This window comes from Streptomyces sp. NPDC020958 (genome assembly GCF_055562175.1).
Window position 1 is genome coordinate 1003019 of record NZ_JBVHFU010000001.1, and the last position, 229344, is coordinate 1232362.

At 71.8% G+C, this 229344-nt stretch carries 193 protein-coding genes, 12 pseudogenes and 1 riboswitch (1 of these 206 running past the window's edge); of the genes and pseudogenes, 112 read left to right on the forward strand and 93 right to left on the reverse strand.

What is annotated here, in order from left to right:
- From ACZ3KP_RS04550 to ACZ3KP_RS04575, 6 genes and pseudogenes are all read right to left on the reverse strand, one after another.
- Window positions 1-694, reverse strand: a pseudogene (locus ACZ3KP_RS04550) (hypothetical protein); the annotation flags it as partial.
- A 140-nt stretch (window positions 695-834) separates the two neighbouring features.
- Window positions 835-1605, reverse strand: coding sequence for a polysaccharide deacetylase family protein (locus ACZ3KP_RS04555; protein ID WP_467496274.1), 771 nt, complete (start codon window positions 1603-1605; stop codon window positions 835-837).
- A gap of 175 nt (window positions 1606-1780) precedes the next feature.
- Entirely contained in the window at window positions 1781-2164 is a 384-nt protein-coding gene (locus ACZ3KP_RS04560; RefSeq protein WP_467496276.1) for a VOC family protein, read from the reverse strand.
- A 52-nt stretch (window positions 2165-2216) separates the two neighbouring features.
- Complete coding sequence (locus tag ACZ3KP_RS04565) at window positions 2217-3284, reverse strand: LLM class flavin-dependent oxidoreductase (protein ID WP_467496278.1); 1068 nt, start codon at window positions 3282-3284, stop codon at window positions 2217-2219.
- The gene (locus ACZ3KP_RS04570; RefSeq protein WP_467496280.1) at window positions 3284-3790 is read right to left on the reverse strand and encodes an SRPBCC family protein; all 507 of its coding nucleotides are present in this window, start codon (window positions 3788-3790) and stop codon (window positions 3284-3286) included. Before ACZ3KP_RS04570 ends, ACZ3KP_RS04565 begins: the two co-directional genes overlap by 1 nt.
- 82 nt (window positions 3791-3872) lie before the next feature.
- The gene (locus ACZ3KP_RS04575) at window positions 3873-4373 is read right to left on the reverse strand and encodes a winged helix-turn-helix transcriptional regulator (protein WP_467496282.1); all 501 of its coding nucleotides are present in this window, start codon (window positions 4371-4373) and stop codon (window positions 3873-3875) included.
- Window positions 4374-4560: 187 nt separating this feature from the next.
- On the opposite strand from ACZ3KP_RS04575, the gene lpdA reads away from it, so the two are divergent.
- A complete protein-coding gene (gene lpdA / locus ACZ3KP_RS04580; protein WP_467496284.1) occupies window positions 4561-5958 on the forward strand; it encodes a dihydrolipoyl dehydrogenase in 1398 nt (465 codons plus the stop codon).
- 25 nt (window positions 5959-5983) lie between these two features.
- On the opposite strand, the pseudogene ACZ3KP_RS04585 reads toward lpdA, so the two are convergent.
- Window positions 5984-6428 (reverse strand): annotated as a pseudogene (locus ACZ3KP_RS04585) (hypothetical protein).
- A gap of 178 nt (window positions 6429-6606) precedes the next feature.
- Between ACZ3KP_RS04585 and ACZ3KP_RS04590 the strand changes: the two are divergent.
- Window positions 6607-8916, forward strand: coding sequence for a glycosyl hydrolase family 95 catalytic domain-containing protein (locus ACZ3KP_RS04590; protein WP_467496286.1), 2310 nt, complete (start codon window positions 6607-6609; stop codon window positions 8914-8916).
- A 28-nt stretch (window positions 8917-8944) separates the two neighbouring features.
- Window positions 8945-10858, forward strand: coding sequence for a glycoside hydrolase family 97 protein (locus ACZ3KP_RS04595; RefSeq protein WP_467496288.1), 1914 nt, complete (start codon window positions 8945-8947; stop codon window positions 10856-10858).
- On the opposite strand, the gene ACZ3KP_RS04600 is transcribed toward ACZ3KP_RS04595, so the two are convergent.
- The 9 genes and pseudogenes from ACZ3KP_RS04600 to ACZ3KP_RS04640 form a co-directional block, all read right to left on the reverse strand.
- Entirely contained in the window at window positions 10849-11763 is a 915-nt protein-coding gene (locus ACZ3KP_RS04600; protein WP_467496290.1) for a squalene/phytoene synthase family protein, read from the reverse strand. The two genes, ACZ3KP_RS04595 and ACZ3KP_RS04600, sit on opposite strands and share 10 nt — an antisense overlap.
- Window positions 11764-11819: 56 nt before the next feature.
- A complete protein-coding gene (locus tag ACZ3KP_RS04605; RefSeq protein WP_467496292.1) occupies window positions 11820-12779 on the reverse strand; it encodes an alpha/beta fold hydrolase in 960 nt (319 codons plus the stop codon).
- Between the two features lie 66 nt (window positions 12780-12845).
- Window positions 12846-14372: an APC family permease gene (locus ACZ3KP_RS04610; RefSeq protein WP_467496294.1), complete on the reverse strand. Its 1527-nt coding sequence runs from the start codon at window positions 14370-14372 to the stop codon at window positions 12846-12848.
- A gap of 160 nt (window positions 14373-14532) precedes the next feature.
- Window positions 14533-15435 (reverse strand): annotated as a pseudogene (locus tag ACZ3KP_RS04615) (SDR family oxidoreductase).
- Window positions 15436-15489: 54 nt separating this feature from the next.
- Window positions 15490-16599: an enolase C-terminal domain-like protein gene (locus tag ACZ3KP_RS04620; RefSeq protein ID WP_467496296.1), complete on the reverse strand. Its 1110-nt coding sequence runs from the start codon at window positions 16597-16599 to the stop codon at window positions 15490-15492.
- Entirely contained in the window at window positions 16596-18398 is a 1803-nt protein-coding gene (locus ACZ3KP_RS04625) for a thiamine pyrophosphate-requiring protein (protein ID WP_467496298.1), read from the reverse strand. The genes ACZ3KP_RS04620 and ACZ3KP_RS04625 overlap by 4 nt, the downstream gene beginning before the upstream one ends.
- Before the next feature lie 54 nt (window positions 18399-18452).
- On the reverse strand, window positions 18453-21506 hold the full coding sequence (locus tag ACZ3KP_RS04630) for an FAD-binding and (Fe-S)-binding domain-containing protein (RefSeq protein ID WP_467496300.1): 3054 nt from the start codon (window positions 21504-21506) through the stop codon (window positions 18453-18455).
- Window positions 21503-22066 (reverse strand): cysteine hydrolase family protein, encoded by a 564-nt coding sequence (locus ACZ3KP_RS04635; RefSeq protein WP_132890913.1) that lies wholly within the window; start codon window positions 22064-22066, stop codon window positions 21503-21505. The genes ACZ3KP_RS04630 and ACZ3KP_RS04635 overlap by 4 nt, the downstream gene beginning before the upstream one ends.
- An 85-nt stretch (window positions 22067-22151) precedes the next feature.
- Window positions 22152-23108 (reverse strand): LLM class F420-dependent oxidoreductase, encoded by a 957-nt coding sequence (locus ACZ3KP_RS04640; RefSeq protein ID WP_467496302.1) that lies wholly within the window; start codon window positions 23106-23108, stop codon window positions 22152-22154.
- Window positions 23109-23247: 139 nt separating this feature from the next.
- Here ACZ3KP_RS04640 and ACZ3KP_RS04645 point away from each other — a divergent pair, with 139 nt between their 5' ends.
- The 6 genes from ACZ3KP_RS04645 to qcrB all read left to right on the forward strand — a co-directional run bounded on the left by ACZ3KP_RS04645 (window position 23248) and on the right by qcrB (window position 27642).
- Window positions 23248-23892 (forward strand): diguanylate cyclase, encoded by a 645-nt coding sequence (locus ACZ3KP_RS04645; protein ID WP_467496304.1) that lies wholly within the window; start codon window positions 23248-23250, stop codon window positions 23890-23892.
- Complete coding sequence (locus ACZ3KP_RS04650) at window positions 23889-24530, forward strand: nucleotidyltransferase family protein (RefSeq protein ID WP_467496306.1); 642 nt, start codon at window positions 23889-23891, stop codon at window positions 24528-24530. Before ACZ3KP_RS04645 ends, ACZ3KP_RS04650 begins: the two co-directional genes overlap by 4 nt.
- Window positions 24530-24772: a BON domain-containing protein gene (locus ACZ3KP_RS04655; RefSeq protein WP_358980670.1), complete on the forward strand. Its 243-nt coding sequence runs from the start codon at window positions 24530-24532 to the stop codon at window positions 24770-24772. Before ACZ3KP_RS04650 ends, ACZ3KP_RS04655 begins: the two co-directional genes overlap by 1 nt.
- The gene (locus ACZ3KP_RS04660) at window positions 24769-25554 is read left to right on the forward strand and encodes a metallophosphoesterase family protein (protein ID WP_467496309.1); all 786 of its coding nucleotides are present in this window, start codon (window positions 24769-24771) and stop codon (window positions 25552-25554) included. Before ACZ3KP_RS04655 ends, ACZ3KP_RS04660 begins: the two co-directional genes overlap by 4 nt.
- 14 nt (window positions 25555-25568) lie before the next feature.
- Window positions 25569-25988, forward strand: a complete 420-nt coding sequence (locus tag ACZ3KP_RS04665) for a CBS domain-containing protein (RefSeq protein ID WP_467496311.1) — start codon at window positions 25569-25571, stop codon at window positions 25986-25988.
- A gap of 136 nt (window positions 25989-26124) precedes the next feature.
- Entirely contained in the window at window positions 26125-27642 is a 1518-nt protein-coding gene (gene qcrB / locus ACZ3KP_RS04670; protein WP_467496313.1) for a cytochrome bc1 complex cytochrome b subunit, read from the forward strand.
- Here qcrB and ctaF read toward each other — a convergent pair.
- Together ctaF and ctaD are read right to left on the reverse strand one after the other, a co-directional pair.
- Complete coding sequence (ctaF, locus tag ACZ3KP_RS04675; RefSeq protein ID WP_467496315.1) at window positions 27560-27964, reverse strand: aa3-type cytochrome oxidase subunit IV; 405 nt, start codon at window positions 27962-27964, stop codon at window positions 27560-27562. The two genes, qcrB and ctaF, sit on opposite strands and share 83 nt — an antisense overlap.
- Window positions 27961-29634, reverse strand: coding sequence for an aa3-type cytochrome oxidase subunit I (gene ctaD / locus ACZ3KP_RS04680; protein ID WP_467496317.1), 1674 nt, complete (start codon window positions 29632-29634; stop codon window positions 27961-27963). Before ctaD ends, ctaF begins: the two co-directional genes overlap by 4 nt.
- Before the next feature lie 259 nt (window positions 29635-29893).
- Here ctaD and ACZ3KP_RS04685 point away from each other — a divergent pair, with 259 nt between their 5' ends.
- Entirely contained in the window at window positions 29894-30265 is a 372-nt protein-coding gene (locus ACZ3KP_RS04685; RefSeq protein WP_467496319.1) for a DUF6479 family protein, read from the forward strand.
- A 152-nt stretch (window positions 30266-30417) separates the two neighbouring features.
- On the opposite strand, the gene ACZ3KP_RS04690 is transcribed toward ACZ3KP_RS04685, so the two are convergent.
- The 5 genes and pseudogenes from ACZ3KP_RS04690 to ACZ3KP_RS04710 form a co-directional block, all read right to left on the reverse strand.
- On the reverse strand, window positions 30418-30906 hold the full coding sequence (locus tag ACZ3KP_RS04690; protein ID WP_467496321.1) for a glycosyltransferase family 9 protein: 489 nt from the start codon (window positions 30904-30906) through the stop codon (window positions 30418-30420).
- A 65-nt stretch (window positions 30907-30971) separates the two neighbouring features.
- Window positions 30972-31253, reverse strand: a pseudogene (locus ACZ3KP_RS04695) (HAD-IIIA family hydrolase); the annotation flags it as partial.
- Window positions 31250-32281, reverse strand: coding sequence for a glycosyltransferase family 2 protein (locus tag ACZ3KP_RS04700; RefSeq protein WP_467496323.1), 1032 nt, complete (start codon window positions 32279-32281; stop codon window positions 31250-31252). The pseudogene ACZ3KP_RS04695 and the gene ACZ3KP_RS04700, both read right to left, overlap by 4 nt.
- Window positions 32278-33843: a carbamoyltransferase family protein gene (locus ACZ3KP_RS04705; RefSeq protein ID WP_467496325.1), complete on the reverse strand. Its 1566-nt coding sequence runs from the start codon at window positions 33841-33843 to the stop codon at window positions 32278-32280. Before ACZ3KP_RS04705 ends, ACZ3KP_RS04700 begins: the two co-directional genes overlap by 4 nt.
- 36 nt (window positions 33844-33879) lie before the next feature.
- A pseudogene (locus tag ACZ3KP_RS04710) lies at window positions 33880-34873 on the reverse strand (NAD-dependent epimerase/dehydratase family protein).
- Between the two features lie 317 nt (window positions 34874-35190).
- On the opposite strand from ACZ3KP_RS04710, the gene ACZ3KP_RS04715 reads away from it, so the two are divergent.
- A complete protein-coding gene (locus ACZ3KP_RS04715) occupies window positions 35191-35754 on the forward strand; it encodes a hemerythrin domain-containing protein (RefSeq protein ID WP_467496327.1) in 564 nt (187 codons plus the stop codon).
- Between the two features lie 648 nt (window positions 35755-36402).
- On the opposite strand, the gene ACZ3KP_RS04720 is transcribed toward ACZ3KP_RS04715, so the two are convergent.
- The 3 genes from ACZ3KP_RS04720 to ACZ3KP_RS04730 form a co-directional block, all read right to left on the reverse strand.
- The gene (locus tag ACZ3KP_RS04720; RefSeq protein WP_467496777.1) at window positions 36403-36924 is read right to left on the reverse strand and encodes a hypothetical protein; all 522 of its coding nucleotides are present in this window, start codon (window positions 36922-36924) and stop codon (window positions 36403-36405) included.
- A gap of 173 nt (window positions 36925-37097) precedes the next feature.
- Window positions 37098-37574 carry an SRPBCC family protein gene (locus tag ACZ3KP_RS04725; RefSeq protein WP_467496329.1) on the reverse strand — a complete coding sequence of 159 codons (477 nt, stop codon included), beginning with the start codon at window positions 37572-37574 and terminating at the stop codon, window positions 37098-37100.
- Window positions 37575-37598: 24 nt separating this feature from the next.
- The gene (locus tag ACZ3KP_RS04730; protein ID WP_467496331.1) at window positions 37599-37814 is read right to left on the reverse strand and encodes a hypothetical protein; all 216 of its coding nucleotides are present in this window, start codon (window positions 37812-37814) and stop codon (window positions 37599-37601) included.
- 207 nt (window positions 37815-38021) lie between these two features.
- Here ACZ3KP_RS04730 and ACZ3KP_RS04735 point away from each other — a divergent pair, with 207 nt between their 5' ends.
- Window positions 38022-39251, forward strand: coding sequence for an alpha/beta hydrolase family protein (locus tag ACZ3KP_RS04735; protein ID WP_467496333.1), 1230 nt, complete (start codon window positions 38022-38024; stop codon window positions 39249-39251).
- A 265-nt stretch (window positions 39252-39516) separates the two neighbouring features.
- Entirely contained in the window at window positions 39517-40668 is a 1152-nt protein-coding gene (locus tag ACZ3KP_RS04740; protein WP_467496335.1) for a glutathione-independent formaldehyde dehydrogenase, read from the forward strand.
- 92 nt (window positions 40669-40760) lie between these two features.
- Here the strand turns inward: ACZ3KP_RS04740 and ACZ3KP_RS04745 are convergent, their stop codons facing one another.
- Together ACZ3KP_RS04745 and ACZ3KP_RS04750 are read right to left on the reverse strand one after the other, a co-directional pair.
- Window positions 40761-42917 (reverse strand): MMPL family transporter, encoded by a 2157-nt coding sequence (locus ACZ3KP_RS04745; RefSeq protein WP_467496337.1) that lies wholly within the window; start codon window positions 42915-42917, stop codon window positions 40761-40763.
- Window positions 42918-43128: 211 nt separating this feature from the next.
- Entirely contained in the window at window positions 43129-44253 is a 1125-nt protein-coding gene (locus ACZ3KP_RS04750) for a PP2C family protein-serine/threonine phosphatase (RefSeq protein WP_467496339.1), read from the reverse strand.
- Between the two features lie 348 nt (window positions 44254-44601).
- Between ACZ3KP_RS04750 and ACZ3KP_RS04755 the strand changes: the two genes are divergently transcribed.
- The 3 genes and pseudogenes from ACZ3KP_RS04755 to ACZ3KP_RS04765 all read left to right on the forward strand — a co-directional run bounded on the left by ACZ3KP_RS04755 (window position 44602) and on the right by ACZ3KP_RS04765 (window position 47726).
- A complete protein-coding gene (locus ACZ3KP_RS04755) occupies window positions 44602-45270 on the forward strand; it encodes a glycoside hydrolase family 11 protein (protein ID WP_358980622.1) in 669 nt (222 codons plus the stop codon).
- Window positions 45270-45950: pseudogene (locus tag ACZ3KP_RS04760) on the forward strand (polysaccharide deacetylase family protein); the annotation flags it as partial. The gene ACZ3KP_RS04755 and the pseudogene ACZ3KP_RS04760, both read left to right, overlap by 1 nt.
- Window positions 45951-46061: 111 nt before the next feature.
- Window positions 46062-47726 carry a tetratricopeptide repeat protein gene (locus tag ACZ3KP_RS04765; RefSeq protein WP_467496341.1) on the forward strand — a complete coding sequence of 555 codons (1665 nt, stop codon included), beginning with the start codon at window positions 46062-46064 and terminating at the stop codon, window positions 47724-47726.
- Window positions 47727-47736: 10 nt separating this feature from the next.
- Here ACZ3KP_RS04765 and ACZ3KP_RS04770 read toward each other — a convergent pair whose 3' ends face one another.
- Window positions 47737-49821, reverse strand: a complete 2085-nt coding sequence (locus ACZ3KP_RS04770) for a SpoIIE family protein phosphatase (protein WP_467496343.1) — start codon at window positions 49819-49821, stop codon at window positions 47737-47739.
- A 207-nt stretch (window positions 49822-50028) separates the two neighbouring features.
- On the opposite strand from ACZ3KP_RS04770, the gene ACZ3KP_RS04775 reads away from it, so the two are divergent.
- The 8 genes and pseudogenes from ACZ3KP_RS04775 (at window position 50029) to ACZ3KP_RS04810 (ending at window position 60927) form a co-directional block, all read left to right on the forward strand.
- Window positions 50029-52497: a SpoIIE family protein phosphatase gene (locus tag ACZ3KP_RS04775; RefSeq protein WP_467496345.1), complete on the forward strand. Its 2469-nt coding sequence runs from the start codon at window positions 50029-50031 to the stop codon at window positions 52495-52497.
- A 279-nt stretch (window positions 52498-52776) separates the two neighbouring features.
- Window positions 52777-54294, forward strand: a complete 1518-nt coding sequence (locus ACZ3KP_RS04780) for a hypothetical protein (protein WP_467496347.1) — start codon at window positions 52777-52779, stop codon at window positions 54292-54294.
- A gap of 43 nt (window positions 54295-54337) precedes the next feature.
- Window positions 54338-55963: a protein kinase domain-containing protein gene (locus ACZ3KP_RS04785; RefSeq protein WP_467496349.1), complete on the forward strand. Its 1626-nt coding sequence runs from the start codon at window positions 54338-54340 to the stop codon at window positions 55961-55963.
- Window positions 55964-56177: 214 nt separating this feature from the next.
- Window positions 56178-56396, forward strand: a complete 219-nt coding sequence (locus tag ACZ3KP_RS04790; RefSeq protein ID WP_467496351.1) for a ferredoxin — start codon at window positions 56178-56180, stop codon at window positions 56394-56396.
- Window positions 56393-57796, forward strand: a complete 1404-nt coding sequence (locus tag ACZ3KP_RS04795) for an NAD(P)/FAD-dependent oxidoreductase (RefSeq protein WP_467496353.1) — start codon at window positions 56393-56395, stop codon at window positions 57794-57796. The genes ACZ3KP_RS04790 and ACZ3KP_RS04795 overlap by 4 nt, the downstream gene beginning before the upstream one ends.
- 63 nt (window positions 57797-57859) lie before the next feature.
- Window positions 57860-59128, forward strand: coding sequence for a cytochrome P450 (locus ACZ3KP_RS04800; RefSeq protein ID WP_467496355.1), 1269 nt, complete (start codon window positions 57860-57862; stop codon window positions 59126-59128).
- A gap of 7 nt (window positions 59129-59135) precedes the next feature.
- Window positions 59136-60219 (forward strand): annotated as a pseudogene (locus ACZ3KP_RS04805) (NAD(P)-dependent alcohol dehydrogenase).
- Window positions 60220-60249: 30 nt separating this feature from the next.
- Window positions 60250-60927 (forward strand): HdeD family acid-resistance protein, encoded by a 678-nt coding sequence (locus tag ACZ3KP_RS04810; RefSeq protein WP_467496357.1) that lies wholly within the window; start codon window positions 60250-60252, stop codon window positions 60925-60927.
- Between the two features lie 73 nt (window positions 60928-61000).
- Here the strand turns inward: ACZ3KP_RS04810 and gap are convergent, their stop codons facing one another.
- The 4 genes from gap to ACZ3KP_RS04830 all read right to left on the reverse strand — a co-directional run bounded on the left by gap (window position 61001) and on the right by ACZ3KP_RS04830 (window position 64701).
- Window positions 61001-61996: a type I glyceraldehyde-3-phosphate dehydrogenase gene (gene gap / locus ACZ3KP_RS04815; protein WP_467496359.1), complete on the reverse strand. Its 996-nt coding sequence runs from the start codon at window positions 61994-61996 to the stop codon at window positions 61001-61003.
- Window positions 61997-62116: 120 nt separating this feature from the next.
- The gene (locus ACZ3KP_RS04820; RefSeq protein ID WP_467496361.1) at window positions 62117-63073 is read right to left on the reverse strand and encodes a GlxA family transcriptional regulator; all 957 of its coding nucleotides are present in this window, start codon (window positions 63071-63073) and stop codon (window positions 62117-62119) included.
- Window positions 63074-63136: 63 nt separating this feature from the next.
- On the reverse strand, window positions 63137-63502 hold the full coding sequence (locus ACZ3KP_RS04825) for a low affinity iron permease family protein (protein ID WP_467496363.1): 366 nt from the start codon (window positions 63500-63502) through the stop codon (window positions 63137-63139).
- Between the two features lie 104 nt (window positions 63503-63606).
- On the reverse strand, window positions 63607-64701 hold the full coding sequence (locus tag ACZ3KP_RS04830; protein WP_467496365.1) for a LacI family DNA-binding transcriptional regulator: 1095 nt from the start codon (window positions 64699-64701) through the stop codon (window positions 63607-63609).
- A gap of 257 nt (window positions 64702-64958) precedes the next feature.
- Here ACZ3KP_RS04830 and ACZ3KP_RS04835 point away from each other — a divergent pair, with 257 nt between their 5' ends.
- On the forward strand, window positions 64959-66023 hold the full coding sequence (locus tag ACZ3KP_RS04835) for a glycoside hydrolase family 5 protein (RefSeq protein ID WP_467496367.1): 1065 nt from the start codon (window positions 64959-64961) through the stop codon (window positions 66021-66023).
- A 77-nt stretch (window positions 66024-66100) separates the two neighbouring features.
- On the opposite strand, the gene ACZ3KP_RS04840 is transcribed toward ACZ3KP_RS04835, so the two are convergent.
- Window positions 66101-66586, reverse strand: coding sequence for a GNAT family N-acetyltransferase (locus ACZ3KP_RS04840; RefSeq protein WP_358980594.1), 486 nt, complete (start codon window positions 66584-66586; stop codon window positions 66101-66103).
- Between the two features lie 42 nt (window positions 66587-66628).
- Window positions 66629-67975, reverse strand: coding sequence for a phenylacetate--CoA ligase PaaK (gene paaK, locus ACZ3KP_RS04845; protein WP_467496369.1), 1347 nt, complete (start codon window positions 67973-67975; stop codon window positions 66629-66631).
- Window positions 67976-68233: 258 nt separating this feature from the next.
- Between paaK and paaA the strand changes: the two genes are divergently transcribed.
- Genes paaA through paaE form a run of 5 tightly spaced genes read left to right on the forward strand, consistent with a single transcriptional unit; the run spans window position 68234 to window position 71953 of the window.
- On the forward strand, window positions 68234-69205 hold the full coding sequence (gene paaA / locus ACZ3KP_RS04850) for a 1,2-phenylacetyl-CoA epoxidase subunit PaaA (RefSeq protein WP_358980591.1): 972 nt from the start codon (window positions 68234-68236) through the stop codon (window positions 69203-69205).
- Entirely contained in the window at window positions 69202-69492 is a 291-nt protein-coding gene (gene paaB, locus ACZ3KP_RS04855) for a 1,2-phenylacetyl-CoA epoxidase subunit PaaB (RefSeq protein WP_467496371.1), read from the forward strand. Before paaA ends, paaB begins: the two co-directional genes overlap by 4 nt.
- A 9-nt stretch (window positions 69493-69501) precedes the next feature.
- Window positions 69502-70332, forward strand: a complete 831-nt coding sequence (gene paaC / locus ACZ3KP_RS04860; protein WP_467496373.1) for a 1,2-phenylacetyl-CoA epoxidase subunit PaaC — start codon at window positions 69502-69504, stop codon at window positions 70330-70332.
- Entirely contained in the window at window positions 70326-70841 is a 516-nt protein-coding gene (paaD, locus tag ACZ3KP_RS04865) for a 1,2-phenylacetyl-CoA epoxidase subunit PaaD (protein ID WP_358980586.1), read from the forward strand. Before paaC ends, paaD begins: the two co-directional genes overlap by 7 nt.
- Entirely contained in the window at window positions 70841-71953 is a 1113-nt protein-coding gene (gene paaE, locus ACZ3KP_RS04870; RefSeq protein ID WP_467496375.1) for a 1,2-phenylacetyl-CoA epoxidase subunit PaaE, read from the forward strand. The genes paaD and paaE overlap by 1 nt, the downstream gene beginning before the upstream one ends.
- A gap of 125 nt (window positions 71954-72078) precedes the next feature.
- Here the strand turns inward: paaE and ACZ3KP_RS04875 are convergent, their stop codons facing one another.
- Window positions 72079-72903, reverse strand: a complete 825-nt coding sequence (locus tag ACZ3KP_RS04875; protein ID WP_467496377.1) for a DUF1684 domain-containing protein — start codon at window positions 72901-72903, stop codon at window positions 72079-72081.
- Window positions 72904-73262: 359 nt separating this feature from the next.
- Here ACZ3KP_RS04875 and ACZ3KP_RS04880 point away from each other — a divergent pair, with 359 nt between their 5' ends.
- Complete coding sequence (locus ACZ3KP_RS04880; RefSeq protein WP_467496379.1) at window positions 73263-73604, forward strand: hypothetical protein; 342 nt, start codon at window positions 73263-73265, stop codon at window positions 73602-73604.
- Window positions 73605-73650: 46 nt separating this feature from the next.
- Here the strand turns inward: ACZ3KP_RS04880 and ACZ3KP_RS04885 are convergent.
- Window positions 73651-74336: pseudogene (locus ACZ3KP_RS04885) on the reverse strand (SDR family oxidoreductase); the annotation flags it as partial.
- 376 nt (window positions 74337-74712) lie between these two features.
- Between ACZ3KP_RS04885 and ACZ3KP_RS04890 the strand changes: the two are divergent.
- The 5 genes from ACZ3KP_RS04890 to ACZ3KP_RS04910 all read left to right on the forward strand — a co-directional run bounded on the left by ACZ3KP_RS04890 (window position 74713) and on the right by ACZ3KP_RS04910 (window position 81693).
- A complete protein-coding gene (locus ACZ3KP_RS04890) occupies window positions 74713-76326 on the forward strand; it encodes a purple acid phosphatase family protein (protein ID WP_467496381.1) in 1614 nt (537 codons plus the stop codon).
- Window positions 76327-76498: 172 nt separating this feature from the next.
- A complete protein-coding gene (locus tag ACZ3KP_RS04895; protein WP_467496383.1) occupies window positions 76499-78406 on the forward strand; it encodes an FHA domain-containing protein in 1908 nt (635 codons plus the stop codon).
- 152 nt (window positions 78407-78558) lie between these two features.
- A complete protein-coding gene (locus ACZ3KP_RS04900; RefSeq protein WP_467496385.1) occupies window positions 78559-80115 on the forward strand; it encodes an MFS transporter in 1557 nt (518 codons plus the stop codon).
- Between the two features lie 174 nt (window positions 80116-80289).
- Window positions 80290-81048 (forward strand): SDR family oxidoreductase, encoded by a 759-nt coding sequence (locus ACZ3KP_RS04905; RefSeq protein WP_467496387.1) that lies wholly within the window; start codon window positions 80290-80292, stop codon window positions 81046-81048.
- A gap of 24 nt (window positions 81049-81072) precedes the next feature.
- Window positions 81073-81693: a VOC family protein gene (locus tag ACZ3KP_RS04910; protein WP_467496389.1), complete on the forward strand. Its 621-nt coding sequence runs from the start codon at window positions 81073-81075 to the stop codon at window positions 81691-81693.
- Here the strand turns inward: ACZ3KP_RS04910 and ACZ3KP_RS04915 are convergent.
- A complete protein-coding gene (locus ACZ3KP_RS04915; RefSeq protein ID WP_467496391.1) occupies window positions 81690-83471 on the reverse strand; it encodes an ABC transporter ATP-binding protein in 1782 nt (593 codons plus the stop codon). The genes ACZ3KP_RS04910 and ACZ3KP_RS04915 overlap by 4 nt on opposite strands.
- Window positions 83472-83567: 96 nt before the next feature.
- Window positions 83568-83696: a hypothetical protein gene (locus ACZ3KP_RS04920; protein WP_276207598.1), complete on the reverse strand. Its 129-nt coding sequence runs from the start codon at window positions 83694-83696 to the stop codon at window positions 83568-83570.
- A 157-nt stretch (window positions 83697-83853) separates the two neighbouring features.
- Between ACZ3KP_RS04920 and ACZ3KP_RS04925 the strand changes: the two genes are divergently transcribed.
- The 3 genes from ACZ3KP_RS04925 (at window position 83854) to ACZ3KP_RS04935 (ending at window position 86370) form a co-directional block, all read left to right on the forward strand.
- Window positions 83854-84588 (forward strand): hypothetical protein, encoded by a 735-nt coding sequence (locus ACZ3KP_RS04925; protein ID WP_467496393.1) that lies wholly within the window; start codon window positions 83854-83856, stop codon window positions 84586-84588.
- 27 nt (window positions 84589-84615) lie between these two features.
- Window positions 84616-85059 carry an OsmC family protein gene (locus ACZ3KP_RS04930; protein ID WP_467496395.1) on the forward strand — a complete coding sequence of 148 codons (444 nt, stop codon included), beginning with the start codon at window positions 84616-84618 and terminating at the stop codon, window positions 85057-85059.
- A gap of 72 nt (window positions 85060-85131) precedes the next feature.
- On the forward strand, window positions 85132-86370 hold the full coding sequence (locus ACZ3KP_RS04935) for a cytochrome P450 (RefSeq protein ID WP_467496397.1): 1239 nt from the start codon (window positions 85132-85134) through the stop codon (window positions 86368-86370).
- Here the strand turns inward: ACZ3KP_RS04935 and ACZ3KP_RS04940 are convergent.
- Window positions 86364-87026, reverse strand: coding sequence for an aggregation-promoting factor C-terminal-like domain-containing protein (locus ACZ3KP_RS04940; protein WP_467496399.1), 663 nt, complete (start codon window positions 87024-87026; stop codon window positions 86364-86366). The two genes, ACZ3KP_RS04935 and ACZ3KP_RS04940, sit on opposite strands and share 7 nt — an antisense overlap.
- A 300-nt stretch (window positions 87027-87326) precedes the next feature.
- Here ACZ3KP_RS04940 and ACZ3KP_RS04945 point away from each other — a divergent pair, with 300 nt between their 5' ends.
- Both ACZ3KP_RS04945 and pntB read left to right on the forward strand, forming a co-directional pair.
- Entirely contained in the window at window positions 87327-88883 is a 1557-nt protein-coding gene (locus ACZ3KP_RS04945) for a Re/Si-specific NAD(P)(+) transhydrogenase subunit alpha (RefSeq protein ID WP_467496401.1), read from the forward strand.
- Between the two features lie 6 nt (window positions 88884-88889).
- Window positions 88890-90356 carry a Re/Si-specific NAD(P)(+) transhydrogenase subunit beta gene (gene pntB, locus ACZ3KP_RS04950; RefSeq protein ID WP_467496403.1) on the forward strand — a complete coding sequence of 489 codons (1467 nt, stop codon included), beginning with the start codon at window positions 88890-88892 and terminating at the stop codon, window positions 90354-90356.
- A gap of 164 nt (window positions 90357-90520) precedes the next feature.
- Here pntB and ACZ3KP_RS04955 read toward each other — a convergent pair whose 3' ends face one another.
- The 6 genes from ACZ3KP_RS04955 to ACZ3KP_RS04980 form a co-directional block, all read right to left on the reverse strand.
- Window positions 90521-92194, reverse strand: a complete 1674-nt coding sequence (locus ACZ3KP_RS04955; protein ID WP_467496405.1) for a dipeptide ABC transporter ATP-binding protein — start codon at window positions 92192-92194, stop codon at window positions 90521-90523.
- Complete coding sequence (locus tag ACZ3KP_RS04960) at window positions 92191-93123, reverse strand: ABC transporter permease (protein ID WP_467496407.1); 933 nt, start codon at window positions 93121-93123, stop codon at window positions 92191-92193. The genes ACZ3KP_RS04955 and ACZ3KP_RS04960 overlap by 4 nt, the downstream gene beginning before the upstream one ends.
- Entirely contained in the window at window positions 93120-94079 is a 960-nt protein-coding gene (locus tag ACZ3KP_RS04965) for an ABC transporter permease (RefSeq protein WP_467496409.1), read from the reverse strand. The genes ACZ3KP_RS04960 and ACZ3KP_RS04965 overlap by 4 nt, the downstream gene beginning before the upstream one ends.
- A gap of 3 nt (window positions 94080-94082) precedes the next feature.
- Window positions 94083-95702, reverse strand: a complete 1620-nt coding sequence (locus ACZ3KP_RS04970) for an ABC transporter substrate-binding protein (RefSeq protein WP_467496411.1) — start codon at window positions 95700-95702, stop codon at window positions 94083-94085.
- 348 nt (window positions 95703-96050) lie between these two features.
- Window positions 96051-96179, reverse strand: coding sequence for a putative leader peptide (locus tag ACZ3KP_RS04975; protein WP_360563454.1), 129 nt, complete (start codon window positions 96177-96179; stop codon window positions 96051-96053).
- Window positions 96180-96214: 35 nt separating this feature from the next.
- Window positions 96215-96328, reverse strand: a riboswitch (SAM riboswitch).
- A gap of 128 nt (window positions 96329-96456) precedes the next feature.
- Window positions 96457-97281: a DUF1684 domain-containing protein gene (locus tag ACZ3KP_RS04980; RefSeq protein WP_467496414.1), complete on the reverse strand. Its 825-nt coding sequence runs from the start codon at window positions 97279-97281 to the stop codon at window positions 96457-96459.
- 449 nt (window positions 97282-97730) lie between these two features.
- Between ACZ3KP_RS04980 and ACZ3KP_RS04985 the strand changes: the two genes are divergently transcribed.
- Complete coding sequence (locus ACZ3KP_RS04985; protein WP_467496416.1) at window positions 97731-98168, forward strand: hypothetical protein; 438 nt, start codon at window positions 97731-97733, stop codon at window positions 98166-98168.
- 267 nt (window positions 98169-98435) lie between these two features.
- Here ACZ3KP_RS04985 and ACZ3KP_RS04990 read toward each other — a convergent pair whose 3' ends face one another.
- Window positions 98436-98870, reverse strand: coding sequence for a MarR family winged helix-turn-helix transcriptional regulator (locus tag ACZ3KP_RS04990; protein WP_358980543.1), 435 nt, complete (start codon window positions 98868-98870; stop codon window positions 98436-98438).
- 185 nt (window positions 98871-99055) lie between these two features.
- On the opposite strand from ACZ3KP_RS04990, the gene ACZ3KP_RS04995 reads away from it, so the two are divergent.
- From ACZ3KP_RS04995 to ACZ3KP_RS05020, 6 genes are all read left to right on the forward strand, one after another.
- The gene (locus ACZ3KP_RS04995; protein ID WP_467496418.1) at window positions 99056-100234 is read left to right on the forward strand and encodes a PP2C family protein-serine/threonine phosphatase; all 1179 of its coding nucleotides are present in this window, start codon (window positions 99056-99058) and stop codon (window positions 100232-100234) included.
- Between the two features lie 151 nt (window positions 100235-100385).
- Complete coding sequence (locus ACZ3KP_RS05000; protein ID WP_467496779.1) at window positions 100386-101276, forward strand: STAS domain-containing protein; 891 nt, start codon at window positions 100386-100388, stop codon at window positions 101274-101276.
- The gene (locus tag ACZ3KP_RS05005; RefSeq protein ID WP_467496420.1) at window positions 101273-101686 is read left to right on the forward strand and encodes an STAS domain-containing protein; all 414 of its coding nucleotides are present in this window, start codon (window positions 101273-101275) and stop codon (window positions 101684-101686) included. The genes ACZ3KP_RS05000 and ACZ3KP_RS05005 overlap by 4 nt, the downstream gene beginning before the upstream one ends.
- On the forward strand, window positions 101683-102132 hold the full coding sequence (locus ACZ3KP_RS05010) for an anti-sigma regulatory factor (protein ID WP_467496422.1): 450 nt from the start codon (window positions 101683-101685) through the stop codon (window positions 102130-102132). The genes ACZ3KP_RS05005 and ACZ3KP_RS05010 overlap by 4 nt, the downstream gene beginning before the upstream one ends.
- Complete coding sequence (locus ACZ3KP_RS05015) at window positions 102129-103175, forward strand: ATP-binding SpoIIE family protein phosphatase (RefSeq protein ID WP_467496424.1); 1047 nt, start codon at window positions 102129-102131, stop codon at window positions 103173-103175. The genes ACZ3KP_RS05010 and ACZ3KP_RS05015 overlap by 4 nt, the downstream gene beginning before the upstream one ends.
- The gene (locus ACZ3KP_RS05020; RefSeq protein WP_467496426.1) at window positions 103172-104896 is read left to right on the forward strand and encodes a PP2C family protein-serine/threonine phosphatase; all 1725 of its coding nucleotides are present in this window, start codon (window positions 103172-103174) and stop codon (window positions 104894-104896) included. Before ACZ3KP_RS05015 ends, ACZ3KP_RS05020 begins: the two co-directional genes overlap by 4 nt.
- A 30-nt stretch (window positions 104897-104926) precedes the next feature.
- Here ACZ3KP_RS05020 and ACZ3KP_RS05025 read toward each other — a convergent pair whose 3' ends face one another.
- Both ACZ3KP_RS05025 and ACZ3KP_RS05030 read right to left on the reverse strand, forming a co-directional pair.
- Window positions 104927-105430, reverse strand: coding sequence for a MarR family winged helix-turn-helix transcriptional regulator (locus ACZ3KP_RS05025; protein WP_467496428.1), 504 nt, complete (start codon window positions 105428-105430; stop codon window positions 104927-104929).
- A gap of 109 nt (window positions 105431-105539) precedes the next feature.
- Entirely contained in the window at window positions 105540-106382 is an 843-nt protein-coding gene (locus ACZ3KP_RS05030) for a YihY/virulence factor BrkB family protein (RefSeq protein WP_467496430.1), read from the reverse strand.
- Between the two features lie 194 nt (window positions 106383-106576).
- Here ACZ3KP_RS05030 and ACZ3KP_RS05035 point away from each other — a divergent pair, with 194 nt between their 5' ends.
- The 3 genes from ACZ3KP_RS05035 to ACZ3KP_RS05045 are packed head-to-tail and all read left to right on the forward strand — an operon-like array spanning window position 106577 to window position 109633.
- Window positions 106577-108208: a PP2C family protein-serine/threonine phosphatase gene (locus ACZ3KP_RS05035; RefSeq protein ID WP_467496432.1), complete on the forward strand. Its 1632-nt coding sequence runs from the start codon at window positions 106577-106579 to the stop codon at window positions 108206-108208.
- A complete protein-coding gene (locus ACZ3KP_RS05040) occupies window positions 108205-109296 on the forward strand; it encodes a cobalamin B12-binding domain-containing protein (protein ID WP_467496434.1) in 1092 nt (363 codons plus the stop codon). The genes ACZ3KP_RS05035 and ACZ3KP_RS05040 overlap by 4 nt, the downstream gene beginning before the upstream one ends.
- Window positions 109289-109633, forward strand: coding sequence for an STAS domain-containing protein (locus ACZ3KP_RS05045; RefSeq protein WP_467496436.1), 345 nt, complete (start codon window positions 109289-109291; stop codon window positions 109631-109633). The genes ACZ3KP_RS05040 and ACZ3KP_RS05045 overlap by 8 nt, the downstream gene beginning before the upstream one ends.
- On the opposite strand, the gene ACZ3KP_RS05050 is transcribed toward ACZ3KP_RS05045, so the two are convergent.
- The 3 genes from ACZ3KP_RS05050 to ACZ3KP_RS05060 form a co-directional block, all read right to left on the reverse strand.
- Window positions 109630-109986, reverse strand: a complete 357-nt coding sequence (locus tag ACZ3KP_RS05050) for an ATP-binding protein (protein ID WP_467496781.1) — start codon at window positions 109984-109986, stop codon at window positions 109630-109632. The genes ACZ3KP_RS05045 and ACZ3KP_RS05050 overlap by 4 nt on opposite strands.
- 203 nt (window positions 109987-110189) lie before the next feature.
- Window positions 110190-110525, reverse strand: a complete 336-nt coding sequence (locus ACZ3KP_RS05055) for an STAS domain-containing protein (protein WP_467496438.1) — start codon at window positions 110523-110525, stop codon at window positions 110190-110192.
- A 73-nt stretch (window positions 110526-110598) separates the two neighbouring features.
- Window positions 110599-111807 carry a phospholipase D-like domain-containing protein gene (locus tag ACZ3KP_RS05060; RefSeq protein ID WP_467496440.1) on the reverse strand — a complete coding sequence of 403 codons (1209 nt, stop codon included), beginning with the start codon at window positions 111805-111807 and terminating at the stop codon, window positions 110599-110601.
- 462 nt (window positions 111808-112269) lie between these two features.
- Between ACZ3KP_RS05060 and ACZ3KP_RS05065 the strand changes: the two genes are divergently transcribed.
- From ACZ3KP_RS05065 to ACZ3KP_RS05105, 9 genes are all read left to right on the forward strand, one after another.
- The gene (locus ACZ3KP_RS05065) at window positions 112270-114540 is read left to right on the forward strand and encodes a M4 family metallopeptidase (protein ID WP_467496442.1); all 2271 of its coding nucleotides are present in this window, start codon (window positions 112270-112272) and stop codon (window positions 114538-114540) included.
- Between the two features lie 410 nt (window positions 114541-114950).
- Window positions 114951-115442, forward strand: coding sequence for a hypothetical protein (locus ACZ3KP_RS05070; protein ID WP_360566230.1), 492 nt, complete (start codon window positions 114951-114953; stop codon window positions 115440-115442).
- A gap of 229 nt (window positions 115443-115671) precedes the next feature.
- Window positions 115672-116664 carry a PP2C family protein-serine/threonine phosphatase gene (locus tag ACZ3KP_RS05075; RefSeq protein ID WP_467496783.1) on the forward strand — a complete coding sequence of 331 codons (993 nt, stop codon included), beginning with the start codon at window positions 115672-115674 and terminating at the stop codon, window positions 116662-116664.
- Between the two features lie 161 nt (window positions 116665-116825).
- A complete protein-coding gene (locus ACZ3KP_RS05080; protein ID WP_467496444.1) occupies window positions 116826-118478 on the forward strand; it encodes a beta-1,3-glucanase family protein in 1653 nt (550 codons plus the stop codon).
- Between the two features lie 388 nt (window positions 118479-118866).
- Window positions 118867-119343, forward strand: a complete 477-nt coding sequence (locus ACZ3KP_RS05085; protein WP_467496446.1) for a helix-turn-helix domain-containing protein — start codon at window positions 118867-118869, stop codon at window positions 119341-119343.
- A 40-nt stretch (window positions 119344-119383) separates the two neighbouring features.
- Window positions 119384-119983, forward strand: a complete 600-nt coding sequence (locus ACZ3KP_RS05090) for an isochorismatase family protein (protein ID WP_467496448.1) — start codon at window positions 119384-119386, stop codon at window positions 119981-119983.
- A gap of 10 nt (window positions 119984-119993) precedes the next feature.
- On the forward strand, window positions 119994-120905 hold the full coding sequence (locus ACZ3KP_RS05095; protein ID WP_467496450.1) for a GlxA family transcriptional regulator: 912 nt from the start codon (window positions 119994-119996) through the stop codon (window positions 120903-120905).
- 78 nt (window positions 120906-120983) lie between these two features.
- Complete coding sequence (locus tag ACZ3KP_RS05100; protein ID WP_046727032.1) at window positions 120984-121223, forward strand: hypothetical protein; 240 nt, start codon at window positions 120984-120986, stop codon at window positions 121221-121223.
- A complete protein-coding gene (locus ACZ3KP_RS05105; RefSeq protein ID WP_132890845.1) occupies window positions 121223-121603 on the forward strand; it encodes a toxin Doc in 381 nt (126 codons plus the stop codon). Before ACZ3KP_RS05100 ends, ACZ3KP_RS05105 begins: the two co-directional genes overlap by 1 nt.
- Window positions 121604-121636: 33 nt before the next feature.
- Here ACZ3KP_RS05105 and ACZ3KP_RS05110 read toward each other — a convergent pair whose 3' ends face one another.
- Entirely contained in the window at window positions 121637-122440 is an 804-nt protein-coding gene (locus ACZ3KP_RS05110) for a phosphotransferase (protein ID WP_467496453.1), read from the reverse strand.
- A gap of 413 nt (window positions 122441-122853) precedes the next feature.
- Between ACZ3KP_RS05110 and ACZ3KP_RS05115 the strand changes: the two genes are divergently transcribed.
- Window positions 122854-124623 carry a PE-PGRS family protein gene (locus ACZ3KP_RS05115; RefSeq protein ID WP_467496455.1) on the forward strand — a complete coding sequence of 590 codons (1770 nt, stop codon included), beginning with the start codon at window positions 122854-122856 and terminating at the stop codon, window positions 124621-124623.
- 77 nt (window positions 124624-124700) lie between these two features.
- Here the strand turns inward: ACZ3KP_RS05115 and ACZ3KP_RS05120 are convergent, their stop codons facing one another.
- Window positions 124701-125339, reverse strand: coding sequence for a hypothetical protein (locus ACZ3KP_RS05120; RefSeq protein ID WP_467496457.1), 639 nt, complete (start codon window positions 125337-125339; stop codon window positions 124701-124703).
- Between the two features lie 444 nt (window positions 125340-125783).
- On the opposite strand from ACZ3KP_RS05120, the gene ACZ3KP_RS05125 reads away from it, so the two are divergent.
- Window positions 125784-126005 carry an alpha-L-rhamnosidase C-terminal domain-containing protein gene (locus ACZ3KP_RS05125; protein ID WP_467496459.1) on the forward strand — a complete coding sequence of 74 codons (222 nt, stop codon included), beginning with the start codon at window positions 125784-125786 and terminating at the stop codon, window positions 126003-126005.
- A gap of 33 nt (window positions 126006-126038) precedes the next feature.
- Here the strand turns inward: ACZ3KP_RS05125 and ACZ3KP_RS05130 are convergent, their stop codons facing one another.
- The 4 genes from ACZ3KP_RS05130 to speB are packed head-to-tail and all read right to left on the reverse strand — an operon-like array spanning window position 126039 to window position 129626.
- Complete coding sequence (locus ACZ3KP_RS05130) at window positions 126039-126437, reverse strand: YybH family protein (RefSeq protein WP_467496461.1); 399 nt, start codon at window positions 126435-126437, stop codon at window positions 126039-126041.
- On the reverse strand, window positions 126434-127087 hold the full coding sequence (locus tag ACZ3KP_RS05135; protein ID WP_467496463.1) for a cyclase family protein: 654 nt from the start codon (window positions 127085-127087) through the stop codon (window positions 126434-126436). Before ACZ3KP_RS05135 ends, ACZ3KP_RS05130 begins: the two co-directional genes overlap by 4 nt.
- 5 nt (window positions 127088-127092) lie before the next feature.
- Window positions 127093-128661: a purine-cytosine permease family protein gene (locus ACZ3KP_RS05140; RefSeq protein WP_467496465.1), complete on the reverse strand. Its 1569-nt coding sequence runs from the start codon at window positions 128659-128661 to the stop codon at window positions 127093-127095.
- Entirely contained in the window at window positions 128658-129626 is a 969-nt protein-coding gene (gene speB, locus ACZ3KP_RS05145) for an agmatinase (protein WP_467496467.1), read from the reverse strand. The genes ACZ3KP_RS05140 and speB overlap by 4 nt, the downstream gene beginning before the upstream one ends.
- A gap of 150 nt (window positions 129627-129776) precedes the next feature.
- Between speB and ACZ3KP_RS05150 the strand changes: the two genes are divergently transcribed.
- The 4 genes from ACZ3KP_RS05150 (at window position 129777) to ACZ3KP_RS05165 (ending at window position 135538) form a co-directional block, all read left to right on the forward strand.
- Window positions 129777-131291, forward strand: coding sequence for a PucR family transcriptional regulator (locus tag ACZ3KP_RS05150; RefSeq protein WP_467496469.1), 1515 nt, complete (start codon window positions 129777-129779; stop codon window positions 131289-131291).
- A 145-nt stretch (window positions 131292-131436) separates the two neighbouring features.
- A complete protein-coding gene (locus ACZ3KP_RS05155; RefSeq protein ID WP_467496471.1) occupies window positions 131437-132915 on the forward strand; it encodes a glutamate-cysteine ligase family protein in 1479 nt (492 codons plus the stop codon).
- Window positions 132916-133088: 173 nt separating this feature from the next.
- Window positions 133089-135104, forward strand: a complete 2016-nt coding sequence (locus tag ACZ3KP_RS05160; RefSeq protein ID WP_467496785.1) for a discoidin domain-containing protein — start codon at window positions 133089-133091, stop codon at window positions 135102-135104.
- 80 nt (window positions 135105-135184) lie between these two features.
- Complete coding sequence (locus ACZ3KP_RS05165) at window positions 135185-135538, forward strand: VWA-like domain-containing protein (protein ID WP_467496473.1); 354 nt, start codon at window positions 135185-135187, stop codon at window positions 135536-135538.
- A 109-nt stretch (window positions 135539-135647) separates the two neighbouring features.
- Here the strand turns inward: ACZ3KP_RS05165 and ACZ3KP_RS05170 are convergent, their stop codons facing one another.
- Window positions 135648-137006, reverse strand: coding sequence for an NAD-dependent succinate-semialdehyde dehydrogenase (locus ACZ3KP_RS05170; RefSeq protein WP_467496787.1), 1359 nt, complete (start codon window positions 137004-137006; stop codon window positions 135648-135650).
- Between the two features lie 67 nt (window positions 137007-137073).
- Between ACZ3KP_RS05170 and ACZ3KP_RS05175 the strand changes: the two genes are divergently transcribed.
- Entirely contained in the window at window positions 137074-137697 is a 624-nt protein-coding gene (locus tag ACZ3KP_RS05175) for a TetR/AcrR family transcriptional regulator (protein WP_467496475.1), read from the forward strand.
- 117 nt (window positions 137698-137814) lie between these two features.
- Window positions 137815-138819, forward strand: coding sequence for a ferritin-like domain-containing protein (locus ACZ3KP_RS05180; RefSeq protein ID WP_467496477.1), 1005 nt, complete (start codon window positions 137815-137817; stop codon window positions 138817-138819).
- 145 nt (window positions 138820-138964) lie between these two features.
- On the opposite strand, the gene ACZ3KP_RS05185 is transcribed toward ACZ3KP_RS05180, so the two are convergent.
- From ACZ3KP_RS05185 to ACZ3KP_RS05200, 4 genes are read right to left on the reverse strand one after another with little or no spacing between them, the layout of a single operon-like run.
- Complete coding sequence (locus ACZ3KP_RS05185; protein WP_467496478.1) at window positions 138965-141337, reverse strand: beta-xylosidase/alpha-l-arabinosidase; 2373 nt, start codon at window positions 141335-141337, stop codon at window positions 138965-138967.
- 7 nt (window positions 141338-141344) lie between these two features.
- The gene (locus ACZ3KP_RS05190) at window positions 141345-142163 is read right to left on the reverse strand and encodes a carbohydrate ABC transporter permease (protein ID WP_467496480.1); all 819 of its coding nucleotides are present in this window, start codon (window positions 142161-142163) and stop codon (window positions 141345-141347) included.
- The gene (locus tag ACZ3KP_RS05195; RefSeq protein WP_467496482.1) at window positions 142160-143116 is read right to left on the reverse strand and encodes a carbohydrate ABC transporter permease; all 957 of its coding nucleotides are present in this window, start codon (window positions 143114-143116) and stop codon (window positions 142160-142162) included. Before ACZ3KP_RS05195 ends, ACZ3KP_RS05190 begins: the two co-directional genes overlap by 4 nt.
- 7 nt (window positions 143117-143123) lie before the next feature.
- Window positions 143124-144425, reverse strand: coding sequence for an ABC transporter substrate-binding protein (locus tag ACZ3KP_RS05200; RefSeq protein WP_467496484.1), 1302 nt, complete (start codon window positions 144423-144425; stop codon window positions 143124-143126).
- Window positions 144426-144566: 141 nt separating this feature from the next.
- On the opposite strand from ACZ3KP_RS05200, the gene ACZ3KP_RS05205 reads away from it, so the two are divergent.
- Window positions 144567-145589: a LacI family DNA-binding transcriptional regulator gene (locus ACZ3KP_RS05205; RefSeq protein ID WP_467496486.1), complete on the forward strand. Its 1023-nt coding sequence runs from the start codon at window positions 144567-144569 to the stop codon at window positions 145587-145589.
- A 76-nt stretch (window positions 145590-145665) separates the two neighbouring features.
- Here ACZ3KP_RS05205 and melA read toward each other — a convergent pair whose 3' ends face one another.
- The 6 genes from melA to ACZ3KP_RS05235 form a co-directional block, all read right to left on the reverse strand.
- Window positions 145666-146976, reverse strand: a complete 1311-nt coding sequence (gene melA, locus ACZ3KP_RS05210) for an alpha-galactosidase (protein ID WP_467496488.1) — start codon at window positions 146974-146976, stop codon at window positions 145666-145668.
- Entirely contained in the window at window positions 146973-147101 is a 129-nt protein-coding gene (locus ACZ3KP_RS05215) for a hypothetical protein (protein WP_358984706.1), read from the reverse strand. Before ACZ3KP_RS05215 ends, melA begins: the two co-directional genes overlap by 4 nt.
- Window positions 147102-147144: 43 nt before the next feature.
- Window positions 147145-148035: a carbohydrate ABC transporter permease gene (locus ACZ3KP_RS05220; RefSeq protein WP_358984703.1), complete on the reverse strand. Its 891-nt coding sequence runs from the start codon at window positions 148033-148035 to the stop codon at window positions 147145-147147.
- Window positions 148032-148970: a carbohydrate ABC transporter permease gene (locus tag ACZ3KP_RS05225; RefSeq protein ID WP_467496491.1), complete on the reverse strand. Its 939-nt coding sequence runs from the start codon at window positions 148968-148970 to the stop codon at window positions 148032-148034. The genes ACZ3KP_RS05220 and ACZ3KP_RS05225 overlap by 4 nt, the downstream gene beginning before the upstream one ends.
- A gap of 11 nt (window positions 148971-148981) precedes the next feature.
- Entirely contained in the window at window positions 148982-150310 is a 1329-nt protein-coding gene (locus ACZ3KP_RS05230; RefSeq protein ID WP_467496492.1) for an ABC transporter substrate-binding protein, read from the reverse strand.
- Window positions 150311-150873: 563 nt separating this feature from the next.
- Window positions 150874-151689, reverse strand: coding sequence for an endo alpha-1,4 polygalactosaminidase (locus ACZ3KP_RS05235; RefSeq protein ID WP_467496494.1), 816 nt, complete (start codon window positions 151687-151689; stop codon window positions 150874-150876).
- A 353-nt stretch (window positions 151690-152042) separates the two neighbouring features.
- Between ACZ3KP_RS05235 and ACZ3KP_RS05240 the strand changes: the two genes are divergently transcribed.
- A complete protein-coding gene (locus ACZ3KP_RS05240; protein ID WP_467496496.1) occupies window positions 152043-153278 on the forward strand; it encodes a Gfo/Idh/MocA family protein in 1236 nt (411 codons plus the stop codon).
- 63 nt (window positions 153279-153341) lie between these two features.
- Here ACZ3KP_RS05240 and ACZ3KP_RS05245 read toward each other — a convergent pair whose 3' ends face one another.
- The 6 genes and pseudogenes from ACZ3KP_RS05245 to ACZ3KP_RS05270 form a co-directional block, all read right to left on the reverse strand.
- Window positions 153342-154190 carry a class II fructose-bisphosphate aldolase gene (locus ACZ3KP_RS05245; protein WP_467496498.1) on the reverse strand — a complete coding sequence of 283 codons (849 nt, stop codon included), beginning with the start codon at window positions 154188-154190 and terminating at the stop codon, window positions 153342-153344.
- 60 nt (window positions 154191-154250) lie between these two features.
- Window positions 154251-154847 carry an EamA family transporter gene (locus tag ACZ3KP_RS05250; protein ID WP_467496500.1) on the reverse strand — a complete coding sequence of 199 codons (597 nt, stop codon included), beginning with the start codon at window positions 154845-154847 and terminating at the stop codon, window positions 154251-154253.
- The gene (locus ACZ3KP_RS05255) at window positions 154832-155224 is read right to left on the reverse strand and encodes an EamA family transporter (RefSeq protein WP_467496501.1); all 393 of its coding nucleotides are present in this window, start codon (window positions 155222-155224) and stop codon (window positions 154832-154834) included. The genes ACZ3KP_RS05250 and ACZ3KP_RS05255 overlap by 16 nt, the downstream gene beginning before the upstream one ends.
- The gene (locus ACZ3KP_RS05260) at window positions 155217-156209 is read right to left on the reverse strand and encodes a BadF/BadG/BcrA/BcrD ATPase family protein (protein WP_467496503.1); all 993 of its coding nucleotides are present in this window, start codon (window positions 156207-156209) and stop codon (window positions 155217-155219) included. The genes ACZ3KP_RS05255 and ACZ3KP_RS05260 overlap by 8 nt, the downstream gene beginning before the upstream one ends.
- A 45-nt stretch (window positions 156210-156254) precedes the next feature.
- Complete coding sequence (locus ACZ3KP_RS05265; RefSeq protein ID WP_467496505.1) at window positions 156255-157427, reverse strand: SIS domain-containing protein; 1173 nt, start codon at window positions 157425-157427, stop codon at window positions 156255-156257.
- Between the two features lie 291 nt (window positions 157428-157718).
- Window positions 157719-157859, reverse strand: a pseudogene (locus ACZ3KP_RS05270) (tagatose-bisphosphate aldolase); the annotation flags it as partial.
- Window positions 157860-158008: 149 nt separating this feature from the next.
- Between ACZ3KP_RS05270 and ACZ3KP_RS05275 the strand changes: the two are divergent.
- Window positions 158009-158803, forward strand: coding sequence for a GntR family transcriptional regulator (locus tag ACZ3KP_RS05275; RefSeq protein ID WP_467496507.1), 795 nt, complete (start codon window positions 158009-158011; stop codon window positions 158801-158803).
- Window positions 158804-158918: 115 nt separating this feature from the next.
- Here the strand turns inward: ACZ3KP_RS05275 and ACZ3KP_RS05280 are convergent, their stop codons facing one another.
- Window positions 158919-159572 carry a maleylpyruvate isomerase N-terminal domain-containing protein gene (locus ACZ3KP_RS05280; RefSeq protein WP_467496509.1) on the reverse strand — a complete coding sequence of 218 codons (654 nt, stop codon included), beginning with the start codon at window positions 159570-159572 and terminating at the stop codon, window positions 158919-158921.
- A gap of 68 nt (window positions 159573-159640) precedes the next feature.
- Between ACZ3KP_RS05280 and ACZ3KP_RS05285 the strand changes: the two genes are divergently transcribed.
- Entirely contained in the window at window positions 159641-160078 is a 438-nt protein-coding gene (locus tag ACZ3KP_RS05285; RefSeq protein ID WP_132890881.1) for a VOC family protein, read from the forward strand.
- 40 nt (window positions 160079-160118) lie between these two features.
- Here the strand turns inward: ACZ3KP_RS05285 and ACZ3KP_RS05290 are convergent, their stop codons facing one another.
- Both ACZ3KP_RS05290 and ACZ3KP_RS05295 read right to left on the reverse strand, forming a co-directional pair.
- Window positions 160119-162740: an alpha-L-arabinofuranosidase C-terminal domain-containing protein gene (locus tag ACZ3KP_RS05290; RefSeq protein ID WP_467496511.1), complete on the reverse strand. Its 2622-nt coding sequence runs from the start codon at window positions 162738-162740 to the stop codon at window positions 160119-160121.
- Between the two features lie 91 nt (window positions 162741-162831).
- Window positions 162832-164325: an arabinofuranosidase catalytic domain-containing protein gene (locus tag ACZ3KP_RS05295; RefSeq protein WP_467496513.1), complete on the reverse strand. Its 1494-nt coding sequence runs from the start codon at window positions 164323-164325 to the stop codon at window positions 162832-162834.
- A gap of 555 nt (window positions 164326-164880) precedes the next feature.
- On the opposite strand from ACZ3KP_RS05295, the gene ACZ3KP_RS05300 reads away from it, so the two are divergent.
- From ACZ3KP_RS05300 to araD, 7 genes are all read left to right on the forward strand, one after another.
- The gene (locus ACZ3KP_RS05300; RefSeq protein WP_467496515.1) at window positions 164881-165930 is read left to right on the forward strand and encodes a LacI family DNA-binding transcriptional regulator; all 1050 of its coding nucleotides are present in this window, start codon (window positions 164881-164883) and stop codon (window positions 165928-165930) included.
- A 516-nt stretch (window positions 165931-166446) separates the two neighbouring features.
- Window positions 166447-167604 (forward strand): substrate-binding domain-containing protein, encoded by a 1158-nt coding sequence (locus tag ACZ3KP_RS05305; RefSeq protein WP_358985127.1) that lies wholly within the window; start codon window positions 166447-166449, stop codon window positions 167602-167604.
- 2 nt (window positions 167605-167606) lie between these two features.
- Window positions 167607-169202 carry a sugar ABC transporter ATP-binding protein gene (locus ACZ3KP_RS05310; protein ID WP_467496517.1) on the forward strand — a complete coding sequence of 532 codons (1596 nt, stop codon included), beginning with the start codon at window positions 167607-167609 and terminating at the stop codon, window positions 169200-169202.
- Window positions 169199-170218: an ABC transporter permease gene (locus tag ACZ3KP_RS05315; protein ID WP_360566291.1), complete on the forward strand. Its 1020-nt coding sequence runs from the start codon at window positions 169199-169201 to the stop codon at window positions 170216-170218. Before ACZ3KP_RS05310 ends, ACZ3KP_RS05315 begins: the two co-directional genes overlap by 4 nt.
- A gap of 103 nt (window positions 170219-170321) precedes the next feature.
- Window positions 170322-172004, forward strand: a complete 1683-nt coding sequence (araB, locus tag ACZ3KP_RS05320; protein ID WP_467496520.1) for a ribulokinase — start codon at window positions 170322-170324, stop codon at window positions 172002-172004.
- A 71-nt stretch (window positions 172005-172075) separates the two neighbouring features.
- Complete coding sequence (gene araA, locus ACZ3KP_RS05325; RefSeq protein ID WP_467496522.1) at window positions 172076-173593, forward strand: L-arabinose isomerase; 1518 nt, start codon at window positions 172076-172078, stop codon at window positions 173591-173593.
- 29 nt (window positions 173594-173622) lie between these two features.
- Entirely contained in the window at window positions 173623-174348 is a 726-nt protein-coding gene (gene araD / locus ACZ3KP_RS05330; protein ID WP_467496524.1) for an L-ribulose-5-phosphate 4-epimerase AraD, read from the forward strand.
- A gap of 381 nt (window positions 174349-174729) precedes the next feature.
- On the opposite strand, the gene ACZ3KP_RS05335 is transcribed toward araD, so the two are convergent.
- Entirely contained in the window at window positions 174730-175647 is a 918-nt protein-coding gene (locus tag ACZ3KP_RS05335) for a hypothetical protein (RefSeq protein WP_467496526.1), read from the reverse strand.
- Between the two features lie 244 nt (window positions 175648-175891).
- Between ACZ3KP_RS05335 and ACZ3KP_RS05340 the strand changes: the two genes are divergently transcribed.
- From ACZ3KP_RS05340 to ACZ3KP_RS05360, 5 genes and pseudogenes are all read left to right on the forward strand, one after another.
- The gene (locus ACZ3KP_RS05340) at window positions 175892-176686 is read left to right on the forward strand and encodes a maleylpyruvate isomerase N-terminal domain-containing protein (RefSeq protein ID WP_467496528.1); all 795 of its coding nucleotides are present in this window, start codon (window positions 175892-175894) and stop codon (window positions 176684-176686) included.
- A gap of 76 nt (window positions 176687-176762) precedes the next feature.
- Window positions 176763-177815: an alpha/beta fold hydrolase gene (locus tag ACZ3KP_RS05345; RefSeq protein ID WP_467496530.1), complete on the forward strand. Its 1053-nt coding sequence runs from the start codon at window positions 176763-176765 to the stop codon at window positions 177813-177815.
- Between the two features lie 210 nt (window positions 177816-178025).
- Window positions 178026-178553: pseudogene (locus ACZ3KP_RS05350) on the forward strand (hypothetical protein); the annotation flags it as partial.
- 204 nt (window positions 178554-178757) lie between these two features.
- Entirely contained in the window at window positions 178758-179642 is an 885-nt protein-coding gene (locus ACZ3KP_RS05355; RefSeq protein WP_467496531.1) for a universal stress protein, read from the forward strand.
- 152 nt (window positions 179643-179794) lie between these two features.
- Entirely contained in the window at window positions 179795-182488 is a 2694-nt protein-coding gene (locus ACZ3KP_RS05360; RefSeq protein WP_467496533.1) for a bifunctional acetate--CoA ligase family protein/GNAT family N-acetyltransferase, read from the forward strand.
- A 55-nt stretch (window positions 182489-182543) separates the two neighbouring features.
- Here the strand turns inward: ACZ3KP_RS05360 and ACZ3KP_RS05365 are convergent, their stop codons facing one another.
- Window positions 182544-182933, reverse strand: a complete 390-nt coding sequence (locus ACZ3KP_RS05365) for an STAS domain-containing protein (protein WP_467496535.1) — start codon at window positions 182931-182933, stop codon at window positions 182544-182546.
- A gap of 277 nt (window positions 182934-183210) precedes the next feature.
- Between ACZ3KP_RS05365 and ACZ3KP_RS05370 the strand changes: the two genes are divergently transcribed.
- From ACZ3KP_RS05370 to ACZ3KP_RS05380, 3 genes are all read left to right on the forward strand, one after another.
- Entirely contained in the window at window positions 183211-184281 is a 1071-nt protein-coding gene (locus ACZ3KP_RS05370) for a zinc-dependent alcohol dehydrogenase family protein (protein WP_467496537.1), read from the forward strand.
- Between the two features lie 18 nt (window positions 184282-184299).
- Window positions 184300-185010 carry a helix-turn-helix domain-containing protein gene (locus ACZ3KP_RS05375; RefSeq protein WP_467496539.1) on the forward strand — a complete coding sequence of 237 codons (711 nt, stop codon included), beginning with the start codon at window positions 184300-184302 and terminating at the stop codon, window positions 185008-185010.
- A 131-nt stretch (window positions 185011-185141) separates the two neighbouring features.
- On the forward strand, window positions 185142-186860 hold the full coding sequence (locus ACZ3KP_RS05380; RefSeq protein WP_467496541.1) for a GAF domain-containing sensor histidine kinase: 1719 nt from the start codon (window positions 185142-185144) through the stop codon (window positions 186858-186860).
- Window positions 186861-187174: 314 nt separating this feature from the next.
- Here the strand turns inward: ACZ3KP_RS05380 and ACZ3KP_RS05385 are convergent, their stop codons facing one another.
- Window positions 187175-187618: a winged helix-turn-helix transcriptional regulator gene (locus ACZ3KP_RS05385; protein WP_467496543.1), complete on the reverse strand. Its 444-nt coding sequence runs from the start codon at window positions 187616-187618 to the stop codon at window positions 187175-187177.
- Window positions 187619-187751: 133 nt separating this feature from the next.
- Between ACZ3KP_RS05385 and ACZ3KP_RS05390 the strand changes: the two genes are divergently transcribed.
- From ACZ3KP_RS05390 to ACZ3KP_RS05400, 3 genes are all read left to right on the forward strand, one after another.
- Entirely contained in the window at window positions 187752-188624 is an 873-nt protein-coding gene (locus tag ACZ3KP_RS05390; RefSeq protein ID WP_467496545.1) for an aldo/keto reductase family oxidoreductase, read from the forward strand.
- 695 nt (window positions 188625-189319) lie between these two features.
- Window positions 189320-189625, forward strand: coding sequence for a hypothetical protein (locus ACZ3KP_RS05395; protein ID WP_467496547.1), 306 nt, complete (start codon window positions 189320-189322; stop codon window positions 189623-189625).
- A gap of 45 nt (window positions 189626-189670) precedes the next feature.
- Complete coding sequence (locus ACZ3KP_RS05400) at window positions 189671-189826, forward strand: hypothetical protein (RefSeq protein WP_467496548.1); 156 nt, start codon at window positions 189671-189673, stop codon at window positions 189824-189826.
- A gap of 320 nt (window positions 189827-190146) precedes the next feature.
- On the opposite strand, the gene ACZ3KP_RS05405 is transcribed toward ACZ3KP_RS05400, so the two are convergent.
- On the reverse strand, window positions 190147-191028 hold the full coding sequence (locus ACZ3KP_RS05405) for a LysR substrate-binding domain-containing protein (protein WP_467496550.1): 882 nt from the start codon (window positions 191026-191028) through the stop codon (window positions 190147-190149).
- A gap of 71 nt (window positions 191029-191099) precedes the next feature.
- On the opposite strand from ACZ3KP_RS05405, the gene ACZ3KP_RS05410 reads away from it, so the two are divergent.
- From ACZ3KP_RS05410 to ACZ3KP_RS05425, 4 genes and pseudogenes are all read left to right on the forward strand, one after another.
- Window positions 191100-192305: a thiolase family protein gene (locus tag ACZ3KP_RS05410; protein WP_467496552.1), complete on the forward strand. Its 1206-nt coding sequence runs from the start codon at window positions 191100-191102 to the stop codon at window positions 192303-192305.
- On the forward strand, window positions 192302-192997 hold the full coding sequence (locus ACZ3KP_RS05415) for a 3-oxoacid CoA-transferase subunit A (RefSeq protein ID WP_358985080.1): 696 nt from the start codon (window positions 192302-192304) through the stop codon (window positions 192995-192997). Before ACZ3KP_RS05410 ends, ACZ3KP_RS05415 begins: the two co-directional genes overlap by 4 nt.
- Window positions 192994-193641, forward strand: a complete 648-nt coding sequence (locus ACZ3KP_RS05420) for a 3-oxoacid CoA-transferase subunit B (protein ID WP_467496554.1) — start codon at window positions 192994-192996, stop codon at window positions 193639-193641. The genes ACZ3KP_RS05415 and ACZ3KP_RS05420 overlap by 4 nt, the downstream gene beginning before the upstream one ends.
- A gap of 73 nt (window positions 193642-193714) precedes the next feature.
- Window positions 193715-194718: pseudogene (locus ACZ3KP_RS05425) on the forward strand (IS5 family transposase).
- 413 nt (window positions 194719-195131) lie between these two features.
- Here ACZ3KP_RS05425 and ACZ3KP_RS05430 read toward each other — a convergent pair.
- Window positions 195132-195569 carry an Rrf2 family transcriptional regulator gene (locus ACZ3KP_RS05430; RefSeq protein ID WP_467496556.1) on the reverse strand — a complete coding sequence of 146 codons (438 nt, stop codon included), beginning with the start codon at window positions 195567-195569 and terminating at the stop codon, window positions 195132-195134.
- A gap of 121 nt (window positions 195570-195690) precedes the next feature.
- Here ACZ3KP_RS05430 and ACZ3KP_RS05435 point away from each other — a divergent pair, with 121 nt between their 5' ends.
- The 4 genes and pseudogenes from ACZ3KP_RS05435 (at window position 195691) to ACZ3KP_RS05450 (ending at window position 199273) form a co-directional block, all read left to right on the forward strand.
- The gene (locus ACZ3KP_RS05435) at window positions 195691-196335 is read left to right on the forward strand and encodes an NAD(P)-dependent oxidoreductase (protein WP_467496558.1); all 645 of its coding nucleotides are present in this window, start codon (window positions 195691-195693) and stop codon (window positions 196333-196335) included.
- 131 nt (window positions 196336-196466) lie between these two features.
- Window positions 196467-197314, forward strand: a pseudogene (locus ACZ3KP_RS05440) (thioesterase II family protein).
- 145 nt (window positions 197315-197459) lie between these two features.
- Window positions 197460-198875: a serine/threonine-protein kinase gene (locus ACZ3KP_RS05445; RefSeq protein WP_467496560.1), complete on the forward strand. Its 1416-nt coding sequence runs from the start codon at window positions 197460-197462 to the stop codon at window positions 198873-198875.
- Window positions 198876-199099: 224 nt separating this feature from the next.
- Window positions 199100-199273, forward strand: coding sequence for a hypothetical protein (locus tag ACZ3KP_RS05450; RefSeq protein ID WP_467496562.1), 174 nt, complete (start codon window positions 199100-199102; stop codon window positions 199271-199273).
- A gap of 13 nt (window positions 199274-199286) precedes the next feature.
- On the opposite strand, the gene ACZ3KP_RS05455 is transcribed toward ACZ3KP_RS05450, so the two are convergent.
- Window positions 199287-200696, reverse strand: a complete 1410-nt coding sequence (locus ACZ3KP_RS05455; RefSeq protein WP_467496564.1) for a M1 family metallopeptidase — start codon at window positions 200694-200696, stop codon at window positions 199287-199289.
- The gene (locus ACZ3KP_RS05460) at window positions 200693-204694 is read right to left on the reverse strand and encodes a Pls/PosA family non-ribosomal peptide synthetase (RefSeq protein ID WP_467496566.1); all 4002 of its coding nucleotides are present in this window, start codon (window positions 204692-204694) and stop codon (window positions 200693-200695) included. The genes ACZ3KP_RS05455 and ACZ3KP_RS05460 overlap by 4 nt, the downstream gene beginning before the upstream one ends.
- 263 nt (window positions 204695-204957) lie before the next feature.
- Between ACZ3KP_RS05460 and ACZ3KP_RS05465 the strand changes: the two genes are divergently transcribed.
- On the forward strand, window positions 204958-205644 hold the full coding sequence (locus ACZ3KP_RS05465; protein WP_467496568.1) for an LURP-one-related/scramblase family protein: 687 nt from the start codon (window positions 204958-204960) through the stop codon (window positions 205642-205644).
- 371 nt (window positions 205645-206015) lie between these two features.
- Window positions 206016-206876, forward strand: coding sequence for an endo alpha-1,4 polygalactosaminidase (locus ACZ3KP_RS05470; RefSeq protein WP_467496570.1), 861 nt, complete (start codon window positions 206016-206018; stop codon window positions 206874-206876).
- Window positions 206877-206897: 21 nt separating this feature from the next.
- On the opposite strand, the gene ACZ3KP_RS05475 is transcribed toward ACZ3KP_RS05470, so the two are convergent.
- Both ACZ3KP_RS05475 and ACZ3KP_RS05480 read right to left on the reverse strand, forming a co-directional pair.
- Window positions 206898-207728, reverse strand: coding sequence for a polysaccharide deacetylase family protein (locus ACZ3KP_RS05475; RefSeq protein ID WP_467496572.1), 831 nt, complete (start codon window positions 207726-207728; stop codon window positions 206898-206900).
- A 125-nt stretch (window positions 207729-207853) separates the two neighbouring features.
- Window positions 207854-208546 carry a LamG domain-containing protein gene (locus tag ACZ3KP_RS05480; protein WP_467496574.1) on the reverse strand — a complete coding sequence of 231 codons (693 nt, stop codon included), beginning with the start codon at window positions 208544-208546 and terminating at the stop codon, window positions 207854-207856.
- 272 nt (window positions 208547-208818) lie between these two features.
- Here ACZ3KP_RS05480 and ACZ3KP_RS05485 point away from each other — a divergent pair, with 272 nt between their 5' ends.
- Window positions 208819-210237: a cytochrome P450 gene (locus ACZ3KP_RS05485; RefSeq protein WP_467496576.1), complete on the forward strand. Its 1419-nt coding sequence runs from the start codon at window positions 208819-208821 to the stop codon at window positions 210235-210237.
- A 148-nt stretch (window positions 210238-210385) separates the two neighbouring features.
- Here ACZ3KP_RS05485 and ACZ3KP_RS05490 read toward each other — a convergent pair whose 3' ends face one another.
- On the reverse strand, window positions 210386-211234 hold the full coding sequence (locus tag ACZ3KP_RS05490; protein WP_467496578.1) for an alpha/beta hydrolase: 849 nt from the start codon (window positions 211232-211234) through the stop codon (window positions 210386-210388).
- Between the two features lie 91 nt (window positions 211235-211325).
- On the opposite strand from ACZ3KP_RS05490, the gene ACZ3KP_RS05495 reads away from it, so the two are divergent.
- Entirely contained in the window at window positions 211326-211922 is a 597-nt protein-coding gene (locus ACZ3KP_RS05495; RefSeq protein ID WP_467496580.1) for a DinB family protein, read from the forward strand.
- 162 nt (window positions 211923-212084) lie between these two features.
- Here the strand turns inward: ACZ3KP_RS05495 and ACZ3KP_RS05500 are convergent, their stop codons facing one another.
- Window positions 212085-214316, reverse strand: coding sequence for an alpha-L-fucosidase (locus tag ACZ3KP_RS05500; protein WP_467496582.1), 2232 nt, complete (start codon window positions 214314-214316; stop codon window positions 212085-212087).
- Between the two features lie 383 nt (window positions 214317-214699).
- On the opposite strand from ACZ3KP_RS05500, the gene ACZ3KP_RS05505 reads away from it, so the two are divergent.
- The 3 genes from ACZ3KP_RS05505 to ACZ3KP_RS05515 all read left to right on the forward strand — a co-directional run bounded on the left by ACZ3KP_RS05505 (window position 214700) and on the right by ACZ3KP_RS05515 (window position 216983).
- Complete coding sequence (locus ACZ3KP_RS05505) at window positions 214700-215431, forward strand: FadR/GntR family transcriptional regulator (RefSeq protein ID WP_467496584.1); 732 nt, start codon at window positions 214700-214702, stop codon at window positions 215429-215431.
- Window positions 215432-215735: 304 nt separating this feature from the next.
- A complete protein-coding gene (locus ACZ3KP_RS05510; RefSeq protein WP_467496586.1) occupies window positions 215736-216476 on the forward strand; it encodes a PucR family transcriptional regulator in 741 nt (246 codons plus the stop codon).
- Window positions 216477-216698: 222 nt separating this feature from the next.
- The gene (locus tag ACZ3KP_RS05515) at window positions 216699-216983 is read left to right on the forward strand and encodes a response regulator transcription factor (protein ID WP_358983740.1); all 285 of its coding nucleotides are present in this window, start codon (window positions 216699-216701) and stop codon (window positions 216981-216983) included.
- A gap of 3 nt (window positions 216984-216986) precedes the next feature.
- Here the strand turns inward: ACZ3KP_RS05515 and ispG are convergent, their stop codons facing one another.
- The 3 genes from ispG to ispH form a co-directional block, all read right to left on the reverse strand.
- Window positions 216987-218129, reverse strand: coding sequence for a flavodoxin-dependent (E)-4-hydroxy-3-methylbut-2-enyl-diphosphate synthase (ispG, locus tag ACZ3KP_RS05520; protein ID WP_467496588.1), 1143 nt, complete (start codon window positions 218127-218129; stop codon window positions 216987-216989).
- Window positions 218126-219943, reverse strand: coding sequence for a 1-deoxy-D-xylulose-5-phosphate synthase (locus tag ACZ3KP_RS05525; RefSeq protein WP_467496590.1), 1818 nt, complete (start codon window positions 219941-219943; stop codon window positions 218126-218128). Before ACZ3KP_RS05525 ends, ispG begins: the two co-directional genes overlap by 4 nt.
- A gap of 194 nt (window positions 219944-220137) precedes the next feature.
- Window positions 220138-221088: a 4-hydroxy-3-methylbut-2-enyl diphosphate reductase gene (ispH, locus tag ACZ3KP_RS05530; protein ID WP_467496592.1), complete on the reverse strand. Its 951-nt coding sequence runs from the start codon at window positions 221086-221088 to the stop codon at window positions 220138-220140.
- A gap of 387 nt (window positions 221089-221475) precedes the next feature.
- Between ispH and ACZ3KP_RS05535 the strand changes: the two genes are divergently transcribed.
- Both ACZ3KP_RS05535 and ACZ3KP_RS05540 read left to right on the forward strand, forming a co-directional pair.
- On the forward strand, window positions 221476-222387 hold the full coding sequence (locus ACZ3KP_RS05535; protein WP_467496594.1) for an SAM-dependent methyltransferase: 912 nt from the start codon (window positions 221476-221478) through the stop codon (window positions 222385-222387).
- 157 nt (window positions 222388-222544) lie between these two features.
- Window positions 222545-223375 (forward strand): methyltransferase domain-containing protein, encoded by an 831-nt coding sequence (locus ACZ3KP_RS05540; RefSeq protein ID WP_467496596.1) that lies wholly within the window; start codon window positions 222545-222547, stop codon window positions 223373-223375.
- A gap of 168 nt (window positions 223376-223543) precedes the next feature.
- Here ACZ3KP_RS05540 and ACZ3KP_RS05545 read toward each other — a convergent pair whose 3' ends face one another.
- Window positions 223544-224857, reverse strand: coding sequence for a cytochrome P450 (locus ACZ3KP_RS05545; protein WP_467496597.1), 1314 nt, complete (start codon window positions 224855-224857; stop codon window positions 223544-223546).
- A 325-nt stretch (window positions 224858-225182) separates the two neighbouring features.
- Here ACZ3KP_RS05545 and ACZ3KP_RS05550 point away from each other — a divergent pair, with 325 nt between their 5' ends.
- The 5 genes from ACZ3KP_RS05550 to pabB all read left to right on the forward strand — a co-directional run.
- On the forward strand, window positions 225183-226220 hold the full coding sequence (locus tag ACZ3KP_RS05550; protein WP_467496599.1) for a polyprenyl synthetase family protein: 1038 nt from the start codon (window positions 225183-225185) through the stop codon (window positions 226218-226220).
- Between the two features lie 131 nt (window positions 226221-226351).
- The gene (locus ACZ3KP_RS05555; RefSeq protein WP_467496601.1) at window positions 226352-227524 is read left to right on the forward strand and encodes a cytochrome P450; all 1173 of its coding nucleotides are present in this window, start codon (window positions 226352-226354) and stop codon (window positions 227522-227524) included.
- Window positions 227525-227561: 37 nt separating this feature from the next.
- Window positions 227562-228431, forward strand: a complete 870-nt coding sequence (locus ACZ3KP_RS05560) for a 4-hydroxybenzoate octaprenyltransferase (RefSeq protein ID WP_467496603.1) — start codon at window positions 227562-227564, stop codon at window positions 228429-228431.
- 14 nt (window positions 228432-228445) lie between these two features.
- Window positions 228446-229276 carry an arylamine N-acetyltransferase family protein gene (locus tag ACZ3KP_RS05565; RefSeq protein WP_467496605.1) on the forward strand — a complete coding sequence of 277 codons (831 nt, stop codon included), beginning with the start codon at window positions 228446-228448 and terminating at the stop codon, window positions 229274-229276.
- Window positions 229276-229344: the start of an aminodeoxychorismate synthase component I gene (pabB, locus tag ACZ3KP_RS05570; RefSeq protein ID WP_467496607.1), read on the forward strand. Its footprint extends 2040 nt past the window's final position; only the first 69 of its 2109 coding nucleotides appear in the window; the start codon lies at window positions 229276-229278; its stop codon lies beyond the right edge, outside the window. Before ACZ3KP_RS05565 ends, pabB begins: the two co-directional genes overlap by 1 nt.

The window sequence follows — 229344 nt, forward strand, 5'->3', positions numbered from 1 at the left end:
GCAGCTCGGTGCTCGGCGGGTCGGTGCCCGGCAGCTCGGCGCTCGGCGGGTCGGTGCTCGGCGGGTCGGTGCTCGGCAGGTCCGGGCTCGGCAGATCCGGGCCGGGCAGGGTGGCCCGGGTGCGCAGGTACCCGGCGGCGGCTCGGCAGACGGCGGCCGCCGGGGCGCTGAGCGGGTCGGCGACCGGCCGTGGCCACAGCAGGGCGACGGCGGGCAGCGCCAGCGCCGCCGCGAGCCCCGCACCCGCCAGCCGGTCGGGCAGCTGCGACAGCGGCACCGGCGCGCTCACCGGCAGCACGAAGGCCAGCAGCAGGGCCGTGGAGCTGCCCGCCAGGACCGAACTGACCACGCCCGCGAAGAGGACCAGGAAACCCACCACGACCGTCGCCGCCACGGCCGACCAGATCTCCCGCCCGGCCAGCGTCCCCACGCAGATCAGCACCAGCCAGGCCAGCGCCAGCGCCACCTGCGCCCGCAGCCGCTCCACCATCGGGCCGGAGTAGTCGACCAGCAGCAGCATCGAGAAGGACCCGAACGCGGCGAAACTGGCCATCGTCGGCGAGCGCAGCACCTCGGTGCACAGGGCGAACAGGGCGGGCATCACCACTGCCGTGCGCCCGGCCCGCCGGGTCGCCGCGAGGTCCGGGTCCCTGCGACGCAACCACGTCAGCCACCGTGGCGCCCGCCGCGACATGCGCACCTCCCGCCGGCCCCGGCACGGGCGGCCCCGCCGCCGCACCGTGCACACGCCTCATATGCTGCCACCACCGGACCGTCCGCGACATGTGCGGGGACCCGCCGTGCGCCGGGCCGGAGCCGGACCGCGGCCGGGGCTCAGCGCACCGGGAAGCCGAACGAACGCCCCTGCTCCTTCAGCCACGGCAGGACCTCGCGCAGCGCGGCCACCGTCTCGGAACGGTCGCCGCCCGCGTCGTGGAAGAGGATCGTCGGACCGTTGGACATCTCGTTCTTCACGGTGCCGACGATGGCGGCGGTGCCCGGGCGCTCGAAGTCCTTGGAGTCGACGTTCCAGCCCAGCGGGCGCATGCCGTGGGAGGCGGCGATCTTGCGGCTGTACGGAGTGAAGGCACCGCCCGGGGCGCGGTAGTACAGCGGTCGTACCCCACCGGACGCCTTCGTGATCATGCGCTCGGCGTCCAGGATCTGCTGGGACTGGTAGGCCTCGGACTTCTTGTCCATCGTGACGTCGTGCGACACCGTGTGGTCGCACAGCCGGTGCCCGGCCGCCACCACCGCCTTGACCAGGTCCGGATGTGCCTGCGCCTGCGGGCCGATCATGCAGAAGGTGGCCTTCACGCCGTATTCCCTGAGCACCTCCAGCACCCGCGGGGTCCAGACCGGGTCCGGGCCGTCGTCGATGGTGATGTTCACACCCCGGGCGCCCCGGTCCGAGGCATGCGTGATCTCCACCGACACCGGGGTCACCTCCGGAACCGTGCGGTGCGCCGAACTCCCCGCGCCCCCGGATCCGTTGACGGGACCGGCCTGCGCGGTCCACAGCGAGGCGGCCACGGCCACCGCCGTGACCCCGAGCGCCCCAGCGATCATCTGGCCGTACCAACCCCGTGCGCCGTGCCGCGCCATGTCCGCCCCGATCCGTGTCGTTCCGTCGATCTCGTGCACCCGTCAGGACGGACGGCGGCGGGCACCGGATCCGTCCGTTACCGATCGCGGACAAATCCGCGGGTGTTCTGCGACAGGCTCTCTGCGTGATCTCTAACGCCGGGCGCAACGATCGGTGTTGGCGGTCTTCGTGAGATCACGGTGTGGACCGGGGAGGGTTGCGGCACAGGCAGAACGGATGCCCGGCCGGGTCGGTGTACACCTGCCAGCCGTAGCCGGACTCGCCCACGAAGCTCTTCTGGAAGGTGGCGCCCAGTTCGGTCACCCGGCGCCGCTCGGGTTCGAACTCGTCCACCTCGAAGTCGAGGTGGAACTGCTGCGGATGCTCCTGGCCCGGCCAGCTGGGCCGCTGGTAGTCCGTCACCCGTTGGAAGGACAGCTCCACGCCGTCGTTGCGCAGGTTGACCCAGTCCTTCTGGCTGATCTCGGTGTTGATCTCCCAGCCCAGCAGTTCGGCGTAGAACTCGGCCAGCTTCCAGGGGTCGGGGCAGTCGAGGACGACATCGGTGAACGTCAGCATCCGATCATCGTAGATCGCGGCGCCGCCGCCCCCCCCGGGCACGGCGGTCGAGTCACGTCCCGGTGATGCCCCCGTCGGTCTCGTGGACCAGCTCGATCGCGCGTCCCAGGGTGGTCAGCCGGTCCTCCACGGTCGCCCCGGCGGGGTAGAGCCGGACCGTGTCCACCCCGGCGTCGCGCCAGACCGCCAGCCGGTCGCGGACCATGGTCTCCGTGCCGATCAGCGTCGTACCGAGCACCATCTCGTCCGTCACCAGCGCCGCCGCGCCGTCCCGGTCGCCGCCCTGCCATCGCTCGCGCACCTCGGCCGCGACGTCGGCCCAGCCCTGGCGGCTGTAGGCGTTGTTGTAGAAGTTGGTGGAGGCCGAGCCCATCCCGCCGAGGCTGAAGGCGAGTTCCTTCTTCCGCCCGGCGACCATCGCCCCGAGGGCCTCCTCGTCGGGTGCGAAGGCGACCTCGGCGCCCTGACAGACATCCAGGTCCCCGCGGGTACGACCGCCACGGGCGAGGCCCTCGTCGAGGTGCGCGAAGTAGGCGTCGCCGGCGCCCTCGGGCACGAAGCTGGTGCCCAGCCAGCCGTCGGCGACCTCACCGGTCAGCCGCAGCATGGCCGGGGACAGGGCGGCCAGGTACACCGGGATCTCGTGCTCGGCGCGCATCGACAGCCGCATCGGGACGGCCTCGCCGCCGGGCAGGGGGACGGTGAACTCCGCGCCGGAGTAGGAGAGTCGGCCGCCGTCCAGCACGCGCCGCACGATCTCCACGGTCTCCCGCATCCGCCGCAGCGGCCTGGCGAAGGGGACGCCGTGCAGTCCCTCGACGACCTGGGGGCCGGATGCGCCGAGACCGAGCAGGAAACGCCCGCCGGACAGGTTGGAGAGCGTGACGGCCGTCTGTGCCACGGCCGTCGGGGTCCGGGTGCCCAGCTGCAGCACACCGGAGCCGAGCAGCATCCGGTCGGTGAGTGCCGCGTAGTAGCCCAGGGCGGAGGGGGCGTCGGAGCCCCACGCCTCGGCGACCCAGCAGACGTCCAGGCCCAGCTTCTCCGCCTCGACGACGAAATCGGCCTGCTGGGACCAGTGTTCGCCGCCCGAGGCCTCGATCGTGGTGGCCGCGCGCATCACGCCTCCGCCCGCTTCTTGATCTCGGCGAGGGTCGCGGTGATGCTCCGCTCGAACTCCCGCAGCCGTACGAAGACGATCTTCTGTTCCTTGTCCGGCATCCGGTCGATCGCCACCGACAGCCCGGAACGCCCCGGTCCCAGCTGCATCCACTGCGACAGCTCGGTCCCGCCGGCCTCGGGGCGGAGCCGGAACCGCCAGACCGCGGAGGGGGCGCACGGGTCCTGCACGGCCCAGGCGAGAACCGACTCCGCCTCGCACTCGGTCACCTCGGACGTGGTCTCCCAGCTGCCGAACGCCTCGTGTTCACTGCGGCCGACGAACCTGGCCCCGACCGCGGGCCCGGTGGCACCGTCGAGCCAGGAGACGGACCGCAGTTCCGCGCTCATGCCCGGCATCAGCTCGATGTCGCTGACCAGCGCCCACACCGTGGCCGGCGGGGCGTCGATCCAGGTCCGTACCTCGACCGTGGGTTTGTCCGCGTAGCGTGCGCCCGTCCACTCCAAGACCGTCGGCCTCCTCGCCGTCAGAGTATCTCCCATCAGGGTTGCGACATGAGACTCTGCTTGTCAAGGGAGTGCGACGGGCTCATTCGGCGCCGAACCGCCGCCGTATCTCCGGCCGCTGCGCGAGCCGCTCGGGATATCCGGGCCCCATCCGCATCGACGTCTCCCCGGCCCGCAACGGCGCCCGGCACTGGGCGCAGACGACCTCGGCAGCGGTGTCGTGGCCGCACGCCCCGTGGTGGAACACCACGGGCACGCCCCGCTCCCCGGCGAGCCACCGGTCGCCCCACGCGGACATCGCGGCCAGCACCGCGAACAGGTCGCGTCCCTTCTCGGTGAGGACGTAGTCGTAGCGCGGCGGTTCCGCCTCGTACTGCCGTTTCTCCAGGATGCGCTCGTCGACCAGGAGGCGCAGCCGGTCGGTCAACGTGTTACGGGCGATGCCCAGTTCCTGCTGGAACTCGTCGAAGCGGCTGATCCCGTAGAAGGCCTCCCGCACCACCAGGGGCGTCCAGTGGTCACCCAGCAGGTCGACGGTCCGTGCGATCGAGCACGGCCACTTGGCGAACGAGGTCCGTTTCATGTCCTCACGATAGCGGCCCGCCAGTTGGTCTCATAAAGAAACTCAGCTGACGGCCGTGGGTAGACGGCCGCGTGGACATCCGCGCCCCACGCGCTTTCACTGGTTATGACGGGAGTCCGGGTGTGCGCTCGGGCATCGGTCGCGCTGGTGACCGGAGCGGTCCGGTCCCCGGAGGTGAGGTGGAGCCATGCAGACCGACTTCGACGTCGTCGTGCTGGGAGCCGGACCCGGCGGTTACGTGGCCGCGATCCGCGCCGCGCAGCTGGGCCTGCGCACCGCGATCGTGGAGGGGCGGTTCTGGGGCGGGGTCTGCCTCAACATCGGCTGCATTCCGGCCAAGGCGCTGTTGCGCAACGCCGAGGTCGCCCAGCTGATCCAGCACGACGCGGAGAGGTTCGGCGTGAAGATCAGCGGGGAGGTGGCGCTCGACTACCGCGCCGCATACGAGCGCAGCCGGGTGGTGGCCGACGGACGCGTCAAGGGCGTCGGCTACCTGATGCGCAAGAACGGGATCGACCAGTTCGAGGGGCAGGGCACCTTCCTCGACCCGCACACCCTGCAGGTGCGGATGCGGGACGGCGAGACCACGCTCTCCTTCCGCTCCTGCGTCATCGCCACCGGCTCCACCGTGAAACTGCTGCCCGGCACGGTGCTCGGCCGGCGCGTCGTCACCTATGAGGAGCAGATCCTCTCCGACACCCTCCCGGCCGGCCTGGTCATCGCGGGCGCCGGCGCCATCGGCGTCGAGTTCGCCTACCTGCTGCGGTCCTACGGCGTAGAGGTCACGCTGGTGGAGTACCTCGACCGGATCGCACCGCTGGAGGACGAGGAGGTCTCGGCCGAGCTCGCCCGCCGGTTCAGACGCCAGGGCATCCGCATCCTGACCTCCACCGCCGTGCAGGCGGTCGAGGAGACCGCCGACGGCGTCCGGGTGACCGTACGGCAGGGCGGCACCGAACAGGTCCTGGAGGCGGAGAAGGTCCTCCAGGCCACCGGCTTCCAGCCGCGCACCGCGGGCTACGGGCTCGGCAGTACCGGGGTACGGCTCACCGAGCGGGGCGCCATCGACATCGACGGCCACTGCCGCACCAGCCGGCCGCACATCTACGCCATCGGTGACGTCACGGCGAAGCTGATGCTCGCGCACACCGCCGAGGCGATGGGCATCGTCGCCGCCGAGAGCATCGCCGGCGCGGAGACCATGGAGCTGGACTACCGGATGATCCCGCGCGCCACCTTCTGCCAACCCCAGATCGCCAGCTTCGGCTGGACCGAGGCGGAGGCCCGCGCCGAGGGCTTCGACGTACGGGTGGCGAAGTTCCCGTTCACGGCCAACGCCAAGGCGCACGGCCTGGGCGACACGGTCGGGTTCGTGAAGCTGGTGAGCGACGCCCGGTACGGGGAACTGCTCGGCGGCCACCTGATCGGACCGGACGTGACCGAGCTCCTGCCGGAGCTGACCCTCGCCCAGAAATGGGACCTCACCGTGCACGAACTCGCCCGGAACGTGCACGCCCACCCGACGCTGAGCGAGGCCGTCCAGGACGCCCTGCACGGACTGGCCGGACACATGATCAACCTCTGACGGGCCGGCCCCGCCGCGGTCGCCGTCAGCGCCCGGCCGGCGACGCCAGCCGGGCGGCGGCCTCGTACACGAGCCGGGCGTGCAGTGCGAACAGGGCCACCAGGTCCACGGCGTCCCCGTTGACCTCCCGGTGCACGAACAGGCCGTCGGCGCCCGTGACGTCCGGCAGGGCCGGGAAGAGGGTGCCGATCACGTCGGCGACCCGCTGCTCGGCGATCTCACGCACCTGGAGGATGACGGTGCGGCCGCGGGGCTCGGTGGGGCGGCGCTCCAGCGCGAGCATGCGGGGTGCCGGCCTCGATGCCGGGCAGTTCGACCGCCGCGATGGAGGTGCCCTCGTAGCCCCGTTCGCCGGCGATCTCCACGGTGGCGTCGAGGATGCGCCGGCGCGATTCCACCCCGTTCGGTCGCGTGGCGGCCCGCCTGGGAAGCCCCACCCTGATGGGAACACCCTTGGGGTCTTTATACATCCGATGAGTCAAGGAGCTGTGTCGGAGCTATTGATGTGAATTCCCAGGTCAAGCCACCAATCTGAGCTGAAATCCGGACGCACGGGCCACTGTTGGGGTTGTTGACAGCTGTATCTCGGGTCCCTAGGTTCGCCATACACCCGATGTATCGAGGGTCCGTCAGCTCTGGAGGACGATGATGACCTCACAGCCGGAGACACGTTCACCGGTGCCCCGCAGAGCCGTGCTCGGCACCGCCCTCGGGGGAGCGGCGGCCGCGGCCCTGCCCGGCCCCGCCCACGCGGCCCCGGCGGAACCGGCCGACGCACGGGCCGGGCACCCCTGGAAACTCCACGACACCATGACCACCGACGGCGCCTGGGACCGGTTCCTGCGCGGCCAGGACCTGCTGTGGAGCAGACTGCCCGCCCTCTGGTACGAGGCGCCGTTCCTCGGTGACGGGCTGCTCGGGAGCATGGTCTACCAGGAGCCGGGCGCCGACCAGGTCCGCTTCACCGTGCAGCACGGCCGGGTCCAGGACCACCGGCCGCAGTTCGGCAGCGGCTGGGGCACCGCCCGCCTCCCGGTCGGCCACCTCACCCTCGAACCCGTCGGCACCATCACGGCCGTCGACTGGCGGCTCAGTCTGTGGAACGCCGAACTCACCGGCACCGTCACCACCACCGCCGGCACCCTCACCCTCGCCGCGCTCGTCCACGGCGAGGTCCTCGCCGTCCGCGTCACGGCCCACGGCGGCGAACGGGCCACCTGGACCTTCCATCCCGAGGAGGCCGTCAGCCCCCGCAGGATCCAGGAGGCGCCGCCCGCCGGCTACACCGCCAACCCGCCCTGGTCCACCCGGACCACGGCCGACGGCACCGAACAGGTCCTCCAGCCGCTCACCGGCGGCGGACAGACGGCCACCTCCTACCGCCGCAGCGGCGACGAACTGCTGCTCAGCGTCGGCCACAGCTTCCCCTCGGACACCGCGGCCGAGGCCGACTCCCGGCGCAACCTGCGCCGCGCCCGGTCGTACGCCGACCTGCGGGGGCGGCACACCCGCTGGTGGCACGCCTTCTACCGGAAGAGCTTCGTGTCGTTCCCGGACCAGCGGCTGCAGAGCTTCCACTGGATCCAGCTCTACAAGGTCGCCTGCGCCAGCCGCGCCGACGGACCCGTGATGGCCACCCCCGGACCCTGGCTGGAACCCACCCCCTGGCCCGCCGTCTGGTGGAACCTCAACGTCCAGCTCGAGTACTGGCTCATCCACGCCTTCAACCACCCGGAACTCGACGCCCTCGCCACCACCCTGCGCCAGAACCAGGAACAGCTCGCCGCCAACGTGCCCGCCCCCTACCGCACGGACAGCTCCGGCATCGGCCGCAGCTCCGACATGTTCGCGAACCGCGAGGTGGGCGAGCCCGGCACCGGCGCCGAGACCGGCGATCTCACCTGGGCCCTGCACAACGTCTGGCTGTCCTACCGCCACTCCATGGACACGTCCCTGCTGCGCGACACGATCTACCCGGTGCTGCGCCGCGCGATCTCCTACTACCTGCACTTCCTCACCCCGGGCAGCGACGGCCGGCTGCACCTCCCGAGCACGCTCTCGCCCGAGTACCCGGTCGTCCCGCCGCAGGACACCAACTACGACCTGGCCCTGATCCGCTGGGGCTGCCGCACCCTCCTCGAGTCCGCGGAACTCCTCGGCCTCGACGACGAGCTGGCTCCCCGCTGGCGGGAGGTACTGGCCAAGCTCACGCCGTACCCGGTCGACGAGAACGGCTTCATGGTCGGCGCCGACACCCCGTACGCGCAGTCCCACCGGCACTACTCCCACCTGCTGATGGTGTACCCGCTGTACCTCGTCAACTGGGACCAGCCCGAGAACCGCGACCTGATCACGAGGTCGGTGGCCCGCTGGCACGCGCTGACCGGTGCCCACCGGGGCTACAGCTACACGGGCGCGGCCTCCATGTACGCCATGACCGGCGACGGCGACACCGCGATCGGCTATCTCCGCAGGTTCTTCGACCCCACGACCCGCTACCCGTGCCGGGCCAACACCCACTACACCGAGGCCGGTCCGGTCATCGAGACCCCGCTGTCCGCCTCGCAGTCCCTGCACGACATGTTCTGCCAGAGCTGGGGCGGGATCATCCGGGTCTTCCCGGCCGTGCCGACCGCCTGGGCGGACCTCACCCTGCACAACTTCCGCACCCAGGGCGCCTTCCTGGTCAGCGCCGTCCGGAAGGCGGGCAAGACGCGGTTCGTCCGGATCCGCAGCCTGGCGGGTGAACCCCTCAGGCTCCGCCACGGCCTGACCGGCCCCCTCACCGCCCTCCTCGACGACGGCACCCCGGCCCGCACCCACGACCTCGGCGACGGCACCCTCGCCGTCGACCTGCCCCGCGGCCGCGAGGTCCTCGTGTACTCCGGCGCCCGCCCCGACCTCGTCATCGCCCCCGTCGCCGTCAGCGAACCGGGCGCGGCGTGGGGACTGCCGTAACCACCCACCGGAAGACAGGGGTTCCCCTATGGCTGGTCCCGTCATGCGCGTCATCCCCGTCAGAAGGACCGTGGCCGCCGCGCTCTGTGCCGGTCTCGCGACCGCCCTCCTCACCACCGCGCCCGCCGCCCGGGCCGGACAGCGCCCCCACGCCTGGACCGTGACCGAGTCGGCCCACGCACCCCGCGCCCGGATAGCCCTCGACGACACCACCGGCACCCTCAGCCTCACGGTCACCCGGGACGGCCGTACCGTCATCGAGCCGTCACCCGTCGGCATCGTCGCCGAACGGGCCGACCTCTCCCAGGGATTGCGGTTCCTGCACCGCAGGGACCGCACGGTCGACGAGCACTACCGGGCGAAGTCCGGCAAGCGCCTGGACCGCAGGGTGCACATGGACGAGACCCGGCTGTCCTTCGCCACCGCCGCCGGGGCCCGTCTCGACCTCGTCGTCCGCGCCTCCGCCGACGGCGTCGCCTACCGGTACGTCCTGCCCACCGGGTACGGCGACGTCCTCGGCGAGACCTCCGCCTTCGACCTGCCCCCGGACGCGGGCGCCTGGCTCAGCACCTACCGGGTCGACAACGAGGGCCAGTTCAGCCAGTACACCGCCGCGACCGCCCCCACCGGCGCCTACTCCGACCAGGCCCTCTTCGCCACGCCGGGCGGCTACGCCCTGCTCGCCGAGTCCGACCTCACCGGCAGCTACTCCGGCGCCCGGCTCGCGCACACCCAGGGCACCGGTACCTACCGGGTCCGGCTCGCCGACGACCGCGTGCGCACCGACGGCGCCCTCACCACCCCCTGGCGGGCGATCGTCACCGGCGGTCTCGCCACCGTCGCCCGGTCCACCTTCACCGACGACCTCGCCGCCGCCTCCAAGGTCCGCGACTCCTCCTGGATCCGCCCCGGCACCGTGCTGTGGACCTGGCTGGCCGGCGGCCGCACGGCGGGCCAGAGCCTCGACGCGCAGGAGGCGTACGTCGACTACGCCGCCGCGCACCACTGGCCCTACGAAGCCGTGGACTCCGGCTGGTACTTCAAGAAGGACGAGTGGGACGTCACCGACCCCGACTGGGCGACCGACAGCTGGATGCCCCAACTCGTCGACTACGCACGCGCCAGGGGCGTCGGGATCATCGTCTGGATCCACCAGCGCGACCTCGACACTCCCGAGGAGCGCGCCCAGTGGCTGCCGACACTGGAACGCTGGGGCGTCAAGGGGGTCAAGATCGACTTCATGAACTCCGAGGCGCAGTCCATGTTCCAGTGGTACGACACCGTCCTCGCGGAGACCGCCGCCCACCACCTCATGGTCGACTTCCACGGCGCCACCCTCCCCAAGGGCATCCAGCGCACCTGGCCCCAGGTGATGACCATGGAGGCCGTCGGCGGTGAGGAGAAGCGCACCAACACCGCCGCCCACCTCACCACCCTGCCCTTCACCCGCAACGTGATCGGCTCCATGGACTTCACCCCCGGCGGTTTCCAGCGGGCCGGCCTGCGCCCGAACTCCGACGCCGCCGAGCTCGGGCTCACCGTCGCCTACGAGTCCGGGCTCCAGATGTTCGCGGGCACCCCCGACTCGTACGACCAGCGCCCCCTCGCCCGGGACTTCCTGGACCAGGAGCCGGCCGCCTGGGACGACACCCGGCTGCTGGCCGGCAGCCCCGGACAGGAGGCCGTCCTCGCCCGCCGCAGCGGGGACCGCTGGTTCCTGGGCGGGGTGTACGCGGGTGCCGCGCACACGGCCGAGGTGCCGCTGACGCTCGGGGCCGGCCGCTGGCTGGTGCAGACGGTCAGGGACGGCGCAGACGGACTCGTGCAGGACCGGCGAGTCCTGCGCGGCGGGCAGGAGCTGAGCGTCGACGTGGTGGCGAACGGCGGTTTCGCCGCCCTCGCCTGCCGCTGGCGGCCGGGTGTCACCACCTGCTACCGCTGAGCCCGCACCGCCTCGCGGCGGGCGCCGAGCAGCAGCCGGAGCGTGCCCGCCGTGGACGGCGACGCGGAACCGCGCAGCACCCCGGTGCCGCGGGCCAGTACCGCCTCCGCCGTCATCAGCTCGATCTCGATGAGGGCCCGCACCATCGGCCGGTGGGGTGCCGGCACCAGCGCCAGTACCTCCCGGCCCGCCCGGAGATCCGCGCGGGCTCGCTCCACCTCCTGCTCCACGAGGGAGCGCAGACCTGCGGAGTCCCGGCCCGCCACCAGGTCCGCCACCGTGACCGAGAACCGCTTCAGCGTCTCCGCCGGGATCCCCGGATGCCCTTCTCGCAGGTCCTCGGCCAGGTCGTTGACGAAGTCCAGCCGCTGGCTGCCGTCGATGAGCGTGCGGCACCCCGCCCGGTACCGTCCGTCAGGGTCGCTCTCCGGTCCCAGCAGACCGGCGATCGGCAGGAAGGCGGGAAGGGCGTAGGCGTCCACGTAGGCCTGGTAGTCGGCCTCCGTCGCGAAGCCGTCGAACGCCAACTCGGCAGCCGCGGTGGTCAGATACGTCTCCACGGCCTCCCGGTGCCGGGGGAACGCGGAGGCGGTGTGCAGCAGTGTGCGGATCAGCGGATCGTCACTGGCCCCCGTTTCCAGCGCGGTGCGCACCCGCTCCTCCCAGACGGCCCAGGCGGCGGCCCGCCCCGGCTTCGGGCCGGAGTCCAGGAGGACGTCCCCGTGGTGCATCACGGCCGTCGCGGCGATCACATGGGGCAGGACGGCGGGCGGCAGCAGCACCCGGCAGGCCAGGTAGGCGCTGCGCCGGTACCGCCGCACCGTCCGCCGCTGGGCGCCGAAATCCCGGCGCAGTCGCGGTTCCGTGATGCCGGCGGCGGTCAGGGTCTTGTTCCACGCGCTCACCCCGTGATCGTAGAGGGCGCCGCGGACCGCCCGGCCAACGGGCGCGAACCACGGCCTCAGGAAAGGGACTTCAGGAACTCGAGGAGTGCCGCGTTCACCTCGTCCGGGCGCTCCTGCTGGGTCCAGTGCCCGCAGCCCGCCAGCCGCAGCGGCTCGCGCACCAGGTTCGGCATCAACTGGGGCAGGCGCTCGATGAGTTCGGGCGTGCCCGGAAACGCCGGGACGATGTCACGGTCTCCGTAGACGTACAGCGCGGGCGGGGTGACGACGGCGCCCTGCCAGGGGGCGGTCAGTTCCCAGTTGCGGTCGAGGTTGCGGTACCAGTTCAGGGCGCCGGTGAAGCCCCGCGAGAAGCTCTCGGTGAGCGCGTCCAGATCGGCCTCGGTGAACCAGCCGGGCAGCGTCTCGGGGTCGGACAGGTCCGCGAGCCAGCCGCGCTCGGGGTCGACGAGCGGTTGCCGGACCTCACCGCCGTGGGCGTCACCGGCCCCCATGGTGAAGAACTTCCGCAGCGTGGTGCGCGGGTCGCGGCCGAACTCGGCGTCCGCGACACCCGGCCGTTCGAAGTAGTTCCAGTAGAAGCGGCCGCCGAACATCTCGTCCATGGCCCGCAGCGGCGGCCGCTCGCCCCGGAACGGCGGCGGCACGCTCAGCCCGGCCACCCCGCGCACCAGGTCCGGCCGCAGCAGCGCGGTGTGCCAGGCCACCGGCGCGCCCCAGTCGTGCCCGACCACGAACGCCCGCTCCTCGCCCAGCTCCCGGATCAGCCCGATGACGTCGCCCACCAGGTGGAAGATGCTGTACGCCGCGACGTCCTCGGGGTGGTCGCTGGCGCCGTACCCGCGCTGGTCGGGGGCGACCACCCGGAACCCGGCCTCGGCCAGCGGGCCGAACTGGTGCTGCCAGGAGTGCCAGGACTCGGGGAAGCCGTGCAGGAGCACGACCAGCGGGCCGGAACCCTGCTCGGCGATGTGCAGCCGGATCCCGTTCACGTCGATCATTCGATGCTGGACCATGTGCACGAGCGTACGCGCAATGATCTTCCGGTGGTGCCCCGGGCCAGCGGTGGGACAGGCCCCGGGTCAGCGGTCTCCCGCCGCCTGCCGGGTGGGCCTGCCCGATGCCCAGAACACCACTCCGAGCAGCATGAACCCGATCAGCGGAACCAGCTCCGTCAGCAGGTACTGCCAGCGTTCGGCGTGGCTCCAGCCGTCCGGTGCGTAGCCGGCGCCGAACCAGTGGTCGCCGAGTCCTGGCGCGACCAGCTGTACGCTCGCGAACAGGATCAGCAGGGTGAGGACCGCGCTGACGAGCCGGGGGAGCGGGCTGCGGTACGGCCGCGGGGTGTCCGGGTACTTCCGGCGCAGCACCGGCAGCGCCGGGAAGATGCCCAGGTAGCTGACGAGGGTGGTGGACACCGCGAGTCCGAGCACGGCGCCGAAGAGCTTGGCCGCGCTGCCGTTGGTCAGCTCGTGGGCCAGGACCAGGACCGCGGTGGAGACGAGCCCGCTCAGGACGTTGACCCGGACGGGGGTGCCGAACCGGCTGGAGATGACGCCGAGGAAGCGGGGGGCCGCGCCGTCGTAGCCGGAGACCGCCAGGGCGCGGTCGGAGCCCATGATCCAGGTGACCCCGGAGGACAGCACGGTGAGGATGAACATGATCGCGGCCAGGTCGCCGAGCACGGAGCCCGCCCCGCTGAGCGTGGCGGTGCCGTCGGCGGCGACATGGCCGCCGTACACCGTGAAGACCTGGCGGAGGGCGTCGACGAACCCGCCGAGGCCGGTGATGGCCTTGACCGGCAGGACGAGCAGGATGCCCAGGATCGGCAGCGCGTACAGCAGCACCGACAGGACGGCGCTGCGGAAGATCCCGTAGGGGACGTCCTTCTGCGGGTCCGTCATCTCGTCACCGGCCGTGTTGGGCAGCTCGAAACCGACGTAGTTGAACATCAGCACCGGCACCAGGGCGACGAAGCCCGCGTAGCTCGGCGAGAAATCGCTCATACCGAAGCCGTGCAGGCCGTGCCGCACGCCGTACACCACGACCGTCACCGTGAACAGGCCGAGCAGCAGGAACCGGCTCCAGGCGCCGATGGTCGGGATCCACTTGCCGATGTCGAAGGAGAGGATCGCGGCGAGCACGCCCACCCAGACGAAGACCAGCGTGAAGGCGTAGAAGGCCGGGGCACTCAGGTCCTTCCCGCCGTTGAAGAAGGTGGTGTACGCGGTGACGGCGGAGACGGCGAGGGTGCCGCCCAGCCACACCGGGTTGGTGATCCAGTACAGGAAGTTGTTGACCGCCCCGGCGAGTCGCCCGAAGGCCCGGCTGGTCCAGATGTAGGGGCCGCCCTCGTCGGGGAAGGCGGCCCCGAGCTCGGCGATCAGCAGCGCCGACGGCACGAAGAAGATCACGGCCAGCACGATCAGCCAGGTGAACGCCTCGGCACCGCGGGCGGCCACGGCGCCGATGGTGTCCACGCCGACGATCGTGCACAGCAGGAAGAACAGGATGTCGAAGCGGCCGAAGTGCTTGCGCAGCTTCCGCCGTTCCGCCTGGGCCGCGGCCGTGGTGTCGACCGGGTCGGGAGCGAGAGGGCCAGCGGTCACCGGGGGGCTCCAGCGTGCTCGGAGGAGGGGCGGGATTCGGCCAATGATCCGCCGCGTCGCACCACGTCACAAGCACGCGAGGTCAATTCTTGACCATCGCTTGGTCACGCGCGCCCGTCCGAAACCCACCGGAAACCACACCAGAACATGGGGCCCGCCGCTACGCGTTCCCGTCGCCCAGCAGCCGCCGGATGCCGCCGACGGCCGCCACGGTCAGCGCCGTGGGATGCCGGGCCAGCGCGGCCTGCACGGAGCGCGGGTGGGACCGCTCGTCGAACTCGCCGTGAGCGCCGTGATCGGTGCCCGGAGCGGCGTCGGCCGGCGCGTAGAGGTTGCCGGATCCGGCCGGCGCGGGCGCGCCCGTCTGCTGGGAGTCGAAGCCGGTCCGCGCCAGGTAGCGGTCGAGCAGGGCCGGCGCCAGCCGGTTGGCCCAGACGGTCGCCGCGGTCGTGGCCCCGATGTAGCGCTGCTTGCGCTCCGGGTGGTCGGCGGCGTACAGGACACCGCGGGCGGCCACCTCGGGCTGGTGGATCGGCGGCACCGGCTGCGCGAGGCGGGGGAGGCGGGTGCGTACCCACGAGAACTGCGGGGTGTTCACGGCCGGCATCTGGGCGACCGTGGTGGAGCGGGATCGCCCGCTCGCCGAGCGCCGAGCCGACCTGCACGATCGTCCCCCGGTTCCGCGGGAGCATCCGGCCGAGGGCGGTCCGGGTGCCGTTGACGAAGCCGAGGTACGTCACCTCGGTCACCCGCCGGTACTCCTGCGGGGTGATCTCGGTGAAGGGCGCGAACACACTGGTGAAGCGCAGTTGATCCAGACGTCCATGGGGCCGAGGAGCCGTTCGGTGGCGTCGGCGACGGCCTCCAGCTGGGCGGGGTCCGCGGTGTCGGCCCGCTGGATCAGCGGGCGGCCGCCGCGTTCGGTGACCTCCTCGGCGGTCGCCTCCAGCCCGGCCTCACCCCGGGCCCCGAGCACGATGCGCGCACCGCGCTCGGCGAAGAGCCGGGCCGTGGCCCGGCCGATACCGGCGCTTGCTCCCGTGATGACGACGACTTGCGACATGGCCCTTTCCTGCGGTTCGTGCGGACATCGGGAGCCCGCGTGCGCTGCCCTCCGTCAGCCGACGCGGTACGGGCGGGCCCGTTCGGCGTCGAGCGTGAGGCCCAGGCCGGGGGATCCGTCCCGGCCCGGGACCAGGGCGCCGCCCCGTGGGCTCGGCGCGCCGTCGAAGAGGAGCCGTTCGATGCGGACGTGGTCGTGGAACCACTCCAGGTGCCGCACGTTCGGCACCGAGGCCGCCGCGTGCGCGTGGGCGGCGGGTGCGCAGTGCCCCGAGATCTCCAGGCCGTGGCCCAGCGCCAGCGCCGCCACCCGCAGCCAGACGGTGATCCCGCCGCAGCGGGTGACGTCCGCCTGGAGGCAGTCGACGGCCCCGGCGGCGAGCATGTGCCGGAAGTAGGGCAGCGTGTAGCCGTACTCCCCGGCCGTCACGTCGGCCATGACCCGGCCGCGGACGGCGGCGAGCGCGTCGAGGCGGTCGGAGGAGACCGGCTCCTCGAACCAGGTCACGCCCTCCCCGTCCAGCGCCGTCGCCACCCGTACGGCCTGCTTCACGCCGTAGCCGCCGTTGGCGTCCACGTACAGCTCGGCCGCGTCGCCGATGCTCTCGCGGGCCCGGGCCACCCGCGTCAGGTCGCGCGTCTCGTGGCTGCCCCAGGACTCCCCGATCTTGATCTTGACCCGGGGGATGCCCTCCCCGTCCACCCAGCCCCGCAGCTGCCGGTCCTGCCGGTCGGCGTCGTACGTGGTGAAGCCGCCGCTGCCGTACACCGGCACCTCGTCACGGGCGGCGCCCAGCAGCGCCACCAGCGGGAGCCCGAGCAGCCGGGCCTTGGCGTCCCACAGGGCGATGTCGACCGCGGAGATCGCCTCGGCGGCGATCCCCGGCAGCCCGGCGTTGCGCACGGCACGCTGCATGGCCTCGTTGGCGCGCGGCACGTCCAGGGCGGGCAGGCCGGTGAGCACGTCGGCGAGCAGGTCGTCGACGACCCGCGCGGCCGCCGCCGGGGCGTAGGTGTACCCGAGCCCCGTGACGTCCCCGCAGCGGACGGTGACCAGGACGAGCGTGGTGCTGTCCCAGGCCGCGGTCCCGTCCGCCTCGGGGGCGTCCGTCGGCACGGTGTAGACCGCGGTGTCCACCCGCTCGACGGCAGGAAGGTCGCTCACCTCCGGCCCGCTTCGTGCCGGTGCGGCAGGAACTCCTGCACCTTGGCCTTGAAGCCCTGGCGGACCATCGCGACCCGGTCGCTGTCGCCCTTGAGGACGGCGGCGGCCGCCGCCTCGATCTGGTCGAGGGTGGCGTGCGGCGGGATCGGCGGTACCGCCGGGTCGGTCACGAAGTCCAGCACACACGGCCGGTCGGCGGCGAGCGCGGCCTCCCACGCCCCCCGCACCCCGCCCGGCTCCTCGATCCGCATGCCGGTCAGGCCCAGGGAGCGGGCGAAGTCGGCGTACCCGACGTCCGGGAGGGACTGCGAGGGCAGGAACTGCGGGGCGCCCTCCATGGCCCGCATCTCCCAGGTCACCTGGTTCAGGTCCCGGTTGTTGAAGACGGCGACGATCAGCCGCGGGTCCTCCCAGTCCTGCCAGTACTTGGCGACGGTGATCAGCTCGGCCATGCCGTTCATCTGCATCGCCCCGTCCCCGACCAGGGCGATGGCCGGCCGGTCGCCGTGGGCGAACTTGGCGCCGATGGCGTACGGCACGCCCGGTCCCATCGTCGCCAGCGTCCCCGACAGCGAGCCACGCATCGCCCCGCCCAGCTTCAGGTGCCGGGCGTACCAGTTGGCGGCCGAACCGGAGTCGGCGGAGAGGATGACGTCGTCCGGGAGCAGCTCGCCGAGGGCGTGGGCGACGTACTCGGGGTTGACCGGGTCGGCCGAGACGGCGGCCCGCCGGTCCATCACCTCCCACCAGTCCCGCACGTTGCTTTCGATCGTCTCCCGCCAGGACCTGTCCTCCATCTGGTCCAGCAGCGGCAGCAGCCTGCGCAGTGTCCGGGCGGCGTCCCCGACGAGGTTGACCTCGAAGGGGTAGCGCATCCCGACCATGTGCGGATCGATGTCGATCTGCACCGCCCGCGCCTTCCCGAAGGCCGGCAGGAACTGCGTGTAGGGGAAGGACGAACCGATGACGAGCAGCGTGTCGCAGTCACGCATCATCTCGTACGACGGCCGGGTGCCGAGCAGCCCGATGGAGCCGGTGACGTAGGGCAGGTCGTCGTCGAGAGCGTCCTTGCCGAGCAGCGCCTTCGCGACCCCCGCCCCGAGCCGGTCCGCGACCTCCTTGACCTCGGTGCGGGCGCCGCGCGCGCCCTGCCCGATCAGGATGGCCGTCTTGCCGCCGGAGTTGAGCACGTCGGCGGCCCGCTGGAGGTCGCCGTCGTCGGGCACCGGCGCGTAGTGCGACATGCCGAGGCTGGACGGCACCATCTTGAAGGCGTGCTCGGGCGGCGAGTAGTCGAGTTCCTGCACGTCCGCCGGGATGATCAGGGCGGTCACCGAGCGGCGCGCCATGGCCGTGCGCATGGCCCGGTCCAGGACGTTCGGGAGCTGCTCGGGGACGGTGACCATCTCGCAGAAGTCCGAGGCGACGTCCTTGTACAGGCTGAGCAGGTCGATCTCCTGCTGGTAGGAGCCGCCCATGGCGCTGCGGTTGGTCTGGCCGACGATCGCCACCACCGGGACGTGGTCCAGCTTGGCGTCGTACAGGCCGTTGAGAAGGTGGATGGCGCCGGGGCCCGAGGTGGCGGCGCAGACGCCGACCTTGCCGGAGAACTTCGCGTACCCGCAGGCCTCGAAGGCGGACATCTCCTCGTGCCGGGACTGGATGAACCGGGGCTTGTTCTCCGCGCGTCCCCAGGCCGCGAGCAGGCCGTTGATGCCGTCGCCGGGGTAGGCGAAGACGTGTTCCACGTCCCACTCGCGCAGCCGCTGGAGGATGTAGTCGGAGACCTTCGTCGACATGTTCGACAACCTTTCCTGAAGTGGGCGTGCGTGCGTCTGCGTGCCTGCGTGTCTCTAGGGGCGGCGCACCTGGCGTACGGCGCCGAACGCGGCCGCGGCCGCGAGCGTTCCGGCGACGGCGGTGGTCGCCCACCGGGCCGTGCCGGAGGGTTCGGCGGGCCTGCGGGCCAGCCGCTCGGGGCGGTCACTGGGCACGGGGCCGTCGAGGGCGAGGGCCAGTGCCTCCGCCAGGTGCAGGGCCCGGCGTCCGGTGCCGCCCTGCTCGATCTGGGTGCGGCAGCTGAACCCGTCGGCCAGCACCAGACTGTCGGGAGCGGCCCCGCGCACCGCGGGCAGCACCCCCAGCTCGCCGACGGCCATGGAGACTTCGTGGTGCCCGCGCTCGAAGCCGAAGTTGCCGGCCAGACCGCAGCAGCCCTCGTCGAGGACGTCCGCGTCCAGATGGGCTCGGCGCATCAGTTCGCGGTCGGCGTCGAACTTCATGATCGCGTGCTGGTGGCAGTGGGTCTGCACGGTCGCCTGCCGGGTCAGGGACGGCGGCTGCCAGCCGTCGGGCGCGTGGTGGACGAGCTGCTCGGCGAAGGTGCGGGTCTGGCCGGCGAGCCGCCGCACGTCCTGGTCGTCGGGCAGCAGCTCGGGGGCGTCGGAGCGGAACACGGCCGTGCAGGACGGCTCCAGGCCGATGACGGGGGTGCCCGCCTCCAGGTAGGGCGCCAGCAGCCGCAGGGAGCGGCGCAGCACCTTCTTGGCCACGGCCAGCTGACCGGTCGAGATCCAGGTGAGGCCGCAGCACACCGGTGCGTCGGGCACGGCCACCCGGAACCCGGCGTCCTCCAGGACCCGTACCGCCGACATCGCGACCGACGGGTGGAAGTGGTTGCTGAAGGTGTCCGGCCACAGAAGCACGGTCGCCGGGTCGGCCGGATCCGGCTGCTCGGTGCCGAGGGCACGCCACCACCGCACGAAGGACCGCTCGGCGAAGACCGGGGGCCGCCGCTGCCCGGCCACCCCGGCGAGGGCCTTGCCCGCCCGGCCGAGCAGCGGCGCGTGCAGCGCGCTGTTCGCCGGTCCGGGGGCGCGTTCGGCCAGCTGGGCCCACAGGGGCAGCCAGCCCATCGAGTAGTGGGCGGCCGGACGGGGGCGGCCCGCGTAGTGGTGGGCGAGGAACTCCGCTTTATACGTGGCCATGTCGACGCCGGTCGGGCAGTCCGACTTGCAGCCCTTGCAGGCCAGACAGAGATCCAGCGCGTCCCGGACCTCCGTCGACCGCCAGCCGTCCTCGACCGCCGAGTCGGGATGCCCGTCGAGCATCTCGAACAGCAGCCGCGACCGCCCGCGCGTGGAGTGCTCCTCCTCGCGGGTGGCCCGGTACGAGGGGCACATCACGTCGCCCTCCAGGCTCCGGCAGTTGCCGATGCCGACGCAGCGCAGCACCGCCCGGGTGAAGGAGTGGTCGTCCTCCGGATACCCGAAGTGCGTCTCGTGGGTGTCAGGCCGCCAGGTGGGCCCGAGCCGCAGCTGGCCGTCCACCGGATTCGGGTCGACGACCTTGCCGGGGTTCATCCGGTTGCCCGGGTCGAACAGTGCCTTGAGCTCGCAGAAGGCGCCGACCAGCCGCTCCCCGAACATCCGGGTCAGCAGCTCGCCCCGGGACTGTCCGTCGCCGTGCTCGCCCGACAGCGAGCCGCCGTAGGAGGTCACCAGGTCGGCGGCCCGTTCCACGAAGCGCCGGAAGTGCGCGACGCCCTCGGCGGTCTTCAGCCCGAACGGGATCCGGGTGTGCACGCACCCCTGCCCGAAGTGCCCGTACAGCGACGGGTGGTCGTAGTCGAACTCCTCGAACAGTTTCCTGAGGTCCCGCAGGTAGTCGCCGAGCCGCTCGGGCGGCACCGCCGAGTCCTCCCAGCCCTCCCAGGTCTCCCGGCCGTCCGGCGGCCGCGCGGTCACCCCGAGCCCGGCCTCCCGCGCCTTCAGCATCCTCTGCTCGCGCTGCGGGTCGTCGGAGAAGGCCACCGAGGAGTCCTTCTCGGACCGGCCGAGCGACTTCAGCAGGGCGTGCGCCTGCGCGTCGACCTCGTCCTGACTGTCCCCCGTGAACTGCACCAGCAGCCAGCTGTCCGCCTCCGGCAGCACCCGCAGCGATTCCAGGTAGGCGTGCTCCTCGCGCATCAGCTGCGCCATCCGCCCGTCCAGCGCCTCCAACTGGCCGGGGGAGCAGTGCTCGAGGATCTGCGGCACGTGGTCGGCGGCCTGGCAGATGTCGTCGTACCCGAGCACCAGCAGCGACTCGTACGACGGCACCGGCACCAGCTCCAGTTCGGCGCGCAGGACGGTCACCAGCGTGCCCTCGCTGCCGACCAGGGCCCTGGCCACGTCGAAGCCGTTCTCCGGGAGCAGCGAGTCGAGGTTGTAGCCGGAGACCCGGCGCGGGATCTTCGGGTAGCCGCGCCGGATGTCCCCGAGGTACTCGGTGACGAGCCGGTCGAGGCCGTCGTACAGCTCGGCCCGCCGGCCGCCCTCGGCGGTGATCCGGGCCCGCTCGGCCTTGGAGGTGGGCCCCACCCGCATCCGCAGCCCGTCGTACGTCATCACTTCCAGCCGGCGCACGTTGTCGACCGTCTTGCCGTACGCCTGTGCGGACGCCCCGCACGAGTTGTTGCCGATCATGCCGCCGAGCGCGCAGTGGCTGTGCGTCGACGGCTTCGGGCCGAACTTGAGCTTGTGGTCGGCCAGCCGCCGGTTGAGGTCGTCCAGGACGATGCCCGGCTCCACCACGCAGCTGCGGGCCTCGGGGTCGACGGAGACCAGCGCGTCGCAGTACTTGCTCCAGTCGATCACCACGGCCTCGTTCGTGGTCTGTCCGGCGAGACTGGTGCCGCCGCCGCGCGACAGCACCGGCACGTCGAAGCGGGCGCACAGCTCGACCGCGTGGGCACCGGCCTCCACGGTGCGGGGCACGACCACGCCGAGCGGGACCTGCCGGTAGTTGGAGCCGTCCGTCGAGTAGGCGCCCCGGCTCCCGGTATCGAAGCGGACCTCCGCGTCGGTCCCGGCCCGCAGGGCCGTGACCAGGTCCGCCAAGGACTCTCCGGGAACGCGTGTGCTCATCGCCGACCTCCGGGCTGACGTGGAGTCTCCTCCGGTACGGCCCCCCGGGTACCCAGGAAGTCGACTTCCTTCGCCAGGACGATCCGGGCACCCATGTTGCGCTCCATCATGTCCAGCGCGGCCTCCGCCAGGTGCGGGTGGATCGAGGCGACGGCGTCCTTCGGCACCGTGACCTCCAGATGACGGATGTGCGCGTCCAGCGCCGAGTACAGGACGCACTGCTCGGTGACCTGGCCGGTGAGCACCACCGTCCCGACGCCCAGTTCCCGCAGCAGGTAGGCCAGCGGGGTCTCGTAGAAGATCGAGTGCCGGGCCTTCACCACGAACAGCGAGTCGTCGTCGGGCCGGATCGGCTCGACCAGCGCGGCGTGCGGCCGGGACAACGCCGTCTCGACCAGTTCGCCGTGGTGGGAACGCCAGCGCCCGAAGTTGTCGTTGACATAGATCACCGGCGCGCCCGCCTCCCGGGCCCGGCCGATCAGGTCCGCCAGCACGGGCACCACCTGCTCCGCGGCGGGCAGCAGCAGCTCCGCGTCCTCGTGCTCGTACGTGTTGATCATGTCGATGACGACGAGTGCGCGGCCGTCGTTCGACGCGGTCCCGGGCACGGCGTTCACCACCTTCCCTGCACGTGCCTCTTGCGTGTCAGCTCCGCAGCCGAGGCAGCACCTCGGTGCGGTAGAAGTCGAAGAAGCCCTGCTGGTCCTTGCCGATCTGGTTGACGTAGACGGTGTCGAACCCCGCGTCGACGAACGCGGACACCGCCTTGACGTGTTCGTCGGGATCGTCGCCGCACGGCACGGAGCCGGCCACCTGCTCCTCGGTGACCAGGTCCATGGCCTGCTCGAAGTGGCGCGGAGTCGGCAGGACCTGCGGGAGCTCGCCCGGCAGCTGCTCGTTGGCCCACAGCCGGTGCGCGGTGCGCACCGCCTCCTGCCGGTCGGTGCCCCAGCACACCTTCATCCCGCCGTACACCGGACTGGTGCCGCCGCCCCCGCGCCGGAAGCGCTCCACCAGCGACTCGTCGGGCATCATCGTGATCAGCCCGTCGCCGATCCGCGCGGCCACCTCGGCGGCCTGCGGACCGAACGCCGACACGTCGATCGGCACCGGCTGGTCCGGCACCGTGTACAGCCGGGCGTTCTCCACCGTGTAGTGCTTGCCGTGGTGACTGACCTGCTCCCCGGTGAACAGCCGCCGGATGATCAGCAGGGCCTCCTCCAGCATCTCCAGCCGCACCGGAGCCTCGGGCCAGACCGTGCCGAGGATGTGCTCGTTCAGCGCCTCCCCGGTGCCCACGCCCAGCCGGAACCGGCCGCCCAGCTGCACCGCGCTGGTCGCGGCGGCCTGGGCGATCACGGCGGGGTGGGTGCGGATCAGCGGGCACGTCACCGCCGTCTCCACGGGCAACGACACCGCCTGCGACAGCGCACCGATCACCGACCAGACGAACGGGCTCTGCCCCTGACCGTCGTGCCAGGGGTGGTAGTGGTCCGAAATCCACAGCGATTCGAAACCGGCCTGCTCGGCCATCCGCGCCTGCTCGACGAGTTCCGCCGGGGTGTGCTCCTCGCACGAGAGGAAGTATCCGAAGGCCGCCATCGTCTCTCCTGAACCATGTGTGCTTGTCGGGTCCGCCGCCGAGTACCCGATGACCACCGGGTTGTGCACGGCGTGTCGCACGGATCAGGAGGGGTACCGGGGATGCGGGTCCCCGAAGACCGACCTCACGGAGGTTCACATGGCACCGCGCCTGCTGCCCCGGAAGGCCTGGCAGAACGGGCGGCGCTCCGCCGACCTGCGGATCCCGATCCGCTCCACCGACGCGGAGGACGCCGGCCGGCGGTTCCTCCTGCACGGCGTCCTGCCGTTGTGGGTGCTGCCGGGCCTCGCGGACTGGTGGATGCACAGGCGGACCGGCATCGAGCACACCAGCGGCGCCAAGGAGTCCGCGGTCCACGCGCTGATGATGACCGAGGCCGGGGTGCCGGTGCTCATCGGCCTGCTCGCCCGGGTCAATCCCCTGGTGCTCACCGTCATGGGCGGCGCGGCACTCGCCCACGGCGCCACCGCCGTCCACGACGTGTCCCTCGCCGTCGGCGAGCGCGAGGTCCGGCCCGTCGAGCAGCACATCCACAGCTTCCTGGAGGTGCTGCCGCTCACCGCCCTGTCGTTCACCGCCTGTCTCCACGCCGACCAGGTCCGCAGGGCCCTGCGGGGCGGACCGCACCCCGACGACTGGCGGCTGCTCCCCAAGGAACGGCCGCTGCCCGCCGCGTACCTGGCCGCGCTCGCCGCGGTGATCGTCGCCGGTGTCGCCGTGCCGTACGCCGAGGAACCGCGGTGCTGCCTGCGCACCGCGGCGCGCGAAGGGAGCCGTCCATGACCGACGCCCAGGGCGCGCCCGACCTGCGTCTCGCTGCCCCGGATCCCGGGTCGCCCGGCCCGCGCAGGCTGCCGCCCGACCGCAGCCAGGCCATCCTGGAGGCCACCAAACAGGTCGGCGCCATCCTGAAACGCGCGGGGCACAAGTTCGCCCTGGCCGGCAGCGTGGCGGTGTACGCCCACGGCGGCCCCTGCACGCTCCAGCACGACACCGACTTCTGCGTGCTGCCCGAGGACGCCGAGGCGGTGGCCGGATCGCTGCGCGAGGCCGGGCTGAGCGTGCGGGTGCCGCCGGAGGACTGGCTCATGAAGACCGTCTGCCTCGACCAGGACGTGGACATCATCTTCGAACTGGCCCGCCGGCCGGTCACCGTCGACCTGCTGGCCCGCGCGGAGGAACTCTCCGTCGACTCGGTGCACATGCCGGTCCTCTCGGCGACCGACCTGCTGGTCAGCCTGAGCACGGCCTTCTCCGAGCACCACTGCGACTTCGGCGCCGTACTGCCGGTGGCCCGCTCGCTGCGCGAGAAGGTCGACTGGGGGGAGGTGCGGCGCCGCTGCGGGGACGAACCGATGCCCGCCGCCTTCCTCTACCTCCTGGAACGCCTGAACGTCATCGACCCCGAACCGGAGCAGTGATGAACCTGCACTACCGCGTCGCCCACGTCGCCGAACGGCTGGCCGAAGGAGACTGCGGTGAGCTGGGGGTACGCGCCGAGATCCGCGGCGACACGGTCCTGCTGACGGGGACGGTCCCCTCGGCCGGCTGCCGCGAGGACATCCTCCGCGTCGCCCGTGAGGAACTCGCCGACGTACCGGTGCACTGCGACATCGTCGTCGCGGAGACCACCCCGCCCGACCACCCCGAGGAGCTGACATGACCCGGGTCGCCGCCGTCGGGGACATCCACATGGGTCCCGACAGCCAGGGCACCCTCCGCCCGGCCTTCGACACCCTGCCGGGGTGCGCCGACGTACTCCTGCTCGCCGGGGACCTCACCCGGCACGGCACACCCGAGGAGGCGCGGGTGGTCGCCCGGGAGATCAAGGACCTGGGGGTCCCGGTCGTCGCGGTCCTCGGCAACCACGACCACCACGGCGACCACCCCGACGAGATCACGGCCATCCTGCGGGACGCCGGTGCGCACGTCCTGGAGGGCGAGGCCACCGTCGTGACCCACGGTGGGCTGCGCATCGGCGTGGCCGGTACCAAGGGGTTCGGCGGCGGGTTCGTCGGCCGGTGCGCCGGGGAGTTCGGCGAGCCCGTGATGAGGGAGTTCGTACGATACTCGCGCCGGCGCGCCGACGGACTGCGCGCGGCCCTCGAAGAGCTGAGCGGGCGCGACTGCGACGTACGCATCGCACTCACCCACTTCGCCCCTGTGCCGGACACCCTGGCCGGCGAACCCCTGGAGATCTACCCGTTCCTCGGCAGCTACCTGCTCGCGGAGGCCATCGACACGGCGGGCGCCGACCTCGCCGTCCACGGACACGCGCACGCCGGTGCCGAACACGGCATGACCGACGGCGGGGTGACGGTGCGCAACGTCGCCCAGCCCGTCATCGGACGGGCCTTCCACGTCTACTCCCTGAACCCGCCGGAGTCCGGGGAGGGTTCCCGAAGCCTGGGTACCCGGTCGCCGACAGACACCTTCGAGCAGTGAGAAGGGGGCCGGTCATGGCCCAGCACGTACGCGACATCATGACCAGCGACCTGGTGACCGTCGAACCGCAGGCCTCGGTCGCCTCCGTGGCCCGGGTGATGCGGGACGAGGACGTCGGCGCGGTCCTGGTCACCGAGGAAGGGCACCTGCGGTGCCTGGTGAGCGACCGCGACCTGGTGGTGCGGGCCTTCGCCGAGGGCGCCGACCCGGACAAGACGACGATCATGCAGGCGGCCAGCACCGACCTGGTCACCGTCACTCCGGACGACAGCCTGGACCAGGCCGTCCGGCTGATGCGCGAGCACGCCGTACGGCGCCTCCCGGTCGTCGACGGGGACCGCCCCGTGGGCATCCTCGCCCTCGGCGACCTGGCGATCGAACGCGACGAGACGTCCGCCCTCGGCGACATCAGCGCCGCCCGTCCCAACACCTGAGGCCCTGGCGTCCTCAGCCGATCGGGTGCCGCCGCCCGGCCGCGCGAGTGTTTCGCGCCGGCTGGCTACCCGCCCCGCGCCCGCGCCGGGCAAGGGATGAGGCAAGCGCGGCGGCAGCCGTCGGGAGGAGCGTCGGGTGGAGCCTGAGCGAGTCGGGACGGGAGAACGGTTTGCGGAGGCGGTCGACGCCCGGCTGCCCCTCGACGACGGCGCGGGGCGACTGCTGCGCAAGGCGTTCCCCGACCACTGGTCGTTCCTGCTGGGCGAGATCGCCCTCTACAGCCTGATCGTCCTGGTGCTGACCGGCGTGTGGCTGACCTTCTTCTTCAAGCCCGAGATGGGGGAGGTCGTGTACCAGGGCCCCTACGTCCCGCTGCGCGGACAGCTCGTCTCAGGGGCCTTCGACTCCACCCTGCACATCAGCTTCGACGTCCGCGGGGGCCTGCTGATGCGGCAGGCCCACCACTGGGCCGCGCTGGTGTTCGTCGCCGCGATCGGCGTGCACCTGCTGCGGATCTTCTTCACCGGCGCCTTCCGCAGGCCCCGCGAGCTGAACTGGGTCATCGGCGTCACCCTGTTCGCGCTCGCCCTGGCCGAGGGGTTCGCCGGCTACTCCCTCCCGGACGACCTGCTCTCCGGCACCGGGCTGCGGATCGCGCAGGGCATCATGCTCTCGATCCCGGTGGCCGGCACGTACGTGGGCATGTTCGTCTTCGGCTCCGAGTTCCCCGGTCACGACATCATCCCCCGGCTGTACACCCTGCACATCCTGCTGCTGCCGGGCGCGCTGATCGCCCTGGTCACCGTCCACCTGATCCTGGTCTTCCATCTGAAGCACACCCAGTGGCGGGGACCCGGCCGCAAGAACTCCAACGTCGTCGGAAAGCCCCTGTACCCCCAGTTCTCGGCCTCCTCGATCGGCCTGTCCCTCACCGTCGCCGGGCTGCTGGTGGCGCTGTCCGGCGTCGCGCAGGTCAACCCCGTCTGGGTGTACGGCCCCTACCGACCGGACCAGGTGTCGACCGGCTCCCAGCCGGACTGGTACGTCGGCTTCCTGGAAGGCTCGCTGCGGCTCGTCCCGCCCTGGGAGACGAACATCGCCGGCCACACCCTCATGTGGAACGTCCTGCTGCCCGCCCTCGTCCTGCCGGCGCTGCTCTTCGCCGTCCTGTACGCCTACCCCTGCGTCGAGCAGCGGCTGACCGGGGAGTGGCGGCAGGAGCAGCACTTCAGCGAGCGGCCCAGGGAACGGCCGGTGCGCACCGGCCTCGGCGCGGCCGGCGTCACCTTCTACGGCGTGCTGGTCCTCGCCGGCGGCAACGACGTGGCGGCGCAGACGTTCCGGATCTCGGTGAACGCCCTGACCTGGATCTTCCGGATCTCCCTGGTCGTGGCCCCGGTCCTGGCCTTCTTCGTCACGCGCGGCCTGTGCCGCGCCCTGCTCCACGCCGAACAGGAACGCCTGGCCGAGGGCGAGGAGACCGGACAGGTGCGGCAGAACCTCGCCGGCGGCTACGAGGAGGGCCACCGGCCGGTGACGGAGTTCCGGCCGGGCGCCCCCCGGCGGCCGGTCAGTCCTCCGCCTCCGTCCCCCGGTCCACGTACTGGAACACCAGCCCGGCGACACCCCGAGCCAGAACGCCGAAGCCGATGAGGAACAGCCACAGCCCGAACACCACCCCGGTAGCCGCGACGGCGAACCCGAGCGCGGTGACGATCGGCCAGGGGCTGTGCGGCGGGAAGAACTCCAGGGGCCCGGCGGACTCCGCGATCTCCGCGTCGGTACGGTCCTGGGCGCGCGGGCCGCGGCGCACGTAGTGGGTGGCGCAGAAGAAGGAGACCACGGCGGCCATCCCGAACGCCACGATCAGCGCCGCCGTCCCCGCCGGGTCGGCGTGCGACCACACCCCGTACAGAGCGGCGGCGGCGCCGAAGAAGACGGCCACACCGCCGAAGAGCAGGGCCTCGACCTTCACCGCAGGCCCTCCCTCTCCGCCTGGCGGACGATGGCCGGGTGGTGCAGGTCGAAGGCGGGCGACTCCGACCGGATCCGGGGCAGCGCCACGAAGTTGTGCCGCGGCGGCGGGCAGCTCGTGGCCCACTCCAGGCCGCGTCCGAACCCCCACGGGTCGTCCTCCTCGACCTGCCTGCCCTGGTGGGCGGTGAGCCAGACGTTGTAGAGGAACGGCAGCGTGGAGACCCCCAGCAGGAACGCGCCCGCCGACGAGAGGGTGTTGAGCAGGGTGAACCCGTCGACAGGCAGGTAGTCGGCGTACCGGCGGGGCATGCCCTGCGCGCCGAGCCAGTGCTGCACCAGGAACGTCAGCTGGAACCCCGGGAAGAGCAGCCAGAAGTGCACCTTGCCCCAGCGCTCGTCGAGCATCTTCCCGGTGAACTTGGGCCACCAGAAGTAGAACCCGGCGAACATCGCGAACACCACCGTCCCGAACAGCACGTAGTGCAGGTGCGCCACGACGAAGTAGGAGTCGGTCACGTGGAAGTCGATCGGCGGCGACGCGAGGAGCACCCCGGTCAGCCCGCCGAGCAGGAACGTCACCAGGAAGCCCATCGACCACAGCATCGGCGTCTCGAACGAGAGCGAGCCGCCGCGCATCGTCCCGATCCACGCGAAGAACTTGATCCCGGTCGGCACGGCGATCAGGAACGACATGAGGGAGAAGAACGGCAGCAGCACCGCCCCGGTCGCGAACATGTGGTGCGCCCACACGACCGCGGACAGCATGGTGATGGAGGTCGTGGCCCCGATCATCGGCAGGTACCCGAACACCGGCTTGCGGGAGAACACCGGGATGATCTCGGTGATGATGCCGAAGAACGGCAAGGCCACGATGTACACCTCGGGATGGCCGAAGAACCAGAACAGGTGCTGCCACAGCAGCGCTCCGCCGTTGTGCGCGTCGAAGACGTGCGAGCCGAACTTCCGGTCGCACTCCAGGGCGAGCAGCGCGGCCGTCAGCACCGGGAAGGCCGGCAGCACCAGGATGGACGTGAACAGCACGTTCCAGGTGAACATCGGCATCCGGAACATCGTCATGCCCGGGGCACGCAGGCACATGACGGTGGCGAGGAAGTTCACCGCGCTGAGCGTCGTGGACACACCCGAGACCACCAGCCCCATCGTCCACAGGTCACCGCCGGCGCCGGGGGTGTAGTAGGCGCTGTTCAGCGGCGCGTAGGCGAACCAGCCGAACGCCGCCGCACCGCCGGGTACCAGGAAGCCGGAGACCACGATCAGGCCGCCGAACAGGTACATCCAGTACGACAGCGCGTTGAGCCGGGGGAACGCCAGGTCGGGGGCGCCGATCTGGAGCGGCATGACGGCGTTCGTGAACCCGGCGAACATCGGGGTCGCGAAGAGCAGCATCATGATCGTGCCGTGGATGGTGACGAACTGGTTGTAGGTCTCGTTGCTGAGGAACTGCAGCCCGGGGTGGGCCAGTTCGGCGCGCATGCCGAGCGCCAGCAGGCCCGCGAACAGGAAGAAGCAGAACGCGGTCACCATGTAGAGCCGGCCGATCACCTTGTGGTCGGTCGTGGTGGCCCAGCCCAGCAGTCGCCGGCCCAGGGGTGCCGGGGCGGTGGGCGGGGACGGCTCCTCGTCGACGTGCTGCGACAGTTCGGTCATGGTCCTCCTCAGCCGGGCCGAGCGCGAAAAGCGCCTCGCGGGTGCCCGGCCGGTCGTCCGGGAAAACCGGCACCGGCCCGCGGACACGGGGTGTCCATGGCGGCGCCGGCCGGCGCTCGACCGCGCCGCGCCTGGCCGACATGACGGACAGACGGCTTTTGTTCGGTCGGGGCGACGCTACCGGTGCCCCGACCGATGCCGGGTCCGCCACGCCTCACCCCGGGGGCATTCGATGCCGGGTGCGGGGTACTCGCCGCCCATGCGTACGACACATGAGCAATTGGCCGCCGCCGCCGGTTCGGTGGCGGGGGCGATAGCGATCGTCGTCTTCGGTGTGCTCATCACGGCCGGGCTGGTGGCGGCCGTGCGCCTGGGCATCCGGGTACGGGGACGGGAGTCCCCGACGCCCCGGCGCGAGGAGCAGCCGACGCTGCCCCCCACCGGACCGGTGCGCGAGGAGCAGTCCCTGCGCGAGCCGAACGAGGTGCCTCGGGCGTCGGGCGACGGCGACCGCCTCACCCCGCACCAACTCGGCAACGTCTCCAGCCGCCCCAGCAGCGACCAGACCCGGCCCCGATGGAATCCGGGGTCCAGCGGATCCTTCGGCAGCGGAGGCGGCGGCACCACGTGACGCGCTCCCGGTGACGATCACCCGTGGCGCCCGCGGCAGCCCACCGCGGGCGCCACAGGTGTGCGCAACGGCCCGGCCACGAGCGCGGCGAGCAGCCACGCCAAGGTCTCACGCAACGGCGACGGTGACCCGGCCGTCGGACACGGGCCACGTCAACTCCTCGGCGGGACGGGGCGGGACGGCAGCAGTGCCAGGGCCGCGGTGACGACCTCCGTGGGCCTGATCAGCAGCAGGCGGGGATCGGGGGCCGTGCCGTGCGGGTCGCCCGGCGGGCCCGGGCGCCACAGCGCCACATGGCGCGGTACACGCGGCGGGCCCCACAGCCGGGGGGAGACCGGTCCGAAGAGCGTCACGGACGCCGTGGCGTGCGCGACCGCCAGATGGGCGAGGCCCGTGTTGCCGCTGACCACCGGTGCGGCACCGGCGACCAGGGACGACAGCGCTCCGAAGGCCAGTCCGCCGCCCAGCACGTCCCGCCCGGGGACACCGGCCCCTCCGGCGACCGCCCGCACCAGCGCCTCCTCGCCGGGCCCGCCCGTGACCACCACCCGGTGACCGGCCGTCCGCAGCCGCCGGGCCACCTCGGCGAGCCGTCCGGCGGGCCAGCGGCGGGCGGCCGCGTCCGCACCGGGGTGCACCACGACCGCACCCGGAGCACCAGCCCCGGCCGGGGCTTGCGGCAGTCGCAGCCGGCCTCGGGCGGATGCGGGCAGTAGAGCCAGACGTCGACCCCGCCCAGCAGGACGTCGGTCCGGGCGTCGACACGCCGGACGTCGGCGTGACCGAGCAGGCCCCGCCCGATGCCGGACCGGTTGCTGACCACCCCGGTGGCGAGGCCGGCCCCGCGCACCAGCTCCAGGGCCTGCCGGGCGCCGGGCAGCAGCCGCACGCGGTCGGGGTCGCCGTTGCAGGGGACGTCCACGACCAGGGTGCCGTCCCGGTCGAAGAGGACCGCGGTGACGGGGCGCGCGGAGCGGGCGGGGGTCATGGTGTGCTCCGCGAGGGGGTGAGGTCGGCGGCCGTCGCGGGACCGGGGCGCAGCGGGGCGGCGCGGCGGTGGCGGATCAGACCGGTGAGCCAGTGGCGGACCGCGAGCGGAGGGATCAGCACACTGGTCGCGGCCATCGTCGCGGTCTCGCGCGCCGTGCGCGGGCCGGGCAGGACGCGGGCGAGGGCGAACTCGGCGGTGCCGGCCGCCCACAGCGCCCCGGCGACGGCCGCGGCCCGGCGCCGGCCGGCCAGCGCGAGTACGACCGAGGCCAGGGCCGTGGCCGTCACGACCGCGTGCCGGGGCAGCCGTCCGCGGGGCGCCCGGGCCCGGTCCCACCAGTCGGCGCCGTGCAGCCGGTTCATGAGGACGTCGTCCGCGTTGCCGCGCTGCGCCCGCACCGACACCCAGGGGCCCGCCGCCCGCACCGGGTGTCGGGTGACGCGCTGCCCGCGGCGCAGCGCCCACCCCGCCTCCTGGATCCGCAGCGCCAGGTCGGCGTCCTCACGGAAAGCCCGCCGGAACCGCTCGTCGAAACCGCCGACCGCGCTCAGCGCCTGCGTCCGGTACGCCATGTCGGCCGTCGCCCAGGCCGCGTTCTCCAGCCCCGCCGTGCCGCGTTCCCAGTCGGTGGGCCTGCGCCCGTCGGGCAGCGGCACGGTCAGCCGCCCCTGGACCCCGCCGGTGGCCGGTCCGGCCCCGTCGAGGTCGGCGGCCAGCCGGCGGGACCAGTCGGGCAGCACCTGCACGTCGTCGTCGAGGAAGACCGTCCACGGCGTGCCGACCGTCCGCCAGCCCGCGTTGCGGGCGGCCGCCGGGCCCCGGCCGCCGGTGCGCAGGACGCGGACCCGGTCGCGCAGGGTGCCCGCCGCGCCGAGCGGCAGCGGCGCGGCGGGGTCGGGGCGGTCGTCGACCACGACGATCTCCTCGGGAGGGTGGCCGGTGGCCGCGTCGAGCGCCCGCAGGCAGTCGGCGAGACAGGCCCGGCCGATGGTCGGGACGACCACGCTGTAGGCGGGCGCGCTCATGCGAAGGCCTCCCGGCGGCGCACCGCGAACGGGCCCAGCGCGACGGTGTCCAGGCTGGTGTTGACGACCACGGGCAGGCCCGTCCGCGCCTCGAACCCGTCGATCATCCTCGCCACCAGCGGCTCCGCGGACCGGTCCACCGTCCGGATCCGGGCCGTGCCGTCGACGTGCACGACCGCGGGGATGCGCGCCCGCCACTCCTCGGCGACGTCATGCACGAACAGCATGTACGGGCTCGGCAGCGGCCCGTCGAACAGCTCGGCGGCCCGCTCGGTCAGCACCATCGGGGCCACCGGCCGGAACTCCTCCCGCCCTTTCACGGCGTTGAGCCGCTCCAGGTTGGCCGCGTCGCCCGGGTGGGCGAGCAGCGAGCGGTGCCCGAGAGCCCGGGGGCCGTACTCGCTGCGCCCCTGGAACCAGGCCACGATGCCGTCCCGGGCCAGCCCGGCCGCCACCGTCTCGGCGATGTCGTCCGGCTCCTCGTACGGCACGGCCGCCCGCTCCAGCCACGCCCGCAGTTCGTCGTCGCTCCAGCCCCGCCCGAGCGCGGCCGTCGGCATCGGTTCCACCGTCTCCTTCTGGTGGGCGAGATGCAGGGCCGCGCCGAGCGCGGTGCCCGCGTCCCCGGCCGCCGGCCGCACCCAGGCCGTACGGAACGGACCCTCTCGGTACAGCACGGAGTTGGCGACACAGTTGAGCGCCACCCCGTCGGCCAGGGTCAGCACGTCCTGCCCGGTCCGCTCGTGCAGTGAGCGCACCAGGTGCAGCAGGACCTCCTCCGGACAGGCCTGGGCGCTGGCGGCCAGATCGGCGTGGTCGCGGGTCCAGTCGCCGCCCGCCGCCCGGGCCGGCGCCAGCGACGCCCAGGGCACGGGCCGGGCCCGGAAGCCGCCGTCGCCGTCCGCCCGGACGTACGGGCGCAACGCGTCGAGGAAGCGCCCACTGCCGTAGGAGGCCAGCGCCATCACCTTGAACTCGTCACTGCTGCGCAGGAATCCGAGGTGCTGGGTGAGGTCCTCGTAGAACAGTCGCAGCGAGTCGGGCAGCGCCTGCGCGGACAGCACCTCCAACTCCCGGTTGACATAGCGCCCGGACAGATGGGATCCGCACTCGCCCCGGCCGTCCAGCACCAGCACCGCGCAGTCCGGATAGGGCGAGGCCTGGCCGGCGGAGGCGGCGTGCGCGACATGGTGGGCGACGAAGCGCACCTTCTCCGGATCGAGACCGGGCAGCGCCTCGGCCAGGAGCCCCGGCGCCTGCCGGGCGTACTCCTGGCGCAGCCCGTCCCAGGGGTCGTCGAGGCCCAACCGGTGCGCGGGCAGGGCGAGTTCGGGATCGTACGAATAGGCGACCGCGTCCAGGTCGGCGGCGCCGAGGCCGGCCTGCTCCAGGCACCAGCGGGCGGCCTGCTCAGGCAGTTCCCACGCGGAGAAGGGCACCGGCCGTTTGCCGTGTTTGCGCCGGCTGAAGCGTTCCTCCTCCGTCGCCGCCACGATCCGGCCGTCCACCACCAGGGCGGCGGCCGGATCGTGGAAGAGAGCGTTGATTCCCAGGACGCGCATGCGGTGCCTCCGTGGCTGGTGGGTGGGGCGCGGGCGTCAGCCGCGCGGGTCCGGCGGGGCCGACGGACGGGCGGCGAAGTAGGCGATGGTCTGCTTGATGCCCTCCTCCCAGGGCGCATGCGGTGTCCAGCCGAGGAGTTCACGGGCCAGCGTGGTGTCGGGGCGGCGCCGCTGCGGATCGTCGGTGGGCCGCGCGACGAACTCGATCGGGGACGCCGAGCCGGTCAGCTCCACCACCCGCAGGGCGATCTCGTGGACGGTGATCTCGTCGGTGCCGCCGATGTTCACCGGGCGTACCGACCGGCTGGCCGCCACCCGCAGAATCCCGTCCACCGTGTCGTCGACGTAGCACAGCGAGCGGGTCTGGTTGCCGTCCCCGGCCACCGTCAGCGGCTCGCCCGCCAGCGCCTGGCACACGAAGGTGGGCACGGCACGGCCGTCCAGGGGCCCGCATCCGCGGTCCGTAGGTGTTGAACAGCCGGACGATGCCCGCGTCGGCGTCCCGGTTGCCGACGTGCGCGGTGACCAGCGCCTCGGCGAACCGTTCGGACTCGTCGTAGACGCTGCGCGGACCGACCGGGTTGACGTTGCCCCAGTAGTCCTCGCGCTGCGGATGCACCAGCGGGTCGCCGTACACCTCGGACGTCGAGGCCAGCAGGAAGCGGGCCCCGTCGCGCTCGGCGAGCCCCAGCATGTTCCGGGTGCCCAGACTGCCGACGTCCAGCGTCTCCAGGAGGTGACGCAGGCAGTCGGCGGGGGAGGCGGGGCAGGCGAAGTGCAGCACCAGGTCGTAGGGGCCGGGCAGGTCTTCGTGGACGTCGGGCGCGGACACGTCCCGCTCGACGTAACGGAAGCCGGGGCGGCCGGTCAGGTGGGCGATGTTCTCGCGGGAACCGGAGAGCAGGTTGTCGACGCGGTCGACTTCGCCCTCCGCATTCAGCAGGTGTTCACAGAGGTGGCTGCCGAGGAGACCGGCACCGCCGGTGACCACGGCCCGCCGCCAGGGCAGGGCTGAGGGCGCATCAGTCATGGAATGCCTTTCGACCGCGGTGGCGGCGCACGAGGCCACCACACCCGGACGCTGCTGGTCCTGCGCGGTGTTGAGGGCTATGTGTGAAAAGGAAGGAACACTCGTGGGGGGACGGAGAACTGACGTGCCGCTCCGGGCTGCCGCCGTTTTCCCGACGGCACTGGCTCGGGGCTCCCGGGCCAGTGGTTTTCACACGTTGGTTCCAGTATGCGTCTCTCCTCCTGTCTCGCGATTCGTGTGACGTGGCCGACGGGGGGGCACTCGGCCCGCGGCGGATCCGCATCCGGACCGCTGTGCCACGAGCGGAGGTGAAGGGCATGGGACACGGTGGAAACGTCATCGACGAGTTGGTGACCGATCACCACGAGGTGGAGGAGATCTTCGGCAAGATCGAGGCGCTGCCGCCCGGTGACAAGAAGCGCAAGATCTACGCCGACCAGGCCACGATGGAACTGGTGCGGCACTCGGTGGCCGAGGAGGCCTATCTCTATCCGGCGGTGCGCAAGCACGTCGAGGGCGGGGAGGCCCTGGCGGACAAGGAGCTCGAGGACCACGCCAAGGCCGAGCAGCTCATGAAGGACCTGGAGGGCTGCGAGGCGGACGACGCCCGGTTCGACACCCTGATGAACGCACTGATGAGCGAGATCCGCATGCATGTCGAGGACGAGGAGCGGAACCTCTTCCCGAGGCTGCGCGCGGCCTGCTCGGCGGACGCCCTGAACGAGCTGGGCGACAAGGTCAGGCAGGCGAAGAAGACGGCGCCGACCCGCCCGCACCCCGCTGCCCCCGACAAGCCGCCCGCGAACAAGATGCTGGCCCCGGGCGCCGGCCTGGTCGACCGGCTCCGCGACGCGCTGACCGGCCGCGGGAAGACCGACTGACCCTGGGCCCGCAGGCCCGACCGGCCCGTAGCCCCTTGCGCACGACTCCGGGGCCCGGCGCGCAGCACGCCGGGCCCCGGAGTCGTGCGCCCGAGTCGTGTTCAGGTCTTGAAGCTGACTGGGGGGCCTGTCCGCCGTGAGCTCCTGTGAGCAAGCACGCTTAGCATCCCAATGCCCTGGCATATCAGAACATTGGGTACGCGCCGGGCGTCGGGACGAAGCGGCGGGCCGCATCCCGGGCACCTGGTCTGCCGCCATGGCGGCGCCTGATCGACCGGGTGGAGCGGCCGCGCAGCGGAGCCGGCCCCCTTCGCCTCCGCCGGTCCCCTCCCACCTCCCGCACTGGAGACAGCGGCCTGAGGCCCGGACCACTCGCCCGGACGAGAACCCCGGGTCAGGCCCCGACGGATCGACCGGGTTCCGGCGGGCCGGCCGGGTTCCGACGGGCCGAGCGGGTGTCGGGGCCGGTCGGGTGTCGGGGCCGGTCGGGTGTCGGCGGGGCCGAGCGAGTGTCGCGGCCGGTCGGGTGTCGGCGGGCTAGCCGAGTGTGGGCGGGCCGGTGGGTTCGAGGGCTGGGGTGTATGTCGCGGGCCGGGCCGACGGGGCGGGGGTGGGCCTGAAGGCCGGGGAAGCTGCCGCGGTCGGGGCTCAGGTTCTGGCGGTGGCGTCGTCGGGGGTGAGACGTCGGTGGAGCTGGGCGGCGTGCAGTCGCGCCACCGGGGCGAGCAGGTCCGGATGGCGCAGCAGGGCCGCCGCCCGCCGGTCGTCCCCGTCGGGCACGAGCAGGCGTCGGAAGTCGACCGACCCGCCGCCCAGGTGCTCCCCGTCGGCGAGCGCGCGGACGGCGAGCCGGGCCAGCTCGGGCTCGCAGAGCAGTTCGGCCGCCCAGCTCGCCACCACCTCGTCCACCCAGCTGCGCCATGCGTCGTCCGCGTCGTCGGACGCATCCCCGCCGGTCACCCAGTCGAGCCGCGCCGAGCCACCGGGGCCCACCACCCCGACCAGGCCGGCGTCGAGCGCTGTCGGGTAGCGCAGCCAGGCCGCCACCGTCACCGCCTGCCTGGCCTGCGCCTCACAGCGCGCGGCGGCGAACGCACCCCCGTGGGCGGGGAAGGCGCCCGAGAGCCAGCGAGCCGTCGCTGCGATGAGCGGAGAGAGATCTGCGAGCACTGCCAACCGTCCGAAAACCTGAGGGGAAACCGACCGCGAACCGACAAAACGGTATCCCGCGCCGGGCCCCCCGAGATATGGGCGCAGCCCGTGGCCCTCCACACAGCGCCCCGCACCCAACGCCCCCAGCCCCTCGCCGACGGCGAGGGGCTGGGGGCGTTGCGCGGCCCTTTCTAGAGCGGGCCGCCGGTTTCACCGGGCCGGACCCGGCCGCGCCAGGCACCGCTCTCGGCGCCGCGCTGCTCGATGAACTCCTTGAAGCGGCGCAGATCGCCCTTGACCCGCCGGTCGATCAGGCCGAGCGCGTCCGCGCCCTTCTCGGCCAACCCGGAGGGCTCGACGTCCATCGTGAGCTCCACCCTGGTGCGGCCGTCGTCCAGGGACTCGAAGCGGACGGTTCCCCGCTGCTGGGTGTCACCGTCGGTGGTCCGCCAGGTGATCCGGTCGTCCGGCAGCTGGTCGACGATCTCGGTGTCGAACTCGCGCCGCACCCCACCGACGCTGGTGGTCCAGTGGTTGTGCCGGTCGTCGACCTGCCTGACCTCCTCGACGCCCTCCATGAAGTTCGGGAAGTCCTCGAACTGGGTCCACTGGTTGTAGGCGGTGTGGAGCGGGACGCCGACGTCCACTGCTTCCTTGACCGTGCTCATCTGTTCCTCCTCGTCGCGAGCGGATTACTCCCGGGGCGCGGACCTGCGGCCCCGGGCTGTCCTCTTGTCGACCCCTGGGCTCGGCGTGATCGGGTCGCCGTCCGCCGCACGTTCGGGGGCGCCCTCGTCGGCGTCCTCCCGTGCGGCACGCTTCCCGACCTGCTCCAGCACCTCGTTCGTGAGAGTCGGGGCCGTTCTGTCCTTCTCGTGGTGTTCGGAGTGTTCGGATCGCTCTGCCACGGCGCCCGGGTACCCGGTTCCCTCCAGGTCACCCACGCTGCCGTATGGATAACCCCCCGGTGCTGAGACCGGTTCGCCGGATGGCCGCGGGCGGTCGCGGTCGGCGAAGCTGCGGGGGATCGCCGAAGACGCGCGGTCCTCGTGCGCCATACGCACGGAGGACGCGCACCGAGGACGCGCACAAAAGACATGCACCAGGAGGCCCCCTTGCTCACTCGCCGCGCCGCCGCCCTGTCGGCCCTCGCCGCCGCCGGCCTCTGCGCCGCCTCCGCCCGTACCGCGTCGGCAGCGCCGCGCCGGACCGGGCGGGCACGGCTGACGCTGCCCCCGCCCAGCGGTCCGCACCCGGTGGGGACGGTCTCCGTGCGGCTCGTCGACACCGCACGCGCCGATCCCTGGGTCCCGGCGCAGCCGTACCGGGAGCTGATGATCAGCATCCGCTACCCGGCACGGGCCGTCGACGGTCACCCGAGGGCACCGCAGCTGCTTCCCGGCGAGGCCGCCGGCTTCGCCGCCGTCAACGACTTCGTCGACGTGCCCGCCGACCGGGTCGACTGGGCGGCCACCCGTACCCACGCCCACGAAGGCGCCCCGGCCGATCGCGACCGGGGCCCGTACCCGGTGGTCTGCTACTCGCCCGGCGCCGGTGACCCCCGCTCCCTCGGCACCACTCTCAGCGACGACCTCGCCGCACGGGGCTACGTCGTGGTGACCCTCGACCACACCTACGACGCCTCGGCCGTGCAGTTCCCCGGCGGCCGCGTGGAACGTACCGTGCTGCCCGCGGAGTTCGCCAAGGCCTACCCGGACGAGGGGCGCATCAGGGCGCTCCTGGAGAAGACGACGGCCGTACGCGTCGCGGACACCCGCTTCCTGCTCGACGAGCTGCCGCGGGTGCTGCCCGGGGAGCTGCGCGGCCTGCCGGACTGGACCCGCATCGGCATGTTCGGGCACTCGGCCGGCGGCTTCACCGCCCTCCAGGCCATGCACGACGACCCGCGCATCGCGGCCGGCGCGAACTTCGACGGCGTACTCGCCTACGTCCAGGAGGACGGCGACCACGGCCACCTGTCCGGTGTCGCGGCGGACGGCCTGGACCGGCCCTTCCTGCTGGTCGGGAAGGACGGCAACGACCTGCGCACGGTGCCGTCCTGGAACGCCCTGTGGCGGCACAGCCGCGGACCCGGCGCGGGCCTGACCCTGCGTGGCGCCGAACACGCCACCTACACCGATGCGGAGACGATGATTCCCCAGATCGCCCGCCAACTGGGCCTGCCCCGCGCGACGGTCGTCAGGAACGTCGGCACCGTCGCCCCGGCCCGCGCGATCCTCGTCGAACGGGCCTGCCTCACCGCGTTCTTCGACCGGTGGCTGCGCGGGCGCGACGAGGCCGAACTGCCGGTCGGCTCCCCGGAGGTGCGGCTGTTCCGCCGCTGAGCGGCCGCTTTGAAGCGTGCGGTCGGGCGGGGTGCGCCGGTCACGCCGGTGTCCGGTCCGCCGCCCGCTCCAGGCATGCGGTCTCCGTGACCGGACGGGGACCGGCCGACGCCGTGGAACGTGGAACGGGTGGCGTCGGCAGTTGCACCGCCTGCCGTACCGGCGTTTTCTGGAAGTATCCGACGGTGAAACAAGAGCGCCCAAGGTTGCGGCACCGACCTACCTGGGGCCCTGCCTCGTGGCGTTCGACGCGGAGGTGAACCAGGTGAAAGCCGTTGTCTACGAGAAGCCCTTCAGCGTCGCTGTCAGGGACGTCGACGATCCGGGCATCCAGCACCCGAACGACGTGCTGGTACGGGTCACATCCACCGCGATCTGCGGGTCCGACCTGCACATGTACGAGGGCCGCACGGCCGCGGAGTCGGGCATCGTCTTCGGACACGAGAACCTCGGCATCGTCGAGGAGGTCGGCCCGGGTGTCGTCTCGCTGTCCCAGGGCGACCGGGTCGTCATGCCCTTCAACGTCGCCTGCGGCTTCTGCAAGAACTGTCTGGCCGGGAAGACCGGATTCTGCCTCACGGTGAACCCGGGCTTCGCCGGCGGAGCCTACGGCTATGTGGCCATGGGCCCCTACAAGGGCGGCCAGGCGGAGCTGCTGCGGGTACCGTTCGCCGACTTCAACTGTCTGAAGCTGCCGCCGGGCAACGAATTCGAGACCGACTTCGTCCTGCTCGCCGACATCTTCCCGACCGGCTATCACGGCTGCGAACTAGCCCAGGTGATCCCCGGCGAGAGCGTCGCCGTCTTCGGCGCGGGACCGGTCGGGCTGATGGCCGCCTACTCCGCGCTGCTGCGCGGCGCGGCCAAGGTGTTCTCGGTCGACCGGGTACCGGAGCGACTCGCCAAGGCGGAGGAGATCGGAGCGATACCGATCGACTTCACCCAGGGTGACCCGGCGGAACAGATCAAGGAACAGACCGGAGGTGAGGGCACCGACAAGGGCGTCGACGCCGTCGGCTACCAGGCCCAGGCGCATGACGCGAGCCACGAGGAACCCGCTGTCGTCCTCAACACCCTCGTCGAGACCGTACGGCCGACCGGCATGCTCGGCGTACCCGGCCTGTACGTCCCGTCCGACCCCGGCGGACCCGACGAGCACGCCAAGCACGGCCAGCTCCTGGTCTCCATCGGCAGGATGTTCGAGAAGGGCCAGCGGATGGGCACCGGCCAGTGCAACGTCAAGCAGTACAACCGGCAGCTCCGCGACCTGATCATCGCGGGGCGGGCCAAGCCCAGCTTCGTGGTCTCCCACGAACTGCCGCTGGAGGAGGCACCCGGCGCGTACGAGAAGTTCGACCAGCGGGTCGAGGGCTACACCAAGGTCGTCCTGCATCCCGGTCACGCACTGGCCGCGTAGGCCTCGGGGACGGCTGCCTTCACGGCACAGCACAGGAAGCACGGGGGCCGGCGGGCCGCACGGCCCGCCGGCCCCCGCTGTCCGCGGTGCCGCTAGCCGCGCCGTCCCGCGGTCTGGTACTCGTCCGTGGCCGGGGAGGAGCCGCCGTCCGCCCCCGGCCGCGCCCGGTCGGCGTGGCCCGGCCACCAGGCCGCGTGACCGATCAGGGCGGTGAGGCTCGGGGTGAAGAACATCGCCATCACGAAGGCGGCCACCGCGATGCCGAAGGACACCGCGAAGCCCATCTCCGTGAGCAGCGAGTTCCCGGCCAGCATCATCGTGGCGAAGGTCGCCGCCAGGATGAAGCCCGCCGCGGCCACCGTCGGTCCGGCGTGCCGCAGCGCCATCCCGGCCGCCTCGCGCGGCTCCCGGCCCTCCCGGGCCTCCTCGCGCAGCCTGGCGATCATGAGGATGTTGTAGTCCGTGCCGATGGCGACCACGAACAGATACATGATCACCGGAAGCATGAACATCAGCCCGGGCTTGTTCTGCGCGTCCTGGAAGATCCAGACCGTCGCGCCCAGCGTGGCGCCGAAGCCCAGGCCCACCGAGGCGATCAGGTACCAGGGCGCGACCACGCTGCGCAGCAGCAGCCCCAGGATCACCATGATCAGCAGGGCGGCGACCGGGAACACCGTCCGGTAGTCGTGGTTCACCGCGGAGTCGATGTCCTTGTAGATCGAGGACATGCCGCCGACCACCGCCTCGGTGCCCTCGGGAGCACTGGCGTGCGCGACGTCCCGCACCCGGCCCACCGTGTCGATCGCCTTGTCCGTGGAGGCCTCGTACTTGAGCGTGACGGTGAAGTCCGCCGTGGTACCGGGGTTGTTGAGCTGGTTCAGCCGGGCACTGGCGACACCGTCCACGGCGCCGAGTTTGCGCGCGTACGCGTCGAACGCGGACCTGTCCAGCGGCTTGCCGGCGGTGCTGGACAGGTAGACGTCGGTGGGTGCGGCGGCACCGGCCGAGTACGCCTTCTGCATCTCGTCCTGGACGACCATGGACTCCTTGGTCTTGGGCATCGAGCCCGACGCCAGGTCGAAGGTGGCGTGGTAGCCGAGCGTGCCCAGCGACAGCACCACCAGGACGAGGCCGGAGACCGCGGCGGTCAGTGCCGGGCGGCGCTGCACACCACGGCCGAGGGCCGCGAACCGGGCGTTCTCCGGCTCGCGTTGCCAGGACTTGGAGGGCCAGAACACCTTCGGGCCGATGAGCGAGACGACGGCCGGGATCAGGGTCAGCCCCGCGACGAGCGTCACGGAGACCGCGATGGCCAGCGCCGGGCCCATCTGCTTGAGGAAGCCCAGCGTGGACAGCACGAGCGCGAGGAAGGCGATGATGACCGCGCCGGCCGCCGAGGCGATCGCCTCGCCGACCCGGGCCACCGCGTTGACCATGGCCTCCTTGGGTTCGTCGCCGGCGCGCAGGCGTTCGCGGTAGCGGAACATCAGGAACAGGAAGTAGTCCGTACCCACACCGAAGAGCACGACGATCAGGATCGACGAGACGGAACTGTTGGCCTGCAGACCGAACAGCTTGGTGGCGTAGGCGATCAGTCCGTTGGCGATCGCGGACACCAGGCCGATCGTGATCAGCGGCAGGACCGCGAGGATCGGCGCCCGGAAGATGATCAGCAGGGTCACCAGGATGATCAGGAAGGTGCCGATGCCGATCAGCGCCTCACCGCGTTTGGACGAGTCCTGCTGATCCAGTGCCTGCGCGGCCGAGCCGCCGAGCCTGGCCTCCAGGTCGGTGCCCTTGGTCAGTTGCTTCACGTCGTCGCGCAACACCTTGGCCGCGTCCGCCTGTACGGGCTGACCGGCGTTCTTGCTGTCCATCTGCACCAGGGTCATGGTGTATCTGCCGTCCTTGGACGGCTGGCCGGGGACGACCTTCTGGACCTGGTCGATGTGCTTGCCGCCCAGTTCGGTGGTGATCCGGGAGACGTCCTTCAGGTCGGCGGCGGTGAGCCTGCCGCCGTCGGTGCGCTGGTACAGGGCGATCGCGGACGGGGTGAAGGCGCTGGGGAACGCCTTCTCCTGGAGGCCGGCCGCTTTGATCGATTCGTAGCTCTTGGGCAGGAAACTGCTCTCGTCGCTGTTCGAGGGCAGGCTCGGGGCGGTGGCGACGATCGCGACCGCCGCGATCAGCCATGCCACGATCGTCCAGACGGGATGTCGGACGACGGCACTGCCAATTCGTCGGAACATGCGGAAGGTCCTCCTGAGTAGGAAGATCACCGCAGCCCGGGGAGCGGACCCTGGCATCGGCGACCCCGACCGGCCCGCACCCGACGGGCCGGTCGCATGGTTGTCTTGAGGTCACATGGTAGGGATCACCCACGACAGTCGGTCCAGTGGGTTTCCGGTACCGGCCGGGCGGAGACGCCCAGCCACGGCCGCGCGGTCGGTGAGCGGTGGGTCAGTTGCTCGGTGTGGGGAGCAGGAACGCCGTGAGGGCGGCCGTGTCGTCCCGCAGCCGGTCGTGGCTGTAGTCGAGCAGATCCTGGTGGAGCCGCGCCAGCAGTTCCGGCGGCGGCATCGGGCCCCAGGAGCGCAGTCGCTGCAGCAGCGGGTAGAAGACACCGTCCGGGTCCCGGGTCTCCGTGACGCCGTCCGTGTACAGCAGCAGCTGGTCACCGGGGCCGAAGGCGTAGGTGTCCACGCGGTAGGGGTCCCCGACCAGCATGCCGAGGTTCAACGGCGGCCCCGGCCGGCCCCGGTCCAGCTCGCGCACCTCGCCGGGACGGATCAGCAGCGGCGGCGGATGGCCGCAGTTGAGGACGCGTACGACCCGCTCGTCGGCGGGGATCTCGGCGAAGACGGCGGTGACGAACCGTTCGGCCGTCTCCTGCCCGCCCAGCTGGTCGGCCCTGCGCGACATGCTGACGTCCACCCGCTCCACCAGCGCGTGCAGGTCGGGTTCGTCGTGCGCGGCCTCGCGGAACGCCCCCAGCATCGCGGCCGCCGTCTCCACCGCGAGCAGCCCCTTGCCGCGCACGTCGCCGATGAGCAGCCGTACCCCGTGAGCGGTGGGCACCGCCTCGTAGAGGTCGCCGCCGATGCGGGCCTCCGCGGCGGCGGACAGGTAGAAGCTCTCAAGGAGCAGGTCGCCGATCCGGTGCGGCACCGGCCTGAGCAGGACGCGTTGCGCGATCTCGGCCACGAACCGTACGTCGGCCAGGGTGCGTTCGCGGCGCGTGCGGTGCGCGGCCAGGACCGTCCCGAGGGCGCCCACCAGGGCCGTGCACGCGTAGACGGCGACGTAGTGCCGTTCCCAGATGTAGCCGACGGAGCGGCCCGCGCAGCACGGGGTGCCGGCCAGCAGCATCTCGAAGCCGACGGCGAAGACGGTGGTGCCGGCGACGACGACCGCCGTATGGGCGAAGGCGGTCACCAGGGGCAGCGCGATCAGCGCGAAGCTCACCGGCCACGACACGGGGGTGATCGGCTCGACCACCAGTACCCCGGCGACGTACATGACGGGGAGCCAGCGCATCCACGCGGGGGGTGCGGGCAGTGCTGGGTTGCCACCGTCGTGCCTCACCCGTGACTCCTGGCCTACGCATCTCGACAAGACGACCAGCGTCCCCGGTCACCGGGGGACACGCCCGGATTGCTCCGCTCAGCGGCATGTTCCGTCGGCAGCATTCGCCTCTACTTCCGAAACATTCGAGATTTTCTGGGTGTCTCAATGGATCTTCGATTGGCCGATTGTCGACCATGTCGATCTCCTGATGTCGAATCGGCCCGGTGAACTGCGTAAATGGTCACGACGGTGAAGCGAAGGTTTCGAAATAATCACCGAAACTGTTGACAGGTGGCATGGGCAGACCAACACTCCCCAGCAAGTCACACCCGCAGCAACCCGCACAGGCCACAGAGGAGGCACCGCATGAACCCGCTCGACCACGCCCTCAGCCGCCGGAGCGCCGGCGCCCTGCTGCTGGGCGCCGCCGCCGGGCTCGCCCTGCCCGGCACCGCCCGCGCCGCCACCGTCGTCACCACGAACCAGACCGGTTCCAACGGCGGCTACTACTACTCCTTCTGGACGGACGCCCAGGGCACGGTGTCCATGACCCTCGGCTCCGGCGGCAACTACGGCGCCAGCTGGCGCAACACCGGCAACTTCGTCTGCGGCAAGGGGTGGAGCACCGGCGCCCGCCGCAACGTGACCTACTCCGGCAGCTTCAGCCCCTCCGGCAACGGCTACCTGTCCCTCTACGGCTGGACCTCGAACCCGCTCGTCGAGTACTACATCGTCGACAACTGGGGCACCTACCGGCCCACCGGAACCTACAAGGGCAGCGTCACCAGCGACGGCGGCACCTACGACATCTACCTCACGACCCGGTACAACGCGCCGTCGGTCGAGGGCAACAAGACCTTCAACCAGTACTGGAGCGTCCGCCAGTCGAAGCGGACCGGCGGCACCATCACCACCGGCAACCACTTCGACGCCTGGGCCAGGGCCGGCATGCCCCTCGGCAGCTTCAGCTACTACCAGATCCTCGCCACCGAGGGCTACCAGAGCAGCGGCAGCTCCAACATCACGGTGGCATGATGGGCGCCCCGGCGGAACGCTCCTTACGCCCCGTGGTGGCAGCCGCCGTCGCACTGGCCGCCGTCGGCACCCTCACCGTCGGCGCCGTCCCGTCCCACGCGGCCGCCTGTACCGGCTACGTGGGCCTCACCTTCGACGACGGGCCGTCCGACGCCCACACTCCGAGTCTGCTCAGTGCCCTGCGGGCGAACGGGCTGCGCGCCACCCTGTTCAACGAGGGCCAGTACGCGGCCGCCTACCCCGCGCAGGTCAGGGCCGAGGCCGGCGCGGGCATGTGGATCGGCAACCACAGTTACACCCACCCGCATCTGACCCAGCAGTCCCAGGCGGGGATCGACTCGGAGATCTCCCGCACCCAGTCCGCCATCGCCGCCGCCGGCGGCGGGACACCGACCCTGTTCCGGCCGCCGTACGGCGAGACCAACGCGACCGTGCGCACCGTCGAGGCCAAGTACGGTCTGACCCAGATCATCTGGGACGTCGACTCGCAGGACTGGAACGGCGCGAGCACCGACGCCATCGTGCAGGCCGTCTCCCGGCTCACCAACGGCCAGATCATCCTGATGCACGAGTGGCCGGCCAACACCCTGGCCGCGATCCCGCGCATCGCGGGGACCCTCACCGCCAAGGGGCTGTGCCCCGGACGGATCTCCGCTCAGACCGGCCGCGCGGTCGCACCCTGAGAAAGCAGTGGCACCGGTGGCGCGGCGGTACGTCAACCGCCGCGCCACTCTCATGAGTTCGGATGAACGGCGATCCGCCGGATCCCTCGCGTCGATAGGTTCGCCACCGTGGACTACTACGACCTGGGCCGTCACAGCCGACGTGTCACGACGTCGTCCCCCGACGCACAGACCTGGTTCGACCGGGGGCTGAACTGGACCTACGCCTTCAACCACGAGGAGGCCGTGCGCTGTTTCGAGGCGGCCGGCGCGGCCGACCCGGACTGCGCCATGGCCGACTGGGGCGTGGCCTACGCCCTCGGCCCCAACTACAACAAACCCTGGGAGTTCTTCGACGAACGGGACCTCGCCCGCACCGTCGAGCGCACCCACGCCGCCGTGCAGCGCGCCCACGCCAAGGCCGCCGTCCGTGCGACCCCCGTGGAGCGCGCCCTCGTGTCGGCCCTGCGCGCCCGCTACCCTCGGGCCGCCGCCCCGGACCCGGCGGCCTGCTCGGTGTGGAACACGGACTACGCCGACAGCATGCGCGCCGCCTACGACCTGGCGCCGGACGACCCCGACGTGGCGGCCCTGCACGCCGACGCCCTGATGAACCTCACGCCCTGGCAGCTCTGGGACATCCGCACCGGGCGACCGGCCGACGGCGCCCGCACCCAGGAGGCCAGGGCCGTACTGGAGCGGGCCCTCGCCACCGAGGCGGGGACCCGGCACCCCGGCCTGCTGCACCTGTACATCCACCTGATGGAGATGTCGCCCACGCCCGAGACCGCGCTGCCCGTCGCCGACCGGCTGCGCGACCTCGTCCCCGACGCCGGGCACCTGCGGCACATGCCCTCGCACCTGGAGGTCCTCTGCGGCGACTACCGGCGCGTCGTCTCCGACAACACCGCGGCCGTCGCCGCCGACGAGAAGTACCACGCGCGGGCCGGCGCCATGAACTTCTACACCCTGTACCGCTGCCACAACCTGCACTTCAGGATCTACGGCGCGATGTTCCTGGGCCGCTTCCAGGACGCCCTCGCCACCGCCGAACTGCTCGAAGCCGCCGTCCCGGAGGACCTGCTGCGCGTACCGAGCCCGCCGATGGCCGACTGGCTGGAGGGCTTCCTGGCCATGCGGGTGCACGTCCTGATCCGCTTCGGCCGCTGGGACGACATCCTGCGGCTCCCGCTGCCCGCCGACCCCGCGCTGTACTGCGTGAGCACCGCGATGCTGCACTACGCGCGCGGCGTCGCGCACTCCGCGACCGGCCGGATCGCCGAGGCGGAGACGGACCGCGCGCGGTTCCGGGACGCCGTGGCCGCGGTCCCCGGCACCCGAACGATCTTCAACAACACCTGTGCCGACGTCCTGGCCATCGCCGCCGCCCTGCTCGACGGCGAACTCGCCTACCGCAAGGGCGACTTCGACACCGCCTTCAGCGCCCTGCGGCACTCGGTCGACCTGGACGACAACCTCCCCTACGACGAACCGTGGGGCTGGATGCAGCCCACCCGGCACGCCTACGGCGCCCTCCTCCTCGAACGCGGCCGCGTCACGGAGGCCGAGGCGGTCTACCGGGCCGACCTCGGCCTGGACGACACCCTGCCCCGGCCGTTGCAGCACCCGGGCAACGTCTGGGCCCTGCACGGCCTCCACGAATGCCTGCGGCGGCTCGGCAAGGACGGCGAGGCCCGGATCGTGGCCCAGCAGCTGAAACTCGCCGCCGCGAGCGCCGACGTGCCGATCACGGCGTCCTGCTTCTGCCGCACCGACTGCTGCGGCACCCCGTAGGCGTACCGGGCTACAGCGCCCGCGCCACCAGCAGCGCCACGTCGTCGTGGTCGTCGGGGTGGCGCAGACCGTGCAGCAGCAGGTCGCAGGTCTCCTCCAGCGGCCGGCTCGGCTCCTCCAGGAAACCGAGCAGGACGTCGAGGCGGTCGTCGATCGGATGCCGGCGGGTCTCCACCAGACCGTCCGTGTACAGGACGAGCAGATCACCCGCGGCCAGGTCGACGGTCCTGGTCTCGAACGGGATGCCGCCGACGCCGAGCGGGGCGGCGGCCGGCAGGTCCAGCAGGGCCGGCGCCGTGCCCGAGTGGACCAGCGCGGGCGGCATGTGACCCGCGTTGGCGATCTCGCAGCGCCTGGTGACCGGGTCGTACACCGCGTACAGACAGGTGACGATGTAGTGCTCCAGATCGCAGGTGATCTTGTCCAGGTGCTGGAGCACGGCGGCGGGCGGCAGGTCCAGGTCCGCGTACGCGCAGGTGGCGGTGCGCAGCCGGCCCATCGTGGCGGCCGCGTCGATGCCGTTGCCCATGACGTCACCGACGACCAGCGCGGTCCGGTCGCCCGCCAGCGGGATCACGTCGTACCAGTCACCGCCCACCTCGCTGGTCGCCTGCGCGGGCTCGTAGCGGGAGGCCAGCTCCAGGCCCCTGTGGTGCGGCGGGTGGTCGGGAAGCAGACTGCGCTGCAGGGTGAGGGAGGTGTTGCGGACGCTCTGGAACCAGCGGGCGTTGTCGATGGCGACCGCCGCGCGCCCGGCCAGCTCGCTGGCGAGGACCACGTCGTCCTCGTCGAACGGCAGCGGATTGCTGGTGCGCTTGAGGTCCAGGGCGCCGAGCACCTCGCCGTGGGCGATGAGCGGCACGGCCAGGTACGAGTGGACACCGGCCTGCGCCAGCAGCTCGCCCGCCGCCGCGTTGCGCGCGATCCGCGGCAGGTCGTGCGCGCCGACGTGCGGGACCAGGACCGGCCGTGCGGTGTGCACGCACAGCGTCACCAGGCGGTCGCCCTCGTACGCCGCCAGATCGCCGGGGGAGTCGGCGGCCCGCAGTGCCACCGTGGGATGCGCCGCCTTCAGGGCGAGGGCACGGAACAGCTCCGGGCCGTTGTCCGGGCGGCGTGAGCGGCGCAGGGCCAGCGCCGAGTCCAGCACGTCCACCGCGACCACGTCCGCGAGGACCGGGGTGGCGACCTCGGCCAGCTCGGCGGCCGTGCGCTCCACCTCCAGCGAGGTGCCCACCCGCGCCGAGGCGTCGGCGATCAGCGCGAGCCGGCGCCGGGCCCGGTCGGCCTCGGCCGCCGCGCGATGCCGCTCCGTGACGTCGACGACCGAGAACGCCGCGCCCAGGATCCGGCCGGCGGGGTCCTCCAGCCGGTAGAACGACAGCGACCAGGCGTGCTCGTGGTCCGGATCGACGGGCGGCCGGCCCATGTGGTACTGGTCGAGCAGCGGCGTACCGGTGGTCAGCACCTGGCGCAGCGCCGACTCCACCGTGTCGATGTCGGGCAGCGGCAGCGTCTCCCGCAGATGCCGCCCGATGTGCTCCTCGGCGGGGATGCCGTCGATCCGCTCCAGGGCCGGGTTCACCAGCAGGTAACGCAGGTCGGGGTCGAGCAGGGCCAGGCCGATCGGGGACTGGTTGATCAGCCGCTCGCACAGCGCCAGGTCGGTCTCCACCCGCTGGAGCAGGTTGTGGTCGGCGACGATCCCCAGGGCGTAGACGTCCCCGAGGTCGTCCAGCAGCCGCATGCTGCGGAACTCCATCAGGCGGCTGCCGCCGTCCTTGTGCCGGACCGGGAAGGCGCCGGCCCAGGCCCGGCCGGTCTCCAGCACCTCCGTGAAGAGGCTCACCGCCGCCTGCAGATGCTCCGGATCGACGAGCAGACGTGCCGCGTACCGGCCCAGGGCCTCCTCGGCCGAGTATCCGAACAGCTCCCCGGCCTGCGGCGTCCAGAAGACGATCCGGCCCTGGGAGTCCAGGGCTACCGCGGCCACGCTCAGCACGTCCAGCAGGCCGGTCGGACGCAGCCTTCCCCGTCCGTACCCCTCACCGCCGGAGCCGTCGGCACCACCGGTCCCCAGGGAGTCCGCACCCATCCGTCAACCACCTCCACCGGCCGCCGGGCCGATGCCGCGGCCGCCACGGCACTTCCATGCTGCCCCCGCCCCGCCACTCGCCCAACTCCAGACGGGTACCCCGCTGCCGGCGGCGGTCCCGGCCGGTCCCGGTCACCCGGATTCCCCGCGGACCGTGCGCGGCGATCGGACAAGCAGGAACATGGGGGTACGTAGAGGATGTAGCCAATGGATTCTCCGCGAAAAGACCTCGACGCGCCGGTCTCCGTGGGCGCACGCGATCTCCTCGACGCGTCCAGCGACGCGGCGGCGGTCGTGTCGGCCGCGGGTGCCGTGGTCGGCTGGACCCGCGCCGCCGAGGCCCTGCTCGGGCATCCGCCCGCCGAGGTGACCGGCAGCCCCGCGGCGCGGCTGCTCGCCATGCGCGCCGACCCGGCCCGGGCGGCCGGCGTCGCCCAGCGCTGCCGCTCAGGCATGGGCTGGAGCGGGCTCGTACCGCTGCGGCACCGCGACGGCCGCAGCGTCCTGGTCGACCTGCGGGTCTCCGCGTCCTTCCGGATCAACGACGAGGAGTGCTTCCTGCTCTCGGCACGCGAGCAGCGGCCTCAGTGGGCGATGGGGCAGTCCGTCCTCGACGGGTTCCTCACCCGCTCGCCGATCGGCATGGCCGTGATGGACCTGGAGCTGCGTTACGTATGGCTGAACGACACCCTGGAGCACCTCGGCGGAGTCCCCCGTGAGCAGCGCCTGGGCCGGCGGCTGAGCGAGCTGCTGCCCGGGCTGCAGGCGACCACCCTCGAGACCCTGATGCGCGAGGTGCTGAAGACCCGGCAACCGGTCACGGACTACGAGTACCTCGGCTGGAGCTGGTCCGATCCGCACCGCCAGCACGCCTACTCCACGTCCTTCTTCCCCCTGGTGGGCCCCGACGACTCCGTGACCGGCGTCTGCTACCTGGTCTCCGACGTCACCGAGCGGTGGGCCGCCCGCCAGCTGCTGTCCCTGGTCAACGAGGCGGGCACCCGCATCGGCACCACGCTCGACGTGCTGCGCACCGCCCAGGAACTCGCCGACTTCGCCGTCCCCCGGTTCGCCGACTTCGTCATCGTCGACCTCCTGGAGCCCGTCCTCAGCACCGAGGGGCACGGCACCTGGCTGACCGACGCGGGGCCGGCGCCGGCCAGACCGGCGATGCGGCGCGCCGCGCTGAGGACCGTCCGCGAGGGCCACCCCGAGGCCGTGGCGCGGGTCGGCGACAAGGTGGACTTCCTGCCGCCGCCGCACGGCCTCGACCTGCTCATCAGGGGAGAGCCGATCCTCATCCCCGAACTCGACCCGGAGGACCTCCTGTGGGTCACCGAGCACCCCGCTCGGGCGGCCCGCATCCGGGAGTTCGGACTGCACTCGCTCATCTCGGTCCCGATGCGGGCGCGCAACACCGCCCTCGGCCTCACCACCTTCGCCCGCTCGCTCAACCCGGCCCCCTTCCAGGCGGACGACGTCCTGCTCGCCCAGGAACTCGTCGCCCGGGCCGCCGTCTGCGTCGACAACGCCCGCCGCTACACGAGGGAGCACACCGCGGCGGTCACCCTCCAGCGCAGCCTGCTGCCGCAGGCCCTGACCGGCGGTACGGCTCTCGACGTGGCCTCCGCCTACCTGCCGGCGGACGCGACGGACGGGGTCGGCGGCGACTGGTTCGACGTGATCCCGCTGTCCGGCGCCCGGGTCGGCCTGGTCGTCGGGGACGTGGTGGGCCACGGCCTCACCGCCGCGGCGAGCATGGGCCGGCTGCGCACCGCCGTGCAGACCCTCGCCGACATGGAACTGCCTCCCGACGAACTCCTCGCCCACCTCGACGACCTGGTGCTGCGGCTGGGGGAGGAGGAGATCTCGGGCACGGCCTCCGAGGGCAGCACGGCCACGTTCGTGGGAGCGACCTGCCTGTACGCCGTCTACGACCCGGTGACCCGGCGGTGCGCCATGGCCCGGGCCGGGCACCCGCCGCCGGTCGTCGTGGCGCCCGACGGGCAGGTCCGGTTCCCCGAGATGCCCCCCGGGCCGCCGCTCGGGCTCGGCGGCATGGCCTTCGAGGCCACCGAGATCGAACTCGCCGAGAACAGCCTGATCGGCCTCTACACCGACGGCCTCATCGAAGGCGCCGACCGGGACGTCGAGTTGGGCATGGCCCGACTGCGCGCCGCCCTGGCGGTCCCCGACGCCGACCTCGACACGCTGTGCGCGTCGGCCGTGCAGCAACTGGTCCCCGTTCCGCAGCCCGACGACATCGCCCTGCTTCTGGCCCGCACCCACGCCCTGGGCATCGACCACGTCGTCTCCTGGGACGTCCCCGTCGACCCGGCCGCCGTCGGCGAGGTCCGGGCCAAGGCGGTGCACCAGGTGCTCACCTGGGGCTACGACGAGCTGGTGACGACCACCGAACTCATCGTCAGCGAACTGGTCACCAACGCCATCCGGTACGCCGAACCGCCCATCACGCTGAGGCTGTTGCGCGACTCCCGGCTGACCTGCGAGGTCGCCGACGGCAGCAGTACCGCGCCCCGGCTGCGGCACGCCCGCAGCACCGACGAGGGCGGCCGGGGCCTCTTCCTGGTGGCCCAGCTCGCCCACCGCTGGGGCGCCCGCCACACCGGGAACGGCAAGATCATCTGGGCCGAGCAGGAGATCCCGGCGACGTGAGCCCGGTGGGACCGGGCGACGGCGCCCTGTCGAATGCGCATGTTTGGCCGTACGCTGTCAATTGATGAGGATTCGGCAGCAATGGGGGGAGCCGCCTTGTTGGGGGACGCGTACGGCCCGAACCAGCAACCACCGGACCACGGACCACTTGACCAGGGACCGCCAAACCAGGGACCGCCAAACCAGGGACCGCCAAACCAGGGACCGCCGGACCAGGGACCGCCGGACCAGGGACCACCGGGCCACGCCTTCCCGGGGCCGGGAGTCTTCGTCCCGCCCATGCCGTCGAGTCCGCCGCCCGCTCCACCGGACGCCCTGCGTGCCACCGCCGTCGCCCTCCTCAACCTGAGCGGCCTCGGCCTCGGCTACCTGCTCGTGCGAAGACGGCTCCCGATGGCCGCCTGCCTGGCGGCGACCGTCGTGCTGCTCCTGGTGGCCCTGCCCGCGGACGCCGACGGCGTGCCCGCCGCCGCGTCGGCAGGCTACGCCGTGGTGCTGCTGCTGGCGGCCGTGCACGGCGCCCGCGTCGGCCTGCGCACCCGGCTGATCCTGCCCGGACGGCGGCCCCTCGCACTCCTGCTGGGTGTCGCCCTCCTCGCCGTCCCGGTGGGCGGCGCGCTCTGGTACGACAGCGCCCACCAGGAAGCCGTGCAACGCGCGCTCCTCGATCGGCTCGACCACGCGGACGAACGCGTCGCCGCCGCCGCCCACGAGGGCTTCGCCGCGGCCAGGCCCGACTACCAGGAAGCCCTGGCCGTCTACCGTGACCTCGCCGTCCACCACTCCGGGTCCCGTGCCGCCGCCCAGGTCCCCGACCGGCTGAGGACCTACTACACGACGGTCGCCGCGGCCTACGGCCACCACGACTACTGCACGGCCGTCGCGCCGCTGGAGTACCTGCGGACGGTGCCCGACTCCCTGCCGAAGGACCAGCTCGGCGCGCTCGCGCACTGGCCCGACGACCGGCTGGCCACCTCGCTGTACGAGTGCGGGGCGCAGGGCCTGACCGGCGACGGCACCGACTGGGTCCCCCGGTTCGGCGAACTGCTGCGCACGTTCCCGGACGCCGGTCAGAGCGCCAAGGTCGCCCCGGCCCTGGACGCGGCCGTGAAGAAGGCGGCGACGGCAGTCTCCGGCGACGACCCCTGTACCGCCGTCGAGCGGCTGCACACCCTGAACTCGGGGATCACCCAGCTGTCCGACGGCTCGGGCGCGCAGGCCGGCGCACTGGGCGAGCTCGCGTCCCGGGCCGGCCGCAGCGGTGACGCGGGGGAGTACCAGTGCGGCGTCAGGCAGTACAAGGACGGCGACTACGCCAAGGCACAGGGGACCCTCCAGCAGTTCCTCGCCGACAACCCGCACGACGGCAACGGTGCCCGCGCCCGGAAGATCGTCATCGGCGCCGAGGTAGCCCAGACCCTCCCTGCCGCCGGCAAGAGGCTGCCCACCACCGCCTCCGGCGGCGGCATCTCCGTGACCGTCAAGAACGACAGCCCCGACGACATCACCGTGCTCTACACGGGCCCGGTCACCGGCAGCTTCACCCTGAAGGCGTGCGGCGGCTGCAAGGCGTACTCGTTCGCCGGCACGATCACCCCCGGCTGGCAGCCGTGCGGCGACAGCGGCCGGAACTACCCGCAGCGCACGATCAGCCTGCCGCCCGGCACCACGTACTTCGTGCACCAGCCGAAGAACGACACCACGGCCACCCCGGGCTCCGACACCGCCAAGCTGCGCTACGGCTACGTCTACACCGAGTGCGCGTACACCACACAGTCGCTCACGTCCGGTTACTGAGCGGGCCGGGAGGCTGTCGGACCGGCCAACTATGCTCCGGCGCATGAACGACGAGGACGACGAGGGCAGGGACGACCCCGCCAGACGAGTGGTCGACGGGCGGTTCGAGCTGGTGGCCCGGCTCGGTGGCGGCGGCATGGGCATGGTCTGGCGGGCCACCGACCTGGTGCTGCGGCGCAGCGTGGCCGTCAAGGAGGTACGGCCGTCCGACCCCGGCCTCGCCGAGTACGACCCGGGGGCCGCCCGGCTGCTGCGCGAACGGGTGCTGCGGGAGGCCCGCGCCCTGGCCCGGGTCGACCACCCGAACGTGGTGACGATCCATCACATCGTCGACGGGGGGCCCGGGACCTACCCGTGGATCGTCATGGAACTCGTGACCGGCGGCTCGCTCGCCGACCGCCTTGCCGCAGGGCCGGTGAACCCGGTCGAGGCCGCGCGGATCGGCCGCGAGGTGCTGGCCGCGCTCCGCGCCGCCCACGAGGCCGACATCGAACACCGCGACGTGAAGCCGGCCAACGTCCTGCTGCGCCCCGACGGCCGCCCGGTGCTCACGGACTTCGGCATCGCCGCCGTCCGTGAGGCCACCGCCCTCACCGCCACCGGATCGGTCATCGGCACCCCCGACTACATGTCACCGGAGCGCGTCTCCGGCAAGGACGGCGGAGCGGCCGCGGACCTGTGGTCCCTCGCGATGATGCTGTACGTGGCGGTCGAGGGCCACCATCCGCTGCGCCGCGGCACCACCCTCGCCACGCTCGCGGCGGTCCTCGCCGAGGACGTCCCGCCACCGGTCCAGGCCGGGCCCCTCACGGACGTCCTCACCCGCGTCCTGGTCCGCGACCCGGCGGCCCGCCCGGACGCCGCCGCCCTGGACCGCATGCTGGCCCGGGCCGCCCGGGAGACCGGGTCCCCCACGTCCTTCCCGTTGCAACCCCCGTCCGCGCCACCGCGGGACGCACCGCTTCCCGACGCACGGGACGCGTCACCGCCGGACCCGACGCCCATCTCCCTCGGACCCGTTCCACGCCGCCGCCGGAGGCTGCTCCTCCTGCCCGCGGCCGCGGTGGCCGTCGCCGGTGTGCTCACGTGGAACCTGCTGCCGGGCACGGGCGGCCACACCCCCGACCCCACGGACTCCGGCAGCACGCGCACCACGGCACCGCCCTCGGCCGGGAGCACGGTCCCCTCCACGGCCGCACAGCAGACCGCCGGCACAGACCTGCTGACCCCCCAGGGCATACGCACCGCCGTCGCGGCCTTCGAGAAACAGACCGGCCGGGACCGCTTCGGCAAGCTCACGGTGTACCCGGAGTACGTCATCGCCTGGCTGATGGTGAAAGGCAGCGACACCGCGTACGACACCTACACCTACCGCGCCGGGCAGGGCGTGCGGAAGGACATCATCTCGGGCACCCTGCCCGGCTTCGGGACCCCCGTCGGCCTCGACGGCTTCGACTGGGACAAGGTCCCCTCCCTGCTGGCCCGGGCCCAAAGGCAGCTCGAGGTCGCCGCCCCGACCAGCCGCTACCTGGTCGTGGACCTGCCGGGCGACGCCTTCGGCGACCCCGCCGGGATGTCCGTCTACCTCGGCGACAAGTACAGCCGGAGCGGATACCTCCAGACGGACAGGAAGGGCAAGGTCGTCAGGGTGGTGCCGGCCGAGGGATGAGGCCGGGCGAGCGGTCGGCGGGTTTGCGATCGTCCGAGGACGGGACGAGTATTTTTTGTGGGCGGAACGGTCGGCGGAACGGCCGGAACACGTCGTGATTCCGATGCCACCGGATGCCACCGCGACCCGCGGATCACGAGGTCCTTGGCGGTGAGCTCCCCGCACAGCCGGGCGAACCGCTCAGCCGGGTCGGCAGATCGAAGGGAGTCTGCCCATGCGCATCGTCGTGGACCTGAATCGATGCCAGGGATATGCCCAGTGTGTGTATCTGGCGCACGAGGTCTTCAGGCTGAGCGGCCAGGAGGCGCTCACCTATGAGCCGAACCCCGACGACGAGCAGCGCCTGCAGGTCGAGCGGGCCGCCGCCGCGTGTCCGGTGCAGGCGATCGTGATCGACCGTTTGGACGGCGCGGAGGGAAGTGCGGCGTCATGACCTTGCGGGCATCGGTCGCCGAACTGGTGCGCGAGTTCCGGGCCAGCGGCCGGATCGTCGTCGTAGGAGCCTCCCTGGCCGGGCTGCGTGCCGCGGAATCCCTGCGGGCGGAGGGCTTCACCGGCTCCCTGACCATCATCGGGGACGAGCCGTACGAGCCCTACGACCGGCCGCCGCTGTCCAAACAGGTGCTCAAGGGCTGGGTGCCGGCCGACCACACCAAGCTGCCCCGGCTGCGCGAGGTGAACGCGGACTGGCGGCTCGGGGTGGCCGCCGTCGGGCTGGACCGCGTCAGCAAGCAGGTGCGTCTGGCCGACGGGGAGCAGGTGCCGTACGACCGGCTGCTGATCGCCACGGGCACCCGGGCGCGGCAGTGGCCGAATCCGGACGAGGCCGCCCTGGAGGGCGTCTGCACGATTCGCTCCCGTGACGACGCCGCCCGGCTGCAGAAGGCGCTGGCCGCGTCGCCCTCGCGGGTCCTGGTCATCGGCGCCGGCTTCATCGGCTCGGAAGTGGCCTCCGTCTGCCGCGAGTTGGGCATCGCGGTGACCGTGGTCGAGCGGGGTGCGGCGCCGTTGGTGGGCGCGCTCGGCGGGGTGATCGGAGAGATCGCCGCGCAGATGCAGCGCGATCACGGCGTGGACCTGCGCTGCGGGCTGGGCGTGTCGGCGCTGGAGGGCGACTCCGCGGGGCATGTCCGGCGTGCGCGGCTGTCCGACGGCGCCACCGTCGACGCCGACGTGGTGGTGGCCTCACTCGGGTCGATCCGCAACGTGGAGTGGCTGGAGGGGTCGGGGCTGGCCGCCGGTTTCTGGGGCGTCGGGTGCGACGCGGGCGGCCGTGCCTTCGACATCAACGGCGTGGTCACCGACAGCATCTACGTGGCCGGTGACGTGGCACGCGCGCCGCACGTGCTGTACGAGTACCAGTTCCTGGCGATGGAGCACTGGGACAACGCCGTCCTGGGCGCCGAGGTCGCGGCCCACAACATGGTCAACCTGGAGCCCCACTACCGCCCGCATCTGCTGCTGCCCGGCTTCTGGTCCGGTCAGTTCGGCGTCAACATCAAGTCTGTCGGCGTGCCGCCTTTCGGTGACGAGATCGTCATCACGCAGGGGTCTGTCGCCGACCGTCGCTTCGCCGCGGCCTACGGTCGCCGGGGCCGCATCGTGGCGGCCGTGACCTTCGACCACGGCAAGTGGCTGGAGTACTACGGGAAGCTGATCGAACGGTCCGGTCCGTTCCCGCCTCCGCCGCCGGGCTGGGACCAGCCGGCCGACACGAAGCCGATGCCGGCGGAGTTCCCGGACCCGAGGGTCCCGACGGCGATCCCCGACGTCGTCCTGACCGGCCACGCGCCGAGCGAGCGCAAGGCCGAGTTCCGGCCGCGGCGCCACTGACCCGGCCCGCCGGGTCCTGCGCGGCCCGCGGCCAGCACCGACTGGAAGAAGGAGGGGAGCCTCGTGGTCGAGGAAACCCCCTGGCAACAAGCCCTCCGCTATGCCAACCGGGCCAACCCGTACCCCTTCTACGAGGAACTGCGCAAGGAGCCGGTCGCGCGGCAGCCCGACGGCACCTATGTCGTCAGCACCTACCGGGAGATCGTCGCGCTGCTGCACGACCCCCGGGTCAGTTCGGACCCGCGCAAGCGTCCCGGGCCGGACGCGGCGCCGGACCAGGGCTCGGCGGCCCCGGAGGCCGAACCGATCAGGGCGGTGCTGACCGAGCCGAACATCATCACCTGTGATCCCCCCGAGCACGACCGGGACCGCCGATTGATGATGCCGCACTTCGTCGGGCCGCCCCACGCGCCGCACCTGATCACCGACCTGCAGCCCGACATCCGCCGTATCGTCGGCGGACTCCTGGACGACATGAGGGGCAAGGACCGCATCGACGCCGTCGACGACTTCGCCTACCCCCTGCCGGTGACGGTGATCTGCAAGGTGCTGGGCGTGCCGCTGGAGGACGAGCCACGCTTCCACCAATGGGTGGAGACGGCCCTGGACGCCCTGGACTTCGGCCCCGAGGCCGCCTCCGAGGAGATCCAGAGCCGGCAGTCCGGGGGGCAGCGGGCCGTGCAGGAGTTCGGGCAGTTCGCGGCCGATCTGCTTGACCGGTACGCCCGTGAGCCCGGCCCCGGCATGCTCTCGGCCCTGGTGCACGACGACAGCCCGGAGGGACCGCTGTCCAAGGGCGTCCTCGTGAGCAACGCCCTGCTCCTGATCTTCGCGGGGCACGAGACGACGGTCAACCTCATCGCCCACAGCGTGCTCACCCTGCTGCGGCACCCCGACGCGCTCGAAGAACTGCGCCGCAGGCCCGAGCTGATCGTGCCCGCGGTGGAGGAACTGCTGCGCTTCGAGTCGTCGGTCCAGTTCTGGCACACCCGCTCCGCCGTGGAGGACATCGACATCGCCGGCACCACCATCCCCAAGGGGGCGCCCATCTTCCTGGCGTACGGCTCGGCGAACCGCGACCCCGAACGGTTCACCGACCCCGACGAACTCGACCTGGAGCGCCGCGACAACGAGCACCTCGGTTTCAGCCAGGGCATCCACTTCTGCTTCGGTGCCCCGCTCGCGCGGCTCGAAGTGCAGATCGCGGTGGGCGAGTTCGTCCGGCGGGTGCAGAACCCCCGGCTGGTGGAGGACCCGCCGCCGTACCGGCACAACCAGATCTTCCGCGGCCCGCGGCACGTTCTGGTCGACATCGACGGCATCCTCGACTGATCCCGCCATGTGGGCCTTCCAACTCGTCGGCTGGCAGCAGCCGCCCGAACTGCGCGAGGTGCCCGTACCCGAGCCCGGCCCGGGCCAGGTCCTGGTGCGGGTGGCGGGTGCCGGCGCCTGCCACTCCGATCTGCACGTCATGGGGGCACCCGGACCGCTGCCCGGCTTCACGGACCTCCCCCTCACGCTGGGCCACGAGAACGCGGGACGGGTGGCGCAGCTGGGAGCCGGCGTCACCGGGTTCGCACCGGGAGACCCGGTCCTCGTGTACGGCTCCTGGGGCTGCGGGGTGTGCGTCGAGTGCCGTCAGGGCCGGGAGAACTACTGCCAGAACCTCGCCGGCCAGGGTCCGGGCCTGGGCGGCGGGCACCACGGCGGCATGGCCGAGTACCTGCTGGTCCCGGCGGCGCGTCACCTCGTCCCGCTGGGCGGTCTCGACCCCTGCCGGGCCGCCCCGCTCAGCGATGCCGCACTGACCGGCTACCACGCAGTCAAACGGTCGCTGCACCTGCTGGGCCCGGGCTCGACCGCCGTCGTGATCGGAGCCGGCGGCCTGGGCCCAGATGACCATTCAGATCCTGCGTGCGCTCAGCGCGGCGACCACCGTCGTGGCCGTCGACACCGACCCGGGCAAACGGGCGACCGCCACGCGCCTGGGCGCCGACGAGGCACTGCTCCCGGGTGACGGGGCGGTCGCCCGTATCAAGGACATGACGGCAGGGCAGGGCGCTGAGCTCGTGCTGGACATGGTCGGCGCGGACCCGACGCTGCGGATGGCCGCTCAGGTGGCCCGGGTGCTCGGCCACCTGACCATCGTCGGCCTGGGCGGGGGAGCGCTGCCCGTGAACTTCTCCAGTCCGCCGCACGAGTGCTCGGTCGCCGCGCCGTACTGGGGCTCCCTCACCGAGCTGATGGACGTGGTCACCCTCGCCCAGCAGGAGAAGATCGAGGTGCTGGTCGAACACTTCCCCCTGGACCGCGCCGCCGAGGCCTACCGGCTCCTGCACGACGGAAGGATCCAGGGACGCGCCGTCATCACTCCGCACGCGATATGCGGCCGATCGGGTGACGATGGACCTGTAGGGACCTGACGACGCTGTTCCCAGGAGGAGGCAGCTGACATGACATCTCCTTCCGCTTCCACCGGTCCTGTCCCGCCACGGGACACCGGACCAGAGCAGACCCCGCTCGCCGACGGCGCGGCCGCGCTCGCGAACCTGGGCTGGCAGCTCCTGCTCACCATGGGGCTCGCCACCATCGCCCTCGGCGTCGTGGCCCTGGTCTGGCCAGGCCCGACACTCCGCGTCGTCGGCCTGCTCTTCGGTGTGTACCTGCTGGCCACCGGCGTCTTCCAACTCGCCGCCGCCTTCGGCACGCACGTGCGCCGGCATCTTCGCGTCCTGCACTTCATCACCGGCGCGGCCTGCGTCCTGCTGGGGCTGATCTGCTTCCGGGGCCCCCTTGAGTCGATCTTCCTGCTCGCCCTGTGGATCGGCTTCAGCTGGCTGCTGCGGGGCATCCTGGAGACGGTCGCCGCGGCCTCCGACCCGGTCATGCCGGCGCGCGGCTGGCACGTGGCCTTCGGGATCATCGGTGCCATGGCCGGCATCGTGATGATCGTCCTGCCGTTCGCCTCCATCGCCACGCTCACCCTCGTGGCGGGCGTCATGGCCATCGTCCTGGGCCTGACCGAAGCGGTCCGTGCCGTCAGGACACGCGTCGAACTCGGCCACGCCGCTCCGGACACGGCCACCCGGCGGCGCCCGCTCTTCCACGCCCGGGCACACCCCCAGCACTGACCGCGCCGCGCGCGGCCGCTCGCCGGACGGACCCCCGTCCGGCGAGCGGCCTGCCGCCCGACGCCGGTACCCGTCAGCGCGCCAGCAGCTCCAGGGTGTCGATCACCCGGTTCGAGAAGCCCCACTCGTTGTCGTACCAGGCGACCACCTTGATGTGGCGGCCGTCGACGCGGGTGAGGGCCGAGTCGAAGATCGACGACGCCGGGTTGCCCGTGATGTCCGACGACACCAGCGGGTCGTCCGAGTACTCGAGGACGCCCGCGAGCGGTCCCTCGGCCGCCGCGCGGTAGGCGGCCAGCACCTCGTCACGCGTCACGTCCCGCGACACCGTCGTGTTCAGCTCGACGATCGAGCCCACCGGCACCGGTACCCGGATCGAGTCGCCCGACAGCTTGCCGTCGAGGTCCGGCAGCACCAGCCCGATCGCCTTGGCGGCGCCGGTCGTGGTCGGCACGATGTTGACACCGGCGGCACGGGCGCGCCGGGGGTCGCGGTGCGGACCGTCCTGGAGGTTCTGCTCCTGGGTGTACGCGTGGACGGTCGTCATGAACCCGTGCTCGATGCCGGCGAGCTCGTCCAGCACCGCGGCCAGCGGGGCGAGCGCGTTGGTCGTGCACGAGGCGTTGGAGACGACCGTGTGCAGCTCCGCGTCGTACGCGTCGGTGTTCACGCCGTACGCCAGCGTGACGTCGGCACCGTCCGACGGCGCGCTGACCAGCACCTTCCGCGCGCCCGCGTCGAGGTGGGCGCGGGCGGCCTTCGCCGACGTGAAACGGCCCGTGGATTCCAGCACGATGTCCACGCCGAGGTCGGCCCACGGCAGTCGCGCCGGCTCGCGCTCCGCGAGGACCTTGATACGGCGGCCGTCGACCAGGAGGACGTCTCCGTCGACGCTCACCGGGCGGCCGAGGCGGCCGGCCGTCGAGTCGAAGGCGAGCAGCCGCGCGAGGGCGGCCGGCTCCGTGAGGTCGTTGACGGCGACGATCTCCAGGCTGCTGTCCCGCTCCAGCAGGGCGCGCAGCACGTTGCGTCCGATGCGGCCGAATCCGTTGACGGCGATACGAGTCATAAGTGGTGTCCCTTCGCTACGCCACCAGGTTCGCGGCCCCGGCCCGGCCGGGACAGCGGCGAGATCGCCATGGTTCACAAGGATCCCGCCAGCACGCCGCCCACCGGTCACACCGGCGCCCTATTCGCCCTTGGTGAAGGTGCGCCGGTAGTCGCTCGGCGTCGTGCCGAGGATCCGCTGGAAGTGCAGCCGCAGGTTCGCCCCGGTACCGAGGCCGGCGTCGTCGGCGATCTGCTCGACGCTGCGCTCCGAGCGTTCGAGCAGTTCCCGGGCCAGGTCGATGCGGGCCCGCATCACCCACTGCATCGGCGTGTACCCGGTGTCCTCCGCGAACCGCCGCGAGAACGTACGCGCCGACACCCCCGCATGCCGGGCCAGCGCGTCGAGGGTGAGCGGCTCGCCGAGCCGGTGCAGCGCCCACTCGCGGGTCGAGGCGAACCGCTCACCGAGCGGCTCGGGCACGCTGCGCGGCACGTACTGGGCCTGGCCGCCGCTGCGGTAGGGGGCCGCCACCAGCCGCCGGGCCGCGTGGTTGGAGGCGGCCACGCCGAGGTCGCCGCGCAGGATGTGCAGGCACAGGTCGATGCCCGAGGCCGCGCCGGCCGACGTCAGCACGCTGCCCTCGTCTACGAACAGCACGTTCTCGTCGACCTGGACGAGGGGATGCCGCTCGGCGAGGGCCCGCGTGTAGTGCCAATGCGTGGTGGCGCGCCGGCCGTCGAGCAGACCGGTCGCGGCGAGCGCGAAGGCCCCGGTCGAGATGGCGGCCAGCCGCGCTCCGCGCCGGTGCGCGCCGAGCAGCGCGTCGACGACCGCCCGCGGCGGGTCCTCCCGGTCCGGGAACCGGTACCCCGGGACGAACACGATCTCCGCCCACTCCAGCGCGTCCAGGCCGTCGGCGACGTGGTACGACAGCCCGTCGCCGCCGGTGACCAGACCGGGCGCCGCGCCGCACACCCGTACCTCGTAGGGCATGCTCGCCCGGGTCGTGAACACCTGCGCCGGGATACCGACGTCGAGGGGCTTGGCGCCCTCCAGCACGAGGACGGCGACGCGATGCAGACGGACGGCAGACACAGCCCACAGGGTACGAGGGCCCGACCCGTGTCCGGGGCGGTCCGCCCGCCCGGCCGCGCCGGATCAGAGCTCCTCCTCCGTGCGGATCGCCTTGCGCAGGTCCCCGGCCGACTCCTGCGCGCGCCCGCCCTCCCGCTGCTCCAGCAGCGCCCAGGCGATGCTGTCGAGCTTGCGCTGGAGGGCGTGCTCCGCCCGCCGCTCGGAGTTCTTCAGCAGGGCGAGCAGCAGCAGGTTCACGGAGGTCATGACATCGCCGACGAGCAGCTGCCAGGTCAGGCCGAGGCCCGCGACGTGCACGGCGACGAAAGCGGCGACCAGGGCCACGCAGAAGCACATGAACAGCGCGGAACTGGTGACGTTCGAGGCCGCCTCGGCCAGCCGCTCGAACCAGCCCCGACCGTCACGGGAGCCCTCGGCAGGATGCGTCATGGACACAGGGCCACTCCCGGGTCCGCGCGGTGCCCTTCACCACGGTCCCGCCCCGGCTACCCCGCACCTGCCCCTCTCACCCGCGGGGAGACCCGCCCGCGCCGTCACGCCGTGCGCGGCCGGGCGGTGCTGTCCCTGATCACCAGGCGGGCCGGGACGAGGTCGGTGCCGGGGCGGCAGTCGTCGCCGGTGCGCAGCTGGCGCAGGACGTCCTCCACACAGCGCCGGCCGACTTCGGCGAAGTCCTGGTGGACGGTCGTGAGGGGCGGGATGAAGAAGGCCGCGTCCGGGGTGTCGTCGAAGCCGACCACGCTGATGTCGGCCGGGACGGACCGGCCCCGTTCGTGGAAGGCGCGCAGCAGCCCCAGGGCCATCTGGTCGTTGGCCGCGAACACGGCCGTGCAGTTGGGCTCTTCGGCGAGCACGAGCCCGGCCGCGTAACCGGACTCGGCCGACCAGTCGCCCCGGAGCGGGGCCGGAGCCGGGCGCCCCGCCTCCGCCAGCACCGTCCGCCAGGCCTGGGCGCGACGCTGGGCCGCGTAGGAGGACTCGGGACCGGCCACGTGCCACACGGTCCGGTGGCCCAGCTCCAGCAGATGCCGTACGGCCCGGCGCGCGCCGTCGGCCTGGTCGGTGTCGACCACGCCGTAGCGGTCCCCGGCGTCGGAGTCCACGACCACCACATGGACGCCGGGCGGCAGTTGCACGGTGGCGGTGTCCAGCAGATGGATCTCCATGATGACGATGACGGCGTCCACGGCCAGTTCGCCCATCCGCGTGAAGGCGCCCAGCACGTTGTCCTGCGTGGCCACGTCGATGGGGATGAGCGTGATCGCGTAGCCCTCGGCGGCGGCGTGCGTGGCGATCGCCTCCACGGTGCGGCTGCTGCCCGTGGACGACAGACTGAACAGGATCACGCCGATGGTGTTGAACCGGCCGTAACGCAGCGCGCGGGCCGCGCTGTTGGGTCGGTAGCCCAGCTCGCGCATCGCGGCCAGCACCTGCTCCCGGGTGGAACCGATCACCCCTGGATGCCCGTTGGAGACCCGCGAGACCGTCTGCGAGGAGACTCCGGCGAGTCGGGCGACGTCCGCCATGGAGACCCGCTGCTTGCGGCGCCCGCCGGGCACCCCGGAACCGCCCCGCCCCGCACCGCCCGCGGCCGGTGGGGCCGGCCGCCCGGGTTCGTTCAGGACCATCGGCCCATCCCTCAAATCTCCTTCATGCGCGGGAAGTCGGGACCGGGAATCTTGACGGCCGCAGAAGCGGGTGCCACGATTCCGACGCTTTCGAGTTTACGTAAACATCGCCGCGTGACCAGCCCTGACGGAGATCCCGTCCACAGGCCGCGCAGCGGATGCCACGTGAACACGTCTGCCTGATGTTTACGTGAACACGTTGCCTGGGTCCCGATCCCCCCTCGCGCCGAGCCGCCGTCTTCCGAAAGGGCACGTTGATGCGCAAGACCCCCGCCAGAACCCGTGTCACCCCCCGCACCCGCGCCGCACTCGCGGCGGTCGCGATCGCCGCGATCGGCGCCACCACCCTCACCGGCGGTCCCGCCGCGGCCTCCGCCGCCGCGCCGGGCCACGGCACCAGCCAGTTCAAGGGCGTCAACTGGGCCGACCCGCGCGACAACTACGCCGACGACTACCTGCAGCTCTCCGGCCTGTCGACCTCGGACGACTACGCGCGGACCTACGCCAAGTCGAGCCGGATCATCGCGGCCTTCCGGGCCAACCTCGGCGCCAACACCGTGCGGCTGCCCATCAACCCCTACACGGTCAACGGCGCCTACTGGAAGTCGTACCGGGCGGTCATCGACGCGGCCTCCGACCGCGGTTTCAAGGTGATCGTCTCCTACTGGGAGGGCACCGGCGCCAACAAGGACGGCTTCATCGACGACGAGGCCACCTACTGGCCCATGTGGGACACCGTGGTGAAGGCCTACCGGCACGACCCGCGCGTCTACTTCGAGCCGATGAACGAGCCGCACGGCTACACCGACGCCCAGTGGGCCGACATCGCCGCGAAGTGGCTCGCCACCTACCCGTCCGTCCCGCACGACCGTGTGTTCGTCAGCGGTGCCGGTTACAACGACCACGTCACCACCGTCTGCGCCGACCCGCGTCTGAAGGGCACCTACCTCTCCCTGCACCACTACGGCTTCTGGAAGAGCTACGCCACCTACGACCAGTGGGTGGCCGACCTCAAGGAACGCCTCGGGGACTGCGCGAACCGTACGGTCGCGGACGAGTTCGGCGCCGAGATGACCACGGGCCTGGACTACAACGTGCCGACACCGTCGAGCAACCCGGTCAACTTCATCCAGGCCGACACCGACACGTTCCGCAAGCTCGGCATGGGCTCGGTGTACTGGCCCGGTCTGCGTACCGACGACATCTACTCGATGCAGAAGCTGACCGGCCCCGCCGACCGGCCCTGGCTGGAGACCACCAACCAGTCCGGCGCCGACCGCCTCGCCTGGGCCTGGGGCCGCGGCAGGCCGGTGGCCGGCTGACCGACGCCCCGGCGGCCGCGGTGCTCCCGAACACCGCGGCCGCCGGGGAGCAGACGGCCCGGCAGCGCCCCCAGGGGCTACGGCTGGAGCCGGCGCACATACGTCAGCCCCGGACGGCCCGACAGCCGGGTCTCGCCGGTGACGGTGAACCCGGTCCGGGCCAGCACGGCACGCGACGCCGTGTTGTCGAGGGTGGTGGCGGCCCGCAGGGCGGTCAGTCCGTAGGCGCCGGCGGCGCGTCGGCACACCTCCCGCACGCCCCAGGTGGCGAGGCCCTTGCCGGCGGCCCGCTCCGCGATCCGGTATCCCAGGTCGGCGGCGCCGTCCGCGGCATCGGTCAGGTTGACCCGTCCCAGCACCGCGCCCGCCGGGTCGACCAGCACATGGAAGTGGCAGATCCCGGCCTCCTGCTCGGCCAGCAGGGCCTGGAGCCGCTCCTCGAACCGGGCGAAGTAGTCGTCGCCGCGATCGGGGACGGTCGCCGCGAAGTAGGCGCGGTTGTCCTGCTCGAAGACGAGCAGCGGCGGGATGTGGTCGGGACGGAGCAACTGGAGTTCCGGCATGCGGGCGACAGTAGGCACCAGGGCCCGGTCTCCGCCACGGAGTTAGCCGCGCCGCAGGTCCTTGACCCGGCGGAGCTTGCCGAGCGAGCGCTCCAGCGTCTCCGGTTCGACGACGACGACCTCCACGGTGACGCCGACGCCGTCCTTGATGCCCTGCGCGATGATCCGGGTGGCGGCCGCGCGGTCGGCGGGGGCGGCGTCCGGCCGTGCCTCCACCCGGACCGTCATGTGGTCCATCCGGCCGCGCCGGTCGATCTGGATCTGGAAGTGGGGGGCCACTCCCGGCGTCCGCAGCACGATCTCCTCCACCTGGCTGGGGAAGACGTTGACCCCGCGCAGAATGATCATGTCGTCGCACCGGCCGGTGATCTTCTCGATCCTGCGGAACCCGGGGCGCGCCGTGCCGGGCAGCAGCCGGGTCAGGTCGCGGGTGCGGTAGCGGATGACCGGCAGCGCCTCCTTGGTGAGCGAGGTGAGGACCAGCTCGCCGCTGTCGCCCTCGGCCGTCACCTCGTCGGTGAGCGGATCCACGATCTCCGGGTAGAAGTGGTCCTCCCAGACGTGCAGCCCGTCCTTGGTCTCCACGCACTCCTGCGCCACGCCGGGGCCGATCACCTCGGACAGCCCGTAGATGTCGACCGCGTGGATGTCCAGACGTTCCTCGATCTCGCGGCGCATCTCCTCCGTCCACGGCTCGGCGCCGAAGATGCCGACCTCCAGGGAGGTCGAGCGCGGATCGACGCCCTGGCGTTCGAACTCGTCGAGCAGCGTGAGCATGTAGGAGGGGGTGACCATGATGATCTCGGGCCGGAAGTCCTGGATGATCTGCACCTGGCGGGCGGTCATGCCGCCGGAGGCGGGGATCACGGTGCAGCCGGCGCGTTCGGCGCCGTAGTGGGCGCCCAGACCACCGGTGAACAGGCCGTAGCCGTAGGAGACATGCACCTTGTGTCCCGGGCGGCCGCCGGCGGCCCGGATGGAACGGGCGACGACGTCCGCCCACACCGACAGGTCGTGCTCGGTGTAGCCGACCACCGTGGGGCGGCCCGTGGTACCGCTGGACGCGTGCACGCGCCGCACCTCGGACATCGGGACGGCGAACATGCCGAAGGGGTAGGTGTCCCGCAGGTCCGCCTTGGTGGTGAAGGGGAAGCGGGCGAGGTCCGCGAGGGTGCGGCAGTCGTCCGGGCGCACACCGGCCGCGTCGAACTTCCTGCGGTACAGCTCCACGTTGTCGTACGCGTGCCGGAGCGTCGTGCGCAGCCTGGTGAGCTGGAGCGCCCGGACCTCCTCGCGGGACAGCCGCTCGGCGTCGTCCAGCAGCGCCTCGGGAATCGGCGCTCCCCGGCGGGTGCCACCGGGGCCGGACGTGATCACTTCGCTGCTCATCGCGGCTCCTCGGACCGTGTACGGAGGGTGCGGCCGCGGCCGGGCCGGACCCGCCCCCGCGCGGTGGCGACGGTCCACCGTCTTGTGAACCGACCGAACATTCGGTTAGCGTGCGGCGAGGTCAAGTAATCCAGTCGGTCACCCGCATGTCAAGAGGTCGATGGCGGGCCGGGGACATGCCCGGCGGGGACCCTTGCCAGACCGGGGAGGGGGCGCCGTATGATGAACCGAACGAATGGTCGGTTGGGAGTGGTGGAGATGACTGAAGCGGCCGGCAGGGACGCCGAGCCTGAGCTGGAGTCTCATTTCGAGGCCACGATCGCGCGTGACCAGCGGATCGAACCCCGCGACTGGATGCCGGAGGGGTACCGCAGGACGCTGATCCGGCAGATCGCCCAGCACGCGCACTCGGAGATCATCGGCATGCAGCCGGAGGGCGAGTGGATCACCAGGGCGCCGTCACTGCGCCGCAAGGCGATCCTGTTCGCCAAGGTCCAGGACGAGGCCGGCCACGGCCTGTACCTGTACTCGGCCGCCGAGACCCTGGGCGCCGACCGCGCGGACCTCACCGAGCGCCTCCTCGAAGGCCGCCAGAAGTACTCGTCGATCTTCAACTACCCGACGCTGAGCTACGCCGACGTCGGCGTCATCGGCTGGTTCGTCGACGGCGCGGCCATCTGCAACCAGGTGCCGCTGTGCCGCAGTTCGTACGGCCCCTACGCGCGCGCGATGGTCCGGATCTGCAAGGAGGAGTCCTTCCACCAACGGCAGGGCTACGAACTGCTGATGACCATGATGCGCGGCACCGAGGCCCAGCGGGAGATGGTGCAGGACGCCGTGAACCGCTGGTGGTGGCCGTCCCTGATGATGTTCGGGCCGCCCGACGACGACTCGCCCAACTCCGCGCAGTCGATGGCGTGGAAGATCAAGCGGCACAGCAACGACGAACTGCGTCGCCGCTTCGTCGACATGACCGTCCCCCAGGCTGCCAGGCTCGGCGTCACCCTGCCCGACCCCGAGCTGCGCTGGAACGAGGAGCGCGGCCACCACGACTTCGGCACCCCCGACTTCAGCGAGCTGAAGGACGTCATCAGCGGCAACGGCCCCTGCAACGCGCAGCGGATGGAGCGCCGGCGCACCGCCCACGAGGAAGGCGCCTGGGTACGCGCGGCCGCCGGCGCCCACGCCGCCAAGCAGGCCGCCCGGGCGCACAAGGAGGCAGCGGCATGAGCGACGCGCAGAACTGGCCCCTCTACGAGATCTTCATCCGCGGCAAGCGCGGCCTCAACCACGTCCACGTCGGCTCCCTGCACGCGGCGGACGACCGGATGGCCCTCACCCACGCCCGCGACCTGTACACCCGGCGCAACGAGGGCGTGAGCATCTGGGCCGTGCGCTCCGAGCACATCACCGCCTCCACCCGGGACGAGAAGGACCCCTTCTTCGCCCCCAGCGCCGACAAGGTCTACCGCCACCCGACCTTCTACGACATCCCCGACGACGTCCCGCACATCTAGGAGCCGGTGATGAGCGACGACCACGTCTACCTGAGCCTGGCCGAGGGCCACGACGACGGCGACGCCCGCTGGGCCTTCGGCACCGGCTTCGAGGACCCGCTGCACGGCGTCGACACCACCGTGCCCCGGCACGTCGACGCCGCCGGGCTCGCCGCCCTGTGCCTGGCACTGGGCGACGACGCCCTGGTGCTGGCGCAGCGGCTCGCCGAATGGGTCACCCGCGCCCCCGAACTGGAGGAGGAGGTGGCGCTGGCCAACATCGGGCTCGACCTGCTCGGCCAGGCCCGCCTGCTGTACGCGCGCTGCGGCCAGACCGACGGCACGGGCCGCACGGAGGACGCCTACGCCTACTTCCGCGACGCCGGTGACTACCGCAACGTACGCCTCGTCGAACTGCCCAACGGCGACTTCGCCTTCTCCGTCCTGCGGCTCCTGGTCTTCGCCTGCTGGCGGCTCGCCCACTTCACCGAACTGGCCGCAGCCCCCGACCCGGTGCTCGCGGCGGTCGCGGCCAAGGGCGTCAAGGAACTCACCTACCACCGGCAGTACGCCGCCGAGTGGGTGGTACGCCTGGGCGACGGCACCGAGGAGTCCCACGCACGCATGCTGGCCGCCCTGGAAGCACAGGCACCCTACTGGGAGGAGCTGTTCGCCGCCCACGACGTGCGGGACGCGGTGCTGGCGGACCTGAACCAGGTCCTCGACGCGGCCGGACTGCTCATGCCGACCGCCGCGCCGCTGCCCGGACAGGGCCGCGACGGTGCGCACACCGACCATCTCGCCCCGCTGCTGGCCGAGTTGCAGAGCGTGGCCCGCGCCCACCCGGAGGCGACATGGTGACCGTCCTCGCCGACGCCCGGCGGGCCCGGCACATCGCCGAACAGGTGCCCGACCCGGAACTTCCCATGCTGACCCTCGCCGACCTCGGCGTGCTGCGGGACGTCACCGTCGAACCGGACGGAACCGTGGTCGCCGACCTCACCCCGACCTACTCGGGCTGCCCCGCCATGGCCGAGATGCGGGCCGGGGTGGCCGCCCGGCTGCGCGACGCCGGCTTCGGCCGCGTCGAGATCCGCACGGTCCTCGACCCGCCGTGGACCAGCGACTGGATCACCCCCGAAGGGCGCCGCAAACTCGCCGACCACGGCATCGCCCCGCCCCACCCCGCGCGACGGCGCTCCGTGGGCCCCGTCCCGCTGGACCTGTCGCCGGCCCGGCGCACGGTGGCCTGCCCCCGCTGCGGATCGGCCGCCACCGAGGAGACCTCCCGGTTCGCGGCGACTTCCTGCAAGGCGCTGTGGCGCTGCCTCAGCTGCCTGGAACCGTTCGAGTACGTCAAGGAGATCTGATGGCAGAGCTGACGGCACCGGCCGCCGGTGTCCCCGCGACCGCAGCGCACCGACGCCGCCCAGCCTTCCATCCCCTGCGCGTCGCCGCGGTCCAGCCCCTGTGCGAGGACGCCGTGACGGTCGCGTTCGACATCCCCGCCCACCTGGCCGAGGAGTTCGCCTTCGGCCCCGGCCAGTCGCTCACCCTCCGCCGGGAGATCGACGGACGCGACGAGCGGCGCTCCTACTCCATCTGCTCACCGGCCGGCGCCCCGCCGCGCATCGGCGTCCGCGAGGTGCCCGGCGGACTCTTCTCCTCCTGGCTGGTCCACGAGGTACGGCCGGGCGACACCGTCGAGGTGATGGCCCCCACCGGAGCCTTCACCCCCGACCTCACGGTCCCCGGCCACCACGTGCTGATCGCGGCCGGCTCGGGCATCACCCCCATGATGTCCATCGCCGAGTCCGTCCTGGCCGCCGACGACCGCTCCATGGTCACGTTGTTCTACGGCAACCGCCGCACCGCCACCGTGATGTTCGCCGACGAACTCGCCGACCTGAAGGACGAGTACCGCACCCGCTTCCACCTCGCCCACGTCCTGTCCCGCGAACCCCGCGAGGCGGAGCTCCTCTCCGGCCGCCTCGACGGCGACCGCCTCGGCACGCTCGTCGCGGGCCTCGTCGACATCGCCGGCGCCGACCACTGGTGGCTGTGCGGCCCGCACGGCATGGTCCTCGACGCGCGGAAGGTGCTCGCCGGTCTGGGCGTCCCCGCCCACCGGATCCACCAGGAGCTCTTCTTCGCCGACGAGCCGATCGAACCCCTCCGGCACGAGGAGACGACGGCGACCGGCCCGGCCAGCGAGGTCACCGTCACCCTGGACGGCCGCTCCACCACCGCGCGCCTCCCGCGCGGGCGCACCCTCCTCGACTCCGCGGCCCGCATCCGCCCGGACCTCCCCTTCGCCTGCAAGGGAGGCGTCTGCGGCACCTGCCGCGCACGCATCACGGACGGCGAGGCGGACATGCGCCGCAACTACGCCCTGGAACCCGCCGAGGTGGCCGCCGGCTACGTCCTGACCTGCCAGTCCTACCCGGTCTCCGAGTCGCTGACGGTCGACTACGACAGCTGACCGGCCACGGCGCGTGCCGCCCCCACGGGAGCACGCCAGGCGTCGTGCCCCGCACCGGGGAACCGCCGACCTCCGTTGAGCACATCCGGCCGGCCGCCCAGACGGCGGCGGCTCGGCGGAGACGGTCAGGACCCGCCGCGTTCGCGGGGGATCTTCTGCCCGGCCTCGACCGCCACCGGCAGCCGGTTCTCGGCCGGCGGCAGCGGGCAGGTGGCCAGGTCCGTGTAGGCGCACGGCAGGTTCGCGGCACGGTTGAAGTCCAGCACCACCGTGCCGTCGGCGGCGGGCGGTTCGACCGTCAGGATCCGGTTGGCGGCGTAGGTGGTGACCCCGGAGGTCGCGTCGGTGAACAGCACCGTCAGCCCGCCGGGACCGCGGCCGGGGAACGCGGTCAGGGACAGCTGCCGCCCGGCCAGCTCGAACTCGATCCGCCCCGGCGCGTCGTAGACGTGCTCGAGGCCCTCGACCGCGGCGCCCACGGTGGTCGGCCGTGGCTCGTCGAAGGGGACGTAGTGGCCGGTCACGGCCCAGCGCGGGTCGGGTGCGTAGGCGGGGGTGCCGGTGAAGGCGGTGCGCAGCGGCGCGTCCGGGTGCCGGGGGCGCACGATGTCGTTCCCGCCGCGCTTGGCGACCTCGATGACGGCGTCGCCCCAGACCGCGTCGACGCCCCCGCGCTCCGGAAGCACGCCGAAGCGGTGTTCTCCCCGCACCGGCGTCCCGCCGACGACCAGTTCCTCTCCGTCGTCCAGGGTGACCACCACCCCGTCGGGGCCGGTGCGCCAGGCACCGGGCGCGTCGGGGAAGCGCTGTGGCCGGTCGTCCAGCCAGTGCAGGCCCGTGATGGCCAGGAATCCGTGCGGAGCGGAGATCCTGGCCTCCTGGGCGCGGTGCCAGTCCTGCCAGTTCTCGGTGAAGACCTGGAGATCCGTCGTGGTGGCCTCAGTCGTCATGCGTCCTCTTTCGTCGGGCGAGGATCGGCAACAGCCGTGCCATTCAGAACGGGGGCGGCCGAACCCGCATTCCGGTCCGCGTGTGACAGCTTCTTGTCAGTCATGTGTAGGCCGGCGGCCCGCTGGTGAGGCTGACGGCGCCCACCCCCTTGCGGCCGCGTCGGGAAGTTGCCACGCTGGTCTTTCAGACCGCTTGCTCCAGCTCTCACCACGGCGTTCGCGAGACCGCCGGCCCCGACCAGTCCCGGCTCGACACGTTCGTGCGCGCTGCTCTCCCTCCCGGCGCTGATGCGCGTACACCGCGCCCGAGCACCACAGCGACCGGCCGGACAGCCGCCGCCTCACCTGGGGAGCACACCATGGACACGAGCGAGGAGGCCGCCCGCGGCCTGACCGACATCCAGGACTTCCTGTACGAGCAGGCCCATCTGCGAGCGGCACGCCGGCGTGTCTCGGAGTTCGTCGCACAGGAGCCCGGGCTGACCTTGGAGCAGAAGTCGGACATCGAGCGCTGGTACCTCCAGGAGCAGACCTACGTGGCCCACCTGGTGACCGAGCACATCGCCGCCAGCGTCAGCGCGGTGGAACAGCGGCATCGCGCCCGTTTCGGGCACTGGCTGCGCGGAACCCTGACCGCGATGCTCCTGATCACCGCGGCGATGGCTGTGTGCGTGACCGTGGTGCTGGTCGGCGCGTCGTAGCCCGGAGGCCGAGGGCAGCTCTGCCGCCGGGCCGCTTCGGGCCTTGCTTCTGCCGGGCGAGCCAGTCGGCGAACCTGATCTCGCCGAGGTGCGCGTCCGGGCCCGGCAGCAGCGTGTCCTCCTGGAGCTCGGCGCCCCAGTACGTGGCCCGCTGGTCCGTGACGATCTCGCGGGGGTCGTCCAGGGCGGTGAGGCCCATGCGGATGAACTCCTCCAGCCGGAACACCTCCGGGCCGCCGGCCTCCACCACCCCGTGCACCGGGGCGCCGACCGCCGTGCGGCCCACGGCCGCGGCCACGTCGTCGGAGGCCATGGGCTGGATCCGGCCGGCGGGCAGGCGCACGGTGTCGCCCTCGGTGACCCCGTCGGCGAGCCCCTTGGCGAACTCGAAGAACGGGGTGGCGTGGACGATGGAGTAGGGGACGCCCGAAGCCCTGATCAGCTCCTCCTGGGCCTGCTTGGCCCGGAAGTACCCGCTGCGGCCTCCACCTTCAGCAGGTTGGCCGTAGAGGTGCGGAAGAAGTCCCTGACCGCCTGGTCCTCGAACGAGGGGGAGTTGGACACGTCCACCACGACCGACGCCCCCTCCAGGGCCTCGGCCAGACCCTCCCCGGTGAGGGTGTCGACACCGGTGCTCGGCGCGGCCGCCACCGCCTCGTGCCCGTGGCCGCTCAGCCCGCGGACCAGCTTCGAGCCGATGAGCCCGGTGCCACCGATCACTACGACCTTCATGACGCAGTTCCTCTCACGGTCTCTTCTGGGGTTTCCATCAGAAGAGACCGGACAGCCGCCTCGCGTGTGACACGCGGTCCGGACGACCTGGAGATCGGGCGCGTCACTCGTCCAGCGACGCCACGCAGGGAGCCGACGCGACCCCGGGCGGTCACCGTGGCCAGGAAGGCGGCCGGCACACGGTCGCCGGGGTGTCGCCGGCCCGGTGGAGGTCAAGGGAGGGACGCCGGCCGGCAAAGACGAGGGCAGGTGTCGGTCTTGGTGGCCTGATGCCTGACGCGTGCTGACCCAGTGGTCATGTGGTGTTCATGTGGCGGCAGTTGGGCTGGGCCAGGGTGCGGACGTTGTCAGCACAGCTGCTCGTCGGGAGGGCGTCATGACCGCACAGACAGAGTCCGCACAGGCCAGACCGGCGGAGGAACCGGACGGGCTCAGCCGCCGTCACGCGCTGGGCCTGCTCGGGACCGCGGGGGCGGGCGCCGCCGCCACCGGACTGCTGGGAGCGGGCACGGCACAGGCCGCGCCGCTCGCCACCCCGGCCCTCCACCTCACCGCGGACGCCTCGGGAGCGTCCCCCGTCCAGGGCCTGCACCTGACCTTCGGGGCCGACCCGCGCACCCAGATGACGGTGTCGTGGATCACCGACGGTCCGGTGACCAAGCCGGTCGTGCACTACGGCACCCTGGAGCACGGCTTCGGCTCCAGGGCCGCCGCCCGTACCGTGACGTACGTCGACGGCACCTCCGGCCGCACCGTGTACGTCCACCACGCCAGGCTCGACCGGCTCACCCCGGACACGGACTACCTGTACCTCGCCACGCACGAGGGGGCGACCCCGGACAGCGGCACCTTCCGCACCGCGCCGCGCGGCCGCAAGCCGGTCACCTTCACCAGCTTCGGCGACCAGTCCGCCCCGCAGGTCACCTGGTCGGCCGCCGGCACGGTCGCCCTGGACGCCAACTCCACGCCCGCGACGAAGGACATCGTCACCGGCATCGAGCAGGTCGCCCCGCTGTTCCACCTCCTCAACGGCGACCTGTGCTACGCCAACCTGGACGTCGACCGGGTGCGGACGTGGAACAACTTCTTCACCAACAACACCCGTTCGGCGCGTTTCCGCCCCTGGATGCCGGCGGCCGGCAACCACGAGATCGAGAAGGCCAACGGCTCGCTCGGACTCGGCGCCTACCAGGCCTACTTCTCCCTCCCCTCCACCGAGTCCGACCCCGAACTCGCGGGCCTGTGGTACGCGTTCACGGCCGGTTCGGTACGGGTGATCGTGCTGCAGAACGACGACAACTGCCTCCAGGACGGCGGCGACGTCTACATCAGCGGCTATTCGGGCGGCCGTCAGCTCGCCTTCCTGGAGAAGGAGCTGAAGGCGGCGCGCGACTCCAAGGACGTCGACTGGGTGGTCGTGGCCATGCACCAGGTCATGATCAGCTCCTCCGACGCCAACGGCGCGGACCTGGGGCTGCGCGAGAAGTACGGCCCGCTGTTCGACCGGTACGGCGTCGACCTCGTCCTGTGCGGCCACGAGCACAACTACGAGCGTTCGCTGGCGGTCCGCGGCGTCGTGACCGGCAGCGAGACACTCACCCCCAACCCGGTCTCGCAGGCCACCGACGACATCGACGCCGACCTCGGCACCGTGCACATGATCCTCGGCGGTGGCGGGGTCTCCGGCACCACCAACCAGAGCTTCTTCAAGGACGGCACGGGCAAGGTGATCACCGCCGTGTCGGCGACCGCCGGCTCCAACGGCAAGCGCACCCCGACCTATGTCAGGGAGCAGGCGGTGTGGATGGGGGTCCGGGACACCGACCACCCCTACGGCTTCGCCGCGTTCACCGTCGACCCCGGCCGGCACCCCGGTGACACCACCCGGATGCGCGTCACGTACTACAACGTGAACAAGCCGCACGGCGAGTTGTCGGTCTTCGAGAACTTCACCCTCCACCGCAAGCGTTCCGACGGCCACGGCCACTGACCCGGCGGGCCGGGCGCCCGCCGCCCGGCCCGCCGGTCCGCCCGCCGCAAAGCCGACCGCCTACCAGCCAAGTGCCGCTCTGCACAAGGGAATCGGAGCGCGCAGCGCTCTGGAAAATCCCGGCCGGGCAACTATGCTCGCCCATAAGGGGCGGATGGCGAGGGGGAGTGCCGTGGCACCGGTGCTGGTCGGACTCGAAGGTCCCCTGGCGGGGGAGCGCATCCCGGTCCTGGACACCCGCGTCACCTTCGGACGCAACTCCGAGAACGCCGTCGTCATCTCCAGTCTGAGCGTCTCCCGCTTCCACGCGGAGATCGTCTTCGACGAGGACAACGGGTACGTACTGCACGACCTGGAAAGCAGCAACGGCACCCTGGTCAACGGGGCGGAAGTGGAGTCCCGGCTGCTGCAGCCCGGGGACGTGATCACCCTGGGCGACCAGGAGTTCCGCTTCGAGGTCGCCGACGCCATGCAGACGCTCATGGCGCTCTCGCTGCCCCGGTCGGTGACGCACGGCCCCAAGGAGAGCGAACAGGGGCCCGTCCTGAAGGTCGCCGTCGCCGGCGGGGGACCGGTCGGCCTGTCCCTCGCCCTGCTGCTGGAGCACTTCCTCGGACCCCAGGCGCAGATCACCGTCTACGACGGCCGGTGGCGCCGCCAGGGCCGGACCGTGACCTGGAAGAGCCGGGACGAGGGCAACGTCAGGCGCCAACAGGTGGTGACCGTACAGAGCAGGCAGTACCTGGCCTGGCCGGAGGAGGTCCGGGCCCGACTCTTCGACCCGGAGCACTACACGGAGATGTGGCCCTCCGGCCCCGACTCGGTCGGCGACCACCACCCGCGGAACATGCGCATCGCCTACATCGAGGACCGGCTGCTCGACATCGCCAACGAGAAGCGGGACCGGATACGGCTCATACCCGCCCGCTTCGACGCGGCGGCGGAGCGGGAGGCCCTGGCCACCCAGCACGTGCTGGCGATCTGCGACGGCGGCCGGTCGCGCACCCGGGACCACTTCGCCGCCCGGTTCGGCAAGGCCGACGAGTCGATCTACTCCCTCGACGGCCGCCACCTCCAGGACGTCGTCCTCGGCCTGCGGGTGAAGTCGGGCCTGCCCGACCCCATGGCGGTCCTCCTCACCGTCGCCCAGAACCGCTTCCTGCTCAACTCGCTGCGCGGCGAGGGCTTCCTCAACATGCGGCTCACCGACGCCGAGGCCGCAGAGGTCATCGGTCTCGACCCGGTCCGCCGCGTCTTCGAGGAGTGCGTCGCCTCCCGGCCGTGCCTGATGGACCGCGACGAGCACGGCGACTTCCGGTGCTCGACCCACGGCACGCTCTTCCTGCCCGCGCTGGTGAAGGGTTCGCCGCTGTGGCGGCGGGTGCGGGAGGGGCTGCTGCTGTTCGGAGTGGAGGCCGAGGACCTCTCCGCGGTCACCGGCTTCCGCCTGGACATGGTGCAGCGCCCGCGCTTCTCCGCCGAGTTGCTGCCACCGACCACCCACTCGCCCGGTACCTACGGCTTCCTGCTGGGCGACGCGGCCAACGCGATCCACTTCTGGCCGGGCCGCGGCCTCAACAGCGGCCTCGCCTCCGCCGTCTCGCTGGCCCGCTCCCTCAACAGCGCCTGGAACGGACGGCCGTTCCGGGACGCGGACTTCCTGCGGCACGAGGCGGCGATGTCCATGCTCCAGTACCGGCACAAGAGCCGGGCCTGGAAGGCGATGGTCACCACCGACGACCAGGGCGTCACCTGGGCGATCAAGGACATCATCGGCCACGGCATCGACGGGGTACCCGAGGAACCCGACCGCGAGGCCGACACCAGGACGCTGCTGGAACGCATGCGGGCCATCCGTGACCGGCTCGCGCCCCGGCTCGCGGGCATGCCGGACGACGAGGCGATCCTCGAACGCCTCGGCACCCTGCAACCCGTCACCCTCCGCATGCTCGTCCTGAGCGGCGCGTGGGACACGCTGACCATGGGCGGCGAGGAAGTCGACATCGACATCTTCTACGGCCAGGACTCGTCCGCGGCGGCCGCGGCGGTGGAGGCCCTGGAGCCCGTCACCCAGGCCTGACCCCTTGTTGCAACCGCACAGGCCACACGAATGGCCTCAGTGTTCCGGGGCAGCAGGATCTCGTGCCAGGTGTTCACACCTGTCACGGAATTCGCTCCAGTGAAACATCTGAGCGCGGCAGCGCGCGGAAGTACCCGAAAGGGGGAGGCGGCGTGACCCAGGCGCTACCCGACGAGGTCCCCGAACGCGGCCAGGCGCGGACACCGCGGCCGGTCGCCGAACTGCCCAGGCAGGTCCGCGAGGAGCTGCAGCGCAGGCTCCGCCGGAACAGGCGGGCGTTCCGCACCGACGACGTACAGGTCGTCGAGCCACCGCTGCTGCGGCGCGCCGTCGGCGCGTCGGCGCTCGGCAACTGCATGGAATGGTTCGACTTCGGTGTCTACAGCTACCTCGCCGCCACCATCGGCAAGGTCTTCTTCCCCGGCGCGTCCCCCGGGGCCCAGGTCATCTCCTCGTTCGCCACCTTCGCCGCCGCCTTCGTCGTACGGCCCCTCGGCGGACTCGTCTTCGGTCCGCTCGGCGACCGCCTCGGACGGCAGAAGGTACTCGCCACCACGATGATCATGATGGCCCTCGGCACCTTCGCCATCGGGCTCATCCCCAGCTACGCCACCATCGGCATCGCCGCCCCGATCCTGCTGCTTCTCGCCCGGATGGTGCAGGGCTTCTCCACCGGCGGCGAGTACGGCGGCGCGACCACGTTCGTCGCGGAGTACTCCCCGGACCGGCGGCGCGGCTTCCTCTCCAGCTGGCTCGACTTCGGCACGTTCGTCGGTTACGCCCTCGGATCCGCCCTGGTCACCGTGTTGAACCTGCTCCTCACCGACCACCAGATGCTCACCTGGGGCTGGCGACTGCCGTTCCTGATCGCCGGCCCCCTGGGGGTGATCGGCCTCTACATGCGGCTCAAGCTGGAGGAGTCCCCGGCCTTCCAGGAGCAGCTGGACGAACACGAGAAGAGCCTCGCCCAGGAGTCGGCGGGCAGCGAGCTGAAGGGCGTCGTGACGCGGTACTGGCGGCCGCTGCTGATCTGCATGGGCCTGGTACTGCTGTACAACGTCACCAACTACATGGTCACCGGGTTCCTGCCGACGTACCAGACGGAGACCCTGCACCGCTCCAGCGGATCCGCCGACGTGCTGGTGCTGATCGGCATGGTCTGGATCGTCCTGCTGATCACCTTCATCGGACGCCTCAGCGACCGGATCGGACGCCGCCCCGTCTACGGTGTCTCCGCGGCCGCCATGATCGTGCTCGCGGTGCCGTCCTTCCTGCTCATCAAGGCCGACGGCACCTGGCCGCCCATCCTCGGGGTACTGGTCCTCTCGACCCTGCTGGCGTGCTTCGCGGCGCCGAGCGCCGCCACCCTGCCCGCCCTGTTCCCGACGGCCGTCCGCTACGCCGCGATGGGCATCGGCTTCAACATCGCGGTGGCGGCCTTCGGCGGCACCACACCCCTGGTGACGGAGGCACTCGTCAACGTCACCGGTGACGACCTGATGCCCGCCTACTACCTGATGCTGGCCGGTGCGATCGGCCTGGTGACGGTGTGGTTCCTGCCCGAGAGCGCGCAGGTGCCGCTCAAGGGGTCGCGCCCCATGGTCGGTTCACGCACGGAGCAGCGCGAGCTGATCACCACGTCGAAGCAGCTGTACGGCGCCTCCGAGCGGGAGGCACCGCTCGCCGAGAATCCGCGCCCGGGACGGTGACGCCCCTCCTGCGGGGCCCGGATGCCGTCCTCCGGGCCCCGGATGCCGTTCGCCCGGGTCGGTGACAGACTGGTTCCCGGAGTCGGTGGCCCGCGGCGCAGGCCCGGGAGCCGACCGTACCGGGGGCGGGGATGCCGGCCACAGCGAGTTCGACGCGAACGGCGGTGACCTCCCGTGAACGGGACCGACGCGGATACCGGCAACACGAGCGGCGCACTCGCCGGGCAGACCGCCGTGGTGGTCGGCGGCAGCGCCGGGATCGGCCTGGAGACCGCGCGCCAGGTGCGGGCGAACGGCGGCGACGTGGTCCTCGTGGCACGCGACACCGCCCGCCTGGCACAGGTCGCGGACGAACTGCGCCCGCTCGGTACGGCGGCGTTCGACGCCCGTGACACCGAGCGGCTGGAGCGCTTCCTCGGGGAGCTGCCCGACCGGGTCGACCACGTCCTGGTCACGGCGGGCAGTCCCGTGTACACGCCCCTCGACGAGCTGGACCTGACCGCGGCCGGCCAGGACTTCGGCGGCCGGCTCGCGATGATGCTGGCGGTGGCGCGGGCGAGCCGCCGGAAGGTCAGGGCCGGGGGGACCCTGCTGTTCGTCGGCGGCACCGGCGGGCGGCGGCCCGCGGCCGGCATGGCCGTGACGGGCGCCCTCACTGCGGCGCTGCCGGCCCTGACCGCCAACCTGGCGCTGGAGGTCGCCCCCGTCCGGGTCAACCTCATCGCGGCCGGCTTCGTCGACACACCACTGTCGGCGGCCCTCCTCGGGGACGAACTCGACGCACGGCGCGAGGAGTTGAAGAGGACGCTGCCCATCGGGCGGATGGTCGGCCCGGCGGACGTCGCCGCCCTCGCCCTGCACCTCATGCTCAACGGCGCCCTCACCGGAGCCACCTACGACATCGACGGCGGCCAGCAGCTCGTCGCCCGCTGACGGCCCTTACGGAAGGCGCGAGCCATGGACATGAAACTCGAGGTCGTCGTGGTGCCGGTGTCCGACGTCGACCGGGCCAAGGACTTCTACACGGCACTGGGCTGGCGGCTGGACGCGGACGTGGCCCCCGACGGCGACTTCCGCGTGGTCCAGGTGACCCCTCCGGGCTCCCCGGCGTCGGTCATCTTCGGCACGGCGGTCACGGAGCAGGCACCGGGCTCGGCCCGCGGCCTCCACCTGGTCGTCTCCGACATCGAGGCCGCCCACAAGGAACTGGCGCGGTGCGGCGCCGACCCGAGCGAGGTGTTCCACGACGCGGGCGGCGTCTTCCACCACGCCGGCACGGACGCCCGGGTGCCCGGCCCGGACCCGCGACGCGGCAGCTACGGCTCCTTCCTGTCGTTCAGCGACCCGGACGGCAACGGCTGGCTCCTCCAGGAGGTCACCACCAGGCTCCCGGGACGGCTGGACCCCGCGGCCACCTCGTTCGCCTCGGCCGCGGACCTGGCCGATGCCCTGCGCCGGGCCGCTGCGGCACACGGCGAGCACGAGGCCCGCACGGGCGCGGAGGACCCCGACTGGCCGGACTGGTACGCCCGGTTCATGGTGAACGAGCAGTCCGGCACGAAGCCGGCGTCGCCCTAGCGCCCCGTTCGAAGAGTCGCTGTTCCGTCGTCGAGGTGCAGGACGAGGTCGGCCTGCGTGATCAGTCGCAGGTCGTGGGTGATGAGGACGGTGGTGCGGCCCGCGGTGAGCCGGCGCAGCGGACCCATGATGCGGGCCGTCGCGGAGTCGTCGAGGCCTGTGGTGGGTTCGTCCAGCACCAGCACGGGGGTGTCCCGCAGCATGGCGCGGGCCAGCGCGACGCGGCGCCGTTGGCCGCCGGAGAGGGCGTTGCCGCGTCTGCCGACGGGGGAGTCGTAGCCCTCGGGAAGCGCTGTCACGAAGTCATGGGCGTCGGCGGCCACGGCGGCGGCGCGTACCTGCTCGTCGGTGGCGTCCGGCCTGCCGTAGCGGATGTTCTCGCGGACCGTCCCGTCGAAGAGCATGCTCTCCTGGGGCAACAGAGTGATGCGACCGCGCACTTCGTCGACCGGGAGCGCGGCGATGTCCTGGCCGTCGAGCAGGATGCGTCCGCGGGTGGGTTCGAGGAAGCGCAGCAGCAGGGCGGCCAGGGTCGACTTGCCCGCGCCGCTCGGCCCCGTCACCGCGACCAGCAGACCGGGCGACACCTCCAGGTGGACCCGGTCGAGCACGGGACGCCGCCCGCCGGGATAGGAGAACCCGACGTCGTCGAAGGTGACCGCTCCGCGGACGGGCGCCGACGGCACGGCGGAAGCGGTCGCGGTCGTGGTCGTGGTCGTCGGGTGGGCCGGTGGGCGGGTGTGCAGGACCTCGACGAGGCGTTCGCAGGCGGCGGTGGCCGAGGACGCGCCGACGACCAGTTCACCGAGTTCCTGCAGGCGTGGGTGGAGATAGCCGAGGTAGGCGGCGAAGGCGAGGAGCCCGCCGGTGCTCAGGTGGTGTGCGGAGATCTGCCAGGCACCGGCGCCGATGACGGTCAGCACGCTGACCGTCTCCAGCAGTTCACCGAGCGGGCCGTACACCGAGGACAGCCGGATCTGCCTCAGTCCGGCCCGCATCCAGTTCCGCCCCTCGCGGTGCACCTTGGCGCGCTCGGCCTGCTGGCGGCTGTAGGCCTGCACGAGGGGCATGTTGGCGAGGCTCTCCTCCAGCAGGGAGGCCAGCCGTCCGTTGCTGTCGCGTTCCGCGCGGGTCGCGGTGCGCATCCGGGTGCCGAACACCCGGGCGCCGAGCCAGATCAGCGGCGCGGCGGCGAACGTGATCAGGGCCAGCCGCCAGCTCGTGCGCAGGGCGGCGGCGGCGAAGACGAGGGCGCTGACCGCGGAGGTGAGCAGTTCCACGGGCGCGGACGCCACCAGCGTCTCGACCGCCTCGACGTCGCCGGTCAGCCGGGAGACGAGGTCGCCGGTGCCGTAGCGGGCCAGGGTGTCGGGCGGCAGCTGCTGGAGATGCCCGAAGACCCGGTCCCGCAGGCCGAGGAGGAAGTGCTCGCTGGTCCACCCCGCCAGACAGCCGCCGGCCGCGGAGGCGACGGCCCCCGCCGCCGCGAGGGCCAGCCACAGGAGCGCGGGATCCCAGAAGGCACCCAGGTCGCCGGGTGTGAGCACGTCGTCGGTGAGCTGCCCGGCGATACCGATCGCAGCCGCGTCGCACCCGGCCGACACGATCAGGAGCAGCGCCGACACCAGGACGGCCGCGCGGTTGCCGCTGACCAGGGGCCAGAACGCACGGAACGCGGCCCACGGCGAGAGCCGGGCATGGCGCGTCCGCACCGGGGCGGCCGCGGAAGCTGCGGGGCGGACGGGGGCGGACAGTTCGAACGGTGCGGCGTCAGCCATGACCGGCCGGTACTCCCTGACTCCGTGGACGGCACCGGGACCGCCCCGCCTCCCCGGGGGAAGGCGGTCCGGCCCCGGTGCCGTCCGGCGGTCGCGTTACTTGGCGTGCTTCTTGTGCTTGCGGTGGTGCTTCTTGTGGTGGTGCTTGTGATGCGCCTCCTTGGCGGCACACCCCACTTCCTTCTTCTTGGCCTTCTTGGCCAGTGTGATCTTCGCGAAGGACATGGCTTCTTCTCCTTGTCTCATTCGGTCGAGTGCGGTTCTCACGGGAATACGGCGGTCGCGGTTCCGCCATTCAGGAGGCAAGTTGAGCGTCCGATGAAATTCCCTTACCGAAAACACAACGGGCCCGCCGACGGGCCGCTTTGGGACAATGAGCGGCATGAACGACCGTATGAGCGATGCCGAGAACCGGCTGGCCAGGATCGAGCGGCGGCTGGAGAACGGCGAGCGCGACGTGGTGCCCGCGTGGCGCAGGGCGACCCAGGGCGAGCCCCGGTGGGCCGTGACCGCCGTGGTCCTGGTGGCCGTGGCCCTCCAGTTGATGCTGCCGCACCGGCTCGCCCTCCAGCCGTACTGGTTGCTGCCGGTCCTGGAGTTCGTACTGCTGGCCGGCCTGATCGCCGGGAACCCGCGCCGGGTGGAGCCCCGTACCCGATGGCTGCGCCTGGTGGGACTGGCCCTCATGGGCCTGATCAGCCTCGCCAACGGCTGGGCTGCCGTGCGGCTGGTCGTGGGCCTCGTGAACGGCACCGAGGGCGAGGACGCCGGACCCCTGCTGCTGACCGGCGGCGGAATCTGGCTGACGAACGTGATCGTGTTCGCCCTCTGGTACTGGGAATGGGACCGGGGCGGACCGATGGCACGGGTGTGCGGCCGACAGCAGTACGCGGACTTCCTCTTCGTGCAGATGCAGAGTCCCGAGACCGCGCCCGCGGACTGGGAACCGGCTTTCCTGGACTACCTGTACCTGTCCTTCACCAATTCCACGGCCTTCAGCCCGACCGACGTGATGCCGTTGTCGCGCTGGGCCAAGATGCTGATGATGCTCCAGTCCTCGGTCTCCCTGGTGACGGTGGTCCTGGTGGTGGCACGGGCCGTCAACATCCTGCGCTGACCGCGGCGCTGATCTAGGTTTCTCGGCATGAGCGAAGAATCCCTGCGGCGCGTGACGGTCGAGCGCACCGCCACCGGCCGCTACACCGCCACGAACGCGCGCGGCGGCACGATCGGCTTCGGCACCGGCGACGGCACCGAGTTCACCCCGGTGGAACTGCTGCTCGCCGCGATCGGCGGCTGCACGGCGGCCGACGTCGACGTCTCCACCAGCCGCCACACGGAACCGACCGCCTTCACGGTCATCGTCAGCGGCCACAAGGTCGCTGACGAGGACGGCAACCGCATGACCGACCTCGCCGTCGGCTTCCACGTCACCTTCCCCGAGGGCGCGGCGGGCGACCGGGCCCGCGCCATCGCGCCCCGCGCGATCGCCGTCTCCCACGATCGCCTGTGCACCGTCAGCCGCACCATCGAGTCCGGCACGCCGGTGACCGTGTCGATCGAGGACGACCCGCCCGAGGACCTCTGACCACGAGCGGCGTACGCCGCCGACCACCCGGCCCGGCACCGTCGGTTCGACGCACCGTGGTTACGATGGCGCGTGAACGGTTTTCCCTCGTCCGGGCCGGACGGCGCGCCGGGCACCCGTGCCGCGTTCCCCCTCGGCGCCTCGACCACGCTCGCCGAGCTCGCCCGGGATCCGCACCCACGCCTGGCCCTGCTGCGCGCCCACGAGCCGGTGTCGTGGCTGCCCGAGCTGAACGGCTGGCTGGTCACCCGCCGCGACCTCGCGCTCCACGTGATGCGGGACTCCGACACCTTCACCGTCGACGACCCCCGTTTCACCACCGCCCAGGTCGTCGGGCCGAGCATGCTGTCCCTGGACGGAGCGGCGCACGCCCGTCACCGGGACCCGTTCGCGGCTCCGTTCCGGCCCCGCAGGGTGCACGACGGGTTCGCCGGGTTCATAGCACGGGAGACCGACCGTCTCCTCACCGGACTGGAAGCGGCGGGCACCGCCGAACTGCGCCGCGACTTCGCCGGCCCGCTCGCCGTGGCCGTCGTCACCGAAGCCCTCGGACTGGTCGGGACGACCCCCGGCACCGTCCTGTCCTGGTACGACGCCATCGTACGATCGGTCTCGGACATCACCGCGGGGCTGGCGGCGGGCCCGGCCGGCCCGGCCGCGTACGCACAGCTGCGGGCCGCCGTCGAGGCCACGGTCGCCGACCGGCACGCCTCCTCGCTCCTGGTCGCCGCCGCCGAACGGCTGGACCTGCCCGAAGTGGCCTCCAACGCCGCCGTCCTGATGTTCGGCGGCATCGAGACCACCGAGGCGATGATCACCAACGCCCTGCTCCACCTGCTCCGGAACCCCGGCCAACTCGCCCTGGTGCACGCCGACTCCGCACTGCTGGACGGAGCCGTCGAGGAGTCGCTGCGCCTTGAGCCCGGCGCGGCGGTGGTGGACCGCTACGCCACCCGCGACACCGTCGTAGGACCCGCCGCCGTCCGCCGCGGCGACCTGGTCAGCGTCTCCCTGACGGGCGCCAACCGTGACCCCGCCGTCTTCTCCGACCCGGACCGCTTCGACGTCCGCCGCGCCGAGGCCCGTCTCCAACTGGCCTTCGCCCACGGCCCGCACCACTGCCTCGCCGCGCACCTGGCCCGCCTGGAGACCCGTATCGCCCTCCAGCGCCTCCTCGAACGCCTGCCCGGCCTTCGGCTCGACCCGCGACGGCCCGCCGCGCCGCACGGCCTGGTGTTCCGCAAGCCGGCCACCCTGCACGTGCTGTGGGAGCCCACGGCCCGGACCCGGCCCGGTGGTGCCGGTCAGTAGGCGTGGTGGACCTGCCAGAAGGCCCAGGCCTGGCAGGGGCTGCCGTAGGTGGTGTTCATGTAGTTCAGGCCCCACTTGATCTGGGTGGCCGGGTTGGTCCGCCAGTCGGCGGCCACGGAGGCCATCTTGGAGCCGGGCAGCGCCTGGACGAGGCCGTAGGCGCCGGAGGAGGCGTTGACCGCCAGGTAGTTCCAGGTGGACTCGTGGTCCACGATGTTGCTGAAGCACTGGAACTGGCCGCTGCCCACGATCTGCGCGGCGATCGCCTTGAGCTGCGCCACGGTGTAGGAGCTCTGGACCGGGAAGCTCGCCGTGGGATCACCGGCCGCGGCCTTGGCCGCCGCGCGCTTCTTGGCCTCGGCCTGCTTGGCCTCCGCGGCTCTGGCCGCCGCGGCCCGGGCGGTCTGCTCCGCGGTCTTCCGGGCGCTCGCGTCCGCCTGGACGGCCATCGCCTCGGCCTGCTGTGTCACGGTCGCCGTCTGCACCTGGGCCTGGCGGCCCACGGGAATGTCCTGGAGGAGGGAGGCGTCGGCCGCCGGCGTCGGCGTGCCGCCGTCGTGGGTGCTGCTGGCCGAGGCCGCCCCGGCGACGCTTCCGACAGCGGTGACCGCGGTGGCCGAGACGACCGCGAGTCCCCGGACCGACATACGGCTCACGCGCTTTCCTCCCCTGCGCCCGGGCACCCGGATGGAGTGACCGTCGAAAGCATCTCGTTTGCTGGGTGACACGGTTGGCATACTCTTGCGCGCTTGCCCGGCCGGCGCAATCACAGGAGACGTGTGGATACTCACACGCCTCGGAACCAACCATGTTCGGCCGACACACCTTGCTCGTGCCGTCTGACGGGGTGACTTCGGCGGGTAGGTTCCTACGGTCCTCGCCACGGGCACCTGTCCCGTGGCCGCCCTTCGACCGCGGACCCGTCGAACCCGCCTCCCGAGGTGACAACAGAAGACATGTCTGCACACGAATCCGCGCACCACTCACCCCAGCGCATCGGCGTCGTGGCCGAGTCCGTCCCCGGCGAGACCCGCGTCGCGGCCACACCCGCGACCGTGCGCCAGTTGCTGGCCCTCGGCTACCAGGTCGTGGTGGAGTCCGGGGCCGGAGCGGCCTCCGGCTTCGGGGACCAGGCCTATCTCGACGCGGGCGCCGAGGCCGGCGCCGCCTGGGACGCCGACCTGGTCCTGAAAGTGAACCCGCCCTCCGACACCGAGATCGCCCGGCTGCGGCGGGGCGCCACGGTGGTCGCCCTGCTGGCCCCCGCCCAGTCACCGGAACTGCTCACGGCACTCGCACGGGCCGGGGTGACCGCGCTCGCGCTGGACGCGGTGCCCCGGATCTCGCGCGCCCAGTCGATGGACGTGCTGTCGTCGATGGCGAACATCGCCGGGTACCGGGCGGTCATCGAGGCCGCGCACGTCTTCGGCCGGTTCTTCACCGGTCAGGTCACCGCCGCCGGGAAGGTGCCCCCGGCGAAGGTGCTGGTCGCCGGCGCCGGGGTGGCCGGTCTCGCGGCGATCGGCGCCGCTTGCAGCCTCGGCGCGGTCGTACGGGCGACCGACCCGCGGCCCGAGGTGGCGGACCAGGTGAGGTCGCTGGGCGGCGAGTACCTGCCGGTGGACGTCGCCCAGGAGGCGGGCACCGACGGTTACGCCCGGGCGACCTCCGCAGACTACGACCGTGCCGCCGCCGAGTTGTACCACGACCAGGCCCGGGACGTGGACATCGTGATCACCACCGCGCTGGTCCCCGGCCGCCCGGCGCCGCGCCTGCTGACCGCCGAGGACGTGGCCGCCATGAAGCCGGGCAGCGTGGTCGTCGACATGGCCGCCGGCCAGGGCGGCAACGTCGAGGGCACCGTGCCGGGACGTGCGGTCGTCACCGACAACGGCGTCACCCTCATCGGCTACACCGACCTGGCCTCCCGGCTGCCCGCCCAGGCCTCGCAGCTGTTCGGGACCAACCTGGCGAACCTGCTGAAGCTGCTCACGCCGGGCAGGGACGGACGGGCGGTCATCGACTTCGACGACGCCGTGCAGCGTGCCGTGACCGTCGTACGGCACGGCGAGGTCACCTGGCCGCCGCCGCCCGTGGCGGTCTCGGCCGCGCCCGCCGCGCCGCCCGGGTCCCCGCCCCCCGCGCCCCAGCCGAAGCAGCAGAGGCTCACGCCGGCGCGGCGCCTCGCGCTGACCGGCCTCGGCATGGTCGCGCTGTTCCTGCTGGTCGCCTTCGCGCCCGCCCAACTGGCGGGGAACTTCACGGTGTTCGCGCTGGCCGTGGTGATCGGCTACTACGTCATCGGCAAGGTGCACCACGCGCTGCACACGCCCCTGATGTCGGTGACCAACGCGATCTCCGGGATCGTCGTGATCGGTGCCCTGCTGCAGATCGGGCACGAGAGCCGGATCGTCACCGCGCTGTCCTTCGTGGCGATCCTGCTGACGAGCGTGAACATCTTCGGAGGTTTCGCCGTCACCCGCCGCATGCTGTCGATGTTCTCGAAAGGCTGAGCCGAGATGACCTCTTCGACGGCATCGCACGCTGCGGACCTGGTCGCCGCCCTGCTCTTCATCCTCAGCCTGGCCGGGCTCTCCCAGCACCGCACCTCCCGCGCGGGCGTCGGCTACGGCATCGCCGGCATGGCCCTCGCCCTGGTCGCCACCGTCGTGGTGGCCGCTCGGAGCATCACCGCCGGCGCGGTGACCCTCATCGTGCTGGCGATGGTGCTGGGCGCGGGGCTCGGGCTGTGGCGGGCCCGCCGCGTCGAGATGACGCAGATGCCCGAACTGATCGCGGTACTGCACAGCTTCGTCGGCCTGGCCGCGGTGCTGGTGGGCTGGAACAGCTTCCTGGAGGTGGAGTCGCACGGTGACGCGGGGACCCGGGTCGGCGCCGACCTGCTGGGCATCCACCACGCGGAGGTGGTCATCGGCGTCTTCATCGGCGCGGTCACCTTCACCGGCTCGGTCGTCGCGTTCCTGAAGCTCTCCGCGCGCATCAAGTCCCGTCCCCTCACGCTGCCGGGCAAGAACGCGCTGAACCTCGGTGCGCTCGCCGCCTTCGTGGCTCTGACCGTCTGGTTCACGGTCAGCCCGAACCTGCCGCTGATGATCGCGGTGACCGTGCTGGCGCTGGTACTGGGCTGGCACCTGGTCGCCTCGATCGGCGGCGGGGACATGCCCGTCGTCGTGTCGATGCTGAACAGCTACTCGGGCTGGGCGGCGGCCGCGGCCGGCTTCCTGCTCGACAACAACCTGCTCATCGTCACCGGGGCGCTGGTGGGCTCCTCCGGTGCCTACCTGTCGTACATCATGTGCAAGGCGATGAACCGGTCCTTCCTCTCCGTCATCGCGGGGGGCTTCGGCATCGAGGCGACCTCGGGACGCGAGGACGCGCAGGGGGAGCACCGCGAGATCCGCGCCGCGGAGGCGGCCGAGGCACTCGCGCGGGCCCGGTCGGTGGTCATCGCCCCCGGCTACGGCATGGCCGTCGCCCAGGCCCAGCACCCGGTGGCCGAGCTGACCCGCAGACTGCGGGAGCGGGGCGTCGAGGTCCGGTTCGGCATCCACCCGGTCGCCGGACGCCTGCCGGGGCACATGAACGTGCTGCTGGCCGAGGCGAAGGTCCCGTACGACATCGTCCTGGAGATGGACGAGATCAACGACGACTTCGCCAGTACCTCGGTCGTGCTGGTCATCGGCGCCAACGACACCGTCAACCCGGCCGCGACGGACGACCCGGCGAGCCCCATCGCCGGCATGCCGGTGCTGCGGGTCTGGGAGGCGGAGCACGTCGTCGTCTTCAAACGTTCCATGGCCGCCGGTTACGCGGGCGTCCAGAACCCGCTGTTCTTCCGCGACAACAGCAGCATGCTCTTCGGTGACGCCAGACAGAGCGTCGAGGACATCCTGCGGGCGCTCGGTCCCGACGACCACCGGGCACCGACCTCGGCCGCCCGCCAGGAGACCACCGCCCCCCGCTGAGGTGGCCCGTGGGCGCCTCCAGGCCGACGGCTCACGGCTGTGCACCTGGAGGCGCACGGACGGCCGCGGAGCACAACTCACCTCCTGCCGCGCCCGGACCCGATGGTGCCCCGGCGGCGGGACGCCGGCCCAGGACGATGGGCGTGCTCATGTGACGCCGGTCCTCAGCTCGTGGTGGATTCGGTGGCGGGGGAGGGGACCCGGCCGCCGGGGATCGCCGCGAGCAGCTCGCGGGTGTACGCGTGGCGCGGCGCGGTGAACAGGGCCTCGGGCGGTCCCGTCTCGACCACCCGCCCGGCCCGCATCACGGCCACCTCGTGCGCGATCTGCCGCACGACGGCCAGGTCGTGCGAGATGAACAGGTAGGCCACCCCCGTCCGTTCCTGCAACTCCGCCAGCAGTTCCAGCACGTGGGCCTGGACGGAGACGTCCAGCGCGGAGACCGGTTCGTCGCACACCACCAGATCGGGGGAGAGCGCTAGGGCCCGCGCGATCGCCACCCGCTGGCGCTGTCCACCGGACAGCTCCGCCGGGCGGCGCTCCAGCGTCGCGGCAGGCAGGGCGACCCGGTCCAGGAGCTCACGGGCCCGGTCGAGTCGGGAGGCGCGGTCGCCGACCTTGAAGGCGCGCAGCGGCTCGGTGACGACGTCGCCGATCGAGAACCGCGGGTTCAGGGAGGCGTACGGGTTCTGGTAGACCAACTGGGCCCGGCGGCGCAGCTCCCTGACCTGACCGGCCCCCGCGGTGGTGACGTCGGCGCCGTCGAAGAGGACCTGCCCCGAGGTGGGGTCGGCCAGCCTGAGCACAAGACGGGCGGTGGTGGACTTGCCCGAGCCCGACTCGCCGACCAGGGCGAGGGTCCGGCCGCGGTGCAGGGTGAGGCTGACGCCGTCGACCGCGCGCAGGGTGCGGGCCTCGCCGCCGGTGCGGGGCAGCCGGAACTCCTTGACCAGGTCGCGGACTTCCACCAGCGGGACGGCGGCCGGGTCCGCGGCGCCGGCCGCCACCGGGGTGCGGGGCGCGGCCGTGGCCGCGCTCGCCAGCAGCCGCCGGGTGTACTCGTGCTGCGGGTCGGCCAGCACGGAGCGGGTCTCGCCCGCCTCCACGACCCTGCCCCGCTCCATGACCACCAGCCGCTGGGACCGGTCGGCGGCCACCCCGAGGTCGTGGGTCACCAGCAGGACCGCGGTGCCCGACTCCTCGGCCAGCCGCTGGAGGTGGTCGAGGATGACGCGCTGCACGGTCACGTCGAGCGCGCTGGTCGGCTCGTCGGCGATGATCAGTTCCGGCCCGGCGGCGATGGCGATGGCGATCAGCACCCGTTGCCGCATACCGCCGGACAGCTCGTGCGGGTACTGCCGGGCCCGGACCGCCGCGTCCGCCAGCCCGGCCCGGTCCAGCACCGCGACCGCCTCGGCCGCCGCCGCCCGCCGGGTCGCCCGACCGTGGATCCGCAGCACCTCGGCGACCTGCTCGCCGACCCGCTTGACCGGGTTGAGCGATACCGTCGGGTCCTGCGGGACCAGCCCGATCCGGGCGCCGCGCACGGTCCGCAGCTCCGCCTCCGACAGGGTGGCGAGATCATGCCGGCCGAAGCCGATCGTGCCCGCGTCGACGGTGCCGTTCGCGGCCAGCAGCCGGATGACGGCGTGTGCCGTGGTGCTCTTTCCGGAACCCGACTCGCCGACCACCGCGGTCACCTGACCGGGCCAGACGTCCAGGTCGACACCTCGCACCGCCGGCACCGTGCCGCCCCGGGTGCGGTAGGACACGGACAGGCCGCGGATGCTGAGCAGTGGTGTGGTCACGTCCCCGCCGTTCTCGTGTGCGTCGCTCATCGCTGCCGGTCCCATTCGCCGTCCAGCGCCCGCGCGATCCGGTTGGTGGCCAGCACGGTCGCGGCGATGGCCAGACCGGGCAGCGCGGTCAGCCACCACGCGTTGGCCAGGTAGTTGCGGCCGTCGGAGATCAACGTGCCCCACTCCGGGGCCGGCGGCGGCGCGCCGTAGCCGAGGAAGCTGAGCGCCGACACGGCCAGGATCGAGGAGCCGAAGTCCAGGGTGGCCAGCACGATCACCGGACCGGCCGCGTTGGGCAGCACATGCCGGCCGAGGACCGAGTACCAGCGGGACCCGCAGGAGCGGGACGCCTCCACGAACACCGCCTGCCGCACCCTCAGCACCTCGGCACGGGCCACCCGGGCGAACGAGGCGACACTCGCGATGCCGACCGCGACCGCGACCTTCACCGTCCCGTAGCCGAGCGCGGTGACGAGGGCCAGGGACAGGAACAGCGCCGGGATGGACAGGAGCACGTCGACGAACCGCATCAGAACGTCGTCCACCCACCGGCCCACGAACCCGGCGACCACGCCCAGCAGTCCGCCGACCACGAACGCCACCAGGACCGCGATCAGCGTCGCCTTCAGGGAGAGCTGGGCGCCGTGCACCACCCGGGAGAACACGTCACGGCCGAGTTCGTCGGTACCGAACCAGTGACTGCCGCTCGGACCGCGGAAGTTGTCGGCCGGCACCCCCCGCAACGGGTCCTGGGAGGTGAACAGGTCCGGCCAGAAGGCCGCCAGCACCACCAGCACCAGGACCGCGACGGACAGCAGCAGTCCGGGGCGGCGCACCAGGAACCGCAGCACCCGCCGCGGCCCGCCGGGGCGGGCCGGTGCCCGCGGGGGACCGGCCTCGACGGGCCGGGCGAGGCCGAGGGCGGCCTCGGCGGCGTCCGCCGCGTCGTCGACAACGCTCTGACTCATGCGAAGCTCGCCCTCCTGTCCGGGGCCACCACGATCCGGGGATCCAGCAGCGGGTAGACGAGGTCGACGACCAGGTTCGTCGCCACGAAGATCAGCGCGCCGAACACCACCACCCCCTGCACCAGCGGGATGTCCTGGGCGGTCACGGCCGCCGCGGTCACCCGGCCGAGGCCGTCCCGGGAGAACACCGTCTCCACGACGACCGAACCGGCGACCAGCTGCCCGACCAGCAGCCCGACGACCGTGAGCGCGGGCAGTGACGCGTTGCGCAGCGCATGCCGCAGATGCACCCGCGGGCGTCCGGCGCCCTTGGCCCGGGCGGTCTCCACATAGGCCTGGTCCAGCGCCGTGAGCAGACTCTTGGCCAGCACCTGGGCGACCAGCGCCCCGGTCGGCACGGCCAGCGTCAGCGCCGGCAGCACCAGGCCCCGCAGCCCGTCGTTGCCGAACGCGGGGAACCAGTGCAGCCGGAACGAGAACGCCTCGACCAGCAGCAGCCCCACCCAGAAGGTGGGCACCGACACCCCCAGCGGGGGCAGCGACAGCAACAGCTGCCGCAACCACCGCTGCGAGGTGTACGTCGCCACCACCGCGAGTCCGCCGCCGAACACCACCGCGAGCAGCAGCGCGGCCCCCGTGAGCTGGAGCGTCCCCGGCAGCGCGGCGCCGATGACGGAGGTGACCGGACGGCCGCTGGAGACGGCGTCGCCGAAGTCCCCGCGCACCGCCCGCCCGAGGTACTCGGCGTACTGCACGAGGACCGGCTTGTCGAAGCCGTACTCGTGCCGCAGCGCCGCGAGCTGGGCCGGGTCGACCTGGCCCGAGTCCATCCCGGCGCCGGCCATCGCCGAGACCGGGTCACCGGGCAGGAAGTCCAGCACCAGGAACGACACCGTGTAGGCCGCCCACAGCACCCCGACCGCCTGCGCGAGCCGTTTGATCACATAGCGGCGCACGGGCTAGCCGATCCAGGTGTCGTGCAGCTGGATCCGGCTGCCCGAGTCGAATTCCAGGTCGTGCACCTTCGTGGACACGCCCAGTTGGGTCTGCAACTCGACCACGGGTATGTCGTACGCGTTCTGGACGATCAGCCGCTGCGCCTCGGCGACCAGCTTCGCGCGCTTGACGGCATCGGTCGTCGCGGCCTGCCGGGACAGCACGGTGTCCAGCGAACTGGCGGGCAGGTGGTAGAAGTTGGCCAGCCGTGTGGAGAACGAGGTGCGCAGGATGTCCGGGTCGGACCGGGTCACGTTGCCCCACACGACGTCGAAGTCACCGGCCTGCAGGGTCGTCGCGAACTGGGTGACCGGGAGCTGCTTGAGCACCACGTCGATCCCGACGGCCTTCAGCTGCTGCTGGACCAGTTCCAACGCGGGCTGGTTGGTGGCCGCGTTGGGGAACCAGGTGATGGTCAGGCTCAGCTTCCTGCCGCCCTTGGTGCGGACGCCGTCACCGCCCGTCCTCCAACCGGCCTGGTCCAGCAGGGACTTCGCCTTGGCCGGGTCCGTGGACAGATCCGTGGACAGGTCGGTGTAGTCAGGGGTGGTGTGCGCCAGGACGCTGCTGGCCGGCCGGGTGCCGGTCGGGAAGACGGTGTCGGCGATCTGCTTGCGGTCGACCGTGACCTGGAGTGCCTGCCGCACCCTGGCGTCCTTCAGCAGGGGACTGGCGTTGTTGAGGCCCAGACCGAACACCACCCCGGGGTTGGCCCGGCGGGCGAGCGTGACCTGGCCGCCCTTGAGCGCTGCCTCGTTGGCCCTGCCGACGCTGCTGATCGCGTCGACCTGCCCGGACTGGAGGCTGCCGGCGCGTACGCCTGCCTCCGGCACCACCTTGAAGACCAGCTTGTCCAGGTAGGCCTCGCCCTTTTTGGCCCACAGACTGGATCCCCAGGCGTACCCGGTCCGCCTGGCCAGGGTGATCGACTGGTTCTGCACGTAGCCCTTCAGCACGAACGGCCCGGATCCCACCACCCCGTCACTGCACTTCTGCTGCGGGGTGCGGTGCACGCTCGCGGACGACTCGATGCCCAGTGAGTGGGTCGAAGTCGCCTGCAGGAACTGCGCGTTGGGCTGTGCGAAGGTCACCTGCACGGTGAGCGGGTCGACCGCGGTGGTGCTCTTGACACCGTTGAGGTAACCCTGGGCCAGGGTGCCCAGGGCGCCGAGCTTCGGCACCGCGTCGAAGTTGTCCTTGACCACCTGCGCGGTCAGCTTCGACCCGTCGCTGAAGGTGACGCCCGAGCGCAGGTGGAACGTGAACCGGGTGGCGTCGGAGTTGATGTCCCAGCTCCTGGCCAGCCACGGCACGATCTTGCCCGTCTTCGGGTCCTGGTCGGTCAGCGAGTCCACGATCTGACGGACCGAGTAGATGGTGTCGTTGCTGCCGACCTGCTGCGGATCCACGCAGCCGGAGTCGGAACCCACCGCGAAGGTCAGGGTGCCGCCGGACTTAGGCCGGCTGCTCGCGCCGCCGGAACCGCCGTCGCCCGAACCACAGGCGGTCAGCAGCACGCTGGTGGTCAGCAGGGCGGCCAGCGGCGCCCAACGGGATGATCTGAATACCGGAAGTGCGGTCACGGAGGGTTTTCTCCTACTCGTGTCACCTGGCACCGGGTGACAGGCGTCGGGAGCGCGGCACGCCGTGCGGGGACGGACGTGCGACCCGGCCGGTCGGCACCGGCGGGGGAAAGCGCTGATCAGGCGGTGGTCAGGAAGACGCCAGCGGGCGCGGTGGCGGGAGAGCGGGCAGCGGACCGTCAAGCGGGAGCCGGGAGCCGGGAGCCGGGAGCCGGGAGCCGGGAGCCGGGAGCCGGGAGCCGGGAGCCGGGAGCCGGGAGGCCGTGCCCGGCGGCGGTCCCGGTCGGCGCGGTGGCCGGTCAGGGGGCTCGTCGGCGACGGCTTGTCAGCGGACCGGGGGCCTGCTCGTCAGCGACAACTGGTCGTGCGACAGAGGCAGCTGGTCGAGCGCTTGAGGTCGATGTGGCGTCGGCGGGAGAGACGGGAGAACGGCATGGCACCGGCGCAGGAGGCGACCGCCGCGTGATCGCTGTGCATACCGGTCCCTCCCCGTCTCCGGCCCCGCCACCGGGGCCACGCGCTTGCGGTGATCGTCGGTGATCCCGCCGGGCTTTCACCTGGAGCACCCCACCGCGCGGGAGGGTTGCCGGTCAGCGAGCCAGGGCTTGACGCTGACACTCAATGCCGATCGAGATGCTACGGAGCCGACTTGTCGAACGTCAATGCCACACAGGGGCGTTCGGCGCGCGAGGCCGGAACGTCTCACCTGCCGGGACACGTCCGGCCATCCGACCGGGCGGCCCCTCCGTCCGGTTCAGGACCCGCCGCGTTCGCGGGGGATCTTCTGCCCGGCCTCGACCGCCACCGGCAGCCGGTTCTCGGCCGGCGGCAGCGGGCAGGTGGCCAGGTCCGTGTAGGCGCACGGCAGGTTCGCGGCACGGTTGAAGTCCAGCACCACCGTGCCGTCGGCGGCGGGCGGTTCGACCGTCAGGACCCGGTTGGCGGCGTAGGTGGTGACCCCGGAGGTCGCGTCGGTGAACAGCACCGTCAGCCCGCCGGGATCGCGGCCGGGGAACGCGGTCAGGGACAGCTGCCGCCCGGCCAGCTCGAACTCGATCCGCCCCGGCGCGTCGTAGACGTGCTCGAGGCCCTCGACCGCGGCGCCCACGGTGGTCGGCCGCGGCTCGTCGAAGGGGACGTAGTGGCCGGTCACTGCCCAGCGCGGGTCGGGTGCGTAGGCGGGGGTGCCGGTGAAGGCGGTGCGCAGCGGCGCGTCCGGGTGCCGGGGGCGCACGATGTCGTTCCCGCCGCGCTTGGCTACCTCGATGACGGCGTCGCCCCAGACCGCGTCGACGCCCCCGCGCTCCGGAAGCACGCCGAAGCGGTGTTCTCCCCGCACCGGCGTCCCGCCGACGACCAGTTCCTCTCCGTCGTCCAGGGTGACCACCACCCCGTCGGGGCCGGTGCGCCAGGCACCGGGCGCGTCGGGGAAGCGCTGTGGCCGGTCGTCCAGCCAGTGCAGGGCGGTGATCGCCAGAAAACCGTGCGGGTCGGCCAGCCGGGCCTCCTGGGCGCGGTACCAGTCCAGCCAGTCCTCGGTGAACGCCCGCAGGTCCGTCGTGGTGGCCTCGGTGGTCATGGGGTCTCCTTCGTGGGTCGGGTTCGTCGACGGGGAAGTCGAGGAGACGGCGGCGTGGGCCACGTCCGCGGGGCAGGCGGCGTCACGGCGACCGGACCGGTCAGGGCGGGTTCGCAGCTCGGGTGACGCGGGCCGGGCAGGGGTCAGCGGCGCGGAAGAGGACAGACGGCCGAGCAGGTGCGGCAGAAGTCCACATGCCGACGGGTGACCAGCCGCACGGCGGAACGCACACCCCTGGGTGCCGCTCCGAGTCCGCGCATCAGGGGCCTCCACCCGTCCGAAACAGATCGGTTCACCGTACGTCGGCCGCCCCGGCGGATGTCAAGAACACCTGGCACGTCCGCATCCGCCGAGCCGTCGTTCGGGCATGGCCGTGGGCGGTGGGGGTAAGCGCGTCCTAGCGGGACCAGGAACCGGTGCCGACGAGGCCGGACGACCGGGAGGGGCGCATGAGGGGAACGACGACCGTGCAGGCCGCCGGGCAGAGGGCGGATGTTCCGGAGATCGCGACCCCTGCCGAGGTCGCACCGAAGGACGCGCGGGAGCTGCCGGAGGTGTTCTTCGACCGCCTGGCGCAGCCGGCGGAAGGCACTCCCGAATACCGGTACGCGCGCGACACGCTGATCGAGATGAACATGTCCCTGGTGCGGTTCGCGGCCGCCCGGTTCCGCAGCCGCGGGCCGGAAGCCCGCGTCCAGCCGGCGCGCGCCGACGAGGACGGCGAGTCCCCGTCGGCGGACTTCATAGGCGACGAGGACGCCGCACTCGGCCCGGTCGGGGACTTCCACGCCCTCGCCCTGATGATCGCCGAACGTCTCGGTGTCTCCCAGATGCACGTGTCCCGTCTGCTCGCCCGTCTGCGCGAAGGCCTGCTGCCCGCCGCCTGAAGCGCGGCACCGGTCTCATGCCTCTCTCGCAGGCCGGCTCCCCCGGAGACGTTGGCCACAGGCAGAGACGGTGATTCGGGGGTACCAGTACAAGAGAGGCCCCGGGCCCGACTGTTGCCATTTGACAACTATGGGCGTGAGGCAACAAAGTAACCGAGTCGCATTGCGCGGGAAGGAACTTGCGATGTTCTGGTGGGCGGAGGTCGCTCCGTGTGCTGGCCGCCCGAGCCCCGACGCTTCGACGCGATCGGTGGACTGGGAAGGCGTTCAGGCCGTCCGGCCCCCGGCACGCGGCTCGTCGCTGTGTATCTGCAGCGCCGCCGTGTCGCAGAACGCCTCCAGCCCCTCCAGCAGCGCGGTCCGCTTGGCGGCGGGCATCAGCTCCAGCACCGCTTGGAGCTCCTGCTCCCGGCGTGCGCGCAGGTCATCGAGGAAGACGCGGCCCCGGTCGCTGAGGTGCAGCCGTACCTCGCGCCGGTCGGCGGGGCTGACCACCCGCTCGACGAAGCCCGCGGCCACCAGCCGGTCGCAGAGCCGGCTGGTGGACGGGGGCGTGGAGGCGAGGGAGTCGGCGAGGGTACGCAGATTGATGCCGTCATGGTGCTCCAGCATCAGCAGCACGCGCATCTGGGACGGCGAAGCCGGCGCGGTCGAGGCCCGGCCCCACAAAACTTCCAGCAACTCCACTGCCGTCAAGGTCATACGTGCTACCTCGACGGGCTCGGGGCGGGGGCGGAAGACAGTCACCGTCACACTCTCGCAGGCACCTGGGACGTCTTTCAGCGTACTAGGTGCCGGTTCCTGCAACAGATGGTTCGGACGATGCGGCGTGACGCGGCACAATCAGCCCTGTCGTGTGTGCAAGGCTCGTGTGCGTCCGACGGAGGATGGGTGTATTTACGATCGTGAAGAGATTTGTGACCGCTGAACGCGCTCTGCGTACGGCGGCCCCCCATGAGCTGCTCGACGTCGTGCGCAGAGTGCTCGTACAGGAGTACGCCGCGACGTCCGTGGAGCTGCTGCTCGCCGACTACGGCCTGACCGTGCTGCAGCCGGTGTCCTCGCTGCCGAACACCGCGGAGCCGGTGTCGGTGCACAGCAGCCCCGTGGGCCGTGCCTTCGGGGCCCAGGAACCCCTCGTGGAGGCCGCTCCCGGGGGTGCCGTGCGCGTCCATCTGCCGGTCACCGTGCGTGGCGACCGATTGGGCGTGCTGTGCGTCACCCTGCCGGACGGGGAGGACGTGCCCGGCCTGCTGGGCGAGCTGGCGGAGATCGCCGAGGTGCTCGGCCACGAGGTGATCGTCGCGGAGCGTGACACGGACGTGTACCTGCGCGCACGACGCAAGGACCGGCTGACCCTGGCCGCCGAGATGCAGTGGCAGCTCCTGCCGGGCCGCTCCTGCGCGCGCCCCGAGTACGAACTGGGCGCGCAGCTGGAGCCCGCCTACGCGATCTTCGGTGACAACTTCGACTGGTCCGCCACCGCGGACCACCTCATGCTGTACGTCACCAACGGCATGGGCGAGGGCATAGAAGCGTCCCTGCTGACGAACCTCGCCATCAACGCGCTGCGCAACGCCAGGCGGGCCGGCCTCGCCATCGACGACCAGGCCGCCCTGGCCGACCAGGCGGTGTACGCCCACTACCAGGGGCGCTGCTACCTCTCGGTGCTGATGTTCGACTTCGAGCTGGCGACGGGCCGGGCGAAGGTGGTGGACGCGGGTTCCCCGCAGCTGCTGCGGTTGCGCGACGGCGTGGTCGAGCGGGTCACCTTCGAGGCGCAGCTCCCGCTGGGGATGTTCGAGGAGACCGACTACGTGGTCCAGGACTTCCAGGCGGAACCCGGCGACCGGCTGGTCTTCGTCAGCGACGGGGTGCACGCGGTGGCCTCGCCCCAGGGGGAGGCGTACGGCGACGCCGCCCTGGCCAGGGCGGTCATGTCCACGCGGCTGCTGCCGGCCGCGGAGGTGCCGCGTGCCATCCTGCGGGAGCTGACCGGGCACCGCGGGCAGTCTCTCCCGCAGGACGACGCCCTGGTGGTCTGCCTGGACTGGCACGGGCGCTGAGCCGCTGTGGCAGCCAGGGAGGGATGTGGCGATGCTGTGTCCTCAGGTCGCCTGTAGGGGGAGGTGTTTGCCCTGTGGAATATTTGTCCTGTGGCAACGATGACCCCGCTTGCGCCGGTCCTGGCGCAACAATACGAGCTTGAGGGAGACGATGCAGGTGCCGGAACAGCCAGCGGCCGAGTCGGCGGCGCGGGAGCTGACGGCCTTCCTGGAAGGCCATCGCGAGCAGATCGCCCAGCGATGGGCGGACGCGCCCTTGTTCAGGACGGTCTTCACCGTCTCGCGCGACGAGGCGGTCGAGGCCTGCAAGGCCGTCGTGGACGCTCTGGCGGACGTGGCCTCGGCCGGCCTGCTGGACAACATCGCGGCCCCCGGCTTCGACTCCGTGCGGGAGCAGCTCGGGCGGATGGCCGCCGCGCGTGCCCGCAGCGGGTTCAGCCCGGCCCAGATAGCCGAGGAGGCCGCCGGACTGCGGGTCACGACCGCCGGGATGCTCCGCGACGCACTCCGTGACCTGCCCGGCGACCAGGCCCTGGAGGTCCGGCTCGCGCTGACCGTCCTGATGGGCACGCTCAGCCTGGTCATCATGGAGACCACGGTCGACGCCGGCGAGGAGCTGATCGCCCGGCAGCGGCAGCAGCTGCTCGAAGTGGCCACCCCCGTGATCAACCTGTGGGAGGGCGTCGTCGCGGTGCCCCTGATCGGCACCCTGGACAGCGCCCGCAGCCAGGTGGTCATGGAGTCGCTGCTGAATGCGATCGTGGAGCAGCGGGCCCGCTACGCGATCCTCGACATCACGGGCGTGCCCACCGTCGACTCGCTGGTGGCCCAGCACCTCATGAAGACGGTCGCCGCGGCCCGCCTGATGGGGGCCGAGTGCATCGTCTCCGGCATCCGTCCGGCCATCGCGCAGACCATCGTGCACCTCGGCATCGACCTGAGTTCGGTCCTCACCCGCAGTTCCCTGGCCGACGCCCTGGCCCACGCGCTCGGCCGGCAGGGCATCGAGGTCTCCCACACGGCCGGTGCGAGCCCCCGATGACCGGCACCCTTCCCGGCCACTCGGCCCTGGTGCCCGTGCTGGCACTCGGCGACATCCTGCTGGTGTCCCTCCAGGGGGAGTTGCACGACAGCGTGGCCGAACAGCTCCAGCAGGACATCACCGAGCGCATCGCGGGCAGCGAGGCGAGCGGTGTGGTCATCGACGTCTCCGGGGTCGAGATCGTCGACTCGTTCCTCGGCCGGGTCATCGCCGAGATCGCCGCCAGCGCGCGCCTGCTGGCCGCCCGTACCGTCGTGTGCGGGATGCGCCCCGCCGTCGCGATCACCCTGGTCGAACTGGGCCTGACGCTGCCCGGCCTGGTGACCGCGCTCGACGTCGAGCGCGCCCTCGAACTGCTCCGGCAGGGTGCCTCCGCGGCCGCCCCGGGCACCCGTGCGGGGTGGGCGTGACACCGACCTCCGACTCCGCCACGGCGACGAGCCTGCCGATCGGCTCGGACGCCGACCTGGCATGGGTGCGTCACCAGGTGCGGCAGTTCGCGGCCGGCCTGGGGTTCGGGCTCGTACAGCAGACGAAGATCGTCACCGCGGCCAGCGAACTGGCCCGCAACACCCTGATCCACGGCGGGGGAGGGCAGGCGACGATCACCCCGCTGACCAACGGGCCCCGGCGTGGTCTGAAACTGTCCTTCATGGACGAGGGCCCCGGCATCCGCGACGTGGAGCTGGCGATGACCGACGGCTACACCACCGGCGGTGGTCTCGGGCTGGGCCTCAGCGGATCCCGGCGCCTGGTGGACGAGTTCACCATCGACACCAAACCCGGTGAGGGCACCGTCGTCACCCTCGTCGCCTGGGCCACGGGTGTGCCCGCCGGCCGGCAGGGGTCCGGATGACGCGCGTCTGGGTCGTTCCCGTGCACGACTCCACCCGGGTACGGGACGCCCGGGTGGCGGCCGAGACCGCCAGCGCCCATGCCGGCCTGGACGCCCACCGCACCGCGGTGGCGGCCCTGGTGGCGACCGAGCTGGCGACCAACCTGCTCAAGCACGCCGGGGGCGGCCGTCTGGTGATCGACCTCGTCGACCGTCCGGGACCGGCCGGCCGCGGCCGGGCGGTGCAGCTCCTCACCCTCGACCACGGCCCCGGCATCCGGGACGTCGGCGCGGCCATGCGGGACGGCTACACCACCAGCGAGGCGTCCCTCGGCGCCGGCCTGGGCACCTGCCGGCGCATCTCCAGCGCGTTCGACCTGTACAGCACCCCGCGCGGCACCGTCGCCATGGCCCGGGTCGACCAGGGGGCCGGGCCGGAGGCGAACCGGCCCGCCGTCCGGACCGGAGGGATCAACATCCCCCTCGCGGGGGCCGAACACTCCGGAGACGCCTGGAGCTGCGCCCGGTCGGGCTCCCGGGTCACCTTCATGCTCGCCGACGGTCTCGGCCACGGAGCCAAGGCCGCCCACGCCTCCGGCGCCGCCGTCGAGGAACTGCACCGGGTCGCGCACCTGACACCCGCCGAGATCCTGCGCCGCATGCACCCGGCCCTCCGGGACACGCGCGGGGCTGCGGTCGCCGTGGCCCAGGTGGACACCGCCGACGGGGAGTTCGCGTTCGCGGGAGTCGGCAACGTGGGCGCCCGGCTGCGCACCGTCGGTTCCTGGCAGCACCTCGTCTCCCATCCGGGCATCGTCGGCGCCCAGTTCCCGGCGACCGTCCCCGAGCGCCGGCTGCCCTGGACGCCGGGCAGCCTGCTCGTACTGCACAGCGACGGGCTGCCCAGCCGGTGGGTGCCGCCCGACGACCCCGGCCTCCTCGCCCGCGAGCCGGCGGTGGTCGCCGCTACCGTCCTGCGGGACGCCAGCAGCGCGGCCAGCCCCGGCCGCGACGACACCTGTGTGGCCGTCCTGACCTCCGACCGACAGGCCGGGAGCCCGTGAACCAGCCGTACGTCCGGAAAATCACCTCGGCCGCCGATGCCCTGAGCGCCCGGGTCCGCGCCGCGCGCCTCACGGCCGCGGCCGGGGCGCCCGCGGTCGAACAGGCCCGTTTCCTGACCGCGCTCACCACCCGCATGCGCGAGAGCCTCGGCCGGGGCGGGGCCGAACTCACCCTCACCGCCCGTCCGTCGGCGGCCGACGGGACCACCCTCGTGCGCGCCGTCGTGGCACCCGTCTCCGCCGAGCCCGGCCGCACGCCCTGGCAGCTGACACTGACCTGCCCCGGCCCTCGGACCGGCGACCCGCTCCAGCCCGAGGGGCCGCTCGACACCACGCACGCTGAGGCGGTCCTGGCGGCCGACGAGGGGACCGCGGCCCTTCTGCGGCAACTGGACGAGACCGAGGAGCAGTTGCGCCTGCACCGCGAGGAACTGCACCAGACCAACCAGGGCGTGCTCGCCCTGCACGCCGAACTCGACGCCGCCGCGCGGACCCAGCGGGAACTGCTCGAAGCCGAACGAGCCGCACGCGGCGAGGCGGAGAAGGCACGGCGCCTGCTGAACTTCCTCGCCGACGCCAGCGCCGCCGTGACCGCCTCCCTCGACCAGGAGGCCATCCTGCGCTGCCTCCCCGAACTGCTCGTCCCCGAGTACGCGAGTCAGGTCGACGTATGGCTCTTCGACGAACCGGACGCCCCGACCGCCACCCACTCCGCGGCGGCGGTCACCGCCGCCCGCTGCGACCGTCCCCAGCACGCCGGACCCCGTCCCGGCGAGCTCCCGGGCGTCGACGACCTGCCGCCCTCCGCGCTCTCCCCGGACCGGCCGCTGCTGTGCATCCCCCTCACCGTGCGCCACACCTCGGGCGTGCTCACCCTGACCGCCCCCGGTGACCGCTTCGACGCGGACACCAGCGTGATGCTGGTCGAACTGGCCCGCCGGACCGCCATCGCCCTGGACAACGCGCGCCGTTACGAACAGCACCGGGACACCGCCGAAGCCCTCCAACGGGCCCAGCTCACCGACCTGCCCGCCGCCGAGGGCCTGGATCTGGCGGCCCGCTACCTCCCCGCCACCCGAGGTCTCAACATCGGCGGTGACTGGTACGACGCCTTCCCGCAGCCCGACGGAAGCCTGCTGACCGTGGTGGGGGACGTCACCGGCCACGGGCTGCGCGCCGCCGTCATCATGGGGCAGCTGCGCACCGCGCTGCGTGCCTACGCGATCGAGGACGACAGCCCCGCCCGGATCCTCACCCGCCTGCACCGCATGCTCTGCCACCAGCAGCCGAACCTGTACGCGACCGCCGTGATCGCCCGGTTCCGGCCCGGTGACCCGCAGGTCGTCTGGGCGGCGGCCGGACATCCGCCGGCCGTGGTGCGCGCGCCCGGCGGAAGCGTACGGGTCCTGGACACCCGGCCGGGCGTGATGCTCGGAGTGCCGCTTCCGTTCGAGTACGAGGACCACACCGTCGAACTGCCGCCCGACTCGACCCTGGTCCTGTACACCGACGGCCTGGTGGAGCGGCGGTCCCAGGGCATCGACCCGGGTGTGGAACTGCTCGGCCAGGCCCTGGCCGCGCTGGGCGACTCCGACCTGGCGGACCTCGACGGGTGCGCCGAGTCGCTGCTCAAGTCCCTGGTGCACGAGTCCGAACGCGACGACGACGTCTGCCTCCTGCTGTGCCGCCCCGTGCGCCCCTTGGACGGGCAACCGGAGTGACACCCCCGGTCACGCGCGGAAGGACAGTCCCTAGGGCCGCTGCGGAGGCCGCACGGCGGTCTCGCTCTGCGCGGAGGCGAAACCTTTCATGCCGCGGATCAGCGCCGAGCGGTCCGCGGGTGCCATCGCGGCCAGCACACCGGCGAGGGCCTGGGTGCGCCGGCACGCCACCTCGCCCAGGACGCGGCGCCCCTGCCCGGTGAGGCGCAACCGCACCTCGCGGCGGTTGCGCGGATGCAGCGAACGCTCCAGCATGCCCGCCGCCTCCAGCCGGTCGCACAGCCGGCTGGCGGTGGGCAGCCCTATGTCCATGCGCTCCGCCAGGCCGGTGACATTGACCTCCGGCGCTCTCTCCAGTGTCTGCAGCGCCCGCAGTTGATGGAGGGAGAACCGTACCGTCGACTCCTGAGCAGCCGTGGACCACAGGTCCGCAAGGCGCTCAACGGCATCGGAGATCTTCTGCGCGTCCGCACTCGGATCGTCAACCGAGCCCACCGCGCGGTCGTCGGCTCCGCCGGGAAGTGTCACGAACACATCGCTTTCAGTGAGACCAGGCGTTTGCGGGAACACCCGTATTCCATCGCTGTACCCAAAGAGGCGCAGTACAACCGGCACGGCCGCGGGTGCTCTGCGGCCGGCGTCGTCACGAGCGTGCCGACAGTTCGGCGTTGAACTGTGCGCCGAACAACAGGGCCAGGTTGGCCAGCCACAGCCACACCAGGAAGACCACGACGCCCGCCAGCGAACCGTACAGGCGGTGATAGGTGCCGGCGTGCGCGGTGTAGACGGCGAACCCGAACGAGACCGCCAGTACGAGCACCACCGCCAGCGCCCCGCCGGGCGCCATCTTCCGCACCGGACGCGAGGACGCCGGACCCGACCGGTAGAGGACGAGCACCAGGGCGACGGCGACCACGGCCACCACCGGCCACCGCAGCGCGTCCCAGACGGCCTGCGGCCCGGTGCCCAGATCCAGCACCCGGCCGAGCCGCCGGGCCAGACTGCCGGTCAGGAACAACGCGAGGGTGGTCGTGGCGAGCAGCGTGATCAGGACCAGCGCCGTGATGAGGATGCGCGGAGCGGTGCGCCAGACCGGCCGGTGCGCGCTGACGCCGTGCATGGCGTGCAACGCCCGCCGGAAGACGCTCAGATAGCTGGAACCCGACCACAGGGCTCCTGCCCCGCCGACGAAGACCAGCGTCCATTCCGCCGACGACTGCCGGGCCATCTCCTCAAGGGTGCTGTGCAGCAGGGCGCGGGACTCCAGTGGAACGGCTTCCGACATGCGCTCGATGACATCGGGCCGGGCCGTCGGCATGGACAGGCCCACGATCGACAGGACCACCAGCAGCACCGGGAACAGGGCCAGGACCGCGTAGTACGTCAACGCGGCGGCCCAGTCCGTGATGTCGTCGTTCCAGACCGCCACCGGTGTACGGCGCAGGGCCGCCCACCAGCGGGCCGCGCGACCGTCGGTTTCATCCATGGGACGGATGCTCTCACCTCTTTGTCCTCGGGCAGCTCGCCCGGGCAGGTTGCCATGGCGGGGGTGGATGCGGGACTGTTGTCGTAAGACATCTATTTTTCGAGAGCAGGAAGGTGGTGAGGCGCGCAGGACGCGCGCCTCCGCTTGTGTCTGCTTCCCCCCACACATCCGCCCGTCCGCCCGATGCCGGTCACGTGGTCGGTGCGACCTGGACCGAGGCCCCCTACCCGGTCCTGGTCGTCGACCAGCACGGCGTCCTCGTCGACTTGAACGAGGCCGCGCGGATACTCCTGCCCGGTGCGGCCGGGGGCGACCGGTTGGACGAGCGGGTTCCCGCCTGGCTCTCCGGTGCCCACGCACGCCTGGGCGGTGCGGGGACGGAGGGGAGCGGTACGGGCGCCGGCCTGCCGAACGGACGTATCAACGGTCGTCACTTCGAGGGGCATCCGACCGCGGCCGGCGGCGGTGACGTCGTGTGGTGGCTGGTGGACGACACGGACCGGCGCGTGGCCGAGGCCGCGCTCACCGACACGAGGACGCGGACCGAGATCCTGTCCGAGGTCTCCAGCACCCTGCTGTCCACGCTGAACGTGCCACGCTGCATGGAGGCGTCGGCGTTCCTGGCCGCCGCGCATCTGGCCGACGCCGCCGTCGTCGTCGCGCCGCCCCAAGGACGGCGCCACTCGCTGACGTTCGCGAACCGGGGCGGTCCCGTCACCCGGGCCACCCGGCAGGTCGACGTGACCGCGGTGCCGGGCCTGGCCGAGGCCCTCCAGGGCTTCCCGCCCGTGTCGGCCCGCTGGATCGACCCCGCCGACATTCCCGACTGGGTCACCCCGGACGGCTTCCCCGGCCCGCTCGGCTCGGTGATCGTCACCCCGCTTCCGGGTCACGGCGTACCCGCAGGGGCGCTGATCCTGCTGCGGTCCAGCACCGAGCAGTCCTTCACCGAGGGGGAGGAGGTCTTCGCCCGCCTCTTCGCCGCCCGGGCCGGAGCGGCCCTGTCCGCCGCCCGCCTCTACGGCGAACAGGCCGCGGTGACCGCCACCTTGATGCGCGAGCTGCTGCCCCCGACGCTCCGCAGCGTGCACGGCGTCGAGTACGCCGGCGGCTACCGCGCGGCCAGAGACCACGAGCGGGTCGGCGGGGACTTCTACGACGTCCACCCGGGCTCCGACCCCTCCAAGGACACCCTCGTCGTCCTCGGGGACGTCGCGGGCAAGGGACTGGACGCGGCGGTGCTCACCGGCAAGATCCGCAACACGTTGCACGCGCTGCTGCCGCTGACCGACGACCACCAGCGGGTGCTCGACCTGCTCAACGGTGCCCTGCTCTCCTCCCACCACACCCGTTTCGCCACGCTGGTGCTCGCCTCGGTCCGCCGCCAGGGCGACCGGGTCCGGCTCCGGCTGACCAGCGCCGGGCACCTGCCGCCGCTGATCGTCCGGGCCGACGGCACGGTGGAGGAAGTGGCCACGCACGGTACCCTGGTCGGCGCGCTGCCGGCCGTCACGGCGGACACCGTCCAGACGGTGCTGGAACCCGGCGAGACGTGTCTGCTCTACACCGACGGCATCACCGAGGCACGCGGCGGCCCGCTGGGCGACGAGTTCTTCGGTGACCACCGGCTGCGGCGGGCCCTGGCCGAATGCGCGGGACTGCCGGCCGAAGCGGTTGTGGAAAGGGTGCAGATGCTGGCCGCCCAGTGGCTGGGCGCCGGCCGCCACGACGACATGGCCGCCGTCGTCATCAGGGTTCCCCGGGACGGCCCGCCGACGGCCGACGACGGGCGGCCGGACAGGCGGTACAGCAGGAGGAGTACGTGAGAGAGCCCACCGCGGCGGCCGAGCTGACGGACCGGCTGTGGCAGGCGGTGGTCGACGGCGACGAGCACGGGGCCGCCGACATCGTCCACGAGGCGGTGGCCGACGGCGTGCCCGAGGAGACGCTGCTGCTCGAGGTGATCGCGCCCGTCCAGGCGAGAGTCGGCTCCGAGTGGGCCGCCGACCGCATCACGGTGGCCCAGGAACACGCAGCCACCGCCATCAACGAACGGGTGATCGCCTCCCTCGCGCACCGTCGGCCGGTCCGCGAGCGGCGACTGCCGCACCGGGGCCGGGTGACGGTCAGCTGCATCGACGGCGAATGGCACGCCTTCCCCGCCCGGCTCGTCGCCGAGGTGCTCCACCTCCGCGGCTGGCGGGTCGACTATCTGGGCGCCCAGACCCCGACGCCGCACCTGGTGGCCCACCTGCACCACACCGGCCCCGACGCCGTCCTGCTGTCCGGCTCGATCCCCACCCACCTGCCGGCCGCGCACGCCGCCGTCACCGCCTGCCAGGCCCTCGGTGTCCGCGTCCTGGTCGGTGGCCTCGCCTTCGGTGCGGACGGCCGCTACGCGCGGGCGCTCGGTGCCGACCAGTGGGCGGCCGACGCGCGCGGGGCGGCCGAGGTGCTCGCGTCGGGCCTGCCCAGGGCCCGTCCGGCGGCGATCCGGCAGGTGGCGGACGACCTGCCGCACCTGGCCGACCAGGAGTACACGATGGTCGTCCGGTCCCGCCCCGAGCTCGTCAGGCAGACCCTGACCGGCCTGGAGACCCGCTTCCCGGCCGTGCGCGGCTACGACGACGCGCAACGCGAGCGCACCGCGGAGGACCTCACCCACATCGTCGACTTCCTGGCCACCGCCCTCTACGTCGACGACCCCGAGCTGTTCACCTCGTTCCTGACCTGGACCGCCGACATCCTGGAGGCCCGGCACGTGCCCGCCCGCTCCGTGCCGGCGGCCCTCGACGTCCTCGCCGGCCACCTGCGCGAGTTCCCCCGCGCCGTCGGCCTCATCGAGGCGGGCGGCGCCGCGCTGCGCGGCCGCCCCACCGTTCTGTCCCCGACCTCGGCACCCGCACATGACTGATTCCCGGCCCACTGAGTTCGCCGTCACCGTCGTCCACGAACCCGCCACGCTGGCCGTGCGGGTGTGTGGCGAACTCGACTACGACACGGGCGACGACCTGATCGACATAGTCGTCGAGCACCTGACGGCCGGCGGCGCGCCGCCCCAGGAGGTGCGCGTCGACTTCCACGGCCTGACCTGGATCGACTCCACGGGCCTGGCCGCCCTGTTGATGGTCCACCGCCGTACCAGCGCCGTCGGCGCCACTCTCCGCCTGGACAACCGGCCGGAGGTCCTGGAGCGCGTGCTGCGCCTGACCAACGTCCTGGACCACCTCACCGCGGGCGCGAGCGGCTAGGTCTCCTCCCGGCGCAGGCTCAGTTCGGCCGTGACCTGCTTGCCGTCGTCGAGGAGGACCGTGTGGAACCGCTCGCAGATCCGGGAGACCAGGTGCAGGCCGTGTCCCCCGACGCGGTGCGGGTCGGGGTCGAGCGGACACGGTTGCCGCGGTGAGCGGTCGTGGACGGTGATCCGGAGCAGGCCGTGCTCCGGGAGCAGTTCCAGCAGGAGCCGGCCGGGGCCGGGCGCGTGGCGAAGGGCGTTGGTGACGAGTTCGCTGACCACGAGCTGCGCGTCCAGGGCCGGTTGGCGGTCCGCGGGGTGTCCTGCCCCGACGAGCAGAGTGCGCACGGCGTGCCGCGCGTGAGCGATGGAGGTGCCTTCGCTGCCCCAGGCGACGCCGTACTGTGACGGCGCTGCCGGGACAGGCTCGTCCGTGGCCTGGTTTCCAAGAGGGATGACCATAGAGTTCCCGTGCGGTGCGTTCGACTTCCTGTCGGCGGGTCGTGGTGCGCGCTGTTCTCGCCGGCCCGCGGTGGCCGTGCTCATGGGGTTGACCGGTGTCCCGGTGCCGCTCAGGGGTCCGGGTCCAGGACCGTGAAGTGTCCGAGGGTGCCGCTGATGGACAGCAGCCGGCGCACCGGCAGGGGGAGCGGGCCGCGCAGGACGAACGCGCGGCCGGCCGTGTGGTGCCGGCGTCGGCCTTCGAGGAGCGCGTTGAGCAGCATGCTGTCGGCGAAGGTGACCTGGGCGAGATCCACCACCGTCGTGGCCAGCGCCGCGCGGTCGGCGGCTTCCCAGGCGCCTGCGACGGCTTCCGTGTCGTCGTGGTCCAGCTCTCCGCGCAGGACGACGTGCAGCGCCTGGTCGTGCTGGCTGACGTGGACGTTCATGGCGTGGGCCGCGGGCATGGGGTCATCGTGTCACCTGGGCGTTTGCGCTGCCAAGCCGATCCCGGGCGGATACGGCGGGCGGCGGGCCCGCTCACAGGAACCGCCGGACCGGGGTGACCGCGGCCTCTCTGGCCCGTTGCAGCAACGCCCGGCGTCTCCATCGGGTCAGGTCGATCTCCACACTGTGTCTCAGGTCCGCCTCGAAGTCGCGGTCGAGTTCGGCGGTGAACTCCTCGTCCAGGACGGCGAGCATGACCTCTTCGTCGTGGTTCATGGACCTGCGGTTGAAGTTGGTCGACCCGATGAGCGAGGCGACCGAGTCCACGGTGATGATCTTGGCGTGCATCATGGTCGGCTGGTACTGGCGGATGTGGACACCGGCCCGCAGCAGCCGTGTGTAGTGGTGCTGACCCGCCAGTTGGCAGGCGCGCTGGTCGGTGTGGGGGCCGGGCAGCAGGATCTCCACCCGCACACCGCGCCGGGCGGTCTCGCACAGCAGGCCGATGAAGTAGGTGTCGGGCGCGAAGTAGGCGGTGGCCAGCCGGAAGCGTTCCTCGGCCGAGGTGAGCATGACCCGGATGAGGGTCTGCATGTCCTGCCAGCCGATGCTCGCGGAACCGCGGACGACCTGCACCACCGACGAGCCGGTTCCCGCGTGCCCGGTGAAGCGGTCGTGCTCGTCGAAGAGGTCGTCGTGGCACTCCGCCCAGTTCTGTGCGAACGCGGCCGCGATGCCGTCCACGGCCGGACCGCGCACCCGGACGTGGGTGTCGCGCCACTCGGCGGGGTTGCGGGCGTCACCGCACCATTCCTCCGCGATGCCGACGCCACCGGTGAAGGCGGTCTCCTCGTCGACGACGAGGGCCTTGCGGTGGCAGCGGTGGTTCTGTTTGAAGGGAGACAGCCACACGGGTTTGCGGAACCAGGCCACCTGCACGCCCGCGTCGCCCATGAGGTCCAGCAGCCGCTGTTCGATCTCCTTGGCGCCGAAGCCGTCGAGCAGCAGCCGTACCCGCACTCCCGCGCGGGCCCGCTCGGCGAGGGCGGTGGCGAAGTCGTGGGCGATCTGCCCGCGCCAGTACACGAACGTCATCAGGTCGATGGTGTGCCGGGCCGAGCGGATCGCGCCGAGCATCGCGGGGAAGATCTCGTCGCCGTTGCGCAGGGGCGTCAGGTCGTTGCCCTCGGTGGCGGCGACGCCGATCAGCCGCTCCAGGCGGCGGCGCAGGCGCTGCTTGCGCGCCGCCACGTCGGGCGCGGCGGCGCGCGCCGGGGGTGCCGGTATGCCGTCGAGTATCACGCCGATTCCCCCAGGGGCCGGAAGACAGAAGGACACGGGCTGCCGGACGAGCCCGAACATCCGGATGCCCGGCCGGAACCGCCGTACTCCAGCCGTCGCCGTGACGCCCGTCGCGCAGCAGGCACGGGCGGGACGCGGGCCGGCCCGGTGGCCGACGCGAGGGTGAAGACCGGGCGCGCAACCGCCAGTTCCAGCCGTTGTCATGGTGCGGTCATGACAACATCGAACGTCGGGTGTCAGGCTGCTCTCCAGGTCTTCACCGTGAACACACGGAAACCTCACGAAAACCCCACACCCTGCCCCCACTTCACCGCACGGCAGCGCAGACGTCATCCCGTCGCACCGTGCCTCTTCCGGCTCCACCCGTTCCTCCCTTCACCCGCGCGCCGCCGGACGGCTCGACCCAGCCGCCCCGCTCTCCGGGCTCCACCGAGCCCGACCACCCCACAGAAGGAGAACGCCATGTTCCGGCAGGACCGTCACCACCGTCGGATCAGACACCGCGCCACCCTGGCGCTGACCGCGGCAACCACCCTGCTCGCGGCCGGACTCCAGACCGGCACCGCCCTGGCCGCGGCCGGCGAACCCGGCCCCGCCGCCGTCCATGCCGTGCCCCGGGCCGGCGCGGCCCCCGCCCCGCTCTCCCCGGCCGGGCGCACGGCCCTGCTCAGGAGCGCCGCGGCCGACGCCCCGGACACCGCGAGGTCCCTCGGCCTGGGCGCCGACGAGAGGCTCGTCGTCAAGGACGTCGCCCGGGACGCCGACGGCACGACCCACACCCGCTACGAACGCACCTACGCCGGCCTGCCCGTCCTCGGCGGCGACCTGGTGGTCCACGACAGCGCCGGCCGCCTGACCGTCTCCCGGGCTTCGAGGGCGGCCCTCTCGGTCCCGTCCACCAAGGCGCGGATATCCCCGGCCACGGCGAAGGCCCGCGCACTCGGCGCGGCCGCGAAGGCGGGCGCCGGGCACCGGGCGCTCGACCGCGACCCCCGGCTCGTGGTCTGGGCCGCCTCCGGCAAGCCCGCCCTGGCCTGGGAGTCCGTGGTCGGCGGCTTCCAGGACGACGGCACGCCCAACGAACTCCACGTGATCACCGACGCGGTCTCCGGCAAACAGCTCTTCCAGTACCAGGGCGTCGAAACCGGCACCGGCACCGGCCAGTTCAACGGGACCGTGCCCCTCGGCACCACGCTCTCCGGCTCCACCTACCAGCTCGTCGACGGCGACCGGGCCGGCCACCGCACCTACGACCTGAACCAGGGCACCTCCGGCACCGGCACCCTCTTCACCGACGACAACGATGTCTGGGGCGACGGCACCCCGGCCAACCGGCAGACCGCCGGCGTCGACGTCGCCTTCGGCGCCGCGGCCACCTGGGACTTCTACAAGAACGTCTTCGGCCGCAACGGCATCCGCAACGACGGCGTGGCCGCCTACAGCCGCGCCCACTACGGCAACAACTACGTCAACGCCTTCTGGCAGGACAGCTGCTTCTGCATGACCTACGGGGACGGCGCGGGCAACACCCACCCGCTCACCGCGCTCGACGTCGCCGCGCACGAGATGAGCCACGGCGTCACCGCCGCCACCGCGGGTCTCACCTACTCGGGGGAGTCGGGCGGCCTGAACGAGGCGACCTCGGACATCTTCGCCGCCGCGGTCGAGTTCTACGAGAACCTGCCCGCCGACGTCCCGGACTACCTGGTCGGCGAGCAGATCGACATCAACGGCGACGGCACACCGCTGCGTTACATGGACAAGCCCTCCAAGGACGGCGCGTCCAGCGACAACTGGAGCCCGTCGCTGGGCGGACTCGACGTCCACTACTCCTCGGGGCCGGCCAACCACTTCTTCTACCTGCTCTCCGAGGGCAGCGGCGCGAAGACCGTGAACGGCGTCGCGTACGACAGCCCCACCTACGACGGCCGGCCGGTGACCGGCATCGGCATCGAGAACGCCCAGCGCGTCTGGTACCGCGCCCTCACCACCTACATGACGTCGAGCACCGACTACGCGGGCGCCCGTACGGCCACCCTCCAGGCGGCGGCCGACCTGTTCGGCGCCTACAGCCCCTCCTACCTCGCCGTGGCCGACGCGTGGGCGGCGGTCGACGTGGGCAACCGGATCGCGCTCGGCGTGAACGTGACCCCGATCGCCGACCAGATCAGCGGCATCGGGCAGGCGGTGTCCCTCCAGGCGGACGCCTACACGACCAACTCCGGCGCCGGCCTGACCTACCGCGCGACCGGTCTGCCGGACGGCATCACGATGAGCGACACGGGTCTGATGTCCGGCACTCCCACCACCCTCGGGACCAGCGACGTCACCGTCACGGTGACCGACGCCACCGGCGCCTCGGCCACCCAGCGCTTCTCCTGGCGGATCGCCTACGTCTACGCCAACGCCACCCGCGTCGACATCCCCGACAACGGCCCCGCGGTGGAGTCCCCGGTCACCGTCACCGGACGCACCGGCAACGCCTCCGCCGCCACCCAGGTCTACGTCAAGATCGTCCACACCTACCGCGGTGACCTGACCGTCGACCTCGTCGGCCCCGACGGAACCGCCTACTCCCTGCTCAACCGGAGCGGCGGGTCCGCCGACAACGTCGACCAGACCTTCACCGTCGACGCCTCCGCGCAACCCCTGTCCGGGACCTGGAAGCTCCGTGTCCAGGACCGGGCCGCGATCGACGTCGGCTACATCGAACAGTGGCGGCTCATGCCCTGAGCCCCCCCGGCTCCACCGGTCGTACGCGTCGGCCCGCGCAGCCGTGGGCCGACGCCTCCCCGTCCGTTCGGTGGACGACGAGCTCTTCGCCCTGGGCGGCCACTCGCTGCCGGCGACCCGGCTGCCGAGCCGGATCCCGCGTTCGGCGCGTCCCTCTTCAGGGGGAACGGCGGGCGGCCCGTCGGGCGCGGCACCCGGGCGGGAGCGGGCGCCTGCGCAGCGCCCGCGGAACGGATCGCCGCGGAAACGTGCTGTCCTTCGCCCGGCCGGGTAGCACATAGTGGAGGGTCTTCGTCGATCAACCAGAACGGACGCACGTGACGACTGCGTACAGCGAATCACCTACGGAGCGCGTCCCCGGGCGGGTCTGGACGGTCCGCCTGACCGGACACGCCGACCGGACGGCCACCGTGACCTGCAGCACCGCGGCCTGCCGGATGCCGCCGCGTTCCAAGGACCTCGCGGCGCTGCGCGCGTTCGCCGCCGGGCACGCGGCCGCGCACGCGAGGGCGGCCACCGTCCGGCCCAACGCCCGCTGCCACTGCGGCGCACAGCAGTGCGAGGCCCACCCGGACACCAGGACGCAGTGCGCGGGCGGTGTGGCGCTGGTCCTCCAGCACGATCCGGCCGTCGGGCGGGTCTGGACGCTGGAGGAGATCTGCGAGGCGTGCGCCCGGGTCCTCCCGCACATCAGCGTCCTCGCCCGCGCCCAGCGGCCGAGCCGTACCGCCGCCGGGCGGCCCGCCGAGCAGCAGCAGCCGCCCGCCGCCGCGCGGCCGGGGATCCCCGGAGGTTTCTCGTCGCTCGCCGCCGGGCCGTCCGACGACGGACCCCGGCCCGCGCGACGCCCGCGGCGGGCACCCCGCCCGTCCCGAGGCCGGCCCCGGGGCGAGGGCCGCTGACCCGGGACCGGTACGGTCCGGGCGGCCGGCGCGCCGCACACTCGTCCGGTTCGTACCGCGGTGGTGCCCACCCGGCCGGCTGTCGCCTATTCCCGGGGAACGGCGGGTACGTCTGCGATGATGCGCCGTGCCGATCCGGTCACCGGGGGAGGGTTTCGCAGACGTGTCCGCACAGAGCCGCCAACAGAGCCGCCGGTCCAGGGCGTTGTCCGTGCTGCCGTTCGCGGTCATGGGCGCGGTCGCCGTGGCCGACGTGGTGGCCGGCCCGTCACTCGGCTTCCTGCCGCTGGTCTCGGTGGGACCCGCCTTCGCCCCCCTCGTGGGCGGCTGGAAGCGCACCGCGTGCGTCGGCGGACTCTCCCTGCTGCTGTGCGTCGCACTCGGCTGGGTCGACGACCTGACCGACATGCGACGTGGAGTCATGGCCGTCGGCTCCGTCCTGGGGGTCACCGTCGCCGGACTGGTGGCCGTGTCCATGCGCCGCAAGCGGGAGGCCGAACTCGAAAGCGTCCGGTCGATCGCCGAGGCCGCGCAGCGGGTCCTGCTCAAGCCCGTGCCCAAGCTCGCCGGGCGGCTGCGGGCGGCCGTCTCCTACACGTCCGCCGTGGCCGAGGCCCGGATCGGCGGAGACCTGTACGAGGTCGTCGCCGCGCCGCAGGGCGTGCGGGTGATCGTCGGGGACGTCCAGGGCAAGGGGCTGGAGGCGGTGGAGACGGCGGCGCTGGTCCTCGGGGCGTTCCGTGAGGCGGCGCTCGACGAGGCGGATCTGCAGGAGGTCGGCAGCAGGCTGGCCCGCTCCGTCGACCGGCAACTGGACGGCGAGCGGTTCGTCACCGCCGTGCTCGCCGAGGTCAGCGCCCACCAGGTGACCTTCCTCAACTTCGGCCATCCCGCGCCGATGCTGGTCCGTGACGACGGCACGGTCGACCTGCCCGAACCGGAGACCCACGCACTGCCGCTGGGCCTGGGCGCACCCGGCGTCGCAGGACCACAGCCCTACCGGGCGAGTTTCCTGCCGGGCGACCAACTGCTGCTGTACACCGACGGCATCATCGAGGCCCGGGACCGGGGCGGACGCTTCTACCCGCTCGCCGAACGCGCCCACCTGCTCAAGGAGGAGGACCCCGAGGCCGCCCTGGAAACCCTCCGTCAGGACCTCCTCCAGCACATGAACGGCCCGCTCCAGGACGACGCCGCCATGCTGCTGCTCCGCTACCGGTGAGGCTCACCGGCCGATCCGCCGGGCCGCCGCCGCTGCGGGACTCCGGAACCCTTGACCGCATTGGTCCAGTCCAATAACCTCACCCCCCACCGGACCCCACCCGGCGCACCACCCTCCAACCGTCACGTTCCTGACGGCCCCCCATGTCCGCGGGAGGACCTGTGGTTTCCCGACGTACCTTCCTGACCGCCGCCGGTACCGCCGCCGCGGCCGCACTCACCCCGCTCTCGGCCCGCGCCGCCACCGCGGCGGCAGCGGGCGTCCCACTCCCCGTGAAACTGGCGAACAACTCCGGCCACGACACCGTCTACGCCTACATCACCGGCTCCGACAGCACCGGCTGGCCCGTCTTCGTCTCCGCGAACGGCGCCCTGATCCGGCTGCCCAACCCGTCGTCCACGGTGACCCCCGTCGCCGACCACTCCATCCCCCTGGGCGCCTCCGGTTCGGCCGCCACCACCGTCAACCTGGCCGACCACGTCATAGGCGGCCGGGTGTGGTTCTCGGTCGGGCAGAAACTCCAGTTCTTCGTCAACCCGGGGACCGTACCCGGCCTGGTGCAGCCCGCCCTGGTCAGCTCCGACCCCAACTGGGCCACCAACTGGACGTTCTGCGAGTTCACCTTCAACAGCGCCAACCTCTACGCCAACATCTCCTACGTCGACATGGTCGCGCTGCCCGTCTCGATGGCCAGCACCGGCAGCGGCGGCAACCAGTCGGTCAGCCCCCTGCCCTCGGGCGCCCTCGCCGCCATCGCCTCCGGCCTGCGCGCCCAGCACGCCTCCGACGGAGCACCCTGGGACCGACTGGTGGTCACCGACTCCTCCGGCGCCGTCCTGCGCGTCCTGTCGCCCGCGCACTCACCGGTCGACTTCGGCGGTTACTGGGACGACTACCTGAACCGGGTCTGGAGCCACTACGCGGCCACCCCGCTGACCGTCAACGGCCAGGGCGGGATCGGCTCCTACACCGGGACCGTCTCCGGCGGGGCCATCGTCTTCTCCGGCCTCGACACCAACGGTGTGCCGTTCACCAGGCCGAGCGCCGCCGACATCTTCGGCTGCGCCTCCGGTCCCCTCTACAACTCGGGGCCGGACGCGCGCGGGGCGATCGCCGCCCGGCTGGCCGCCGCGCTCAACCGCAGCTCCCTGCTGGTCCCGGGCGGGAACAACCAGCCCGACGGCGTGGCACCCGCCCAGTACTACCAGGACGCGATCACCAACCACTACGCACGGCTCGTCCATCAGTACGCCACCATCGGCTACGCCTTCCCCTACGACGACGTCGGCCCCACCGGCTCCGCCCCGGTGGACGGTCACCTCCAGGACGGCGCGCCCACCTCGTGGACCGTCACCCTGGGCGCCGGCGCGGGCAGCGGACCGGGCAGCCCGGGCTCGGGCACCGTCAGCGCGTACAGCACCATCCAGGCCGAGTCCTACTCGGCGCAGAGCGGAACCTCGACCGAGAGCTGCTCCGACACGGGCGGAGGCAGCGACGTGGGCTACCTCTCGAACGGCGACTGGCTCAAGTTCTCCTCCGTCGACTTCGGCTCGGCCTCGCCGAACCAGTTCAAGGCCCGGCTGGCGTCGGGCGCCGCCTCGGGTGTCAGCGGCGCCGTACAGGTGCGCCTCGACAGCACCGGTGGCACGAAGATCGCCGAGATCGACTTCGCCAACAACGGCGGCTGGCAGAACTGGCAGACGGTCCCCGCGAACATCGTCGCCCCCGCCACCGGCGTCCACGACGTCTACCTGGTCTTCGCGGGCAGCAACTCGGACTTCACCAACATCAACTGGTTCACCTTCACCAGCTGATCAAGGCCGGGAGCCCGGCCGGGATGGGCCTGGCCGGGCGCCCACCGGTGCCGGCCCCGGTCCTGCCCCCGTGACCGCAGGGCTCGCGAACGGAACGTGCGCGGGCGACCAGAGGGGAGCGCGGGCTGCGCCGCGGCCGTCCGGCCGGTCGCTGCCGAGGCCGAGACCGCGGTGCGCACCGCCCGCCGTGCTGCCCTGGAGAACAGCATTCGCGTGTCCCCGGGGCCGCGGAGAGGGGCCTTCGAACCGGCCGCGAAGGCATGTGTGGGGGACGAGCGCGCAGGAGCGCGGTCATCCTGTCGCGGCCACGGCCGCCCGCGGCGAGACTCTGCTCGGGATCGTGCCAGCGGACACGGTCTGCGCCACCAGCAACAGGAAGGGCCGGCCAGTGAACCGACCGCCGTTCTCCCCCGTCGTCGCCATGTCGGCCAGGCAGAGCCTCGGGCTGTCGCCCCAGCAGGTGACGGAGCAGATGAACGCCTGCGGGGTCCCCGTCGACATCTCGGTGATCCACGCGTGGGAGGTCGGCGAGTACCGCCCCACCGAGGACGAGTTGTTCGTCCTCGCGGACGTCCTCTGGTGCCGGACCACGGACCTGATGGAGATCCAGGACCCGCGCACCCTGAGGGAGCACCGTCTCGCGCGCCGGCTCACCGCGGCGAAGGTCGCCCACTCCGTGGGAATGGAACCGGCCGCGTACGAGCGCGCCGAGGAGACGCACAGCTGGACCGGTGACGGCCGGCAGACAGCGGCTCTGCTGCGCGTACTGGACCTCACCCTGCACCAACTGGCCAGGGCCACCGGACAGCCCGGCGCACCGGGACCCGCCCCCGTGACCGGATCGGTCCGCACCGGGACCCGATGAGGCCTGTCGCCCCGGTGACCCCGCCGGTCAGGCTGGGGGCATGACCCGAGCCTTGATCGTCATCGACGTCCAGGAATCCTTCCGCGCCCGCCCGCTGTGGGAGACCATCTCCGACCCGAAGATCGCCTACCAGGTCGACCGACTGGTCCGGCTCGCCCGCCGGGCGGGCGACCTGGTGGTGTGGGTGCTGCACTCCGAGCCCGGCAGCGGCGACGTGTTCGACCCCGCCCTCGGCCACGTCCGGCTGATGGAGGAGTTGCGGCGCCTGGACGCCGAACCGCTCCTCCACAAGACCTCGCACAACGCCTTCACCACCACCAACCTGCAACAGCTCCTCACCGAGCGCGGCATCCGGGACCTCACGGTCTGCGGCATCCGGACCGAGCAGTGCGTCGAGACCACCACCCGCGTCGCGAGCGACCTCGGCTACTCGGTCACCTTCGTCGTCGACGCCACCGCGACCAACCCCATCGCCCACCGTGACGCCCCCGCCGACCGGAGCATCGCCGAACTGCTGGCGGACCCCCGTACCCTGAGCGCCGAAGAGATCATCAGGCGGACCGAGTACGCCCTCGCCGGACGCTTCGCCACCATCGCCACCGTCGGACAACTGGAGTCCTCGGCCGAACCCGGGGCATGATGACCGGATCGTGAGCCACGTCGTCTTCCTCCTGCTGCCCGGGGTCCATCTGCTGGACCTGGCGGGCCCCGCACAGGTCTTCTCCACCGCCTGCGACTTCGGGCAGCCCTACATCCTCAGCTACGTCGCCGAACAGCCCCAGGTGCGCACGGCCCAGGGGCTGCCCCTGGTGGCCGGGCTCGACTGGCCGGAGCTCGGCCCCGAGGACCTGATCGTGGTACCCGGCTGGCGGGCGCGCACCCTGGCCGGCAGCCCTGACCTCGGCGCGGACTCCCTGAAGGCGCTCAGGGACCACCACGCCGGCGGCGGGACCGTCGCCAGTGTGTGCGCGGGAGCCGAGGCGCTCGGCCGGGCCGGCCTGCTCGACGGCCGACGCTGCACCACCCACCACGACGTGCAGGACGAACTGGCGCGCCGCTACCCGAGGGCGACGGTCGTGCCGGACGTGCTGTACACCGCCGACGACCGGGTGGTCACCTCGGCCGGCATCGCCAGCGGCATCGACCTGGCCCTGCACCTGGTCGCCACCCGGCACGGCCCCGCCGTCGCCGCGCAGGTGGCCAGGGACATGGTCGTCTACGCGCGGCGCAACGGTCATGAACCACAGGCCAGCGCCATGCTCAGGTACCGGTCCCACCTCGACGACACCGTGCACCACGCCCAGGACCTGCTCGACGCCCGCTTCGACCGGCCCCTGCCGCTGTCCGCGCTGGCCGCGACGGTGGGCGTGAGCGAACGCACCCTCACCCGGCTCTTCACCCGCGCCACCGGCGGCCTCACCCCGCTGCGCTACCAGCAGACCCTCCGCCTGGAACGTGCCGAGCACCTCATCAGCCACGGCGCCACCGTCGACGCCGCCGCCCGCGCGGTCGGTTTCGAGGACCCTCGTATGCTGCGCCGCCTGAGAGCACGCCGGGACTGACCGGCCGGGCCACCGCCGACACCGACGTCGACTTCGGGCGCTTTACCCGTCAGGCACCTAGTAGGTACCATCGACGTCATGCCTTCCCTGAACGTCTCTTTCACCGACGAGGAACTCGAGGGTGTCCGGGCCGCGGCCGCCGCGGAGGGCAAGAGCCTCAAGCAGTACCTGCACGACCTCGGAGTCCGTGAGATGCAGCGCAAGCGGTTCGTCGCCGGTGCCACCGAATGGGCCGACCGGTTGCGCGGGGAGTTCGACGAGGCATTCCCCGACGAGGTGCCACCCGCCGAGCGCGGCGACGGGGCTGCCGCCGCCTGATGCCTCCCCTCTACATCGACGTCTCCTGGCTGCTGGACGTCCAGGAGAGCGCGCTCGGCCACGACGACCTGAGCGTCTCCGACTACTCGGCGCTGGTGGCCGCCGTCGCCCGGCACAGGACCCGGCTGCCCACCCTGGCGGCGGCCGACCCGGACACGGCGTGGCGAGCCGCGGCGCTCCTGCACACGATCGTCCGCCTGGAGCCGCTGCCGCACCGCAACAGCCTGTATGCCGCGTTCATCGCGGCCCAGTACATGGCGCAGGCCGGAGAGGGCATCGATCCGCCCTACGGTGCGCTGCCCGACCTGGTCCGCAAGGTCCGGGACACCCGCATCGGCGTCCAGGACGTAGCCGACCGGCTGCGGGGCTGGAAGCTGTAGCCGGGTGTGCGGGTGACCCGCGACGGACGGCGGTCACTCGGACAGGTCCCACAGCAGCCGGTAGTACGCGGTCCGTTCCCGGTCCGGTTCGACTCCGTACGCTTCGAGCAGCGGCTCCTCCCATCCGGGACCGTAGTTCCACCGCGTGCTCCACGTGGCGACGGCGAGATCCGCCCAGCGGTCGGCGGTACCGAGCGTGCCGAGGTCGACGTGGCCGGTGCACAGGCCGTCGCCGCCGACCAAGGTGTTGGGAGCACAGGCGTCGCCGTGGCAGACCACGAGCCGGTCGACCGGGGGAATGTCGGCGAGCATCCCGAGCGCGTGCCCGACGGTGCCGATGTGCCCGAGATCGGGGTGCCAGTCCGCCGGATCGAGCAGGCCGGCGGCCGCGCGGGACCGTACTGCTCCCAGGCGCGTCTCCGCCGCCCACCCGAACGGGCAGTGCGCGACGGGCAGCGCGTCGTGCAGCGCGCGCAGACCGGCACCGATCGCGCGTACCGCCGTATCGGGGTCGCGCTTCCAGTGATCGTCCACCGCCGAGCGTCCGGGCAGGCCGCGGGTGACGATCCAGGACCCGGTGGCGTCGGCGCCCTCGTCGAGTACATACGGCACCGCGGTGAACCGCGCCGCCCAGCGCAGGCGCGCCACCTCGGCGCTGAGGTCGATGCCGTTGCCGGCCGGCGTCCACTTCACGAACTCCCGTCGGTCGCCCACGCCTATCTGGAACGTCAGTCCGCCGCGCTCGTTCCGCCACACGGCCCGCGCTGGCCGCCCCGCCGCGCGTTCGGTGACGACGGGCGGGAACTCGACGGGGCCCTGGGGCGGCTGGGCGATCATCCGCCCATTCTCACGCACCGCTCGCCCTCGATAGGTTGAACCCTGGAAGAACGGCGGAGGGTGTGCGAGTGGCGCCCCGTGGGACGAGAACGGAACGGGGGCTGGACGTGAACACCGGGGCGGGTTCGGCCGACGACCCTGCCGGAACCGGAACCGGAACCGGAAGCGGGACGCGGCGGCGCGGCAGCCGGGTGGTGTCGGCCCCGCCCGACAGCGCGGCCGCCGCACGTCTCGCCTCGTTGCAGCGGACGGCCGGAAACACGGCCGTCGTCAGGATGTTGACGAGAGGCCGGACGCCCTCGGAGGAGGACCGTTAGGCACCGGGGGCTGCCCCTGCGTACCTTCCGTCGTGCCGCCCCGCTGATCTAGAACAGAGAGCTCGGCAACGGGAAGTTCGGCGAGGAGGACCGTCCATGCGCTCGGTCGCGCGGGATCACCACCACCCTGGTGCACGAGGGCAGGAAGCCCCGCGTGCGGCGTCACCGCCGACGGACCTGAACGGCGCCTGGATACAGCACCTCCAGCGCGCCGCCGCGGGCGAGCACACCTCGTCCCCCGGAACCGGCGGCGGACACGGCCACCCGGCGCACGACCGGAACCACGACGACGAGCACGGGCACAGCCGGCCCGGTGCGACGACCGTCCAACGCGCGGGAACCTCGGCCGCGAACGAGCAGACCGCCACCGAGGAAGCCGAACAGAGCGCGGACACCGACCAGTCGGGCAAGGAGATCATCACCAGGCTGAGCACTTCGATCGAACAGCACACCGTCCAGACGAAGTCGAAACGGAACATCTTCGCGCCGGGCACCTGGTGGCCCGAACAGTGGCTGGTCGAGGGCCCCACCCGGCTGCGCAAGACCCTGGACCGCCGGGTGCTGCGCGGCGAGGCGTTCAACGAGCAGGACCTGGACGACATCAGGCAGCTCTCCGACGTCAACCCGAAGTGGCTCAAGTCCGTGGGCATCGGCACCTACGCCGAGGCGGAGGCGTACCTCAAGGGGAGCTTCAAGGACTGGTTGCAACTGAGCGCGGGCAAACGCGTCCTCACCGCGACGCTGGCCGTCCGCGCGAACCACCCGGCCGTCCGCGAGGCGGCCACGCCGCCGATCAGCCCGGACTACACGCTCGGCCGGTTCATGCTGACCCAGGCGCCCGGCACCTCGGCCGACGAACGCAAGCTCCTGGAAGCCGAGCGCGACCAGCAGATCCGGGAAACCGCCGTCGACTCCCTGTATCCGGCAGGCATGGCCCCCGAGCGCCGGCACGGCGGCGCCATCCCGGAGGAAGGCAGCCCGGTCGGCAAGGGTGGCAAGGAGACGGCGCCCGACTACGTCCGCAAGGACGGCAGGGCCCGCGAGATGCTCACCAAGATCCTGCTGATCCTGCGCAACGGGCTGAAGCTCTACGACCCCGCGCAGGGCAAGCACCAGGTGAACTACGAACAGGACGTCATCCGCGCCCTGGCGCACGGAGGCCGGGTCAACGTCCGTATCCCGGCGCTGAGTTCCAAGGACGAACCGGCCTACTGGCTTCCCCACTTCCTCGGCGTCACGAAGGACGCCACCAAGGGCGAGACCGCCGAGGACGTCTCGGAGCGCGGCTTCGCCACTCACCGCACCTCCATCGGAGCCAACAAGGGCGGCCAGCCGGGCACGTTCAAGGAGAAGGGCGGCATCCTGGCGTCCGCCACCAACAAACTCGCGTTCGGCGCCGCCAGCCCCAAGCTCTGGGGGCAGGACTTCTCCGGCGGTGGCCTCGGCTCCAAGGACTGGAACGGCGACATGGTCCTGCCGAACGGCTCCTACGGACACGTCCTGCTGGTCTACCACCGCCCCACCATGGACCGCGACGGCTCGCTCCAGATCGGCATCGAGACCATCAAGCCGCACGCCGACAGCCCGGTCGGGTACGAGCACGACTTCCGTTCCACCGAGGCCACCTCGAACCCGGAGTCCGTGCTGCACGGCCACAAGGGCGACAAGGTGGGATCCGGCGGTCTCGGGAAGAACGAACGCTTCGTCGACCTGCGGGAGATGGGAGCCGCCCACGGCGGCGACTGGCGTGCCTACCTGGACGAGGTCAAACAGGACTGGGACAAGGCCCTCGCCGAGACCGAGGACGGTTCGAAGGAACGCCGAGCCCTCTATGAAAGCCTCGTCGGACCCCGCCCGAAGCCGTAGCCCCGTAGCCGTAGCCGTAGCCGCGACCCTGACTCCGGCCGCGGGCCTGGCCGCACCCCGCGTCGTGCGCGACGCCCTCAGTCGCTCTGGCCCTGGTCGCCGGTGAGCGAGATCTCGACACCGCCGTCGTACGGGGCGGTCAGGTTGTACAGGAAGCCGAGCAGGGCCGTCAGGCAGGAGCCCAGGACGACTTCGAGCACGATGACCGTCGTCGAGACGGTCAGCCAGATGCCCGGTCGCGGCAGGGCGTCGGGGGCGATGAGCGTGGCCACGCCCCAGGCGACGGTCGAGGCGACGGCGGTGGCCGCGCCGAGGCCGCCGACGACCAGGACACCCATCCGCGCGACGGACCCGCGTCCGACCGCGGATATGCGCGCCCGCACGGTCCGTGGCCGCGGCTGCGGTGAGGGGCGCCGTCCGTGCTGTCGTAGGGCCGTACCGGTTGCCGTCGGCTGGGCGCGACCGCCGGCCGCGGCTGCCTGCGCCCTGGTGGCGTGGCCGACGTCGGCCACGGCAGAGGACTCGGCACGGACGGGTCCGGCCGGTGTCGCCGGTGACGCGGTCTCGTCTCCGGCGGGGGAGGAACCGGTCGCGCGGCCCGGCCGGGCGTCAGCGGTGTCGGCGGTGCGGTTCGCGTCGGCGATGTGGACGGTGCCGCCGCGCGTGGGGGTGACCCGGCGGGGGGCGGTGTGACGTCTGCGTTTGGCGCGACTCATGCGCGTCTCCCTGAGTGGCCCGGCGCTCTCGTGATCCTGTTCCGCGTCGCACAGCCCGCGTCGGCCGCCCGGCGGCCTGGGGGCCTGCTGGTCGTTGCTTCGACGGTAGGCGCTCGTGCCCGATCGCGCATCACCGGTGACACACGGTCACCATTCGCGGGCGTGTGTCGGGACGCCGCCAGGGCTCGAAAACGGTGCCCTGCGGCCTCAGTCCGGCCGCGGTGCCCCGTCGCCCGGCCCGAACAGCAGCCGGACGAAGTCGGTGACCGGCCCGACGATGTCGAGGTCCTGGTCGAGGAGCCACTGCAGCTGGAGCCCGTTGAGCACCGCCTGGAAGAGGATCGCGGCGCTCTCGGGGATGACACCCTCACGCAGTCCGCCGCGGGCCGCCTCGTCGGGGAACCCGTCGGCGAACTGGGCGACGTCGGCGCCGCGATCGACACCGTGCGCGGCAGGGTCGCCTCGGACCGGCGGCGCCGCCCGGACGGCGGGATCGACCTCTCGGTGACCGTCCCTCCCAACACGGAGGCCGAGATCTGGGTGCCCACCCGGGGCCGTCCGGTCAGCGCGCCCGCGGCGGCCGGCTTCGTCCGCGACGACACCTCCGGCGGCGCCCCTTACAAGGTCTACCGGGCCCGCGCGGGCTCGTACCGCTTCAGGTCCTGACCCGGGTCCCGCCGGCGGGAGCGCGGCCGGCGGTCAGGCGGCCGGGTCGGGCGACAGGTGCTCGTGCACGGCGTGCCAGCCGCCGTCCCGCGTGCGCCGCAGGACGATGGTCTCGCGCTCCCGCAGCGTCTCCTCCCCGGCCCGGGTGGAGACGCGGGTGGTCACCGAGTGGGTGAACACGGCGGTGTCGCCGAAGAGCTGGAGCCGGCGGTCCTTCGAGTCGCAGGCGAGGACGCGGAAGCCGTCCTCCTCGCACCACTCGCGCCACAGGCCGCGGTACTCCTCGGTGGAGTCCAGACGCCGGCCGGTGGTGTGGAAGACGAAGCTGGCGTCGGCCGAGAAGGCGTCGAAGTAGTCGTCGGTGCGGCCCTCGGCGAAGGCGGCGATCAACGCGTCGGCCGCGGCGAGGGCGGCCTCGTGGTCGTTCTTCATGGCTGCTGCTCCGGGATCCGGGCGACGGCGCGAACGGGTGCGCCGTCCGCGCCGGGCAGGTGGAGGGGGAAGAGGCTGACGTGGACGGCGTGGCCGGCCCGCTGCGCGTCGAGGACCTCGGCCAGGTTGGTGAGGTTCTCGACGATGACGGCGCCCGCGCCGCACAGGACGCGGTGGGCGGGCAGGGTCTCGCCGGGAGTGGGGTCGACGCTGAGCGCGTCGATGCCGACGGTGCGCACCCCGCGGGCGACGAGCAGCTCGGCGGCCTCCGGGGTCAGGTAGGGGTGGTCGTGGTAGGCGTCGGTGCCCCAGTGGGCGGACCAGCAGGTGGCGAGGAGCACGATCCGGTCCTCGGGCACGTCGGCGAGCAGGTCCGCTCCGACGGCCGTCCGGGGCGGCAGGCCCCGCAGGTCGACCACATGGGCGGGACCGTCGAAACGGTCCAGGGGCAGCTGGTCCAGCGCGGGCAGGCCGTCCTCGATGTGGGAGGGGGCGTCCACGTGCGTGCCGGACTGCGAACCCAACCGCAGGTGGAGGACGTTGACGCCGTCCTCGGCCGCGGTGAGCGCGGGCCGGATGTCCACCTGCGGGTCCCCCGGGTAGACCGGCATGCCGGTGCGCAGGGGCACGGACAGGTCGATCAGCCGCACCCCGCTCACACCTCGGCCGGCTGGGGCTCGCCGACGGGCGCGCCGTCGGCGGCGGTGATCGGCGGCACCGGGGTGTCGACGGCACGCACCAGCCGCGGCCCCTCGGGGCCGAAGACGGCGCGGGGCTCGGGGAAGAGCCACAGCAGCGCGAGGTAGCTGACCGCGGCCAGGCCGAGACCGACCGGCAGGGAGATGTCCACGCCGCCCGCGAGGTCGCCCAGGGCGCCCACGAACTGACCGGGCAGGTTCACGAACTGGACCGCGAGCAGCGCGGAGGCCAGCCAGGCGGCCATGCCGCGCCAGTTCCAGCCGTGCGAGAACCAGTACCGTCCGCCCCGCTGACGTCGGTTGAAGACCTGCAGCGACTCGGGGTCGTACCAGCCACGACGGGTCAGGAAGCCCAGGGTCATGATGACCATCCACGGCGCGGTGCACACGATGATCAGCGTCGCGAAGGTGGAGATGGACTGGGTCAGGTTGGCGGCGAAACGGCCGACGAAGATGAAGGAGATCGACAGGACGCCGATGAACACGGTGGCCTGCACGCGGCTGAACCGCGGGAAGACGCTGGCGAAGTCGAGGCCGGTGCCGTAGAGCGAGGTGGTTCCGGTGGACATGCCGCCGATCAGCGCGAGCAGGCAGACCGGCAGGAAGTACCAGGACGGCGAGACGGCCAGCAGACCGCCCACGTAGTCCGGAGCGCTCGGGTCGAGGAAGTTCCCCGCCTTCGCGGCGATGATCGAGGCGGTCGCCAGGCCGAAGAAGAACGGCAGGATCGTCGCGATCTGGGAGAGGAAGGCCGCGCCCATCACCCGGCGGCGCGGGGTGTCGGCGGGGATGTAGCGGGCCCAGTCGCCGAGGAAGGCCCCGAACGAGACCGGGTTGGACAGCACGATCAGCGCGGAGCCGATGAACGCGGGCCAGAAGCCGGGTGTGCTCAGCGAGTGGAAGCTGCCCCGGTAGCCGGGGTCGAAGTCGCCCCCGAACGCGAACAGGCCGAGGACGAAGAGCAGCGAGGCGGCGGCGACCGCGATCTTGTTCACGAAGAGCATGAACCGGAAGCCGTAGACGCACACCGTCAGCACCAGTGCCGCGAACAGCCCGTACGCGAGCGCGTACACGCCCTCGTCGGTCGGCAGGTGGAACATCCGGTGCGCGCCGCCCACGAGGGCGTCGCCGGAGGACCACACGGAGATGGAGAAGAAGGCGACCGCCGTCAGCAGGGAGAGGAAGGAGCCGACGACCCGGCCGTGCACGCCCAGGTGGGCGGAGGAGGACACCGAGTTGTTGGTGCCGTTCAGCGGTCCGAACACGGCCAGCGGCGCCAGGATCAGCGCGCCGACGGCGAGCCCGAGCCCGGTGGCCGCCAGGCCCTGCCAGAAGGACAGCCCGAACAGGATCGGGAAGGCGCCCAGCACGCAGGTGGCGAAGGTGTTCGCACCGCCGAAGGCCACCCGGAACAGGTCCAGCGGCCGGGCGGTGCGGTCGGCGTCCGGGATGCGCTCCACCCCGTACGTCTCGATCTCGGTCAGCGCCGGAGCGTCGTGCTGCTCCGCCTGGGGGCTGGTGGTCATGTCTGCTCCTCGCAGGGGCGGGCGGAGTCCAGGGTCAACAGGCTGATCAGGTCGTAGGCGACGTGGGACGCCGCGAAGGAGGTGATGTCGGCGTGGTCGTAGGCGGGGGCGACCTCCACGACGTCGCCGCCGACCAGGTTCAGTCCGGCCAGGCCGCGCAGGATCTCCAGCAGCTCGCGCGAGGTCATGCCGCCGGCCTCCGGGGTGCCGGTGCCGGGGGCGTGCGCCGGGTCGAGGACGTCGATGTCGACGGACACGTACAGCGGCCGGTCGCCGATGCGCTGCCGCAGCGCGTCCACGGTCTCGTCGACGCCACGGCGCAGCACGTCGGAGGAGGTGACGATGCCGAAGCCGAGACGGCGGTCCTCCTCCAGGTCCCGCTTGCCGTACAGGGGGCCGCGGGTGCCGACGTGGCTGAGCGCCTCGGTGTCGACGATGCCCTCCTCGACGGCGCGCCGGAACGGGGTGCCGTGGGTGTACTCGGCGCCGAAGTAGGTGTCCCAGGTGTCGAGGTGCGCGTCGAAGTGCAGCACCGCGACCGGGCCGTGCCGCTCGGCGACCGCGCGCAGCAGCGGCAGCGCGATCGTGTGGTCGCCGCCGATGGTGACCAGCCTCGTCCCGTCGGCCTGGAGCCGGCCGGCCTCGGCCTGGACGGTCTCGATCGCCTCGTTGATGTCGAAGGGGTTCACCGGGATGTCACCGCCGTCGGCGACCTGCGCCGCGGCGAACGGCGACACGTCCAGTGCCGGGTGGTACGGGCGCAGCAGCCGGGACGCCTCGCGCACCGCCGCCGGGGCGAAACGAGCGCCGGGCCGGTAGGAGACGCCGGTGTCGAAGGGGACTCCGACGACGGCGACGTCCGCCCGCTCCACCTCGTCGAGACGCGGCAGCCGGGCGAAGGTCGCCGGTCCCGCGTAGCGCGGAACACGGGAGGAATCCACGGGTCCACGGGGCTGGGTCTTCATCGGGCACCTTCCTGTCGAGTGGGGCGTGCACCGCCGGATGGGCGGATCCCGGGGCGGAGGGAGTGGTTCCGCCGACGGGGGATGCCTCAGTCTGCGGACGGCCGAAGCGCAGGGTCAATTGTTGACCGCACTAAGAACTACAGTTGTCTTGTGTCCGACCACAAAGCCGCGTCGCGTTCCGTCCTGACCGTCGGCGACCTGCTCTCCTTCCCCGCGCTGCAGATGCGCCTGCTCGCGGGCGGCGGCGGCCTCGGCCGTACGGTCTCCTGGGCGCACGTCAGCGAGCTGGAGGACCCGACGCCCTGGCTGCACGGCTCGGAGGTGATCATGACCGTCGGGCTCGCCGTGCCGCGCGCCGGCGAGGCCCAGCGGCGCTACCTGGAGCGGCTCGACGACGCGGGCGTCGCGGCGCTGGTGCTCAGTACCCAGCTGCGCACCCCTCCGCTGCGGCAGGCCTTCCTCACCGCGGCAGAGGAACGCGGTTTCCCGGTCCTGGAGGTGCCCCTCGCGGTCCCCTTCGTGACGATCGCGCAGGAGGTCGCCGCCGCCGTCAGCGAGAAGTCCGCCGAGCGGCTCGGCGCCCAGCTCCAGGTCTTCGGCGCGCTGCGCTGGATGGCCGAGGAGAACCTGGACACCCCCGCGCTCTTCGACCGTCTGGAACAGCTCAGCGGCTACCGGATCTTCCTGTGCACCACCCAGGGACGGCCCCTGCTGCCCGGGGTCGCGGTGCCCGCCGACCTCTCGGTGCTCCCGGCGCATCCGGACGCCCCGCCGACCGTGCCCGGCGGCTTCGTCCTGCCCGTCCTCGGCCCGGGCGGAGCCGCCGGCTACCTGGTCGCCCTGGAACAGGCCGGCGCCCGCCCCGCCGGACTGGCCGTCGTCCAGCACCTGGCCACCGTGGCCGCCCTGCGGCTCGCGATGGTCCGCCAGGAACGCGAGGTGCTCCGCCGAGAGGGGGCGGAGACCCTGGCCGAGCTGCTCCAGGACACTCTCGACCCGGCCGGCGCCCAGCGCCGGCTGGCCCACCACGGGCTGGACACGCGGCGGCCGGTCGTCCTCGCCGTGGTCCGGCGCACCCCGGACGCGCCACCGGGTGCGGCCACCTCGGACGAGGAAGTGGGCGTCGCCCTCTCCGACCACCCCCACCTGACCCTGCGTCGCGGCGAGGACCGGCTGGTCCTGGCCGAACCCGGCTTCACCGAGGCGCTGGCCGGCCTGCCCGGCGTGGTGTGCGGAGTCAGCCGGCCCTTCGCCGTCGGGGAGCCGCTGCGGGTCGCCAGGCAGGAGGCGGAGTGGGCGGCCGGACGCGCCGAGGAGGCGGGCAAGCCACTCGTCCACTACGGAGAGGACGCCACCGGGCGCTGGCTCCCGGAGGACCGCCGGCTGCTGGCCGCGCTGGTCGAGCAGGTCCTCGGCGAGGCGCTGCGCTACGACGCGGCGCACGGGTCACAGCTGCTGGTCTCCGTCCGTACCTGGATGGAACGCGACCGCCGCACCGAGGACGCCGCCGCGGCCCTGCACATCCACCCCAACACCCTCTCCTACCGGCTGCGCCGCTTCGGCGAGGTGACCGGCCGGGACCTGGCCACCACCGCCGCCTTCACCGAGGTCTGGTTCGCCGTGCGCGCGGCGACCGAACTGGGCGTGGCGGCCGAGGGGCCGTAGGGCGTGTTGCGAAAGTCCCGCCTGCCGCGCGACGCCGTGCACGCTCCCCGAGCCTCCGGCCGGGGGAGCCTACGAGTGTCCGGGACGCCGGTGAGGTGCGACGCTGGGACGGGAAGCGTCCGCCGAGGGGACTGCGGAGGGCCCGATGGGACGTGACGTGCCGGCCCGGGTGTTCACGCGGGAGGACCGGCGCCGGTACCGCGAGAAGATGCACGCCTGCCTCGACGTACTGGCGCAGATGCTGCGCGGCTCGGGTTTCGAGAGCGAGCGCCCCCAGGTGGGCATGGAGATCGAGCTGAACCTCGTGGACGACGACGGGCTTCCGGCGATGCGCAACACCGAGGTGCTGAGCGCGATCGCCGACCCGGCGTGGTCGAGCGAGCTGGGCCGGTTCAACCTGGAGATCGACATCCCGCCCCGGCTGCTGACCTCCGGCGGCCCCGGCGCCTGGGAGCAGACGATCCGGGACGCGCTCAACCACGCCGAGCGGCGCGCCGCGACGGTGGGCGCCCACCTCATCATGATCGGGATCCTGCCGACGCTGCGGGAGTCGGACGTGGACGAGACGTCCCTGTCCGGTGATCCGCGCTACCGGTTGCTGAACGAGCAGATCTTCGCGGCCCGCGGCGAGGACCTGCGGATCAGGGTGGACGGTGTGGAGCGTCTCGCGATGTACGCCGACGCGATCACGCCCGAGGCCGCCTGCACCAGTACCCAGTTCCACCTTCAGGTGGCCCCCAGGGACTTCGCGGACTACTGGAACGCGGCCCAGGCCGTCGCCGGGGTCCAGGTCGCCCTCGCCGCCAACTCGCCCTACCTCTTCGGGAGGGAACTGTGGCGCGAGACCCGTGTCCCGTTGTTCGAACAGGCCACGGACACCCGTCCCGAGGAGATCAAGGCCCAGGGCGTACGGCCCCGGGTGTGGTTCGGCGAACGGTGGATCACCAGCGTCTTCGACCTGTTCGAGGAGAACGTGCGCTACTTCCCGGCGCTCCTGCCGCTGTGCGACGACGAGGACCCGCAGCGGACCCTGGACGCCGGCGGGGTGCCGCAGCTGGGCGAACTCACCCTGCACAACGGCACGATCTACCGCTGGAACCGCCCCGTCTACGCCGTCACCGACAGCGGCCCGCACCTGCGCATCGAGAACCGCGTCCTGCCCGCCGGCCCCACCGTGGCCGACATCCTCGCCAACGCGGCCCTCTACTACGGCCTGACCCGGGCCCTCGTGGACGAGGACCGCCCGGTGTGGTCGCGGATGTCCTTCGCCGTCGCCGAGGAGAACCTGCACACGGCCGCCCGCGACGGCATCGACGCGCGGCTGTACTGGCCGGGGGCGGGCGAAGTGCCCGTCACCGAGCTGGTGCTCAGGCGCCTGCTGCCACTGGCGCACCGGGGTCTGGAACTGGCCGGCCTGGACGCCTCCTGGCGCGAACCCATGCTGGGCATCATCGAACGGCGCTGCGTCGACGGACGCAACGGCGCCCTGTGGCAGGCGGAGACGGTCCACCACCTGGAGAGGGCCGGCGTCCATGACCGCCAGGAGGCCCTGCGCCGGATGACCACCACCTACATGGACTACATGCACCTGAACGCGGCCGCGCACACCTGGCCGGTGGAGTGATCGGGTCAAGCGTCCCGGACACTTGACTCGGCAGGCACCCGGCCCGATCCTCGGTCCAGGTATTGCGCGGTTCATGACAAACCCAAGGGTTCGCCAACCGCGCCTCCGCCGACCCGAGGACGTGAGCCGTGCCGCCCACCCGACGCTCGTACCGCAGCCGCAGGACCGCCACCATGCTGTCGTTGCTGCTGCTGGTACTGGCCATGGCCCTCGGGCCCACCCCGAGCTCGGCGGCGGGCGGTGACTGGTGGACGCCCACCGCGCGCCCCGCCCCGGACGTCGGGATCGGCGTCACCGGCGAGCCGTTCACCGGCACCGACCCGGCCGGAAAGGTACGCGGGTTCGTCGACGCCCACAACCACCTCTTCGGCAACGAGGCCTTCGGCGGCCGGCTCATCTGCGGCAAGGTCTTCTCCGAGGCCGGCGTCGCCGACGCCCTCAAGGACTGCCCCGAGCACTACCCCGACGGCACCCTGGCGCTCTTCGACTACATCACCCACGGCGGCGACGGCAGGCACGACCCGGCCGGCTGGCCGACCTTCAAGGACTGGCCCGCGTACGACTCGATGACCCACCAGGCCGACTACTACGCCTGGGTGGAGCGGGCCTGGCGCGGCGGACAGCGGGTACTGGTCAACGACCTCGTCACCAACGGCGTGATCTGCGCGATCCACCCCTTCAAGGACCGCGGCTGCGACGAGATGACGTCGATCCGGCTCCAGGCGAGGATGACCTACGCGCTCCAGGCGTACATCGACAGGATGTACGGCGGCACCGGCAAGGGCTGGTTCCGGATCGTCACCGACAGCGCCCAGGCGCGGCAGGTCGTCGAGGAGGGCAAACTCGCCGTCGTCCTCGGGGTCGAGACCTCCGAACCCTTCGGCTGCAAACAGGTCCTCGACATCCCGCAGTGCGGCAAGGAGGACATCGACAAGGGCCTCGACGAGCTCTACGCGCTCGGCGTCCGCTCGATGTTCCTGTGCCACAAGTTCGACAACGCGCTGTGCGGCGTCCGCTTCGACTCCGGCGGCCTCGGCACGGCCATCAACGTGGGCCAGTTCCTGTCGACGGGCACCTTCTGGCAGACGGAGAAGTGCACCGGCCCGCAACACGACAACCCCATCGGGAGCGCCTCCTCGGCGGCGGAGTCGGACCTGCCGGCGGGGGTGGACGTCCCCGCGTACTCCTCGGACGCCCGGTGCAACAAGCGCGGCCTCACCGCACTCGGCGAGTACGCCGTACGCGGCATGATGAAGCGCAAGATGATGCTGGAGATCGACCACATGGGCGTCAAGGCCGTCGGCCAGGCCCTCGACATCCTGGAATCGGCCTCCTACCCCGGCGTGATCTCCTCGCACAGCTGGATGGACCTGGACTGGACCGAGCGGGTCTACTCCCTCGACGGTTTCGTCGCCCAGTACATGCACGGCTCCGAGGGCTTCGTCGCGGAGGCCGCACGCACCAAGGCGCTGCGCGCCGAGTACGGCGTGGGCTACGGCTTCGGCACGGACTTCAACGGCATCGGCGACCACCCCGCCCCGCGCGGCGCGGACGCCCCGAACAAGGTGACGTACCCCTTCAGGAGCGTCGACGGGGGCTCCGTCATCGACCGGCAGACCTCAGGTGACCGTACCTTCGACATCAACACCGACGGCGCGGCCCACGCCGGGATGATCCCCGACTGGATCGAGGACATCCGGCGGATCGGCGGCCAGGACGTGGTGAACGACCTGTTCCGCGGCGCCGAGTCCTACCTGGACACCTGGGCGGCCACCGAGCGGCACCAGGCCTCGGTGAACCTCGCCGAGGGGCGGCCGGCGACGGCCAGTTCGTCCGAGTCGAACCCGTTCACCAGCTACCAGCCGGGCCGCGCAGCCGACGGCGACGGCACCACCCGCTGGGCCGGCGACTGGAGCGACGACCAGTGGTGGCAGGTCGACCTGGGCTCCACCCACCTGGTGTCCCGGGTGACGCTGGCCTGGGAGCGCGCGTACGGCAAGGCGTACCGCATCGAACTCTCCACCGACGGCACGCACTGGGGGACCGCCTGGTCCACCACGAGCGGCGACGGCGGCCTGGACACCGCCCGGTTCGCCGGGGCCCCGGCTCGCTACGTGCGGGTCCACGGTCTCGGCCGCGGCACGGGCTGGGGATACTCGCTGTACGAGGTCGGGGTCCACAGCGCCTGAGGCGGGAGTGAACGGGATGGCACGCATGCCGTCGGCCGAGCGGCGCCGGCAGCTGACGGAAGCGGCGATCACACGAGCACATGGGGGAGGCCGAACTGGGCGCCGCCCTCGCGGAGGTGACGGGCGTCCTGCGCGAGGTGGGCATCCGCGGCAACCGCGTCCGCGTGCTCGCGTGCGACGCCGACGTGCACGCCGTCTCCCGGGTGACGGCGACCGAGCAGATCATGCTGGGCGGCGGGGGCGGCACCGACATGCGGGTCGGTATCGAGGCGGCACTGGCGGCCCAGCACCGCCCGAGCATCGTCGTCGTGCTGACCGACGGGTACACCCCCTGGCCCGACTACACCCCGCCCTGCCGCGTCGTCGCGGCCCTGATCGGCCCCGACGCCCCCGAACCACCGAACTTGGTGGAGACGGTACGCGTCCCGGGCTGACTGATGGGCGCGGTCCGGGGCTCCGGAGGTCCCCGGGCCGACGCGGGGGGCCGGGTGCCCGGGGCAGCCGTACCGGCGTGGCCCGGGTCCCGGAGTCCGGCTGGGGCGGTCAGGCCACCGTGCGGATCAGCTTCTTGTTGGTGAACTCCTCGATGCCGAGACGGCCGAGTTCCCGGCCGAAGCCGGAGCGCTTCACCCCGCCGAAGGGCAGCTCGGCACCCTCGGCTCCGACACCGTTCACGAAGACCATGCCTGCCTCGATGCGGTCGGCGACCCGCGCGGCCTGCTCGGGGTCGGTGGTGAAGACGTAGGAACCGAGGCCGTACGGAGTGTCGTTGGCGATGCGCACCGCGTCGTCCTCGTCGGCGGCCGGGAAGACCATCGCGACCGGTCCGAACAGCTCCTGGCGGGCCGCCGCGTGCTCCGTGGTCAGCCCGGTGAGCACACCCGCCGGGAAGAAGGCGCCCCGCCGCTCGCCGGAGCCGTGCAGGGTGGCGCCCTGCGCCACGGCCTCACCGACCTGCCGGGCGAGGGTCTCGGCGGCGGCCGCCGAGGAGAGCGGCGCACCGGTGGCGGACTCCAGCAGCCGGGCCGTGAACTTCGCGACGAACGCGTCGTACAGGTCCGCCACGACCACGAACCGCTTGGCGGCGTTGCACGCCTGGCCGGTGTTGTCGAGCCGGGCGGCCACCGCGGCCTCGACGACGGCGTCCAGGTCGTCGGTGGACAGCACCACGAACGGGTCCGAGCCGCCGAGCTCCAGGACCACCTTCTTCAGGTGCCGTCCGGCGATCTCGGCGACCGCGGCCCCGGCCCGCTCGGAGCCGGTGAGCGAGACGCCCTGCACCCGGGGGTCGGCGATCACGTCGGCGACCTGCTCGTTGGTGGCGTACACGTTGACGTACGCGCCCGCCGGGAAGCCCGCCTCGGTGAACAGCCGCTCCAGCAGCGCCGCCGTACCGGGACACTGCGGGGCGTGCTTGAGGACGAGGGTGTTGCCGACGGCCAGGTTGGGGGCCGCGAACCGGGCGACCTGGTAGGCCGGGAAGTTCCACGGCATGATGCCGAGCAGCACCCCCACCGGACCGCGCCGTACGACCGCGGTGCCCGGGCCGGAGGTGACGTGGAGCGGCTCGTCGGCCAGGAACTCCTCGGCGTGGTCGGCGTAGTAGTGGTAGATGTCGACGCAGAAGCCGATCTCGCCCTCCGCCTCGGCGACCGGCTTGCCCATCTCCCGCACGATGCTCGCCGCGAGTTCGGCGGCGTGCTCGGCGTGCAGGTCGCCGAGGCGGCGCAGCAGCGCGGCGCGCTCGGCCACGGAGGTGGACCGGCCCCACGCGCCGGCGGCGTGGGCGGCGTCGACGGCCGCGGCGACCTCGGCGTCGGTGGCGGTCGGGTAGGTCGCGACGACCTCGCCGGTGGTCGGGTCGGTGACGGCGTACATGGTGTCTCCAGATGCGGCGGGGATGTACGGGACACTTATTGGGCATGTAACCAATTGCCTTATTGGTCGCCCACTCAATAATATTCACCGCATGACGTCAAGAGCCCCGGGCAAGCGCGTCCGGAAGGCACCCGCCGAGCGCCGTCAGGAAATCGTCGCCACGGCGGCGCGGATCGGCCTCGTCGAGGGCCTGGAGTGCATCACTCTGCGCCGGGTCGCCGACGAACTGGGGGTCCGGCCCGGACTCGTCGGCCACTATTTCCCGGCCGCGGACGAACTGGTGGCCGAGGCGTTCACCCACGCCACCATGGCGGAGCTCGACGGTCTGCTGCCGCCGCGGCCGGACGCCCCCATGGACACCTTCCGGAGGTTCTTCGGGCTCACGTCGAGCGCCGAGTTCCACGACGTCAGCAAGCTCTGGCTGAACGCACGGCACCTCTCGCGCTACCGTCCGGCGCTGCGCGAGCACGTCGTGAAGCAGGAGCTGCGGTGGTGCCGGCGCCTGGCGGAGCTCATCGCCGCGGGGGCGGCGGCCGGGGTCTTCGCCTGCGCGGATCCCTGGGCCGCCGCCACCCGCGTGCTCGTCGCCATCGACGGCGCCAGCGCGTACGTGAACACCACAGCCGACCACCGCAGGACGACCACCGCGGACATGCCACGCACCGTCGCCGAGGCCGAACTCGGCCTGCCACGGGGCGCGTTGCTCACCGGCTGAGGCCGCCGTGTCGGGCACGCACCCGGAACTGCTCTCCCATCTCGCGGTCTGGTGCCGCCGTCAAGGCCACACGGTCACAGCGGCGCCCCCCCCGAGGAAGCCCCGGTCCGCGCCCACGTGCACCGGGGCAGCGCGGTGGAGGCCCGCCGGGACGGTGCCGAACGGGCCGGAGACGCCGGGGCGGACGGTGTGGCCGAGCACGCCGCGGCACACTGGGGGCCGGCCGCGCGCGGCGCGCTCGTCGAGGCCGGCGGACCCGAGACGCACTTCGCCGTAGCCGACCGCGACACCGTCCGGACGGATCTGGCACCACGCCTGTACCGCCAGGCGACCGCCGCGCAGTGGGACCCGCACACCGCGATCCCGTGGCAGACGCTCTTCACGCTGCCCGACGACGTGGAGCGGGCCGTCGTGCAGGTGATGACCTACCTGGTGGAGAACGAACAGGCCGCCCTGGTGATCCCCGGACGGCTGCTGACCCAGGTGCACCCGCACTTCCGGGAGGTGCTGCAACTGCTTGCCGTCCAGGCCGCCGACGAGGCCCGGCACGTGGAGGTCTTCGCCCGGCGGGCGGTGCTCAAGGGCGGCCGGATGGGAACCTCCTCGGTGGGCGGCCGGGCCTCGCTGGCGACCCTGATGACAGAGCCGGACTTCTCCATCGCGTCCTTCCTGCTCTCCGTCCTCGGTGAAGGCAGCTTCCTCAACCTGCCGGCGTTCCTGGAGCGTCACGCCCCCGACCCCGTCACGCACCGCATCAGAGGGCTCGTCCGCCAGGACGAGGCGCGGCACGTCGCGTTCGGGCTCGGCCACCTCGAACACCGCAGCACCGTGGAACCCCGACTGAGCGGCAGGCTGCGGGCCGCCGTGGAACGCCGCCACGAGGTCCTGACGCGCACCGCCGGCCTGAACGCGGAGGTGTTCGACGACCTGGTGCTGCTCGCCGCCGGTTCCTGGACCCCGCAGGCGATCGAACGCGGCTGGCGCGCGGTGCGGCGGTCCCCGGAGCCAGGGGCGTCGAACCGTAGCCCGCACGGGCCGCCCTGTGTGATGCAGCAGCTGTCGGCCGGTACCGGCGCCTCGGCACGCCGGGCCGGCCTCAGCGCGACCGTGGGTCCATCGTGAACGCCGGTTCGCCCAGGCGTTGTCGGATCGCTCGGCCGGAAACTCCGGCCGAGCGATCCGCCGGCCCTGGCCGCGGCGCGTCGGTCACCGTAGGGCAGTGACCCTCGGACGCGCCGGGTCGATGCTCCGGCGTCGCGGTCTCCGACTACTCCTCGTGGCGGCCCTGCTGGGCGAAGGTGGCGTGGAATCGGCGGGTCCCGTCCACGGTGCGGACGGGGCCGGTGAGGGTGACCGTTGTCGTCAGGTGCGCGGTCGTGCTCGACGACGCCAGGCGGAGTTCCAGGTCGCCCGGTTCGACGATGCGGTGACCGTCGCGACCGGTGAAGGACGCGACGTCGGCCGGAACGGTGATGTCGATACGACGGGCTTCGCCCGGCGCGAGGGACACCCTGCTGTAGCCGACCAGGCGCTGCACCGGCTGGACGACGGAGGCCGTCGGGTCGTGGAGGTAGAGCTGAACGACTTCGGTCCCGGTCCGCTCGCCCGAGTTGCGGAGGGTGAAGGCGATGGTGAACTCGCCCCCGGTCGAGGCCTGCTGGGTTCGAACCGTGAGATCGCTCCAGGTGAAGGTCGTGTAACTGAGGCCGTGACCGAAGCCGAATGCCGGGGTCGGGTCGATGTTGGAGACGTCACTGACCTGGGCCAGGCGGGCGCCGAGATAGGTGGTCGGCTGGGCTCCGGGGCTGCGGGGCACGCTGACGGGCAGGCGGCCGGAGGGGTTGGTCCGGCCGCTGAGTACGCCGGCGATCGCCCGGGTGCCTTCTACTCCCGGGAAGAACGACTGGACGATCGCCGCGGATTCGTCCACCGCACGGCCGAGAGCGTAGGGGCGGCCTGCGAGGAGGACGGTGACGACCGGACGACCGGAGTCGAGCAGTGCGTCGAGGAGTTGCTGCTGGGCGCCGGGCAGGGTGAGTGATTCCGTGTCGCAGCCCTCGCCGCTGGTGCCACGGCCGAACAGGCCCGCGCGGTCGCCCAGGACGGCGATGACGATGTCCGCGTTCCGGGCCGTGTCCACCGCCGCCTCGATCCCGGAGAGGTCGCCGTCGTCGATGCCCGTGCCGCGGGCGACGGTGATGGCCGCGTCCGGGAACTCGGCTGTCAGGGCGTCCTGGAGGGTGGGCAGGTCGATGCCGACGGGGACGGTCGGGTGCTGAACGCCGACGTGCATGGGGAAGGAGTAGCAGCCCAGTACGGCTGTGGCCTCCGTCGCGTTGGGGCCGACGAGGGCGATCCTGCGCGGCGTGGCGAGAGGCAGTACGCCGTCGTTGTTGCTGAGCAGGACCACGGCCTTCTCGGCCAGCTCACGTGCCAGTTCGCGGTTCGCGGGAGGATCCAGGTCGACCTTGCCGCGCAGGGCCTCCGGGTCGTCGGGATCGGTGCCGCGCAAGGCGGCCGGCACGGGATCCCAGTCGGGGTCCAACATGCCGAGCTGGGCCTTTTGACGGAGTACCCGGCTGAGGGCACCGTCGATGAGGGACTCTGGGATCCGGCCGTCCTTGACGGCCTGGACGAGTGGTTCACCGAAGGTCTTGACGCTGGGCAGTTCGACGTCGACGCCCGCCGTGAGGGCGGTGTGCGCGGCGTCGGCCCAGTCCGCCGCCACACCGTGGAGGGTCTTCAGGAAGGCGATGCCGAAGTAGTCGGCGACGACCGTCCCGTCGAAGCCCCAGGTGTCACGAAGCAGGCCGGTCAGCAACTGCCGGTCGGCGGCGGCGGGTACACCGTCGTTGTCGTTGTAGGCGTGCATGACGGCGCGGGCGCCGCCCTCCCGGACGGCCATCTCGAACGGGGGCAGCAGGACGTCGGCGCGTTCGCGGGGCCCGATCGAGGCGGGAGCGAGGTTGCGTCCCGCGCGGGACGCGGAGTAGCCGACGAAGTGCTTGAGGGTGGCGATGATTCCCGCCGACTCCAGTCCCTGCACGTAGGCCGTCCCGATGGTGGCCACGAGGTACGGGTCCTCGCCGATCGTCTCCTCCACGCGTCCCCAGCGGGCGTCGCGCACCACGTCGAGGACCGGCGCGAGGCCCTGGTGGATACCGACGGAGCGCATGTCACGACCGATGGCCGCGGCCATACGGCGTACCGCCCCGGGGTCGAACGTGGCGCCCCAGGACAGCGGGACGGGGTAGGCGGTGGCCCCCCAGGCCGCGAAGCCGGCGAGGCATTCCTCGTGCGCGAGAGCGGGGATTCCGAAGCGGTTCGCCGAGACGATGCGGGCCTGGGTGCGTTGCAGGGAGAGAGCCCCGAGGGCGGGGTCGACGGGTGCGGTGCCGAAGGGCCGGGTCAGCTGACCCAGTCCGGTGGGCATCAACGCCTCGAGATCGACCGCTTCCTCCATGTCGTGCTGGTGGGGAGCCACCTCGTCGCCCTGGGCGGAGGCGCCGACCCACACGCCGTACAGCTGAGCTGTCTTCTCCTCCAGGGTCATTGCCTCGATCAGGGCCGCCACTCTGGTGGCGAGGGGGCGGGACGGGTCGTTCCACACGGGGGTCGGGTGGGAGGTCTCTACAGCCACGTGGCGGTCACTTTCCTCCGACGCCCATCAGGCCCTGGACCAGGGCGCGACGGGCGAACAGGTAGACGAGCAGGACGGGCACCATGGACAGCATCACGGCCCCGAGAAGACCGGGGATGTCGATGCCGTGTTCGGTCTGGAAGTTGTAAAGACCCAGCGTGATCACCTTGGTCGAGTCGGACTGGGTCAGCACCAGCGGGAAGAGGAACCCGTTCCATGCCTGGAGCGCCGAGAACACGGTGATCGTGGAGAGGCCGCCGCGCGAGAGCGGTACGACCAGCTGGAAGAACATGCGCCGTGGAGTCGCTCCGTCCACCGCCATGGCCTCGAAGAGTTCGGGAGAGATGTCCCGCATGGTGCCGCTGAGGATCAGGGCCGACATCGGCAAGCAGAACGCCGCTGTCGGCAGGATGACGCCCAGCAGGTTGTCGTACAGGCCTGCTTTGCTGATGAGGTAGAACATCGGCACGATGACGGCCTGGGCCGGAATGGCGAGTCCGAGCAGGAACAGACGGAAGACCAGTGAGGTCACCTTGGAGCGGCTGCGGACGATGGCGTACGCGAGCGGCGGAACCAGGACCAGCACCAGGCCCACTACGGCCGCCGTGACGGCGATCGTGTTGAGGAAGTACCGGCCGAAGCCGGTGTCGAACGCGCCCAGGTAGTTGTCGAAGGTGAAGGTGTGGGGTACCGACACCGGACCGTTCGACGCGTAGTCGCCGCGCGTGCGCAGTGTCGCGGCGATCATGACGTACAGCGGCAGTCCGACGAGGAACAGCCAGACGGCGGAGCCGACGCCGGCGACGTAGTTGGCGCGGCGCCTCATGACACGCCCTCCATGGTGCTGCGCATCTTGTCGTAGCCCGACACGCGGACGACGACGAGCGAGATGACGGTGGAGGCCACGACCAGAGCGAGGGCGACGGCGGCACCGGCGCCGAAATCGAACTCCTTGAAGGCCTTCTCGTACATGTAATAGGCGCTGATGGTGGTGTCGGTGCCGGGTCCGCCCTGCGTGAGGATGAGGACGGTCTCGAAGGTGGTCAGACCGCCGACGGTCATCAGAATCATCGAGGTGATCATCGAGTTGCGCAGCTGCGGCAGCGTGATGTGGAAGAACTGCCGGTAGCGGCCCGCCCCGTCGATCTCCGCGGCCTGGTAGAGCACCTGCGGGACGGCCCGTGCCGCACCCTGGTAGATCAGGGTGTGGAAGGGGGTGAACTGCCAGGTGCTGACGAAGGCCAGGACCCCGATGGCCGTGGTCTGCTTGCCGAACAGGTTCCCGTCACCGAACAGCCAGCCGGCGTCGGCGGGGATCCCGAAGTTGGGGTCGAGCAGGGCCCGCCAGAGGACGGAGACGGCGGTGCCGGACAGCAGCAGGGGGATGAAGTAGATGACGGACAGCACGGCGCGGTTGCGCTGGTAGCCGGCGGCCCAGACGCCGAGGAGAATGCTGAGCGGTGTCTGGATGAGAATGCCGAGAACGGTCAGGAGCAGGGTCACCCAGATGCTCTTGAGCATCACGGGGTCGTCCAGAAGACGTGACCAGTTGTCCATGCCGACGAACTGCGGCGACCCGAGCCCGTTCCAGGTCGTGAAGGACAGCACAGCGACCATGATCAGCGGAATGATCGCGAAGACAGCGAAGAACAGGGCGGCGGGAAGTGCCCAGCCGAAGCCGGGTCGCGCCACGTTGGCCGTTGACGAGCCGCCCGCCCGCCGCCGGGCCGCCTCGAGGGACCTGGCGGCGGACGGGGTGCTCGTGATCTGTGTAGTCATGAGCCGTTCATTCACTCGGAAGTGCCTGCATGGCCTTGATGAAGCCGTCGGCGTCGATCTGGCCGTCGAAGAACTGCTGCACGGCCTGCTGGATGGGGGTCCCGGCGGCCGGCGGATACGCCTGGTCCCAGGACAGCTGGAACGCCGGAGCCTTGGCGACCAGGTTGTACTGGAAGTGCGAGTAGTCCGGGTTGGCTGAAGTGTCCAGGAAGGACTCGGTGTTCGTGGTCGTGGGCAGGTTGCCGATGGCCAGCTGGGCCTTCACGAACTCGTCCGAGTACATGAGCTTCAGGAACTTGGCGGCGGCGTCGGGATACTTGGTCTTGCGCAGCACCGAGTAGAAGTTGTTGGTGTTTCCGACGACGTCGGCAGCGTCGCCCTTGCCGCCGGGAACGGTGGGGAACGCCGTGTAGCCGAGGTCCTTCTCGGCGAAGCTCTTGGCGTCCGTCTGCTGCTGGGCGTAGTACCACGAACCCATGAGCTCGAAGCCGGCCTTGCCGGAGGCGACGAGTGCCGGTGACGCGCCGTTGGTGTACTTCACCGAGTCGTAGTTCTTGCCGAAGGCGCCGGCGTCCACCAGATCCCTGAGCATGCTCAGCGCCTTCTTGCTGTCGGCGCTCTCCCACGCCGACTTGTCGCCCTCGATTGCCTTCTGGAACAGGCCCGGCCCGGCGATACGGTCGTAGAGGTACTCGAACCACATCAGGGTCGGCCACCTGTCGCCGCCGCCCAGGGCGATCGGGGTGACACCCTGGGCCTTGAGCTTCTTGACCGCGTCGAGCAGTTCGTCCCAGGTCTGGGGCGGCGTGACCCCCGCGTCCTTGAGGACCTTCTTGTTGTGGAACAGCAGGACGGGCTGCGTGCCGCGCATCGGGACGCCGTACGGCTTGCCGTTGACCACCGTGCTGTTGAAGACCGAGGGCAGGAACTTCGACTTCAGGTCCGGGTTCTTCGCGATGAAACCGTCCAGCGGTAGCAGCAGATCGGCCTTGACGAACGGCTGGATACTGCCGCCGCCCCAGTTGAAGAAGATGTCCGGGGCCTGCGGGGTGTTGATGATCGTCTGGAGCTTCTGCTGGTAGTCGGCGCCGGGGATGGTGTCGAGGACGGCCTTGACGTCGGACGTCTTGTTGAACGTGCTGACTATCTGCCTCTCGACCTTGTTGCTGGCGTCCCCGTAGACCAGAACGTGAATCTTTCCGTCGCTCGACGACTGGCCGTTGCCGTTGCCGCAGGCGGCCAGCGGGAGCGCCAGGGCGAGCGTCGCACCGCAGGCGACCAGTCTGGGCAAGCGCGCGCGTGTCTTCATCGTTGGAGCCCTTCGAAAGTTTCGGCCTCATTACCGAAAGTCAATGCGCTGGGGACACTAGGACAGGCCTGAGGCTCGGTCAACAGTCATGCAGGCACACGCTCAAACCGTTACGGGTATTGCCGCCTGTATCCTGCGAACATGGGCGAGGACGGCAAGATCGGCAGCAAGGTGACCCTGGCCGAGGTGGCCAGAGTTGCGGGCGTTTCGCTGCCGACAGTTTCGAAGGTGGTCAACGGTCGTTCGGACGTGTCCCGTGTGACCAGGGCCAAGGTCGAGCGAGCACTGGAGGTCCATGGCTACCGTTCCCGCCCCCGGAATCCAGCCCGGCCCGCCCTTCTTGAACTGGTGTTCCACGAGCTGGAGAGCATCTGGGCGATGGAACTGGTCAAGGGGGTGGAGCAGGTCGCGCGGGAGAACCACGCGACCGTGGTCCTCACCGTGAGCGGTACGCGGCACGCGCCTGGGCCGGAGTGGCTCGAAGGAGTGCTGAAAAGAAAACCGTTGGGCGTCGTCCTGGTCTTCTCGACGCTTCCGCGCGACGTCAGACAGCGGCTCAGGTCGGCGGCCGTCCCCTTCGCCGTGGTCGATCCCGCGGGCGACCCCGACCCCGACGTGCCGTCGGTGGGCTCGGCGAACTGGGCCGGCGGTCTCGCGGCCACCCGGCATCTCACGGCACGGAACCACCGGCGTATCGCGGTCATCACCGGACCGGAGGACATGCTGTGCTCACGTGCGCGCCTCGACGGTTATCGCTCCGCCATGGCGATGGCGTCCCTGGACGTGGACCCGCGGCTCGTGCGGTTCGGAGACTTCCACGTGCAGGGCGGCTTCGACCACGCGATGAGCCTGCTGGACGGGCCGGACCGGCCGACGGCGATCTTCGCGGGCAGCGATCTCCAGGCGTTCGGCGTGCTGGAGGCGGCCCGGCTCAGAGGACTGCGTGTACCGGAGGACCTGTCCGTGGTCGGCTACGACGACGTGCCCCTCGCGCAGTGGTCGAGCCCCCCGCTCACCACGGTGCACCAGCCTCTGCGGCGCATGGCCGAGGAGGCGTCACGCATGCTGTTCGGCCCCGAGGAATCCGGCAAGGCCGCCCAGCGCATCGAGCTGGCGACGCACTTGGTGGAACGGCAGAGCACGGCCCCGCCAGGTGAGCTGTGAGGAACCCGCCCGGAGCCCACGGGACCGCGGCGGGGAGGGTGGGCCGACACGGTGTCAGCCCACCGCCCGCGGTCGCTCACGAGCCCAGGAGGGCGCGCAGTCCGGGTTGGAGGAGGTCGCCGTGGGCGCCGACCATGTCGTCGCACAGCCGCCAGATGTCCTCGACCGGCAGGGCCGCGGCCGTGGCGGGGTCGGTCATCGCCGCGTGCCTGATGTGCCGTGGGTCGTCCTCGACGGCCGCCCGCACCACCAGGTCGTTCGCGCTCAGATACGTGCGGTTGAGCGCCGCGAGCTGGGGTGGGAGGGAGCCGACGCGGGTGGGCTGGACGCCCAGCGGGTCCACCAGGCACGGCACCTCGACGATCCCGTGCGCGGGCAGGTTGTCGATCAGGGACCGGTTGGGGACGTTGCCGTACACCGTGCGCGGGGTGCCGGTCACCATGCTGTGGATGATCTGCGGCGCGTACTCCATCGTCCCCTCGACGGCGACCGGCGTCCCGGCGGTCAGCGCGTCGCGGGTCCTCTCGTACGTGGCGACGTTCTCGTCGACGATCTTGAGGTACTCGCCGATCGGCAGCCGCAGCCGCTCCACCTCGCTGTCGTGGTGCAGATACCAGGGCACGTACTCGGAGGAGTGTTCGCTGGTCTCCGTGGGGTAGTAGCCGAGCCGGCGGTACATGTCGACCCGGACCCTGCGACGCAACTGGTCGTCGGAGGCGATCAGTTCGTCCAGCTTCGGGTAGAGGCTCCGGCCCTGGTGCTCGAAGCGCAACACCCACGCCTGGTGGTTGACGCCCGCGGCGTGGTAACTGATCTCCTCGTAGGGCACCTTGACCAGGTCCGCGAGGTCGCGCATCGTCCAGTACACCGAGTGGCACAGACCCACCACGCGGGTCAGGCCGGTGGCCTGCGTCAAGTACTGCACGTTCATGGCCATGGGGTTGGTGTAGTTCAGCAGCCAGGCCTGCGGGCAGACCTCGGCGATGTCCCGCCCCAGCTCCTTCAGGAACGGGAACGTGCGCAGGGCGCGGAAGATGCCGCCGATGCCGAGGGTGTCGCCGATCGTCTGCCGTACGCCGTGGCGGGCCGGTACCTCGAAGTCGGTCCGGGTGGCCTCGGCCATGCCGATCTGCACGATGTTGATGACGAAGTCGGCGTCGGCCAGGGCTTCGCGGCGGTCGGTGTGCGCGGTGACGTTCGGGCGGGCGCCGAGCGTGTCGGCGATGCGCCGGGCGGCCGCGTGCGCGGTGGCCAGGCGATCGGTGTCGATGTCGTGCAGCGCGACGTGCGCGGACTTCAGTTCGGGGAACGCGAGGAGATCGGCGAGCAGTCCCTGGGTGAAGACGACACTGCCTGCGCCGACGAAGGCGATCTTGGGGGTGGTCATACCGGGGTTTCCTCGGTCTCGGAAGGGCGGGAGAGGACGTCGTCCCGCGTGGGCTGTGCGGTCGTACCGACGATGACGTCGGGGGCGGCGTCGCCGATGACGGGCACGTCGAAGGTGTGCGGCACTGAGGTGGTCCTGCCTGGGTGGTGGGTCGGGTGACGAGCGGGATCAGCCTTTGAGACCGGTGGAGGTGATCGACTGGATGAACGCCTTCTGCGCGCCGAGGAAGGCGAGCAGGACCGGCAGCACGGTGATGACGTTCCCGGCCATCACGGCGGACCACTGTGTGTGGTGCTGGCCCTGGAAGGTCGTGAGGCCGAGCTGGAGCGTGTACTGGGTGTCGTGGTTGATGGCGATCAGCGGCCAGGTCAGGTCGTTCCAGGTGCTGAGGAACGTCAGGACGGCCACCGTGCTGAGGGCCGGCCGGGACAGCGGGAGCACGATCCGCCACAGCACGTGCAGCCGCGAGCAGCCGTCGATCCAGGCGGCCTCCTCCAGCTCGCGCGGCAGCGAGAGGAAGAACTGCCGCAGGAGGAACACCGAGAACGGCGTGACGAGGGACGGCACGATCAGCGCGCCGAGCGTGTCGATGAGGCCGAGCTGCTTCATGACCAGGAACGTGGGAATCATCGTCAGCTGGAACGGGATCGCCATCGTGGCCAGCATCAGTCCCAGCAGCAGCCGGGAGCCGGCGAATCGCATCCGGGCGAACGCGTAGCCGCCCAGGGTGCCGAGCACGAGGTTCGCGGTGACCGTGACGAGGCTGACGAGGAAGGAGTTGGCGAACCAGCGCGGGAACATCGCGTTGCCGAGCACATAGCGGTAGCCGCCCAGGTCCAGACGGGAGGGCCACAGCGCCGGCGGGAAGCGGTTGATCTCCGCGTTGCTCATCACCGAGCTGAGTGCCAGCCAGATCAGCGGTACCGCGAACAGCAGGGCCATCGGCGCGAGCAGCAGGTGCCAGGGGCTGAACGGCAGCCGCGGGCGGCGCCGGCCGGCCACGGGCCGGGCGGTCGGGGCGGCCTGCGCGGCCTCGGGCGGGGCGGAGACGGCGGTCATGCGGCGGCTCCCTGGAGTCGGCGGCGGGCGATCTGGAAGATCAGGCCGATCAGGCCCAGGGCGGCGGCCAGTACGTAGGCCGAGGCGGCGCCGTAGCCCGCGGTGGCGTTCTTGAACGCCTGCTCCCAGATGAAGTAGACGATCACCGTGGTGGATCCGAGGGGTCCGCCCTTGGTGGTGACGTACACGAGGTCGAACGTCTGGAGGGCCTCGATGGTCTGCCACAGCAGCAGGAACACCGAGACGGGCCTGAGCGTGGGCAGGGTGACGTGCCGCAGGATCTGGAAGCGGCCCGCCCCGTCCAGCCGGGCCGCCTCGGTCAGCGAGGCCGGCACGTCCTGCAGCGCCGCGAGGTAGATGACCAGGCAGAAGCCGGTACCGCTCCACAGACTGATCGCGACCAGCACGAGCAGGGCCTGGGACGGATCGTTGAGGAAACCCTGCGCCGGGATGCCGAGGTAGTGCAGTACCGCGTTGGCCGCGCCGAACTGCGGATCCAGGATGAACGAGAACAGCACGCCCTGCGCGGCGGAGGAGACCACGAACGGCACGAAGAACAGGGTGCGGTAGAACCCGACGAAGCGTATGCGCCGGTTCAGGGCGAGGGCGAGCAGCAGTCCCACCACCATGCTCGCCGGTACGTACAGCGCGGTGTAGAGCAGGGTGTTGTGCACCGCCTGGCTGAAGTGGGGGTCCTGGGCGAGGGCGCGGTAGTTGTCCAGGCCCACCCAGCGGCTCGGTGTCACGAGGTCGTCGGCCCGGAAGGACAGCAGCAGCGACCAGATGATGGGCACCACGCTGAGACCGAGGATGATCAGGACCGCGGGCGACACGAACGTCCAGGCCGTCGCGGACTCGGCGGCCCGTCTGCGGCGCAGGGTACGCCGGTTGTCCGGGGGCCGGGACAGAGTGATCGGGGTGGGCACTCGGGACACGGCGGATCTCCTCAGCGGGGTATGAGCAGTGCGGCGTTGGCGTCGGCGGCGCAGGAGCGCACTGCCTGGGCGGGACTGCTGCGGCCCAGCAGCACCGCGACGACGGCCTGTCCGAGGGCCTGCGAGATCTGCGGGTAGGCGGCGTGCACGGGGCGTACCCGGGCCGAGTCCAGTGCTTTGGTGAACACCTCCAGGCCCTCGGTGGTGTTCTCCTGGTGCTGCCAGGCGGGCAGGTCGCGGGTGCGGCGGCTGAGCGGGAGGCTGCCCGCGTCGGTGTCCCAGCGCACGTCCTGCGCGGGCTGCATCAGCCAGCTCACGAAGGTCTTGGCGGCCTTCCTGCGGGCAGCGCCGTTGTCGAACACCGTCCAGGTGTCGGGTCCGCTGATGGTCACTGGCCGGCCGGAGAAGGTGGGCAGCGGGACGACGTGATAGTCGATCTTCGCCTGCCGGATGTCGGGGAGCTGCCAGGGACCGGTGACGGCCATGCCCATCCGGCCGGACAGGAAGACCTGGTACATCTGCTCGCTGCCCGGCTTCGGGTCGACGTAGACGCTCTTGTCTCGGGCCAGGGCGGCGACCACCTCCAGGGCGCGGGTCCCGGCGTCGGCGAACCCGATGTGCTTGCCGTCGTCGGCGACGACATCCCCGCCGAGGTCCCAGATCATGGGCCAAAGACGCCAGACGGTGTCCTCGTCGCCGACGCCGGGCCAGCCGGTGCCGAAACGGCCGCGGCCGACGTCCGTGAGCGCCTTGGCGGTGGCGACGAAGTCGTCCCAGCGCCAGTGGGCTTCGGGCAGCGGCAGGCCGGCCTCCTGGAAGAGCTTCCGGTTGCAGACCACCGCGAGCGAGTCCAGCAGGGCGGGCGCGGCGCGTACCCGGCCGTTGACGGTCACGGCCTGGCGGGCCGGCGCCCAGTAGTTCGTCCAGGGCGTGCCCGCGTGTCGGACCATGTCGGTGAGGTCGACGACCTGCGGGCCGCGGGCGACGCTCGCCAGGTCCGAACCGAAGATGTAGGCGATGTCCGGGTAGGAGCCCGCGGCGAGGGCGGCCGTCACCTTCTGGAGCATCGCGTCGGCGAGCACCCCGCCCCCCACATCCACCCGGATACGGGGGTGGCTGCGCATGAACGAGGCGACCAGCGAATCCATCGCCTTCCTGCCCGTGTCGGTCTGCCCGTGCCACATCTCGATCGTCACGGTGCCGTCGGCGCTCACGCCGTCGTCGCCGCCCGCCGCGCAGCCGGAGGCCCCCAGGCCCGCGGCCGCCGTGGTGGCCAGGGCCGCGCCGGCGCGCAGCACGGTGCGGCGTTCGGGCTGTGCGCTGCGGGTGAGCGCGGACATGGGTACCTCCCGTGCGGAGCTGTGGGACATGCGCGGTGCGTCAGGGGCGCGTTCTCGGTACGGAGTTCCGGCCGCGGCGACGTCGGGTGGTCCCGGCGGGGTCCGGTGCGGGGCCGGTCTCGGCCGGCCGGAACGCCGTGCGGCGGTGCTCAGGGACGGGCGCGGAGCGGGACGGGCGGCCGGGTGCGGGCGCTGCCTCGCCGTCCGCGGGGAGTCGCATGGATACGGGTCATGTCCAAGCCCCAGAACATGGTGGGTACGTCCCCGCCTCGGACACCGACGTGGTCCTGGCGACTCAGTCCGGACTCCTGGCGCGTGGTCAGCTACCGGCTGGGCGTACCTCTGCCGCCGAGTGCTTCGACTACGGCGTCGACCAGGAGTTAAACGATGGTGCCGGGCAGCTGTCAAGAGGGAAGCGATGATTGGATGTGCGTTAAATGCCGCGGAAACCCGCATGATTGAGCATCAGAGGGTGTCGGCCCGCGGCGGCTCGGGGTGAGCCGTCACAGGCCGACACGCGCTTTCAAGGCGCAACCGGGGTCGTGGTCAGCGCGGGATGAGCCCTAGCAGGTCTTGCGGACGTACCCGCTGCTCCCGGCCGGGGAGACCGCCACGTCGCGCTGGACGATGCTCAGTGTGCCACCCCACCCGTTGCACGCCTTCGACCTGCCGGAGTTGGTGTACTCGATCACGATCACGTTGTTGCCGAAGGCGCTGGTGTAGTCGCCGCACTCGTCGTACTGGCCGCATTCCTCGGCCACGGCGAAGTCGAGGCCGTTGGCGGTGCGGTTGCCGGCCAGCTCGGGGGTGTTCTTCTGGGCGATGGCCAGGCCGTCCGCGTGGGCGCGGGCGGAGAGCAGCTTGATGAACGCCTGCGCGTTGTTCGCCGTCAGACGGTTTCCGGAGCGGCTGTAGCTGTCGTAGTTGTCGGGCTCGACGGCTTGGAAGCCCTTGTCCCGGCAGCCGTCGATCTGGGATCCGATCTGGTCGGCGATCCGCTGGCGCTTGGCGGCCGTGCTGACGTCGAGGAGGGCCTCGCCCCAGTCCTCGTCGTAGACGACCTTGCCCGCGGAGTCGCGGAGCAGCAGGTCCGCCGCCCACTCGCCCTCCGCGCCCGGCTGCGCCTGGAAGGCGTTGACGTAGCAGATGTTGTACAGGCCTGCGGCCGGGGAGGCGGTGTGGTCACGGGTGACGACCTTGACGCCGGAGGGCGGCGTGTAGGCGCCTCCGATCTGGTAGTCGAAGCCCGCGTGCGTGGGCGGCAGGGACACGGCCGCCGCCTGCGTCGAGGGTGCCGCGACGAACAGGGCGCCGGTCAGCGCGGCCGCGCCGATGATGGTGCCGGTCAGTTTGGCAGAGGTGGTGTTCAGGTGGCTCATGTGTGAGCTCCAGGGGCAGCGGGCACGTCCCCGCCTCGGACGCGTGAGGTGTCCTGGCGACTTGGGCCGGGCTTGCGGCGCGGGGCCTGCATACCGGCTGGGCGTGCCTCTGAACGCGGAGCGTGGCTCCGGTGTAGTCCGAGAGTAAAGCGATCGCGTTCGAGGATGTCAACGGTGGCGAAGTCCCCTGTCCGCCGGATGAGTTGGGCGCTCGCGTGGCCGGGTGCAACCGCTGACGGCGGCGTCCGGGCACAGAGGCAGATGCTCGAAACTGCTTGATGCAAGCGTTGATTGAGCACCTTCAAGCATCTAGCGTTCGCCACGTCTGCCTGTTCGCGACGAAGGGATGCTCCATGACCGACCAGCCGGCCGCGCAGGAACTGCGTGTCGGTGTCGTAGGCACGGGCCAGCGAGCCGGGCTGGCCGTCCTGGCCGAGCGGCCCGGCTCGGCCCGCGTGGTCTCCTGCGCGGATCCCTCCGTGCGCGGCCGCACCGACGCCCGGACGCTCTTCGGGGCGGACGTCCGGATCCACGACCGTTACGAGGACATGCTCACGGACGACCTGGACGCCGTCTTCGTCCTCACCCCGGACGACCTCCACACCGCCCCTGCCCTGTACTTCCTCGAAGCCGGTGTCGCCGTGTTCGTCGAGAAGCCGCTGGCCGTCGACCTCGACGACTGCGACCGGGTCCTGGCCACCGCGGCCCGCACCGGCACCCGGCTGTACGTCGGGCACAACCTCCGCCATCTGCCGGTCCTGCGCACCATGCGCGGGCTCGTCGACGAAGGGGCGATCGGAACCGTGCGGGCGGTGTGGTGCCGGCATTTCGTCGGTCACGGCGGCGACTACTACTTCAAGGACTGGCATGCCGAACGGGCCCGGACCACGGGCCTTTTGCTGCAGAAGGGCGCGCACGACCTGGACGTCATCCACTGGCTCGCGGGCGGCTACGCCCGCACGGTGACCGCGCTGGGCGATCTGTCCGTCTACGGAGCCGTCCCACACCGCCGTACCCGGCCCCAGAGCTCGGAGCGGGTGCAGGACTGGTTCGACGCAGGCGTCTGGCCGCCGTCGGCGCTGCGCGATCTCAACCCCGTCATCGACGTGGAGGACCTCAGCATGGTCCTGACCCGCCTCGACAACGGAGTGCTCACCAGCTACCAGCAATGCCACTTCACGCCCGACTACTGGCGCAACTACACCGTCATCGGCGACGAGGGCCGCATCGAGAACCTCGGGGACGGCGTCGAGGGCGACGCCCCGTTGATCAAGGTGTGGAACCGGCGCCGTTCCGGCTACCGCGCCGAGGCCGATCTGACGCTGCCACCCACCGAGGCGGGCGGTGGCCTGCACGGAGGCGCTGACCAGGCCCTCGTCGACGAGTTCCTGCGGTTCGTCGCGCACGGCGGTGCGACCGAGACGTCGCCCGTCGCCGCCCGCGAAGCCGTCGCGACCGGCATCGCGGCCACCACGTCCCTGCGCTCGGGGGGCACGCCGGTCGATGTCCCCGCCCTCGCCCCGCACCTCGCCGACTACTTCGCGCGCCACCAGCCCGGCTCGCGAGGCCCGGCGTCCCGGATCGAGTGACTGTCTGCTCTTCAGTGCGACGTTGCCGGTGACCGGACGGTGTGGGCCGCTGACAGGTGACGGTCAGTGAGCCAGCACGGTAAGCATGCTGTGTACGGTGCTCGCAACGGCGTCGCGTGCGGGGCCCAGGTACTTGCGCGGGTCGGTCAGCGCAGGCAGCGAGTCCAGCGTGTCGCGTACGACCCGGGTCAGGGACATGTTGAGCGCCGTCCCGATGTTGATCTTCACGATGCCGGCTCGGACGGCGGAACGGAGTTCGCTGTCGGGAACTCCGGAGGAGCCGTGCAGCACCAGGGGCACCGGAACCGCTTCCCGGAGCCGTTCGATGAGTGCGTGGTCCAGCGTCGCCGACCGTTCGGTCATGGCGTGACTGCTGCCCACCGCGACCGCCAGGGCGTCCACGCCGGTACGCACCACATAGTCGACGGCTTCCGCCGGATCGGTGCGCACGCCGGCGGTGTGCGCGCTCGCGGGGGCGTCCGGCTTGCCTCCCACATGTCCCAGTTCGGCTTCCAGCCAGAGCCCCGCGTCGTGAGCCCACCGCGCCGCCGCAGCGGTGGCGGAGACGTTCTCTGCGTAGGGCAGGGCCCCGGCGTCGAACATCACGGAGGAGAAACCGCAGTCGGCCGCCTGGTGCAGCAGCTCCACGTCGGTCACGTGGTCGAGGTGCAGCGCGACCTCGACCGTGCTGGACCGGGCCATCGAGGCCGTCGCCAGAGCGAGCGGGAGGAGTTGGCCCCTGTGATACCGCACGGCGTTCTCGCTGATCTGCAGGATCACGGGCCGTTCGGCCGCCTCGGCGCCTGTGATGATGCCCTCGGCATGCTCCAGGGTGATGACGTTGAAAGCGGTGACGCTACGGCGCTCGGTCGCGGCGTGCGCGACCAACTCGCCGGTGGGGACCAGAGGCATGTGTGTGCTCCTCGCGCGGGGGCTGTCTGAACCTGCGATGTCCGTGTGCGGGGGTTCGGATCAGGCTGGCCCTGTGCGGCGGGCGTGATCCGAACCGGCGGAGAGCGGGGCCCACGGGCCTGCCGGCGGTGCCGAGGGAACCTGGGGCTCGGGGGTCTCTTCGTGCTTCTCGTCGGCGTACACCATCAGAGTGGATCCGCCGAGGGCGAGGACGATGCCGATGGCTCCCCAGGTCGTCGGCAGCGTCCGGTAGACGACCAGCGACAGCACGACGGTGAGGACGGGTGCCAGGGCGTTGGTGATCGGTGCGACGACGCTCGCCTTGCCGTGGCTGAGCGCCATGACGAGGAACAACGCGCCCACGGCGTTGAGGATCTGGGTGCCGGCGGTCAGTGCCGGCGCCTGCCATGGTGCGTCGGGCAGCCCTCCCAACATGACGACGGCCACGGGGACGAGCAGCAGACCGCTGACCGTCATCCACCCGAACGTGGTCGCGTCGTTGACGTCGGCAAGGGCGGCCTTGCGCATGAAGAAGGCCTGGGCGCCCCACGCCACGCAGATGAGGACGGACAGCAGCAGCCAGGACCCGGTGCCGGCCGAGCCGTGGTCGCCCGCGGGGATGCTGATGAGCACGACGGCGATCAGCGCGGCGACCACGCCGATGACGGCGAACTTCCGATCCGCTCCCTGAGCAGAGCCACCGCCATCAGGACGGTGATCACCGGGGAGAGCGAGACGACGGGGAAGACCAGGTAGGCGGTGCCGTTGGACAGCGCCTGGAACAGCAGGAGTTGACCGCCTGCCCCGGCGAGTCCCGCCGCGAGCCCGTAGACCGCGGCGACCGGCCGGCCGTCGAAGCGTTGCCGGCGCAGTGCGACCGCCGCAGGCAGCAGCATGGTGAAGGCCCAGATGACGTAGATCATCTCGTTGGGATAGCCGTACCCTTCGGTGGGCTGACTGGAGAACGCTCCCCAGACGCCCCAGAACAGCACCAGTAGCCCCGCGTACAGGATCCAGTTTCGTTGGTCACGCATGGTGGCTCTCCGTGGTGGTGAACTCCGAGGAGGAGCGCAGGGCGGCGATCGCCGCGGTGTCCAGAGGGGTTCCGGCGAGCTTCGCCGCGTAGAGGGCCGCGCCGACCACGGGCTCGAACAGGGGGCGGCGCAGTTCGTAGCGGGCGGAGCTGCCGCGGAGTCGGGTGGTGAACGCGTCGAGCACGGCGGCCGAGCGGAAGACGCCGCCCGAATAGGACACCGGGACGGGTTCGGCCGCGGCGAAGCCCAGCCGGCGTCGCGCACTGTCCACCAGCAGGGCCAGTTCCCGTCCGGCCTCGGTCAGGACGGCAGCGGCCTGCGCGTCGCCCACCCCGGCCGCCTCGACCACGAGGGGACTCAGCGAGGCGATCTCGCTGCGGTGTCCCTGCCACCGGTTGAGTACGACGTCGATGACCTCGAGGTCGGTGGTCAGATGGAGATGGTGGCGCAGGAGTTCCGCGAGCGGGCCCTCCGGCAGCCGGCCGTCACTCATCCGGGAGAACACGTTCAGCGCGCGGGCGGCGATCCAGTACGCCGATCCCTCGTCGCTGAACAGTTCGCTCCAGCCTCCGGTGCGCACACCGCGGCCCTGCCGCTCGCCGTAGGTCATCGATCCGGTGCCGCTGATGACGTTGATGCCGTCCACTGCGCCGAGCGAACCGGCCCAGCCGCAGATCATGTCGTTGTCGCACGCGTAGCGGCGGTGTCCCAGCACCTCGCCGGGGACGGCGTCCAGCGCGGCGACGTCGCCGGGGACCTCCCCGTACCCGGGCAGGCCCAGGAACGCGTAGGAGATGTCCGCGGGCGAGCTGCCCGCGCCCGCCGTCACTGCCCGGATTCCCTCGCGCAGAACCTGCGTGACGTGCTCCACGCCCCCCGTCCCGTTGTCCGCGAAGTAGTAGGCACCCCCCGCGGCGGCCCGGGCCCTGATCGCGCCCGCACGGTCGATGAGGCAGAAGGCCGTCTTGGTGCCTCCGCCGTCCACACCCAGAAACATCCTTGTTCTCCGCTCGGCTCTGTCGGCACGCTGTCAGGCGACGTCGTCGCCTCGCTGGGGGAGCGGATGCACGGTCACGCCCTGCACCACGCGGTTCACCTCTCCGGAGGGGAACGGGTTGTCGGGCCGGATGCCCCGGTGCAGGGACGCGCGCAGCGCGACCAGCTGGGCACACAGCACCGCGGGAAGGGCGAGCACGGTGTCGTCGACGCCGGCGAGCCCGGGCAGCAGCCAGGTGTCGTCGCCGGGGAGTCCGTCCCGCGACGCGGAGACGGCGACGACGCTGCCCTGCGGCAGCCCCGCGCGCAGTTCGGCGAGGATGTCGAGGTCGTAGCGGCGCGTGTAGGGGTCGTTCGACACGTAGACGACGACGGCTGTGCGGTCGTTCAGGACGGACTTGGGGCCGTGGCGGAAGCCGAGTGAGGACTCCGAGGACGCCACGAGCGCGCCTCCGGTCAGCTCCAGCAGCTTCAAGGCGGATTCCTGGGCCAGCCCCTTGAGTGCGCTGCTGCTGCCGAGGTACACCAGCCGTTCGGGTTCGCGGGCCAGCAACTCCTCGATCTGCCCGCCGAGTCCGCCCGTCGTGATGTGCTCGGCAGCCGCTGCCGGGGCCTCGATGGCGTCCGTGGTGAGCGCGCCCAGGGCGAGCAGGGATGCCAGGAGCATGCTGGTGAAGCTCGACGTCATGGCGAAGCCCTGGTCGTTCGACGCGGCGGGCATGAGCAGGACGTGCGAGGAGGCGCTCTCGCGGTGCAGGCGGGCCAGCCGGCCGGCGCTGTTGCAGGTGATGACGAGGTGGTGCACGTGTGCCAGGACCTGGTCCGCCAGCCGGGTCGCCGCGACACTCTCGGGGCTGTCGCCGGACCGGGCGAACGAGACCAGCAGCGTGGGGACGTCGTCGCGGAAGGACGCACAGGGATCGGCGACGATGTCGGTGGTGGAAACGGCATCGGTGCGGCGGCCGGTGGCGCGAGCGACCGCGGCCCGGACGACTTCTCCGGCGAAGGCCGAGGTACCGGCTCCCGTGAGGACGATCCGCAGGTCCTCGTCGGCGAGCAGGGGTGCCAGGAAGGCGTCCAGGGACGCGCGTCCGCCGGCGACGATCGCCCCGACCTCACGCCACACGTCGGGCTGCTGGATGATCTCGGCGGTGGTGTGGTCGGCCCCGCTGTCCTGAGGTACCGGGTCCTGGGCGGTGGTCTTCACGCGTACTCCTTGTCATGGGTTCGGCATGCACGGTCGTGGTCGCGCAGGACGTCACGGACGTGATCGACGACGAGGTCCCGCGAGCTCAGCGACCGCATGCGCCACTACTGGCCCGACCCCGCGATCGCCGCCGCGCAGGACCGGCTGTTCGCCAACCTCTCGGGCCTCGACACTCCGCTTCCGCTGCTCAGCGCCCAGACTGGTGGCAGCCATGCCTTCCAGCGTCTCGTGGGCCCCTCCCGGCACCGGAACCTCGGTTCCGATGACATGACGGAGGGTGCCGCCCAGAACGGCCCGCTCCAGCGGCAGGCCGTGCCCGGCGGCGATGCCGTGCACGAGTTCGCGGAAGTCTTCGGGCTGCATGCCGGTGCAGCCGCCGTACTGGTCGCCTGCTTTCTGGCGGCGGACCACTTCGTCCAAGGGGTGCCACATGATCGCTCCAGGGTTCACCGAAGCGCGTCAGACGCATCCACCGACGCGGCTCCGGAGACGTGACTGGAACGGTACTGGTCTCGTAAATGGCCGTCAATGGTCTGTTACTGGTATGGAACTGGTCTGCACGAAACTGGTATACCTCTGGTATGCCTTCTTCGGACCGTGGTCTCCCCCAAGGGCTGTTGAGCGGAGACGCCCTGCCGCTGTACTCCCAGGTCGCCGGACGCCTGCTGGCCGACATCGCGGAGAAAGGCGCCCGCCCGGGAGACCGACTGCCCTCGGAGCGGGCACTGGCCACCCGCTACGGCGTCTCGCGCGTCACGCTTCGCTCCGCCCTGAACGAGCTCGCGGAGCGCCACGTCATCGAGTCCGCGCCGGCCCGCGGCTGGTTCCTCGCCGAGGGCTACGGACGCGTCGCCCCCGCATCGCCTCCGCCTTCACCGGGCCGGGCGGCAGCCCAGTCGGTACAGGGCTTCGCCGACTACGCCGAACAACAGGGACTGCGGCTCCGTGACTCGGTCCTGGAGAGCGGGGTCCGTCCCGCCACGGTTCAGGAGTCCGAACAGCTGAGGGTCGGGCCGGGAGCCGCGCTCTTCGAGATGCGCCGACTGCGCTACCTGGACGACATCGTCGTGGTGCTGGAGCACAACCGGCTGCCGCTCGCACTGTGCCCGGAGCTCGCCGAGACGGACTTCACCACGCACACGCTCTTCGCCACACTCCGCAACGCCGACCCGCCCCAACTGCCCAAGGTCGCCGACTATTCCGTGGAGGCCCGCCACCCGACGGCGGAGGAACGGCGACTGCTCGAAATCACCGACTCGACTCCGGTGCTCGTCGCCACCCAGCTCGCCTTCAACCAGAACGGACAGCCCCTCGAACTCACCGCTGCCGCCTACCGCGGCGACCGGTACCACTTCCGGGCCTCCATCACGGGGTGAGTGCGGCCCGGGGCTGGGCGCTGTGGAAGTCCCTGCTGACCCTGACCGACCACGACCGCTTCCGTTGGCCGAGGCCACTCGACGGGCCCGGCCGGGCCCGTCGAACGGCGCGCAGTCAGATCGCGTTGACCGTCGCGGGGGCCCGCTCCACCCGGGTGAAAGCCCTCAGCAGCGCGGCCTGGCCGTGCCGCCGGGCGGCGAGCCGGACCAACAGCGCGACCACCGGGTCGAAGACCTCCTGGGGGAGCTCCGGGGCGGCCAGACCCACGCTGACGGCCAGATCGTCCATGTGCACGGCGAGTTCCAGCATCCGGGTGACCAGGAAATCGTCCAGACGCAGCGACCACCCCGTCTGCGGCAGGAACACGGCCTGCTCCCCGGAACACCCCGCGAGCCTGGTCTGCTGCTCGCCGAACGAGGTGCGGGCGAGCTTCGCCAACCACGACGCGCCCTGGGCCGCGACCCCCTCGCCCTTGGCCCGGATACCGGCGTTGACCTCCCCGTCCAGCGGCGCGTCGATCCAGGCGGCTCGGGCGTAGTGCTCCAGCAGCGGGATCGGCGGATCCTGGGGCGGGGGCTCCTGGGCGGAGTCGGGAACCTGCAGCGCAGCGCTGACACTGAGGATCTGGTACGCGAGGTGGCCGGCCAGCCCGCCGACCGTCAACTTGGCCAACGCACTGGGCTGTTCCCACGCCGCGGCGACTTCCGGCGCCTCCAGCAGTGCCAGTGTCCGTTCCGCGGCGCCCAGGTAGGCGTCTTGTAAGCTCATCAAGCCCTCCATGACAGAGCCCCCGGTTTCGAGAAGCTCTGTTCCATGGTCTCGGTAGCATGCGGCGCATGGCCATCCGACTTGAGAACGTGGGCATCGCCGTTCGCGATCTCGAAGCAGCGATCTCCTTCTTCACCGACCTCGGCCTCACGGTCGTCGGCCGCGACACGGTCAGCGGCGAGTGGGCCGACACCGCCGTCGGCCTGGACGGCAATCACGCCAGGATCGCCATGCTCCGGACGCCGGACGGCCACGGTCGCATCGAGCTGTTCGAGTACATCCACCCCGAAGCGATCGAGTCGGATCCCACTCGTCCGCACGACATCGGCATGCATCGCGTCGCCTTCTCCGTGGACGACATCGACGCAGCCCTCGAGATCGCCGCACGGCACGGATGCCGTCCGCTGCGCGGGGTGGCGACCTACGAGGACGTCTACAAGCTCACGTACGTCCGCGGCCCCAGCGGCATCCTCGTGATGCTCGCGCAGGAGCTGAAGAAGAACTGAGACCCACGGCCGAGGCCCTGGCCCCGGCCGTGGGCGGGTGTCAGCTCAGGGTGAGTTCCAGGACGGTGACGGAGAGCGGCGGCAAGGTGCTGGTGAACGTCGCCGCCGCCCCGGTGACGGTGGTCTTCCTGGGGATCAGCGCGGTGGGTTCGGTCAGGGTGTTGGTGGCGGTGGGCGACGGGCCCGTCAGGACGGTGGCGGTGGCCTTCCGCCTGACCCCCTTCGGCAGTCCCTTCAGTTCGATCGGCACGCTTGCCTGCTCCGTCCCGCAGTTGACGACCGCGAGGTAGAGGCGGTTCCCGGAGCGGGTGGCCACGGTGGCGAGGCCGGGCAGCGCGCGGGCGGTGGCCGGGAGGACCGTGCGGCCCAGGTTGCTCGTCAGCATCTGCTGCGCCCAGTAGCTGGGGGAGACGTAGCTGGTGAGGTTGTCGTAGGCGATCAGGTTGGTCGCCCACACGTTGTTGTTGACGTTGGAGAAGAGCGGCGCGTAGCACTCCATCAGCACCTGGTCCGAGTTGCGGATCAGGCCGGCCAGCCAGGCGGCGTCGCCCAGCGCGGCGTTCAGGTCGGGGGTGGGGCGCCCCTCCTGCGCGGCCCACTCGCCGACGAAGACCTTCGTCGAACCGCGGTCCCGGTTGTCGTACTTGTGGGTGGCGGCCTGCGCGGCGGACGGCGCGAGATAGTAGTGCTCGTCGATCAGGTCCGGGGTGCGGCTGGTCACGGTCGTCGTGGCGATCAGCTTCAGGTGCGGGTACTTCGCCTTGATCGCGTCGTGGAAGGCCGTGAACCGCGCGTCGTAGGACCCGGAGGAGTCGAAGAAGTCCTCGTTGCCGATCTCCACGTACTCCAGCGGGAACGGCTTCGGATGCCCGTCGGCGGCTCGTCTCGCGCCCCAGGTGCTGGTGACGGGGCCGGTGACGTACTCGATCTCGTCGAGCGCGTCCTGGACGAACGGGGCGAGCGCGTCGCCGGTGACGTGTTCGCCCTTCAGGGTGTAGCCGGCGAAGACGGCGAGGACGGGCTGCGCGTGCATGTCCTCGACCCATTCCAGGTATTCGAGGAGTCCGAGTCCGTCGGTGGACCAGTACCCCCAGGCGTCGTCCATGTGGCCGGGGCGCTCCCAGACCGGGCCGATGGTGTTCTTCCAGTCGAACCGCGTCGCGATGGTGTTGCCCTCGAGGAAGTTGCCGCCGGGGAAGCGCAGGAACTTCGGCTTCAGCGCGACCAGTTTCTCCATCAGGTCCACGCGCAGGCCGTTGGGGCGGTCGCGGTAGGTGGGTGGGAAGAGGGAGACGTGCTGGAGCCACAGGGTCTCGCCCGCGGCGGCGGGGTCGGCCGTGGTGACGGTGAGCCTCGCGTCTCCCACCACCGGGGTGCGTGACCCGGTGCGCAGGGTCAGCTCGAAGGGCCGGTCGCGGAACGCGGTACCGATGTGGGGTACCCGTGCGGAGGCGTACACCGTCGCGCCGTCCGCCGACTCGATCGCCACGGTCAGGGGGCCGACACGGCGCGACGCCTTGGCGAACAGACGGGCGGTGTAGGTGGTGCGGGGCCGTACGGGTATGCCCCAGAACCCGTCGTTGGCCACCCCGGCCCGGTTCCCGGCGCCGGTGCCGGCGGGCAGTACGACCTTCAGGGACCGCTTGAGGACCGCGTTGAGGGGCGTGCCGGTGTCGAGCGCGAGGGTCGTGCCGCCGACCGCGGACCAGTGCACAGGTGTGCTGTCGCTGGCCATCATCGAGCGGTTCTGGACCAGTTCGGCGTAGATGCCGCCCTCGCCGGAGTGGTTGATGTCCTCGAACATCAGGCCGGGCAGGATGGGGGACACGGCGTGCGCGGGGTGGGCCACGTCCACGCTCAGCAACGGTGTCGTGGTCTCCACCGGTACCCCGGCCAGCGTCGCGACCTGGTCGGAGGTGAGGGCGGCCGGGAACAGCCACACGTCGTCGATGAGACCGTGCCACTGGTCGACGTGCCCGCCGCCGTAGAGCGCGCGGCCTACGGCGGTGTCGCCGGTGCCGGCCCACCCCGCGGTGTAGGCGGTCTCCCCTTCGAGCACGCCGTCGACATACAGGCGGGTGACGCCCGCCGTGGGGTCGCTGACCCCGACCAGGTGGGTCCAGGTGCCGGTGGCGGGCGCCGAGGCGGCGGCCGCGACGGCGGCGGCCTGGGTGGCGTCCGAGGGGAGCCGGGCGAACGCGAAGGTCCCGGTGTCGTCGCGCAGCCCCAGGTAGAAGGCGCTGACGGACCTGCCGTCGATGCTGACGGCGGTCTGGTAGCCGCCCAGTTGGGCGAGGTTGACCCAGGCGGCCACCGAGAACGCCTTGGAGGTGTCCAGGGCCGGTCCGGAGGCGGTGGCGTTGCCGCCCGCCGTGAGGCTCAGGCTGTGGGCCCCGACCTTGCCGGTGTCCCAGCCGGCCGCACCCTGGAGGGTCGCGGGGTGACCGTTGCCCGAGGAGTCGGCGGCCGAAGTGCCGGAGCCCTCGTCGAAGCTCCAGTGCGCGGCCGCGGCGGGGAGTTCCGCGGCTGTGGCGGCCGCGGCTGTCTCACCGGGGCGTCCGGAGGCGGCGGCGGGTGCGGCGGCCGCGAAGGGTCCGGCCAGGGACGCGGCACCGAGGGCGGTCAGGACGGTTCTGCGGGACGGTCCGGCTGCTGAGGACATGCGGGGGTTCCTTTGCTCAAAAAAAGGTGGGAGCAGGCCGACGGTCCGCCGTCGGGGCGGACGGCGGGCCGTCGGCGCGTCGGGGTTCGGGTCAGGGGGCGATGTTCCACTGCTGGCAGGTGTTGTCGAGCTGCTGCCACTGGCGGACCGCGGTGCCGTTGGCCGTGCCGCAGTCGGCGACGTCCAGCGTCATACCGGTGTTGACGTTGGTGAGCGTGTAGTGGCTGCCGACCCTGGTGACGTCCCACTGCTGGCAGGTGTTGCCCAGCGAGGCCCACAACTGGACGGCCGTGCCGTTGCTCTGCCCGCAGTTCTTGTCGTCCAGGACCGTGCCGCTGTTGACGTTGGTGACGGTGTAGTGGCCGTTGCCCGCGCTCGTGAACCGCCACTGCTGGCAGGTGTTGCCGAGCGGGGCCCAGATGTCGATGGCGGTCCCGTTCGCCGTACCGCAGTTCACCGCGTCCAGGACCTTGCCGGAGTTGGTGTTGGTCAGCCGGTAGGCGGTGCCGGCGACCGGGAAGGCGGCGGTCGGGGTGGTGTAGCCGACGGACACGATGTTCGCCTGTACGGCGTTGTCGGCGGCGTCGGTGGGGTAGCCGGAGGTCATGACGCCCTCGAAGAAGGAGCCGTCGGACCCGTTGCTGTCGTCACCACCGGTGCCCAGGACGATGGCGCCCTCCTTGGACATCGGGGTGTACCCGCCGATGTCCGGCAGGGCTCCGCTGTACCAGGTGGTCAGGGAACCCGATCGGGCGTTGCCGCCCTTGATCGCGTAGGTCGTCGTGCCGTTGTTCTTCTCCAGCGCGGTGACGTACTCGCTGGAGTTTCCCTTGTTGCCGGTGTCGGAGCCGTTGGCGCCGGCGAACAGCCCGTTCTCCAGGTCGGCCTGGACCCACGGCCCCGCGCCGGAACAGGGGGAGAACCAGCACTCCGTGCCGAAGTTGATGGCGTCCATGTGGCCGTTGCCGGTGTCGTCGGTGGACGTCTCGGCGTTGCCGTAGTCGAAGCAGCACCGGTTGTTGACGTGGTGGCCGCTGGTGACCATGTACGCGCCCTCCGGGGAGCTGCCGGTGGCGATGCCCGTGGTGCTGTTGTCGCGGTAGCCGACGCCCGCGGACACGAAGACGCCGTACGCGGCGTGACCGCCCACCGTGACCGGCAGGGCGTCGGCGATCGCGCCGACGTCCTGCCCGCCGTTGCCGCCCGGCCCCTCGACGGTCAGGTCGTTGTGGTGGGAACTCTGGTCGTAGATCTTGGTGATGACGCAGGTCGTGCCGGAGCAGAAGGAGTCCTGCGCCGCCGCGTTGGCGTAACCGCCGGCGCTGAGGACGCCGATGTCGGTGGTCGCGCCGTCCGAGGCTCGCTTGACCTGGTAGAGGGAGCCCCCGTACGAGCCGTAGAGCGCCCGTGTGGTGCTGTGCGCCGCGGCGCACGGTGTCCCCGCGGCGGCGTAGATGTCGCAGGGCAGGGACGAAGCGGCCTGGGCCGTGCCCGCGAAGCCGACGGCGCCGGCCAGGATGCCCCCGACCAGGGTCAGGACCGCGCCCACCGTCAGCAGGAGTTCTCGCAGGCGCCGGCCTGTCACTCGACCTTTCACGGTGCACCTCTTCCGTCTTGAGTGCGCTAACAATTCGGCCCCTCGGGTGCGGTCATGCGTCCGGGCCAGGGGGACGGGCGATGGCCGTGGAGGTGGCCGGAAGGTCCACCGCTCCGGTTCGGGCTGCGTTACTGACTGCGTATCAGCAGGTCAAACGGGTTGATCAGGCCGGACACCGGAGACTCGTGCCGATGCCGTTCTCGCGTGGTCGGCGCGTGAACGACCGGTCTCACGACTCCGTCTTTTTACGGGGGGATGAATACGCGGTCAACACCGCCGAACAGTCAAGAGTGCGGAAACAAAAGCTGTGCAGTCTGTTTACCCAGGTGTGCCGTCATGCCCGCGGAGGCCGCGCACGGAGTGCGTAACGCCAGTTCAGAACCGGATTCAGGGCATCGTGAGCGGCCGGGAGACCGCCGGAGCACAGGGCCGCAACAGCCTTGACCCCCTCGGAATGTGTGCGCTAACAATTCGTCACGGCCCGCCGCTCCCACCGGAGAAGCAGCCCGATCCGACACCTGACGGCGCGTGAGGAGGGGGAGCATGGACGGCGATCGCGCACCTGTGATGACGGACGTGGCCCGGATCGCGGGCGTCTCGCAACAGACGGTCTCACGGGTCCTCAACGACCACCCGAACGTGCGGCCCGCCACCCGGGAGCGGGTGCTCGCCGCCGTCCGCGAGCTCGGCTACCGACCCAACGCCGCCGCCCGCACCCTGGCGACCCGGCGCACCCGCACCCTGGGCGTGATCAGCTTCAACACCACGCTCTACGGCCCGGCCTGCATGCTCTACGGCATCGAACAGGCGGCCAGACAGCACGAGTACTTCGTCATCGTGGCGGCCGTCGGCACCCTCGACCGGCGTTCGGTGCTGGACGCCGTCGACCGGCTGCGGGACCAGGGCGTGGAGGGGATCGTCGTCATCGCACCGCAGACCGCGGCGGTGGGCGCCCTGGCGAGCGTGCCGGCGGACGTCCCCCTGGTCGCCGTCGGCTGCGGCACCCACACGGCACTGGCCTCGGTCGCCGTGGACAACGAGGCGGGTGCCGAGCTCGCCACCTCCTACCTGCTCGACCTAGGTCATCGCACGGTGCACCACCTGGTCGGGCCGCGCTCCTGGCTCGACGCGCAGGAACGCGAGGCCGGCTGGCGCGGCACGCTGGAGAAGCGGGGGGCTCCCGTGCCCGCCCCGCTGGCCGGTGCCGACTGGACGGCCCGTACCGGATACGAGCACGGCCTCAGGATCGCCGCCGACCCCGAGGTCACGGCCGTGTTCTGTGCCAACGACCACCTGGCACTCGGCCTGCTGCGGGCCCTGCAACAGGCCGGTCACCGGGTGCCCGAGGACATCAGCGTCGTCGGGTTCGACGACATGCCGGAGGCCGAGTACTTCGGCCCCTCACTGACCACCGTCCGCCAGGACTTCGACGAACTCGGCCGGCGTGCCCTGCGGGCGCTGATCGAGATCGTCGGCGACCCGGACGTGGGGATCCCGGCGTCCGGCGAGACACCCCACATCGTCATACCGCCCAGTCTCGTGGTGCGGACCTCGGCGACCCGCGCCCGCCACCGAAAAGGGAGTACGAGATGACAGCCGCACCGGCAGCGTGACCACGAAGATTCCGGCCGTGACCACCGCCAAGCACCGACTCCCGGGTGATCAGGGCCCGTTGTGAGCGACGCGCGGTGAGCGGAGCCGGGCACCGGCCGAGGGCGACCGGCCGTGACGGCCACCGGTCACGTCACGACAGCTCCGCCCCGGCCCAGCGCCTCGAACGACCGGCCACGCGTCCTGAATGACCGTCAGGCCCCGGACTCGGCGCCCGAACGCCCGCAGCGCGCCCGGCCCGACCGGCCACCGCCGACCACCACGGCGCCCGCCACCACGCACCTCTCCCGAGGGACGGCCAGACCGTCCGGCTGCCGACCGGGCTCCGGCATGCCCGCGGACCGGTGCGGCCACCGCCCACCCCCGACACGCCACCAAGACACCGGACAAGCCCGCACACCGGCGAACCGCCGGCCCGCCCGACCTCCACCCGTCACGTCACCCGTCACGTCACCCCGTCACGTCACCCCGTCACGTCCAGAAGGGCACTGATCAACCATGTCCCGTAGCAGAACGTCCCGTATCGCGGTCGTCGCGACCGCTGTGATCATCTCGCTCGCCGCCGCGGGCTGCTCCAAGAACTCGGGAAGCTCCACCTCCACCGGCTCGGGCGGCTCGTCGAGCTCCGCGGGCGCCGGCGCGGCCCCGGTCAAGCTGGCCGGTTCGGTCACCTTCAACCAGGCCAACCTCGCCAAGCTCGACGCGGCGCTGAAGTCCGCGCTGGCGGGCAAGGACCTGTCCAAGGTCGACATCGCGATGGTCGTGAACGTGGCCGCCGACTACTGGAAGGCCGGCCAGGTCGGCTTCCTCAAGGGCTGCTCCGACCTCGGCATCGCGAAGAGCAAGTGCACGTACTTCGCCCCGCCCAACGGCAAGCTGACCGAGCAGAACTCCGAGCTGGAGACCCTGCGCTCGCAGGGCGTCACCGGCTACTCGATCTCGGCGATCGACCCGACCTCGGCCGCGGGGACCATCCACACCGACGTCCAGAAGGGCATCAGCGTCCTCGCCATCGACTCGCCGCTGCCCGGCACCGACGCCGCCTCGCTCTACCTGGGCACCCCGAACTACACCGCCGGCTTCCAGGCGGGCACCGCGATGAAGCAGGTGCTGGGCGGCAAGGGCAAGGTGGCGATCCTGGTCGGCTCGCTCACCGCGTCCAACGCCACCCAGCGCATCCAGGGCTTCGAGGACGCGCTCAAGGGCACCCAGATCACCGTCGCCCAGAAGGTCAACGACAACCTCCAGGCCAGCACGGCGACTTCGGACGCCGAGACCATCCTCGCCAACAACCCCGACGTCAACGGCCTGTACGGCGTCTACTCCTACGACGGCCCCGCGCTGGCACAGGCGGTGACCTCGGCGGGCAAGACGGCCTCGGTGCACATCGTCTCGGACGACTCCGACGCCCAGACACTGAAGTTCATCCAGTCCGGCGTGATCTCGGGCACCGTCGTGCAGATGCCGTACCAGCAGGGCTACACCGGGGCGTACATCCTGGCCGCGGAGAAGGTGCTCGGCAAGGACAAGACGATGGCACTCGTCAAGCCCTACCTGGAGAAGGACGGTTCGACCCTGAGCTCCGGCGTCGGCCTGGTCACCAAGTCCGACCTGAGCGCCTACCAGTCCCTCGAGTCGCAGCTCGGGATCGGCTGAGCATGACGGCTCCGGAGAACGCCCCGAGCCGCGCGGTCACCGCGCGGCTGCGGGGGGTGCACAAGTCCTACGGACCCGTGCGCGTCCTGGACCTGCCCGAACTCGACCTCTACGCCGGTCAGGTGGTCGGCGTGGTCGGCGAGAACGGCGCCGGGAAGTCCACGCTGATGGGCACGCTGGCCGGATCGGTCCACCGGGACGGCGGCGACATCCTGATCGACGGCGAGCCGCTCGTCGCCGGGTCGACCGAGGCGGCCGGTCAGCTCGGCATCGCCATGGTCTCCCAGGAGTTCCCGCTGGTCGGACAGCTGTCGGTGGCGGAGAACCTGCTGCTGGGCCGCCGCCCGCGCGCGTCCAGGCGGCGGTTCCTGGTGGACGGAGCCGCACAGCGGGCCGAGGCGAAGGCGATGCTCGCGGAGATCGGCCTGTCCGCGAAGACGATCCCGGTGGGCCGGGAGGTCCGCACCCTGCCGGTGCCGACCCGGCAGATGATCGAGATCGCCAAGGCCTGGGGCCGCGAGCCCAAGCTGCTGATCCTGGACGAGCCGACCTCCTCCCTCGGGCCGGTCGAGGCCGAGATGGTGCTGGGGCTGGCCCGGCAGCTGGCCGAACGCGGCGGCACGGTGCTGTTCATCGGGCACCGGCTCGACGAGGTCCGGGAGGTCAGCGACCGTGTCCTGGTGCTGCGCAACGGCCGGCTGGTGGCCGACCTCGAACCCGCGGAGGCCACCGAGGAACGGCTGATCCGGGAGATGGTCGGCGGCGAGGTCGCGCAGGGCGAACCGAAGGCACCGCCGGCCGGCAGCCCGGTCCTGTTGCAGGTCGAGGGCGTGACCGCGGACGGTCTCGGACCGGTCGACCTGGAGGTGCGCGAGGGCGAGATCCTGGGCGTGGCCGGGCTGATGGGCTCGGGCCGCAGCCGCCTGGTCCACACGATCGCGGGCGCGCAGCCCTCGACGGGCGGCCGGATGCGGCTGGGCGGCGCGTCGTACCACCCGAAGGGCGCGGGCGACGGGGTGGCGGCCGGGATCGCGCTGATCCCCGAGGACCGCAAGGAACAGTCCCTGGTCCTCTTCGCGTCGATCCGCTCCAACGTCGTCGTATCGGTGCTCAAGCGGATCAGCAGCCGGGGCCTGCTCGGACCGGGCCGGGAACGCGCCGAGGCCCGGAAGATCACCGAGAACGTCAACGTGCGGATGCAGTCGGTGGAGCAGCCGATCGGCTCGCTGTCCGGCGGCAACCAGCAACGCGCCATCTTCGGCCGGGCGTTCGCCGCCGAGCCGCGCCTGCTGCTGCTCGACGAGCCGACGCGCGGGGTGGACGTGGGCGCGAAGGCGGAGATCTACCAGCTGATCGACCGTGCGGCCCAGGAAGGCCTGGGCGTCGTGGTCGCCTCCTCCGAACTGGAGGAACTGCTCTGGATCTGCCACCGCATCGCGGTGATGAACCACGGTCGGGTCGCCACGGTCATCGACCGGGCCGACGCCACCAAGGAACGGATCATGACGGCCGCGGCCGGAACACCCTCGGACGGGCCGCAGGGGTCCGCTCGGGAAACGACCGACCAGGAACACCTCACGAACGGAGCCACAGCATGAGCGCGCAGAGCACGCTCGCCCCCGAGGAGGCCGCGCCGAAGCAGCGTCCGGCCGTGTCCCACCTGGCCCGCAAGCTCGCCGCCTCCCCGGAGGCCGGCGTCATCATCGCCTGTGTGCTGGTGTTCGCCGGGATCGCCGCCAACGCCGACACGTACACCGCCGTGGGCAACCTCCAGGTGATGGGCCGGGACCTGTCCCAGGTCGGCATCCTGGCGATCGGCGAGTCACTGGTCATCCTGACCGGCGGCATCGACCTGTCGGTGGGCGCGCTGGCCGGCCTGGCGGGCATCCTGGCCGCCTGGTTCAACGTCAACGAGGGCATGCCCGCGCCCCTCGCCATCCTGTTCACCCTGGTGATCTGCGGCGCGGTCGGTCTCTGGCACGGGGTCATGGTCACCCGTCTCAACGTGCCGCCCTTCGTGATCACCCTGGTCACCTACACGGTCGCCCAGGGCACCGCGCTCGCGATCACCAGTGGCTCGCCCATCAACAACCTCGACCCGATGTTCAGCAACCTGAGCCAGTACTACATCGGCGAGGTCCCGGTCCCCGCGCTGTTCTTCGTCGGCGCGGCCGCCGTCGCCTGGTTCGTGCTGGAACGCACCTACGTGGGCCGGCAGATCTATGCGGTCGGCGGCAACAAGGAGGCCGCCCGGCTGGCCGGCATTCCGACCGCCCGCCGGATCACCTCCACCTACATCGCCAGCGCGGTGCTCGCCGGTGTGGTGGGCGTCCTGGTGATCGGCCGCATGAACGTGGCCGACCCGTCGGTCGGCGCCGGCTGGGAACTGACCGCGATCGCCGCCGCGGTGGTCGGCGGGATGTCGCTGTCCGGCGGTGAGGGCCGCATCGCCGGCATCGCGGCCGGCGCGATCCTGCTGGAGTTCATCACCAACGGTCTGCTCGCGCTCAAGGTCAGCCCCTACGACCAGCAGGTCGTACAGGGCGCGGTCCTCGGCGTCGCCATCCTGCTCGACCGGGCACGCGCCCGATACTTCGGCAGGAGCCGCGCCTAGCACCCGCTCGGCTCCGCGGACCAGGGCGTACGAAGCCCGGTCGGCGTCGGCACCCGACCGAACGACGGTCGGCATATCGAATACCGCTGTGTGGAGGAGGCTGATGGTGAACGCCGGGGACGAGACTGCGGGGAACCCCGAACTCTGCGTCGTGGGAGTGGACTTCGGGACGCTGTCGGGACGGGCCGTGGTGGTCCGCGTCCGGGACGGCGCGGAACTGGGCACGGCCGAGCACGCGTACCGGCACGCGGTCCTGGACCGGGAGCTGCCGGACGGCCCCCGGCTGCCACCGGACTGGGCCCTGCAGGTGCCGTCGGACTACGTCGACGTGTTGCGGCACGCGGTGCCCGAGGCGCTCGCGGCCGCCGGTGTGCGGTCCGAGCACGTGATCGGCGTCGGCACGGACTTCACCGCCTGCACGGTGCTGCCGGTGCTCGCCGACGGCACTCCCCTGTGCGAACTGCCCGAGTACACGGGCCGCCCGCACGCCTACGTCAAGCTGTGGAAGCACCACGCCGCCCAGGCCCAGGCCGACCGGATCAACGCGCTGGCCGCCGAGCGCAAGGAGCCGTGGCTGGGGCGGTACGGCGGGAAGATCTCCTCGGAGTGGGAGTTCGCCAAGGCGCTGCAGGTCCTGGAGGAGGACCCGGAGATCTACCGGCGCACCGAACGCTGGGTGGAGGCCGCCGACTGGATCGTGTGGCGGCTGTGCGGGACGTACGTCCGCAACGCCTGCACGGCGGGGTACAAGGGCCAGTACCAGGACGGTGCCTACCCGTCCCGGGAGTACCTCGCCGCCCTGAACCCGGGCTTCGCGGACTTCGTCACCGAGAAACTCGACCAGCCGATCGGCGAACTGGGCGCGAGGGCCGGGCATCTGACGGCCGAGGCCGCGGCCTGGACGGGACTGCCGGAGGGCATCGCGGTCTGCGTGGGCAACGTGGACGCACATGTCACGGCACCCGCGGCGGGAGCCGTGGAGCCCGGCCAGATGGTGGCCATCATGGGCACCTCCACCTGCCATGTGATGAGCTCCGACCAGCACGGCACGGTCCCCGGCATGTGCGGGGTCGTCGACGGCGGCATCCTGCCCGGCCTGTGGGGCTACGAGGCCGGACAGAGCGGTGTCGGAGACATCTTCGGCTGGTTCGCGCGCACCGGCCTGCCCGCCGGGTACGCCGAAGAGGCGGCCGCGCTGGGCCGGGACCCGCACGAGCACCTGACGGCGCTCGCGGCCGGACAACGGGTGGGCGAGCACGGCCTGATCGCGTTGGACTGGCACAGCGGCAACCGCTCCGTGCTCGTCGATCACGATCTGAGCGGCGCGGTCGTGGGACTGACCCTCTCGACCCGGCCGGAGGACGTCTACCGCGCGCTGCTGGAGGCGACGGCGTTCGGCACCCGCACCATCATCGACGCCTTCGAGACCTCCGGGGTCCCGGTCGGGGAACTCGTCATCGCCGGCGGACTGACGAAGAACGCGCTGCTGATGCAGATCTACGCGGACGTCACCCGCCGCCCGCTGGGCGTCATCGCCTCCACCCAGGGTCCCGCCCTCGGCGCGGCGATGCACGCCGCGGTGGCGGCCGGGGCGTACCCCGACATCAAGGCCGCCGCCCGGTCCATGGGCAAGGCCGACCGAGGTGTGTACCGGCCGGACGCGGACCGCGCCGCGGCCTACGACCGCCTCTACGAGGAGTACCGGCTGCTGCACGACTACTTCGGGCGCGGCGCCAACGACGTCATGCACCGCCTGCGCCGCATCCGCGCCGAGGCGTCCGCCTGAGCGCCCCCTTCGCCCGCCCGCACTGCGCTCCACCGACCCGCCCGCGCCCCGCTCCACCGAAAGGAACCGTCATGACCGCCCCCGAAAAGGCGTCCGCAGGCCAGGAGATCTGGTTTCTCACCGGCAGCCAGGCACTGTACGGCGAGGAAGTGCTGGACCAGGTCGCCCACCAGTCCCGGACGATCACCGAGAGACTCGACGCGGCCGACCCGATCCGGCTGCGGATCGTGTGGAAGCCGGTCCTCACCGACGCCGAGTCGATCCGGCGGCTGTGCCAGGAGGCCACCGCCTCCGACCACTGCGTGGGCGTGATCGTGTGGATGCACACCTTCTCCCCGGCCAAGATGTGGATCGCCGGCCTGAGCGCGCTGGACCGGCCCGTGCTGCACCTGCACACCCAGTACAACCTGTCGCTGCCCTGGTCGAGCATCGACATGAACTTCATGAACCTCAACCAGGCCGCGCACGGCGACCGCGAGTTCGCCCACATCGAGTCCCGGCTCGGCATCGAACGCAAGATCGTCGCAGGGCACGCCACCGATCCGAGGGTCGTCGCCCGCGTCGCCGCCTGGGCCCGCGCCGCCGCCGGCCGGCACGCCGCCCGCACCCTGCGCCTGGCCCGCTTCGGCGACAACATGCGCGACGTCGCCGTGACCGAGGGCGACAAGGTCGAGGCCCAGCTCCGCTTCGGCTTCTCCGTGAACACCTACGGCGTGAACGACCTGGTCGCCGCCGTGGACGCCGTCGACGACAAGGCGGCCGCCGACCTCGCCGCCGAGTACATCGAGTCGTACGACATGGTCCCGGCCCTGCGCCCCGGCAACATCCGCCACGACTCCCTGCTCTACGCCGCCCGCCAGGAGATCGGCCTGCGCACCTTCCTCACCGAGGGCGGCTTCACCGCCTTCACCACCAACTTCGAGGACCTCGGCGGCCTGCGCCAGCTGCCCGGACTCGCCGTCCAGCGCCTCATGGCCGACGGCTACGGCTTCGGCGGCGAAGGCGACTGGAAGACCTCCGCCCTGCTCCGCGTGATGAAGGTGATGGGCCAGGGGCAGCCCGGCGGCAGCACCTTCATGGAGGACTACACCTACCACCTCGGCCCCGGCACCCCGCGCATCCTCGGCGCCCACATGCTGGAGGTCTGCCCCTCCGTCGCGGCCGACCGGCCCCGGTGCGAGATCCACCCGTTGTCCATCGGCGGCCGCGAGGACCCCGTCCGTCTCGTCTTCGACGCCGCCGAGGGCCCCGCCGTCGTCGTCGGCCTCTCCGACCTCGGCGACCGCTTCCGGCTGACCGCCAACGAGGTCGACGTCGTGCCCCTCACCGAACCCGTGCCCCAACTGCCCGTCGCCCGGGCCGTGTGGAAGCCGCGCCCCTCGCTCGCGGAATCGGCCGAGAGCTGGCTGCTGGCCGGCGCCCCGCACCACACCGTGCTCAGCTCGGCCGTCGACATCGAGACCCTGACCGACTACGCCGCCATGACCGGCGTCGAACTGCTCACCATCGGAGCGGGCACCACGGTGGAGCAACTCGCCAAGGAGATCCGCTGGAACGCCGCCTACCACCGACTCGCCCAGTCCCTGTGACGCGGCACCGGCCCGAAGGAGATGGACCCATGAGCACCACCGTCCGCGACGGCCTGCGGCAGGAGGTCCTGGCGGCCAACCTCGCCCTTCCCCAGGCCGGCCTCGCCACCCTCACCTGGGGCAACGTCAGCGGAGTCGACCGCGAGGCAGGGGTGTTCGTCATCAAGCCCTCCGGCGTCCCCTACGAGGACCTCACCCTCGACCACCTGGTCACCGTCCGCCTCTCGGACGGCGCCGTCGTCGAGGGCGACCTGCGTCCCTCCACCGACACCGAGACCCACCGCTGCCTCTACCTGGCGTTCCCCTCCGTCGGCGGGGTCACCCACACGCACTCCACCCACGCCGTCGCCTTCGCCCAGGCCCACCGCGACATACCGGTGCTCGGCACCACCCACGCCGACACCTTCAACGGCCCCGTCCCCGTCACCCGCGACCTCACCGCCGAGGAATGCGTGAAGGACTACGAGTACAACACCGGCCGCGTCATCGTGGACACGCTCAAGGACGACCGGAGGGCGGCGGAGGTCCCCGCCGCCCTCGTCGCCGGCCACGGCCCCTTCACCTGGGGCGCCACCGCCCGCAAGTCCCTGGAACACGCGATCATCTGCGAGGCCGTCGCCGACATCGCCCTGCACACCCTGTCCCTGTCCCCGGCGTCCCCACCGCCCCCGCACCTCCTCGACCGCCACTACACCCGCAAACACGGCCCCGACGCCTACTACGGCAACCCGGACGTGACGTCGACACCCGGATGACCGCTGCGCGCGGCAGGGCTTCCCATGGGCTATGATTGATCTTGAGGCGGTCACCGAACCCGGTCGGCTGCTGCCGCGTCGGTGGTCCAAGGAAAGACACCCCGCTTCCTGCGGGGAAATGCAGGTGCAAGGCCTGCCCGGCGCTCGGTCACGGAGCCCGTCCGCACACAGCGGACGGGCTCCGCGCGTTGGCGCGGGTACCGGGCCCTCGCCGCCGAGGAGAGTGCGACGGGGCCGCGCAGCAGGGCACTCCCACGCGTGGCGCCGGCCTCCGGGGCTCCGCCGGCCGGTACTCCCGGGGGTCGCCCGGAAGTCCGGCCTCGGCGGAGCCGATGTCACGCCCCACGCCTCACGGGGCGATGGGGCTTCCCGTGGCTGTCGTCACGAGCGGCGTGCGCGGCGGGTCATGTACATCGCCGCGCCACCGAGGGCGATCACCGCGGTGGCGGTACCGGCTATCAGGCCGACCGGCGCGCTGGAGCCGGTCTCGGCCAGCGGCGGGGTGCTCCGGCTGGGCGAGGGCGCCGGGCTCGTGGGAGGCGGTGACTGCATGGGCGGGACGTGCGAGGTGGTCGGCGGGGTGGTGGACTTCCCGGGCGTGGGCGTGCTGGGCGGCGTCGTGGTCTGGGCGGGCGGCTGGCTCGCCGGGGGCGTGCTCGGAGTGGCGGGCGTCGACGGGGAGGGCGTCGGGGTGGGGGAGTCCGGCTGGTCCGGGGTGCAGGACTTGTCGCCCCCGTTCCAAGCGGCGATGAGGTGGTACGGGGTGACGATGTTGCCGGGCTGGTAGGGGGCGGGACCGTGACCGTCCCCCGTCTTGCCGTCGTAGACGACGTCGTCGCCGTAGAGGTCGATCTGCCCGTAGCAGTCCGGGGTCTTGACCGAGAGCTTCTGCCACGTCCGCTTGGCGTCGTCGGCACCGGCCTGGTCGGCCGAGGTGAGGTACACCGTGGCGTGGTCGACGAGGGTCTGGTGGCCGGAGGTGTACCAGTTGGAGCCCTCCGTGGTGTACTCGGCCAGCGAGATCGGGTACGTGCAGCCGTCGCCGACCTGCTGGCCGGGGGCCAGGCGCACCTCGACGGTGCCCGGGACGTCGGTCCACTGGTGGAAGCCGCCCTGGGAGGTCCAGTCGGCGCCGACCGGCTTCCCGTCGCCGTCGACGATGCGGTACTGCACGGTGGCCGACTGGCAGCCGGCCCCGGTGGTGGCGCCGGCCGACGTCGCTCCGAGGAGGGGAGCGGTGGCGAGGAAGGCGGTGGTGGCCAGCGCGGCGGCCGTTCTGGCACGTGAGGAGTGCGTCAAGATCTGCCTCTGCGGAATCAGGGGTGTGGGAGGTGGTCGTGCGCGAGCGGTCGGGACACACGGAGGCCGGGGTCCCTGACGGAGTCACTCACGCCACATGGCTCACTCAGAATGCAGTGAGTGATCCAGATTCTCGTCAGTCCACGCAACTTCCGTCAAACTTTCGCGAGTTCGTTACACAGCGGCGGCCACGTAACCGCCGGTAGTTTCATGGCGTACGACGTCCGCCACCCTGGAGACACCCATGACTGAACGTGCCGACCGGATCATCGCCGCTCTGCGCAGCGGACACGACCACCTCGCCGCACGGGTACGCGACCTGGCCGCCGCCGACCTCACCAAGGGGTCCGGAGCCGCGGAGTGGGACCTGTCGCAGGTGCTCAGCCACCTCGGCAGCGGTGCGGAGATCACCCTGGCCGTCCTCGAGGGGGCCCTGGACGGCACCGGCCCGAAGGACATGGACTTCAACAAGTCCGTGTGGGCGCGCTGGGACGCGATGTCCCCGGCCGAACGGGCCGAGGGCTTCGTACCCGCCAACGAGGCGCTGGTGAGCCGCTACGAGATGCTCGACACGCACACGCGTGAGACTCTGCGCATCGACCTCGGCTTCCTGCCGGCGCCCGTGGACGTGGCCACGGCGGCGGGCCTGCGGCTCAGTGAATTCACCTTCCACACCTGGGACATCGAGGTCGCCTTCGATCCCGCGGCCGTCCTGGCCCCGGACGCCACCGGGCCACTGCTCGACCAGGCCGGTCTGCTCATCGGCCACCTCGGCAAGGCCGACGCCGTGGACGACCGTCCCGTCCGCCTCGCGGTCCGGACCACGGATCCCGACAGGTCCTTCGGTCTCACCCTCGACGAGGCGGTCGCGCTCGGCGATGCACCCGCCGAGCCCGACGCGGTGCTGAGCACGCCCGCCGAGTGGTGGCTGCGCCTGACGACCGGCCGCCACGCGCCCGCGCACACCCCGACGAGCGTGACCCTCACCGGGGGCACACTGACGCTGGACGATCTCCGACGGGTCTTCCCCGGCTTCTGAGCCGGAGGCCCCTGGCGGGGCTTCGCCGCAAGATGTCGGTCGTCGGAACGCCGACGAGGACGGACAGGAAATCGACGTGGAATCCGGATCTCAGGCCGGGCCGGCCGCACTCCGGCCGGCGGCCGCCGACGTGGCGCGGAGCGCACCGCCGGTCCACCGGGGGCGCCTGAAATGGTGGTGGCGGCGCGTGGTGTCCGTCAGCGCCTTCGCGCTGGCGGTCGTGACCATGGCTTCCTTGGTCTTCAACGCGTTCACCGCGGGACGTGCCGCGCCTCCCGAGGGGCTGCGGTACGTGCAGGCGGCGGACATCCGCACCCGGTACCGGACCTGGGGCACCAGCGGATCGCCCGTCGTCCTCGTCCACGGTGCCTTCGAGCAGGCGGACACCTGGGCGCGCCTGGCCCCCCTCCTCGCCCGCGATCACCGGGTCTACGCGCTCGACCTGACCGGCGACGGGTACAGCGAACGCCGCGGCCCCTACACCGTCGACCATCTCACCCGTCAGCTGTTGGGCTTCCTCGGCGCCGTGCACCTCGGCGGGCCCGGCGAACGCCCGCTGCTGGTGGGCCACTCCAGTGGTGCCGCGGTCGTCGCGGAGGCGGCCCTGCGTGCGCCGGGGCGGATCGGAAGCGTGATGCTGCTCGACGGGGACGCCCTGGACACCGGCGCCGGTCCGCCGCCCGCCCTCAAGTACCTGCTGGTCGATCCCTACCGCACCACCCTGCTGCGGCTCGGCCTCGGCGTCGACCGGCTGATCCGCACCTTCTACGACGCCCAGTGCGGCCCGGCCTGCCCGCGTCTGGACGCGGCCGGGGTCGATGCGTGGCGTCGGCCGCTGCGGGTGCCGGGCGCCGAGGCAGCGCTGTGGACCATGCTCGGCCAGGGCGTACCCGGTCTCCCCGCCGGTCGGGTGGCCCGACTCGCCGCCGTCCGCATTCCCAAGTCCGTCGTGTTCGGCGCCGAGGACGACGTGTTCAGCAAGCAGACCCCGCGGGAGACCGCCCGCCGCATCGGCGCGCCGCCGCCCACCCTGATCCCCCGGGCCCGCCACCTCACCATGATCTCCGACCCCCGGCAGGTCGCCGCGGCCGTGGAGACCCTCGCGGAAACCCGTGCCCCCGCGCCGTAGGGAACCGCCAAGACGCCACCGGCCGGGCCGGGCAGCGGCCGCATTCCGGCGCCATTACGTGAACTTACAGGTCAGCGCAGGGCCGTTCGGGCCCGTGGGTACCGACCTTCGGCATCCGGCGGCCGGGGGCCGGCGCGACCACAGTGAGAGGCGTCAGAGACACACTCACCGCCCCGCCTCTCCCCGAAGGGACCACCGTCGTGGCCGTGCACGAGCACCCGCACCGCGCCGGCCCTCGCACTGGCCTCGCTGCGGCTGCTCACCGGGTTCGTCTTCCTGTGGGCGCTCATCGACAAGACCTTCGGCCTCGGCTACGCCACCGCCTCCGGCAAGGGCTGGATCGACGGCGGCTCGCCGACCAAGGGCTTCCACAGCTCCGTCGCCGCCGGCCCGATGCGGTCCACCTTCCACTCCTGGGCGGGGGACCCCTGGGCGGACTGGCTGTTCATGCTGGGCCTGCTCGGGATCGGCGTCGCCCTCCTCGCCGGTGTGGCGCTGCGCTTCGCGGTCGTCGCGGGCGCCTTCATGATGGCGCTGATGTGGCTGGCCGAATGGCCGCCCGCCCAGCAGCTCGTGGACGGCTCGCCGAGCATGTCGACGAACCCGTTCGCCGACTACCACGTCCTCTACGCCGTCGTCCTGATCGCCCTGGCCGGCGGCTCCGCGGGCGGCACCCTCGGCCTCGGCCGGCCCTGGGCGAAGCTCCCGCTGGTCCGCCGCAGCCGCTGGCTGCGCTGACCCCGGGCAGGCGCGCCGGGCCCCGGATCGCACCCCGGCCAGGGCCGATCGGACCCCCGCGGGGACGTGCGGCCCCTGCCGGACATCCCGTCGGAAGACGACGCTCGTACCGGACCCCCGTTCAGGAGGCGGCGACATGCCCCGTGCCGTCCTGCACCACTCCACCGCCCCCGCCCAACCCCCCACTCCTGAGGAGCAGACATCATGCAGGCAACGGTGACCCTGCCGATCCTTGTCGCGGTCGACGGCTCCGGGCCGAGCCTGCGCGCTCTCGACTGGGCGACCGACGAGGCCGTCCTGCGCGGACTGCCGTTGCGCCTCGTGTACGCCTCGCTGTGGGAGCGGTACGAGGGCACCCACCTCGCCGAGGACCCGGACCAGCCGTCCGAGGAGCTCGTGGCGGAGGACATCGTCGAGACCGCGGCGCGGCGGGCCCGGCACAGGCGGCCCGACGTGCCGGTGTCCACCGACGTGCTGGCCGAGGAAGCCGAGTACGCGCTCGTCCGGGAGAGCCGCGATGCCGCCCTGCTGGTGACGGGCAGCCGGGGACGCAGCGGCCTCGCCGAGGCACTGCTCGGCTCGGTGAGCCTGACCCTCGCCGGGCACGCGCACTGCCCGACGGTCGTCGTACGCGGCAGCCACGACAACCAGACCAAGACGCCGGTGCACGGCAGGATCGTCGTGGGCGTCGGGGAGAACGGCAAGCAGTCCACGGCCGTCCGCTTCGCCTGGGAGGAGGCGCGGCGGCGCGGGGTGCCCCTGGACGCCGTACGGGCCTGGCGCGTGCCCGCCCGCGAGACCACAGACGTCCCCCTGATGTCCCCGGAAGCCGCCCGGCTGCACGAGCAACAGGCGGTGGATGCCCTGGACACGGCGCTGGAGGACGTCCCCGGCGACATCGAGGTGCACCGGCACACGGTCGAGGGACCCGCCCGGCCCGTGCTCGTGGCCGCCTCCCACGACGCCGACCTCCTGGTCGTCGGCGCCCGGCGCCGCCCACGGACCTTCGGGCTCCAGCTGGGCCGGGTCGCCCACGGCGTGCTGCACCACTCCGCCTGCCCGGTCGTCATCGTGCCCGAACCGGTGTGAACCCGCCATGACCGCTCGCACCGGCCCCGCCGCCGGTGCCCGCCGACCCCGGCGTGGGCCGACCGGCCCCGGTGCACCCCGGCCGGCCCATGGGATCCCCGGCCGAACCACTCGATGCTCGAAGTGCCCACAGACGCCCGGAGGAGAACCCGATGACGGACGACCTGCTCAGCCTCCCCCCGGTCCACGCGCTGCTCGCGGACGGCACCACCGTGTGCATCCGCCCTGCGGTGCCCGGCGACCACGACCGGCTGGAGGGGTTCTACGACCGGATGTCCGCGGAGAACCTGAGGCTCAGGTTCTTCTCGATCAGCCGGCGCTCGGGCGCCCTGGCCGCGGACCGCGCCTGCGGCCCGGCCCGTCCGGGCTACCTCGCGCTGGTCGCACAGTCCCCGGACGGCGTGATCGGCGTCGCCGAGTACGACACCGGCGGCGACGGCTGGGACACCGCGGAGATCTCCATCGCCGTGTCCGACGGGATGCACCACCGCGGCGTCGGCACCCTGCTCGTCGAGCACCTGGTCTCCGCGGCCCGCACCGAGGGCATCACCGGCTTCACCGCCGACGCGCTCAGCGAGAACCGCGAGGTGCTGCGTCTCTTCGCCGACCTGGGGCTGCGCATGGAACGCCGCCTCGAAGGGCCCGAGACGCGCTGCGTCATCCGGCTCACCGAGGACGACGCCTACCTCTCGGCCGTGGAGTCCCGGGGCCGCGCGGCCGACGTGGCCAGTCTGCTGCCGCTGCTGCGGCCCCAGGTGGTCGCGGTCGTCGGCGCGGGACGCAGGCCCGGCTCGGTCGGCCGGGCGATCCTGCACCATCTGCGCTCCGGCGGGTTCACCGGGCGGCTCTTCGCGGTGAACCCCGGCGCCAGTTCGCTCCTCGGCGTCCCGTGCCACCCGTCCGTCGGCGCGCTGCCCCGCACCCCGGACCTGGCCGTCCTCGCCGTGCCCGCGGCCGCCGTGGCGGACACCGCCGAGGAATGCGGCAACGCCGGGGTACGGGCCCTGCTGGTGGTGACCTCCGGTCTCGACGCGGACCAGGCCCGAGACCTGCTGTCGGCCTGCCGCGCCCACGGCATGCGTCTCGTCGGCCCCGACTGCCTGGGCGTCTCCAACACCGAACCCGAGCTGCGCCTAGACGCGACGTTCGCCGCCGGCCACCCGCTGCCGGGCAGCGCCGGGGTCGCCGTACAGTCCGGCGGTATCGGGATCGCCCTGCTCGACGGGCTGTCCCGGCTCGGCATCGGCGTCTCCTCCTTCGCCTCGCTCGGCGACAAGTACGACGTCAGCGGCAACGACATGCTCCAGTGGTGGGAGGGCGACGGCCGCACCGACCTGGCCCTGCTGCACCTGGAGTCCTTCGGCAACCCGCGCGCCTTCTCCCGCACCGCCCGCCGGGTGACCCGCCGGATGCCGCTGCTGACCGTCGACGCGGGCCGTACCGACGCGGGCCGGCGTGCCGCCGCCTCGCACAGCGCGGCCGCAGCCACCCGCACCATGACCCGGCAGGCCCTGTTCAACCAGGCCGGCATCACCGCCACCCGCTCCGTCGGCGAACTCCTCGAAACCGCGGCCCTGTTGCACTCCCAGCCGCTGCCCGGCGGATGTCGGGTCGCGATCGTCACCAACGCGGGCGGCGCGGGAGTGCTGGCGGCCGACGCCTGCGCGGAGGCCGGGCTCGCCCTGCCCGCGTTCACCGCTCGGACGGTCGACGACCTGCTCGCCGTACTGCCGGGCGGCGCCGCGACCGGCAACCCCGTGGACGCCACCGCCGCGGTCACCGAGGAACAGCTCGGCGCGTGCGTGGACCGGCTCATGCGGTGCCCCGGCATCGACGCCGTACTGGTGGCCCTCGTACCCACCGCGGTCGCCGAGGCGACCGGCGACGACCTGGTGCGCGCCCTCACCCGGGCACCCGGGCCCCGCCCCCGGCCGGTCGCCGTCGTACGACTGGAGCAGGAGCGGCCGGTCGAACTGCTGCCCGCCGAGGACGGCACGATCCCCTCCTACGCCGAACCCCAGGCCGCGGCCCGCGCACTCGCCCACGCCGCCCGCCGCACGGCCTGGCTCGCCCGTCCCGCGGGCACCGTCCCGGAACTCCCCGACGTCGACACCCACCGCGCCCGCACGATCGTCGAGGACCACCTGCGGACCTCGCCGGACGGCGGCCCCCTCGACCCGCGCACCTGCGCCGACCTGCTGTCCTGCTACGGCATCCCGCAGCTCCCGTGGGCCTGGGCCGAGACCGAGGACGAGGCCGCGCTCGCCGCAGGCCGGCTGCGCGGCTTCGACGGACGCGTGGTCATGAAGGCCCACTGGCCGGGGCTGCTCCACAAGACGCAGCAGCACGCGGTCCACCTCGACCTGCGCGGCGACTCGCAGGTGCGCGCCGCCTTCCGGGACCTGGCCACCCGGTTCGAGGGCCTGATGACCGGTGTGGTCCTCCAGCCGCTCGCCCCCCGCGGCACCGAACTGTTCGCGGGCGTCGCCCAGGACGAGGTCTTCGGCCCGCTCGTGCTCTTCGGGCTCGGCGGGACGGCCACCGAGATCCTCGCCGACCACGCCGCGAGGCTCGCCCCGCTCACCGACCGCGACGTGCACGACCTGATCACCGCGCCGCGCTGCGCCCCGCTCCTGTTCGGTGCGGACGGCGGCGCGCCCGTCGACCTCGAAGCCCTGGAACAGCTCCTGCTGCGGTTGTCGCGGATGGCCGCGGACCTTCCCCAGCTGGCCGAGGCCGACTTCAACCCGGTCCTCGCCGCGCCCGGCCAGGTCACCGTGCTCGACGCCCGCGTGCGCCTGCTGCCGCGCCGGCCCCACGACCCTTATCTGCGCCGACTGCGCTGACCGGGACCGTGAGCACGGTCCGCCACCCTCGTCCGTACCGATCCGGGAGGGCCGTTCAGGCCGTCGGCGCGGTGAGGACGCCGACGGCCGGGGCCGCGGTGAGCGACTCGGGCAGCCGAGGGTGCAGCTCGAACACGCCGTCCAGCCCGGCAGCCCGGATGATCCGCAGGACACGTCCGTCGGTGATCAGCCGGAGCCGCCCGCACCGTGCGCCGACCCGGTTGCGGGTGCGGCACAGCACCCCGAGCCCGGAGCAGTCGACGAAGGTCGCGGGGCGCAGGTCCAGGACCAGGTCGGGGTGCGGCTCCCTCGTCAGGGCGTCCAGCCGGGACCGCAGCGGGACCGCCGCCAGGAGGTCGAGCTCTCCGCACAGCGTCACCACGGTCGTCCCGTCGACGGTGCGTACAGTGAGGGAGGCCGCGGGCCGCGGGTGGTTCTCGGACATAGTCAGATCAAAGCCCCGGGGAGGATGCCGCGGAAGGGCCGAACGGTCCCCGTCGTGCTGACCCGACAGGCCCTCCGCGGTCCACCCGGGTGCCCGTACGAAGGTCCCACCCGCCCGGGTGAGTGGCCCGACCGGCCCAAGCCGGTCTCCCGCCACGCCGAGCAGGCTGGACGTGCGGGGCAAACCCGGTGCCCGGAAGGCGGCCGGCCGCGTACCGGCAGCCGCCACTCGCCACCGGGTCCCGGCTCCGCGACCGACCAGTGGGATGAGGAGTGTCATGAAGGGATTCGTGTTCCACGGACCCGGGCAGTCCGCCTGGGAAGAGGTCCCGGACCCGGCCGTCAAGGAGCCCACCGACGCGATCGTGCGCGTCGAGGCCGTCACCATCTGCGGCACGGACCTGCACATCCTCAAGGGCGACGTGCCCGAGGTGGAGCCCGGCACGGTCCTCGGCCACGAGGCCGTGGGCGAGATCGTGGAGGTGGGCAGCGACGTAGGCACCGTACGCCCCGGCGACCGGGTACTGATCTCCTGCATCAGCTCCTGCGGGCGCTGCTCCTACTGCCGGCAGCGGATGTACGGCCAGTGCCGCGGCGGCGGAGGCTGGATCCTCGGCCACCTCGTCGACGGCACCCAGGCCGAGTACGTCCGTGTGCCCTTCGCGGACCTCTCGGTCCACGCCCTGCCCGCCACCCTCGACAGCAAGGACGCCGTCCTGTTCGCGGACATCTTCCCGACCTCCTACGAGGTGGGCGTCCTCAACGGACACGTCCGCCCCGGCGACACCGTCGCCGTCGTCGGCGCCGGGCCCATCGGACTCGCGGCGATCGCCACGGCCCGGCTGTTCTCGCCGGAGCGGATCATCGCGGTGGACCTGGCGCCGGCCCGGCTGGAGGCCGCTCACCGGTTCGGTGCCGACGCGGTGGCCGACGTGCACGAAGCGCCCCGGCAGCTGGTGGCCGACCTGACCGACGGGCTGGGCGCCGACGTCGTCATCGAGGCGGTGGGCGTGCCGGAGAGCTTCGAGCTGTGCACCCGCATGGTCCGGCCCGGCGGGCACGTCGCCAACATCGGCGTGCACGGCAGGCCGGCGACCCTGCACCTCGAAGACCTGTGGAGCCAGGACGTCACCGTCACCACCGGCCTGGTCGACACCCACTCCACCCCCACCCTGCTGCGGATGGCCGCCGCCGGCCGGCTGCCCACCACGCAGCTCGTCACCCACACCTTCCCGCTCGACCGCATGGCGGAGGCCTACGAGGTCTTCGCGCACGCCGGCACCACCGGCGCCCTCAAGGTCGTGCTCGGGGAGGAGCAGCACGAGGCCGTCGCCGTGCGCACGGCCTGACGAAAGGACGTGACGACCATGTCCAGAGGGACCCGGCACGGCACGGGACGCGACGACACGACACGGCACGACACCGGGACCACGGTGGAACGCCCCCGCGGCGACCTGGGCCGCCGGCTCGCCGCCCGGCGCGCACAACTCGGCCTGACCCGCCAGGAGACGGCGGCCCGGGCGGGCATGGCGTCCAGCTACCTGAAGCACCTGGAGGAGCACTCCTGCGCCAGTCCGAACAGGGGCACCGTGCTCAGCCTCGCCGCAGCCCTGGAGACGACGCCGGCGCAGCTCACCGGGGGCAGCGCCGACCTGCCGCCCGGCCCGGAACAGGCCGCCCCGGACGCCGAGTTCACGGAACTGGGAGCTGCGGAGTGCACGGCACTGCTGGGCACCCACGGCGTCGGCAGAATCGCGCTGCCGACCGCATCGGGGCCGGTCGTCGTGCCCGTCAACTACAGCGTCGTCGACGGGGCGGTCGTCTTCCGGACCGCCTCCGGCGCGACACCGGCCCAGGCCGCCGGTCACCAGGTGGCCTTCGAGGTCGACCGCATCGACGACGCGTTCAGCACCGGCTGGAGCGTGCTGGTCCGCGGTGAGGCCCGCCTCGTCACGGCGCCGGACGAGACCCGACGCCTCGACGAGCAGGCGTACAGCGCGCCGTGGGCCGGCGGGCACCGCGACCTGTGGATGCGCGTCGAGCCGGGCACGGTCACCGGGCGCCGGATCACCGCGTGACGTCCTGACCCGGCGCCGGCGCTCCGGCCGCCCGGTGGGGTGGAGGGTTACCGCCGTCCGCGGAGGCCGGTAGCGTGACCCACCGAACCTAGCGGCCGGTGTCAGCCCGTCCGGAGACCGAGGAGACGTTGGTGGGAAGCCCCGAGGAGGCGCGCGTACGGCTGCCGCAGCTGAGGCTGGACGAGCTGCTGGAGGAGCTGCAGGCGCGGCTGGACGCGGCGCGTGGCACGCGGGACCGGGTGCACAGCCTGCTGGAGGCGGTGCTGTCGGTCGGGCGGGAGCTGGACCTGGAGCAGGCGCTGCGCGGCATCGTCGAGGCGGCCGCGGCCCTGGTCGACGCCGAGTACGCGGCCCTGGGCGTCATCGGCCCGGACGGCAGGCGGCTGTCCGCGTTCCACACGGTCGGTGTCGCCGAGGAGCGGATCGCCCGGATCGGCCCGTACCCGGAGGGCCACGGCATCCTCGGAGAACTGATCCGCCACCCCGAGCCGCTGCGCCTGGCGAAGATCTCCGACCACCCCGCCTCGTACGGCTTCCCGCCCGGCCATCCGCCGATGAACACCTTCCTCGGTGTTCCCATCAGGGTCCGCGACCAGGTCTTCGGCAACCTCTACCTCACCGAGAAGCGCGGCGGGACACAGTTCGACGAGGAAGACGTGTCGGTGATCTCGACCCTCGCGGTCGCGGCCGGCGTCGCCATCGACAACGCCCGCCTGTACGAGGAGTCCCGGCTGCGGGAACGGTGGTTGCGTACGAACGCCGAGATCACCCACAGCCTGATGTCGGGCGCCGGCCGTGCCGAGGTGCTCGCGCTCATCGCGGAACGGGCCGCCGAGATCACCGGGTCGGCGCTGGCCGCGGTGGCGTTGCCGGTGGCAGGCACGGGATCGCTCACCGTGGAGATCGCCGTCGGGCTGGACGCCGAGGCGCACCGGGGGCTGGTGCTGCCCCTGGAGAGCAGCCTGATGGGGCTCGCCTTCTCCGGGGCCGCCCCGGCCGTCAGCGACGACGTGTCCCAGGACGCCCGCATCTCGCAGGAACCGCCCCGCTTCCAGGGGCTCGGCCCCGCGGTGGGCGTTCCCATCGGCACCGGTGAGGACGGTGTCCGAGGTGTGCTCCTGCTGTCGCGGGAGGCCGGGCGGCCCGTGTTCACCGCGACCGAGAGCGAGACCCTCCAGGCATTCGCGGCCCAGGCGGCCGTCGCCATGGAGCTGGCGGAACGACGGCAGGACGCAGCGGAGGTCGCGGTGCTCAAGGACCGCGACCGCATCGCCCGCGACCTGCACGACCTCGCGATCCAGCGGCTGTTCGCGACGGGCATGACCCTGCAGAGCGCGGGCCGGTTCATCGAGCACACCGAGGCGTCCGAACGCGTGGCACGCGCCGTGGACGACCTGGACGAGACCATCAAGATCATCAGGTCGACGATCTTCGGCCTGCGGGCCCGGGAGGACGGCGCCGGAACCGGCCTGCGGGCCCGCACCGTACGGGTGGCGGGAGAGGCGGCGCAGGTCCTCGGGTTCGCCCCGAGCGTCCGCATGGAGGGGCTGCTCGACACCGACGTGCCCAGGGAGACGGCCGACCACGTGACAGCCGTCCTCTCCGAGTCCCTCACCAACATCGCCCGGCACGCCCGCGCCGACCGCGCCGACGTGAGCCTGTCCACCGACGGACACGAACTGCTGCTGACGGTCCGGGACAACGGCGTGGGCATCGCGCCGGACGGCCGCCGCAGCGGGCTGCGCAACATGGCGGAACGGGCGGAGCAGTTGGGCGGCCGACTGGACTGGGACTGCCCGCCGACCGGCGGCACGGCCCTGCGCTGGCGGGTACCGGTCAGGCGGACCTAGGCCTTGTCGTCACATTCCCGTCGTCGCCCGGAGGGCGGCCCTGCGGCGTCAGGTGCGTGCTCTGGGGGTCCCCCCGGCCGGAGGCTGGGGGAGTGCCGGGCGCCCTGGCCCACGTACTGGATGTACTTGGGCCAGGGCCCGGTGCGGCGGGTGGGGGTCCCCCCGGCCGGAGGCTGGGGGAGCGTGCATGGCGTCGCGGGGCAGGCGGGAATGTGACGACAGGGCCTAGCTAGGGCCCTTCTGATGGATCTCCGCGGCGTCGCGACGCCCGGCACGCACGCTCGAGCGGCCCGCGTGGTGCACGGGGGGGTGGGTCAGGACGGGTGGGTGTCGTGGCTCTCGCGGTGTGCGAGGACCTCTGCCATGTGGGTCTGCGCCCAGGTTCTGAGCCCGCGCGTCATGTGGTGGAGCGAGTGGCCGAGTTCGGTCAGCTCGTAGGTCACGGTGACAGGGACCGTCGGCGTCACCGTGCGGGTGAGCAGCCCGTCGTGCTCCAGCGACCGCAGCGTCTGGGTCAGCATCTTCTGGCTGACCCCGGCCAGCAGACGGGACAGCTCGGAGTACCGCATCGCCTTCGGCACGTCGGCTGCCGCGCCGCCGGGCCCGGGCCCGTGGTCGCCGCCCAGCGCGCACAGGATCAGGACGACCCACTTGTCCGAGATGCGGTCGAGCAGTTGCCGGCTCGGGCACCCCGCCAGGAACGCGTTGTACTCCACCTTGGCCTGAGCCCTCTTCTGGGCCGCCTTCGTCGTCGTCACCGCTCGCACCTCTCACCGCTGGGTGGGTTACGCACTTCTGAGTGCCTACTTCCCGGCAGGAAGCTCCTCTCCCATGCTGATGCAGGGAGGCAGCGGACGCCACCCCCGGAGCTAGACGACGAAAGGCAGCACGATGAGCACACCCTCCCCCTCTCTTCCCGGCGGCACCCGGTCCCTGGGCGACCTGACCGTCACCCGGTTCGGCTACGGGGCGATGCAGCTGGCCGGCCCGTGGGTGATGGGGCCGCCGGCGGATCGCGAGGGTGCCCTGGCGGTGCTGCGCGAAGCGGTCGACCTCGGCATCACCCACATCGACACCAGCGACGCCTACGGGCCGCGCGTCACCAACGAGTTGATCCGCGAGGCACTGCACCCCTATCCCGAGTCGCTGCACATCGTGACCAAGGTGGGCGCGACCCGCGACGAACAGGGCGGCTGGCCCACGGCCCGGCGACCCGAAGATCTGCGCCGCCAGGTCCACGACAACCTCACCTCCCTCGGGCTCGACGTACTCGACCTGGTCAACCTGCGGCTCGGCAACGCCGAAGGCCCCCAGCCGGGCTCGCTCACCGAGGCGTTCGAGACGCTCGTCGAACTCCAGCAGCAGGGCCTGATCCGCCACCTCGGGGTCAGCAACGCGACCGAGGAGCAGGTCACCGAGGCACAGCGGATCGCGCCGATCGTGTGCGTGCAGAACCTGTACAACCTCGCCCACCGTCACGACGACAAGCTCATCGACCGGCTCGCCACCGACGGGATCGCGTACGTTCCCTTCTTCCCCCTCGGCGGCTTCACCCCGCTCCAGGCCTCGGCGCTCTCGACGGTCGCCGCCCGGGTGCAGGCGACCCCGATGTCCGTCGCACTGGCCTGGCTGCTGCAGCGATCTCCCAACATCCTGCTCATCCCCGGCACGTCGTCGACGGCGCACCTGCGCGAGAACATCGCCGGCGCGGGACTCGCGCTTTCACCCGAGGACGTGACCGAGTTGGACGGCATCGGCCGCTGAACGCCCGACTCGGGTCGTTCAGTCGCGGGTCGGCGCGGCATCACCGACGAACAGGCCGCTCGGGTCGACGGCGAGGCGTACGCGCTCCACCCGGACCCGGGTGCGGTCGTCGTGGGTCCGCTGGAGCTGTCCGAAGTGGTCGACGTGGTCTCCTCGCCGGCCGGGCCGACCCCGTGGTACAGCAGTGGCGCGGTGAGGTGGTCGAGCACACCGCCGTTCGGCGCGGGGACGGCGAAGGCACCGCCGAGTTGACGCAGTTCGAACGCCGTCAGGCTCGGAGCCGCCTCCAGCGTTCTGGCCCAGGCGGCCGGGTCGATCTCCCGGATCAACGCGGAGTCCGAACGGAACGCCACCGGTTGGAGCGGGTCCATGTGGGTCGGGGGCAGGGCCCGCGGCCGGGCGGCCGCCCACGTGTTCGCCATGGGCCGGGCGAGCGCGGACAGCGGGCCCGGCATCTCGTCCAGCACGCGCCGGGCGGCGGGCAGGTCGGACGCGGCCGACGCCGTCACCGCGCCGTCCAGGACGACCACGCGCTTGCCGGCGAGGTACGGCGGGAGGAAGGGCAGTGGCGGGAGGGACAGCGTGCGGAAGCTGGTGGTGATCTCCGGTGGGGCGTCGCGCGCCCACGTCTGCCAGACCGGTGCCAGCCGGGGAGCGTCGGCGGGATCCCAGACCGCCATGCCGGTGAGGACGCGGTGCATGGGTACCAGGCCGATCTCCGCCTCCACCACGACGCCGACCCCGCCGCCACCACCGCGCAGCGCCCAGAACAGATCCGGGCGGTGCGCGGCGCTCGCTTCGACGACCTCGCCGTCGGCCAGTACGACGGTGAAGGACCGTACCGAGTTCGCGGCGAGGCCGAAGCGGCGGCCGTAGAAGCTGACACCGCCGGCGACAAGGGCAAGCTCTTCGAGCGGCTCTTCGCGTACCACCGCACCCACCCGGTGACGGGCCGGTCCCCGCGGAGGAGGAGCGCACCGCGCACTACGGCGACAAAGTGATGGCCGCGCAAGCCGGGGGAACCGGACACCGACGCCCGTACGCGCGTGTTCTTCACCCTCGCCCTGGCGAGCTGGAGCGCCGCCATGCCGCAGCTTCGGCGCATGGTGCCGGGCCCCGACTTCGGCATGGACCGGCTGGGGCGGGAGATCGCCCGTGCGGTGGCGGCGCTTCCCTCGGAGGGCTCGGGCGGCGGCCGCTGAACGACACCGTGGACCGGGTCCGGGCCACGCGCTCCCGTCGGCGAGGCGACCATCCGCATGATGGGCCCCATCGGCCGCAGCGGGTCGTGCGAGGGATCGAGGAGGGCCTGCATCCTCGGTCCGTCCGTCAGGGCGAGCACCATGACCGTCCGGTCGTCATCCGTCAGCTTCGTGCCGCCGTGCCCGGTGGGCGCGGAACCGCTCCGCGACCGTCTGCGCAACCGCTCGCCCCGGCGGGCGAAGCACTCGTGCGCCGGGCCGGCGGCCGTCGGTGATGTCGGGCGTTGCCGGGGGCCGGTCCTTCGCCGGTCCGGCGGTCCTCAGGTCGCCGCGCGGATGATCCCCACGGTGCGCGCCAGGTGCGGCTCCGAGCGGTCGGCGCGGTGCGCCACGGCCAGCTCCACGCGGGCGTCGGCCCCGGACAGCGGCAGATAGGCGACACCGTCGAGTGCCAACGCGGTCACCGGCTCGGGCACGACCGCGACCCCGAGCCCGCCCGCCACGAGCGTGACCAGGGTCGAGGTCTCGCCGACCTCGTGGCGGATGCGCGGCTCGACGCCGGCGTCACGCAGCAGGCCCAGGACGACGTCGTACATCACCGAGCGGCGGTCGGCGGAGTGCACGATCAGGTCGGCGCCGGCCAGGTCCGTGACCCGTAGCCGCTTCCGGCGGGCGAGCGGGTGCTCGACCGGGACGGCGACGACCAGCCGGTCCCGGCGCAGGGTGTGCACGGTCAGGGAGAGGTCGGCCGCCGGCGGCCGCAGCAGCGCGACGTCGATCGCGCCCGCGCGCAGCGCCTCGACCTGGTCGGGCGCGAGCATCTCGCCGCGGAAGGAGAAGTCGACGCCGGGCAGTTGTTCCGTGAGCCGCCGTGAGAGCGCGGGCAGCAGGCTGTACGTCGCCGAGCCCACGCACCCGATCGCGAGGTGCCCCACCGACCCGGACGCGACGAGCCGTGCGTGGTGGGCGGCCTCGTCCACGTCCGTCAGGATCGCGCGCGCCCGCTCGAGGTAGGCCCGGCCCGCCTCGGTGACGTCGACGCGTCGCGTGGTGCGCCGCAGCAGCTCCACGCCGAGCTCGGTCTCCAACTGCCGGATCTGCTGGGACAGCGGCGGCTGCGCCATGTGGAGCCGCTCCGCGGCGCGACCGAAGTGACGCTCCTCGGCCACCGCCACGAAGTACCGGAGATGCCGCAGATCCATATGCCACTCATCTCAATCAGCTTCGATATGCGTACTTCAGAATATCGCGGCCAGGGACTAGCGTCGCTGCCATGAGCGCTTTCCTGTACGCCGCGACCCGGACGCCCTTCGGCCGCTTCAACGGGGCGCTGGCCGGCGTCCGCCCCGACGACCTCGCCGCCGCCGCGATCACCTCGACGCTCGCCCGGGTGCCGGGCCTCGACCCCGCCGCCGTCGACGACGTGGTGTGGGGCAACGCCAACGGCGCCGGCGAGGAGAACCGCAACGTGGGCCGCATGGCCGCGCTGCTCGCCGGCCTCCCGGTGAGCGTGGCCGGCACCACGGTCAACCGCCTGTGCGGATCGAGCCTCGACGCGGCGATGACGGCCAGCCGCACCATCGAGTCCGGCGACGCCGAGGTGGTGCTCACCGGCGGCGTGGAGTCGATGACGCGCGCGCCGTGGGTCCTGCCCAAGCCGGCGAAGCCCTTCCCGGCCGGTGATGTCACCGCCGTCTCCACCACGCTCGGCTGGCGACTGGTCAACCCGCGGATGCCCAAGGAGTGGACCGTCAGCCTCGGCGAGGCCAACGAGCAGCTCCGGGAACGCTTCGGGATCTCCCGCGAACGCCAGGACGCCTTCGCCGCCCGCTCCCACCAACTCGCCCACGCGGCCTGGGAGTCGGGGTTCTACGACGACCTGGTGGTGCCGGTCGACGGCGTCGACCTCACGCGCGACGAGGGCATCCGGCCCGGATCGACACCGGAGGTGCTGGCGGGGCTCAAGCCGGTCTTCCGCACGCCGGAGCAGGGCGGCACGATCACCGCGGGCAACGCCAGCCCGCTCAACGACGGGGCCTCCGCGGTGCTGCTGGGCAGCGAGAAGGCCGCGGCCACGATCGGGGCCGACCCGATCGCCCGTATCGCCGGCCGCGGCGTGATGGCGCTGGAGCCGCAGGCCTTCGGCTACGCCCCGGTCGAGGCCGCCAACCGTGCCCTGGCGCGGGCCGGGATCGGCTGGGACCAGGTCGGCGCGGTCGAACTCAACGAGGCCTTCGCCGTGCAGTCGCTCGCCTGCCTCGACGCGTGGAAGATCGACCCCGCCCTCGTCAACCAGAAGGGCGGCGCCATCGCGATCGGCCACCCGCTCGGCGCCTCGGGCGGCCGCATCCTCGCCACGCTGGCGAAGGTGCTCCGCGAGACCGGGCAGCGCTACGGCGTCGCCGCGATCTGCATCGGGGTCGGCCAGGGCCTGGCCGTCGTCCTGGAGAACTGCGATGCCACGGGGGCGGCCCAGTGAGCCGGACGGAGATCGTCGAGTCCGCCGACGCGGCGGTCGCCGGGATCGAGGACGGCTCCACCGTCCTGGTCGGCGGATTCGGCCTGGCCGGGATGCCGTTCGACCTGATCGACGCGCTCATCCGGCAGGGCGCGAAGGACCTCACCATCGTGTCCAACAACGCCGGCAACGGCGACGTCGGCCTGGCCGCGCTGCTGGCCGCCGGCCGGGTGCGCAAGGTGTTGTGCTCCTTCCCGCGCCAGGCCGACTCCTGGGTCTTCGACGACCTCTACCGCGCGGGGAAGATCGAACTGGAGGTGGTGCCGCAGGGCAACCTCGCCGAGCGGATGCGCGCGGCCGGAGCCGGCATCGGCGCCTTCTACTGCCCGACCGCGGTCGGCACGCCACTGGCCGAGGGCAAGGAGGTGCGGGAGATCGACGGCCGCACGTACCTGCTGGAGTATCCGATCAAGGGTGACTACGCGCTGATCGGCGCGCACACCGCGGACACGCTGGGCAACCTCGTCTACCGCAAGACGGCCCGCAACTTCGGACCCGTCATGGCCACGGCCGCGACGACGACCGTCGTCCAGGTCGAACAGGTAGTCGAGCCCGGGACGCTCGACCCCGAGGCCGTCGTCACCCCGTCCATCTACGTCGACCGGATCGTCCAGGTGGCGGCCCGGCACTACACCGTGCAGGGGGCACGATGACCACCCCGTCCACCGACCACCGGCTCTCGATGGACGAACTGGCCGCCGTGATCGCACGTGACATCCCGGCGGGTGCCTTCGTCAACCTCGGCATCGGGCAGCCCACGAAGATCGCCGACCACCTGCCGGCCGGCTCCGGGGTGGTGCTGCACACCGAGAACGGCATGCTCAACATGGGGCCGAAGGCCGAGGGCGACGCGATCGACCCCGACCTGACCAACGCCGGCAAGGTCCCGGTGACGGAGCTGCCGGGCGCGGCGTACTTCCACCACGCCGACTCCTTCGCCATGATGCGCGGCGGGCACCTCGACGTCTGCGTCCTCGGTGCCTACCAGGTCGCCTTCGACGGCGACCTCGCCAACTGGCACACCGGCAGGCCCGACGACATCCCCGCGGTCGGCGGCGCCATGGACCTCGCCATCGGCGCCAAGGACGTCTACGTGATGATGACCCTCTTCACCCGCGCCGGGGAGCCCAAGCTGGTGCCGCGGTGCAGCTACCCACTGACGGGCGTCGGCTGCGTCAGCCGCGTCTACACCGACCACGGCGTCTTCGACGTCGGCCCCGAGGGCGTACGGATCCGTGAGACGTACGGCGTCAGCGCGGGCGAACTCGCCGAGCGGCTCGGCATCACGCCGGACTAGGGCGCGTATCGAGTCGTGATCAATTTGCGGGATGCGCCTTCGTGGCACGGTCCAGTCCGATAGACCGTCTTGCGTGACGCGAGCGCAACTGACCGACCCGGAGTGGGAGTTAATCGAGCCGTACCTGCCGATCGGCGAGTACGGCCCCTACCCCGAGCGGCTGCGGCAGCAGTTCGAGGGCGTGATCTGGCGCTTCAAGACGGGCGGGCAGTGGCGGGAGATGCCGACGGAGTTCGGTGCCTGGTCGACTGTCCATAACCGCTTCCGGCAGTGGCGTGATGCCGGGGTCTTCGAGGCCCTGCTGGAGGGCCTGATCGCGGAAGCCGCGGAGCGGGGTGAGGTGGACCTGTCCCTGGTCAGCATCGACTCCACCACCGCCCGGGCCCACCACGACGCGGCCGGGATGCACCTCGACGAGGACGTCATCACCGCCTTGGAGAAAGCCGCCGCCGAAAAGGAGAAGGCCAGGTCAAAAGGGGCGGCCTCGAAGAACAAAGCGGGCAGGACACTGAAGACGATCCCGCGCGGGAAGAACGACGACGCATCCGGCGACGGCGGAAACTCCGGCTGAAGGCCGCTCTCCTCGGACGCTCCAGAGGCGGGCAGACCAGCAAGGTCCACCTCGCCGGCGACCGGAAGTGCCGCCCGCTGGCGTTCGTCCTGACTGCGGGCCAGGCAGCGGACAGCCCGCAGTTCATCCCCGTCCTGAAGAAGGTGCGGGTGCGCGGGCCCGCCGGCCGCCCCCGCACCCGGCCGGACGCAGTCGCCGGGGACAAGGCGTACTCGTCCCGCGGAAACCGCGCCCACCTGCGCAAACGCCGTATCAAGGCGGTCATCCCGGAGAAGAGGGATCAGGCCGCCAACCGGAAGAAGAAGGGCTCAAGAGGAGGCCGGCCCGTCAGCCATGACGCCGACCTCTACAAGGAGAGGAACACCGTGGAGCGCCTGATCAACAAGCTCAAGGCGTGGCGAGGCATCGCCACCCGGTACGACAAGACCCCCGACAGCTACCTCGCCGGCCTCCACCTGCGCGCCTCAATGATCTGGATCAGAGATCTCACCCGGACCACCCGGTGATCACAACTCGATACGCGCCCTAGGGGCTGTCCGGCGGATCATGCCGCAGACGCGGGGTCTGGCACGCCCTCTCCCGCTGCCCGAAAGGCGTGGGGGGACCCCCAGCGGCGTTGTCGTCGGTCGCCGACGTCCCCCAGCCTCCGGCCGGGAGGTGCCCCCACCGCGTCGCCCGCCGCGGCAGCGGCTGATCGGCCACGGCTCCTCCGCCGTGCAGCCGGACGCACTAGACCCCGCTCACCTCGGCCGACGAGTCACCCTTGCTTTCCTGCGACCTGATCCGCCGGACAGCCCCTGGAGCTCTGCGCGCGGCCCCGTGACCGCCGACGCTACTTTCGGCACCGCCCACGTACTCCGGCTCCGGCCCGGCCCGAGCGCTCGGGCCCGTCTCGCTTGTCCGGGTCGCGCCGGCGGGCTCAGCCGCCGTCCACCGCCAGTGCGGTGTCCTCCCGCAGCACGTCGGCGACGGTGGTGCGGGCGAGTTCGCTCAGCAAGGCGCGGCGTGCCCGCCGGTCCAGCGCGAGGAGGCTGTGGTGGACACGTCGGCCGGCCGGGCAGTCGGGCTGTGGGGCGTGCACGCCCAGGACCGGGTCCTCGCCGTTGAGCGCCAGCCAGATCATGGCGAGGTCGATCCGCTCGGGGTCGTGTTCGAGCATCCAGCCGCCACGTGGTCCGGGCTGCGAGCGGACCAGCCCGGCCGTCCGCAACCGGCCGAGGATGCGGCGCGCGTGCGCGGCGTTGGTCGCGGGGCTGACGGCGAGGGACTGCGAGTCGCGCCACTCGCCGGGACTCCCGGCCAGCAGGGTGAGCAGGTGCACGCCGACCGCGAACCGGGTGTTCGTGGGCTGTGACATGGGTTCATGGTACGACCTGCGGCGGAAACCGTACCTATTGCTGTTACAGTTACATTCGTAAGCGCCGCGGTTGCGAATTGATGGGCGCTGGAACATCTGACACATACCCAGGGAGATCCCCATGGCGATCATCACCGTCTTCGGCGCGACCGGTTACGCCGGCGGCCACATCACCGACGAGGCCCTGCGCCGTGGCCACGAGGTCATCGCGGTCAACCGCACCGGCTCCGCCGAGGCCCGCCCCGGGGTCACCCCGGTCGCCGGGTCCCTTGACGACGAGGCCCTGGTGCGGGACCTGGCGGCCAAGTCCGACGTACTGGTCGTCGCGGTCCGCGGCAGCGTCGACGGAGAGCCGTTCCTGCTCCCGCTCGTTCCCTCGCTGCTGACGGCGGCGGCCGAGGGCGGTGCCCGGCTCGGCGTGGTCGGCGGCGCGGGCAGCCTGCACACCACCGAGGGCGGCCCGAGGCTCATCGACTCTCCCGATTTCCCGGAGGCCTACAAGGCCGAGGCGGGATCGCACGCGCAGGTCCTGGAGGCACTGCGGACCGCGGACACGGACGCCCACTGGTTCTACGTCAGCCCGGCCGCCGAGTTCGGCGCCTGGGTCCCCGGTGAGCGCACCGGCGTCTTCCGTGTCGGCGGCGATGTGCTGCTCTCCGACGCCGAGGGCAGGTCCTTCATCTCCGGCGCCGACTACGCCATCGCCTTCGTCGACGAGATCGACAGTCCCGCTCACCGCCAGAGCCGCTTCACCGTTGCCTACTGACCCGTCCCGGCCGCCCCGGCGTCGTCGCCGTGCCGGGCCTCGCGCTCGCCCCGCCCGCGACGCCGCCGGGAGCGCGGTCTCGGCCCTGCCCGCCGGGCCGGGCCGCTCGTAGGCCTGCTCCTGACGCCCTCATGCGAGGACGCAGCCGTGCTCGCGCCGCTCCTCGGCGGGGTGCTATCGACCACTCGGTGTCGCCGTGCAGCCGGTTCGGGGGCGCGTCTGGCGTCGCCGGGGACGAGTTCCGTCTACCCGAGTCCAGCGAGTCGGAGGGCGTCACCCGCCTGGTCTGCCTCCCGCACGCGGGCGGTTCCGCCACCTTCTTCGCCGCGCTGCCCGAACTGCTGGGCGACGACCTGGACATGCTCGCCGTCCAGTACCCGGGCCGTCAGGACCGCCGCAACGAACCCTTTCCACCGAGCCTGGACGCCCTGTCCGAGCAGGTGGTGGCAGCGCTGCTGCCCTTTGCCGACCGGCCCCTCGCCGTCTTCGGACACTGCCTCGGCGCGGCACTCGGCTACGAGGTGGCCCGCGGCCTCCAACGGGCCGGCCGCCGGTCGCCCTGTTCGCCTCCGGCCGCCGGGCCCCCTCCCGGCACCGGCCCGAACAGGCCCACCTCCTCGACGACGAGGCACTGCTGCGCGAGGTGCGCGCGCTGAGCGGTACCGACCCCCGGGTCTTCGCCGACGAGGAAATCGTGCGGATGGTGCTGCCGGCCATCCGCGCCGACTACCGCATCGTGGAGAACCACCGCTCGGCCCCGGGTCCCCTTCTCGACTGCCCGATCACCGTCCTCACCGGCGACGCCGACCCGAAGGTCACCGCGGACGAGGCCCGGGCCTGGCAGCACCACACCACGTCCGCCTTCGACGTGGTCACCTTCCCGGGCGGCCGCTTCTCCCTCACCGCGCACGCGGCCGACGTGGCCACGACGATCACCACCGCCCTGACCGCCGGCCGGTCTCTGCCCAGCCCGCCCTGACGGCTCCGCGGATCGCCCTCTCGCAGGCGGGCGCGGTGAAAATGCTTGTCGTTGTGCAAGCAGCCGCTGACGGGGTACCTGCGTGCCACGGCCCGCAGTCAGCGGGCGTCCGGCGAGTGCCGGTGCGCGGAATGGGGCGATCGAGGTGACAGTGGCCGAGGTACGGAATCCCCGGGCCGTTCCAGGCTTCGCCAGGGTTCTGGGGGGCCGTTACCGGCTGGACGCGCTGATCGGCTCGGGCGGATCCGCGAACGTCCACCGCGGACTGGACCTCCGGCTGCGCCGGGCGGTGGCGGTGAAGGTCTTCCGCGCCGGTACCGGCTTCGACACCGAGGAGGACTTCCGCAGCGAGGCGGTGATCCTGGCCCGGCTGCAGCATCCAGGACTGGTGACCGCCTACGACGCCGGATCCCAGGACGGCGAGCCCTTCCTCGTCATGCAGCTGATCGACGGCCCCACCCTGAAAACCCGAATAGCCGAGGGCCCCGTCCCGTGGGAGACCACCGCCACGCTCGGGGCACAGCTGGCCGATGCGCTGGCGCACGCCCACGAGAAGGAGATCGTCCACCGGGACGTCAAACCGTCCAACATCATCCTCGACGCCTCGGGCCGGCCCCACCTGACGGACTTCGGGATCTCCCGCCTGCTGGACGCGACCACCCGCACCGCCACCGCCACCCTGATCGGCACGGCGGCCTATCTGTCCCCCGAACAGGTGCTGGGGCACCACGTCGGCCGTCCCGCCGATGTCTTCGCTCTCGGCCTCGTCCTCCTCGAATGCCTCACCGGCCGTCTCGAATACGACGGCGGCCCCCTGGAGTCCGCGATAGCGCGCCTGCACCGCCGTCCGGTGCTGCCCGACTTCCTGCCCGAGGCCTTCGCCGCCCTGCTGCGCGACATGACCGCTCTGGACCAAGCGACCCGGCCCACGGCACGTGAATGCGCCCAGGCCCTCACCCGTCTCGCCGCTTCGGGCGCGACTCCTGCCGCATCCGCTCCGCGGCCCGCGCCCGGCGCCGTGCCGCGGACAGCCGTGGATCACACCGACCGCACACACCGCAGCCTGTCACCCGCCGCGGACGCATGTCTCACCCCGAGCGTCCCGGAAGGCCCGCCGCGGCTGTCCTCCCGGCCCCTGTCCGCCCGCGGCCGCCTGCGCGTACGAGGGTCGGCGGCCGCCCTGGCCGCCCTCGCCGCCGTCGGCCTCGTCGTCGGCGACGGATTCTCGCAGCGCGACGCCTCCAGTGAAGCGGCCCCGTCGGTCACCGATCCCGCCACCCCGTCCGCGTCCCACGACAGCGCCGCCCACCACGACGGCGCGACGCGGCCCAGCAGCCCTTCCCCCGCCGCCCGCCCGGCGGACGACTCCGCCCGGATCCCCGGCACGCGCCCACCCTCCGACTCCGCCGGGCCCACCACCCGTGCAGCCGCCCCTCCTCCTCACGCCGTCGAACAGACCGCGGCCGACACGGTCGGCAAGGGCAAGGGGGCCGGACACGGTGAACCACCGGGTCAGACACGGAAGAACCACCATGGCAGGAAGGCGGCGCATGCCAAGTGAGGGAGTCTCCCGTACCGCCCGCAGGCCGTCGTGTCCGAGAGGGAACCGATCCGGGCCGCGGGGATCGACGAGGCCCAGGATCAGCCGCCGCCACCCGGCCGACTCCACGTCGCGTCCCGCCTGGCGGAACCGGACGATGCCGACGCAACAGGCCCCCTAGACTCGGCCCTCGCCCGCGGCCCGATGGCCGAGCGGGTGTCGTCAGCGGGAAAGGGACCAGTACGGTGAGTGCAGCGGCACAGAGCGACGCTCCGATCTACGAACGGCTCATACGCGAACGGGGTGATGTGGCCGCCGACGCGCGCAGGACGGCAGAGGCGACCTGGCGGGAGGTCAGCCGGGCCATGGACTTCCGCCTCCCGTACACGAGCGCCACGCACGACGTCAGGCCCCGTTGACCGTCCACACCTGTCAGGCCGCGGCGGGCGGCAGGGGCGGGAGACGGGTGTCGTAGAGCCAGGTGCGCAGCAGTGGTTCCGCTGTCGCGGGCATGGCGCGTCCGGCGTGGGCGATGAAGGTCGCGGTGTCCGCGCTGCCACCGCGGTGGGCGTGGTGCCAGCCGCGCAGCATCGAGAAGAACCGCTCGTCGCCCGCTGTCAGGCGCAGCGCGTGCAGGGTGCACGCGCCGCGGTCGTAGACGCGGTCGTCGAACATGCGGTCCGGTCCGGGGTCGGCGATCCGCAGGCCGTCGTGTCGCCTGGCCATGGCGTGCCAGGCCGCCCTCGCGAGGGCGTCGGCGGAGTCCTCGCCGATGTGCTCCGACCACAGCCACTCCCCGTAGGTGGCGAAGCCCTCGTTGAGCCAGATGTCCCGCCAGTCCCGCAGACTCACGCTGTTCCCGAACCACTGGTGGACGAGTTCGTGGGCGACGAGCGTCTCCCACGTCCGGCCGCCGTCGACGTGGTTGCGGCCGAAGACGGACGCCGTCTGGTTCTCCACGGGCTCGTCCAGATCGGCGTCCACCACGACCGCGCCGTACGTCTCGAAGGGATACGGGCCGAACCAGCCGGTGAAGGTCTCCATCATCTCGGGCTGACGGGCCAGGTCGTACCCGGCCCGCCCGGCGATGCGGGCCGGGTACGCGTCGCGGCCGGTGATACGGCGGCCGGTCGCGGTGTCACGCGCCCGCCAGGACCGGTGGGCGAAGCGGCCGGTGTACAGCGCGGCGAGATAGGGGGCCATGGGACCGGGGTGGTGGTACGTCCAGCACTCGGTCGGACCCGTGCCGGCCCGCTCCACGAGCGTGCCGTTGGCGATCACCTGGTGGCCGCGTGGCACGGTCACCCGGAAGGTGAACTCGGCCTTGTCGTCCGGCCGGTCGTTGCACGGGAACCAGGACGCGGCGCCAAGCGGCTGCGCGGCCACCAGGGTGCCGTCGTGCGGGTCGCCGGTGCGGTCCCAGCCGATGAGGCCGAACGGGGTGCGCACCGGGCCCGGCCGGCCGCCGTAGCCGACCTCCAGGGCGAACGGCGTGCCCGCCCTGATCGGCCGCGGAGTGGGCAGGACCAGCTTGCGCCCCTCGCGGTACGGCCGCGTGGGAGCCCCGTCGACCAGGGCGTCGTGCACGTTCAGCCCCGCGAGGTCGAGGTGGACCCGCCGCAGCGTCCGCTCGGCCACCGCGCGGACGTGCGCCCGGCCGTCCAGCGTGGCGGCGGCCGGGTCGTACGTCAGGCGCAGGTCGTAGGCGAGCGTGCGGTGGTCGTGGGTGCCGTGGCTCGCGAAGTAACGCTCGGCACCGCGCGGCAGGCTGTCCGTGGCGGTCACCGCCAGGGGGACGAGCGCCGCGCCGCGGAGCAGCGCACGACGGCTGCACCACGTCATGCCGCTTCCCCTTCCTCGCCGAGGCGGTCCTTGACGCCGGTCGCGGGGACACCGGCGATGGGGTTGCCCGCCCAGCGCGTACCGTCGGGCACCGTCTCACCGCGCATCACGAGGGAGGCCGCGCCGACGGACGCGCCGGCACCGATCGTGGTGCCGGGCAGGGCGATGCTGTGCGGGCCGAGCGAGGCCCCGGCGCCCAGGCGCACGGCGTCCATCCGCATGATCCGGTCGTGGAACAGATGGGTCTGCAGGACACAGCCGCGGTTGACGCTGACCCCGTCACCGAGGCTGACCAGATCGGTCTCCGGCAGCCAGTACGTCTCGCACCACACCCCGCGGCCGACGCGCGCGCCCAACGTGCGCAGCCACCAGTTCAGTGCGGGCGTGCCGAGGTGCGCACCCGCGCCCCAGGGCACGGCCAGCGTCTCCACGAACGTGTCGAACAATTCGTTGCGCCACACGAACGACGACCACAGCGGCCGCTCGACCGGCCGGAAACGCCCCACGAGCAGCCACTTGGCGCCGGTCGTCACGAGGCAGGCCACGACCGCCCCGGCAAGGAGCAGGGGAGCGCCGACCAGGGCGGCCGGCACAAGCCCGCCGCGGTCCAGGGCTTCCTGCCCACCGAGGAACAGGCACTCCGCCAGGAGCGTGCTCAGGATCATCGGCAGCAGCCGACACAGCTCCACGGCCGCGCGGGCCGCCACCAGCCGCCGGGGCGGGGCGAACGTCCGCGCCGGGTCGGTGCTGTCGGGTACGCGCGGCAGCGGCATCACCGGCCGGCCGATCCAGGACATGCCCGGCCCGCCGCCGGCCGGCGCGTCGGACAGCACCCCCACCAGGGCCCGGTCGGGGACGTCGTGGCCGGGCGCGACGATGCCGGAGTTCCCCACGAACGCCCGCGCCCCGATGCGCACGCTTCCCAACCGAAGCCATCCGTCGCGCAGTTCGAACGGCGCGACGAGTGTGTCGTCGGCCAGGAAGGCCCCGTCGTCCACGCGCAGCAGGGACGGCAGCGGCAGCACGGTGGAGACCTCGGTGCCGCGGCCGACGCGCGCGCCGAGCAGCCGCAGCCAGTACGGCGTGGCCAGACTCGCGTAGAGGGGGAACAGGCTGCCGCGGGCACCGTCGAGCAGCCGGGTCACCAGCCACGCCCGCCAGGCCACGCCCCCGTCCGCACGATGCACGCCGGGCCTGATCGAGCGGCTCAGCAGACGCACGGTGACCGCGGTGACCAGCATCCCGCACACCGTGGTCAGGACCGTGAACAGCGGCGCGGCGGCCAGCAGATGCCCGGCCGCGTCCGGCAGCGTCGGCGTGTCACGGACCAGCAGCCAGGCGACGAACAGCGCCGGGGCCGCCGCGACCAGCGACAGAAGCGGCAGCAGGCCGAGGGAGAGTGCGTAGGCCGCATGCCAGGAGCGCGAGCGGCCCGCGGGCCGCTCGGGCCGGCCGGCGCCCGCGAGGCGCTGCGCGGGCCCGGCCGGCCGGGCCGGGGAACCGGTCCAGACCTGGCCGTCGGGGATCCGGCCGTCGAGGCAGCCGCCCGCGGCGAGTTCCGCGCCGCGTCCCACCACGGCGCCCGGCAGCAGTGTGCTGCGGTGGCCCACCCGGGCGCCCGCGCCGACGGTGACGGTGCCGATGTGCAGCGTGTCGCCGTCCAGCCACCACCCCGCGATGTCCGCCCCGGGCTCGACGCTGCATCCGTCGCCCAGGTCGGCCAGGCCCGTCACCGGGGGCGCGGCGTGCAGCTGTACCTCGCGTCCGGTACGGCAACCGAGGATCCGGGCGTACCGGACGGCCCACGGGGTGCCGAGCAAGGCGGGCACACCGAACGCGGCCACCGCCCGTTCCGCGGTCCACAGCCGCAGGTGGACCCGCCCGCCGCGCGGATGCTCTCCGGGGGTGATCGAGCCGGCCAGCGCCCGGGCGAGACCCGCGCCGATCAGGCACCGCAGCGGCGCGCTGAACAGCATCGCCCAGCCCACCAGGACCAGCCACCACGGCGTGTGCGGGGCCCAGCGGTGCGGGGCGACCCAGCCGAGCACGTTGTCCGCCCCCGCCAGGCCGACCAGGCCGCGCAGCGCCGTGATCCCGTAACCGGCCTGGGTGACGACGAACTGGACGACAGCGGTCCGCCGGGGTACCGGCCGGACGGGGCGTACCTCCCGCACGGACCCGGCGAGCGAGTCGAGATGGTCGGCCATGCTCCGCAGCACCGGGTGCCGGTAGAGGTCGGCGACGGACAGACCCGGATGGTCCTCACGCAGCAGCGAGGCCATTCGGGCGGCGGTCAGGCTGCTCCCGCCGAGCTCCACGAAATGGCTGTCGGGGCCGGGGCGCAGGCCCAGCAGCTGCTCCCAGACGTCCGCCAGCCGTGCGGCCGTGCCGTGCAGCAGGTGCGCGGTGTCACCACGGTCGGCGTCGGCCAGGGCCACCGGCCAGGGCAGCGCATCGCGGTCGACCTTGCCGGACGCACGCGTGGGCAGGTCCGGCACCTCGGCCAGGACCGGTACGAGAGGTGCGGGCAGCCGGTCGGCCAGCAGCGCCCTGGCCTTGGCGGCCTCGAAGGCGGAGCCGCCGTCGGGGGCCCGCCGGGGGAGGACGTAGCCGACCAGCACCTGGGCACCGGCCGCCGTCGACCGGACGGCCGCGGCCGCCCCGCGCACGCCGGGCAGGGCGAGGAGGGCCGCGTCGATCTCGCCGAGTTCGACACGGCGGCCGCCGAGCTTGATCTGGTCGTCGATGCGCCCGAGGAAGACCAGTCCCTCGGCGTCGGCGCGCACCAGGTCGCCGGAGCGGTAGGCGCGTGGCGCGTCCAGCGCCGGGCAGGCCCGGAAACGTTCCGCGTCCTTGACGGGGTCGAGGTAGCGCGCGGTTCCGGCGCCGGCGATGACCAGTTCGCCCTGCTCGCCGTGGGCCACCGGTTGCCCGGTCTCGTCCACCACCGCCAACTCCCAGCCGGCCAACGGCAGTCCGATGCGTACGGGCTGTCCGGGGACCAGCGGGGCGGCACAGGCGACGACGGTGGTCTCCGTGGGACCGTAGGTGTTCCACATCTCCCGTCCGGGGCCGGCGAACCGTTCGACCAGGCCGGGAGGGCACGCCTCGCCGCCGAGGATCAGCAACCGCACCTGGGCCAGGGCCTCCTGGGGCCACATGGCCAGCAGGGTGGGGACGGTGGAGACGACGGTGATCCCACGCCTCGCCAGCCAGGGACCCAGCTCGTGACCGGCCCTGACGAGGGCGCGTTCGGCCGGCACCAGGCAGGCACCGGACCGCCATGCCAGCCACATCTCCTCGCAGGAGGCGTCGAAGGCGACGGACAGTCCCGCCAGCACCCGGTCGCCGGGGCCGAGCGGACGGTCCCGCAGGAACAACGCGGCCTCCGCGTCCACGAAGGCGGCGGCGGAACGGTGGGTGACGGCCACGCCCTTGGGCGCGCCGGTCGAGCCGGACGTGAAGATGATCCACGCGTCGTCGCCGGGAGCGGGTACCGTACCGGCCACCGCACCGGACGGCGGCACGAGGCCGGCGGGTGACGGGTGCGGCCCCATGACATGGCAGACGCCGGCCTCGCGGAACACCGTGGCGGCGCGCTCCTCGGGATCGTCGGCGTCGACCGGCACGTAGGCCGCGCCGCAGCACAGTACGGCGAGGATCGACAGGTACAGTTCGGCGCCGCCCGACGGCACCCGGATGCCGACCCGGTCGCCGGGGCCGATGCCCTGGTCGGTGAGGTGCCGGCCGCGGCGATGGACCTCGGCGCACAGGTCGAGGTACGACAGCACCTCGGCGCCGGTGTCCAGGGCCGGTGCGTCCGGGTGCCGGGCGGCCGTGGCCCGCAGGACGTCGACGAGGGTTCGGGGTGACGCGGCCGGGGAGGAGCGGAAGAGGGCCCGATCACCAGGGGGTTCCGGGGACGGCGCCGGGGTATCGAGTGCGGTCGATGTCAAGGTCGTGCCTCTTGCTTCCTGTACAGCGGGCTGCAAGCCCATTACAGGCTGTCAGAGGGCTGTGCGCGGCGCGGCGTTCGCCAACTCCGGGCAATTGATTGCGTGCTTTTTCATGGGCTGAAAATGACGAGTCGCAGACCCTGACGAGCCGATTTCGATTTCGGAAAGAAATGGGCGAGAAAATGGTTCATTGCGCGGCGCGAGCCGGTGTTCGACAAAAGAGCGCGTCCGTGATGCGTCACGGTGTCGCAACGAGACGGTGCGCGGCCGACCGGACCCTGGTCCGTGCGGGTTAACGTGCCGCAGTGACCACACAATCGAACACACCTGACCCGAAGGTCAGTCGCCAGGTGCAGCAGCAGGCCGGGATCACCGCGAGCGGTCCCGGCGGCGGCACCCTCTTCACCGAACCGGTGCTGGTCGTGAACCAGAAGGCGAAACTCATAGAACTGACCAACGAGTACAAGGTCATGGACCAGCACGGCAACCAGCTCGGCTCCGTGGTCGAGGTCGGGCAGAGCGCACTGCGCAAGGTCGTGCGCTTCATCAGCGACTGGGACCAGTACTTCACCCACCGGCTGGAGATCCGCGACGCTCAGGGGCAGCCGGTCCTGCACCTGACCCGCCCCGCGAAGATATTCAAGTCGCGGGTGATCGTGGCCCGTCCGGACGGCGAGGTACTGGGCGAGCTGGTCCAGCAGAACGTCTTCGGAAAAATCGACTTCGCCATCAACGCCGGTGGTCAGCAGATCGGCGCCATCAAGGGAGAGAACTGGCGCGCCTGGAACTTCGCCGTCGTCGACCAGGCGGGGACCGAGGTGGCCCGGATCACCAAGACCTGGGAAGGCCTCGCCAAGACCATGTTCACCACGGCGGACAACTACGTCCTCCAGATCCACCAGCAACTCCCCGATCCCCTGCGGAGCCTGGTCGTCGCCACGGCGCTGACGGTCGACACGGCCCTGAAGCAGGACGCCCGCGGACTGGGCTGACACCGGGCCGCGCCCGGCGCGGCGCGGACTCCCACACGTCGGGGCGGCAGAGCCTGTCCCGACCGTGAAGGCTCCCCCCGGCGAGGAGCGCGGCCGGGACGACGGCCGGGCCGGCCCTCGCACGGGACGTCGTACGCGACCACGGCGGGCACCTGGACCCCACCGCCGCCGGGGCGCCCGAAGACGGCACAGGCCGGTTGCGCCGGCTTTGATATCGTCACGGTGTCGGACCGCCCAGCGCCGTCGCGGTCCGCGGAACCGTGGCATTCCCAGCCGGTAACACGGGCCTACGAGCCGTCAGCCCGGCCCCAGTCGCCAGGACCACGCGCGTCCGAGGCGGGGCATGCTCTCTCATCCAGAGGCAGACCGTCATGCGCACCTCCCGGGCCGGCTCCCGTCCTGCCACCGTCCCCCTCGCCGCCGCCTTCCTGGCCGTGGCCCTCCTCATGGCCGGCTGCTCCAGCACTCCGACCACCGACGCGGGCACAACTTCGCAAACCCCCACGGCGAACGCCTCCGCACCGCCCGTCCACGCCGGAGTCGACTACCAGCTCGGTGGCGCCTACACCCCGCCGAAGGGCGTCTCCGTGGTCTCCCGCGACCACACGGCGTCGCCCGCCGCGGGCCTGTACAACATCTGCTACGTCAACGCGTTCCAGGCGCAGCCCGACGCGCAGAAGGAGTGGGACGCCGACCTCCTGTTGCGGGACGGCTCCGGGAAGGTCGTCATGGACGAGGACTGGGGCGAGGCGATGCTCGACATCGGCACCCCGGGCAAGCGCGCGCGGATCGCGCAGAAGGTGGACGGCTGGATCGACGAGTGCGCCGACAAGGGATTCGACGCCGTCGAGCCGGACAACTACGACAGCTACACCCGCGCCCCGCACGGCCTGCTGACCGCAGCCGATGCCGAGGCGTTCCAGACCCTGCTCGCCCGCCACGCACACGCCCGGCACCTCGCCGTCGCCCAGAAGAACACCCTCGAACTCGCCAAGGACCGCAAACGGGTCGGCCTCGACTTCGCGGTGGTGGAGGAATGCGGGCAGTACGACGAATGCGGTTCCTACGTCGACGCGTTCGGCGACCACGTCATCGTCGTCGAGTACACGGAGAAGGGCATGAGGAAGGCCTGCGCGGGCTGGGGCGACCGGATCAGCGTCGTCCGGCGTGACCTCGACGTCACCCCGGCCGGACACGACGGCTACCTGCGCGAGACCTGCGACAGCTACTGACGGCGTCCCGAGCCGGGAGGCTCAACCGGTCGGCGGCTGGATGTAGTCCTCCAGGCGCGCGACGGCGAAGCCCTGCTCATGGATGCGCCGGAGCAGGTTGGCGAACATCCGCGTCATCGTCGTGCCCTTGAGTTCGGACGGTCCCCGGAAGTGGGCCAGGATGATGTCCCCGGGGCGCAGCTTCTTGTCCGCTGACTGGTACTGCATGTTGCGGATCTGCATGGACTCCCGCCACCACACGATCGCGCGGGGCCCGCACTCCCCGACCGCGACCTTGGTGTCGGTGTTGTACGCGCCGTAGGGCGGGCGGAAGAGAAGGGGCGCGGTGCCGTACTCCTGCGTGAGGATCTTCTGGTCACCGCACACCTCTTCCTTCTGGCGGGCCAGGGGGAGGGTGCTCATGACGGGGTGGTGCAGGGTGTGGTTCTGGATGTGGTCGCCCAGTGCCTGCAGCGGTTTGAAGTAGGCGTAGTCGGACTTGACGGCGTCGTTCATCAGGAACATCGTGATCGGGACCCGCAGGTCCCGCATCATCCGGATGAACCGGGGGTCCTTCTCCTGCCCGTCGTCCACCGTGATGAAGACGACCTTCTGCGCGGTCGGTATGTGGGTGAAGACCGGGACGGTTCCGGTGGCCGCGAGCCTCACCGGCTTGTCGACCGGCGGTCGCGGGGCTGCGGGCAGCGGCGCCAGGCCCCAGCTGCGCCAGGCCGCCGCGGTGTCGGCACGGCCGGGCGCGGTGCTGGTGGTGCCGTGCGATGCGGTGGGCCGGGAGGCGGCGCCGGCGTGGCCCTTCCTACCGCCCGCGTCGCAACCGCCGACCACCAGGGCCACTGCGACCGTCCCCGTCACCGACCGGTACAACCTGCCCCGGCTCCCGCGCTGCTTCACCGTGTCCGTCCCTCACCTGGCATCGATCCTCCACTCGCCGAAAGGTAACCCGGCGACACTAAAAAGGGATCAAGGGTGAGGTGTGATTACGCCAGTCGCTGCGGTGCCGGGTCCGCCTGGTGCGCAGGGGCAGGGCGGCGTACCACCAGGTTCTCGACCTGGAAGGACAGCTCGGTGGTCGTGGGGTCGGGACGCGGGTGGTAACGACCCGCGCACACGGAGAGGTTGACGATCAGGTAGGCGTGCCAGCCGGCCCCGACGCCCCTGCCGTCGGCGAACACCTGTGCGCCGTTGAGTGTCCACACGACGTTGCGGCGGCCGAAGGTCACGCCCAGCGCGACGGTACTGCCGGGCCGTACCCCGGGATGGGTGACGTAGCTGTGTCCCTGGCGTACGTGGTTGCTGAGTTCCAGCAGGTCGGGGTTGTCGGGGTGGTACTCGAAGACGTCGACCTCGTTGCCGCCGTCCCGCCATGTCCAGATGGCGGGCCAGGCTCCCACGCCGGTGGGCAGGCGCACGTCCGCCCGGAGCTGGTCCCCGGTGCGGACCGCGAAGCCTTCGGCGCTTCCCTCGGTGGTGAGCAGCCCGGTGTTCCACCAGCCGTCCGCCCTGGGGGTGGCCCGGAAGGTACCGCTGCGGGAGTAGGCGGGATCGGCGGTGAGGTAGTCCAGCTTGTCGTCGTCCGGGTTGGTGGGGCCACCGTCGGGATAGGCCCAGGAGTGCCCGGCGATCCACTGGCGTTCGGAGGTGAAATCTGCGCTGAAGACGACATCGCTCACGTGCGTGCTCCCTCGGCGGCCGGGGACGGCGGCGACATGCCCGATTGCTTTCCGGGGCTGCCGTCGCCCATGCGGCGGCGACGGGAACGGAAGCGCCTGTCGAGCGTGTGGGTGACGCACACGCCGCGCCCGGTCGAACGCCCGTCCGGCGAGTCAACGGCCCACTCGAACAGCCGGTGTGTCACGCGAGGTTCACCGGCACGGTGCATCAGGGGTAGGTGTCATGGGCATGTATTCGGGCGTTTGATCCCTCCCCCACGAGGAGCGAACGCGTGCTGAACGCACCCACCACGTCACCCACCCCCACCCCCACGGCCCCCGGCGGTCTGCCGCTGATCGGGCACGGGCTCCGGCTCGTCCGCGACCCGCTGCCGTTCATCACCTCGCTGCGCGCACACGGCAGTGTGGTGCGCATCCGCATCGGTCCCACCCCCGCCTACGTGATCACGGACCCCGCACTGACCCGCCAGGTCCTGGTGACCGACGCCGCCCACTTCCCCAAGGGCGGCAGGTACTACGACGCGCTGCGGGTCTTCCTCGGTGACGGAGTCGCAACCGTCACCGACGGCGACACGCATCTGCGCAACCGCCGTCTGATGCAGCCCATGTTCAGCAAGGCGCACATCGCCGAGCGCGGCAACGCCATGATCGACCAGGTGCGGACCACGGTCGGCGCCTGGCCCGCGGCCGAGCCGCGCGACATGTTCGCGGGCATGAACGAGATCACGCTGGCCACCTTCCTCGTCGCCGTGTTCGGCGCGGACCTGCCCGGGGGCCTGGAGGGCGAGTTCACCGCCCTCATGCCCGAGATCATGAAGGGAACGATCCGGCAGGTCGTCCTTCCGCCCTGGATCACGCGGCTGCCGCTGCCGGGCAACCGCGCGCACGCCGACCGTGTCGCCCGTCTGCGCAGCCTCATCGACCGGGCCATCGACCATCACGCCGACGTCACCGCACCGGGATCCGCCGCGGCGGCCGGTGCGTCCGGCGCCGAGGCATGCCCGCACGCGTCCCAAGCGGTGGGCCGACAACAGGCGGGCCTGTTCGAGACCTTGCTCGGCGCCGAGGAGCAACTCGGCCGCCGGCAGCTCCAGGACGAGGCCATCACCCTTCTGGCAGGAGCGATCGAGACCACCGGCACCACCCTCGCCTGGGCGCTGTACGAGATCGCCGAGAATCCCGCCGTCGAGCGACGTCTTCGTGAGGAACTGGCCTCGGTGTGCGAGGACCGGCCGCTGCGCTACGACGACCTCGACCGGCTCCCGTACGCGCGCAGGGTTCTGCAGGAGGCCATCAGGAAGTACGGACCGTCCTGGATGGTGACGCGGACTGCCGCCCGCGACACCGTCCTCGGCGGACACCTCATACCCGCAGGGGCGGACGTCGTGTGGAGCCCCTATCTGCACCAGCACGACTCCTCCTACTTCCCCGACCCGGACACCTTCGACCCGGACCGCTGGGAGGCGGACCGCGCCGCGACATCCCGAGGCCCCTTTCTCGCCTTCGGCGACGGCCGCCGCAAGTGCATCGGAGAGAACTTCGCCTGGGTAGAGCTCCACATCATCCTCGCGACCGTCCTCCAGGTCTGGCCCCGGTTGAAGCTGACCTCCCGTCCACCGCGCCCCCAGGCCGTCATCACCGTCAAGCCCGACGCCCTGGCCATGGAATTCCATCCGGACCCGGCCGACTGAGGCGTCGGGCGAGCGGCTGACGTCTACAGGACGGTCGACGGCAGTGCCCCGTGGTGAACAGGCGCTCCTCTCCCGTGCGGACACCCGGCTCAGGGCCGAGTTCCGCACGCCGGAACCGGCTTCGCAGGGTGGGTGCTTGCTGTGTCGGTCAGTCCTCGTCGGGCCGCCACAGCCAGCGCAGCGCGTCCGGCAGCAGGACGCCACCGTGGTTGGGACTGTGTCCGCCGTCTCCCAGGACCAGGCGGAAGTCGTAGCCCGCTTCGGCGAGCGCCGCGGCCACGCGCAGGTTTTCGGCGAGCCAGTTCCCCTGCGGCTCGTTCCAGCGGAGGTCGCGGTGGCCGGCTTGCAGGAAGATGCGCAACGGCCTCCGGGGGACGCGGGCGATGAGGTCCGGGTAGGGGTTGCCGCCCGGCATCTGCGCGAAGCTGGACAGATATCCGATGACGCGGCGGAACGTGTCCGGACGCAGCCACGCGGCGGTGAAGGCACAGTTGCCGCCGCTGCTCCCGCCGCAGATGCCCCACCTGTTCGGTGACGGCGCGATGCTGTAGCGCTCCGCGACCCGCGGGATGATCTCGGTACGGAGGAAGGTGGCGTACCGGTCGTCGAACGCGTCGTACTCGTGGTTGCGGTTCTTGGGGTTCTCCGCGTCGGGGAAGACGCCAGGATCGACGAACACGCCGATGGTGACGGGGATGTCGCCGCGGTGAACGAGGTTGTCCAGGACGATCGCGCCGCGTACCTCCCCCGCCGGGTCCAGGTACCACCAGCCGTCCTGGAACACCATCAAGGACGCCGGTTCCGCCGGATCGTACCGTGCGGGCACGTGGACCCAGAACTTCCGGAAGGTACCGGGGTAGACCTCGCTGTCTCGCCACTCGAACGCGACCGTCTCGCCTGCGGGCACGCCCGGCCGCAGTGCGGAATCGGGTCCGTGGACATAGCGCACGTCCGACTGGTCCCTCGGGAGTGGCTGATAGGGCATCTCGACGGTCACGGGGAGCCACCTTAGGGCAACCACCGTTCTCGACCACAAGGAAATTCCACGTCGCCGCCGGTTGTCAGTGCCGGGTGGGAGACTTCCCGGCATGATCGAACCGAACCCGAAAGCGGACCTTCTCCGGTACCTGCAAGAGGCGCGTGACGCCCTGTTGTGGAAGCTCGACGGGCTCTCGGAGTACGACATCCGCCGCCCGCTGACGCCCACGGGCACGAATCTGCTGGGGCTGGTCAAGCATGTCGCCGGCGTGGAACTGGCCTACTTCGGCGATACATTCGGACGGCCGTTCTTCGAAGAGGCGCCACCGCCCTGGTGGTATACCGAAGAACCTGAGAACAACGCGGACATGTGGGCCACCGCGGACGAGTCCCGGGAGCAGATCGTCGGGTTGTACCGGCAGGCGTGGGCGCACTCCGACCGCACGATCGCGGCGCTGGCGCTCGACGCGGCAGGTCACGTCCCGTGGTGGCCGGAGGCACGACAAGAGGTGACACTGCACCACATCCTCGTGCGCGTGATCTCCGACACCCAGCGGCATGCCGGCCACGCCGACATCGTGCGGGAGCTCATCGACGGATCCGCCGGATACCTGCAAGGCAAGGAGAACCTGCCGCCGGAGGGGCAGGAGTGGTGGGAGAACCACCGGAACCGACTGGAGCGCGTGGCCCGGGAAGCCGACGCCTGACGCACCCAGCAGCTCCCGGCTGTCTTCGGCGTCGCCGCGCGGCGTACACCTGCGTGCCGACGGCGGCCAGAGCCTGCCTGCCCCTCGTCTTCCGCGGTACCGGGACCCGCTCAGCAGCCCCCTCGGGACCGCGGAAAACTCGTCGGCGAAGAGCGGCTCAGCTCACAGGGCGGTGAGCGTCCACAGCAGGTTGGCGCTGGAGCCGTACGTCCACTGTTTGGTGACCGAGCCGGAGGACACGTTGCCGCCACCGTCCAGGACGAGGCCTGTCGTCCGGTTGGCTATGGAGTAGCGGCCGTCACCTCGGTGGGTGATCAGCCACTGCTGGTTGGTGCCGCCGTTCCAGGCGGCCTGCCGGGCGGCGGAGCCGTCGGAGGTGGCGCCCCAGCCGTCGGCGACCATGCCGTTGGTGCGGTTGACCAGTTTGTAGTAGCCGCCGCCGACCTCGACCGCCTGCCACTGCAGGTTGGTGCTGCCGTCCCAGGTCCACTGTTTGAGGTTCGATCCGGAGTCGACGTCACCGCCGCCGTCCAGGGCCAGGCCGTCGGTGACGTTGACGACCTTGAAGTACGCGGCCGGGTCGAACTGCACCTTCAGCGAGGTGACCTTGTCGTTGTTGCCGGTGTTCCTCAGGTCGGAGGTGTCTGCGGTGAAGGTCCAGGCGGTCCCGGTGAAGCTGTCGCCCGAGTAACCGATGACCCGGTAACCCGGCGCGAGCCGCAGCGAGGACAGGGTGCGCGGGCCGAGGCCGGCCAGCGTCAGATCGTCCGCCGTGTGGTCGCCGAGTGCGAGGACGGTACCGGTGCCCGAGTAGCCGACGTCCTTGAACGCCACGGCCCCGGCCGGCGGGCGCAGGCTGGGGATCTCGCCCCGGAAGCTGAACTTCAGCACATAGGCCTGGGCGGTGAAGGGCGCCGACGACGGCAGGGCGACGGTGAGGCCGGTCGCGTCCTGCGTCGGAGCCGCGAGGCTGCGGTAGGAGCCCGCGGTCGAGTCGAGCAGCTGCACCGACTGGAGCGAGGAGACGTCGATCCGGGCGGAGTTGAGGGTCTTGATCGTCAATGAGCCGCCCGGCCAGCCCAGCACGGTGGCGTACAGGACCTTGTTGGCCTTGTCGCGGGTGAAGCGGATGTCCTGTGCCGTACCGGCCGTGGGGCTGGTGAAGGATCCGCCGCCCATTTTCGTGGGGCCCTCGCCGTACGCCGTCCAGGCGCGCGTCTCGTAGACCGACTCGCCGAAGCGCTTCAGGTAGTCGCCGATGGCGAGCAGGACGTCGCGCTGTCCCTGGGGGATGGTGCCGTCGGCCATCGGTGCGATGTTCAGCAGCATGTTGCCGTTCTTGCTGACCCGGTCGATCAGGGCGTGCAGCATCTGCTCGGTCGAGTAGTAGCCGATGCCCTGCGTGTAGCACCAACTGGAGCTGGAGATGCTGTCGTCGGTGAGCCAGTAGGGGTTGGTGAGGTCGGCGGGGCCGCCCCGTTCGAAGTCGAAGACCTCGCCGTGGCTGTCGAGGCCGTCCTTGTAGGTGGCGACGACCTCCTTCCCCCAGGTGGCGGCCTGGTTGTAGTAGTACGACAGGAACTTGAGCCGCTGGGTCTCGTCGACGTGGTCGAGGCGCCAGTCCTGCCAGAGGATGTCCGGCTCGGCGAGGTCGACGACCTCCTTGAGCTTGTCGTACCAGAGCTGGTTCTCGTCGGCCGAACTCAGTTGTCCGTAGAGCTTCTTCAGACTGTCGTCGGTCTGGGCGGGCGCGTACTCGTAGTAGCCGGTGAAGTTGTAGGCGTGGTGCATCGCCACCAGCAGCTTCAGGTTCTTGGCGCGGATGGCGTCGGTGAACAGCCGCAGCAGGTTCAGGCCGGGGCCCTTGTCGACGGAGTTCCACTCGTTGACCTGGCTGTCCCACATCGAGAAGCCGTCGTGGTGTTCGGAGACCGGCCCGGCGAACTTCGCGCCCGCGTCGACGAACAGCTGCGCCCACTCGGCGGGGTCGAAGTTCCCGCCGGCCGTTTTGAGCCGGGGCTTGAACTCGGTGAAGTTGCCGGCCAGGTCGTCCGCGCCGTTGATGAAGTCGTGGAACGGCCACACCGACGGATCGCCGTAGGTGGCGATGTGGTGCGCGTTGGCCCTGCTCCCGCTGTCGTACATGTTCCGCGGGTACCACTCGCTGTCGTACGCGGGGACGCTGAAGACGCCCCAGTGGAAGTAGATGCCGAACTTGGCGTCGCGGAACCACTCGGGTGCGGCGGTGTGCTGGTTCACGGAGTCCCACGTGGGTGTGTAGGTGGCGGTGGCCGCAAGGGCGCGGGTGGGCGCGATCGCGTCGGTCGCGACCGCGGCCGCGACGACGGCTGTGGCGCCGGCGACGAACTGACGTCTGCTGAGCGAACTCGACATGTGGAAATCCCTGATGCAGAGGGGGGGACGAGGGAGACCCGGGCGCCGGATGTTACGGACGAAGGTCGTGCCTGTATCCCGTCCATGTCAACCACTGTGCAGGGATGAATACCGACTCTGCTCGGCGCAGTAGGGGGGTTATGCGACCTTATGTCGGAATCTTTGAGGTCTAGACATGCCATGTATTCTCCCGGTCTTGATGCAGGTCGGGCGGCCGTGCGGGAAGATTGATGGGACGGATACGGTGGCTCGGTGAGCCCCTCCCCGCCAGGCATCCCAGTATCATCAACGTCACCCTGGGCATGCGGAGCCCGGAACGGGTCGAGCGGAAGGCGCAACTCCGTGGCCGATCGGTTCCCGAACGACGGCGGAAGGAGTTCGCGGTGTCCCTGACGGACAAGGCCATCGAGCAGATCCGTGAGCTGATCCGCTCCGGCGCGCTCCCTCCCGGTTCCAAGCTGCCCCCGGAGCCCGACCTCGCAGCCCAACTGGGCCTGTCGCGCAACCTCGCCCGCGAGGCGGTCAAGGCGCTGGCCGTCGCCCGCGTCCTGGAGGTACGGCGCGGCGACGGCACCTACGTCACCAGCCTCCAGCCGAGCCTCCTCCTGGAGGGGCTGGGCGGTGCGGTGGAACTCCTGCAGGGCGACGCGGGTGCCCTGCGGGACCTGATGGAGGTGCGGCGGCTCCTCGAACCGGTCGCCACCGCGCTCGCCGCGACCCGCATCACCGACGAGCAACTGGCCGAGGTGAAGCGGCATCTGGACGCCATGCGGGAGGCCCGTGACGACGTCGAGCAGCTCAACGCGCACGACGCCGCCTTCCACCGTGCGGTCGTCGCGGCCACCGGCAACGAATCCCTGCTCACCCTCCTGGAAGGGGTCTCCGGCCGCACCCTGCGCGCCCGCATCTGGCGCGGCCTGGTCGACGACGCGGCCTCGGGCCGTACCCTCGCCGAGCACGAGGCGATCTTCACGGCGCTGTCCCGGCGCGACGCCGCGCTCAGCCAGGCCGCCGCACTGCTTCACGTGAGCAACACCGAGCAGTGGCTGAGAGATCACCTCCAGGCCCAGGAACCGCCGGCCCCGGCCGGACGCAAAAGACCTATAGGAAACTGACTTGCGGGTAATAACTTAAATAGTTCAAGTAGTCATGCTACGATCTTTGCGGTCGGAGCGACTTCCCGCACGCTCCGATGTGCCCTCGGTGTTATTGCGAAAACCTGCCCGATACAAGCTCTCTCTATGCCCCGGCCGAAATGAACGCCAGGAAATGCCTCGGCGACATCCATGAAACGCGTCAGGTGGGGGGACCTGCGACGCAAATGCACCAACCAGAAAGTTGAGATGCGAAATGGTCGAAATGACAGGCAGGTCGTTATTTTCGGTCGATGGGCTCCGCTCGACACCGGACGAGGGTCCGGTGGCTGGCTTCGAGGCGAAGGCGCGGGCCGCAGGGCAGGAGTGGGGCGAGGAGCCGGACGCCCTGGTCGAGCTGCTGTGCCAGGCCGCGGCAGGCGACCCGAGGCTGGCCGCCCTCATGCGCGCCGGAGGCGGCCTGCTGCACACTCCCCGGTACCTGATCGCGGTCGCGAGGCTTGCGGAGCCCGGCCGGCAAGTGGCCGCGTTGCGTGCGGTCGCGGGAGAGGACGCGCTGCTGACGCACCGGGACGGCGACGTCGTGCTCTTCATCCCGGCAGCGGGCCCGGGCAGCGGAGAACGCTCGGTGACGAGGCTGGCCCAGTGCCTGGGCGGCAAGGGCTGGCTCGCGACCGCGGAACGGGACAGAGCACGCCTCGTCGACGGGCTCGACGAGGCGTGCTCCGTCCTGAGGCTGGTGGTGGCCGGACTGCGTCCGAGCGGTGCCTACACGATCTCGGACGTGCTGGTCGAGTACGCGGTCACGCTGAACGAGAAGGTGCGGACCGACCTGGCCGCGATGATCAGACCGCTTCGGGCGCACAAGGTTCTGTGGGAGACGCTGACCGCCTTCGTCGACTCGGACTACAGCAAGAACAAGACGGCACGGAGCCTGTTCATCCACCGCAGCACGCTGGACTACCGCCTGAAACGCATCGAAGACGTCACCGGCTGCGACCCGACCAGTGGCAGGGGTGCGCAGACACTGACGGCGGCGATGATCGCCGAAGCCTTGCAGAACTGACCAGGACGCCTCCCGAGGACGCGGCCGACGCCATTCCCAGGAATGCATCAATGCAAACCCGTCAATGCAAACCAGAGTAAAGTTCCGAAAAATTGGGAGAGAATTCCGAGGCGGACGGAAACTGCCAGGATGCAATGGCCCGGCAGTGACAAGGAGTGAGGGGAATCCCTAGGATCTCATCCCAGTACTTCGCGTCTGGCTGTACGGAATGGGGTGGGTGCCATGCGTAACGACCAGAACGGCTTCGACAATTTCAGGCCAGTCGGTGGCTGGATTCTGAGTTCGGTTCAGGCCAGGGTCCTGGAAGGTGTCGCGGCCGGCTTCTCCAGCGGACGGCTCTCGAGAGAGTTGCACCTCAGCTCGAAGACCATCGATTACCACGTCCGTGTCATGTCCGAGAAGCTGGAGGCACCGAATCGTGTCGCGCTGGTTTCGAGGGCGTTCGTCCTCCAGATCCTGCGAACGGACTCGTGGCCCCCGCGCATTTCCTGTGAGACCGCGGACTGACGCTCAGGCCTCCACATCCACGCCCATCTCCTCGGCTATGCGCGCGGCTTCGGCCAGGAGGGTCTCCACGATCTTCGACTCCGGGACCGTGCGGATCACCTCGCCCTTGACGAAGATCTGGCCCTTGCCGTTGCCGGCGGCGACACCGATGTCGGCCTCGCGTGCCTCCCCGGGCCCGTTGACGACACAGCCCATCACCGCCACCCGCAACGGCACCGGAAACCCCTCGAGGGCCGCGGTGACCCGCTCGGCGAGGGTGTGCACATCGACCTGGGCCCGGCCGCAGGACGGACACGACACGATGTCCAGCCCCCTCGGCCGCAGCCCGAGCGACTCCAGGATCTGCGTGCCGACCTTGACCTCCTCGACCGGTGGTGCGGAGAGCGAGACACGGATGGTGTCGCCGATGCCCTCCGCGAGCAGCGCCCCGAACGCGACCGCGGACTTGACGGTGCCCTGAAACCGGGGACCCGCCTCGGTGACGCCGAGGTGCAGCGGGTAGTCGCACCGGCGGGCGAGCCTGCGGTACGCCTCGATCATCACCACCGGGTCGTGATGCTTCACCGAGATCTTCAGATCGGTGTAGCCGTGCTCCTCGAACAAGGAACACTCCCACAACGCCGACTCGACCAGCGCCTCCGGCGTGACGCCGCCGTGCTTGTTCAGCAGCCGCTTGTCCAGGGACCCGGCGTTCACGCCGATCCGGATCGGGACGCCCGCGTCCTTGGCCGCCCGGGCGATCGCGCCGACCTGGTCGTCGAACTGGCGGATGTTCCCGGGGTTGACCCGTACCGCGGCGCAGCCGGCGTCGATCGCGGCGAACACGTACTTCGGCTGGAAGTGGATGTCGGCGATCACCGGGATGCCCGACTTGCGGGCGATCGCCGGCAGCGCCGCCGCGTCGTCCGCCGACGGCACGGCGACCCGCACGATCTCGCAGCCCGCCGCGGTGAGCTCGGCGATCTGCTGCAACGTGGCGTCGACGTCGGCGGTGGACGTGGTGGTCATCGACTGCACCGACACCGGCGCGGCGCCGCCGACGGGCACCGTGCCGACCATGATCTGGCGGGAGGACCGCCGTGTGGCCACCGAGAGCGGGACCTCGTCCCGGCGAGGCGAGGGCATTCCCAGATCGACGGTCGTCAATGTTCCTCCCCTGAGTGAACCGGCCAGGTGCCGGAGTCGTCGATGCCGCCCGGCGCCGCGTCGAGGCCGGCCAGCAGTTCGACCACGACCCGGGTGACGTTCCGCGCGGTCAGCCCGCAGGCGGCGAGCACCTCGGCCCGTGAGCCGTGCTCCAGGAACCGCCTCGGGAGGCCGAACTCGCGCAACGGGGTACGCACGTCGGCGTCCCGCAGCGCCTGCGCGATCGCGGAACCGACGCCACTCGCACGGCAGTTGTCCTCGACCGTGACCGCGAGCCGGTGGCGGCGGGCCAGGTCGGCGAGCGCGGGGTTGACCGGGGTGACCCATCGCGGGTCCACCACCGTCACCCCGATTCCCCGGGCCCGGGCCCCGTCCGCGACCGTGAGCGCGAGTCCGGCCAACGCGCCCACCGCGACGATCAGCACGTCCAGCGGGCCGGAACGGCGCAGTACGTCAAGCCCGTTGAACGTGGCGACGGCAGGAAGGTCCGCACCGGCGGGGCCCTTGGGGAACCGCAGCAGGGTCGGGCCCTGCTCCCACGCCACCGCCTCGGCCAGCAGTTCGGCCAGTCTGGTGCCGTCCCGCGGCGCCGCGATCCGCAGCCCCGGCACCACCTGCAGCACCGACAGGTCCCACATGCCGTTGTGGCTCGGACCGTCGTCACCGGTCACCCCGGACCGGTCGAGGACGAACGTCACCGGCCGGCGGTGCAGCGCGACGTCCATGAGCAGCTGGTCGAACGCGCGGTTGACGAACGTGGAGTAGATCGCCACCACCGGGTGCACGCCGCCCATGGACAGGCCGGCGGCCATCGTGACCGCGTGCTGTTCGGCGATGCCGACGTCGACCACCCGATGCGGGAACCTGCGCTGCATCGGCAGGAGTCCGGCCGGCTCGGCCATGGCCGCCGTGATCGCCACCAGGTCGTCGCGCTGCTCGGCCAGGTCGACCAGCTTCTCGCCGAACACCGAGGTGAACGAGGGGGGTGACGCCTGCAGTGCCTGTCCGGTGCCCGGGTCCATCGGTTTGACGGCGTGGCCGAGGTCGAGGTCGTTGGCCTCGGTGTGCCGGTAACCCCTGCCCTTGGCGGTGATCACATGCACCACCACCGGTCCGCCCAGGGCGATCGCGCGGCGCAGGCAGTCCTGGACCGCGAAGAGGTCGTGACCGTCGACGGGACCGAGGTAGCCGAGCCCGAGTTGTTCGAACACGCCCGGCCCGTGCCCGGCCCGCAGGTCGGCCAGGTGCGCGGCGAGTCCGCCGACGGTCGGAGCGTAGGAGCGCTGGTTGTCGTTGAGCACGATGACGAGCGGCCTCTTCGGCCCGCCCGCGATGTTGTTGAGCGCCTCCCAGGCCATGCCGCCGGTCATCGCGCCGTCGCCGATGACCGCGACGGTCGCCCGGTCACGTCGGCCGAGGTGGGCGTCCGCCCTGGCCAGCCCGTCCGCGTAGGACAGCGCGGTGGACGCGTGCGAGTTCTCCACCAGGTCGTGCTCGGACTCCTCCCGGCTCGGGTAGCCGGAGACTCCGCCGGACTTGCGCAGCCGGTCGAATCCGGCCTGGCGACCCGTCAGGATCTTGTGGACGTAGGACTGGTGCCCGGTGTCCCACACCAACCGGTCCCGCGGGGAATCGAACACCATGTGCAACGCGATGGTCAGCTCGACCACACCCAGGTTGGGTCCCAGATGCCCCCCGGTCGCGGAGACCCGCTCGATCAGGAACGCGCGGATCTCCCCGGCGAGGTCATGGAGCTCCCCGGCGGTCAGCTCACGCAGCCGCGCCGGGTCGCGCACGGTTTCCAGCAGCGCCATGGCGAACAGGTCTCCTCACCGGGCTCGGTAGGCGGCCTCGGCCGCTGTCTGCGTCAGTTCGGGCCGACCGCCCGGCGCGACACCGGTCCGGCCGACCCGGCCGCAGCGGTGGCGCACGCGCCCCATTGCCGACGCGCTCCCGCCGGCAGGGTCCTTCCGGGTACCGGGGACAGGGGCCGTCCGGTCGCGAACGATCACGGCGCGTCCGCCGCTCCGGTCAGCCGCGCGGGCGGGGAGAACACGACGTCCTCGGTCGCCACGCGTTCCACGGAGGTGTCCGCGTACCCCAGTTCGGCGAGCCGGTCGAGCAGCTCGTCGACGAGGATCTCCGGCGCGCTCGCCCCGGCGCTCACGCCCACCGTGCGCACGCCGTCCAGCCACGCGGGGTCGAAGCGGGTCACGTCCGGCACCAGTTCGGCCCTGCCGCCGAGCCTGCGCGCCACCTCGACCATCCGGATCGAGTTGCTGGAGTTGGTCGAGCCGACCACCAGCACCAGCTCGCACCGGTCCACGATGGCCCTGATGCCGTCCTGGCGGTTCTGGCTGGCGTAGCAGATGTCGTCGGTGGCGGGTCCGCGCAGGTCGGTGAACCTGCGCTGGAGCACGGCGACGATGTCCTTCGTCTCGTCCACCGAGAGCGTGGTCTGGGTGAGGTAGGCGACCGGTGCGTCCGGGGGAAGGTCCAGTGCCTCCGCGTCGGCGACCGTCTCGACGACGACCGTCTGTTCGGGAGCGTGCCCGTAGGTGCCCTCGACCTCCTCGTGGTCCGCGTGCCCGATCAGCAGCAGCGTCCGTCCGTCGCGGGCGAACCGACGGGCCTCCTGGTGCACCTTGGCCACCAGGGGGCAGGTCGCGTCGAGCACGTCCAGGCCGCGAGCGTCCGCGTTCCGCCGCACCTGCGGGGAGACACCGTGCGCGGAGAAGACACACACCGCGCCCTCCGGCACCTCCAGCTCGGAGTCGACGAACCGGACACCCCGGCGTTGGAACTCGCGCACCACGTAGTGGTTGTGCACGATCTCCTTGCGGACGTAGACCGGCGCTCCGTGCTGCTCCAGTGCGAGGTCGATGATGGCTATCGCCCGGCGCACCCCGGCGCACAAACTCCGGGGCTCGGCCAGCAGCACCTGCTTACCGCCACTCATTCCCACTCCGTTCCGTCCGTGACGTCCGAGCTCGGGAAGACTTCTTTGCCGTTGGGTGCCGGCTGATCGCCGGACTCGAATTCGGCCCCGGTGCCGCCCGGCGGCCACCACTCCGCAGAGGAGTCTAATCCAGACCTTGCACCGTTATCTTTGGGGTTTTTCCTAAAGTCGAGGACGGTCGAGCGGTGTCGTTGACACGACCAGGGTCGCCCTCCAGGATGGAGTCCGATGGCCGCCGCTTGATTTCGAGACGACTCAATATCCGAGTCGTGCGGGCGGCTCTCCATTTCGAACCGCGTATGCGCCGAAATCGCGGCGAGCGCAGGGCGACCACCACAGCAGGCCAATCGCCAACGTCGTCGGCATCCGGGCTCTGGAGGAGTGACCGTGTCAAATCTGGATGAACTTTCCACCTCGCCTCGAACGGCGTCGGAGCCTCAGGACGAGGTGAAAATTGTCGGCCAGTACTACGACGACAAAACGGCCAGGCTTGTGCGGAAATACGGGCCTGGACCCCGGATTCACTATCATGTAGGTCACTACCCTTCCTCCCGGACGCCACTTGACGTTCACGACGCGACGCCGGATGCCATTCGTCGCAGCATCCGGCTGCACCAAGAGGGTCTGCTGCGCTACGCGGCCAAGATCTGGGGTGCCGAACACCGGCTGTCGGGGCGGATCCTGGACGTCGGCTGCGGTCTCGGCGGGGGTTCGCTCTTCTGGGCGCAGGAATACGGCGCCGACGTCACCGCGGTCACCAACGCGCCGGAACACGCGCCGATCGTCGAGGGTTTCGCGCGCGAGTGCGGGGTGGACGGGCGGGTCCGGGCACTGGTCTGCGACGCCATGCACCTCCCCGCGGACGACGGCCCCTACGACGCGGCGGTGGCGATCGAGAGCAGCGGCTACTTCGACCGTCCCCGGTGGTTCGAGCGGCTGGCACGCGCGCTCCGTCCGGGCGGGAGCGTGTGCATCGAGGAGGTGTTCATCACCCGCCCGCACGGGGCCGATGTGTGGGCCGAGTACTTCTACACGAAACCGGCAACGGTGCGCGACTACGCGGAAGCCGCGCGGGCCGCGGGTTTCGAACTGGTCGACGACGTCGACGCCACCTCGGAAACCGCGCCGTTCTGGGAGGAGAGCACCGCCTGGACGAAGGCGGTCCTGGACACGGACAGCAGCCTTTCGGCAGTCGAGCGCCGGCAGCTGAGGATATCGCTGATGGCGAACCAGGCACTCGGCGCCGAATGGCGGGCGGGCGGCCTGCGGCTGGGTTTCCTGCGCTTCGAGCTGAAGTGAGCTGACTGCCTGACGGCCCGCGCGGCCGGTCAGCGGATCACAGGCGCTCGGCTGGCGTTGCCCAGCCGAGCGCGGCGGGTTTCCGCCCGCCTTTCGACAGAGGTACGGCCGGACCGGTGCCGGCTTCCGCGATCCTCACCACGATACGGAGTTCCTCATGACGCTCAAGCAGTCTCCCGCTCCCAGCGACGTCCGCACCGTGTACGACGGGTTCGGCCGGATCTACGGTTCCGCGTGGGGCCGCAACATCCACTACGGCTACTGGGAGAACGACGCCGACGACAGCTCCGTCGAGGTGGCCACCGACCGCCTGACCGACCTGATGATCTCGGGCCTCGCCGCGCAGCCCGGCCAGCGGGTCCTGGACATCGGCTGCGGTGTCGGCCATCCCGCGCGGCGGCTGGTCCGCGCCTGTGACGTGGACGTGGTGGGCATCACCGTCAGCCACATCCAGGTGGCGGAGGCCACGGAACTCACGGCCGAGGCCGGGCTCGCCGACCGGGCCACGTTCCAGTTCGCCGACGCGATGGACCTGCCCTTCCCGGACGGCTCGTTCGACGCGGCCTGGGCCTTCGAGTCGATGTGGCACATGCCCGACCGTGGCCAGGTGCTCTCCGAGACCGCGCGCGTCCTGCGTCCCGGCGGACGCCTCGCCATCGCCGATGTCATCCAGCGCGACCCGGTCAGCCCTGAGGGGCGCGTGGTCCTGGACCACATCTGCGAGAACTACGCGGTCCGCTCCCTGGGCACGGTGGACGAGTACCGGGTGGCCTTGGCCGACAACGGTTTCGTCGACGTGGAGATCCGCGACATCACCGACCACGTCATCCGCACCCTCGGTCTCATGGCCGACGCCTTCGAGACCGTCCGCGACAAGCTGTCCGATCTGGTCGGTGCCGAACAGGCCGACTCGCTCATCGACTTCGTGCGCAGGTTCGGGTCCATCCCGGAGAGCGGCTACCTCTTCCTGACCGCGGTCCGCGCCTGACCGAAGGCGCCCCCCGTCCTTCCTGACACCGAAGGGCACCGTCGGGTTCCGGTGAGGCTGCCGGCCGCCGACCGCGGCCGGCAGCCCGCTCGACGTGCAGGCTGCCACCGGGTCCCACAAGCCGAAACGGCCCGCCAGGTGACCTGGCGGGCCGTCACTGCGCGCGGATCAGGTGAGTTCCGCGGGGGTCAATGTGTCGCTGAGACCTCCCGACGGCCGCCCGGACGGCCGTCCCTGCTGCCGGACCCGCAGCTCGCTCAGCGCCCGAAGCGGAAACACCGGCCGGTGACGTGGCGGCGCCCCCGGTGCCAGAGCCAGCCCCGGCATCCGGTCGGCGACGGCCTCGATCGCGACCTCCAGTTCCAGGCGTGCGAATCCGGCTCCGAGGCAGAAGTGGATGCCGTGCCCGAACGCGAGATGCGTGGCGGACCCACTGCCCGGACTGAACCCGGCCGGACACGCATGGGCTCGACTGTCCCGGCCGGCCGCTCCGTACAGCAGCAGGAGCCGGCTCCCCGCGGCCAGGTGGACGTCGCCGACCACCACGTCGTGCAGCGCGGTGCGGTACATGCCCGCAAGCGGACTGTCGAACCGCAGCCCCTCCTCGACGAGGTCCCGCGTGGCGATCGTGCCGTCCACCACCGCGGCCCAGCCGCCGGGTGACCGGAGCTGCTGGAAGACGATCGTGCCGAGCGCCTCCGCACAGGTCATGTGCCCGGCGAAGATCAGCGTGGGGACCTGGACGGCCACCTCGTCGGCGGTGAGCGTGTTGCCCGCCCTGCCGTCGTGGAGCAGTTCACTGATCAGGTCGTCCTGCGGCGAGGCGAGCCGCTCCTGGACGAGTGACCGGGCGAACGCTCCGAACTCCATCAGGCCACGGGCGTATTCGCGCAGCCAGTCGGGATCGGTGTAGCTCTGCAGCATCATGAGTTCGATGCGCTGCTCGGACCAGGTGCGGCAGCGCTCGACGTACTCGTCCGGGATCCCGAGACGCCGGCAGATCACCTCCAGGGAGTACGGCACGGCGAACTCCGTGATGAAGTCGAACTCCGCCGAGGCCGCGGTCCGCCCGGCGAGGTCGGCGGCGATCGCCCGGACCGTCGGTGCGAACGCCCTGACCCTGGCGGGCGTGAACCCGATGTTGAGCACTTCCCTGATCCTGGAGTGCTCGGGAGGGTCGAGCGAGCCGACGGCCAGCGCACCGGCACCGCGCCACGTCCGGAGCATCCGACTCACATCCTCGGGCAACTCGACCGAGGAGCGGGGGTTGTGGTCGCGAGCCGAGAAGTTCCGGTCGTCCCGCAGCACGGCGACCATGTCCTCGCGCCGGGTGACACACCACGCGTCGAGCAGCGGCGCGTAGAACACCGGCTCCGTCTCTACGACGTCGGCCAGAAAGGAATACGGGTCGTCGCGATGTACGCCGTACGGGTCGAACGGCCTGCCTTCATGTAATTGCCCAGAATCGACTGACACAGGCATTTCGCCTCTCAACCTTTCGGTGAACAATTCCCGGCGGTGATCGGTCGCGTTCGGCCCTGGTGCCGCCCGGCGGCCACCACTCCGCAGGGTAGTCTAATCCAGACCTTGCACCGTGTTCTTTGGGGTTTTTCCTAAAGCCGAAGACGCTCACCCTGCGTCGTTGACACGACAGGGGAGGTCGTTCAGGATGGCGGTCGGAACGCTCAGGCACATTCCATCGAGCGGCATATCCAGCACGGTGATTTCCAGTGGTGCAATTCGCGAACCCCATGCGCGTCGGTTCTGACCAGTAATCGGGATGGCGTGCGACCGGAGGAAAATCTCGATGAGCGCACTCGACACCTCGTCGACCGGGGTTCGTACCTCCCTGTCGCCGAGGACGGTGCGGGCCACGGTATGGCCCGTCATCCGGCAGCAGGTTTCCGATCTGGAGCCGACCCTGGCCCGCATCTGCTCCTATCACCTCGGCTTCGCCGACGAACACGGTGACCCCAGCAGCGCCCCGAGCGGCAAGCTGACCCGCTCCGCCCTCATGATGGCGGCGGCTGACGGAGTCGGCCTGCGGCCGGCGGACGTGCGGAGCCAGGCGGCGGCACTGGAACTGCTCCACAACTCGACCCTGATCCACGACGACATCATCGACGCGGACGAGTCGCGTCGCGGCCGACCGGCCGCGTGGAAGGTGTTCGGCATCGGTGCGGCCGTCCTGGCCGGCGACGCGTTGCAGGCCCTTGGCCTGCGGACGGTCGTCGACGACACCGGCCCCGGCCGTGCGGAGATCTCCAGCGCGTTCGCCGAAGCCCTCGCTCTCGTGCTCGCGGGCCAGGCCCGCGAGCTCACCGTCCGGCTGGGTCCGGGCACCGGCATCGCGGAGTACGACCGGATCGTGACGGAGAAGACGTCCGCGCTCCTGGAGTGCGCACTGGTGACGCCCGCCCTGCGGGCGGGCAGCCCGGAACGCGTCCTGGACGCCCTGCGCGGCGCGGGCCGGCGTCTGGGCCTCGCCTTCCAGATCCTCAACGACGTCGAGGACATCTGGGGCGATCCCGCCGTCACCGGCAAGCCCGTGCGGAGCGACCTCGCGCGGCGCAATCCGAGTTTTCCGGTGCTGGCGGCGTTGTCCGCCGGCAATCCGGCAGCCGAACGACTGCACCGGCTGTGGCACGCCGACGGCACCACGCCGGCGCACCTGCAGGAGATGGCCGACCTCGTCACGGAATCCGGCGGCCGGCACGCGGCCGAGGAGCTGTCCCGCAGCCACCTGGACTCGGCTCTGGAACACCTCGCACGAGCCGAGCTGTCCCCGGCCGCGACCAGCGAACTGACCGCGCTTTTCGACCGCATCGTCCACCGCACACCATGACCCGACCAACCTGCCGCCGGCCGGCAGGCCCGCCCTCCTCATTCCCCGACGGACACCGCGGCGACGGCTCCCGTACGTCGTGATCGTCTTCGACATGGTGGTCCGAACCTCGATTCCGGCGGAGGCCGTCAGTGAGTACCCCAGCCCAACTGCCCTTCGAGCAGACGCACGTGCTGCACCTCGCGCCGGCGCTGCGCACGCTCCAGTCCCAGGGCGCGATCCATCGCGTTCGTACCGCCGAAGGCGACGAGGCATGGCTGGTCACCTCTCATGCCCGGGTGCGGCAGCTGCTCGACGACGACCGGCTCGGCCGCTCGAATCCCGATCCGCGGGCAGCGGCGAAGGACAGCGGGTCGGCGCTTCTCGCCGGCCTGCTGGGCGACTTCGCCACCGACCACGACCGGCTGCGTGCGCTGCTCGAGCCGCACTTCGCACCCGAACGGATGCTGGCACTGCGCCCCTACGTCGAAAAACTGACCGGGCAGCTCCTGGACGCCATGGCCGCGCAGCAGCCACCCGTGGACCTGCGGCAGGCGCTGGCGCTGTCGCTGCCGATCCAGGTGATGTGCGAGTGGCTGGGCGTACCCCAGGAGGACAAGGACCGGTTCGGCGGCTGGACCCAGGACGCCGCCAACGTCGGGGACCAGGCCAGGTCGCGGCAGGGACTCGGCGAGCTGTTCGCCTACTGCAGGCGACTTGTCGCCGACAAACGACAGAATCCGGGCGATGACGTGATCTCCAGGATCTGCGCGACCGAGGGGATCGACGACAACGAGGTCCTCGGGCTGACGGCGCTGTTGCTGTTCGGTGGTTACGAGACGACGGTGGCCCGGATCGGCACCTGCGTGACGCTGCTGCTGTCCGACCCCGCACAGTGGCAGGCGCTGCTGGACGACCCGAGCCTCGTCCCCGGCGCGGTCGAGGAGACCCTGCGGATGTCGATGCCGAACCCGCACGTCGGCGGTATGCCCCGTTACGCGCTGACGGACTTCGAGATCGACGGGGTCACCGTCCGGACCGGCGACCTGGTGCTGCTCAACATCATCGCGGCCAACCACGACGAGACGGTCTTCGCCGACGCCGGCCGGCTCGATGTCACGCGCGACACCACGGACAGCCTCGTGTTCGGGCGGGGCGCGTACCGCTGCGTGGGCGCGACGCTGGCCCGGATGCAGCTCCAGGTGGTGATCGGCCAGCTCGTCGCACGCTTCCCCACCCTGCGTCCGGCCGTCGGTGCCCAGGAGCTGAGTCTGCGCCACGACACGCTGATCGGCGGCTTGGTCCACCTCCCGGTGACTTGGTGATCGGATCCTGATGCTGCACAAGATATCCACAGACGTCGTGACGAAGAGCCCCCACTCGGTCCGGGCCTACCTGCTGTTGATGCGCCTGGACAGGCCCACGGGCTACGTCCTCTACCTGCTGCCGGGACTGTGGGCCGCCGTCCTCGCCTCCGGTCGACGCCCCGACCTGCTGGCGGTGGTGGTGCTCGCCGTCGCCGCAGTGCTGGTGCGCGGCGCGGCCTGCGCGGTCAACGACGCGGTGGACCGGGAAGTCGACGCCCGTGTCGCCCGCACCGTGACGCGCCCGGTCGCGTCGGGGACGATCAGCGTCGGGAACGCACTCCTGTTCGCCGCCGCACAGGCCGTGGTCGCGCTGCTGGTCCTGGCGGTCGTGAACGTGGAGACGGTTCTGGTGGCCGCGGCCTCGTACCCGTTGATCGTCGCGTACCCCTTCATGAAACGCGTCTTCTTCTGGCCCTCGGCCTTCCTCGCGCTGGTCATGAGCGTCTACGTGCTGATCGGCTGGACGGCGGCGACCGGGAGCCTTCACTACCCACTGGCGGTGTACGGCCTGTACGCCTGCGGGGCCTTCTGGACCCTGATCCATGACGCGATCTACTCCCATCAGGACAAGGAGTACGACCGGGACATCGGTGTCAAGTCCTCCGCGCTGCTGTTCGGCAAGGCCACCAAGGCATGGCTGACGGTGTTCCTCGCGCTCAGCGTCGGCGGCGTGTGGTGGGCCGGTTCCCGGATGTCGATGGGGTGGGCGTTCTACCTGATCGTCGTGGCCGCGGGAATCTTCCTGTCCTCTCTGCTCGTCCGCGTGGACCTGGATGATCCGACATCGTGCTGGGACGCCTTCGTCGCCAACACCTACTACGGCTGGATCCTCCTCGCGGGCGTGCTGGCGGGGCAGTTCACATGAACGAGGAGCTGCGTGTGTCAGATTCGCTGTGGCAGGGGAGCGGCGTCGACCTGGACGCCTACCTGACCCGTGTCGGCTACCGGGGCGACGTGGCCGCGGACCTCGCCACGCTGCGGGGCCTGCACGCCGCCCACGTCGACGCGATAGCCTTCGACAACCTCGACGCGCTGCTCGGGCGCACCGCGGTGCCGCTGGACCTGGACAGCGTCCAGGACAAGATCGTGCGGCAGGGCCGCGGCGGCTGGTGCCTGGAACAGGTCGTCCTGATGGCGGCAGTGCTGGACCGGATCGGCTTCACGTTCTCGGCGCTCGCGGGAAGAACACGGATCCGCACCGGGAACAGATTCGGTCCCGCGCTCCACGTCGCCCTGTGCGTGGAACTCGACGACGAACGCTGGCTCTTCGACGTGAGTTTCGGTGCGTACGGGCCGCACGCCCCCATCCGCCTCGCCGAGAACGCGCGACTGGAGGGTGACTGGCCCTTCGACCTGGTGCGGGAACCGAACGGTGAACACGTGCTGCGGTTCCTGCGGCCCGAAGGGCCGGCGGAGCTCTACGGTTTCACCACCGACGCACGCTATCCGTCGGACTTCGAACTCCTCAACCACTTCTGCCTCACGCACCCGCGCTCGCCGTTCAACCACCGGATGGTCCTCCAGCGCACCCGCCCCGACGTGCGGCACCTCCTCGCCGGCAACACCCTCACGGAAATACGTCCCGCGGAGCCGGCGACCACCAGGGAACTGGACGGGGACGAACTGCTCGCCGCGCCCGTGGAGATCTTCGGAATCACCCTGGAACCGGGCGACGTCCAAGCGCTCTCGAAGATCCTGGACGGTCCCTGATGCGTACCCTGCTGCTGGACAACTACGACTCGTACACCTTCAACCTGTACCAGCTGATCGCCGGCATC

Coding starts and splice junctions, on each gene's coding strand:
- ACZ3KP_RS04640 (WP_467496302.1), bottom strand. CDS start 23,108: ATGGCGGCCTTCGGATACTTCCTCTCGTGCGAGGAGCACACCCCGGCG.
- ACZ3KP_RS05500 (WP_467496582.1), bottom strand. CDS start 214,316: ATGTCGAGTTCGCTCAGCAGACGTCAGTTCGTCGCCGGCGCCACAGCC.
- ACZ3KP_RS04700 (WP_467496323.1), bottom strand. CDS start 32,281: ATGAGCGCGCCCGCCTACAGCGTGGTCGTCCCGACCATCGGCCGGGCC.
- ACZ3KP_RS05245 (WP_467496498.1), bottom strand. CDS start 154,190: ATGCCTCTGGTCCCCACCGGCGAGTTGGTCGCGCACGCCGCGACCGAG.
- ACZ3KP_RS05130 (WP_467496461.1), bottom strand. CDS start 126,437: ATGAAGAACGACCACGAGGCCGCCCTCGCCGCGGCCGACGCGTTGATC.
- ACZ3KP_RS05160 (WP_467496785.1), top strand. CDS start 133,089: ATGCTGTCGTTGCTGCTGCTGGTACTGGCCATGGCCCTCGGGCCCACC.
- araB (WP_467496520.1), top strand. CDS start 170,322: ATGGTGAACGCCGGGGACGAGACTGCGGGGAACCCCGAACTCTGCGTC.
- ACZ3KP_RS05230 (WP_467496492.1), bottom strand. CDS start 150,310: ATGTCCGCGCTCACCCGCAGCGCACAGCCCGAACGCCGCACCGTGCTG.
- gap (WP_467496359.1), bottom strand. CDS start 61,996: ATGACTCGTATCGCCGTCAACGGATTCGGCCGCATCGGACGCAACGTG.
- ACZ3KP_RS05275 (WP_467496507.1), top strand. CDS start 158,009: ATGCCTTCTTCGGACCGTGGTCTCCCCCAAGGGCTGTTGAGCGGAGAC.
- ACZ3KP_RS05405 (WP_467496550.1), bottom strand. CDS start 191,028: ATGGATCTGCGGCATCTCCGGTACTTCGTGGCGGTGGCCGAGGAGCGT.
- ACZ3KP_RS05255 (WP_467496501.1), bottom strand. CDS start 155,224: ATGCGTGACCAACGAAACTGGATCCTGTACGCGGGGCTACTGGTGCTG.
- ACZ3KP_RS04995 (WP_467496418.1), top strand. CDS start 99,056: ATGGGTGTATTTACGATCGTGAAGAGATTTGTGACCGCTGAACGCGCT.
- ACZ3KP_RS05165 (WP_467496473.1), top strand. CDS start 135,185: ATGGGGGAGGCCGAACTGGGCGCCGCCCTCGCGGAGGTGACGGGCGTC.
- ACZ3KP_RS05015 (WP_467496424.1), top strand. CDS start 102,129: ATGACGCGCGTCTGGGTCGTTCCCGTGCACGACTCCACCCGGGTACGG.
- paaA (WP_358980591.1), top strand. CDS start 68,234: ATGACTGAAGCGGCCGGCAGGGACGCCGAGCCTGAGCTGGAGTCTCAT.
- ispH (WP_467496592.1), bottom strand. CDS start 221,088: ATGAGTGGCGGTAAGCAGGTGCTGCTGGCCGAGCCCCGGAGTTTGTGC.
- ACZ3KP_RS04655 (WP_358980670.1), top strand. CDS start 24,530: ATGAACCTGCACTACCGCGTCGCCCACGTCGCCGAACGGCTGGCCGAA.
- ACZ3KP_RS04930 (WP_467496395.1), top strand. CDS start 84,616: ATGAGCGAAGAATCCCTGCGGCGCGTGACGGTCGAGCGCACCGCCACC.
- ACZ3KP_RS05190 (WP_467496480.1), bottom strand. CDS start 142,163: ATGAGGCGCCGCGCCAACTACGTCGCCGGCGTCGGCTCCGCCGTCTGG.
- ctaD (WP_467496317.1), bottom strand. CDS start 29,634: ATGACCGAACTGTCGCAGCACGTCGACGAGGAGCCGTCCCCGCCCACC.
- ACZ3KP_RS05375 (WP_467496539.1), top strand. CDS start 184,300: ATGTCCAGAGGGACCCGGCACGGCACGGGACGCGACGACACGACACGG.
- araA (WP_467496522.1), top strand. CDS start 172,076: ATGACCGCCCCCGAAAAGGCGTCCGCAGGCCAGGAGATCTGGTTTCTC.
- ACZ3KP_RS04560 (WP_467496276.1), bottom strand. CDS start 2,164: ATGCTGACGTTCACCGATGTCGTCCTCGACTGCCCCGACCCCTGGAAG.
- ACZ3KP_RS04840 (WP_358980594.1), bottom strand. CDS start 66,586: ATGCCGGAACTCCAGTTGCTCCGTCCCGACCACATCCCGCCGCTGCTC.
- ACZ3KP_RS04705 (WP_467496325.1), bottom strand. CDS start 33,843: ATGCGCGTCCTGGGAATCAACGCTCTCTTCCACGATCCGGCCGCCGCC.
- ACZ3KP_RS04645 (WP_467496304.1), top strand. CDS start 23,248: ATGGCACCGCGCCTGCTGCCCCGGAAGGCCTGGCAGAACGGGCGGCGC.
- ACZ3KP_RS05370 (WP_467496537.1), top strand. CDS start 183,211: ATGAAGGGATTCGTGTTCCACGGACCCGGGCAGTCCGCCTGGGAAGAG.
- ACZ3KP_RS04775 (WP_467496345.1), top strand. CDS start 50,029: ATGGATTCTCCGCGAAAAGACCTCGACGCGCCGGTCTCCGTGGGCGCA.
- ACZ3KP_RS05235 (WP_467496494.1), bottom strand. CDS start 151,689: ATGAGCCACCTGAACACCACCTCTGCCAAACTGACCGGCACCATCATC.
- ACZ3KP_RS04555 (WP_467496274.1), bottom strand. CDS start 1,605: ATGGCGCGGCACGGCGCACGGGGTTGGTACGGCCAGATGATCGCTGGG.
- ACZ3KP_RS05420 (WP_467496554.1), top strand. CDS start 192,994: ATGACCACCCCGTCCACCGACCACCGGCTCTCGATGGACGAACTGGCC.
- ACZ3KP_RS04565 (WP_467496278.1), bottom strand. CDS start 3,284: ATGCGCGCGGCCACCACGATCGAGGCCTCGGGCGGCGAACACTGGTCC.
- ACZ3KP_RS04660 (WP_467496309.1), top strand. CDS start 24,769: ATGACCCGGGTCGCCGCCGTCGGGGACATCCACATGGGTCCCGACAGC.
- ACZ3KP_RS05140 (WP_467496465.1), bottom strand. CDS start 128,661: ATGACCACCAGCCCCCAGGCGGAGCAGCACGACGCTCCGGCGCTGACC.
- ACZ3KP_RS05280 (WP_467496509.1), bottom strand. CDS start 159,572: ATGAGCTTACAAGACGCCTACCTGGGCGCCGCGGAACGGACACTGGCA.
- ACZ3KP_RS04630 (WP_467496300.1), bottom strand. CDS start 21,506: ATGAGCACACGCGTTCCCGGAGAGTCCTTGGCGGACCTGGTCACGGCC.
- ACZ3KP_RS05365 (WP_467496535.1), bottom strand. CDS start 182,933: ATGTCCGAGAACCACCCGCGGCCCGCGGCCTCCCTCACTGTACGCACC.
- paaE (WP_467496375.1), top strand. CDS start 70,841: ATGGCAGAGCTGACGGCACCGGCCGCCGGTGTCCCCGCGACCGCAGCG.
- ACZ3KP_RS04575 (WP_467496282.1), bottom strand. CDS start 4,373: ATGAAACGGACCTCGTTCGCCAAGTGGCCGTGCTCGATCGCACGGACC.
- ACZ3KP_RS04985 (WP_467496416.1), top strand. CDS start 97,731: ATGAGGGGAACGACGACCGTGCAGGCCGCCGGGCAGAGGGCGGATGTT.
- ACZ3KP_RS04650 (WP_467496306.1), top strand. CDS start 23,889: ATGACCGACGCCCAGGGCGCGCCCGACCTGCGTCTCGCTGCCCCGGAT.
- ACZ3KP_RS04830 (WP_467496365.1), bottom strand. CDS start 64,701: ATGGTCCTGAACGAACCCGGGCGGCCGGCCCCACCGGCCGCGGGCGGT.
- ACZ3KP_RS04835 (WP_467496367.1), top strand. CDS start 64,959: ATGCGCAAGACCCCCGCCAGAACCCGTGTCACCCCCCGCACCCGCGCC.
- ACZ3KP_RS04605 (WP_467496292.1), bottom strand. CDS start 12,779: ATGGTCCAGCATCGAATGATCGACGTGAACGGGATCCGGCTGCACATC.
- ACZ3KP_RS04755 (WP_358980622.1), top strand. CDS start 44,602: ATGAACCCGCTCGACCACGCCCTCAGCCGCCGGAGCGCCGGCGCCCTG.
- ACZ3KP_RS05030 (WP_467496430.1), bottom strand. CDS start 106,382: ATGGATGAAACCGACGGTCGCGCGGCCCGCTGGTGGGCGGCCCTGCGC.
- ACZ3KP_RS04770 (WP_467496343.1), bottom strand. CDS start 49,821: ATGGGTGCGGACTCCCTGGGGACCGGTGGTGCCGACGGCTCCGGCGGT.
- ACZ3KP_RS05435 (WP_467496558.1), top strand. CDS start 195,691: ATGGCGATCATCACCGTCTTCGGCGCGACCGGTTACGCCGGCGGCCAC.
- ACZ3KP_RS05115 (WP_467496455.1), top strand. CDS start 122,854: ATGCGCTCGGTCGCGCGGGATCACCACCACCCTGGTGCACGAGGGCAG.
- ACZ3KP_RS04960 (WP_467496407.1), bottom strand. CDS start 93,123: ATGAGTCAGAGCGTTGTCGACGACGCGGCGGACGCCGCCGAGGCCGCC.
- ACZ3KP_RS04945 (WP_467496401.1), top strand. CDS start 87,327: ATGTCTGCACACGAATCCGCGCACCACTCACCCCAGCGCATCGGCGTC.
- ACZ3KP_RS05105 (WP_132890845.1), top strand. CDS start 121,223: ATGCCTCCCCTCTACATCGACGTCTCCTGGCTGCTGGACGTCCAGGAG.
- pntB (WP_467496403.1), top strand. CDS start 88,890: ATGACCTCTTCGACGGCATCGCACGCTGCGGACCTGGTCGCCGCCCTG.
- ACZ3KP_RS05195 (WP_467496482.1), bottom strand. CDS start 143,116: ATGACTACACAGATCACGAGCACCCCGTCCGCCGCCAGGTCCCTCGAG.
- ACZ3KP_RS04665 (WP_467496311.1), top strand. CDS start 25,569: ATGGCCCAGCACGTACGCGACATCATGACCAGCGACCTGGTGACCGTC.
- ACZ3KP_RS05340 (WP_467496528.1), top strand. CDS start 175,892: ATGACTGAACGTGCCGACCGGATCATCGCCGCTCTGCGCAGCGGACAC.
- ACZ3KP_RS04990 (WP_358980543.1), bottom strand. CDS start 98,870: ATGACCTTGACGGCAGTGGAGTTGCTGGAAGTTTTGTGGGGCCGGGCC.
- ACZ3KP_RS05100 (WP_046727032.1), top strand. CDS start 120,984: ATGCCTTCCCTGAACGTCTCTTTCACCGACGAGGAACTCGAGGGTGTC.
- ACZ3KP_RS04980 (WP_467496414.1), bottom strand. CDS start 97,281: ATGACCACCGAGGCCACCACGACGGACCTGCGGGCGTTCACCGAGGAC.
- ACZ3KP_RS04920 (WP_276207598.1), bottom strand. CDS start 83,696: ATGTCCTTCGCGAAGATCACACTGGCCAAGAAGGCCAAGAAGAAGGAA.
- ACZ3KP_RS05000 (WP_467496779.1), top strand. CDS start 100,386: ATGCAGGTGCCGGAACAGCCAGCGGCCGAGTCGGCGGCGCGGGAGCTG.
- ACZ3KP_RS04780 (WP_467496347.1), top strand. CDS start 52,777: ATGCCGTCGAGTCCGCCGCCCGCTCCACCGGACGCCCTGCGTGCCACC.
- ACZ3KP_RS05175 (WP_467496475.1), top strand. CDS start 137,074: ATGACGTCAAGAGCCCCGGGCAAGCGCGTCCGGAAGGCACCCGCCGAG.
- melA (WP_467496488.1), bottom strand. CDS start 146,976: ATGACCACCCCCAAGATCGCCTTCGTCGGCGCAGGCAGTGTCGTCTTC.
- speB (WP_467496467.1), bottom strand. CDS start 129,626: ATGAAGACCCAGCCCCGTGGACCCGTGGATTCCTCCCGTGTTCCGCGC.
- ACZ3KP_RS05300 (WP_467496515.1), top strand. CDS start 164,881: ATGGACGGCGATCGCGCACCTGTGATGACGGACGTGGCCCGGATCGCG.
- ACZ3KP_RS04975 (WP_360563454.1), bottom strand. CDS start 96,179: ATGCACAGCGATCACGCGGCGGTCGCCTCCTGCGCCGGTGCCATGCCG.
- ACZ3KP_RS05495 (WP_467496580.1), top strand. CDS start 211,326: ATGATCGAACCGAACCCGAAAGCGGACCTTCTCCGGTACCTGCAAGAG.
- araD (WP_467496524.1), top strand. CDS start 173,623: ATGAGCACCACCGTCCGCGACGGCCTGCGGCAGGAGGTCCTGGCGGCC.
- ACZ3KP_RS05290 (WP_467496511.1), bottom strand. CDS start 162,740: ATGTCCTCAGCAGCCGGACCGTCCCGCAGAACCGTCCTGACCGCCCTC.
- ACZ3KP_RS04955 (WP_467496405.1), bottom strand. CDS start 92,194: ATGAGCGACGCACACGAGAACGGCGGGGACGTGACCACACCACTGCTC.
- ACZ3KP_RS04785 (WP_467496349.1), top strand. CDS start 54,338: ATGAACGACGAGGACGACGAGGGCAGGGACGACCCCGCCAGACGAGTG.
- ACZ3KP_RS04915 (WP_467496391.1), bottom strand. CDS start 83,471: ATGGCTGACGCCGCACCGTTCGAACTGTCCGCCCCCGTCCGCCCCGCA.
- ACZ3KP_RS05240 (WP_467496496.1), top strand. CDS start 152,043: ATGACCGACCAGCCGGCCGCGCAGGAACTGCGTGTCGGTGTCGTAGGC.
- ACZ3KP_RS04685 (WP_467496319.1), top strand. CDS start 29,894: ATGCGTACGACACATGAGCAATTGGCCGCCGCCGCCGGTTCGGTGGCG.
- ACZ3KP_RS05045 (WP_467496436.1), top strand. CDS start 109,289: ATGACTGATTCCCGGCCCACTGAGTTCGCCGTCACCGTCGTCCACGAA.
- ACZ3KP_RS04745 (WP_467496337.1), bottom strand. CDS start 42,917: ATGTTCCGACGAATTGGCAGTGCCGTCGTCCGACATCCCGTCTGGACG.
- ACZ3KP_RS04925 (WP_467496393.1), top strand. CDS start 83,854: ATGAACGACCGTATGAGCGATGCCGAGAACCGGCTGGCCAGGATCGAG.
- ACZ3KP_RS05515 (WP_358983740.1), top strand. CDS start 216,699: ATGCGTAACGACCAGAACGGCTTCGACAATTTCAGGCCAGTCGGTGGC.
- ACZ3KP_RS05120 (WP_467496457.1), bottom strand. CDS start 125,339: ATGAGTCGCGCCAAACGCAGACGTCACACCGCCCCCCGCCGGGTCACC.
- paaB (WP_467496371.1), top strand. CDS start 69,202: ATGAGCGACGCGCAGAACTGGCCCCTCTACGAGATCTTCATCCGCGGC.
- ACZ3KP_RS04725 (WP_467496329.1), bottom strand. CDS start 37,574: ATGAGCACGGTCAAGGAAGCAGTGGACGTCGGCGTCCCGCTCCACACC.
- ACZ3KP_RS04890 (WP_467496381.1), top strand. CDS start 74,713: ATGACCGCACAGACAGAGTCCGCACAGGCCAGACCGGCGGAGGAACCG.
- ACZ3KP_RS04880 (WP_467496379.1), top strand. CDS start 73,263: ATGGACACGAGCGAGGAGGCCGCCCGCGGCCTGACCGACATCCAGGAC.
- ACZ3KP_RS04825 (WP_467496363.1), bottom strand. CDS start 63,502: ATGACGCATCCTGCCGAGGGCTCCCGTGACGGTCGGGGCTGGTTCGAG.
- ACZ3KP_RS04910 (WP_467496389.1), top strand. CDS start 81,073: ATGGACATGAAACTCGAGGTCGTCGTGGTGCCGGTGTCCGACGTCGAC.
- ACZ3KP_RS05525 (WP_467496590.1), bottom strand. CDS start 219,943: ATGGCGCTGCTGGAAACCGTGCGCGACCCGGCGCGGCTGCGTGAGCTG.
- ACZ3KP_RS05315 (WP_360566291.1), top strand. CDS start 169,199: ATGAGCGCGCAGAGCACGCTCGCCCCCGAGGAGGCCGCGCCGAAGCAG.
- ACZ3KP_RS05065 (WP_467496442.1), top strand. CDS start 112,270: ATGTTCCGGCAGGACCGTCACCACCGTCGGATCAGACACCGCGCCACC.
- ACZ3KP_RS05460 (WP_467496566.1), bottom strand. CDS start 204,694: ATGGGCTTGCAGCCCGCTGTACAGGAAGCAAGAGGCACGACCTTGACA.
- ACZ3KP_RS05005 (WP_467496420.1), top strand. CDS start 101,273: ATGACCGGCACCCTTCCCGGCCACTCGGCCCTGGTGCCCGTGCTGGCA.
- ACZ3KP_RS05545 (WP_467496597.1), bottom strand. CDS start 224,857: ATGCCTGTGTCAGTCGATTCTGGGCAATTACATGAAGGCAGGCCGTTC.
- ACZ3KP_RS05390 (WP_467496545.1), top strand. CDS start 187,752: ATGAGCACACCCTCCCCCTCTCTTCCCGGCGGCACCCGGTCCCTGGGC.
- ACZ3KP_RS05285 (WP_132890881.1), top strand. CDS start 159,641: ATGGCCATCCGACTTGAGAACGTGGGCATCGCCGTTCGCGATCTCGAA.
- ACZ3KP_RS05360 (WP_467496533.1), top strand. CDS start 179,795: ATGACGGACGACCTGCTCAGCCTCCCCCCGGTCCACGCGCTGCTCGCG.
- ACZ3KP_RS04875 (WP_467496377.1), bottom strand. CDS start 72,903: ATGACGACTGAGGCCACCACGACGGATCTCCAGGTCTTCACCGAGAAC.
- ACZ3KP_RS05090 (WP_467496448.1), top strand. CDS start 119,384: ATGACCCGAGCCTTGATCGTCATCGACGTCCAGGAATCCTTCCGCGCC.
- ACZ3KP_RS05430 (WP_467496556.1), bottom strand. CDS start 195,569: ATGTCACAGCCCACGAACACCCGGTTCGCGGTCGGCGTGCACCTGCTC.
- ACZ3KP_RS05155 (WP_467496471.1), top strand. CDS start 131,437: ATGGGACGTGACGTGCCGGCCCGGGTGTTCACGCGGGAGGACCGGCGC.
- ACZ3KP_RS04625 (WP_467496298.1), bottom strand. CDS start 18,398: ATGTCGACGAAGGTCTCCGACTACATCCTCCAGCGGCTGCGCGAGTGG.
- lpdA (WP_467496284.1), top strand. CDS start 4,561: ATGCAGACCGACTTCGACGTCGTCGTGCTGGGAGCCGGACCCGGCGGT.
- ACZ3KP_RS05205 (WP_467496486.1), top strand. CDS start 144,567: ATGGGCGAGGACGGCAAGATCGGCAGCAAGGTGACCCTGGCCGAGGTG.
- ACZ3KP_RS05470 (WP_467496570.1), top strand. CDS start 206,016: ATGCGCACCTCCCGGGCCGGCTCCCGTCCTGCCACCGTCCCCCTCGCC.
- ACZ3KP_RS04595 (WP_467496288.1), top strand. CDS start 8,945: ATGGCTGGTCCCGTCATGCGCGTCATCCCCGTCAGAAGGACCGTGGCC.
- ACZ3KP_RS05305 (WP_358985127.1), top strand. CDS start 166,447: ATGTCCCGTAGCAGAACGTCCCGTATCGCGGTCGTCGCGACCGCTGTG.
- ACZ3KP_RS05455 (WP_467496564.1), bottom strand. CDS start 200,696: ATGACGTGGTGCAGCCGTCGTGCGCTGCTCCGCGGCGCGGCGCTCGTC.
- ACZ3KP_RS05075 (WP_467496783.1), top strand. CDS start 115,672: ATGGGCGCGGTCGCCGTGGCCGACGTGGTGGCCGGCCCGTCACTCGGC.
- ACZ3KP_RS05550 (WP_467496599.1), top strand. CDS start 225,183: ATGAGCGCACTCGACACCTCGTCGACCGGGGTTCGTACCTCCCTGTCG.
- ACZ3KP_RS05355 (WP_467496531.1), top strand. CDS start 178,758: ATGCAGGCAACGGTGACCCTGCCGATCCTTGTCGCGGTCGACGGCTCC.
- ACZ3KP_RS05310 (WP_467496517.1), top strand. CDS start 167,607: ATGACGGCTCCGGAGAACGCCCCGAGCCGCGCGGTCACCGCGCGGCTG.
- ACZ3KP_RS05200 (WP_467496484.1), bottom strand. CDS start 144,425: ATGAAGACACGCGCGCGCTTGCCCAGACTGGTCGCCTGCGGTGCGACG.
- paaC (WP_467496373.1), top strand. CDS start 69,502: ATGAGCGACGACCACGTCTACCTGAGCCTGGCCGAGGGCCACGACGAC.
- ACZ3KP_RS04810 (WP_467496357.1), top strand. CDS start 60,250: ATGACATCTCCTTCCGCTTCCACCGGTCCTGTCCCGCCACGGGACACC.
- paaK (WP_467496369.1), bottom strand. CDS start 67,975: ATGAGCAGCGAAGTGATCACGTCCGGCCCCGGTGGCACCCGCCGGGGA.
- ACZ3KP_RS04795 (WP_467496353.1), top strand. CDS start 56,393: ATGACCTTGCGGGCATCGGTCGCCGAACTGGTGCGCGAGTTCCGGGCC.
- ACZ3KP_RS04590 (WP_467496286.1), top strand. CDS start 6,607: ATGACCTCACAGCCGGAGACACGTTCACCGGTGCCCCGCAGAGCCGTG.
- ACZ3KP_RS05410 (WP_467496552.1), top strand. CDS start 191,100: ATGAGCGCTTTCCTGTACGCCGCGACCCGGACGCCCTTCGGCCGCTTC.
- ACZ3KP_RS04635 (WP_132890913.1), bottom strand. CDS start 22,066: ATGATCAACACGTACGAGCACGAGGACGCGGAGCTGCTGCTGCCCGCC.
- ACZ3KP_RS05540 (WP_467496596.1), top strand. CDS start 222,545: ATGACGCTCAAGCAGTCTCCCGCTCCCAGCGACGTCCGCACCGTGTAC.
- ACZ3KP_RS05055 (WP_467496438.1), bottom strand. CDS start 110,525: ATGCCCGCGGCCCACGCCATGAACGTCCACGTCAGCCAGCACGACCAG.
- ACZ3KP_RS04715 (WP_467496327.1), top strand. CDS start 35,191: ATGGGACACGGTGGAAACGTCATCGACGAGTTGGTGACCGATCACCAC.
- ACZ3KP_RS04790 (WP_467496351.1), top strand. CDS start 56,178: ATGCGCATCGTCGTGGACCTGAATCGATGCCAGGGATATGCCCAGTGT.
- ACZ3KP_RS05220 (WP_358984703.1), bottom strand. CDS start 148,035: ATGACCGCCGTCTCCGCCCCGCCCGAGGCCGCGCAGGCCGCCCCGACC.
- paaD (WP_358980586.1), top strand. CDS start 70,326: ATGGTGACCGTCCTCGCCGACGCCCGGCGGGCCCGGCACATCGCCGAA.
- ACZ3KP_RS05110 (WP_467496453.1), bottom strand. CDS start 122,440: ATGATCGCCCAGCCGCCCCAGGGCCCCGTCGAGTTCCCGCCCGTCGTC.